The sequence below is a fragment of the Bradyrhizobium huanghuaihaiense genome (assembly GCF_007830635.1).
GTDB lineage: Bacteria > Pseudomonadota > Alphaproteobacteria > Rhizobiales > Xanthobacteraceae > Bradyrhizobium > Bradyrhizobium huanghuaihaiense.
Window position 1 is genome coordinate 56393 of record NZ_VLLA01000013.1, and the last position, 176806, is coordinate 233198.

The following is a 176806-nucleotide window of genomic DNA, read 5'->3' on the forward strand; positions in this document are numbered from 1 at the left end:
GCGCGGCGAGGCGGTCGATCCGAAGCTGATCTATTTCCGGACCGTGCCGAAATTCGAGACGGGGCATGAGAAGTACCGATGGCTGATGCAGCACATTTTTGTCGGCTCAGCCGCGCGGCATGCGGATCGTGTGGTGATCGACGTGCATCAGGTGATGTGAGGAGCACACAGTCCTTCAACACGCTCAACTGTCGTCCCGGCGAAGGCCGGGACCCATACCGCGTGATCCATCGATTGGGCACGGCCGGAGTACCGAACGACGTATCTTCGCCAAATTATTCCCTGGGGGTATGGGTCCCGGCCTTCGCCGGGACGACACCCAATTTGGAGGACGGCTTTTGCCTACCTGACCGCCCGCCCTCCTTGACTCCCCCGAAATTCGTTATACAACATAACTATTCTGACAAGGACGCAAATGACACAGGGAAACGCCGATACCGCTGACGCGGGTACCTCCGGGCTGCTCCGGATCGAGCGGGCGGACCGGGTTCTGACCGTGGGTCTGAACCGGCCGGCCAAGCGCAATGCGCTCAATGACGGCATCATCCTGGAAATCGGCGAGTGCTTTGCCTCCCTGCCCGAGGACATCGGCGCGGTCGTCATCCACGGCATCGGCGACCATTTCTCCAGCGGTCTCGACCTCTCCGAATTGACCGAGCACGACGCCACCGGCGGCCTTCTGCATTCCCAGATGTGGCACCGGGTGTTCGACCGCATCCAGTACAGCCGCGTGCCCGTGATCGCGGCGCTCAGGGGCGCGGTGATCGGCGGCGGGCTGGAGCTGGCTTGCGCGGCGCATATCCGCGTCGCCGAGCCCTCGACCTATTTCGCCCTGCCGGAAGGACAGCGCGGCATCTTCGTCGGCGGCGGCGGCTCGGTGCGGCTGCCGCGGCTGATCGGCGTTGCCAGGATGATGGACATGATGCTGACGGGCCGCGTCTACAGCGCGACCGAAGGCGCCTCCTACGGCTTTGCGCAATATCTGACCGAGGCCGGCAACGGGCTCGGCAAGGCGCTGGAGCTTGCGACCAAGATCGCCTCCAATGCGCCGCTGACGAATTTCGCCGTGCTGCAGGCGCTGCCGATGATCGCGGAAGCCAATCCGCAGACCGGCCTGTTGATGGAATCGCTCATGGCCACCGTCGCGCAGAGCGATAAAGAGGCAAAACGCAGGATCCGCGAATTCCTCGAGCACAAGACCGCGAAGGTGAAACCCAAATCATGAGTGCGCAGCCGTCCTCTTCCAGCATGGAGCGCGGCGCGAGCAATTCTCCGCTGCGGCCCATTTCGTTCGGCGATCCCGTCGTCAACATCGAGCGGCGCGACGACGGTACGATCTATCTGCGGCCCAAGCAGCCGCTCGGCGACTATCCGGTCCGCATCACCGACCGCCTGCATCATTGGGCGACGACGACGCCGGACCGCGTCTTCATGGCCGAGCGCGAAGGCGGCCGCGGCTGGCGCAAGATCACCTATGCCGAGCTGCTCACCGCGAGCCGGCACATTGCATCGAGCCTGATCGCGCGCGGCCTGTCGGCCGAGCGGCCGGTCGTGATCCTCTCCGGCAATTCGATCGACCATGCGCTGCTGGCGTTCGGCGCATTCTACGCCGGCGTTCCGTTCTGCCCGGTATCGCCGGCCTATTCGCTGGTGTCGAAGGATTACGGCAAGCTGTCTTACCTGATGAAGCTGCTGACGCCCGGCCTCGTCTTCGCCGAGGACGCCGGCAAGTTCGCGGACGCGCTCGCCGCCAACGTCTCGCTCGGCACCGAGATCGCCGCATCCTACGGCACCGTGCCGGGGCGCGACGTCACCCTGCTCGCTGATCTCATGGCGACACCGATCCGAGGCGATCTCGATGCGGTGCATGGCAAGATCGGCCCCGACACGATCGCGAAATTCCTGCTGACGTCAGGCTCGACCGGCAATCCCAAGGCCGTCATCAATACCCAGCGCATGATCTGCGCCAACCAGGTGATGCTGCGCGAGACGCTCGCCTTCCTCAAGGACGAGCCGCCCGTCATCATCGACTGGCTGCCGTGGAATCACACCTTTGGCGGCAACCACAATATCGGGCTGACGCTCTACAATGGCGGCTCGATGTATCTCGATGCCGGCAAGCCGGTGCCCGGTGGCATCGAGGAAACCGTGCGCAATCTCCAGGAGATTTCGCCGACGGTCTATTTCAACGTGCCCAAGGGCTACGAATCGCTGCTGCCATACTTGCGCGATGATCAGGGCCTGCGCGCGAAGTTCTTCGACCGGCTGCATGCGATGTTCTTCTCCGGCGCTGCGCTGTCGCCGTTCGTCTGGAACAGCCTCGACGAGCTCGCGGTGAAGGAGAAGGGCTATCGCGTGCCGATGCTGACCGGCCTTGGCGCGACCGAGACCGCACCGTTCTTCATGTCGGTCAATCCGCGCACCAGCCGCTCCGGCCATGTCGGCCTCCCCGTCTCCGGCAACGACGCAAAACTGGTGCCGAACAACGGCAAGCTGGAAGTGCGCGCTAAGGGGCCGAACGTGATGCCCGGCTACTGGCGCCAAGCGGACATCACCGCAAAATCCTTCGACGAGGAAGGATTTTACAAGATGGGCGACGCGCTCAAGCCCGCCGATCCCGATGATTTCAACGCCGGCTTCGATTTCGACGGCCGCGTCAGCGAGGACTTCAAGCTCGCCAGCGGCACCTGGGTCAGCGTCGGTCCCCTGCGCGCGCGCCTCACCGCGGCCTGCGCGCCGCTGGTGCGCGACGTCGTCATCGCCGGCATCAACCGCGACGAGGTTTCCGCGCTGGTCGTGCTCGATCTCGACGGTTGCCGCCTGATCAATCCGACGCTGCCGGCGGACGATCTCGTCGTCGCCACGCGCGACCGGCTGGTGCGCGAGGCCTTTCGCGAGCGCCTGACGGGCTTCCTCAGCCAAGCCACGGGATCCTCGACCCGGATCACGCGCGCCATCCTGATGGACACGCCGCTGTCGATCGACAAGGGCGAGGTCACGGACAAGGGCTCGATCAACCAGCGCGCCGTGCTGGAACATCGCAACCTCTTGATCGACGAGCTCTACGCTGCCAATCCGTCGGACCGTGTGATATCGGTCGGCTAAGAAACCATCGCCAAAGGAGAACGCCATGTTGTTGAAGGATCAGGCAGCCATCGTCACCGGCGGCGCATCAGGGCTTGGCGCTGCCACCGCGCGAAAGCTGGCGGCGCAGGGCGCCAAGGTCGCGGTGTTCGACCTCAATGCCAAGCTTGCTGAAACCGTTGCCGCCGAGATCAAGGGCGTCGCCGTGACCTGCGACGTCTCCGACGCCGCTTCCGCTGAAGCTGCGGTCGCGCAGGCCAACAAGGCCCATGGCCCGGCGCGCGTGCTGGTTAACTGCGCCGGCATCGGCGTTGCAAAACGCGTCGTCGGCCGCGACGGTCCGATGGCGCTCGCCGACTTCGACAAGGTGATCAAGGTCAATCTGATCGGCACCTTCAACATGCTGCGCCTTGCCGCGACCGAGATGTCCAAGCTGGAGCCGCAGGCGACCGGCGAGCGCGGCGTCATCATCAACACCGCGTCCGTCGCCGCCTATGACGGCCAGATCGGTCAGTCGGCCTATTCGGCGTCCAAGGGCGGCATCGTCGGCATGACGCTGCCGATCGCGCGCGAGCTCGCGCAGTTCGGCGTCCGCGTGCTGACCATTGCGCCGGGCCTGTTCCTGACGCCGCTGCTTGCGAACCTGCCGCAGGAAGCCCAGGATTCGCTCGCCGCCGCCATCCCCTTCCCGCGCCGGCTCGGCCAAGCCGACGAGTTCGCCGCGCTCGCCCTGCACATGGTCGAGAACGCGTATCTGAACGGCGAAGTGGTGCGCCTCGACGGCTCGCTGCGCATGGCGCCGAAGTAAGTTCGTAAGCAGGGCGCGACAGATGTTCGTGAACCGGCGCGAGGTCCAGATCCAGTGGGGCGATTGCGACCCCGCCAACATCGTCTATTACCCGCGCTATTTCGCGATGTTCGACGATTCGACCTCGACCCTGTTCGAGGTCGCCGGCTTCTCCAAGCAGGACCTGGTCCGCAAATACGGCCTGGTGGGCATCCCCATGGTCGACACGCGGGCCAAGTTCTACATCCCCTCGACCTATGGCGACTGGATCACCATCGAAACGAAGATCGAGAGCATCAAGCGCTCGAGCTTCGAGGTGAAGCACAATGTCTACAAGGGCGAGGCGCTGGCGATCGAGGGATTCGAGACCCGCGTCCTGGTCGGCCGCGATCCTGCCAACCCCGACAAGCTGAAATCGGCACCGTTTCCGACGGAAATGGTCGCCAAATTCACGGGAAGCTAAATCGCCGCATCACCAAAAGACGGGGCTGAATTCACGTTCGATTTCTGCTTTCAAAGAAAACACGTCAAGGGAGGAATAGATGAAACGCTTTTACCTGACCGCCGCCATTGCCGCGGCGACGCTCGCCCTGCCGGCGCTGCCCGCGCTGGCCCAGACCAGCGAAATCACCATCGGCATCACCACCACCACGACCGGCCCGGGCGCAGCCCTCGGCATTCCCGAGCGCAACGCGCTGGAATTCGTGCCGAAGGAGATCGGCGGCGTGCCGCTGAAGGTGATCGTGCTCGACGACGGCGGCGATCCCACCACCGCGACCACCAACGCCCGCCGCTTCGTGACTGAATCCAAGGCCGACATCATCATGGGCTCGGCGCTGACGCCGCCGACCATCGCGGTGTCCAACGTCGCCAATGAAGCCGGCATTCCGCACTTTGGCCTGGCCCCCTTCCCGATCACGCCGGAGCGCATGAAGTGGTCGGTGGCGATGCCGCAGCCGATCCCGATCGTCGGCAAGGTGCTGTACGACCACATGAAGTCGAAGGGCATCAAGACCCTCGGCTATATCGGCTATTCCGACTCCTACGGCGACCTCTGGTTCAACGATTTGAAAGCGCAGGCCGTGCCGATGGGCATGACCATCGTTGATGAAGAGCGTTTCGCCCGTCCGGACACCTCGGTGACCGGCCAGGTGCTCAAGCTCGTCGCCGCCAATCCCGACGCGATCCTGGTCGGCGCCTCCGGCACCGCGGCCGCGTTGCCGCAGACCGAGCTGCGCGAGCGCGGCTATCAGGGCCTGATCTACCAGACCCACGGCGCCGCCAGCATGGACTTCATCCGCATCGCCGGCAAAGCGGCCGAGGGCGTGCTGATGGCCTCCGGCCCCGTGATGGACCCCGAGGACCAGCCGGACGAAGCCGCCACCAAGAAGCCGGGCCTCGCGCTCAACACGGCGTATGAAGCCAAGTACGGCCCGAACAGCCGCAGCCAGTTCGCCGGTCATTCCTACGATGCGTTCGAGATCCTGAAGCGCGTCATCCCGACGGCACTGAAGACCGCAAAGCCCGGCACGCCGGAATTCCGCGAAGCCATCCGCCAGGCTCTGCTCTCGGAGAAGGAGCTGGCGGCAAGCCAGGGCGTCTACAACTTCACCGAAAAGGACCGCTACGGCCTCGACGAGCGCTCGCGCATCCTGCTCACCGTGAAGAACGGCAAGTACACGCTGGTGAAGTAGGCAGAGCGATCGTCTCAAGACGACGAGAGCCGGCCCGATGGGCCGGCTCTTTTCGTTTTGGCTTGGAGAGCGAGCTGGCGCGCAGATGCTGCTACGCCCCCTCTCCCGCTTGCGGGAGAGGGTTGGGGTGAGGGTGTCTCCGCATTGGGGCTGTGCGAGACAACCCCCTAGAGGAAAGAGCCCTCACCCGGCGCTTCGCGCCGACCTCTCCCGCAAGCGGGAGAGGTGCACCGCGCCCGCGGACGCACTGGGGGCTAAGCCGCCTGCCGCAGCGGGGTCCAGGCGAACTCCGGATAGTAGCTGTCCATCATGCGGTCGACATAGGCGGTGAGGTTCGGAAATCCCTCGGCCCGCTGCCGCAGCCCGGATTCGAAATACGGCGTCAGGATCCCTGCGAGCGCACCGAAAGCTGTCGCGTCGACGCCGCAGGGCTTGTTGCCCATCAGATAGGCCTTGTCGCCCAGCTGCACCGACAGCGCGAACAGCGAACGGACCGCGAGATCGACGTCGTCGTCAGGCGCATGACGGCCGAGGCCGGAGAGCAGATAGTTCTCGGCGACACGGAACTGCGCGTCCTCGCGCAGCTTCTCGCGATTGTGCTCCGGTGCGCCGTCGAAGAAATGCGCAGGGCCCTTGGCGAAATTGACCGGATCGACCCAGCGCGCGCCGACCAGCGCCCAATAGACATGATGCTCGATCATCCGCTCGAACGCCCAGGCCTGCGCACGCTCCGCCAGGGAGAGGCCGGCGTCGAAGTCGAAACCGTAGCGGCGCTCGATATGGGCGCGGATGAAGGTGGAATCGGCCACCGCCTCGCCGCCGTCGTCGATGAACGGCAATTGCCCCTTGGGGGAGGCGGGGGGCATCGCGCGCTCCTTCCGGTAGGGCAGTCCCGCCATCTTGAGCTGCACCTCCGTCTTGGTGACGAAGGGGCTGATTTCAGGCAGGCCGAAGCCGGTGCCAAAGCCGTAAAGCGTAATCATGAAAGCTCTCCTGAACCTGCCTAGTTTGACGGAACCTAGTGACGGGCTGCTGCCACCATGGTGGCAGCAGCCGTGATATCTTCTGCGAAACGGGCCCCCCGCCAGGCGCGGGCCATGACGTGACGGACCAGCGCGTCCGCGGCCTGGGTCAGCGAGCGTGTCACCACGCCTGCGAGTGCAAATCGGAGATCGACGGCCATGAGATCGAGCGAAACGAGGCGGCCAAAGGCCCAGGCGTGCCAGAGCTGCGCCCGCCACAGCGGACCGGCCAGGCCGAGATGGATTGGAGTGATCATGGACAAACCCTCTTCAGTCGATGTGTTGTCCCGGTATAGAACCCCCCTGCTGCCAACATCCTGTCAGCAGCCGCGCGCCGATTTCTGATCCGTCGTTCGAGAAGAGAATTGTCATGAGACGCGCCGACCGGCTGTTTCAGATCATCCAGGTGCTCCGGCGCACGCGTAAGCCGCTGACGGCGGACGCGATCGCGGCCGAGCTCGAGACCTCCAAGCGCACGATCTATCGCGACATCGCGACGCTGATCGGCCAGCGCGTGCCGATCCGCGGCGAGGCCGGCATGGGCTACATCCTGGAAAAAGGTTTTGACCTGCCGCCTTTGATGCTGACGCCCGACGAGATCGAGGCGGCGGTGCTCGGCGCGCAATGGGTTGCGGGCCATGCCGATTCGGCGCTGGCGCGCGCAGCCGAAGACCTGATGGCCAAGATCGCCGACACTGTTCCCGAACGCCTGCGTCCCTTCGTGCTGGAGCCGGCGAGCCGGGCGCGGCCGAGCTGGAACAGGGAGCCTGATCGCCTCGACATGGTGCGCACGCGCACCCAGATCCACGAGGGCAAGAAGATCATGCTGCGCTATCGCGACGAGCAGGGCCGCGCCAGCGAACGCATGATCTGGCCGATCTCTGTCGGCTATCTCGAAGCCGTGCGCCTGCTCGCGGCCTGGTGCGAGCTGCGCAGCGACTTCCGCAGCTTCCGCACCGACCGCGTGGTGGACGCGACCTATCTCGACGAAAGATATCCGGAGCGGCGTGACGTGCTGCGCGCGAAATGGCGGCAGGGCCTGGTCTGGGGCCCGCCAAAGGACACATGAGCGCTATGGAGGAAATCGATCTCTCGGCCTGCTGCCAGAGTTGCGGCGCCTGCTGCGGCTATTCGCAGAACTGGCCGCGCTTCTCGATCGAGAGCGACGAGGAGCTTGCCGCGATTCCGGAAGCGCTGGTCAACGACCGCCAGTCCGGCATGCGTTGCGAGGGCGATCGCTGCGCGGCGTTGCAGGGAGAGATTGGACAAGCGACGGCCTGCGGCATCTATGCGGTGCGGCCGGAGGTGTGCCGCACCTGCATGCCGGGCGACGCCGAATGCGCGATGGCGCGGCGGAAGTTCAAGCTTCCAGCGATCGAACCAATTTAGGCGGGGACGGCTTCGCTGATCTCGTCGTCGATCTCGTCATCGAGCGGCGCGAGCACCGACAATGGCTTGGTCGACAGTGTGATCGGCTTGCGGCCCCCCGACAGCGACGGCGACGATTTGACCGAGCGCTCACGCGACAGCGCGTAGAGCGTCGAGCCGACACGGCCGCCGTTGTCGATCAGGTCGCGCTCGCTGCAGCTCGCTGCGATTGCGACCGCCAGCGAATGCAGATGGCTGCGGCGATAGCAGAACAGCGCCAGACGGGCACGCGCGTCAGGGGAAACACTCTCAACCAGCCTCGGCAGGCCGCTCTCGCTGGCGCGATACATCTCGCCAAGGAGTTCGTCGCGAACCGGGCAGAAATCGCTTTCAAAGGCGTCGCGGCTTGAAAACATTGCAGTTCTCCCTCGTATGCGGAACATGCAGTGCAATTCTCTAACGGAAGGTTAACCACGCTGCCCGGTAGTCACCCGGGGTTCCCTTGCGCCCTGGCCGCGAATCAGAGGGCAGCTTGCCGTCATTCCGGGGCTCGCGAAGCGAGAACCCGGAATCTCGAGATTCTCTGGTGCGCAATTGCGCACCAGAGTTCGGTCCTCCGGACCGCCCCGGAATGACGGGTGCGAGCAGTCAGTTCGCCGCCATGAAGATGGAGAGGCCGAAGCCGGTCAGGTGATGCAGCGCCTGGTCGACGCCGATCAGGGTCCAGAACCAGGGATGCGCGAGGTCGACGCCGAAATTGGCGGAGACGAATCCCTTGGCGCGGTCGATCGTGATGTGGATCACGAAGTCGATGAAGGCCACGAACCAGAATTTCGGCGCGACGATCACGATCAGCGGCAACGCGACCGCAAGATGAACCAGGCAATGCACCAGCAGCGGCAGGGCCCAGCCGTGCTTCTGGTCCTTGCCATGCGCCATCCAGGCGGTCTGGAGGACGAAATCGGCGATGATGTGCTTGAAGGTGAGCAGCAGCATCCAGCCAATGAGCGCTTCGACCGGAACCGCCGATGACATGGATGGAAACGACAAAGCTGACGCCCTCATTGACGTGACAAGAAAGATTGGAGCGTTCAGCGCAGCTTCTTCTTGGACCGGTCAAATCGCCGGGACGGCCAATTTATGACATCTCCTGCGGCGGAATGCAGCCGGGGGGAACCGGAAAATCGCAAACTGTGGCTAACTGGTGATAGGATGACCAATCGCCGCGCCCGCGTCGAGTAAGGTTACCTTCGGCTCGAAATTTGCATTCCGGCATCGGCGCGCTATCATCGGCGGCAGAAAATATCGTTCTTTTTTCAGGCGTTTACGAATTACAGGGCGTCCGCAGTGATCACACGAGCGAGCCGCCTGCCACCGAAGAATAAGGCCAAGAGTGCTGCCATGAGTACTGAAGGCCCCAATTCGTCACCGGCCGAACCGCCGCCGCGTCGCCCCAAGGTGATCAAGACCAATCAGCAGCAGGTGTTGCTCTACGTCGTGCTGACCCTGCTGTTGTCGCTCGCCACCGTCTGGGGCGGCCGCGCCCTGCTGCACAATTCGGAGACGCTGACCTTTGCCGTCGGCGCCCCCAACAGCGACGAGGCGCTGTTCGCCGCCAAGCTTGCCACGGTGTTGAAGAACAACGCCTCGCGCTTCCGGATCAAGATCGTCAACAATCCCGACAACGCCAAGGCGCTCGCGCAGTTCGACCGCAGGCAGGCCGACCTCGCCGTGCTGCGCACCGACGCCAAAGTGCCGCTGCGGGCGCGTACGCTCGCGATCCTCGAGCACGACCTCGTGCTCCTGCTCGGACCCGGCAACAAGAAGATCAAGTCGCTCGCCGAGCTGAAGAAGAAGAAGGTCGCCGTCCTCGCCGAGAACGAATCCTCACTCGCTTTCGTCCGTGGCATCCTCGACATCCCCGAGGGACCCGATGCCGCGAAGGTCCAGATGGCGCCGCAGGGCGCAACGCTCGACAAGCTGTTTGCGCCGGCAAACGGCTTCGGAGCGGTGATCGCCATCGTCCACGCTTCGAAAGCGGTGCGCGACAAGAGCTATGAGCAGGTCGCCAAGCGCGGCGGCTTCACCCTCAACGCGATCGACGAAGCCAAGGCGCTGGCCCGCAAATTCCCCGGCATTTCCGAGGAGACGCTGACGGCTGGAACGCTGTCGGCCTCGCCTGAAATTCCCGACGACGATCTCGATACGATCGGGCTCGAATGGCTGCTGGTCACGCAATCCCGGATGTCGGTGACCACGGCGGGCGAGCTGGCGCGCGCCATCTACGAGAACAAGTCCGCCCTCGGCCTCGACAGCGGTTTCGCCAGCAGGATCGAGCCGGCCTCCGTCGAGAAGGACGCCTTCGTGATGGCGCATCAGGGCGCGGCCGATTACATCAACGACGACACCAAGTCGTTCATGGATAAATACAGCGACATGATGTATCTGGGCGCCGCCGCGCTCAGCGTCATCGGCTCGATCTTCGCCGCGATCTACGCCAAGGTCACAAGGATCGCGCCGGAGAAGGCCAGCGAGCTCTCCACCGCCATTCTCGACATCGGCGAGCGCATCGAGCACGCCCATTCACTGGACCAGCTCGAATGCCTCCAGGACGAGCTGGAAGGCATCTTGCGCGGCGCCGTCATCGGGCTCAGAGACGGTACGATCAGTACCGACGGGCTCGACACCTTCAAGCTCGGATACGAATTCGTCCGCGACGAGATCGGCATGCGTCGCGACTATCTCAAGCGCCACGCCGGCGAAGCCGAGAAGACCGCCCGCGACGCCGCAGCGCCCCCGCTCGACGAGAGCAATGTCGTGGTGGTGAAGACCGCGCAGAGCGCTTGATTCGCCTCTCTCATGTCCCGGACAAGCTGCAATGCCGAAGGCGTTGCAGCGCTGAGCCGGGACCCAGGAAGCCGCACCATGCGCTGCTGCATGGGCCCCGGCTCTGCAGCGCACCACCATAGCGCGTCGAAGACGCGCGTAAACGCGCTTGTGGTGCTGCGCAGCGTCCGGGGCACGAGACTGAGGTCGTGACGTCGTCTCGAAGGACGAGGCGTGCGCGGACCGCCGGCGAAACGGCATAAGCGATAGCCCCTCCGCAAAGCGGGGGCCAGCATGCGTTTTTCCCGTTAGATCAACGACCCGCCGCCTGGAACCGTCCCCACCCACAACCGTTGGTAACCCGATACAACCGGAGAAACGCACCATGCGTATACTCCTCATGATCTTCCTCCTGGGAATGCTGGCGGCGGTGGGCTATTTCGCTTATTCCGCGATGGCGGTCGAAGGCGACCCGATCCCGACGGAAGGCTATGTGGCCCTCGCCCTGGGAGCCGGATTTTCCGTCATCGTCGGCATCGGCCTGATGGTCCTGCTGTTCTTCAGCAGCCGCCGCGGCTACGACGAGCCGCCGCATTTCAGGTAACGGCCCGGCCGGCCGCCGCCCCCGCCCTTCGCCCCCCGATTCGACGATGCTGCCGCCCGCGCCCGTCGTTGACGGCCTTGGCGCGGGCGGGCACTTTGGCGCCGGGATCCCAGCCGGGCCCACAAGAACCAAGACGAGCCGCCTTCCTGCATGTCCAAGCCGCTGATCTCCGCTCTGGCCCAGTTTGCGGCCGCCACGGCCGGCCGCAACATGACCAAGGCGGCCTATGTCGCCGTCGGCGTCGGCGTACTCAGCATGGTGCTGCTGACGGACAACCGGGCGAATGAGGCGCGCGGCTGGGTCCACGGCCTGCTCTGGGCCTGTCTCGTCTACTTCGTGTTCGAATGGGTGGTCCGGCTGCGCCACATGGCGCGAACGGGGCGCCTTGCGCTCTACATGTCCTCCTCCGCCGGCATCGTCGACGCGATTGGGGCGCTGGCCGTGCCGGCCGCGCTGGTTCTCGGCGTCGAGCCGAAGACGGCCTGGCTGCTCAGCGTGCTCTGGGTTCTGAAGGTGGTGCCGGGCATTCCCGGCCTGCGCCAGCTCCGCCGCGTGCTGGTGCTGGAATCGGGGCCGCTGGTCAGCGTGCTCGTGATCTTCCTGATGGTGGTCTTCCTCGCCTCCGTCGCCGAATATTTCCTGGAGCGGGACGTGCAGCCGCAGACGTTCGGCAGCGTCCCGGCCGCACTGTGGTGGGCCGTCGTAACCCTCACCACGACGGGCTACGGCGACGTCGTGCCGGTCACGCCGCTGGGTCGCATCGTGGCGGCGCTGGTGATGATCTCCGGCCTCGGCGTGTTCGGCCTCTGGACCGGTATTTTGGCAACCGGCTTTGCCGCGGAGACGCGGCGCGACAATTTCCTCAAGACCTGGGAATCGGTCAGCAAGGTGCCGTTCTTCGCGGCGCTGGGACCAGCGGCCATCGCCGACGTCACCCACATGCTGCGGACCATGGAGCTGCCGGCACGCACCATGATCATCCGCAAGGGCGCGCAGGGCGACTGCATGTATTTCATCGCGGCAGGCGAGGTCGAGGTCGACCTTCCGGGTAAGAAGGTGCAGCTCGGCGAGGGCGCCTTCTTCGGCGAGATGGCGTTGCTCGGCAACAACATGCGCGGCGCCAACGTCTCGACCACGAAGGTGTCGCGGCTGCTGGTGCTCGACCTCGTCGATTTCCGCGTCCTGATGGCGCGGCATCCCGATCTCGCCGAGACCATCGATGCGGAAGCAAAACGGCGCGCGCTCGAAAACAAATAAGAGGAGACAAGAATGTCGGATACAGCCGACGCGGCATCCAGCCCCGTGCTCGAAATCACGGGCGCACGCGCCACCATCCGCCTCAACCGGCCCAAACATCTCAACCGGCTGCAGGCCGAAGATCTCGGCGAGCTCGTCAAACTGTTCGACGCCGTCGAGGCCGATCCTGCCATCCGTGTGCTGGTGCTGACCGGAACGGGCCGCGCCTTCTCCGCCGGCTATGATCTCAACTCGGTCGCCGAGCGCGCGGTGAGCGCGAGCGAGCAGCAGAGCGCGGGCTCGGCGTTCGAAGTGGTCGTCAACCGTCTCGAGGATCTGGGCGTGCCGACGATCTGCCGGCTCAACGGCGGCGTCTATGGCGGCTCGACCGACCTCGCGCTCGCCTGCGATTTCCGCATCGGCGTCGACACCGCCGAGATGTTCATGCCGGCGGCGCGGCTCGGGCTGCATTATTACCCGAGCGGGATCAAACGCTACGTGACACGGCTCGGCCTCGATAATGCGAAGAAGCTGTTTTTGACCGCGCAGAAGATCAGCGCCCCGGAGATGCTGCGCATCGGCTATCTCACCGCCATGGTGCCGGAAGAGACGCTCGACGAGGAGGTCGACAAGCTCGCCAATATCCTCGCCGGTAACGCGCCGCAGGCGATGGCTGGCATGAAGCGCGCGATCAACGAATTCGCCCGCGGCGAGCTCGACGAGGCTGCCGCCGACCAGCGTCACCGCGACAGCATGCGCGGCGACGAGATCAAGGAAGGCATCAAGGCGTTCGCGGAGAAGCGCGCGCCGCGGTTTTGAAATTTCTCTCGCTGTCGTCCTGGACAAGCGCGCCCTAAGCGCGCGCAGATCCGGGACCCATAACCACAGGGAGTGGTTATGGAGAGAAGCTGGCAACTCCGAGTCTTCGCCAAACTCCACCCTGTGGTTATGGGTCCCGGGTCTGCGCTTACGCTTGCCCGGGACGACAGCGGAGATTGAGGCGCTCGCTCAGGCCCCCGCTACCTTCGCATGCCGCGCGGCCATCTCCTCATCCGCCGCAGTGATGCGCTGGAATGCCGGGCGCGCGGTCATGCGCTCGGCATAGCGAACGAAGACATCTTTTTTCGGCACGATGCCGAACATCATGGTCCAGCTGAAGGCGACGCCCCACAACACGTCCGCCGCCGTCATGCGCTCGCCGAGCAGGTACGGGCCCTTCTCCAATTGCGTCTCCAGCGCACCCAGCATGGTGTCGTAATCCGCATAGGGCGATTGCGTGATCGGTGCCGGCTCGCGCTGCATGAACTTGTCGATCAGGGCCGGCTCGAACGAGGCGCCGTAATACGCGATCCAGCGCAAGTAAGGGCCACGCAGCGGATCGTCCAGCCCGGGCGTGAGGCCCGCCTGCGGGAAGAGATCGGCGAGAAAGATGGTGATCGCGACCTGCTCGGTCACGAGCTCCCCGCGGAAGTGGATCGCCGGCACCTTGCCTAGCGGGTTGATGGCGAGATAGCCGGGCTTGCGCTGCTCGCCAGCCTTCATGTTGAGGATATGGAGATCGTAGGGCGCCCCCAGTTCCTCCAGCAGCACCCGCGTGCCGGTGGCGCGGCTTTGCGGCGAATAATACAACGTGATGCGGTTCGGATCGGTCATGGCGGGTCTCCTCGGATGCCGTCTGGCGAGGCGTATCTTGTAGCGACTCATACCTGACATCCCTTGTCAGGTATGGTTTAAGACATCATGCGCGCGAGCCGGATGCTGTCGATCCTCACCACCCTCCAGGCCAAGGGACAGGTCACCGCGCCTGAACTCGCGGAAGCCTGCGAGGTGTCGGTGCGCACGATCTATCGTGACATCGACGCGCTCGCGGCATCGGGTGTCCCTGTTTATGCCGACCGCGGCGCGGAGGGCGGCTATCGCCTGCTCGACGGCTATCGCGTCCGGCTCAATGGCCTGTCGCAGAACGAGGCGGAAGCCCTGTTCCTGGCGGGACTACCGGGACCGGCGGCGGCGCTGGGGCTGGACGCGGCAATGATCGCCGCGCAGAACAAGCTGATGGCGGCGCTGCCCGCGAACTTGCGCGAAGATGCCGGCCGGATGCAGGAGCGCTTTCACCTGGACGCACCGGGCTGGTTCGGCGAGGCGGAGGAGCCAACACATCTGCGCACCATCGCCGGCGCCGCCCTGCGCGGGACATTGATAAAAATCCGCTACCAGAGCTGGCGCTCGGAGAAGCAGCGCCGCGTCGCCCCGCTCGGCCTCGTGCTGAAGGGCGGCAGCTGGTATCTCGCCGGGCAGGTCGACGGCAGCGTGCGGACCTATCGCATCGCGCGCGTGCTCGACTGTACCGCGCTCGACGACCGCTTCGATCGTCCCGCCGATTTCGATCTCGCCGCCTATTGGCAGGCTGCGACGCTTCGCCTCGAAGCGGAGATGCATCCCAATGTCGCGGTCGTCCGGCTGTCGCCGTTCGGCGTCAAGCTGCTGGACGCGTTGAGCCAGCCTTACGTCAAGGCGCGCACGGAGATCGAAGAGACCACTGACGCGGACGGCTGGCGCATCGCGCGGGTACCGACCGGCAAGACGTCATGGCATGCCGCAGCCGAATTGCTGCGGCTCGGTCCCGAGGCAGAAGTGCTGGAGCCGGCCGATCTCCGCGAGAAGATGGCCGAGATGACGCAGGCGATGGCCGCGCGCTATGGCGCGGCGCGGAAAGCCTGACAGCGGCGCACCTCGCCGCAGCCGAAGAAACAATCCTGAAACACGATTCTCAAGGACCGCCGTGAACGCATTCGCGGCTCAACCCGACCGAGATGCAGGGACACAACAACGGCCTCGCGCCATATTGGAGAATGAAGATGTTTCGTAAGCTTGCTCTTGGTCTGATCGCTGCCGGTTCGCTCGGCGCTGCTGCTCTCGCGCCCACCGCCGCTTCGGCTCACGGCTTCCATCATCACTGGGGTCACGGCTGGGGCCCGGGTTACGGCTTCGGCGGCATCTACGTCAACACCGGCGTCAGCAACTGCTACCAGGAGCGCGTGGTCCAGACCCGCCACGGTCTGCGCGTCCGCGTCGTGAACGTCTGCGCGTACGGGATCTACTGATATCTCGCCTTCACGACAAAGCTCCGGTCGCATCGCGGCCGGAGTTTTGCGTTGCGTAGTCAGCCAGCATGCCGCTGCCGGCGAAACCAGGCCCAGGTCTCGCGCGTCGTTTGGATGTAGCCGCGCCCGCGATAGACGATCTCGCCGTCGACGATCTCGTTCAGCTTCGGCAGGGCGTGAAAGGGAATCGAGGGATAGGCGTGATGCTCGACGTGGTAGGGCATGTTCCACGCAAACCATTTGACGATGGCGCCGGTATAGGTGGTGCGGGTGTTCTGAAAGGCGCTGCGGGTGCGGTCGCAGCCGGTGTGCTCGGCATAGAGATAGGGCCGCAGGAAGAACTGCCCGATCACGAGCGGCACGATCCAGACCCAGAGCAGCAGCGCTGAGGAGAACCACAGCGAGAGCGCAAACAGCAGCGCATAGAGCGTGACATAGGCGCGCGCCTCGGCGACGATGGTGCCGCGCTTGCTCTCGGGAATCCAGGGCACGACGACCTTGCCGGTGACGGCATGCCCCAGCATCAGCCGCAGACGCCCGGCGACCTGGAGCAGGCCGCTATAGGCGATCGCGAGCTGGGTGTCGGAGGCCGGCTTCACCCCGACGATCAGCTCAGGGTCCTTCTCCGGATCCTGGGTGTAGCGGTGATGGTCCCAGTGGAACAGGCAGTAATATTCGTAAGGCAATCCGATGATGAAGGCTGAGAGATAGCCGACCGCGAGATTGAGGCTGCGGCTTCTAAACGCGGTCTTGTGCGCGGTCTCGTGCACCGCCATGAACAGGAAGGCGACGAGATAGCCCTGCACCGCCATCAGCGGCAGCGCCCAGAGCACACCATGGCTGGAGGACACCTTCCAGATCAGCGCACCGACCAGCACGATGACGCCGTAATGACCGAGGCTTTGCGCTGCGCCCCTGAGGTTCGAGCGCACCGACAGCTCGCGCAGCATCGCAGGCGTCAGCGGCTTCAGGCGATGGCCAGGCTCTGAAACGGTCGCGTCGGTCATGATCGGATGCCTGTGTTACTTGGCGAGGAGCGCTGCGATCTCGGCCTTGATGAAGGCCTGGTCGCGCGGATTGCTGACGGGATTGCCGGCACGATGGCCGTGCAGCGACGGGATCGGATGCAGCACGGCTGACTTTGCATTGACCAGCTTGCCGAGCTCGACCTCGTTGTCGCGGACGTCGAAATAGCGATCGGTCGCGCCCGGCATCAGCAGCATGTGCGCACCTATCGCGGCGAGCGCGCGATCGAGATCACCGCCGAAGGCGGCGCAGCGGCTGATGTCGCCGCGCTGCCAGATGCCGAGCTGCGCCAGGAGATCGTTGGCATCGCGCCGCGCAAAGACCGCATCCCATCCGCGGACGAGATAATCCTCCAGCGAGGTGAAGCCGGCCTCGCGCCAGAGTTCGTCGCGATAGAACCCGTGCGACATCGCCCAGCCGGCATAGACACGCCCCATGGCGCGATAGCCGGCAACGGGCCTTTCGACGAAGCGGCCGTCCCGGAAAGCGGGATCGCCGGTCAAGGCGGCCTTCACGCTTTCCAGGAAGACATAGTTGTAGGGCGCGCAACGCGCGCTGCCGCAGACGACCGCGGCGCGCTCGACCATGTCAGGATGCAGCGCGGCCCAGTGATAGGCCTGCATGCCGCCCATCGACCAGCCATAGACCAGCGCAAGCTTGGTGATGCCGAAGCGTTCGGTGAGGAGACGATGCTGAATGGCGATCGCGTCGTGATAGGTGACTTGCGGAAACGGAGCGGCCGAATTCGACGGCGACGACGACAGGCCGTTGCCGAACAGGTTCGGGATGACGATGAAGTAGCGCGAGGGATCGAGCACGCCATCGCGCCCGATCAGCCACTCGGTGTCGACATGCTGCGCGCTGAACGAGGTCGGATAGAGGATGACGTTGTCCCGGGTCGGACTCAGCGTGCCGTAAGTCTTGTAGGCGAGCTGCAGCTTGGGGAAGACGGCGCCGGACTGGAGCGCGACGTCGCCGGCCTCAAAGATCTCGTAATCGCGCTCAGCCATGATGCATTCCGCCCTCGCTCACGCGGCCCCACAACGCGCCGCGGCAACGGCAATGCATCGATCATGCCGGGCTGCAGACGCGCCATTGCGCCACACTCAATAACTGTACGTTTAGTACATTTATTGCCGACCGGCAAGATAAATCCGACAAAGCGCCGGGTCTCAGGCGATGGCCGCGATATATCGCGCCACCGATGCCGCGAAAGCGGCCCTGGCACCATTGGCGATGTTGCGGCCCCACCAGGCGCCATAGATGCGGTCGAAGGCGAGCGGCTCGACGGCACCAGCGATCCGCCGCACCGCGGCTGCGTTAAGCGGCATGTAGTTCGGATAGGAGTACATGAAGCTGACGAAGCGGCGGTCCATCGTCACCTGCGCGATGTCGCCGGTGAGCAGAGCGCCCCTGCCCTCCGCGCCACGCGCCCAGTGCAGCATGGTGGCGCCGGCGAAATGACCGCCGGTGCGCAGCAGCAGCACATCGTCGGAGATACGGTGCCGATCGCCGGTCCAGTGCACGATCGATGGATGCGGACGCGTCACCCATTGGCGATCGTCCGCGTGCAGATAGACCGGCACACCGCCGAAGGCATCGCTCCAGTCGGCGAGCGCGCCATAATAATGCGGATGCGAGATCGCGATCGCTTTCAACCCGCCGAGCGCGCGGACATGAGCGATCGCCTCCGGCGTCGCCAGCGGCACGCAGTCCCACATCAGGCATCCCTCTGCCAGCGGCACCAGCAGCGCGCGCTGGCCGATGGCAAAACTCGGCTCGAGCGCGAGACCGGTGAGGCCGAGATCGTCGCGCCAGACCACGCGGTGACGTTCCGCCAGCGCCTCGCGCGTCAGGAAGGTCTGCCCCTTCCAGTTCACGAATTGCCGTTCGTCCTCGCAGATCGGACAGGATTCGGGCGGGTGTGCACTGTCCGAAAATTGCGCGCCGCAGGTTTCGCAGGTCCAGAGGGGCATGGTCAGGATCCGAAAGGGGCCGGGAACGGCGTGACGGGACATCGTCCCGCCGACGCAAGTGGCGAGGAACCAACGTTGTCAGCGCAGGTTACGTTCTGGTCCACGCCGGCGCAATTGGCCGGTCGTCACGATCAGCTTTGCACGAGACCTACTCGACGGCAGGAACATTTCAGCGTCTCGATGACATCGCGCCCCTCAACAACCCGCATCTGGCCGCTGTTCGCAGTCAATTTCTTCATGGCCGACATGCAGTCCGGCATCGGCCCCTTCGTTGGCGTGTTCCTGCAGGAGCGCGGCTGGGCGAGCGGGCTGATCGGCACCGCCATGACGATCGGCAACATCGCCGGCATGCTGATCACGACGCCGATCGGCGGCTTCATCGATGCGAGCCGCAACAAGCGCATGTGGGTCGTCATCCCCGGCATCTGCGTGGTCGCGGCATCCGCGATCATCCTCGTCTCGCAAACTTTCTGGGCCGTCACCTTCTCCCAAATCGCCCAATCGCTCGCGAGCGCCGCCATCGTGCCGGCGGTCACCGGAATTACGCTCGGCATTGCCAGGCAGAAGGGCTTCAACGCGCTGAACGGCCGCAACCAGGCCTTCAACCACGCCGGCAACATGGTCGGTGCGGCATTGTCGGGCTATCTCGGCTACAAGTTCGGCTATGTCGCCGTGTTCGTGCTGGCGGCGGTGTTCGGCGCCATCGCGATCGCCTGCGTGAAGATGATCCCGGCGAAATCGATCGACGATCGCGCCGCACGCGGCAGCAAGGAGGACGACAGCAAGGCTCCGCCGGACGGCATGTCCGTCCTCCTCAAGCACAGGCCGCTTCTGGTGCTGGCACTGGCGCTCGCCCTGTTCCATCTCGGCAATGCCGCGATCGTGCCGCTCTATGGACTTGCGGCGGTGGCCGAGGGACAGGCCAACGGACCGAGCTTCGTCGCGACCACTGTCGTGATCGCGCAAGGCGTGATGATCGTGACCTCGCTCATCGCGATGCAGGTCGCGGGCAAGCGCAACTACTGGCCGGTGATCCTGGTCTCCTTCATGTTCTTGCCCGTCCGCGGCGTGCTCGCCTTCTTCGTCACGGGCTGGTGGGGCGTCGTGCCGATGCAGGTGCTCGACGGCATCGGCACCGGACTGCAAACGGTCGCCGTCCCCGGCATGATCGCACGTTCGCTCAACGGCACAGGCCGCATCAATCTCGGCCAAGGTGCCGTGATCACGGTGCAGGGTGTCGGTGCCAGCCTCAGTCCCGCGCTCGGCGGCTGGATTGCGCAATGGATCGGCTACGGCCCGACCTTCCTGCTGCTCGGCGGCTTTGGCCTTGCGTCGATCGTGCTGTGGCTGACCTTCGGAGCAGCGGTGAAGAAGTATTGAGACCAATCGTCGCGGGAATTCCTGGCACAATTCACGCGGCAATCCGGGCTACCAGCAGACTGCGGCACCTGGTCACGGTCTCAACGCGCCGTTGCGAGTGGCTTATCACGCAATCCAGCGCTTTTCTCGTTGCAGCGCACTGGCCCGACGGCGAGGATACTGGCTGCAGCAAATCGCTCAGCGAACGATTCCCACTCGACCGATGACCCAGCCGCAACTCTCATTCGATGGCGACCCCAACGGTCCGGCCTATGAAAGATGGCGCGAGCAGTTTTGCCGTCAGGTGGCGAACGTCGATTTCGTGCCGGTCGGCGAAGGGCGCGTCCACCGGACCATTGCGCCGGCCATCCTTCCCCGCCTCAGACTCTCGGCTTCGTTCGGTACGCCGATGTCTTTCGTGTCGTTGGGAACGAACGACGAATTGGTGATTACGATGTCGCCCAATTCGGCGCTAAGCGGGACCATGGGAAAACGCCCCCTGGAAATCGCGGCCGGCGACGTCACGATCGGCGATCCCTCGATCAAGGGCGCCCACATTACTCAGACGGGGTATGGTAATTTCCAGACCGCGCTGCTGCCACGCAAGGCCCTGCTGCGCGCCTGCCCGAATGCCGAGGACCTGATTGCGCGGTCGATCTCCGGCGCTAATCCGATCACGTCGATGTTCCTGCGATATTACGATCTCGCGCATGCGCATGCGGACAAGCTCGCGCCCGCGGAGCTCGACGCGGTCTCGCAGCACCTGTTCGACCTCTCCGTGCTGATGATCGGGGCGCGCGGCGATGTCGCCGAGGAGGCGCGACTACGCGGCCTTGCGGCGGCGCGTTTCGAAGCCATCAAGGCCGACATTCTGGCGCAGCTGGACAAAGCCGCACTGTCGCTGTCCGACCTTGCGGCCACGCACCGCATCAGCCCGCGCACGATCCAGTTGCTGTTCGAGAAGGCCGGCATCACCTATAGCGGCTTCGTGCTCGAGCAGCGTCTGCTGCGCGCCGAGCGGCTGCTTCGAAATCCGGGCCTGCGCTCGCGCAAGATCATCGAGATCGCGCACCTCGCGGGATTTCACGACGTCTCCTACTTCCATCGCGCGTTTCGCCGCCGTTTCGGAGCGACGCCCGACGATGTCAGGAAGCTGGCCGGCGAGGCCGAATAGACGAGCTCCGCCGCGACAGCGGCGGAACGACGCCTGCTATGTCCCAAAGCTCTTCTGGACCGCCTTGTCGAGCGTCTCGCCGCCGACGAAGCGTTGGCGCAGCTCGCGCTTGAGCAGCTTGCCGCTCGGATTCTTCGGCAGGGCATCGACGAAGATCACGCGCTTGGGCACCTTGAAGTGCGCCATATGGCCGGCGCAATGCTTGATGACGGTGTCTTCGTCGAGCATCTCGCCGCTCTTGACCACAACGATGGCGGTCACCGCCTCGATCCAGCGCGGATCGGGCAGGCCGACCACGGCGACCTCGGAAACCCCTGGAATGCGATAGACCATCTCCTCGACCTCGCGGCTCGCGACATTCTCGCCGCCGGTCTTGATCATGTCCTTGACGCGATCGACCACGGTGATGTGGCCCTCGTCATCGACGGTGGCGAGATCGCCGGAGTGAAACCAGCCGCCGCCGAACGCCGCTGCAGTCTTGACGGGATCGTTGTAATAGCCGGAGAGCAGATGCGGTGAGCGATGCACGATCTCGCCGACTTCGCCGACCTTGACGTCTTCCATCGTCGTATTGACCACGCGCGTCTCGACATTGAGCACCGGCTTGCCGGCCGAACCGGCCTTGCGCAGCTGGTCTTCGGGCCGCAGCACGGTCGCCAGCGGCGCGATCTCGGTCTGGCCGTAGAAATTCCAGAATTTTACGGCGGGCAGCCGGCGTTGCAGCTCGAGCAGGACTTCGACCGGCATGATCGAGGCCCCGTAATAGCCCTTCTGCAGCGTCGACAGGTCGGTCTTGTCGAAGTTGGGCGAGCGCAGCATCGCGATCCAGATCGTCGGCGGCGCAAAGAAAGACGTGATCCTGTGCGCCTGTATCAGCGCCAGGATGTTGTCGGCGGTCGGCTTGCCCGTGATCACGCCGGAGGCGCCGAGATAGATTTGCGGCCCCAGGAAGACGTCGAGCTGAGCGCAGTGATAGAGCGGCAGCGCGTGCAGGAATTTGTCCTCGACACTCATGCCGCCGTCGATGATGCAGCTGACATACTGCCACATCACCGCTTCATGCGTCAGCATCGCGCCCTTGGGCAGGGACTCCGTGCCGCTGGTGTAGACGATCTGCGCGAGATCGCGGCTGTCGACCGATGCTTCCAAGAAAGAACCGTCGGGGACGAGAAGCTCGTCGAAAGTGGTGAGGCCGGCCGGAGCCGTCGCGGGATCTTCGCCCGGCAGCCAGATCATCTTTTCGACGGCGCAATCCTTCGCGCTTGCGGCCTTCGCCGGCTCGACGAAATCGGGGCCGGTTGCGAGCAGCTTTGCGCCGGAACTCTTCAGGATGAAATTGATCTCATCCGGATTGAGCATGAAGTTGATCGGCACCAGCACCGCGCCGATCCGCGCCACCGCGAAGCGCAGCGCGGCAAAGGCGTGCGAGTTGCGCGAAAGCACGGCGAGGCGGTCCCCCTTCTTGACGCCGAGTCCAAGCAGGCCGCGGCCGAGCCGGTTGCAGATCGCATCCATCTCGGCAAAGGTCCAGCTCACATTGCCGCAGCTCACCGCGAGCTTGTTCGGCTCGCGGCCCGCCGACCGGCGCAAGAGATCGCCGATGGAATGCTCGCGTGCTTTCGAGATGGTGGCTGCGATGTCGCCGGTCATGTGTCCCTCCGTGTGATGTCTTTGTTTGTTGGGTTTATTGCTTGAAATCTTGCGTCATCTGCGCCGGGCCGCCTGCGCGTGCTCCATGTACATGTGCTCGACCGACCGATCTAGCGAGGCGATCTTCTCGAAGCCGCGCCGCCAGTCCTGCAAATGCCGGCGGGTCCACAGCACCCCGGCTTCGCGGTCACGCCGGCGGATCGCGTCGATGAGATGGCGATGCGCCGCGACGAGGCGCGGGCCGCCTTCGGCGACGCCGGTCACGATCATCTCGGTGGTCGGATAGAACAGTTGCGCCGCAGGCTCGCGCGCAAGCTGGAGCACGCGGTTCTGCGAAGCTTTTGCGACCAGCACGTGGAATTCGGCGTCGCATTCGGCGAGTGCTGCGGGATGACCAACGACCGCCTCGCTGCGCGCGAGATTGTCGGCGAGCTCGGCGAGGTTCTCCTCGCTCGCCCGCTCCACCGCGCCCTCGATGCTGGCGACCTCCAGCGTCATCGACGCCTCGTAGAGCTCGCGGAAGGTCACTTCGTGCAGAACCAGAGCGCGGCTGAGGCGGCTCGCGAGCTTGCTGTAGCGCGGCAGGCAGGCGTGCAGGCGGCGCGATGAATCGCGGCGGATCAGCCCGCCTTCCTCCAGCACGCGGATGCCTTCGCGAATCGTCGAACGGTTGACGCCGAACTGGCGGACCAGATCGTGCTCGGTGCCGATGGGATCACCGGGCTTGATGCGACCATTGACGATCTCGCGCTCGATGGCGTCAGCGACCTTCTGATAGGCCGGCGCGACATCGATCGGGCGGAACAGCGGCGCGACGGGCACGATAGCTCCTAATGGCGTTTGTCGGACAAACTATAGGGCCTGCCCGAAACCGCGTCAAACTGCATCATTTAGGCCGTAGATGCAGCAAATTGACTCCTGCGGAACCTCGCTCTAACTTTGTCGGACAAAGGGACAGAATAGCCCCGCATAAGAGGAAACGTATCCATGAGACCTATCGCAGCCCTCGTGTCTGCGGCCGGCCTGCTGTCGGCTGCCCTGATCATCCCCGCATCGGCCCAGCAGACCCCGCTCAAGATCGGCGTGCTCTCCGACTTCTCCTCGGTCTATTCCGACATCGGCGGCATGGGGAATGTCGAGGCCACCAAGATGGCGATCGAGGATTTCGGCGGGCAGATGTTCGGCAAGCCGATCGACATGGTCTCGGCCGACGTGCTCAACAAGCCCGACGTCGCCTCGACCATCGCCCGCAAATGGTGGGAGACTGAAGGCGTCGACATGATCATCGACCTGCCGACCTCGGCCACCGCGCTCGCGGTGATGGAGCTGTCGAAGCAGTACGAGAAGATCATGATCGTGACGGATGCGGCAAGCTCCGACATCACCGGCAAATCCTGCTCGCCCTATACGGCGCACTGGACCTACGACACCTATGCCAACGCGCACACCGTCGGCAGCGCCATCGTCAAGAACGGCGGCGACACCTGGTTCTTCCTCACCGCCGATTACGTGTTCGGCCATTCGGTCGAGCGCGACACCGGCGACGTCGTGAAGGCCGCTGGCGGCAAGGTGGTCGGCAGCGTCAAGCATCCGCTCAACACCGCGGACTTCTCCTCCTTCCTGCTGCAGGCGCAGGCCTCCAAGGCCAAGATCATCGGGCTTGCCAATGGCGGCGGCGACACCATCAATGCGATCAAGCAGGCCGGCGAGTTCGGCATCGTCGCCGGCGGCCAGAACCTTGCTGCGATCGTGATGTTCATCTCCGACGTGCACAGCCTGGGACTGAAGCTCGCGCAGGGGCTGATCATCACCGAGGCTTACTACTGGGATCTCAACGACAAGACCCGCGCCTTCGGCAAGCGTTTCCTGGAGCGCGTCAAGCGCATGCCGACCATGAACCAGGCCGCGACCTACAGCGCGACGCTGCATTACCTCAAGGCCGTGCAGGCCGCCGGCACCAAGGACACCAAGACGGTGATGGCCAAGATGCGCGAACTGCCGGTGAAGGATGCCTTCACCGACAACGGCACGCTCCGCGAGGACGGCCGCATGGTGCACAGCATGTATCTGTTCCAGGTGAAGAAGCCCGAGGAATCGAAGGGACCGTGGGATTACTACAAGCTGCTCGCCGAGGTCCCTGCAGATCAGGCGTTCCGGCCGCTGAAGGATGGCGGCTGCCCGCTGGTAAAGTGAGACAAGCAGGCACGCGAGCATTCCCGCTCGCGTGCCTGGTCTCCCGGTCCGATCTCAGAGCTTGTGCCCCTTCTGGCGCAGCGCCTCGATGAGGCGCTGCTTCAATTCGTCCGCAGCCTTCTGGCTGACGTCCTGGCTGATCTGCGCGCTTGCCTGCGCCAGCGCATCCGACTTCTCCAGGAGCTTTCGGCCGGCGGGCTCGGCGTAGAAGCTGTCGATCTGGCGCAGCTCATCCACCGTGAAACTTTGGGCATAGAGCGCCGCGATCTGCTCGGTCATGGACGCAATGAACGGAGCATAGATTTCGGAGCCGGGCGCCGTCACCGCATCGTAGTCGCGCTCGATCTCCGGCCTGTCCTGGGAGACCACGGGCCGCAGCTTGAGCAGGAGCTGCGGCAGCAACGCGCGGTACTGGTCGGGGATCTTCAAGGTGACGACGAGCTTGCGCGCCGCGCTCATCGCCTCCGGCGACGGCGCCTGTGCCGCTGCGTCGCAGACGAGAAACAGGAGAGTGCCGGCGATCGTCAACAAACGTCTGGACATTGAGCTCTCCGTTGGACCTCTCCGTGAAAAGCGGGCGGCGCGATGCTTCAGCGGCTCGCGGGGGCGACGGTGGCGGTTGCGCTGCTCTCGGCCGCCATCTCCGGCTCCTCGACCTCCGTCACCTTCACGAACAGGTTCGGCACGCGCTCGGCCCGACCGAGCAGCCACGCGGCGCCGACCATGATGACGATGCCGGCGATGGAGACGGCGAGCTGCTCCCAGACGCCCTTGGTGTACTGGGTCAGGATCCAGTGCGCCGAGAACGACAGGAACACACCGAGGCAGAAGATCGGGAGCGAATGCTGGCCGCAGAGGATGACGGGCCGCAGCCAGACGGCATGCAGCGCCCGCCATTTGCGCGAGACGAAATGGGTCACCCAGATCGCCAGCGCCAGGAAGTGCGTGAAGCGCAGCATGTCGAGGTCGGTCTTGTCGATCGGGTAGATCGCCTTGATCATCCATTTCGGGATCAGGGCCTCGAGCGCGGGGACGTGCCAGGTCATCACGATCAGCAGCGCGAACACCAGCCACGCCGCCGCGAGCGCCATCGCAGCTCTCGACCAGACCCATTTCGCGATCTTCTCGACCTGACCGATGCCGCACCAGGCCGCGAACACGAACATCAGCTGCCAGCAGAACGGGTTGAAGTACCAATGGCTGCCGGGCGGATAGGACGCCACGTTCCAGTCGAACCAGCGCGACAGCACGTAGAGCACGACGGAGCCGGCGAGCGTCAGGTTCGGCCGGCGCACCAGGCACCACACGATGAAGGGGGCGGCGAACACCAGCGTGATGTAGAGCGGCAGCACGTCGAGATTGACCGGCTTGTACTTCAGGACGATCGCCTGCCCGATCAGCTCGTCCGGATGCGACAGGAAATTGAACACGTTGAACTCGTGCTCGTACATCGGATTGTCGAAGCGGCGCGCGGTGCGGGCGATCTGCGCCGTGAACAGCAGGAACAGCATGATGTGGGCGACATACATCTCGAGCGCGCGCCGCCACAGCCGCTTCAGCGCGGCGAGAAACCAGCCGCCCGCGACGATCGGCCCGTAGATCCAGCCGACCAGGTAGCCGGAGATGAAGACGAAGAACTCGGCGGCATCGCTGAAGCCGTAATTGCGCAAGGTCAGCCAGGCCACGACGTCGTGCGGGATGTGGTCGAGGAAGATCATCCACAGCCCGATGCCGCGGAAGAGATCGAGCCGCAGGTCGCGCTCGATCGGCGCAAGGAGTGCTGACTGGTCCTTTGTAATCATGGCCCCCGCCTCTTCCGGTGGGCGTCGCGCCATGGCGGCGCCGGCAAAATGGAATGCTAAAAAATGCGATTCAAAAGGTCACCTGACCCAATGGCCAGCTGCCCGTCCACGGTAGCCGACCTCCGTGTCTGCGCAAGGGACTTTGTTCGTCGTGACGGCGCCGGCCATCCACCGGGCCGCGCCACCGGGAAAAAACATCGAAAACAACCCCATGCACAGTAGACGCGGCCTGCTAAGGCATTGCTTGATTTACGGAATTCAAATGCGTCGTCGGGCAAGAAACGACGGCTCGGGCGGTAAAAAAATACAGCGGCTAGCTTCTCATTGCGATACGGCTGGGCATTGCTTCCCGTCGCCAGCGCGACAGGTGGGACCAAACGTAATCTTGCCAGCATCCGCGATCGTCGGCGGCGGAGGCGGCACGATCTCGATCGGCGCGAGATCGCTCAACCCAATTGGAGCGGCGGGATCGGGCGACGTGGCGCCGCAGACCGGGCTGCCGCCGGCCCCGAGAGAGCAGCCGCCCATGTCCCGTGCCATGATCTGGAGCCGACCGTCGATATAGGTGATGTCGTAATTGGCCGAAGAGAGGCCCGATGCGGTCAGGCTATAGTTTCCGACATTCACAGCGCCTTGCGCCGTGCCGCCATAGTGAAGCACGCCTGACAGCACGGACGCGGTCTCGCCGTTCATGAATCCGGAATATGTGACGGCGCCGCCAAAGAAGGGGATGCCGTCATAGGTCTTGGACGCATTGGTGGTGATGGTGAGCGGCGCCTTGCCGACGGTCAGACCGACCGCGGTCGATCCGATATAGACCGGGCCGCCCGAACCGGTCGCGCGGAGAATATCAGGGCCGCTGAGATTGTAGCTGCCCGCGCCCAGCGAGGTCGTCACTGCGCTGCCCCAGCCGAGCGTGACGCGATCGGCATTCACGCCGGTCGCGGTCAATCCGCCGAGCGAGGCCAGCGTGCCATAGGTGGTGCTGGCCGAGCCCGCGACGTTGACATAGGCATCGTAGACGGTGTCGCCGAACGCGCGCAGCACCGGCATGCCGTTGTTGGCGCCGCTGACGGACTTGCCCCAGACGGCGGCAAAGTCATAGCCGTTGTTGATGAAGGTGAAGGGATCGCGCAGCTGAGCTGTGGTGAGCATGCTGCCGTCGCAGACGTTGCCGACGCCGCCGGATCCGCCACAGGCGGCGCTCTGCCCCGATGTCTCCCTGTTCGCATAGCTTTGGATGACTTGGCCGCCATCCCAGTTCAGCCCCACGATCGCGCCGACATTGCTGGTTCCCGACACGGTGCCCGCGAAGTAGCTCCGGACTACGTTGCTTTCCTGATTCATCCCCACCAGCCCGCCGACCTCGGAATTTCCTGAAACCGCTCCCGTGGCGTAGGAATCGAGCACCCAAACGGCTTCATTGCTGTGCCCGACCAGCCCGCCAACCGAACGCGTCCCGGACACGTTGCCGGTCGCGTAAGACTGGCTTACCACAGCGCCGTACCAGCTGGCTCCCACCAGCCCGCCGACCGCATCGACACCGGACACGTTGCCGGTGGCGTAAGACCGATCCACCCGGCTGTACTGTTGGAACCCCACCAGTCCGCCGGCAGATGTGCCTGTGCCGCCAACTGCGCCGGTGCCCGAAACATTGCCGGTGGCGTAACTGTCGGTGACGAGACCGATGTTGCTGTACCCCAACAAGCCACCGACCATGATGCCGCCAGATACGGTACCCGTGGCATAAGAGTGGCTCACCGTACCGATGGCATAATCCGCGGGGTTCGGTCCCATCCACGTGCCGATATTGTACGCGATCAGCCCGCCAGCACCGTCCCAGGTCGCGGACACGTTGCCGGTGGCATATGAGTTGGAAACGAACGAGGCGACGACGCGCCCTCCCAGCCCGCCGGCGGCGCCATAGCCCGCAATCGTACCGGTGGCATGTGAGTCGCTGATCGCAGTGATCCAGGCGTCGCCGACCAACCCGCCGACCAAGGCGCCGATGGCGGTCACATTGCCGGTGTTGTAAACGTTGCTGATGGTGTTGGGAGCGACGCTGCTCGTGCCGCCGTAGACCCAGAGACCGCTCAATCCTACCAGCCCGCCGACGGCATTGTTGCCCGTCACGCTGCCGCCTTCCAATCCGACGTTGCGGATGGTCGCGCCATCGATGTAGCCGAACAGACCGACATTGTCGGTGCTCGGCCGGTTGATGGTCAGGTTGCTGATGACATGGCCCAGCCCGTCGAAAATTCCGGAAAAAGAGCTGGAACCGCCATTGCCACCGATCGGCGTGAAGCCCGCGCCGCCATTCCAGCCGGCCGTGGCGCTCGCATCGATGTTCGTGCCCAGCACATAGTTGCCGATGAGATTCGTATTGATGTTCTGCAGGGCGTTGAGATCGGTAATCACGGTGTAGGTGATCGGCGCGGCGCTGCCATTCTGGGTCCGGAAGAGGCTGCCGGCGGAGAGATTGACCGGCGCATTGACGCTATAGGTGCCCGTCGTGGTGGTCTGCGCATATTGCAACACGAGGCCGTCGAGGCCGGTCGTACCGGTCGAGGTCAGCGGCGCGTTGATGCTGATGGCGTTGTCGGCACGCAAGGTGAGGATGTGCGATGCCCAGCTGATCGGCGCGTTGACCGCGATGTTGCCCGCATCCGTGCCGCTGCCGGAAGTCGTCACGGTCACGTCGCCGCTCGCAAGCGCGGTTTGCAAGGCCGCCGCGTAATTGGCGTCGATGGTGATGTTGACGGGATCGATCAGCCAGTGCCCGCCCAACGTGTCGACCTTCAGGTCTGCGGCGAGACTGACCTTGGCGGCGGAGGTCTCGACCGATCGGGCGCGCAGCGTGCCGCCGGCATTGACCTCGCCGTGCCTGGCGTCGCCAAGCAGAAGGATGCGGCCGTTGCGGCTGCCGATGCTCGCGGCCTGCACCATGCCGGTGTTGTTGACGACGCCCTTCATGGCGTCGCTGGCGCCCTTGGCGGTGAGGATGGCGACGCCGCCATCGGCGCGGATCAGTCCCTTGTTCTCGACCAGGGTCTTGACCGTGGAGGCCTTGACCTCGACCGAGAGCAGACCGTCGCCATTGAAATCGAGCAGAACGTCAGTGCCGGCCGCGAGCGCCGTGCTGCCGGTGATGGTGCCGGAATTGCTGACGCTCGGCGAGATCAACGCCACCACCTTGCCGGAAATGCTGCCCTCGTTGCTGATCGCACCGCTGCTGCCGGTGAAATTGTAACGGCCGGCCAGAAAATCCGCGTTGCTGATGCCGAGCGTGGATGCGACGAAGCCGCCAGTCTGCACGCTGCCGGTCTTGCCGACGGCGATGCCGTTCGGGTTGATCAGGAACACCTGACCGTTGGCGCTGAGGCTGCCGAGGATTTTTGACGGGTCCTGTCCGACGACACGATTCAGGGCGACCGACGAAGCGCCGGGCTGATTGAAGGTCACGGAATTGCCGGCGCCGATCGAAAAGCTCTGCCAGTTCGCGATCATCCGCTCACTCGACTGGTTGATCGTCATCGCATTGCCGGACTGGCTGATCGTGGCCTGTCCCGAAACGACTTGTCCGCCGGTCGGCAGGGTCTGCGCGAGCGCCGGCGGCGTCAGCATCGTGGTCGCGGACAGGGCGATTGCGAAACGCTTCTTCGGCAGGATCGATGTCATGGCGTGCCCTCTCGAAACGTCAGAAGCGAATGCCGGCCTGCAGCCAGAACTGGTCGCTGGCCTTGACACCGTCGGCATTGGCGCCGGTGATGATGGAGCGGCCGGGATTGTCGCCCAGCGTATGGGCCCAGCTTGCCGACACGTTCAGCCACTCGCGCGTCCAGCGCGCGGCAAGACCGGCGCTGGCAAGCCCGTAGTCATTGCAGCCGCAGACATTGAGCGGCGGGACGCCGTTCGGCGACACGTTGAGCTTGACGTAGCCGCCGTCCACGAAGCTCGCGAGCTGGAGGCTGCCGAAGCGCTGAGGTAGCGGGGCGTTGTAGCGGAGCTCGAGCGTGCCGAGCACGCCCATGTCGCCACGCGCTTCGCCGACCGGATAGCCGCGCACGCCGAACGGTCCGCCCAGCGCAAAATCTTCCGAGGAATCGAGGTTCTTGCCGGCCCATTGCCCGTAGAGCCGGCCGAACAGCGCGAAGTCGCCGGGCAAGGCCTGCAGCCGGGCGACCGCGGCATTGATCCGGTTGAACTGCCCTTGCGTCTTCAGCCCGGCCTGATCCGCCGCAAGCGCGCCCGGCACGCGTCCGAGATCGAGATCGCCGAACGTCCAGCTCACCGACCAGTTGGTGATGCCGCCGCCGAGCAAACCATCGCGCCGGTCACCACTGAAGCTGAGCGTGCCCGAGGTGGAGCGCTTGTCCTGGAGCTTTCCGGCGATGCTGTCGTCGACCAGCGCCTTCCAGGTCACCGCGCCGCCGAGCTGGAGGTTGAAATCGCGCGAGCGAATCAAGCCGTAGTCGACCCCGCCATTGGCGAAATGGGCAAAGCCGGTGAGACCGAGCGCGCGGCCGATGGCGTCGATGTTGCGGTAGCCGAGATAGCTGTAGCTCGCATTGGTGACGAGGCCGCTGGCACCGAGCGGCATGCTCGTCACCAGCGTGCCGTACTCTTGCCCCTGCGACACCGTGCCGGAGAGCCGTGTGAAGTCGCCATAGCCGGACACGTCGGTGAGCGTCACCAGCCCGTTGGCCTGCGCCTTGCCGACGTTGGAGCTGCCGTAATTGTCGGCCCAGATGCCGCCGCCGAGAATGGGCACTTGGGCGACGTCGACCACGAGCCTGCTGGTGTTCGGCGCCTCGCCCGGCGCGAGCTTGGCGTGCACCGATACGCCCGGCAGGTCGTTCATGCGCAGCAGCGCGTCTTCCAGATCCTGCCGCGTCACGCCATCCGGCTTGAGCCGGCCCTCGATGATGGCGCGCAGGAGATCCTCGCGCACGCGCACGCCCTTGGCGCGATCGAGCGTGATGGTCTTGAGCGCGCCCTCGACGATCTCGATCGTGACGATGCCGTTGGTGACGTCCTGCGGCGGCAGCAGCGCGCGCGCCAGCAGCCGGCCCCGGCCCTGGAGCGCGGCGGTGACCTGATCGGCCAGCGCATAGAGCCCCTTGATGCCGAGGCGCTTGCCGCGCACCGCAGCGACGAGCTGCTCGCGCGCGTCGTTCGGCAGCAGCTCCACCTTGCCGGTGAAGCGCACCCCCTTCACGGTGATGCGCTCGCCCCGGTCCGGAATCGCCGCGGGCGCCCGCTGCGGAGATATCCCGTCAGGGGCCGGCAACCTTTCCTGCCGCTGAAATTCCTGCTGCCGCTGCATCTCGCGCAGCAGCGATCCGGCATCCTGCGCATCGGCTGGGACCGCGGCGCCTGCCACCAGCATCGCCGCCCAGACCGCCCGGCACCGTCTCATTCCCATCCGACAACCCGCTTCACTTCCACGGGCACGGCCTTCAGGCAATTAGGCAACAACATCAGCGACTTGAATCGCTTGCAGTGTCCCCGGATGATGGCTTTGGGCGCGCCCGCAACGGGCATGCCACGGGCTTTATGCAACCCGCCAGCGAAACTGCGAGGCGACGACTCGATTTCTCATTGCGCGCAAAAGCTCCGCGGAAATTTCACCCTGCGCGCAAACCGCTCGACCCTGCCTCTCAGGACGGGATGCCGGTCATCCACTTCCACCACATCTGCCGCGTGATGAGTTGCGGGTCCCAGGAGCGTTGATCGCGCGCCAGGGCCCGGAACTCGCGCGGCGTCAGCCCGTGCAGACGCTGGAAGGCGCGGGTGAAGCTCTGCGGATGCACGAAGCCATGCGCTTCCGCGATGTCCGAGATCGATTTGTGCCGTTGCGCCGAATCGGCGAGCGCCATCCGGGCGCGATGCATGCGCTGCTCCCCGATGTAGCTCGCGATGCCGCCCGCATTCTCGAACAAATAAGACAGTTTTCGCGGGGAGATGGCGAAGTGCGCCGCAATGCTCTCCGGTGTCAGTTCGGGGTTCAGCGCATGGTCGATGACATGGCGGCAGATCATGTCGAACAGCGCGAGCTGCACGCCGCTTGCGGCATCCTCGCGCACCGAGCCGTTGATCACCGTTGCCGCCAGCTCCAGCGTCGGCTTCGCCAGCGCCTCGCCCTCGCGCACGGTCAGGAGGGGTGCCCGGCGCCACAGCGCCATCAAATGATCCCGGAACATGCCGACCAGCGCGCCGCCGCCGGAGAAGATGCGCATGTTCTGCTCGTCCGGCGCGCTCAGCAGCGGCGCCAGCAGCGGACGCGGCACGAAGAGGTGGATGCTGGCATAGTCCGGCGTCTCCGTCATCTGCGGCTGCGCGCAATCGAACGTCATGAAATCGCCGGATGCACTCGACGCCGTCTGCGCGCCGAACCGCGGCCGGCAGCCGCCGTCCACATAGAACTGCAGGACATAATGGCTGACGCCGTCACGTCCGATCTGGTAGCGCGAGCGGTCGAACGATTGCGCCTGCGTCTTCGCCGTACCGAGCACGAGCGCGCCGAGCTGATAATATTCGACCCGGGCGTGGAAGCGCTCGGGGTTCTTGAGCCGGGTCTGGCCGAGGAGGCCGACCTGCTCGTGCCAGATCGCCAAAGCCTGCTTGTGCGGCGTGCCCTGCGTATCAAGTATGAAATGAGGAAGCGGCGATTGATCTGCCGCGTTGTCGTCCGCCCCCTGCACCTGACTTCCCCTTCACCGCTTACGAACCAGTGTCCCGATACCTAGTGCGCGGCCGTGATCATTTCCAGATGTGTCCAGACCTGTGCCGCCTGCGGCTGCACACCCGTGACCTGCATCGAACGGCTGCCATTCTGTCAGGTCAGCTCGTCGCCGCGGGCGAGCATCTCGTTCAGCATCGACTCGGCCTTGTGCTTCAGCGGCAGCGCGCCGCTGTCGGAGGCGATCGCGATGGCGGCGCGCAAGGCGGCGAGGATCGCGGCCTTGTTCGCCGCGCCCGAGGGCGGCGTCACCATGGCCTCGCCGAACAGCGCTTCGGCCTCGAGGCCGGAAAAGCCCTGCTGGCGGGCGGTGTTTCGGGCCTCGCGCAGCATGTTCTGCGCGGCCTGGACATCGCCGAGGCGGTGGGTCGCGAGCGCAAGATAGATCGAGCTGCGCAGCACCGCCGAGGTATAGCCGACCGCCTTCGCCTCCTCGCGCGCCTCGGTCAGCATGCCGCGCGCCCGGTCGAACAGCCCCTGCTCGAGATAGGCGATGCCGAGATGGCAGGCGAGCACCGGCACGAACAGCCGGATGCCGTGCTTCTGCGCGAGGACAAAACCGTCTTCGAGGATGGCAGCGGCCGCCGCGGGTTCGTTGCGGCCGAGCTTCAACCAGCCGCCGCTATAGGCGGCAGCGACGCGGTCATAGGGACGGCCGGTCTCCTCGGCGATCGCGGCGGCCTGTTGCTGGAGCTGTTCGGCGGCGTCGAGCTCGCCCATGACCGTGTGGGTGAAGCTCTTCATCATACAGCAGAGCAGGAGTGTGTATTTCGGGGGCGTGCCGAAGGGCGCAATCGCGTCAGGTCCCATGAGATGAGCGCGGCCTCGTGCGAATGTCTGTTCGGCCTCGCGATAACGCCCCGCAAGAAAATATGCCTGTCCGAGATTGTACTGCGCAAGGTTGCGCCACCCCGGATTCCCCGACTTCTCGGCAAGACCAACGACTTCCTCGCCAAGGAGGACAGCCTCGGTAGGCGTCCCGTAGAAATTCTGTCCACCCGCCATGACCGTCATGGCGGCAACCTTCCTGCCGACATCATCGATCTCGCTGGCCCGTTGGTCGGCTTCCTTTCCCAGATCAATCCATTCAGCGACCCGACCGGACCAGATGAATGCCATACGCGCCTCCATCCGGAGATCGATGGCGTTGGTCTCCCGCAGATCCGTCAACGGCGTCCTGTCGAGTGAACTCATTGCGGTCCGGAAGTAATCGACAGCGTCGACATAGGCCGATCGCAACAGGCATTTCTGCGCGGCACTTCTTCCGTAGTTGAACGCCTTCGGCCAGTCCTTGGCACGCAAGGCGTGATAACAAAGCGCGTCGGGATCATCTCTCCAGGTTTCGTCGCTCTCGAAGGCCGCGAGAACACGTGCATGTACGCTCTCGCGCACCTTTTCAACCATCGACTCGTAGGTCACTTGGCGGACCATTTCGTGCCTGAACTCGAGCGAGTTCTCGAGATCGCTATCGATCCTGACAAGCAACTCGGCCCGGTCGAGCGACGCGAGGCAGTCCTGGAGGGTGTCTTCAGGCAACTCCGAGACTCGTCGTACCACGGCTTCGCTCGATCGCGGTCCCAACGCAGCTGCGACCTGCAAGACCTGGCGCTGCTGCCTCGGCACTCGATCAAGCCGCGCCGCAATCACTCCCTGGATGCTCGAGGGGATACCGAGCTCTTCAATGGGGCGAACAAGAGACAAGTCACCCCATTGCCCACGAAGCGTACCGTTATCTTTCAGACCACGGCACACTTCCTCGATAAACAGGGGAACGTTGGCGGTGTGAGAAATGATACGATTTTTCAAGTCCGTATCTGTGACGGAAGTGCCGAGCATGTCGGCGAGCATTGCCCTTCCTGAATCATCGTCCAATGGCTGCATCGCGATCACCTCCGCGTGACAGCGTGCAATCCATTCCGGCATTCCGTTCGGCCGGCTCGTGAGGAATACGAGCAGATTCGGCGCCTGTAGCAACGCAAGGGCGGCAATAACGGCGTCGCTGGCGCGATCGACCCAGTGCAAGTCCTCGATGAGGAGGACGGTCCGCCTGTGGCGGGCCATACTCTCCACAACCGCACAGCTTGCCTCGGAAATCGCGCGACCTCGCGCGTAAGGCTCCAATTCGCTCCAGCGCGTGTCGGAAATGGGTACATCCAACACCGCGTCGATCGCCAAGCGATGGATCGCCGACAGGCCCTCTCTGGGATCTTCCAGACGATCCGGGTCCTTGGCCACTGCTTCCAGGAGCGACAGCACGAGGCGCTTCAGGGTGCTGAATGGTGCCCCTTGAAGATTTGGACTGCACTCGGTGTCGAGCAACCGCCAACCTCCCGTCCGAAGGTCCTGCACGAACTCATGGGCCAGCCGTGACTTTCCAATGCCGGCGTCACCCATCAGCAGAACCGTCTGCCGGCTGGCCGAGATCCGTTCCGCTGCCCGCCACAGCAGGGCCCGCTCCGTCGTTCGATCGACAAATCGAGAAACACTGCGGGCACGCCGGACCCGCCAGCTCGAGAGATCGCTCGCGCCCATGACCCGGTACACAGGCAGTGGCTCACCAAAGCCACGGAGCGCCTTGCGGCCGAGGAATTCAAAGCGAACATGCCCGTCCGCGAGCTCCTGGCAGGCTTCGGAGACGAATATCTGATTCGCCTCGGCCGCCGCTTCCAACCGCGCGGCCAGATGCTGGGCGGCCCCGCCGATCTCGTAGACCTTGGAAAACTCGCTGGCGACCATGTAGGCGACGACATGGCCGGAGTGGAGGCCGACCCTCACCTGAAGCCCTGGATCGCCGAGGCTGCTGACACGCCGGACAAGCTCGATGGCTGCGTGGCAGGCCAGGGGCGCGTGGTTGTCGTCGGCAATCGGGGCGCCGAAGACCGCCGCCAGCCCGTCTCCCAGCTCCTTGCTGACGATGCCGCCAAACTGACGTACGGCGGCCCTCATGGCCGCCAGCGCCGGCTCGAGGCGCGAGACAGCCTCCTCCGGCTCCAAATCGGCAACGAGACCCGTGGAGTCTATGACGTCAGCACGAAGAATGGTCACGAAGCGACGTTCACTATCGGGGTCGACCCGCTCACGCACTGCGGCTCCGCATTTGGAGCACCAGCTATCGTCCGGATTGATCGCCGACTGACACGCGAAGCAATGCATTCCTGCGCCTCAAAGGTCGCGGCCATTCTGTCGATCAGAATCCGCGAACAATCTCTCGACAAGAATACCTATCGAGAACCGCTTAGCAATCGGGCCCGCTCCTCACCGTTAGCGGAGCACAACACGGTTGGCGATCTGGACGAAATACAGTCCTGAGTGGTAGCGTGAACAATCCCAGCAAGGATGGGGCATATGTTTCGGCGGCACCCGGTTTGGTTAAACTGGGCGGCGTCGCCGAGTCGTATGTATTTCAAAGCCAAGGACATATTGAAGGAAAAGGCGATGGGCTCGAAAACCTACAATGGGGCTTCATTCAGAAATTTGATGAACAGCAATTACTATCCCTTGGCGAACATGAAGAAGAGCGTGGCCAAGCTCAAGGCATCGGACGACATCGATCTGCCGACCCTGGAATACGGTCAGTACCATCTGATTCTGACGCCGGCCTCCAAGTGGCCGCAAGGAAGCGCCAAGTACTGGCACAAGGAGAAGGGCCGGGCTCGTCTCGACCTCAGCACCCAGCCGAACACGGTCCCCCTCTCCAGGGATGAGCCGGGCGTGATTCCCCTGACGCGATGCGACCTGCTCGATGCCTGCGTCCGGAAATGCTTCAATTCCGAGCCGCCGATCCCGATGAAGACCAACATCATCGTCCACGCGCCGAGCGATGCCTATGCCCACCGGCACGAGATCCGGCTGGAGTGGGAGTACAAGAAGGGCTCGGACAAGCCGACGCTGCTCTATCTCACGATGGTCTGCCCGCACAGGGACTGATCAGAAACATTCTGCTTCGTTAAGAGAACCATCGACGCCCGTGCGCCAAAGGCGCGCGGGCGTTTCGTTTGCCGGGGTGCGCCGTATCGCGCCCGTCCCACCTCCCGTCACGGCCCCGTCGCACGAAGATGATCCACTCCTCTTCCGTGCGTGCGCGAGTCACCTCTGAAGAGGACGACCGCAGCGCGCGTTGGACAGGGAGCGCGGGCGAAAAGGTCGACATCAAGTTTCAGCCGGAGGGGCTGGTGTTTGGCGAGGCACCGTCGACGCTGGTGGGAGCGGACGGGAAGGTGATCAAGGAGTTTTGAGGGAGCCGGCGGGTTACGTCACGCTCTGCCCGCGCCTCATCGCGGCTGGAGCTGCAAGGCGTGCGACTCCACGCGCGCCACAGACCCTCCGAGCAGGCAGCCGACAGGCCTGCTGCCCGCGAAGCCGAGGCGCACCCGGATCTCGGACAAGGCTCCCATGGCCCGCCCCTGCATGATGGTGATCCGCCCGCTGTCGCGCGCGACAAGGCCGTTCCTGAGCAGCCCGAAGGCGAGCGCCGCGGCGGCAATGCCGGTGGCAGCATCTTCCGGGTAGCCCGACGATTTCGGAAACTGCCGCGCCTCGAAGCGCCGTTCGCCCTGATGGTCCACGGCGTAGGGATAAAGACCGGTGGACCCGATCCGCCCGCAACACGCTTCGATCTGCGCGGGGTCCGGCACCAGCTCGTTGAGCGCGCCGACGCCCTTCATCGGGATGAGCGTCTTCACCCGCGAGGTGACGGCGTTCTGGATGGGCAGGTCGAGCAGATCGCGGCGCGACAGCTTGAGCACCGACAGAACGTCCTCCTCTTCGGCACGCGAGAGATCGACGACCTTGCCGACAGGCTGGCTGATCTCGACGGACGGCTCGCCCGAGCTGCCATGATCGACATAACCTGTCACAGCTCCGCTGCGCGTCTCGATGCGAACCTGATCGCCGGACAACAGGCCCTTGGCCGCGAGCAGCCACAGCGCGCCAATCGTCGCGTGACCGCACATCTCCATCTCGTGTCGCGGAACCCAGAAGCGGAAGACATAGTCAGAATCGAGTCCCGGAGCCGGCAGCACGAAGCCCGACTCATGCCCGAAGTGCCGCGCCACGGACTGCATCGCCTCGGTGGGAAGATTCGAAGCGTCGACAACGATCGGACACGGATTGCCGCCACGCCCCATGTGCGTGAACACATTGACGAGTTCGACCTCGGTCATTGGATAACTCACCTCACGATTGCCCCAACATCCTGAAAACAAAAACGGCCCGCATCAAGCGGGCCGTTTTCGTATCGGATCCGGTGAAATCCGAATTTGGTTGCGGGGATAGGATTTGAACCTATGACCTTCAGGTTATGAGCCTGACGAGCTACCGGGCTGCTCCACCCCGCGTTAAACCGTTGCTTTGCCTTCGTCGAAATGCCGGGGACGGTGGATGAGGGCCGGCGCTGTTCGCGTGGCTTTTCTCTTCCGTCCCAAAGGCTTCCTTGGAAGGCAATCCCGGGGCGAAGCCCGTCGGGTGCGGGGGGTATGTATCAAGGCGGGCTGCCTTTGGAAAGGGCTGCGGGGACGTTTTTTTCGACTTTATGACAGGCTGATGGACCGGATTCCGGTCGATTTGCCGTAGACTTGCCAGAAGTTCCGCAAACGGCCAGCTTGCGGCAACAAAAATCGGGGCAAACGCCTTTGAGGGGAGAACGCCATGGACCACGCCTTGGATCGTCCCTTGGATCATCCCTTGGACCGCCCCCTGACGAGCGCCACGGTCGGAGCGCTGGAGGATGGCTTCCATGCCATGGTCGCGCGGTCGCGGGCCGAGCCGGCCGCGACGCTGACCGAGCGGCTCGACCGGCTGGCGCGGCTGCGCACTGTGGTCGCCGACAATGAAGAACGATTCCGGCAGGCGATCTCGGCCGATTTCGGCCACCGCTCTTCGGTCGAGACCACCATCGCCGAAGCCATGATGGTCTACAGCGAGATCCGGCATGCGACAAAACACCTGAAGGGCTGGATGGCGCCGCAGCGCATCGCCACCGCGCTGCAATTCCTGCCCGCGCGCAACCGGCTGATGCCGCAGCCGCTCGGCGTCGTCGGCATCATCGCGCCCTGGAATTATCCGCTGCAGCTGACGCTCGCGCCCGCGATCGGCGCAATCGCCGCCGGCAACCGTGTCATCATCAAGCCGAGCGAGCTCGCGCCGCACTTTTCCGCACTGCTGAAGGAGACGGTGGCCGCAAGGTTCGATGCGACCGAAGTGCTGATCACCGGCGTTGAGGACGAGGTCGCAAAGGCGTTTGCGAGCCTCCCCTTCGATCATCTTGTCTTCACCGGCTCGACCCGGGTCGGGCGGCTGGTCGCGGAGGCCGCGGGGCGCAATCTGACGCCTGTCACGCTCGAGCTCGGCGGCAAGTCGCCGGCTATCATTGATGCTTCCGCCGATCTCGATGAAGCCGCCGAGCGCATCGCCTATGGAAAGCTGCTCAATGCCGGGCAGACCTGCATCGCGCCGGACTACGTGCTGGTGCCGGAAAATTCCGTGCAGGCTTTCGCCGAGAAGGTGCGCGCGCAGATGCGGCGCATGTTCGGCGCCGATCCCGCAAGCAGGGACTACACCTCCATCATCTCCGACCGGCATTATGCGCGGCTGGAGGGACTGGTCGCGGATGCCGCGCAGCGCGGCGCAAAGATCCTGCAGCCGGCGAAGGCGGACGATCCCAACTGGAAGGCGCACCGCAAATTCCCGCCGACGCTGATCCTCGGTACGACCGAAGCCATGGCGGCGATGCAGGAGGAGATCTTTGGCCCCGTGTTGCCGGTGCTGGGCACTCGCGATGCGAACGAGACGATCGCCTTCGTCAACGCGCGCGAGCGGCCGCTCGCGCTGTACTGGTTCGGCAAGGACCGCAGCGTGCGCGACGAGGTGCTGGCGCGCACGATCTCCGGCGGCGTCACCGTCAACGACTGCCTGTTTCATTTCGCGCAAATCAACCAGCCGATGGGCGGCGTCGGCTCATCCGGCAGCGGCGTCTATCACGGCGAATGGGGTTTTCGCACGTTCAGCAAGCTGAAGCCGGTGTTCTATCGCTCGAAGTTCAACCGCCTCGCCGATCTCTATCCGCCCTATGGCGGCAAGATCGCGCGGCTGGAGAAGCTGATGCGGTTGATGTCGTAGCTGACACGAACACCGTCATTGCGAGCGCAGCGAAGCAATCCAGAATCCCTCCGCGGCGACAGTCTGGATTGCTTCGCTTCGCTCGCAATGACGAGAAGAGGGACAGGGGGAACAACATTGACCGACACATTCGATTTCGTCGTCGTGGGCGCGGGCTCGGGCGGCTGCACCGTCGCAGGCCGGCTGTCGGAGGATGCGGCGACATCCGTCGCGCTGCTCGATGCGGGCGGGCGGAACGACAATTGGCGAATCACCACGCCATTCGGGATCGCCTTGCCATACAGCGCGGCCAACTGGGCCTTCGATACTGTGCCGCAGAAGGGATTGAACGGCCGTATCGGCTATCAACCGCGCGGCAAGGGCCTCGGCGGCTCCTCGGCGATCAACGCGATGGTCTACATCCGCGGCCACAAATGGGACTACGACCACTGGGCCGCGCTCGGCAACGCGGGCTGGTCGTATGCGGACGTGCTACCCTACTTCAAGCGCTCGGAGCACAACGCCGATTTCGACGGCGAATATCATGGCAAGGGCGGCCCGCTGCACGTCAACAGACTGCGCTCGGACAATCCGATCCATGACGTCTTCCATCAGGCCGCGCGCGAGGCGCAGTTCCGCATCCGCGAGGACTTCAATGAAGAGGACCATGAAGGGCTCGGCAGCTACCAGGTGACGCAGCGCAATGGCGAGCGCTGGAGCGCGGCGCGCGCTTATCTGCAGCCGCACATGGACAAGCGCGCGAATCTGCGGGTCGAGACGGGGGCGCAAGCAACCAAAATCCTGTTCGAAGGAGACCGCGCAGTCGGCATCGAATATGTGCAGGGCAGGCAGACAAGGCAGCTGCGCGCCCACCGCGAGGTGATCCTCGCTGGCGGCGCCTTCCAGTCACCGCAGCTGTTGATGCTCTCGGGCGTCGGCGACGGTAATGCGCTCGCCGAGCACGGCATTGGCGTCGTCCATCACCTGCCGGGCGTCGGACGCAATCTGCAGGACCATCCGGATTTCGTGTTCGTCTACGCCTCCGACTATCCGCACTTCGTTCACTCGTCCCTTGGACGGCTGCCATCCCTGTTGCGCGCGATCCAGCGGTACCGCCGCGAGCGACGCGGACTGATGACCACCAATTTCGCCGAGTGCGGCGGCTTCCTGAAGACGCAGCCCCACCTCGACGTATCCGACATTCAATTGCACTTCGTCATCGCGATGCTCGACGACCACGGCCGCAAGCGTCACAAGGAAGCGGGCTTCTCATGCCATTTCTGTCTGCTCAGACCGAAGAGCCGCGGCAGCGTATGGCTGAAAAGCGCCGATCCGCTCGCAGCCCCCATGATCGATCCGAACTTCTTGGGTGAGGCGGAGGATCTCGAGGCGATGGTCGCCGGCTTCAAGACGACACGGCGCCTGATGGAGACGCCCGCGCTGCGCGCGCTGCAGAAAAAGGACATGTTCACATCCGATGTGAGAACGGACGACGACATCCGCAGCATTCTGCGCGAGCGCGTCGACACCGTCTATCATCCGGTCGGCACCTGCAGGATGGGCACGGATGCGATGGCCGTGGTCGATCCCGCGCTGAAGGTGCACGGGGTCGAAGGCCTGCGCGTCGTCGACGCCTCGATCATGCCGACGCTGATCGGCGGCAACACCAATGCGCCGACCATCATGATCGGGGAGAAGGCGGCGGATATGATCAGGGCGGAGATGCGGGCGAGTTAGGCGACGCTGCTGCGTTATCCTCCGACGTCGTCCCGGCGAAGGCCGGGACCCATACCTCCAGGAAGAAGTTGCGGGGCGCGCTGATAACTCCGAGTCTTCGCCAAACTACGTTTCGTGGTTATGGGTCCCGGCCTTCGCCGGGACGACGGCGGAGTAAATGGTGCCTTCCAAGCGATACAAGCTTGCTCAATTCAGCAAGAACCCGCCATCCACCGTCACTACGCTCCCCGTCATATACCGCGACGCCTTCGACGCCAGCAGCAGGATCGCGCCGTCGAGATCGGACTCGGCGCCGACGCGGCGCTGGGGGATGCGTTTGGCAAGGCGCTCGCCTGCGGGCGTCGACCAGAAGGCGTGATTCATCTCGGTGTCGATGTAGCCGGGCGCGAGCGCGTTGATGCGGATGCTTTGCCCGGCAAGCTCCAGCGCCATCGCTTTGGTCGCCTGGATGATGCCGGCCTTGGAGATCGCGTAAGGCGAGACCGCCTTCAAGACGCCGGTGCCGAGCACGGAGGCGATGTTGACGATGTTGCCTTCCTGCTTGCGCGCGATCATGCGGCGGGCGATTTCGGTCGCAAGGAAATAGGCGCCCTTGAGATTGGCGCCGATCACGGCATCCCAATCGGCCTCGGTCTGCTCGGTCGCGAGCTTCTCGATGGCGATGCCGGCATTGTTGATCAGCACCGTGACGGGGCCGAGCGCAGCTTCCGCCGCATCGACAGCCTTCGCGATCGAGGCGGTGTCGGTGACGTCGAGCGCGATAGCGGCGGCGCGGCCGCCCTTGCCGCGGATTTCGTCTTCCAGGCTCTTCAGCTTATCCGTCTGCCGCGCGGCGAGCGCGACAGCCGCGCCATGCGCTGCCAGCACCCGGGCAAACTGCCGCCCCAGCCCCTGGCTCGCGCCCGTGACGAGAATGGTTTCTTTACTGACGTCGAATAGGTCTGACATGACGATGTCCTTGCGCGCAACCCTGCTCTTTTGGAGCCATCAATACAGACGATTTTAACGATCTGAAACCGGAATGACCGGCCCGGCGTTCATTCGTTCCATCTAGTCAGGGTTGTGGTCATGAACAGTTTCGATCTCGCCGTCTATGCCGCGCTCGCCGTCGCGGTGGGCCTGGGTTTCAGGACCGGTCTGCTCCGCAGCGGCATGACCATCCTCGCTTATCTCATCGCCGCGCCGATCGCGGTCGCGCTGATGCCGCTGATCGCGCCGCAGATCGCAGGCAATCCGAACGCGCCGCTGCTGCAGAACTGGATCTGGTTCTTCGGCATCTTCGTCGTCGTCGGCATGCTGTTCGGACATATTGGCCGCTTCGTGTTGGACGACACGGTCGGCGAGGCCGGAATCGCCGACCGGCTCGGCGGCGCCGCGCTCGGCGCCGTCAGGGTCGGCCTCGTCGCCACTACGCTGGTGCTGGTGTTCGACCGGATCGTGCCGGCGAACCACCAGCCGCCATTCCTCGCCGGCTCGCATCTGCGGCCGTTGTTCTCCACGGTCGGCCAGATGGGTTTCAAGTCACTGCCGCCGGAGGCAGCGTCCGTGATCGACCGGCTCAAGCAGGAGCGGCGGATCTAGCGCGCATTTGCATCGCCGCGCCGAGCGCCATGCATTTTGACGCGGGCCCGTCTCTTATCAGCGGCGTCACAGTTGGCTAAGGTGGCCGCCGTCCAAAACCTGCCTGCTATTTTCGGGAGTGAAACAGTGGATCTTGGGATCAAAGGTCGCCGCGCCATCGTCTGCGCATCCAGCAAGGGCCTCGGCCGCGCTTGCGCCATCTCGCTGGCCGAAGCCGGCGTTCATGTCACGCTGACGGCGCGGGGCGCCGAAGCGCTGAAGAAGACGGCCGACGAGATCCGGAAGGCCTATCCCGGCGTGACGGTCACCGAGATCGTCGGCGACATCACGACGCCTGCGGGGCGCGAAGCGGTGCTGAAGGCCTGCCCCGATCCCGACATCCTGATCAACAATGCCGGCGGCCCGCCGCCCGGCGATTTCCGCAACTGGACCCGCGACGACTGGATCAAGGCGATCGACGCCAACATGCTGACCCCGATCGAGCTGATCAAGGCGACCGTCGACGGCATGATGGCGCGCAAGTTCGGCCGCATCGTCAACATCACCTCGGCCGCGGTGAAGGCGCCGATCGACATCCTCGGCCTCTCCAACGGCGCGCGTGCCGGCCTCACCGGCTTCATCGCCGGCCTGTCGCGCAAGACGGTGATCAACAACGTCACCATCAACGGCCTGTTGCCGGGCCCGTTCGAGACCGACCGCCTGACCGGCACCGCGAAGGCCGAAGCCGACAAGCGCGGCACGACGCCGGAACAGATCCTGGCCGAGCGCGCCAAGCTCAACCCGGCGGGCCGCTTCGGCCAGCCCGACGAGTTCGGCTATGCCTGCGCCTTCCTCTGCGGCGCCAAGGCCGGCTTCATCACCGGGCAGAACATTCTGCTCGACGGTGGCGCCTTCCCAGGCACGCTGTAACGCCGCTTCGCTCTCTCCCCGCTCCTGCGGGGAGAGAGCGCTTTGCAACATTCACCGCTGCTTCGTCGGCTCGTCCTCGTCCCGCTCGCTGGGATCGGAGGAATCGGCGGTGAGACGCTCGTCGGTCCAGTCGATGCCGAAGGCATCGAGACCATCGGCGAGCAGATCGCCCAGCATCGGCTCGCCGAGCAGGTACTGCACCGTTTCGTGCCGGGGCTTGCGATACTCGGACCGCGCCTCCACGGCGCGGGCACGTAAGTCATCCCAGTCATCGATCGTGCCGTCGCCACGACCGAGCCAGGTCAGCGCGACGAGGTCGACCTGCTCGTCCTCGTTCAGGGCAACGATGAAGCCGCCGAGCTCGCTGGCGACCGGATCGGAGCCGTCATCCCCGAGCACGTCGACCGCGTCGTCATCGCTCGGATTCGACCCCGAATCGGGATCGACATCCCCTTCCTTGACGTCGAATTCGCGCGCCTTCTCGATGATGAAGGCGACTTTCTCGGCGGAGATTGCAAGCTCTGGCATGGCAGCCTCTTTTGTCGTCGCTTTCTCTTGGGGTTCCCGCGATAACGCCGCATCGCACCAGATGATCCATTGCGCTTGACGGCGGAAAACCGCATGTTTCGGCACCAAAACAAGAACGTGGGAAGGCGCCCGATGCAGTGGAAAGTGGGCAGGGTCAAAATCACCAAGGTGGTGGAATTGGAGACGGTCGGCTCGACCCGCTTCATCCTGCCGCTAGCGACCAATGATGAGATCCGGAAGCTGCCCTGGCTGATCCCGCATTTCGCCACCGAAGAAGGCCGGCTGAAAATGTCGATCCACTCGCTGGTGGTGGAGACACCGACGCGCCGCATCGTGGTCGACACCGGCCTTGGCAACGACAAGCAAGGCCGCGGCGTCCCGACCTGGAACAACCGCACCACGCCGTTCCTGGAGACGATGATCGCGGCGGGCTTTCCGCCCGAGAGTATCGACACCGTGCTCTGCACACATCTTCATGTCGATCACGTCGGCTGGAACACGAAGCTGGTCGACGGCAAATGGGTGCCGACCTTCCCGAAGGCGCGTTACGTCTTCGGCCGCACCGAATACGAGCACTGGCGCGACCATTCCATCGAGCCGGACAAGGCCGCCGTGTTTGGCGATTCCGTGCAGCCGATCGTCGACGCGGATCGGGCCGATCTGATCCCGAGCGATCATCAGCTGTGCGACGAGATCAGCATGATCCCGACCCCGGGCCACAGTCCCGGCCATATGAGCATCCTGATCAAATCTGACGGCGAGCAGGGCCTGCTCACCGGTGACGTCGCCCATCATCCCTGCCAGATGGCGCATCTCGACTGGTCCTCGACCGCCGATTCCGACCAGGCGCAGTCGGCGGTGACGCGGGCCGCGCTGTTCGGCCGCTTTGCCGACACCGAGACGCTGGTGATCGGCGGGCATTTTTCGGCCGGGCACATCAGGCGCGACGGGGCCGCGTTCAGGTTTGTGGCGCTGCAATGACGCGATCGTAGGGTGGGTTAGCCCCGCGGATTGCGCGAAGCGCAAACCGCTCGGCGTAACCCACCACGTCTGCATCCTTGGAGAGAGAAGAGGTGGGTTACGCCCGGACTGCGCGCAGCCCGTGCTAACCCACCCTACAAAGTAAGGGCTGCAATGCGCCCCGTTTTGAGCGGTTGAATTTCCCGCCGCGCTGTTCCATGAAGCTGTTTAACCGATCGGTCCATTTCCAGGGAGAAACGAGAATGAAGCTTGTTCGTTATGGCGAAAAGGGTGCGGAAAAGCCCGGCCTGATCGACAAATCCGGCCAGTTGCGCGACCTGTCGGCCCATGTGAAGGACCTCACGGGCGAGGCCTATTCGCCGGAGTCCCTGAAGAAGCTGGCGGCCCTCGACCCCGCCTCGCTGCCCGCCGTCTCCGGCAAGCCGCGGTTCGGCGCGCCCGTCACCGGCATCTCGAAATTCGTCGCCATCGGCCTCAATTACAGCGACCACGCCAAGGAAACGGGCGCTGCGATCCCGACCGAGCCGATCATCTTCATGAAGGCCAACACCTCGCTCTCCGGCCCGAACGACGCGGTGGAGAAGCCGCGCGGCTCGACCAAGCTCGACTGGGAGGTCGAGATCGCCGCCATCATCGGCACCCGCGCCAAGTACGTCTCGGAAGCCGACGCGCTGAACTACGTCGCCGGCTATTGCGTCTGCAACGACGTCTCCGAGCGCGCCTTCCAGATCGAGCGCCTGGGTCAGTGGACCAAGGGCAAGTCGCATGACACCTTCGGCCCGGTCGGCCCCTGGCTCGCGACCAAGGACGAGATCAAGGACGTGCAGAACTTGTCGATGTGGCTCGACGTCAACGGCCAGCGCCGCCAGACCGGCTCGACCAAGACCATGATCTTCTCGATGGCCAAGTGCGTCTCCTACGTCTCGCAGTTCATGACGCTGCTGCCGGGCGACATCATCACCACCGGCACCCCGCCCGGCGTCGGCCTCGGCATGAAGCCGCCAACCTTCCTCAATGTCGGCGACGTCGTGACGCTCGGCATCGAGGGCCTCGGCGAGCAGCGCCAGGAGATCATCGCGGCGTAAGCCTCCGCCCTCTCCCCGTCATTGCGAGGAGCTCTTGCGACGAAGCAATCCAGGTTCTTTCTGCGGAGACAGTCTGGATTGCTTCGCTCCGCTCGCAATGACGAAAACAACCGCCGGATGTTCATCAGGATCGTTCCATGAAGCTCACCTTCTCCCCCGCCTCGCCCTTCGCCCGCAAGGTGCGCATCGCCGCGATCGAGCTCGGGCTGATCGACAAGATCGAGCTGACGCCCGCAACCGTCGCGCCGGGCACGGCCAACGAGGACTATTCGAAGATCACGCCGCTGAAGAAGCTGCCGGTGCTGATCACCAATGACGGCGACGTCATTTTGGATTCCTACGTCATCGTCGAATATCTCAACGAGATGGCCGGCGGCAGCCTGATCCCGGATTACGGCCCGCAGCGCTGGAAGGCCAAGACCAATCACTCCCTGATCAACGGCATGCTCGATTCCATGCTGCTGTGCCGCTACGAGAAGATGGTGCGGCCGCAGGGCCTGCAATGGCAGGCCTGGTCCGACGACCACTGGAACCGGGCCTGGACCGGCATGGCGCGCTTCGAGAACATGCCCGACGTGCTGAACGGTCCGTTCGACATCTCGCAGATCGGCCTCGTTTGCGTGCTCGGCTATGCCGACTTCCGCTTCGCCGATTGCGGCTGGCGCAAGGCCTATCCGAAGCTCGACGCCTTCCACCAAAAAATGCTGGAGCGGCCCTCTGTGAAGATCTCGGTGCCGCCGGCGGCGTAACAGCGGGAGTTCTCATGAGCCTCAAGTTCTCGGTCGGCGATCTCACCATCCATCGCGTCATCGAGCAGGAAACCTCGTTCGTCCCGGCGCTGGAAATGCTGCCGGGACTGACGGCGGAGGTGCTGGCCGAGAACCGGGCGTGGATGCGGCAGGCCAAGGCGCTCGACGACAACGATGTGCTGATGTTGTGCTTCCAGTCCTATGTGGTGAAGACGCCGCACCACACCATTTTGATCGACAGCTGCATCGGCAACGACAAGCCGCGCCCCAATCGGCCGAAATGGAACATGAAGACCGACGACACGTACCTGAGCGGGCTCAAGGCCGCCGGGTTTGCGGTCGACGACATCGACTTCGTGATGTGCACGCATCTGCATGTCGATCACGTCGGCTGGAACACGCGGCTGGAGAATGGCCGCTGGGTGCCGACCTTCCCCAAGGCGCGCTACGTCTTCGCCAGGCAGGAATACGACCACTGGTCCGCCGAGAATGCGAAGACGGAGATCCCGCCCTTCGCCGACAGCGTGCTGCCGGTGGTCGAGGCTAACAGGCACGAGCTCGTCGGCAACGATCATCAGATCGGCGATCACGTCCGCATCCTGCCGACGCCCGGTCACACGCCGGGCCACATCGCGATCACGATGGGCCGCGGCAAGGACGACGCGGTGTTTTCGGGCGATCTCATGCATTCGCCGTTGCAGACGCTCTATCCGGAGCTGTCGATCAAGTTCGACGTCGACCCCGCGAAGGCGGCCACGACGCGCCGCAGCTTCCTGGAGCGTTATTGCGACACCGACACGCTGTGCTGCACCGCGCATTTCCCCTCGCCGTCGGTGGGGAAGATCAAGCGCAAGGGCAACGCGTTCGTGTGTGCGGCGGTGTGATTTAGCCGAGGTCGCGCGGCGAACTCCCATCCTCCCCTGGAGGGGGAGGATCGGTTCGCATGCAGCGAAGCGGAATGCGAACCGAGGTGGGGTGACGGTCTTTCCTCGTTGAATACTGCCCGCGTGGAGAGATCACCCCACCCCGCTCGCGCTTCGCGCGATCGACCCTCCCCCTCCAGGGGAGGGTAAGAGACCCCACGACGGAGGAAACGATGGCCGATCTCCCCGACATTCCCCTCCCCGCCGGCATCCGCTCGCGTCATGTCGACGGCATCAACGGCTTGCGCATGCATGTGCTCGAAGCCGGGTTCGAGACCAAGGGCCGTCCGTGCATCCTGCTGCTGCACGGCTTTCCCGAGCTGGCCTTCTCCTGGCGCAAGGTGATGCCGGCGCTGGCGGAGGCCGGCTATCACGTGATCGCGCCGGACCAGCGCGGCTATGGCCGCACCACGGGATGGACCGCGGACTATGACGGGGATCTCACGCCGTTCTCGCTTCCGAACCTGGTGCGCGACGCGCTCGCTCTGGTGTCGGCGTTCGGCTACAGGCAGGTCGATCTCGCCGGGCACGATTTCGGCAGCCCGGTCGCGGCGTGGTGCGCGCTGATCCGGCCCGACGTGTTTCGCTCGGTGACGCTGATGAGCGCGCCGTTCGGCGGAGCGCCGACATTGCCGTTCGATACGGTCGATGGTCCCGCAAAGGCTGCCGTGGAAGATCCCGTTCATCGCGAGCTCGCCGCGCTGCCGCGCCCGCGCAAACACTATCAATGGTACTACGCGACACGTCCGGCCAACGCGGAGATGCAGCACGCGCCACAGGGCGTGCATGATTTCCTGCGCGCTTATTATCATCACAAGAGCGCGGACTGGACCGACAACAAACCGTATCCGCTCAAGGCGTGGTCGGCAGACGAACTCGCAAAACTGCCGACCTATTACGTGATGGACGCCGGCGAGACCATGGCCGAGACGGTCGCGAAGGAGATGCCCTCGCCCGCCGCGATCGCCGCGAACCAATGGCTGCCGGACAGCGACCTCGCCTATTACAGCGCCGAATACAGCCGCACCGGATTCCAGGGGAGCTTGCAATGGTATCGCTACGGCACGTCGGGCATGCTCAACAGCGAGATGCAGCTGTTCGCAGGACGCAGCATCGACGTGCCCTCCTGCTTCATCTCCGGCAAGCAGGACTGGGGCACCCATCAGCGCCCCGGCGTGTTCGAGGCGATGCAGGGGCGCGGCTGCACGAAGATGCTCGGCTGCCATCTCGTCGACGGCGCCGGCCATTGGGTGCAGCAGGAGCAGCCGGCCGAGGTGAGCCGGTTGCTGCTCGACTTCCTCGCAAAGGCCGGCACGGTCTGATTTGACCCGGAAACCGCGGCGCCGTATATAGTTTAGAATAGTTCTAAACTATCGAAACAGGGCCGTCGTGAAGAATTTTGCCGATCTGACCGAGCGCGAGGTGCTGGCGGTCGCGATCTCCTCCGAGGAGGAGGACAGCCGCATCTACATGACCTTCGCCGAGGATCTGAAGGAGCGCTATCCGGACTCGGCCAAGCTGTTCGAGCAGATGGCCGAGGAGGAACGCGGCCATCGCCACATGCTGCTGGAGATGTACGAGCAGCGCTTCGGCCAGCATCTGCCGCCGATCCGCCGCGATGACGTCAGGGGCTTCCTGCGCCGCCGCCCGATCTGGCTGACCAAGAACCTGCCACTCGACACCATCCGCAAGGAGGTCGAGACCATGGAGCTCCAGGCCGAGCGCTTCTACGCCAAGGCCGCCGAGCAGGCGGATGACGTCAACGTGCGCCGGCTGCTCGGCGACCTCGCCGAGGCCGAGAAGAACCACGAGCACACCGCCGCGAAACTGACCGGCGAGATCCTGAAGCCCGACGTCCGCGCCGAGGAAGACCGCACGCGCAGGCGCATGTTCGTGCTGCAATATGTGCAGCCGGGCCTCGCCGGCCTGATGGACGGCTCGGTCTCGACGCTGGCGCCGCTGTTCGCGGCCGCCTTCGCCACGCATCAGAACTGGCAGACATTTCTCGTCGGCCTCGCCGCCTCGATCGGCGCCGGCATCAGCATGGGCTTTGCGGAAGCGCTGTCCGACGACGGCTCGCTGACGGGGCGCGGCTCGCCCTGGCTGCGCGGCGTCACCTGCGGCGCGATGACGACGCTCGGCGGGCTCGGCCACACCGCGCCTTATCTGGTGCCCGACACATGGCCGAACGCTTTCTGGATCGCAACCGCGATCGCCTGCGTCGTCGTGTTCTTCGAATTATGGGCGATCGCCTTCATCCGCTCGCGCTACATGGACACGCCATTCCTCCAGGCCGTGTTCCAGATCGTTCTCGGCGGCGCCATCGTGCTGGCTGTGGGGATATTGATCGGGGCAGCGTAGCGGCCACACACTCGCTGTCATGCCCCGGCTTGACCGGGGCATCCAGTACGCTGCGGCAGCAGTTCGTTCACACAACTCCCGCCGCGGCGTACTGGATCGCCCGGTCAAGCCGGGCGATGACAGCGAGTTCTTGACTCCATCCGTTCCGTCCCGCCCACACATCAATCGCCATCAAACACCGGTTGCGGCGTTCGGCCAAACTGCGCATCATCCTCCAACAACCGGAGCGGGAGACACGCCGTGGCCAGATCGGAATGGAGTTTCAAGAGCGCGGTCGAGCTGTCGGCCGCATTGAACGCGAAGAAGGTCTCCGCGGTCGAGCTCACGCAGGATGCGATCGGCCGCATCGAGCGTCACGACGGCAAGATCAACGCGATCTGCGTCCAGGATTTCGATCGCGCGCTCGGCGTCGCGCGCGAGGCGGACGTCGCATTGGCCCGCGGCGAGCGCAAACCGCTGCTCGGCCTGCCCGTGATGATCAAGGAATCCTTCAACATCGCCGGCCTGCCGACGACCTGGGGCTTCGTGCCGCAGAAGGATTTCAGGCCCGTGGAAGACGCGCTGCCGGTGGCCCGCATCAAAGAGGCCGGTGGCGTGATCCTCGGCAAGACCAACGTGCCGGTCGGCCTCTCCGACTGGCAAAGCTACAACGACATCTACGGCACCACGAACAACCCCTACGATCTCGGCCGCACCCCGGGTGGATCGTCCGGCGGATCGTCGGCCGCCCTTGCCGCAGGTTATTGCGCGCTCGCCACCGGCTCCGACATCGGCGGCTCCCTGCGCGTGCCGGCATTTCATTGCGGCATCTTCGCTCACAAGCCGACCATCAATCTCTGCCCGGCGCGCGGTGAGACCCCGCCGCCATTTCCAGCCCTTCCGCGCGAAGGCGACCTCGCGGTCATCGGCCCGATGGCACGCAGCGCTGCGGATCTGGCCTTGCTGCTCGACGTCATGGCCGGACCGGATCCGCTGGAAGCCGGTGTCGCCTACAAGCTCGATTTGCCTGTTGCGCGACATCAGTCGCTGCGGGATTTTCGTGTCCTGGTGATCGACAGCCATCCGCTGCTGCCGGCCGACCGGGACGTCCGCGGCGCGATCGACAAGCTCGCAACCGATCTTGCGAAGGCCGGCGTCACGGTCGCACGCGAGAGCGCGCTGCTGCCGGATTTCGCGGAGACCTCGCGACTTTACATGCGCATGCTGCTGGGCTTCCTCGGCGCGTTCTTCCTGCCGGAGGAGCTCGCGGATTCGCGGGCACAAGCGAGCCAATTGTCGCCGGAGGACCGGAGCCTCGGCGCCGAGCGGCTGCGCGGCACGATTGCAAGCCACCGCGCCTGGGTGCTCGACGCCGGTCGCCGCGCCGGCCTGCGCGCGCAATGGCGCGCGCTGTTCAACAGCTTCGACGCGGTGATCTGCCCGATCATGCCGACGCCGGCCTTTCCGCATGATCATTTGCCGGAACAGGACCTGCGACGCATCAGCATCGACGGCACGGACTACCCCTATTCCGACCAGCTCGCCTGGCCGGGCATCGCGACGCTTCCGGGCCTGCCTGCGACGGCCGTCCCGCTCGGGCTGTCGAAAGACGGCCTGCCGCTCGGCGGGCAGATCGTCGGCCCGTGGCTGGAAGATCGCACGCCGCTGAAGCTCGCCGAGCTGATCGAGAGGGAGTTCGGCGGATTCGTGCCGCCGAAGATGTTTGACGATTGATGCTTTCGAGGATTTCTGTAGCCCGGATGGAGCGAAGCGAAATCCGGGAGCCGATCCGCGGAAAGACACTCCCGGATTGCGCTTCGCTCCATCCGGGCTACGGTCTTCTCGCAAGCGGGTTCGCGCTCCGCGTGTCCCGGAATGACAGAGAGAGGAGGAAGCACCATGAGCCAGGATCTCGAACAGCTCACCGCGCTCAATCGCGACTACGTCGCCTCCGTTCAGAACTGCGACGTCAGGCGCTTCGACGAGATCCTGGCGCCTGAGTTCTACTGCTCCAATCCCGACAAGACGCTGGTCGATCGCGCCGCCTTCCTGGAGCAGACGGCGCGGCCGATCGCGATCCGCAACCTGCATGCGTATGACGTCATCATCCGCATCATGGGCGACTTCGCCATCATCCACGCGGCGACCAGCTACACCACGGCCGACGGCCAGCAGGCGACGGGCCGGTATACCGATTGCTGGGCGAAGAAGAACGGAACGTGGCTGGCCGTGTCGGCGCACGTGTCGCGGTGAGGTGAGCCCATTGCCTCCACACCCTCCACTGTCATGCCCCGGCTTGACCGGGGCATCCAGTACTCCGCGGCGGCAATTGTGCAAACGAACGAACGCCGCGGAGTACTGGATCGCCCGCCTTCGCGGGCGATGACACCTGTTTTGTAGCTGCGCTGGTGAACGCCAGCGATCAACTATCGAACACGATCACGCTGCGCAGCGTCTTGCCGGCTTTCATGTTGGCAAAGCCCTCGTTGATCTCAGACAATTTCAGCTTCGCCGAGATCCAGTCCTCGAGGTGCAGCCGGCCGCGCAGGTAGAAATCGACGAGGCGCGGCATGTCGACGCGGAAATGGTTCGAGCCCATCGAGGAACCCTGGATCCTGCGCTCGCGTAGGAAGTCGAAGCCGTGCAGCTCGATCTTCTGGCCGAACGGGATCATGCCGACGATGGTGGCGGTGCCGCCGGCGGCGAGCATGCCGAACGCTTGCTCCGCGGTCTCCTTGCGGCCGAGCACCTCGAAGGCGTGGTGCACGCCGCCATTGGTGAGGTCGCGGACCTGCTTCACGACGTCGCCGTCGGCGGGATTGATGATGTCGGTGGCGCCCAGCTTGGTCGCGAGCTGGAGCTTTGCCGGATTGGTGTCGATGGCGATGATGCGGCCGGCGCCCGCGATCTGCGCGCCGTTGATCGCGGCCATGCCGACGCCGCCGCAGCCGATCACCGCCACGGTCTCGCCGGCCGTCACCTTTGCCGTGTTTACGACCGCACCATAGCCGGTGATGACGCCGCAGCCGATCAGCGCGGCGAGATCGAGCGGCATATCCTTGCGGATCTTCACGATGGCGTTCTCGTGCACCAGCATCTGCTCGGCAAAGGAGGAGAGATTGAGGAACTGGTGCAGCTTCTCGGAGCGAGACCACTGCATGCGGTTGGAGACGCCCGGCAGCATCTTCACCGTCGCATCGGTGCAGAGCACGGTGCGGCCGGTGGTGCAATTGTCGCACGTGCCGCAGAACACCGAGAGACACGTGACGACGTGATCGCCCGGCTTGACGTAAGTGACGTCGGAGCCGACCTGTTCGACCACGCCGGCAGACTCATGCCCGAGCACCGCCGGCAGCGGATGCGGATAGAGGCCTTCCATGAAGTGCAGGTCGGAGTGGCAGAGGCCGGCCACCGCGGTGCGGATCAGGACCTCGCGCGGGCCGGGCTTCGGCAGGCTGACATCCTCGATGACCAGCGGCTGGTTGACTTCATAGAGGACGGCGGCCTTCATCGAACACTCCCTATCGCGTTTCTTGTTTGATCGCGGCGCGCAGCCTACGCCGCCAGAACCAGTTCGCCAACCTCGCTCATGCCGGCTGGGCTATCACCGAACAGCAGCGCGGCGATCTTGGCCTGCGCGGCATTTTCCGTCAGCCGGAACGGATCACTTGGCGACACGCGATGGTCAATCACCAGGCGCGACAGCAGCAGCCGGCGCGCATCACCGCGCATCTCGTGGATGCGATGCGCTTCCCAGGCGAGCGCGACCGCGCTTGCGACATGATAGAGCAGGCTGGTAGCGCGGCGCGCATCGGCTTCGTTCTCCGACTTGCCCGCGACCTCGCGCGCAAAGCCGACCGCGCGATCGACGAGGCCGCGCAGATTGTCGCGCCAGGCCGGCGGCACGGAGGCGCTGTCGTCGAGCCGGGCATGCAGATCGGCGGCGAGCGCGGATTCCGCGCCATGGCGGCCAACCGCACGCCGGAGCGCATCGATCGCGACGATGTTGCCGGTGCCTTCCCAGACCGAGCCGAGATGCGCATCGCGCAAGAGCCGTGGGGTAGCGAATTCCTCGATATAGCCGATGCCGCCGCGCATCTCGAGCGCATCGCCGCAGACCTTTCGCGCATCGCGCGTGGCGCGGAATTTCAGCGTCGGGGTCAGGATGCGCAGCAGCGCCGCCGCATCCTGGCTGCCGGCCTCGGCACGGTCGAGCGCGTCGGCGGTGAGAAAGCTCATCGACAGCGCCTGCTCGACCGGCAGCATGATCTTCAGCATCTGCCGCCGCCCGAGCGGCAAGTCGATGATGCGCTGACCGAACACGACGCGGTTCTTCGCCACGGTCATCGCATCATGATAGGCACGGCGCATCAGCGCGGTCGACTTGACGCCATTGGAGAGCCGCGAGGAGTTCACCATCTCGGCCATCTGCACGAAGCCGCGATCGAGCTTGCCGACCGCATAGGCAATGGCGCCTTCGAGCTTGATCTCGCCCGAAGCCATCGACCGCGTGCCGAGCTTGTCCTTCAGGCGCACGATCCGGTAGTGATTCTGCGAGCCGTCATCGAGGAAGCGCGGCATCAGGAACAGGCCGACGCCACGCGTGCCGGGTCCGGCGCCTTCGGGGCGCGCCAGCAGCATCACGACTTTCGCATCGGCATTCGAGCAGAACCATTTTTCGCCAGTGAGGCGCCAGTGGTCGCCCTCCTGCACCGCGCGCGTGGTCAGCGTGCCGACGTCGGAGCCGCCCTCCTTCTCGGTCATGAACTGGCCGCCTTGCGTCAGCTTGCTCATGTCGGTCGAGGTCAGTCCGTCCAGATATTTTGCCTTCAGCGCCTCGCTGCCGAAATTCGCCAGCAGTTTCGCGCAGCCGTCAGTGACGTTGATCGGGCAGCCCATGCCGAATTCGGTCTGGTTGAACAGAAAGGTGAAAGCGTGCTTGGCGACGACGGGATATTTGTCCGGCCAACCCATGATGCCCTTGCGGATCGAGAGCGCGTGAATGCCAAACTGGCCGAACGCGGCGTTCTCCAGCTCGCGATAGGCCGGGTGGTATTCGATCGACTGCACGTCGCGGCCGAACTTGTCGCGCTGATGCAGCACCGGCGTGTGCCGGTCCGCAAGCCGCGCGCACTCGTCGAGCCGGCCGCCGGCGAGCTCGCCGAGGCGGTCGAGATGCGGCTCGATGTGGCGGAACAGATTATCCGGCAGATGGATGCGAAGCAGGTCCGTCAGCGCCGGATCGGCACGGTAGAAATTCATGCCCGTGGTGTCGGGTGCCAGCAGGCCGGATGGCTCGGCCGCGACATGTTTCGGCTGTGCTGGGACCGGCTTGTGCATGATCGTCCTCTTCGTTTCCGCCTTACGGACATTTTGCGCTGTTTTCGCGCTTGCCGCTTTGAATGATGTCGATCATGCTCCAGCCAGGAAGCGCGATAAAGCCGCAAATTGTCAGGGAGGCATGATCGCCGTGATGGAGCAATTCGCTCTGCGGAATTGTGATCGACTGGCCGTCGGTTCTTGGCTGGTTGTCCGCGCGGCCCATGCATAGATCAGCGGCTCCCCCGTCCTGAGAGATCACGCCATGGAACATCCGAAATACAAGATCGCGCTCATCGTTGGTGCCGGCGAAGGCCTGAGCGCCTCGCTGGCCCGGCTGCTGTCCGCCCAAGGCATCCGTGTCGCACTCGCCGCGCGCAAGGTCGAAAAGCTCGGCGCGCTCTGCAGCGAGACCGGCGCGAAAGCCTATGCCTGCAACGCCGCCGAGCCTGATGAGGTCGAGCGGCTGTTCGGCCTGGTCGAGCGCGAGATCGGCACGCCCGATCTCGTCGTCTACAATGCCAGCGGCCGCACCCGCGGGCCGTTCGTCGATCTCGTTTCGGCCGACGTCGCGCAGGCGATCGCGGTCAGCGCCTATGGCGGCTTCCTGGTGGCGCAGCAGGCGGCCAAACGCATGCTACCGAACCAGCACGGCGCGATCCTGTTCACCGGGGCCTCGGCCAGCGTCAAGGGCTATGCGCAGTCCGCCTCCTTCGCGATGGGCAAGTTCGCGCTGCGCGGGCTCGCGCAGAGCCTGGCGCGTGAACTCTCGCCGCAAGGCATCCATGTCGCGCATTTCGTCATCGACGGCGGCATCAGGAGTGCAGCGCGCACCGAGCCGACCGACAAGCCGGATTCGATGCTCGATCCGGATGCGATCGCGCAGAGCTATTGGAACGTGTTGCAGCAGCCGCGCAGCGCCTGGAGCTGGGAGCTGGAGCTGCGGCCCTGGGTGGAGAAGTTTTGAGACGATAACGTAGCAACAACCGTCATTGCGAGCGAAGCGAAGCAATTCAGAAATGTCTCCGCGGAAGCAGACTGGATTGCTTCGCTTCGCTCGCAATGACGAAAGAGAGGGAGGCGACATGACCACGGAAACCACCATCGACACCGGCACCAGCGAGCTCCTCTGCGTCATCCGTGACCGCGTCGCGGTCATCACGCTGAACCGGCCGGAGGCACGCAATTCGCTGTCGGACGCGCTGACGCCGGCGCTGCGCACCATGATCCGGACCTGCGCCGAGGATTCGAGCGTCGGCGCGCTCTTGCTCACTGGTGCGGGCGAAGCCTTCTGCGCCGGCGGCAACGTCAAGGGCATGGGCGCGCATCGCGACCCCAAAAAGCTGGAGATGTCGCTGGACGACCGCATCGCCGATCTGCAGGAGCGGCAGCGGCTGCTGACCGGCGCGCTGGTGTCGGTGCGCAAGCCGACCATCGCCGCGCTGCCCGGCCCCGCGGTCGGCGCCGGGCTTGCCATCGCCATGGCCTGCGACATCCGCATCGCCGCGCAATCGGCCTTCGTCGCCACCGGCTATGCCCGCATCGCGCTCAGCGGCGATTACGGCATCGCCTGGCTGCTCACCCGCCTCGTCGGCACCGCGCGGGCACGCGAATTGATGTTCACCGGCGACCGCGTCGACGCCGCGCGCGCCGAAGCGATCGGCCTCGTCAACCGCGTCGTGCCCGACGACAAATTGCAGACTGAGGCGTTCGCGCTGGCCAAATCGCTCGCCGAAGGCCCTCGCCTCGCGCTGCGCTACATGAAGGACAATCTCGACGAGGCCCTGCTGTTCGACTTCGAGACCGCCCGCGACCATGAAGCCGAACGCCTGATCCGCCTCACCACCACCGCCGACCACAAGGAAGCGGTGCAGGCGTTCATCGAGAAGCGCAAGGCGGTGTTCCCGGGGAAATAGGATTTTTACCCGTCACCCTGAGGCGGCCGCTTCTTCAGCGGCCCTCGAAGGGCGACGGCCCGGCTGCGGCCGCGGGGAATCGGATGCCAATGGACAGCGAGGCCGTTCATCCTTCGAGGCTCCCCATGGGACGCGTTGCGTCCCATGCCTCGCACCTCAGGATGACGGGATGCGAGCGCGGGAAGAATCCCGGATTGCGCTGCGCTCCATCCGGGCTGCGCGGTCCGAACCATTCGATCATTCCCTATAGTAGGGACCCTATTTTTGGGATTACTGAATGGACTGGTCTGAGGTGGTCCGGAAGGCCGCCATCCTGGCGGAGAAGACGGGCTATGTTACGTTCGATCAGCTGAACGAGCTGATGCCATCTACCAAGGTGGAGCCGGAAGACATTGAAGCTGTGCTCGCGGCTTTAAGCGAGCGGGGTATCTGGATCGAGGAAGAATAGGCCGGCGCTTTCGCGGGGTGGAATTGGGCTCGCCTCAAAAAAAAGCCCGGCTCTGGATGACCAGGGCCGGGCTTGCAGTGGTGTCAGGCCGAGGCTGAGGGGCTTTCGTCCTGACGGGAAAGGGCGGCGAGGCGCCAGCTCGCACAAGGAATCTCTTTCGGCGCGATACTGATCTCCTTGTCGAAGCGCACCAGCTTCCAGTCGTCGGGATGGTTGACGAAGGCGAAGCCGGATTTGCGTGCGAGCGAGACCATGGCCTCGTTGGAGCGCAGCGTATCGCCGAACATGTGCTCGGCGCCAAGCGCGGCTGCGCGGCATTCGAGGTTCTTCATCAGCGCGGTGGCGATGCCATGGCCATGCCAGCGGTCATCGACCGACAGGCCGAATTCGAGCGTCGCGGTTTCCGCATGCAACGCATAGCGCGCCTCGGCGACGATGGTCTCGAAGCCGTCGACCATCATGGTCGCGACGACAGTGAAACGCTCGCGCTCGCCGACCCCGAGGAAATCGTGCAGCAGGCCCTTCGGCAATTCGCTGATCGCACCGAAGAAGCGGTTGTAGCGGGAGCGGGTCGAGAGCGAGCGGAAATAGTGCTGCAGCTCCTCGGTGTCGCGCGGCTCGACGAAACGGACGTTGAGAGCCGTGCCGTCGCGGGTGCGCAGCGTGTCCGAATATTGCTTCAGGTCTTCGAGGCGGAGAGTGCTCATGACACGAGCCTTTGAGAAATTTGCCCTCGGGGAAAAGGGACCGCCGGCGCCCCTGTGAACAGGCGGCGCCGGCCTGGCGGCCAATCAGGCCCGCCAGAAGGGTTTGTCGGCCTCATAGGCGATGTCGGACCAGGACAGCCCGACGTCATGGAGATCGCGGGCGGTCCAGTGCGTCAGCTCGCGCCGGGTCCGGTAGCGCTCGTGCCAGACGTGAAGCGTCTCGCCGATCTGGTAGAGCAGGCCGTGCGCATGATGATTTGTCATCGAATTGTCGGTCAAAGTAGACATTTTCAGCTCCTGGAGCTAAGTTGACCGCCAATATCTGCCTCTGAGTGCGCCGCGACAAACGACAATTTGTACCCTTTCGCATGAAATAACGTCATGCATCCTGCTGCCAGATGACTGCCAGATTGCCCTCCCTGAACGGATTGCGGGCGTTCGAGGCCGCCGCGCGCCATCTCAGCTTCACGCTGGCGGCCAGCGAGCTGAACGTGACCCAGACCGCGATCAGCCATCAGATCCGCAGGCTCGAGGAGGAGCTCGGCATCCGCCTGTTCATCCGGCAGAACCGCGCGCTGGCGCTGACGCCGGAGGCGCGCGACTATTTGCCGGGCGTGCGCGCCGCCTTCAACGACCTGCGCCTCGCCACCGACCGCCTGCTGCGCAAGGACGACGACAAGGTGCTGACGGTGTCGACGATCGCCTCGCTTGCCGCAAAGTGGCTGCTGCCGCGACTGACCGACTTCCAGGAGAGCCATCCCGGCATCGACGTCCGCATCACCACCTCGACCAGCCTGGTCGACTTCCAGCGCGACAATGTCGATGTCGCGATCCGCTACGGCCGCGGCCAATGGCCGGGCCTGCGCGCCGACTGGCTGATGGCGGACGAGCTGTTTCCGGTGTGCAGCCCCTCGCTGCTGCGCGGCGACAAGCCGCTGCGTCGTCCGGAGGATCTGAAGGACCACGTGCTGCTGCACACCAACGTCAGTGACGACTGGCGGCTGTGGCTGACCGCGGCGGGCCTTTCCGCCGGCATCTCCCGGCAGCCCGGCATCACCTTCGACATGACCTTGATGACGGTGCAGGCGGCGATCGACGGCATGGGCGTGGCGATGGGACGGACCTCCTACGTCCAGGACGACATCGCCAAGGGACGGCTGGTGGTCCCCTTCAAGATCGCGCTGCCGGCGGATGCAGGGTTTTACCTGGTCTCTCCCGACGGCCGTCGAGAGGCACCGAAGCTTGCCGCGTTCCGCCAATGGATCCTCGCTGCAACGCAAAATAAAGCCTGAAAAATCATCAGCTTCCTCCGGAAAACCGGTTGACTCCCTCCGCCTCGCGCGGGAAGGGGATGACAGATTGTCGCAGCTTCAATCTGTCGCCTTGCCGTGAAATGAGTTCCGGTCCGGCCACGTCTTTCCAAGGGGAGCAACGTCATGGCTGGACCAGCCACCTCAACCAATCCGCCCGAGATCAAGTCGCGCATCGGCGCGATCCTGCGCGCCACTTCAGGCAATTTCCTCGAGCAGTTCGATTTCTTCCTGTTCGGCTTCTACGCCGCCGCGATCGGCAAGGCGTTCTTCCCTTCGAGCAATGAGACGGCGTCACTGCTCAACACGTTCGGCGTGTTCTGGCTCGGCGCGTTGATGCGGCCCGTCGGTGCGATCGTGCTCGGCGCTTACATCGACCGCATCGGCCGCCGCCAGGGCCTGATCGTCACGCTCGGCATCATGGCGTTCGGCACCGTCGTGATCGCGTTCTGCCCGAGCTATGCGACCATCGGCATCGCGGCGCCTGTCATCGTGCTGGTCGGCCGCCTGCTGCAGGGCTTCTCCGCCGGCGTCGAGCTCGGCGGCGTGTCGGTGTATCTCGCGGAGATCGCAACGCCCGGCAATCGCGGCTTCTACACCTCGTTCCAGTCGTCGAGCCAACAGGTCGCGATCTTCGTCGCGTCGATCCTCGGCTATCTCCTGTCCGAGGTAATGCCGGCCGACACGGTCGCGTCCTGGGGCTGGCGCATTCCGTTCTTCGTCGGCTGCCTGATCATTCCCTTGATCTTTGTCCTGCGGCGTACGCTGGAGGAAACGCCCGCCTTCCTCGCCATGAAGAAGCATCCGACGGCGAGCGAAGTGTTCGCCTCGGCGCTCGCCAACTGGCGCATCGTGCTGCTCGGCATGATGATCGCGATCCTGACCACGACGACGTTCTACTTCGTCACCGTCTACACGCCGACCTTCGGCAAGACGGTGCTGAAGCTGTCGACGCATGACGCGCTGCTCGTGACGCTGCTGGTGGCCGTCACCAACTTCATCTGGAATCCGGTCGGTGGCGCGCTGTCCGACCGCATCGGCCGCAAGCCGGTACTGATCGGGATCGCCGGCCTCGCGCTGGTCACCGCCTATCCGGCACTGTCCTGGCTGGTCGCCGCGCCGACCTTCGGCAAGCTGCTCGCCGTCGAGATGATGTTCTCGTTCTATTTCGGCATGTACAGCGGCACCATGCTCGGCGCCCTGGTCGAGATCGTCCCGGCGCATGTGCGCACCACCTGCTTCTCGCTCGCCTTCGCGCTCGCCGCTGCGCTGTTCGGCACCTTCACGCCGTTCGCCTCGACCTGGCTGATCGACTACACCGGCAACAAGGCCGCGCCCGGCGCCTGGCTGATGTTCGCGGCACTCCTCGGCATCATCGCGGCGTCGATCGTCTATCGCGACGGTGGCAAGGCTGTGCCGATCTATGACACGGCGGCGGAGCCGGTTGCGGGGCATTGAGGGTCGTTCCGCGCGCCCTTCACCCTCCCCTGGAGGGGGAGGGTCGGGGCGCATGAAGCGAAGCGGAATGCGGACCGGGGTGGGGTGGAGGTCCCTCCGCATCGAACGCTGCCCGTGGGGAGAGACCACCCCACCCCGCTCGCGCTTCGCGCGATCGACCCTCCCCCCCAGGGGAGGGTAAGAGCGGGGGCTTACAGCTCCACCACCACGTAATCGCTCTCGACCTTCACGGGAATCGTCTCGGCGACATACGGCCCCTTCACCACGCTTGCACCCGGCTCGACATGGGCCGGATAGGCCTTCACGCGGAAGCGGCGGGGATCGCAGTAGGACTGTCCAGTGCGGATATCGAATTCCCAACCGTGCCAGGGGCAGCGGATGATCTCACCTAACTTCGTGTATTCGATCTCGCCGGGATTGCTCGACTGCGCGAGACCGATCAGCGGGCCCTCGCACAATGCCGCGCCCTGATGCGGGCAGCGGTTCATCAGGCCGAAATATTCGCCCTTGATGTTGAAGATCGCGATCGGCCGTCCGTCGATCTCCAGGAATTTTCGCGTGCCCGGCGGAAGCTCGTCGACCGGCGCAATCACATGACGCGCCATCAATTTATTCCGTAGAGCTTCTTCGCATTGCCGAGATAGAACGCCTCGCGATTGGCTTCGCTGACGCCCGCCGGCAGCACGCGCGAGGGCTCGTCATAGTCCCAATGCGGATAGTCGGTCGCGAACAGCAGCCGGTCCCAGCCGATCCATTTGATGACGTCGAACAGGTCCTCGCGCCTTTCAGGATCTTCCATCGGCTGCGTCGTCCACCACACCTGCTCGCGGATATATTCGGACGGCGGCCGCTTCACATGCGGGACCTCGCTGCGCAGCCGCTGCCAGGCCTTGTCCAGCCGCCAAGCCAATGACGGCGCCCAGCCGAAGCCGGCCTCGATCATCACCATCTTCAGTTTCGGGAAGCGCTCGAACACGCCCTCCAGCACCAGGCTCGCCAGCGCCGATTGCTGGCACTGCGAGTGGCCGACCATCTCCTCGATGTAGTAACTCGGCCAGCCTGATGGCGTGATCGGATTGCCGCCGAAGCCGAAAGCGTGCACGCCGACGGGAAGACCCGCCTCTTCCGCGGCCTGATAGATCGGCCAGTAACGGCGCTGGCCAAGCGGCTCGACGTTACGACTGAGTAAGAGCACCTGTACAAAGTTCTTGTCGCCGGCGCGCTCGCGGATCTCGGCGGCGGCCGACAGCCCGTCCTCATTGCCGACGACGATGGACGCCTTCAGCCGCTTGTCCTTGCTGGTCCATTTGTCGATCTGCCAGTCGTTGATCGCCGAGCACAGCGCGGCCGAGAGTTCGTGATTGCGGATGCCCTGCCCGGTGTTGAGCGGATTGAGCACGCCAAGCTGCACATTGTTGGGATCGAGCAATTGCTTCTGCATGAAGGCGAGCGAGGAGCCCTGCGGGCCGCCCTCCGGCGGATAGGCATCGCGGCGGGAGGCATTGGGCTGCGCCTTCGGATAGGGCGGGCCTTCCATCATGCCCTGGTAGGCATGGACGCCGTAGATCTCGAGATGATGCTGCCAACGCTTGGCGAGGTAGGGATAGAGCTCTGTGCGGGTCGCGCGTGCCGGGTGGATGTCGCAGTCCGCGATCGCGGTTTTGACGGTCAGTGGGGAAGCGGCTTCTTGGTTCTCGCGGAACTGTATATTCATCGCCTTGCCTCCTTTGGCAGCGGGCTCACGTCAGGCGGGGATAGGTTGCATACGGATTGTCGATCATGATCTTGCGCACGAGATCGGGGGACAGACCTTCGGGCAGCGCGTCCTGGTCGTCGAACTGCCAGTGCGGATAGTCCGTGGAGAATAAGACCAATTCGTCCGACTGCATATGCTCAAACAGGCGAATTAATGTCTCGGGTTCCGGCGGCGCATCAAATGGCTGTAACGAGAAGCGGATGTTGCTGCGCACAAGTTCCAGCGGTGCGCGATCGACCCACGGCGTCTCCATCCGCACCCCGCGCCAGAACTTGTGCAGCCGCCAGAGATACGGCGCGATCCAGGAGACGCCGGACTCCAGCATCACCATTTTCAGCCGCGGATATTTGGCGAACACGCCTTCGACGATCAGGCTGGTGAGCTGAGCCTGGAACGCCTGGGCCTGACCGACATAATCCTCGATGTGATAGGAGCCCCATCCCACTGCGGTCGGCGGATTGTGATAGGCGGAACCGGCGTGTATGCCGATCGGCAGGTCGAGCCGTTCCGCGGCTTCATAGATCGGCCACAGCGCACGCTTGCCGAGCGGCGTGTCGCCCATGACAAGCATCAACACCTGCACGAAGCGACGATCTGGCGCACAGTGCTCGATCTCGGCGACGGCCTTCTCGACGCTCTGCGTGGGGATCACGATCGAGCCGCGCAGTCGTGAATCGCGATCGAGCCATTCCTTCACAAGCCAGTCGTTCAGTGCGCGGCAGAAGGCGGCCTGCATGTCCTCGGAAAACACCATCTGCACGCCATAGAGCGGATTGCAGATCGCATGCTTGAGCTGGAAGGGATCGAGCACATGGCGCTGCATGGCCTCGAGGCTCTCGCCCGGCTTGCCGCTTTCGGGCCGCCAATCGGGTCGCGCCGTGATCGGCGAACTCTTCGGATAGGATTGCGAGACGAGGTCGACCATGCCGCGCGTCGTCACCTGATCACGCCAATAGTCGTTCAGGTACGGCAGCAGGCTGGTCAGATGCGGCACGGCCGGATGCACGTCGCAATCGATGCCGCCGGCGATCAGGGACGCCATGACGTCTCCCTTCTCACGTTTCCTCGCATGTCTCTTCTGTACCCGCCATTCAAGCAGGCCTGCCCCTCGCCCGCAACTCGGCCAAGCCTGCTGTCATATGCTAGGAAGGCTGAGCTCGGTTGCGAAGGAATAAGGGGTCTTGGGGATGAAAGAGCTCATCGGCATTGCGGAACAGGTCGCGGCAAAACTGATCGCGCGCAAACAGACCATTGCGGTCGCGGAATCATCAGCCGGCGGGCTGATCGCGGCCAGCCTGCTCGCGGTGCCCGACGCCTCCGCGTACTTCCTCGGCGGCGCCGTGGTCTACACCCGCGATGCCAGGGGTGTGCTGATGGATATTTCGGACGAAGGAATGAAGGGCTTTCGCTCGTCCTCGGAGCCCTACGCGCAATTGCTGGCCGAGCGGATGCGCAGCCGCTTCAATTGCGATTGGGGCCTGTCCGAGACCGGCGCCGCCGGCCCCACCGGCAACCGCTACGGCGACGCCGCCGGCCACAGCTGCATGGCCGTCGCGGGGCCCACGTCGGAGGTGATGACGCTTGAGACGGCGAGCGGCGACCGGTTTGCGAACATGCAGGTGTTTGCGGCGACGGCGTTGAGGTTGTTGCTGAGGAATTTGGAGGGGTGAGTTGCTGTTAGCAGCGACCACACTTTCAGTACCGTCATCCTGAGGTGCTCCCCTTGCATCGCAAGGGGAGCCTCGAAGGACGACGGCCCGGCTGCATCTCGGCCGTTCATCCTTCGAGGCTCTCCACGCGGCGCATTGCGCCACGTGTTTCGCACCTCAGGATGACGGAGAGGCGTTATTGCTCGCGGCAACGACCGACGTCACCTTCCCAGATGCCGCATGAAAATCCGCACCACGTAGCCCTGCACCCTCGGCGCCTCGTCGTAGAGGTCCGACGCGATGCGCTCGATGGTCTCGCGCAGGGACAGGAACTGCGCCTGCCGCGCGCTGCTTTCGGTGCCCTGCATGCCCGCGAGTTCGTCCATCGCCGCGTCGGAGATCTGGCACTGCACGACCTCGCCATCGTCCAGCATGGTGAAGCGAAAGGCCAGCCGTTCCAGATCATGGCCAATGATCTTGTCGCGCAAAAGTGGCATCAAGTCGTCCCGGTCGAGCCCCGCGCCGGACAATGCTGAAAATCTGACGCGTTGTCACCACCCGCACTAAAGCGCGATGAGATTTGGATGAATCGTCATCGCGCTTTAGGTTGTTGTTTATGCATGATCTTTCCGGAAAACCGCTTCGCACTTTTCCGGACCATGCTTTAGGGGACATGGCGGTCATACGACGTGCGCCAACAGCGCGCTCGCGTCAGCCCGCCACGTTCCGACCTCAATAGACGAGCGCTGTTCCGGCCGGCTTGTCCAGTGCCGCAGCCAGCGATCGATATTCCTCACAGTCGGTCCCGCAGATGGATGCGATCCGACCGAGGTGATAGAGCGCTTGCTCGCGGTTGCCCCGCTCGAGCTGCCACAGTCCATAATATTGCCACGTCAGCACGTGGTTCGGATCTGCCTGCAAGGCGCGCTCGTACCAGACCTGCGACTGCTCGTAGTCGCCGAGCTTGCGGTAGGAGTAGCCGATGAGGTTGGCGACGTTCGGATGGTCGTCATGGCCGAGCGACTTCAACTGCGCGATCGCGGCCGCATAGTCGTTGTGCTCGTAGATGGTGTCATAGGCGACGCGGTAGCCGGCGGCGAAAGCAGGGTCGCCGATGCTGGACTGGTTGCCTTGCTTCTTGCCCTTTTGGGTTGCCCTGGTGCCCGGTCGCTTCGGATAGGTTGGTTGCGGCTTCTGATCCGAATAGGCGCCGGCATAGGGATCGGTCGAACTGATACTGCCACCGCCTCCTCCGCCGCCGCCTCCGCCCGCGGCGAACGCCGGCGAAATCCACAGCGTTGCCGCAAATGTGCCGAGTGTGACGAGCCTGATCATCCCAGTGAACATCTTCGTCTCCTGTCCTGCTTCAAGCGGCCCCGGACGAATTGATAACACTGCCTCGGCAGCGATATTCCGGGACTCCGCGCTCACGGAGACGTCAACGTTCGTACGACAGTTCTGTTGTCCTTCTACTGGAATGCCACTTCGGCAAAGCTTCTCAGCTTTCGCGAATGCAGGCGTTCGGATTCCTGCTGCTTGAGCCGCTCCAGCGCCTTCAGGCCGATCTCGAGATGCTGGCCGACGCGGCGGCGGTAAAATTCGCTGGCCATGCCCGCGAGCTTGATCTCGCCATGCAGCGGCTTGTCGGAGACGCACAGCAGCGTGCCGTAGGGCACGCGGAAGCGGTAACCGTTGGCGGCGATCGCGGCTGATTCCATGTCGAGCGCCACCGCGCGCGATTGCGACATGCGGCGGATCACCTCAGGGCCGGAGATCTCCCAGTTGCGGTTGTCGACGCTCGCGACGGTCCCCGTGCGCATCAGGCGCTTGAGCTCAAAGCCTTCGAGGCCGGTGACGTCCTCGACCGCGTCCTCAAGCGCGACCTGCATCTCCGCCAGTGCCGGAATCGGGACCCAGAGCGGCAGCTCGCGGTCCAGCACGTGATCCTCGCGCACATAGCCATGGGCCAGCACATAGTCGCCGAGCCGCTGCGTGTTGCGCAGACCCGCGCAATGGCCAAGCATCAGCCAGGCATGCGGGCGCAGCACGGCGACGTGGTCGGTGACGTTGCGCGCATTCGACGGGCCGGTGCCGATGTTGATCAGCGAGATGCCGCGATAGCCGGGTTCGACGAGGTGAAAAGCCGGCATCTGCGGCGTGCGCACGGGCGCGGTCCCCGTTGTCGCGCCGCCGCTCTGCGTGATCACGTTCCCTGGCGCGACGAAGGCTTCGAGGCCGGCTTCGCCCGACTGAAGCCGCTGCTGGCAGAGCTGCGCGAAGGCATCGACATAGAACTGGTAGTTGGTGAAGATCACGAAGTTCTGGAAATGCTCGGGGTCGGTTCCGGTGTAGTGATAGAGCCGGCGCAGCGAGTAGTCGACGCGGGCGGCCCGGAACAGGGACAGCGGCTCGGGCGCGCCCGGCTGCAGCACGAAAGTGCCGTCTGCGATGGCATCGTCCATGGTGGCGAGGTCAGGCACGTCGAACGCATCGCGCAGCGAGCGCGTGACGGGCGAGTTCTCGCTGGTGGTGATGGCGGCTTCGATGTTGATGTCGCGGCGATAGGCGAAGTGGATCGGGATCGGCTCGGCCGACTCGCCGATCTCCACGGGCACGCCATGGTTCTGGATCAACAGACCGATCTGCTCGGTCAGATAGGCGCGGAACAGATCCGGCCGCGTGACGCTGGTCTCGTGCACACCGGGGCCGGCAACGAAGCCGTAGGACAACCGGGAATCGAGCCGCGCATGTGTTGCGGTGGTGAGGCGTACGAAGGGATAGTAGGCCCGCACCCGCGTGGTGACGGCTTCGCCGCCGACATAGGCCTCGAACCGGTCGCGCAGGAATTTTGTGTTGCGCTCGTAGATCTCTTCGAGCCGGGCGACGGCAAGAGACGCGTCGGAGAAGGATTTGGTGGCGATGGAGGGTGGGGATTGCATGGTTCGACCGCCGGGCTGCTGTTGCAATCGCAGTATAGCAAACTGACAGCCAAGTCGTCATTGCGAGCGCAGCGAAGCAATCCAGAAATCTGTCCGCGGAGACAGTCTGGATTGCTTCGCTACGCTCGCAATGACGAGGAAAGACGACGCGCTTTCGCGCGTCACTTCTCGCGGAACGCCCGCATCAGCTGGTCGTGCAGCGGCTTCATCAGGTAGGACAGCATGGTGCGGTCGCCGGTCTGGACGAAGGCTTCCACGGGCATGCCGGGGATGATCTTGACGTCACCGAGGCGGGCGATCTCTTCCGGCGGCATTGAGACGCGGATGGTGTAGTAGCTCTGGCCGGTGCGCTGCTCGGTGGTGACGTCGGGCGAGACGCGGCTGACGACGCCGTTGAGCTCGGGCGTGGTGCGCTGGTTGAAGGCGGACAGGCGCAGCAGCGTCTTCTGGCCGATCTGGAGCTTGTCGATATCGACCGGATTGACCTTGGCCTCGACCTGGAGGTCGTCGGCCTGCGGCACGATCAGCATCAATGTGTCGCCGGCGGTGACGACGCCGCCGACGGTGTGCACCGTCGATTGCAGCACCATGCCGTCCTGCGGCGCGCGGATGTCGACGCGGCGAAGCTGGTCCTCGGCGGCGACCTTGCGCTCGATCAGCTCGCCGATCTTGTCGTTGGTCTCGCGCAGATCCTTGGAGACCTCGCTGACCATGTCCTTGTCGACCTGGATGATCTGGAGCTCGGTCTCGGTGATCTTGCCCTTGGCCTGCGCGCGCGAGGCGATGTATTGCGCGCGCTCGCCGTTGAGGCGGGCACTGTCGCGCTCGAGCTGGGTCAGTCGCGAGATCTGCACCAGACGCTTGTCGTAGAGATCGCGGACGCCGGTGAGCTCGTTCTGGACCAGCGCGATCTCCTTGTCCTTGGCCGTCTCCTGCGCGGACAGGCCCTCGATTTCCTCGTTGAGCTGCAGGACGCGCTCGCGGAGCTGCGCCTTCTGGCCGGCGCGGCCGTTGACGCGGACCTCGAACAGCTTGGTCTCGGCGGAGATCAGTGCCTTGACGTCGGGGTCGTTGCCGCGATCGAGCAGGGATTGCGGAAACTCGATCTTGTCCAGACCGCGCTGCTCGGCCTGGAGCCGGGCGGTGCGCGCCTGCGCGGCGTCGAGATTCTTGGTGACGATGGAGAGGTTCGCCCTGGTCACGGTGTCGTCGAGCCGCACCACGATGTCGCCGGCCTTGACCACGTCGCCATCGCGTGCGCGCAGCTCGCCGACCACGCCGCCGGTCGGGTGCTGCACCTTCTTGACGTTGGATTCGACCACGATCTGGCCCGGCGCGATCAGCGCGCCCGAGATCAGCACCGTCGATGCCCAGCCGCCGAGGCCGACGACGAGGACCAGCACGATGCCAAGGCCGAGCATCAGGTGAAACGTGATGGAATCACGCACGGTCTTCTTGGCGGGCTTCGCACCGCCGATCGCCACCGTGCTCATGATTTGGCCACTCCGCCTTCACTGACGACCTTGATCGGTGCCGGCGGCGTCACCCGCGGCTGGAGCACCTGGGCGAGCACCTGCTCCTTCGGGCCGAAGGCCTGCATGCGACCATCGCGCAGCACCAGGATCTGGTCGACCGCCTCGACGCCGATGGGGCGATGCGCCACCACGATGACGATGGCGCCGCGCTCGCGCGCCGAGCGGATGGCGCGGGTCAGCGCCTCGTCGCCTTCGGTATCGAGGTTGGAATTGGGCTCGTCGAGCACGATCAGGAACGGGCTGCCGTAGAGCGCGCGCGCCAGCGCCACGCGCTGCGCCTGGCCTGCGGAGAGCGCTGTGCCCTGCTCGCCGACCTGGGTGTTGTAGCCCTCGCGCATCTTGATGATCATCTCGTGCACGCCGGCCTCCTTCGCCGCGGCGATGATGCCGTCGGAGGTGGCCTCGGGATCGAACCGGCTGATGTTCTGCGCGATGGTGCCGCCGAACAGTTCGACGTCCTGCGGCAGATAGCCGATGTGGCGGCCGAGCACGTCGCTTGACCATTGGTCGAGCGCCGCGCCGTCGAGCCGCACCTTGCCGCGCACCGGCTGCCAGACGCCGACGAGCGCGCGGATCAGCGAGGATTTGCCGGAGCCGCTCGGCCCGATCACGCCGAGACCGTTGCCGGCGGCGAGCGCGAAGCTGACGTCCTGCACGATGAGGCGCTGGTCGCCCGGCGGCACCATGGCGACGCCCTCGACCGAGAGGCGGCTGGTCGGCGCCTGCAACTGGGTCGGCATCGTCTGCGCCGGCATCTGCTCCAGAAGGCGCGTGAGGCGCTGCCAGCTCTGTCGGGCCGCGACAAAGGACTTCCAGTGCGCGATGGCGAGATCGACCGGCGCCAGCGCGCGGGCGGAGAGGATCGAGCCGGCGATGATGATGCCCGCGGTCGCCTCCTGGTGGATGACGAGATAGGCGCCGACGGCGAGCACCGCCGATTGCAGCATCATGCGCAGCACTTTCGCGACCGCCCCTAAGCCGCCGGCGACGTCGCTCGCACGCTGATTGCCGGCGAGATATTTTTCGTTGGCCTCGCTCCAGCGCTGGTTCATCCGGCCGGTCATGCCCATCGCCACCATCACCTCGGCGTTGCGGCGGCTGGACTGGGCGAGATCGTTACGCTGCGCGGCAAGGCCCATCGCCTCTTTCGCCGGCTGGCGGGACATGAATTCGGTGACCAGCGTCAGGCCCACCAGGATGATGGCGCCGACCAGAGCGGTCACCCCGATCAGGACGTGGAAGGCGAAGCAGATGGCGAGGTAGAGCGGCAGCCAGGGCAGGTCGAAGAACGCGCTCGGGCCCATGCCGCCGAGGAAGGAGCGAACATTGTCGAGGTCGCGCAGCGGCTGCAGGCCCTCATTGCGGCTCCCGACCAGAAGCGGCAGGCGCACGATGGTGTCGAACACGCGCTTGTTGAGGGCATCATCGAGCGAGGTTCCGATCCGCCCCAGGATCCGGTTGCGGATCATGTCGAGCACGCCCTGCGCCATGTAGAGGAAGCTGGCGAGGATGATGAGGCCGACCAGCGTTGGAACGCTGCGGCTCGGCAGCACCCGGTCGTAGACCTCCAGCATGAAGATCGACCCGGTCAGATAGAGCAGGTTGATCACGCAGCTCATCAGGCCGACGCCGACGAACGCAGTGCGACAGGCGCGCAGCGCGTTAGCAAGCTCTGAACGGCGAACGCCGGGTACGGCTGCCATCAGTCTGATCTCTTTCGGGTATGGGGCAAGGCCCCTGATTTCAAAGGCAATTTCAGGAGTAATTGACCTGGATTAACATCGCGTTCTCGCCCCTTCGTCAACGCGGTTGATCAATCCAACCCCTGGTGGCCACATCTACTACCCCTGATGGCCCCGCGCGCAAGCCCGGATTCTCACAGGCTTGCGGCTTTTTCTTGCGGACCTGACGCCTTTCCCAAGACGGGGAGGCGCCAGGTTGACTTGCGGCGCTAGAGCCGCCCGCCGCCGCGCACCAGGCGGACAACCAGCAGCAGGATGATGGCGCCGATCGCGGAATAGATGATCTCCGAGACCAGCCCGACGCCAAGATGGATGCCGAGCTTCGGGAACAGGAAGCTGGCGACGAAGGCGCCGGCGATGCCGATCACGATGTCGCCGATGATGCCGAACCCGGCTCCCCGGACCACCTTGCCCGCAAGCCAGCCGGCGACCAGGCCGACGAACAGGATGACGATGAGGCTTTGGCCAGAAATGTACATAAGTTGAAGTCCCTCTCCGTGAACGGGCGCATGGAACCGGAACCGGGATGAATGGGGTCTGAATGGGTTCCGCGCAGGGACGCCTCGACAAAAAATGTCGAAAACAACCCCATGCACAGTAGAGACGGCCTTGCCATCGGCGCGCGGCGAACTGTGACAAGTCGATGTTGTCGTAGAGGAATTTTGATGAAGCGCGCGAACTGCTCTTAACCTCTACCCGCCTGCGGGGAGAGGTCGGATTGCATCGAAGATGCAATCCGGGTGAGGGGGTACAGGTCCCTCGACGATCTCCCGTGTGGAGAGAGGCCCCTCACCCCAACCCTCTCAGCGCGAGCGAAGCTCGTCGCGCCCCGCAAGAACGGGGCGAGGGAGCGCAGCGGCGCACGTGGCCAAACTCCGGCCTAAAGCGCTAGGTCGCCACCACCGGCTCCGCCAGCACGCACCGCGCGGCCCGGCCCGGTCCGACCTCGACATTCGCAGGCAATTGCTCGAGGCAACGCGGCTGCGCCACGGCGCAGCGGGGGGCGAAGGAGCAATTGTGGGGCTTCTCGGCCAGCGATGGCGGCGTGCCGGGGATGGTCTCGAGCCGCTGCCCCCGTCTCGCGCCATGAATGGTCGAGGCGAGCAGGCCCTTGGCATAGGGATGCACGGGGGTGCGGACGATGTCACGCAAGGCCCCCTGCTCGACGATCTGGCCGGCATACATCACCGCGACGCGGTCGCAGATCTCGATCGCAACACCGATATCGTGGGTGACGAAGATGACGGACATGCCGAACTCGCGCTGCAGCTCGCGCAGCAGCAGCAGGATCTGGATCTGCACGGTGGCATCGAGCGCCGTGGTCGGCTCGTCCGCGAGCAGGATCTTGGGACGGCACGCGAGCGCGAGTGCGATCATCGCACGCTGGCGCATGCCGCCGGACATCTCGTGCGGATAGGCATCGAGCCGTCGCTTTGCCGAGGGAATGCGCACGACCTCTAACATCTCCAGCGCTCTCGCGCGTCCCTCCGCGTAAGACTTGCCTTCGTGGCGCACGACGCTTTCGGCAATCTGCGCGCCGATGGTGTAGACCGGATCGAGCGCCAGCGCGGGCTCCTGGAAGATCATGGAGACGGTCTGGCCACGGAACGACGACAGCTGCTCGTCATTCATGGCGAGCACGTCGCGTCCCATGACGTTGACCGTGCCCGAAATCTGCGTGCGCTTCTTCGGCAACAGCCGCATCAGCGCACGCAGCGTCACGCTCTTGCCCGAACCGGATTCGCCGAGCAGGCCCAGCACCTCGCCGTCGCCGAGCGACAGGCTGAGATCATTCACGGCATAGACCGTGCGCTCGCCGGTGAAGCGGATGTTGAGGCCTGAGATCTCGACGAGCTTGGTCATGACGGCAGCTTGGGTATCCGGTCGTGATAGTCGGTGACGCGCTGGAAGGCGGCGCCGATGGTGAGCAGGGTCGCTTCATCGAAGGAACGGCCGATCAGCTGCATGCCGACCGGCAGGCCGCTTTTGGTGAAGCCCGAGGGCACGGTCAGCGACGGCAGGCCCAAAAAGTTCACCGGGCGGGTGAACAGCGTCAGCCGCTGCACCATGGCCGGCGCGTTCGGTCCGCCACCGACGTCGCTCTCCTCGATCGTCGGCGCCGGCACCGGGGACGCCGGTGCGATCACGGCGTCGATGCCCGCGGTCGCCGCATTGTGCGCGGCAAGCGCCGGGCCACGCCAGCGCATCGCCTCGAGATAAGTGATGGCGGGAACGGTGAGCCCGTTCTGGAGCCGCATCAGGACCTGCGCGCCATAATCCTGCGGACGCTCGATCATCCAGCGCTTGTGGAAGGCGGCGGCTTCCGCGGCGAGCACGAGCTGGCTGGCCGAGGACAATTGCCGCTGGTCGGGCAGCTCCACCTTGACGATGTCGGCACCTTCGCGCTTGAGCACCGCGATGGTCTCGTCGAGCACGCGCGCGACCTCGCTGTCGAGATCGTCGACGTAGAACGACGCGGGGACTCCGATCTTGAGTCCCTTCAGCGAGCCTTTCGTCGCGGCGACATAATCCGACAGCGGCTCGTGGCTGCAGGTCGGATCCTCGGGATCAGGGCCGGCCATCAAGGCCAGCAGCAGCGCGCAATCCTCGGCGGTCCGGGCGAGCGGGCCGACGGTGTCGAGCGATTGCGACAGCGGCATTGCACCGGCGCGGCTGACGCGGCTCCAGGTGGTTTTCAAACCCGTCACGCCGCAGAAATGCGCGGGCATGCGGATCGAGCCGCCGGTGTCGGAGCCGAGCGCCGCATAGGTCAGGCGCGCGGCGACCGCCGAGCCCGAGCCCGACGACGAGCCGCCGGTGATATGCGCGACGTTCCAGGGATTGCGCACCGGTCCGTAATGGGCGTTGTGCCCGGTCGGACCATAGGCGAACTCAGCAAGATGCAGCGTGCCGAGGCGGACCTGGCCGGCGTCCTTCAGCCGCTGCAGGGCGGTGGACGTCGTGGTCGCGACGAAGTCGCGACGGATCAGCGAGCCGCAGGTCGCGACGTGGCCGGCGTCGTAATACATGTCCTTGTGCGCGAGAGGCACGCCGTGCAGCGGACCGCGGCCATTGCCCTTGGCGAGCTCGGCATCGGCGGCCTCGGCCGCCTTCAGCGCGGCTTCCGCTTCGATCGACATGAAGGCGTTGAGATGCGGCTGCCACTGCGCGATGCGGTGCAGCATCGCGCGCGTCACCTCATGCGAGGACAGCTGCTTCATCGCGATCGCATGTGCGACCTCGGTGAGCGTCATCAAGGCAGGTTCAAGGCTCATTTCGACACCTTCTGCGTCTGCGCCACCACGTAGGACGCGGGCTCGAGGTCGAAGGGCAGCGTGCCGGCGATCGCGGCAAAGCCCTCGAATGCGGGCCCGATGGCGTTGGAGATTCGCGTTGCGATCTCATCGTCCACGGGAATGCCCGAGACTTGCGCGATCGGCTTGATCTCTTTTGGTGTCGGTCTTGTCATGCTGTTTCCCCTGCGGGCGCGCGGCTATGGCCTGAACCCGGGATCGCCATGTAGCACGCGGCCTCGTGGCCCATTGTATCGACGGCCGTGAGCTTTGGTGCGGCATTTGCGCAGAGCGGCTCCGCAAACGCGCAGCGGGTGTGAAAGCGGCAGCCCGAGGGCGGGTCGATCGGATTGGGGGGATCGCCCGTGATCGGCGGCTTCTCGGTGCGGCTGTCAGGATCGGAGGACGGCATCGCGGCGAGCAGTGCGCGCGTGTAGGGATGCGCAGGGCTGTCCCAGACCTGGTCGACCGGGCCGAGCTCGACGACCTCGCCGAGATACATCACCAGCACGCGATCGGAGATGTAGCGGACCACGTTGAGGTCGTGGCTGATGAACAGATAGGTCAGGCCGAACTCGCGCTTGAGATCGGCAAGCAGATTGAGCACCTGCGCCTCGACGGATTTGTCGAGTGCGGAGACGGCCTCGTCCAGGATCACCAACCGCGGCGACAGCGCCAGTGCGCGGGCGATGTTGACGCGCTGACGCTGACCGCCGGAAATCTCGTGCGGATAGCGGTTGGCGAAGTTTTCGGGGCGCAGGCCGACCTTGCCGAGCAGCTCGCGCGCCAGCGCGCGGGCCGCGCCGTCGGCCATGCCGTGGACTTTCGGGCCGAAGGCGATGGATTCCTCGATGGTCAGGCGCGGATTGAGCGAGGCATAAGAATCCTGGAACACCATCTGCATGCCGCGGCGCAGCTCGCGCAGCGACAAGGATCGGCCGACGGTCATGCCGTCATAGATGATGTCGCCTTCATCGCGCGGCATTAGATGCATCAGGAGCCGTGCGGTGGTGGACTTGCCGCAGCCGGACTCGCCGACGATGCCGACCGTCTCACCCTTGGCGACGGAGAAGGAGACATTGTCGACGGCACGCACGGTGCGCTTGGCGGCGAACAGCCCGCCGCGCACCGGAAAGTGCTTGGTCAGGCCGTTGACCTGGAGCAGCGGCTGCGCGACGCCGCCGCGGTCCTCGACCTGCTCCAGCATTTCGACAGATGTGTTGCTCTCGCTCATGGCCTAGTTCCTGATGTCCATGGCGCTGCGCAGGCCGTCCGAGAGGAGATTGAAGCAGATCGAGACCGCGAAGATCATCGCGCCCGGGAGTGCCGCGACCCAGGGATTGACGTAGATCGCAGTGCGCAAGGTGTTCAGCATCAGGCCCCATTCCGGCTCCGGCGGCTTTGTGCCGAGGCCGAGGAAGGACAGACCGGCCGCCAAAATCATCGAGACCGAGATCAGGCTGGTGGCATAGACGAAGATCGCGCCCAGCACGTTGCCGAGGATGTGCACGCGCATGATGGTGAAGGCGCCGGCGCCGGAGGCGCGCGCGGCCTCGACGAAGTCCATGTTGCGCACGCCTGTGGTGACGCTCTCGGCGACGCGGGTGATCTGCGGCACGAACACGATGGTGAGCGCCACGATGGAGTTGAGGATGCCGGCGCCGAGCGCGCCGGAGATCGCGATCGCCAGCAGCACGGACGGGAAGGCGTAGAACACGTCGACCGTGCGCATGATCGCGGTGTTGAGCTTGCCGCCGACATAGCCGGCAATGATGCCGAGCGAGGTGCCGATGCAGAAGGCCAGGATCACGGGCAGGATGCCGATGACCAGCGACAGCCGCCCGCCATAGATCAGCCGCGCCAGCATGTCGCGGCCGAGTTCGTCGGTGCCGAGCGGATAGCCGACCGTTCCGATATGGCGGAGGCGGCGGATCATCGAGCCCTTGTAGGGGTCTTCGAGGCCGAGCCACGGCGCGAGGATCGCGGAGAGGAAGATCAGCAGCAGCACCAGCGCGCAGGCCATGCTGACCTTGTCCCGCATGATGCGGCGGCCGACGGTCGCCCAATAGCCGCGCGCCTTGGTGGAGGGCGCGGCCTGCAGCGCGGCATCGGCGGTGGCGGTGGCGGACAACGGAAGCTCGCTCATTGGCTGGCTCCCAGAAGTTGGTACGATCGATGCGAGCCAAGGAAGCGGTGCACCTCTCCCGCTTGCGGGAGAGGTCGCGCCGAAGGCGCGGGTGAGGGCTTTCTCCTCTGGGGGGTTCTCGCTTGTGGAGAGACCCCCACCCAAACCCTCCCCCGCAAGCGGGAGAGGGAGCGGACCGCCTTCGCGGCTGCAGCTGGGCTCGTCTGGCGCGCACGATGCAAGCCGGGAAGGCAGTGCACCTCTCCCGCTTGCGGGAGAGGTCGGCGCAACGCGCCGGGTGAGGGTTTTCTCCTCTTGGGGGTTCTCGATTGCGGAGACACCCTCTCCCCGACCCTCCCCCGCAGGCGGGGGAGGGAACGCACCGTTTGCGTGGCGATTGCTGGGCTCATCCCGTCAGCCCCGCTTGATGCGCGGGTCGATCGCGGCCTGCGCGATGTCGACCAAGAGATTGAGGAAGACGAAGAACAGCGCCAGGATCAGGATCGTGCCCTGCAGCAGCGGCAGGTCGCGCTGGAAGATCGCGGAGTTGAGCAGGAAGCCTGAGCCCGGCCAGGAGAACACAGTCTCGATCAGGATCGAGCCGCCGAGCATGTAACCCAACTGGAGCCCCATCACCGCGAGCGCGGTGGGCGCGGCGTTCTTGATGACGTGGCGGAACACGCCGGTTTCGCGCAGGCCTTTTGCGCGCAAGGCTTCGACGAAATCCTGGCTGAGGATATCACCGGTGAGCGCGCGCACCGTGCGGGTGACGATGCCCATGGGAATCACCGAGGTCGTGATCGCCGGCAGCACGAGATATTTCAGGTGCGCCCAGTCCCAGGCCCAGGAGTTGGAACCGCTGGGGCCGGCGCCGACCGCGGGCAACCAGTTCAGCTGGACCGAGAAGATGATGACGAGCAGCATGCCGAGCCAGTAGTGCGGCACCGAGACGCCGGCGATGGCAAAGGAGGTCGCGACCTTATCGATCCAGGTCTCGCGGAAATAGCCGGCGATCAGGCCGAGCAGGATGCCCATGGTGAAGCCGATGATGGCGGCCGCGATCGCGAGCGTGACGGTGTTGCCGACCGCGCGCATGACTTCGGCGAGCACCGGGCGTCCCGTTGCGATGGAGTTGCCGAGATCGCCATGCAGGGCACGCAGCAGCCAAAGCCCGAACTGCACCGGCAGCGGCCGGTCGAAGCCATAGGCGGCGCGCAGCTGCGCCGCGAGCTCCTGCGACGCATCGGCCGGCAGCACGGCAACGAGCGGATCGCCCGGCGTGATGTGCACGAGCAGGAAGCACACCAGCGCCACGCTGATGACGATCGGGACGACATAGACAATGCGTCTGGCGGTATAGGCGAGCACGTTGTTTCTTTTTCTTCCCTTCTCCCCTTGTGGGAGAAGGTGGCGCGAAGCGCCGGATGAGGGGTTCTGTCCGCGGAGATTATTGCATCGATGGAGGGGTCAGCTCCCGCGGAGAGAGACCCCTCACCCGGCTTCGCTAAAGCGAAGCCACCCTCTCCCACAAGGGGAGAGGGTGCACCGAGTACGTTGCTAGTGCCTCACTAATTCACCGACACCAGCGAGAAGTCGATGAACCAGCTCTTCGGCTGCACGACGCCTGTGACCTTCGGGCTCATCGCACGCGGGCCGACGTCGTGGGCGACGTAGAGGAAGGCGGCGTCATCGACGGAGGCCGCGTGCAACTCGGCGAGCGCGGCGTCGCGTGCGGCCGGGTCAAACGTCTGGCGCGCCTTCTTCACCAGCTCGTCGAACTTGGGATCGTTGATGAAGCCCCAATTGTTCGAGACCGGCGGCGCCATGCTCGATTGCAGGAAGCGCACCAGCGCGAAGAACGGGTCCATCGCCGCATAGGTGACGTTGGTCGCGTTCGAGCCGTTGGCCGAGGGGTCCTTGGCGCCGCGGCGCCAGTTGGTGAACAGCGTGTTCCACTCGATGACGTCGAGCTTCACGTCGAAATAGCATTCGGCGAGCGCCTGCTGGAGATATTCGTTCATCGGCAGCGGTTGCATCTGGCCCGAGCCCGACGCCGAAGTCTGGATCTTGACCGCCAGCTTCTTGTTCGGACCGAAGCCCGCTTCCTGCATCAGCTTCTGCGCAGCTGCCTTGTCGTACTTGATCTCGAAGCTCGGCTTGCCGCGCCAGGGATGGCCGGGCTCGAAAGTGCCGGACGCCGGCACCATCAGCCCGGCAAGCAGGCCGTCCTTGAGGCCTTCGCGATCGACGCAGAGGTTCGCCGCCTTGCGCACGCGGATGTCGTTCCAGGGCGAGCCCTCGACGCGCGAGAACTGCCACGGCCAGACATGCGGCTGCTCGTTGGCGTAGAGCTTGAAGCCACGCTGCTTGAGCTCGGGCAGCGCATCCGGGGCCGGCGCCTCGACCCAATCGACCTGCCCGGACAGCAGCGCCGCGGTGCGCGCATTCGCTTCCGGCATCGGCAGGAGCACCATCTTGTCGACCTTGGGCACGCGATCCTTGTTCCAGTAGCTCGCGTTCTTGACCAGCTCGAGCCGTTCGCGCGGGGTGAAGCTCGCCATCTTCCAGGGGCCGGTGCCCGCGGCGTCCTTGGCGAACGCGGTCCAGGCGGCCTGCGACTTTGCCTTGGCATCGGCGCCTTCGGCCTTGTCGTAGAAATGCTGCCACTTCGCCGGGCTCGCCATGAACAGGTTGGTGAGGTTGATCGGCAGGAAGCTGTCGGGCTCCTTGGTGGTGAGCTCGACCGTCATGTCGTCGATCTTCTTCGCGGAGGCCAGCGTCGGCATGCGCGAGGCCGTGACGCCGACCTGGCTGGCGTCGAATTGCGGCGCGTCCTGCTTCAGCACCTTCTCGACATTCCACACCACGGCGTCGGCATTGAACGGCGAGCCGTCATGGAAGGTCACGCCGGGACGCAGCTTGAAGGTCCATTTGGTCTTGTCGGCATCGTCGACCTTCCACTCGGTGGCAAGGCCCTGGATCACCACGCTCGGCTTGTCGGCAGAGGACAGATCCCAGCCGGTCAGCGCGTCATACATGGTGAGGCCGGTGAAGCGATTGCCTTCAAATCCCTGATCGGGCTGGCCAAGGGTGCGCGGAATATCGGCAGCAGTCATGCCGATGCGCAGCACCGTTTCCGCAGCGACCACGCGCGGCCATGCGGCCGCGCTGCCGAGCGCCAAGAGCGCGATCAGCGCCGCCCGTGTCTTCTTGTTCTTGATAAGCATCGCCTCGATCCTTCTTCGGCTTTCGATGATTAATTTTGATGCAATCGTATGCAATGGCTATGCCAAGGAGAAACTTATTCTGCAAATTGCTCCTGCGACGACAAGTCCTTGTGATAACGCACGGGCGAAACCGGCGCGCTGCCTATTCTGGCATCAAGATTGCAAGTTTGGCCCCAGATCCTCCCTGGAGCTTTGGGCCATGCGTATTCGTCTATCGACCTGTCTCGCCGTGCTTGCGCTGGCAGTTTCCGTAATCTCGGCGCGCGCCGAAACGGTGGTGCGCTACGGCATCTCGATGGCGGACATTCCGCTGACGACGGGCCAGCCCGATCGCGGCGCCGGCGCCTATCAGTTCACCGCCTACACGATCTACGATCCGCTGGTGGCCTGGGAGATGGACGTCGCCGACCGCCCCGGCAAGCTGGTGCCGGGCCTCGCCACCGAATGGAAGGTGGACGATGCCGACAAGACCAAATGGCGCTTCACCCTTCGCAAGGGCGTGAAGTTTCACGACGGCAGCGAGTTCAACGCCGACGCAGTGATCTGGAATCTGGACAAGGTGCTCAACGACAAGGCGCCGCAATTCGACAAGCGGCAGAGCGCGCAGGTGAAGACCCGCCTGCCCTCCGTCGCCAGCTACGCCAGGATCGACGACTTCACGGTGGAGATCACCACCAAGACGGTGGATTCCTTCTTCCCCTATCAGATGCTGTGGTTCCTGGTGTCGAGCCCGGCGCAGTATGAAAAGCTCGGCAAGGACTGGGACAAGTTCGCCAGCCAGCCCTCCGGCACCGGCCCGTTCAAGCTGACGAAACTCGTGCCGCGCGAGCTCGCCGAGCTCAGCAAGAATCCGGACTACTGGAACAAGAAGCGCATTCCCAAGGTCGACAAGATCGTGCTGGTGCCGATGCCGGAAGCGCTGACGCGCACCAACGCGCTGCTCGCCGGACAAGTCGACCTGATCGAGACGCCGGCGCCGGATGCCGTGCCACAGCTCAAGGCGGCCGGCATGAAGCTGGTCGACAACGTCACGCCGCATGTCTGGAACTATCACCTCAGCGTGCTGCCGGGCTCGCCCTGGACCGACATTCGCCTGCGCAAGGCGCTGAACCTCGCGATCAACCGTGACGAAGTCGTCGGACTGATGAACGGCCTCGCCAAGCCCGCCAAGGGCCAGGTCGACCCGTCGAGCCCGTGGTTCGGCAAGCCGACCTTCGAGCTGAAATATGATCTGGCTGCAGCGAAGAAGCTGGTGGAGGAAGCCGGCTATTCCAAAGCAAAGCCGCTGAAGACGACGTTCATCATCGCGCAGGGCGGCACCGGCCAGATGCTGTCGCTGCCGATGAACGAGTTCCTGCAGCAGAGCTTCAAGGAGATCGGCATCGACATCGACTTCAAGGTCGTCGAGCTCGAGACGCTCTACACGCATTGGCGCAAGGGCGCAGCGGACGAGATGAACGCCGGCATCACCGCCAACAACATCGCCTATGTCACCTCGGACCCGCTCTACGCCATCGTCCGCTTCTTCCACTCCGGCCAGATCGCGCCGGTCGGCGTCAACTGGGGCGGCTACAAGAATCCGAAGGTGGACGCACTGATCGACGAGGCCAAGCAGACCTTCGACAGCGCCAAGCAGGATGAGCTGCTCGCCCAGGCGCATGCGCTGATCGTGGACGATGCCGTGCTGGTCTGGGTCGTCCACGACACCAACCCGCATGCGCTGTCGCCGAAGATCAAGCAGTTCGTGCAGGCCCAGCACTGGTTCCAGGACCTGACGACGATCGGGGTGGAGTGAGGGGGCGGAAAACACCGCTGTCGTAGGGTGGGCAAAGCGCAAGCGTGCCCACCAGAAAGAAGACGTGGGCACGGCGCTACGCGCCTTTGCCCACCCTACGGGAGTTGATGACGGCGTCGCAGATTAGACTCACACTGGCGCATCAAACTCAACCGTCGTCCCGGGCAAGCGCAGCGCAGACCCGGGACCCATAACCACAGGGAGTGGTTTGGCGAAGGCTCGGAGTTACCAGCCCACCCCATAACCGCTCCCTGTGGTTATGGGTCCCCGCGTTCGCGGGGACGACAGCTGTGGTGTGGCCGCCTTCAAACCACACCCGCCGCCCCCTACTTCGTCAGCAGCGCGTACGCCCCGGTCCAGTCCTCCGGCGGTGGATTGAGCTGGAAATCCTTGATCCTCGCCTCGTAGAGATTGAACAGCTTTTCCAGCGTGTCGGCGTCTTCGCTGCGGCGGCCACGCTCGATCGCGTTCATCGCGCCCTGCCAGTCGCGGTTGCGGTAGCAGCCAAGCATCTCGATGGTGATGTTGCGCAGGCGCTGGAAGGCGCCCGAATGCATCACGTCCTCACGGCCGGCGATGGCGTAGATCACTTCCGGCTCGGTCTTGCCCTTGACCATGATGAAGTCGAGCTCGAGGATCGCGAACTTGTCCTTGGCGGCGAGCGCCGTCCTGGAGCCGACGATGATCGGGAAGCCGTATTCCTTGGTCTGACCTTCGAGGCGCGAGGCGAGGTTCACGCTGTCGCCGAGCACCGAATAGTTCTTCTTGAGGTCGGAGCCCATGTTGCCGACCACGCCGATGCCGGTGTTGAGGCCGATGCCGACGTTGAGCGGGATGTAGACATGGCCGCCGTCGGCGGCTTCCTGCTCGCGCTCCTTGTTGACCGCATCGATCTGCTCGAGCATCTGGATCGCGGCTTCGCAGGCGTTGACCTGGTGCTCGGCATCGTCGAGCGGCGCATTCCAGAACGCCATGATGGCGTCGCCCATGTATTTGTCGATGTAGCCCTTCCGCTCGATGATGACGTCGGTCAGCGGCGTCAGGAAGCGGTTCATCAGCGCGATCAGCCCCTGCGGATCGTGCTTGTAGCTTTCCGAGATCGTGGTGAAGCCGCGCACGTCGGAGAACATGATCGTCATCTCGCGCTCCTCGCCGCCGAGCACCAGCTTTTCCGGCGACTGCGCCAGCTGTTCGACCAGCACCGGCGACATGTATTGCGCGAACATGCCGCGGATCTGCACGCGCTGGCGCTGCTCGCGCACGAAGCTGCCGAAGATCAGGGTCAGGTAGATCGCGGTGGTCGAGAGCAGCGGATAAGTGAAGTCGATGAGCTGGCGGTTCTGCGCGTAGAAGAACCAGGACGTACCGACCAGGATCGCGGCGAACATCGCACCGGCAAGCACCAAGCGGACGGGGCCGAGATTCGGCGTGAAGATGATGACGAGCAGGCCGATGACCAGCGCAGCGATCAGCTCGATACCGAGCGCATAGTTCGGCTGCGAGATCATCGCGCCGGTGAGCACGCTCTCCAGCACCTGGGCGTGGATCTCGACACCCGGCATGGCCCGGGATACCGGCGTGGTCTTGATGTCGTTCAGGCCGACCGCGGAGGTGCCGATCAGCACGAGCTTGCCGGCGATCTTGCTCGGCGACACCGTGTTGTCGAGCACGTCGGCGGCCGAGACGTAGATCGAGGGATCATAGCGGGCGTAGTGCACCCAGAGCTGGCCGTTCCTGTCGGTCGGGATCTCGACGCCCTTGAGGCGGATGGCCCGCACGCCGGACTTGTCGGTCCGGACCAGCAGCGTCGGCGTGCTGGTGATCACCCGCAGGATCTCCAGGCTGAGCGAGGGCATGATGTTGCCCTGGGCGCGCATCACCATCGGCACGCGACGGATCAGGCCGTCGCGCTCGGTCCTGATCGTGAACAGGCCGCGACCGGCGGCGACCTTCTCGATCACGGGCACGTTGCGCAACAGGCCGGGGAACTCGAACAGAAACTTCTCGGCATTCTCCTCGCCGACCGTCGCCACCCCCGTGAAGGGAAGCGTCTTGTCGATCTCCGACGTGATCACCGACTGTCCGGTCTCGCCCAGCACCACGCGCGAGCGCTTGATCGCTTCCGAGAGGATCTGGTCGTTGCTCGGCAGCTCGCTCAGCCTGGTGCGGGTGGCGTCGTCCAGATAGCGCATCTGGCCGGCGACCAGATCCGGATTGAGCCGGTCGGGCTCCGAAAACACCACGTCGAAGCCGATCGCGACCGCGCCGTTATTGGTGAGGTTGATGATCATGTCCGCGATCCGCGTCCGTGACCACGGCCATTGGCCAAACTTGGCGAGACTCTTGTCGTCGATGTCGACGATGGTGACCGGCCGTATCGTCTTGTGGCGCGGATCGATCAGCTGGAACATGTCGAAGGTGCGCAGCCGCAATTCCTGGATCGGCGGCGGGTCCCAGAGGCGGGCGCCGGCGAACGCGACCAGCAGCGCAAGGCACATCAGCCGCGCAAAGCCGAGCTTTTGCGCAAACCACCGCCGCAGGATCTTGAGACGTCTCATGCTGGTCGAGTTTCCCGCAGCTCGCCTTCGGCCGTAACCGGGCCAAGAATACGCAATCGGCTATGCCTTTGATACTGGAATCCGCCGCGGACGAGGTGCCGCCACACCATCGCGAATGCCCGTCAGGCGTGGTTCGCAACGATGAAATCGCTGGCGTGCAGGCTGCTCGCGACGAGATTCTTCAGCAGGATCGACTGGTGATCGTCGAGCGTGACCAGCGCGCCACCCGCCTGCTGCGTGATGACGATGTCGCTGAACGACTTGATGCCGGCGAACTCGCGCAGGTCGATCTTGTCGTGGCCCAGCTCGAAATCGACGATCGTGCTCTGGACCGGAAGCGTCGAATTCGTGAAGGCGAACTGGTCCTGTCCGCTGGTCCCGACGAGGGTCGGTCCCGTGGGCGGATCGACGACCAGCGTGCCGCCGTTGCCGTCGCTGACGAAATGGAAGCTGTCGATGCTGTAGCTGCCGGCGAACTTGATGTTCGCGGTGCCGGTGCCGTCGCTCAGCGTCAGCACGCCGCCGAGATGGTCGGCGTTTTCGGTGTAGTTCACCCCGGTCAGGTGCGCGAAGTCGATGTCCTTGAGGTCGAGCAGATCCGAATTGGCGACGGTGCCGTCGCCGGCAAAGCCGTTGATGGTGCCGGTGAAATCGGCGGCGTGATCGAGCGCGAGCGTGCCGGTGGTTCCGCTGTCGTTGGCAAAGGTCACGTCCTGTGACGAAGCCTCGCTGAGGTTCAGCACGGTGCCGCTCTCGATCGTCATGGGCGCGTCGGCGAGCGGATCGTAAACGGTGGTGCCGCCTTGACCGTCGCTCTGAAGGTGCCAGTTCACGTCCCTGCCGAGGAACGACAGGGTGACGGTGGTCGTGCCGTTGTAGAAGTCGACCGTGGTGATGTTCGAATCCGAATTGTAGTCGGCCTGCGCCGACATGGTCGACGTCCAGGCGAGGTCCTTCAGGTCGATCAGATTGTTGGAGGAGAGCGGGGCTCCGGCCGGAGACCCCGAGATCAGCCCGTGGAAATCCTTGGAATCGTCCAGGATCAGGGTGCCGAGCCCGTTGTCGTAATAGACGGTGATGCCCGAGAACTCTCCGTTGACCAGCGTGCCCGAAACCGAGCCCTCGATCTCGACGACGGCCTTGTTGGAGATCTCGATCGCGCCGGTGCCGGTGACATTGCCCTTGATGTCGATGTTCGACACGTCGTTGCCGGAGAACGGGCCGGCCTCGATCAGGCCGTCGAGAACGACCGCGCCGTTCACGGTGAACACGGTGCCGGGCTCGGTCAGCAGCGTCACGCCGGAAGCGACGGTGAGGTCGTGGATCGTGACGTTGGTCGCGCTGTCGACGGTGATAGGTTCGCCCCCGGCGAGCAGCTTCACGTCGTAGCTGGCCGCCGGCACGCCCAGGCTCCAGTTCGACGCCGTGTTCCAGTCGCCGCCGGCAGGATTGGTCCATTCATCGACCGGAGCGATCTCGACGATGGTGCCCCCGGCGCCGTCGCTGCTGGTGGTGAAATGCGTGTCGCTGTAGTTGCCGATCAGCTTGAGCGAGATGCTGTGGCCGTGCGTGTCGCTCACGACGAGATTGCCGGTCAGGGAGTCGTAGACGGCCGTGGTCCCGCTGTCCCAGGTGATGGTCGACAGGTCGATCTTCTCGTTGACGGCGAAGCCGGCGATCGAACCGCCGAAGGTTGTCGTGTCGATCTCGAGCTCGGCACCGGCGCCGGAGAAGGTGATGGTCTGCGCCACCGCGTTCTTGATCTCGAGCGTCGCGCCGGCGTCGATCGTGACCGAGCCGGAGCCGGACAGCGAGCCGAACAGCGTCAGAGTGCCGGTATGGACCTCGATGGAGTGGTTGTTGGTGATGGTGCCCGTGATCGACGCCGTGCCCCAGCTCTCGATCTCGTTCGAATTGGTGATGCCCGGCCCGGCCACAGAAATCCAGGCGCCGTTGAGCAGATCGATTTCGCCGGCGTTGACGATCGAGGAGACGTTGCCGAAGACGCTCGTTCCGGACACCGTCCAGATGCCAGTCGCCAGGTTGTTGAAGGTCGCGCTGTCGACAGAGATGTTGCCGTTGATGTGGCCGGTGTTGTTGATGGTGGTGATGGCACCACCGGTCTCGACGATCGCATAGGTCGCAGAGGTCACGCTCGCGGCGGCGGCCGGCCCGATCGTGCCGGAATTGTCGATCGTCGCAGAACCGGTGGCGTTTTCCTGGATGAAGATCGCGGCATGGCCGGCCGCACCCACGACCGAGCCGCTGTTGGTGATATGCGTCGAGCCGGTCGCGACCGGATCGCCCGCCGCATCCGCGTCGTTCTGCGTGACCCTGATGCCAACAGAACTCGTGCCGGTGATGCTGCCGTGATTGACGATGGTGACATCGCCCGCGCCCGCCGCCAAGGCCGACAGGCCGACGGCGCCGCTGGCGGAGCCATTGTTGGTGACGGTCACGTCGCCGCCGCCGTGATCGAAGGCGGCGATCGCGGTACCTGCGGCGGTGATCTGCGAGGTCGCGCCGGTCGTGACGGTGACGTCGCCGACGCCCCAGGTGAACGCCTCGATGCCGTAGCCGGCATCCGCGGTGATCGTCGCATCGCTGGTGACGATGACGTCGCCATGGACCGCGCCCGAGAAGGTCCCGTTGCCGCCGGGCTTGTAACCGGCGATGATCGCGCCCGGCGTGGTCAGGTCGTTGTTCAGCGCGGAGCCGGAATGGATCGTGCCGTGCGCCTCGACGGAGATCGTGCTGCCGACATCGTCGTCGATCGCGACGGCGTAGTTGACCGCCACGACGCCGGAGCTGCCCGAGGTGACGTGATCGCCCGCCGCCAGGGTGACGCTGATGTCGCCCTGGTCGACGCTGTAGGCGAGAATGCCGTAGCTGGTCGTGCCGGTCACTGAGGCGTTGGCGCCGAGCGTGACGGCGATGTTGCCGGTGCCGCCGCTGAGCGTCTGGGCGAGGATACCCATCTCGGCACCGACGATGGTGGTGCCGGCAGCGTCGTTCACCGTGACGTCGCCGTTCCCGTAATTATAGGCGTGGATGCCGTAGCCCGCGGCGGCGGTGATGTTGGCATGGTTGTTGACGACAACCGAACCGTTGACGGCGGTGGTGGCGCTGGCGCCGTTGGTGGCGCCGGTGTAGCCGGTCTGGATGCCGGCCGGGGCATTGCCGCTCAGGTTCGGGCTGCTGCCGGAATTGATCGTGCCGTAGGCGTTGACCGTGATGGTGCTGCCGGCCGCTGCATCGATCGAGGTCGCACGGTTGACCGCGACGATGCCGGAGCTGCCCGAGGTGAGAACGCTGCCGGCCTCGGTCGTGACGGTCTGGTTGCCGGTGCCATAGCTGCGCGACCGGATGCCGTAGGTCGAGCTGCCGGTGATGGTCCCGCCGACGTCGATGGTGATGTCGCCACTGCCCTGGGTGAGGGCATCGATGCCGTAGGCACCGCCGACGGCGCCGCCGAGCTGGGTGATCGAGATGTCGCCGGCATTGCCGGCATTCGAATTCTCGACGAGGACGCCGGCCGAATCGGCCCCGGTGCCGGTCGCCTTGCCGGTGACATCGTTGACCGTGATGTTGCCGGCACCGGTCGACCCGTCGCTCAGCCAGATGCCGTGGCCGGCGGAGCCGGTGATGTCGCCGGTGGCGGTCAGCGAGACGTCGCCGGCGCCGTTCTGGGTGACGTCGATGCCGTTGCTCGCGCCCGTGAGCTTGCCGCTCAGTGCGAGCGCGACGCCGGCATGCGTCCCCTTAGACACGGAGAAGTCGAGCGCGTCGCCGGCCGACGTCGCGATGTCGGCATCGCCGGTGACGGTGAATGTGCCGTCGGCCGCCGCCGCGCCCGCGATGGTCCCGGTGAAATGCTGGCCGGCGATCTTGTCGAGTTGCAGCGTGCCGGTGCCGCCGGCGAATGTGACAGTCTGCGCATCGGCGCCGCCGAGCTCGAGCGTCGCGCCGTCGTCGATGATCAGCGTGCCGGCGCCGGTGATGCCGCCGGCGAGGTTGAGCGTGCCGGCCTGAACTTCGATGGTGCCGCCGATGTTGGTGACGGCAGCCGTGATCGTGTTGGAGCCCGAGACGCTGTAGAGATTGCCGGCATTGCTCAGGCTGCCGCCGTTGATCGACACGTCGGTCAGATACAGCTTCGATGTACCGTCAACCGAGATCGTCCCGCCGGTATTGGTGACGGTGGCCGCCGTCAGCTTCAGCATGCCGCCGGTCACCGCCTCGATCAGGCCGTGATTGGTGATGGCGTGGATCGTGGCCGGATCGATCGTCAGCGTGCCGCCGGTGACGGTGATCGCTCCGGTGCCGGCAATGGTGATGCCGGCATTGTCGATGGCGCTCGTGCCGGTCGATTCCAGCGTGCCGGAGACGGTGAGCGTACCACCGGTCAGGCTCGCACCGTTCAACGTCAGCTTCCTGCTTGCATCGACATTGACGGTGCCGTGATTGGCGATCTCGGTGCCCGCAACGGTCGCGTTGCCGAACGTCAGCGTGACGTCGCTCTCGACCGTGACCGTGCTGATGCTGACCGTCGCCCCGCCGTCGATGCGGCTGGCGCCGGTGACGTCGATCGTGCCCGCACCCTTGATCGCGCCGCCGCTGATCGTGGCGTCGTCCAGCGTCAGCGCGGCATTGCCGTCGATGACGACGTTGCCGCTCGAATTGTCGACCGTCGAGCCCAGATCGATCGCCAGCGCGCCGCCGGCGAGCACTTCGATGATGCCGGCATTGGTGACGGTCTCGCCGCTCAGCGCATTGCCGGTACCGCTGACGTTGAAGAGGGCATTGTTGTTCAGGATGCCGCCGCTCAGGACGGCGTCGCCGGTGAGATCGATCTCACCATCGCTGGTGATCGTGCCGGCCCCGCTGAGACCGGTGTTGAAGATAGGACCGCCCTCACCCTCGCCGTTGCCGTTGCCGATAACAACGCCGGGTCCACCAATCGTCGCGTTGTTGACGACCAGCCTGCCGGAGGCGTCGATGGTGATCTGGCCGGCGTTGGTGACGCTGGTGCCCTGATGGATCGTCAGCCAGCCATTTGCCAGCACCTCGATCACACCGCTCGACGCGTTATCGACGGTCTCGCCTGAGAACTCGGCGGTGCCCTTGACGTTGACCGTGCCGGAATTGCTCAGCGTGCCGTTCTCGATCAGGCTGACGCCGTCGAGCTCCAGCGTGCCGAGAATGGTGACGGTGCCGCCGTCGACCGTCGTGCCATCGACGATCAGCGTCGCACCGGCATCGGTCTTCAGCGTGCCCCCGGCATTGTGGATCTCGGCGCGCGTCTTCAGCGTGCCGCCGAACAGTTCGAGCGTGCCCGAATTGGTGATCGTGGTACCGACGGCGAAATCGCCGCCGGCCTTGAGCGTCAGGTGCCCGGCATTGGTCAATACGCTGGTGTCCAGGATCTCGGCCAGGCCGCCGACCGACGCCGTGCCGGTCGCGGCGTTGGTGAAGATCGAGTCCGCGCGCATGTCGAGCGAGCCGGCGATGGTCAGCGAGCTCTTGTTGATCAGCTGCGGCGGCGGACCGCCGAAATCGTTCATCGTGACCGACTTGGCATAGGCCGGCGCGTCGATCGTGGCCGGGAAAGACGGCGTCAGGCCATGCAATTGATCGGTGATGACGATGACGTCATCGTCGATGGTCGGAACGGTGCCGGTCGCCCAGTTCGCGGCATCTTTCCAGAAGCCGCCCGAGGGCGCGCCGGGCTTCTCGGTCGCGATCCACACCACGGCGGGCGCATCGGTCCCGGTGATCGTGACGGTGATGGTCTGTTGCGCGGTCCCGCCATGCGTGTCCTTGACCGTCACGGTGTAGACCAGCGTCAGCACCTCGCCCTTCGGAATGAAGTCGGCGAGGTAGACCGGAAGGTCGGCCAGCGACCAGTTGATGGTGCCGGTGCCATCGCCGGTGCTGTCGCCCCCCGACGCGATGGCAACCGACATCGCGCTCTGGAACGCCGCGAGCGGGCCCGGCGGAACGGTGCTGCCGTCCGGCAGCGTCGCACTGGTCAGCGCCACCGACACGGTATGGGTGTCGGTCAGATCGACGTCGGCGAAGTTCAGCGTACCCGAGGTCGCCTCGTCGCTGACGAGCGGGCCGCCCGGCACGCTGGTGCCGCCTTCGAAGGTGATGGTCGGAACGCTGCTGGTGATCACCGGCTTGTCGTTGGTGCCCGTGATCGTGATGGTGATCGGGATGAACTTGGATTCGGGGGCGACCTGGAAATTGGTGTCGACGCGGACCATGTAGGTCAGCGTCAGCGTTTCGCCGGCCGCGAGGAAATCGAACACGTTGTCGGGGATCGTATAGGTCCAGACCGCCGAGCCGTTGTTGTTGTTGCCGCCGTCGGGGGCCACGCTGATCTGGATCAGCGTCGCCGCGATGTCCTGCTTCTGAAGAGCGCTGAGCGAGCCGGTGACGTCCTGCTGGCCGGCGTTCTTGTAGACGTAGTTCGGCGCCTCGGCGAGGCTTATGCTCACCGTCGGCCGGTCGCCGAGATTCTGATCGACGAAGGTGATCCGGCCGGAGATCGTATCGGAATGCGTGGTGTCGCCGGTGGTGTCCGCGCGCTCGCTCAGCGAGAACGCCGTCTTCACATTGCCGCCGAGATCGAGGCTCTGCACCAGCGGCTGGCCGGGCATACGCGTGGCGCTCGACGTGGAATTGCCGGGCCCTTCCGATTCTCCCCGATTGAGGTTCGTGAAGGTCGCGATCACGACGGCACCCGACGCCGACTTGAGCACCAGATCCTGGGTGGTCGGCGTGATCGTGTCGGTGAAGTTCGTGGTCAGCTTGGTGTTGCTGTTGTTGTCGGTGAACTTCAGCGTGAACACGTCGGTGATCAGCTTCTGCACGTCCGGCGACATCAGCGCGTTGCTGATCGAGACGTTGCCGCCGCTGATCTGGATCATCTGGCCGGCCTGGTTGACCGTCGCGATCGGCAGCAGCGTGATCTTGTCGAACAGGATGTAGGAGCCCGTGGTGCCGTTCGGCTCGACCAGCACCTGGAAGCTCGCCTGCGGCTGCGGATCGCCGCCGCCGGCGGGAATGACGAAGTTGATCTGGGTCAGCACCGCGGTGCCGCGGATGCCCATGGTCGCGACCGGCGTGTCGACCTTCATGTCGCCGTGCTTGGCGGTTTCGCCGGCGACAAAGGTGATGGTGCCTGCGACCAGGCTCAGCAGCGAGGAGTTGTTCGACCCGTTGGGGTCGTAGACCATCTCGTTCAGCACCATCCGCGCATTGGAGGACAGGCCGAACACGGTGCCGTCGATGAAGGTGATGCCGAGCGTCGAATCCGCGCCGGTCGACACCACGTCGCCCTTCTCGACATTGTCGCCGTTGTTGAGGATGACCGAAACGCCGTTGCGGATCGCGGTCGCGCTGCCGGAGAGCTTGGTGACGTGGCCGATGACCTGGGCCGCGGCAATGCCCGGCGCGGCCTGGGCAACCTGAATGTGGCCCGTCAGCGCGTTGACGACGTCGCCGGTGAGGTGGGCGCCATCGGACGAGGCGAGTGCGGCACGCTTCTCGCCCCTAAAATAATCGTGAACGACGAAGTCGCGCCCCTCATGGGACAGCACGAGGTCGAGACCCGCGCGCTTGAACTCGCCGTTGAAGATCAGATTCGGGTCGGGAACAACGACAGCCCCATCCGGCACGTGACCGTGCGCCTTGGCGGTAAAGGAATCGACATGAACATAGGCGGGCGAGTGGGAACCTTCGCCGTTCAAGGGAATCGCGGCGTCAAATTTGCCAGCGTAGTTCAACGGGGCACCGTAAAAGGGTTAATAATTATGAAAGTATCGACCGCCTAAGCTTGCTTAGCATTACCAAGTCCTTAGCGAAACCATCTATTGCTTGTGTGATTTCGCATCACTTGGCCTTGCGGACGCCCGGAAAACCGCGCTCCTGGGAAGGAACCGCAGTAATACTTACAGTATTCTGAAGTCAAATTCGGCTTTTTTGCGGACATTTCCAAGCATCCAAAGTAACCTGCTGTATAGATCGGACAGCAGATACTGATGTCATCTTTTCCCGAGGGTTCCCCGCGGCATCCTGCGGCAAATACGGAGCTAAATCTGTGACCTAACTAACAGACCCCGTGAAATCGCGGGCTTGTTAGCCATAGGACGCAGAATCGGCGCCTCTACAATCTATGATTGTAATCGAATCATTTTCGCCGCCGCCGGTTACCTCCTAGCCGGCGATTCGTAAAATTTTACGCAATTTGGGCGGGCTTGTTTCAGCCTGTCCCACGGTTTTGGGACCCCTGCCGGGCGCGTTAAGCAGAACAAAACGGCCCGCCTCGCACTATCTCCGCGAAAGCAACAAAGCCCGGCACGTCGCGGTCGAGAGACCTGGGCGAAGCCGGAAGGGGATGTCAGATGGAGACCGCTGCTCGCTCGCGCGCCTGGCGCGCAATCCTTGTCGTCTGCGGACTGGTCCTGTTCGGATCGGCCGCCGAGCTTCGCGCCGGCACGCTGCTGTCGCCGGGCGCCGGCGCGCTCGTGCGCAAGTCCGCCGAGCCGTTCGGCGTGTTCGCCTTCGCGATCTCGTCCGGCGGACTCCAGCAGAAATGGTCCGCGCTGAAATCCAGGTTCGACGACGACATGGTGCAGCTCGCGCTATGCGACGGCGACCGCGACAATTGCGCCTCGCCCGCAGCCCTCAAGCTGCTGGCCATCGTCGACCAGGCCCGTGCCCGCGACGGCCGTGCCCGGCTGGGCGAGACCAACCGCGCCATCAATCTCGCCATCCACCCCGCCAATGACGGCACCGATGATGTCTGGAGCTCGCCGCTTGCGACCTTCGCGCGCGGCGCCGGCGATTGCGAGGACTATGCCATCGCCAAGCTGGCCGCGCTGCGGCTTGCGGGCGTCGCCACCGAGGACCTCCGCCTCGTCGTGGTGCGTGACGTCAGGGCCGGCGAAGAGCATGCGGTCGTGGCCGCAAAGCTGGACGGCCACTGGCTGATGCTCGACAACCGCCGCATGGCGATGGTCGAGGACGAGGCTGCGCGCAGCTACCAGCCGCTGTTCGTGCTCTACCAATCGGCCGTGATGAAATATGTCGACGAGCCGATGCGGCTGTCGATGGCGCCCGCCGAGGCGCACTGACTTTCTTGTAGCCCGGATGGAGCCAACGGGTCGGCGCGAAGCGCCGCCCGATGACAGGCTCCGCGAAATCCGGGGCCGCTGCCGCCTGTTGCACGAATCCCGGATTGCGCTTCGCTCCATCCGGGCTACGGATCTCACATAGGCTTCCCCAAAAACCCATTCCACCGCGCGATCCGGAACGCTAGCATGGCCGCGGGCTTTGCGGGGGCGACTGGAATGCGGTTCATCGTGCTGTCTGTGCTTGCGCTGCTGGCGTTTGCGGCGGCGCCCGCCTCCGCGCAATCCGACCGCGCCATCGCCGACAGGCTGCCGCTGTTCGCGAAGAACAACTGCCAGCAGATTCGCGATCCCGGCAATCAATTGTTCTGCGGAGACACCGAGCTTGCCGCCGCCGCCGCGAAGCTGAGCGCGGCAATCGAAGCGCGGCTCGCCCGCCTGCCCGATCGCCTGCCCGCGATCGAGGAGAATGCGATCTGGAGCCGCCAGCGCAATCTCGGTTGCGGCATCGTCGGCCAGACCGCGATCCGCGCCGACGATTTCGACCGCGTGAAGGCGTGCCTGCTCAAGGTGACCGAGGAGCGCGCCGCGATCCTGCGCGATCCCGATTTCGACTGTCTCGCCGCCAACACGGCGGCGGGCGCGCTGATCTGCGCAGATCCGTCGCTGGCGCTCGCCGAGACGGAGCTCAATGGCCAGGTGCTCGGCCTGATCGGCAAGCTGGACCCGACCGCGGCGCGCTTTGCCTTCGCCGAATACGGAAGGTGGACGCGAGAGCGCGATCGCAAGTGCAATCTCGTCGGCAAGGAGAACGTGCCGCTGCAGGAGCTCGAGCCTGCGGAGGATTGTCTCGCCGACTACCTCACGCGCAAGGCCGACGAGATCCGCGCCGCCAAGGGCGATCCGAAAAAGGTGTTCGGCCGTCAGGTCGCGGCTCACTCGCCCGACACCGACGCCGTCGATTTCTGCGCCGCGCGGATCCACGCGGCCAATTCCTGCGGCAATTTCCTGCGCATCAACCGCGTCTACGCGGTCGACAGCCAGGTGACCGACCAGGAGGCACAGGTCACGGGCGAGATCGAGATGGTGGTGCTGGCCCCCTTCACCACCTGCAGCAAGGTCGCCTCCGGCTGCACCGGCACCTGCTGGGACCCCCGGACGGGTCTTCCGCAGCCGGGCGCCGGCACGAGGGAGCGCTCCGGCGAGGCCTTCAACGTCACGCGCCGGCTGAGGATCCAGCGAACCTTCGCCTTCGTCAAAGCCGCCGACGGCTGGCGCTGCCGGGAAGACGAGTTGGCGCCGGTGAACTCGGGCACGGCGGGCGGGGGGTCGTAGGCCTCTTACTTACCCTCCCCTGGAGGGGGAGGGTCGCTACGCATGTAGCGAAGCGGAATGCGTAGCGGGGTGGGGTGATAGTCTCTCCGCATCGAGCAGTGCCCGTGTTGAGAGATCACCCCACCCCGCTCGCGCTGCGCGCGATCGACCCTCCCCCTCCAGGGGAAGGTGGACGCCCTCAATCAAAACATCAGATTGTCCTTCACCAGCACCCAGCGGCCGTTCTTGACCTGCTGGACCTGTGTGATGGTGGTGGCAAGATGGTTGGTCTTCGAGAACACCGTCGGCGGCGAATTGAAGATGTCCTGGAACTTGTCGCCGGACTCCAGCGCGTCGAGCATCTTCTGGCCAGTGAGATCCTTGCCAGCCTTGTTGGCATAATGCGCGAACGTCATCACCGCATTGTAGCCAATGATCGCCTGGGTGTTGGCGTCGGCGTTGAACATCTTCTTGTAATTGACGAGCCAGTCCTTCACCTTTCCCTTCGCGGTGTCTTCGTAGGGAATTTCGAAGTTCGAAGCGGCATACAAGCCTTCCACCACTTCCTTGCCGAGCGCCGGCACTTCGAGCACGTTAACGGGCGTGGCGCCGAGGAAGGTGACGTCCCATCCGAGCTTCTTCGCTTCGGTCATCGTGCCGATCGGCTCACGGAGGACCGCGCCGAGCACGACAAGGTCGCAGCCGTCGGACTTCATCTTGGCGACCTGCGCCGAGAAGTCGGAGGCGCCGCGCTTGAAGCTCGTGATCGAGGCCGGCTGCAGCTTCATGGCGGCGAGCTGCTGGTTAAAACCATCGAGCACGTTTTTGCCGTACTCGTCGTCCTGATGCATGATGCACGGCTTCTTGAAATTCTTTGCCTCAATCATGTATTTGAGCGCCGCCCGCGTGCTCTCGACATAGGGCAGCAGGTTGTTGAACTTCAGCCGCTCCTGCGGCTTGGCCGGATCGAACTTGAAGGTGAACTCGGCGGCCGTCAGCGGGAAGAGCTGCAGCACGCCGGCGTCGAGCAGGATATCCTGCGCAGCAAGCACGGTGGGCGACCCCATGGGTCCTACCATCGCGAAGATCTTGTCGCGCTCGATCAGCTTCTGCGACGCCAGCACGGCCTTCTTCGGATCGTAGCCGCTGTCCTCGACCACCAGGCGAATCTTGCGGCCGTTGACGCCGCCGGCGGCGTTGACCTCCTCGACCGCCATCTTCATGCCGTTGGAGACGGGGACGCCCCAACCCTTGATCGGACCCGACAGGTCCTGATGGGTGCCGAGGACGATCTCGGTTGCCGAGATGCCTTCATTGGTGATCTTGGTTTGCGCGACGGCCGGCAGATGCGTGAGCACCACGGCGCTCACAGCAAGGCCGAACGCGCTGAACGATTTCGACATCGACGTCTCCTCTCCATAAGGCCCATGTTGCACGAAGGGCGGGGCCATCGCTCCTTCGCTTCTCGTCTGCGCATGCCCCCGTTCGGGCATGCGCGTCACGCCACCGCGCGCTCGCGATACATCGCGTCGATCTCGGCGGCGTAGCGCTTGTTCACGAAGCTGCGCTTCAGCTTCATGGTCGGCGTCAGTTCCTCGTCCTCCGGCGTGAGCTGGCGTTCGATCAGATAGAACCTCTTGATGGTCTCGACGCGGGCGAAATTGGTGTTGACCGCTTCGATCTCGCGCCAGATCAGGTCCTGGATCTCCGTCGCCCGGCACAGGCTGGCATAATTGGTGAAGGGGATGTCGTGATCCTGGGCGAACTTCTCGACATTCTCCTGGTCGATCATCACGAGGCAGGTGAGATACGGCCGCTTGTCGCCGATCACGACGGCATCGGAGATGTAGGGCGAGAATTTGAGCTGGTTCTCGATCTCGGACGGCGTGATGTTCTTGCCGCCGGAGGTGATGATGATGTCCTTCATCCGGTCGGTGATGCGGACGAAACCCTCGTTGTCGATGGTGCCGACGTCGCCGGTGTGCAGCCAGCCGCGCGGATCGATGGTCTCCGCGGTCTTCTCCGGCTGGTTGAGGTAGCCCATGAACAGGAAGTCGCCCTTGATCAGGATCTCTCCGTCGGGCGACAGCGTAACCTCGCCCCAGGACACGGCGGTGCCGACCGAGCCGAGCTTGATCCGCTCCGCCGGCATCATGGTGGCGACGCCGCAATTCTCGGTCTGGCCGTAGAGCTCGTGCATGTCGATGCCGAGCGCGAGATACCAGCGGATCAGCTCCGGCGCGATCGGCGCCGCGCCGGTGAAGGCGATGCGGCAGCGGTCGAGGCCGAGCATGCGGCGGATGTTGCGGAAGGCGAACTGGTAGGCGAGACGGTTGGCGATGCGCAGCGACAGCGGCGGCGCCCTGCCCTCGAGCCGGCAGTCGACCATGCGGTAGCCGATGTCGATGGCGCGACGATAGACCCATTGCTGCAGCGGCGTCGCATCCTTCAGCGCGATGGTGATGGCGGAATAGAATTTTTCCCAGATCCTGGGCACCGCGAGGAAGATGGTCGGCTGCACCTCGCGAAGATTGTCCGGCACGGTTTCCGGGCTTTCGGCGAAATTCATCACCGAGCCGAGCGCGACCGAGATGTAATAGCCGCCGATGCGCTCGGCGACATGGCAGAGTGGCAGAAAGATCAGCCGATCCTCGTCCTCCCGCGCCGGGATGAAGTCGTTGGCGTGCCGCATCTGGTGCGTCACGCTGCGGTTGGCGTGCATCGCGCCCTTGGGCGGGCCGGTCGTGCCCGAGGTGTAGACGAGCACCGCGAGATCGCCGGCGCTGCGGCTGTCGATCATCTCCTGCCACAGCGCCTCGCGCCCGACCATGTGGTTGCGCCCGAGCGCGCGGAACTCCTCAAACGACATCACCATGTCGTCGGAGAAGCCGCCGAGGCCTTCCATGTCGAACACGATGACCTTCTGCAGGGACGGGCAGCGCGCGCGGCAGGTGAGGATCTTGTCGAGCTGCTCCTCGTCCTCGGCGAAGATCACCCGCGTCGCGGAATCGTTGACGAGATACTCGACCTGGGACGAGGAATCGGTCGGATAGATCCCGGAGGAGACGCCGCCTGCGCAGAGGATGCCCATGTCGGCGTAGACCCATTCGGGCACGGCATTGGCGATGATGGAGGCGACGTCGCCGGGCATGAAGCCGATGGCGCGCAGCGCGTAGGCGATCTCCTTCGAGATCTCCAGCCATTCGCGCCAGCTGGTCGGCTGCCAGATGCCGAACTTCTTCTCGCGGATCGCAGGCCGATCGCCCCGCGTCTCCGCGGCACGCAAGAAGCTCCTTGCGATCGTATCAGCGACCGTCAGCACCGCAGGTCGGGCCATGCGCGTCTCCTCCTTGTCGCCTTCTCCCTCCGCTGCCTGCCTTGCCGGCGGTCTGTGTCCCGGAGGGGTTATCCATCTAACGCCAAGTTTCCTCTAACGCCAAGTTTTCTTCTTTTTCCAGCGCCGTTCGCCTCGCGCGCCGGCTTCCTTGGCGCCAAGGTAGAACTCCTGGATGTCCTGGGAATGCATCAAGCGGTCGCAGCTGTCGTTCATCACGATGCGGCCGATCTCGAGCACATAGCCGTAATGCGCGGTCTCCAGCGCCACCTTGGCGTTCTGCTCGACCAGCAGGATCGACATGCCCTGCTCCTCGTTGACCCGGCGGATGATGGTGAAGATCTCCTTCACCAGCAGCGGCGACAGGCCGAGCGAGGGCTCGTCGAGCAGCAGCAGCGTCGGCCGGTTCATCAAGGCGCGGCCGATCGCAAGCATCTGCTGCTCACCGCCGGAGAGCTGGCCGGCCGGCTGGTTGATGCGCTCCTTCAGCCGCGGGAAATAGCCGTAGACACGTTCCATGTCCTCCGCGACGCCGTCGCGGTCCTTGCGCGGATAGGCGCCCATCATCAGGTTCTCCCGCACGGAGAGGAACGGGAACACCTCGCGTCCCTCCGGCACGTGGCTGAGACCCAGCCGGACGATCCGGTCGGCCTCCATGCGCTGGATCGGCCTGCCCATGAACTCGATCGCGCCCTTCTGCGGATCGAGGATGCCGGAGATCGTTTTCAGCACCGTGGTCTTGCCGGCGCCGTTGGCCCCGAGCAGCGTGACGATGCGGCCGCGCGGCACCTCCAGCGAGATGCCGCGGATCGCCATGATCGGCCCGTAATAGCTCTCGACGTTGGAGAGTTTTAAGATGATATCCGGTGTCACGGCGGCATCCATGCGTCAGGCTCCGAGATACGCGGCGACGACATCGGGATGCTGCTGCACTTCGGCGGGCGAGCCCATCGCGAGCACCCTTCCATAGTTCAGCGCGATGACGCGATCGGAGACGCGGTTGACCAGCGACATGTCGTGCTCGACCATCAGCACGGTGACGCCGAGCTCGCTCTTCATGTCGCGGATCCAGAACGACATGTCGTCGGTCTCCTCGACGTTGAGACCGGAGGACGGCTCGTCGAGCAGGATCAGCTTCGGCTCGGAGCACAGCGCGCGCGCCAGCTCGATCACCTTGCGCACGCCGTAGGGCAGGCCCGAGATCAGCTTGTCGCGATAGGGCTCGAGGTCGAGGAGCTCGATGACCTGCTCGACCCGGCGGCGGTGCACCTTCTCGCTGGCCCGCACGCTCGGCAAGAACAGCAGCTCCTGCCAGAGCTGCGTGGTGGAATGGCGGTGGCGGCCGACCAGCAGGTTCGACAGCACGGTCGCGTTCTCGAACAGCTCGATGTTCTGGAAGGTGCGGGCGATGCCGAGCTTGGCGATGTCGTAGGGCGGCTGCTCGGTGATGTCCTGGTCCTCGAAGAAGATGCGGCCCGAGGTCGGCCGGTAGATCCGCGAGATCAGGTTGAAGATCGAGCTCTTGCCGGCGCCGTTCGGCCCGATGATCGAGAGGATCTCGCCCTTCTCGACCGCAAAGGACACCGCATCGACCGCCTTGAGCCCTCCGAAATGCAGCGACAGGTTCTCGGCGCGGAAATAGCTCATCGGTTGCGCTCCGACTTCACGTAGATCTTCTGCCGTTTGAAGGTGGCGCGCTTGTAGAGCGGGAACAGCTGGAAGAAGAGTTTTATCTTCAGCCAGCGGCCGTAGAGCCCGAGCGGCTCGAACAGCACGAACAGCACGATGATGATGCCGTAGATCGCGCCCTTCAGGCCGTTGAGCGAGGCGAAGGCCGCGACCTTGGACTGGATATTGCCCGCAGTCGCCGTGCCGGCACCGAACGTCGCGGCAATGCCGGCGATGATGCCGGGCATGTCGTCCTTGAGATAAGTGAGGAACGGATCGATCATCACGATGAAGATCGCGCCCAGCACCGCGCCGTGCAGGCTGAACGTGCCGCCGATCAGGATCACGATGATGAACTCGATCGAGAGCTGGAGCGTGAACATCTCCGGCGAGATGAAGGAGAGCTTGTGCGCGAACAGCACGCCGGCAAAGCCGGTGATCGCCGCCGAGATCGCAAAGGACTTCACCTTGTAGAGCGCGACATTGACGCCCATGCTGCGCGCCGCGGTCTCGCTGTCGCGGATCGCGACGAAGGCGCGCCCGGTCGGCGAGCGCAGCAAATTGAGCGTGCCGACGATGGTCAGCACCAGCACGGCAAGGCAGAGGTAATAGAAGGTCGGACTGTCGCGCGGCACGGTGACGCCGAGCAGCGACAGGGTCTTGACCCGCATGCCCTCGTTGCCGTGGGTGACGCTCTCCCACCGCGCCAGGATCTCCTCGACGATCAGGGCAAAGGAGATGGTGGCGATGACGAGGTAGATGCCGGTGAGGCGCAGCGCGGGAAATCCGACCATCGCGCCGATGAGGCCGGTCAAGGCGCCGGCGGCGAGGAAGTAGACCGGGAACGGCACGTTGTATTTCTGCAGGTAGGCCGCAGTGTAAGCGCCGATCGCGAGGAACGCGGCATGCCCGAGCGAGGCCTGGCCGGTGAAGCCGGTCAGGATCAGCAGCGCCACGCCGACGGTTGCATAGATGCAGACGAAGACGAGCTGGCTCATCAGGTAGCTGGAGAGCAAATAGGGCGCGATCAGCAGCAGCGCGAGCAGGACGCCATAGGTGACGACGTAGCCCGAATGCGGAAACAGCTTGATGTCGTCCTCGTAGTCGGTCTTGAACAGGAAGCGCATGGCGTTCAGACCTTCTTGCGGACGTGAAGGCCGAACAGGCCTTCGGGCTTCAGCAGCAGCACGGTGAGCAGTACGATGTAGGGCGCGACGTCCTTCCAGCCCTCGGCCAGGTAGAAGCCGGCCATGCTCTCGATCACGCCGATCAGGACGCCGCCGACCACGGCGCCCGGGATCGAGCCGAAGCCGCCGAGCACGGCGGCCGGAAAGGCCTTGAGACCGAGCACGAGACCGACATTGGAATGGATGAAGGTGATCGGCACCAGCAGCACGCCGGCGCAGGTCGCGACCGCCGCACTGATCGCCCAGACGATCGACACCACGCGCTTGACCGGAATGCCCATGTAATAGGCCGCCAGCATGTTCTCGGAGCTGGCGCGCATCGCGGTGCCGAGCGTGGTCTTGTTGAAGAACAGATAGAGCAGCGTGCACAGGATCATCGTCGCCGCGATCACCGACAGCTTGTCGTAGGCGAGCACCAGCGAGCCGATCCGCAGCACGCCCTGGCTGAACGGCGTCTCGATCTTCAGATCGTCGGTGCCCCAGATCATGCCGGCGATCGAGCGCAGGAAATAGCCGAGGCCGATCGTGGCCATGATGATGGAGAATTGCGGATAGCCGAGGATCGGCCGCACCACCACGCGCTCCGCCACCATGCCGAACAGCGCCATCGCCGCTACCGCACCGGCAAAGCCGATCCAGTAGTTCAGGCCCATCATGCCGATGAAGGTGAAGGCGAAGAAGCCGCCCAGCATCATCAGATCGCCCTGGGCGAAATTGACGACCTCGGTGGCCTTGTAGACGAGCACGAAGCCGAGCGCGATCAGGCCGTAGACGCAGCCGAGCGCAACACCGCTGACCAGCTGCTGAACGAAATCCAGCATCGCCGCGCATCCTCCCGATGCAACCAACGGTTCTTCCGACCGCCTCGATGCATCTTGTGTCCAGTCGCTACGCAGTCGTTTCGCCGCGTTAGCTCCATTTGTCCCGGCGCCAATTCAGCCTGAACGCCCGCGCGCTGTCAACAAACGGTGACTTGCCTTTAGTCCAAGACGGATGACGGAATTTGTCGGCCGTAGATTCACGGTGCCGAAACATCTTCAAGTCAAGGTCGCGCGCGATGCAAAACCGGATGGTATGGCCGTCATGAAGCCGGACAACTCGGCGCTGGAAGTCCGAGGGTTAACGAAGCGTTTTGACCGTTTGGCGGTCGACAGCCTCGATCTCACCATTCACGCCGGGGAATTCTACGCCCTGGTCGGCCCCAACGGGGCCGGCAAGACCACCACTTTGCGCATGGTTGCAGGCCTGCTCAGGCCCGATGCCGGCGCGGTCTCGATCTTCGGCATCGATGCGCTCCAAAACCCCGTCGCCGCCAAGCAGGTGATGGCGTGGGTCTCCGACGAGCCCATGATCTACGACAAGCTGACCCCGCTCGAATATCTCGAATTCGTCGCCGGGCTCTGGGGCATCGCGCCGTCGATCTCGGAACCGGTCGCCGAGGAGCTGCTCAGCTCGCTCGGGCTCGAGCCGCACCAGCACGAACGCTGTGAGGGCTTTTCCAAAGGCATGCGCCAGAAGGTGGCGTTGGCCGGCGCGCTGGTGCACGATCCCCGTCTCATCATTCTCGACGAGCCGCTGACGGGGCTGGATGCCGTCTCCGCCCGCCATGTGAAGGGTCTGCTCGGCGAGCGCGTCCGCGCCGGCTGCACCGTCATCATGACCACGCACATCCTCGAGGTCGCCGAACGCATGGCCGACCGCATCGGCGTGATCGCCTCGGGGCGTCTCGTCGCCGAAGGCACGCTCGGCGAGTTGCGCCAACAGAACGGCCACGCCGACACCAGCCTGGAAGACCTCTTCATCGCGCTGGTGACGCTGCAGGAAGCAGCATGAGCTCGGCGACCGCATTGTCCTGGTTCGCCCGGCACGAGCTCAGGCTCGCCTGGCGCGAATGGTTCGCCATGATGACCGGCGGGAGGCGCACGCGGGCGCGCGCCGCCGTGATCGGTCTGCTGTTCTTTGCGGCACTGCTGCACGTGCCGGCCTGGGCGGTGATCGGCCGCTTCGCCGATCTGCAGCTGCCGCTCGACAAATCCTCGCTGATCGTGATCACGGCGACGATCTTTCTCGCCTGGACCTTGATGCTGTCGCAGGCGATCGAGTCGGTGACGCGGGTGTTCTACGCTCGCGCCGATCTCGACCTGATCATGTCCTCGCCCGCGACACTGGCCAATCTGTTCTCGGTCCGCATCGCCGCGATCGCGCTCACCGTCACCGCGATGGCGCTGCTGTTCTCGACGCCATTCATCGACGTGCTCGTGATCGGGGGCGGGCCACGCTGGCTTGCGGCGTTCGGCGTCGTCATCGCCATGGGCCTGTCGGCCGCGGCGATCGCGATCGCCGTCACCATCCTGTTGTTCCGCCTGATCGGCCCGGCGCGGACGCGCCTCGTGGCCCAGATCCTCGCCGCCATCATCGGCGCCGGCTTCGTGATCGCGCTGCAGGTCGCCGCGATCATGTCCTATGGCACGCTGTCGCGCTTCACGATCCTGACCTCCGGCAGCATGGCCGCCCACGTCCCCGAGATCGATAGCATCTGGTGGTGGCCGGCACGTGCCACCATGGGCGACAACGAGGCGCTGTTGCTGCTTCTCGCGCTCGCTCTCGTGCTGCTCGGAAGCGTCATGGCGATCTTCTCGGGCCGCTTCGCCGACACCGCGATCGACGCGGCCGCCTACGGCAGGTCCGGCCGCCGCAGCGCGAAGCAGCGCGCATTCCGCGGCGGATCGCGGCAGCAGGCGTTGCGGCGCAAGGAATTCTCGCTGCTCTGGCGCGATCCCTGGCTGATCTCGCAGACCCTGATGCAGCTGCTCTATCTGGTGCCGCCGGCACTGCTGCTCTGGCGCAATTTTGCCGAGAGCTCGGCGGCCCTGACGCTGATCACGCCCGTGATCGTGATGGCGGCAGGACAGCTCGCCGGCGGGCTCGCCTGGCTGACGATCTCCGGCGAGGACGCCCCCGACCTGGTCGCGACCGCGCCATTGATGCCGTCGAGCGTCATCCGCGCCAAGATCGAGGTGGTGCTGATCGCAATCGCCGTCATCTTCTGTCCGCTGGTCGCCGCGCTGGCCTTCGCCTCGCCGCTCCAGGCCGCGGTGAGTGCCGGAGCGATCATCGTCAGCGCGGCCTCCGCGACCGCGATCCAGCTCTGGTTCCGCGTCCAGGCCCGGCGCAGCCAGTTTCGGCGCCGCCAGACCTCGTCGCGGCTTGCGACCTTTGCCGAAGCCTTCTCCTCGATCGGCTGGGCCGCAAGCGCAGCGCTGCTGCTCGCCCTGCCACTGGCCGGCCTGATCAGCGCCCTGATCACCGCGGGCCTCGTCGCCATCACCTGGAAGTTCAGCCCAAGGCGCGACTAAATAACGGGAATGACAGGTGCGACACTGACGCGCTGTTGATCGCAAGCTGTTGGCGGCGCGCTGCATTGCACGCTAGACTTTCGCCCTGAAGTCATCGGGGACGGATTCATGTGGCGACTGGTTTCGGCAGCTCTGGCGCTGTTCGGCGCATTCCTCTCGCCTGCCCTCGCCCAGCAGCCCCAGCGCAGCGAATGCCTGGCGATGGCCAATGCCGCGCCTCGTATCATGTCGGCCGCATTCCGGCAGGCGGCCGCCGCCGCCGAAGTCCAGATCACCTATGCCGGCCATTCCACCTATTTCATCGACACGCCCGGCGGCTTGCGCATCGCCACCGACTATAGCGGCGCGTATCAGGTGGGGCGGCTGCCTGACGTGGTCACCATGAACCGGGCGCACAGCACGCACTACTCCTTATTTCCGGACAAGCGCATTCCCCATGTGCTGCATGGCTGGGGCGAGGACGGCAAGCCCGCCATCGTCTCCGAGCGCATCGGTGACACCTTCATCCGCAACGTCACCACCGACATCCGCCGCTATTTCGGCGACGATGCCGGCACCGACATGATACGCGACGGCAACTCGATCTTCATCTTCGAGGTCGCCGGCCTCTGCATCGGCCATCTCGGCTATCTCCACCACAAGCTCGACGACAGCCATTTCGCCCAGATCGGCCGGCTCGACATCGTGATGGTGCCGATCGACGGCACCTACACCATGTCGCTCGACGGCGTCTCCGAGATCACCAAGCGGCTGCGCGCTTCCGTGGTGCTGCCGATGCACCGCTTCGCCACCCCGCTCGACGACTTCATGCGCCGGATCGGCCAGCAGTTCGAGATCGACCGGCGCATCGACCGCTCGTTCCGGATGTCGCGGGACGCCCTGCCGTCGGCGCCGACGGTGATCATCCTCGACGGCGTCTGACGCGCGAAGCAGGAACGCATCAACCTTCTCCGACTTGGTTGCTTCGAGATCGTCTTCGATCGGAGCAATCATGAGCAGAAGGTTCCTGGTCATCGGCGCGTTCGCCGCCATCTATCTGCTATGGGGTTCCACCTACTTCGCCATCACATTGGGCCTGAAATCGATCCCGCCGTTTCTGCTGATGGCGCTGCGCTCGTTCTGTGGCGGCATCGTGCTGCTGGCGATCAGCGGCCGGCAGGTCGCGAACGTGTCGTTGCAGGCGTGGGCGGCGCCATGCCTGTGCGGGCTGCTGTTCTTTGTCGGCTGCCACGGCGTGCTCGCCTTCGCGCAGCAATCGGTTCCCTCGGGCGTGGCAGCCATCGTACTCGCCACGATCCCGTTCTGGATCCTGCTGATCGATACCTTGTTCCCCGGCGATCAGCGGCCGAGGCCCCTTGCCCTGCTCGCGCTGGTGCCGGGCTTCTTCGGCGTCGGGCTCGTCGCATGGCAGAACGTCACGCAGGCCGGTATCAGCATTCTTCCCGTCGTCTGGCTGTTGCTTGCGGCCTTGTCATGGTCCGCCGCGACCGTCCTGTCCCGACACACGTCAGGCGAGACGTCCGCCATCCTGCTGTCGGGCATGCAGCTGTCGATCGGCGGTATCGTCTTGTTCGCGATCAGCTGGCTGACGGGCGAGGTCGAAAACTTCAGGCCGGGCGACGTCTCGCCGACTTCGCTTGCAGCGGTGCTATGGCTGATCATCGCTGGCAGCGTGGTGGGATTCGCCGCCTACAATTGGCTGTTGGAGAACGTCTCGACCTCGCTGGTATCGACCTATACGTTCGTCAACCCGGTGATCGCAGTGCTGCTCGGAACCGTCGTGCTCGGCGAGCCGTTCTCACGCATGATGCTGCTGGGCGCGAGCCTCGTCATTGTCTCCGTCATCATCATTTGGTGGGCGGAACGCTCAGGGAGCAGGCGGACGAACGAGAGGAGCGACAGGAGCATGGCACGTCTGTCCCTGCGCAAGACCTGACGATCGCCGACGGCAATTTTCTCCAAGTCCTCCGCGGTCCGGCCGTGCTGATCTCAGCGAACAGGAGATTGCCATGACCGACTTTGCGCGACTGTTACACGCCGATGGACCGAACCCGGAGCACGCCGCGGCGCTCCAGCTTTACGGCCGCTTCGTCGGCGACTGGGAAGCCGAGATCACGGCCCATGGCCCTGATGGAACGAAACACATCGCGCCCGGCGAGATTCATTTCGGCTGGATTCTGGAGGGTCGCGCCGTCCAGGACGTCTGGATCATCCCCCGCCCCGTCGGCAGCGCGGCTTTTCCGATCGCCGGCAATTGGTACGGCACGACGCTGCGGGTCTATGATCCGTCGATCGATGCGTGGCGGATTTTCTGGTTCGATCCCGGCCGCTGCGTATTCCGTCAGCAGATCGGCCGCCCGCGCGGCGCGGATATCGTGCAGGAAGGCACGACGGACTCAGGCGATCTGACGCGCTGGAGCTTTACGGAAATCACCGAGGACTCCTTCCATTGGCTCGGTGAGGTCAAGCCTGCCACTGCGAGCGATTGGCGGCTCGTGGTCGGCGTGAGGGCGAAACGGCGCAAGGCCTGACGACAGCGCCGCTGTGCTCAAGACGAAGGGCGCGGTTGCGCGCCGCGCGCTGCTGCATGCAGGGACGAACTGCTAGGCTCCCGCCACAAGAATACAAGGGGAGCGAACGCCGATGGCTGCAAGCGGTCTGCCCGCCAACACGAGCGGGCTATTCGTCGAGCCGCGCGAGGACTGGCTCGCGCTGCATCAGGAAGAGGTCATCGATCCCTTGCGGCCGATCGTCGATCCGCACCACCATCTTTGGAATCGCGGCCACCGCTATCTGATCGAGGAGATGGCCGCCGACATCGCCTCCGGCCACAACGTCATCGCCACCGTCTATGTCGACTGCCGCTCGATGTATCGCGCACATGGGCCTGAGGCGTTCCGCCCCGTCGGCGAAGTCGAGTTCGCCAACGGCGTCGCGGCGATGAGTGCGAGCGGCGGTTACGGCAGGGCCGCGATCTGCGCCGGCGTCGTCAGCCACGCCAACCTGCTGCTGGGTGACGCCGCCAAACCGGTGCTGGAAGCCGAGATCGCCGCCGGCAACGGCCGCTTCCGCGGCATCCGGCATTCCTCGGCCTGGGACGAAGACCCCGTCGTCGCCGGCATGTATGCCACCCGGCCGAGGGGCCTGTTGCAAGACCCGGCCTTCCGCAAGGGCTTTGCCTGCCTTGCCCCGCTGAACCTGAGCTTCGATGCCTGGCTGTTTCATCCGCAGATCGGCGAGCTGACCGAGCTGGCGCGCGCCTTTCCCGACACCAGGATCGTGCTCGACCATTGCGGCGGGCCGGCCGGCGTCGGCCGCTTTGCCGGCCGGCGCGAGGAGGTGTTTCCGCAATGGCGCGCGTCGATCCAGGAGATCGCGAGATGCGAGAACGTGGTGGTGAAGCTCGGTGGCCTTGCGATGTGTCTGCTCGGCTACGACTTCCATCTGCGCGAGAAGCCGCCGTCATCCGAAGAGCTCGCCGCGGCCTGGCGGCCCTATGTCGAGACCTGCATCGAGGCGTTCGGCGTGAAGCGCGCGATGTTCGAGAGCAACTTTCCGCCGGACAAGGGCCAGTGCAGCTACCAGGTGATCTTCAACGCCTTCAAGCGCATCGCCGCGCCTTTGAGCGAGGCCGAGAAGACGGCACTGTTCTCGCGGACTGCAACCGAATTCTACCGGCTCGATCTGCCGTCGTGACGAGAAGAGGGGCCGGGATGTTGATCCCGACCCCTCTTCGTCGTGGCCGCTGGGAAGCGTTCTTGAAAGCGTTATCGGATGACTAGCCGGCGCCCATCAACGAGGCCGGACGGCGCTCGCCGCTGAAGGCGAACATCTTCTTGAGCTTGTTGACGACGCGGATCAGGAAACCGATCATCACCGGATTGGTCTTGCGGCAGAAGGCGATCTTCCTGACGTGGCCTTCGACATGCCATTTCGCATGCGCGCCGTCGCGGAAGAAGATGACGTCGCCGGGGCCGTAGCGCTTCGGCGGCATGCCGTCGCTTTCGAGCACGATCGATCCTTCCATGATCATGATCGTCTCATCGATATCGTAGTACCAGTTGAAGCGCCCTTCGGTGCAGGCCCAGATGATCGTCTGGGCGGTGCCGTCGGCGCTGGTCGACAGGACGCGCGAGCGCGACACTGGATTGCCTTCGATGATCCAGGACGGCTCGATCGGCCGCAGCTCCAGCTCCACATTGCTACTACCGATTTCAATCAATGCGCGCGACATCTACTTCCCCAGGAAATATGAATATGTATGGCCGGGTCTCGGGCCCGGATTGTTTCGAAAGATGTTGGAACGCTAGTAGCCGGTTTTTAATTCTTTCTTACGCAGGCCCCGACAATCAGCTGCAAGTTGCAGGTGCGAGACGGTTAACGTCAGGATTTCCCTGCGAATCCGCGCAGATGAACCCAACTTTTCCGGGGTGCGACAAAGTGCGCGAAGTATCAGGAAGGAGCCACGCGATGCCGCTCAGCCCAGAGGTTCTGACAGCCAAAGGCGACGTGGTCGCCCGGCTCGGCGACTTCGATATCTCCCTTACGCCGGACGAAGAGCCCTGGTTCACCATCGACGGCATCGAAAGCCCGCGGCAGATCGGCAGTGACGGCTCCGGCGGCGCGTTCGTGCTGCTGCCGTCGCAGAATGTGCTCTACGTGTCATCCGAGGGCCGCGCGGGAATCATCGCGGAGAGCTTCGAGGCGCTGGTCCAGCTCGTCGTCGCCCGCCCCTACTGGCTCGACATCCTGAAATTTTCGGCCGGCGGCGATCTCCTGGAGATGCGGCGCGCGGCGGATACGCTGGAGGCGACACTGGACGACGAGGACGAGGTCAACGAGGCCCGCGAGGACATCCGCAAGGCTCTCGACCTGCCTGAAGTGGACGATCCGGTCGGCGCGCTCTACGAGGCGGTGGCTGCCTCCGACGCCATCGTGCGGGCCACCGACGGCAGCCCGTTCACGACGCTGTTCAACCGTTTCAGCATCGACAACCACCCGATGCTGCGCAACGCGGCGGCGTGAGACGTCCAGCAGCGAGTACGTTCAGGAAAAGGTTGTCGCCCCCGGGCGTTCACCAGAGTGCACGCCTCGTCCTTCGAGACGACCGCTCCGCGGTCTCCTCAGGATGAGGCTAATTGAGATCGGTGCCCGCTAAGCGATTGCCGCAAACTCCGTCCTCATCCTGAGGAGCCCGCCAAAGCGGGCGTCTCGAAGGATGACTGCAGGGAAACCGCTTCCATGCGCGACAGCCCTGCCTCTACCGAAGAGGTGAAGCGCGCTACTTCGCCCACTCGCCCTTGCGGAACACCGGGACCTTGCTGCCGTCGGCCAGAATGCCGTCGATATCTGTCTCGGCCGAGCCGATCATCCAGTCGATATGGATCAGGCTCTGGTTGCCGCCCTGCGCGGCGATCTGCTGCGGCGTGAGCTGGGCGCCGTTGACGAAGCACTTGGAGTAGCACTGGCCGAGCGCGATGTGCGAGGCGGCGTTCTCGTCGAACAGCGTGTTGTAGAACAACAATCCACTCTGCGAGATCGGCGAGGAATGCGGCACCAGCGCGACTTCGCCGAGTCGGCGCGCGCCCTCATCGGTGTCGAGCACCTTGTTGAGCACCTCAGCGCCGCGTGAGGCCTTGGCGTCGACGATCCTGCCGTCCTCGAAACGCACCGCGATGTTGTCGATCAGCGTGCCCTGGTAGGACAGCGGCTTCGAGCTCACGACATGGCCGTAGACGCGGCGGCAATGCGGCGTGGTGAAGACCTCTTCGGTCGGGATATTGGCGTTGCAGCTGATGCCGTTCTTGGACAGCGACGCGCCGCCCTCCCATTCATGGCCGTCGGCCAGCCCGATGGTGAGGTCGACGCCCGGCCCCGAATATTGCAGTGCGCGAAAACGCTGGCCGTTGAGCCAGTTGGTGCGTTCGCGCAGCACCGCATTGTGGCTCGCCCAATTGCCCATGGCGTCCTCGCGGTCGACGCGGGACGCGGCGAAGATCGCATCCGCGAGCTTGCCGACGGCGACGTCCTCGGGATCACCGGGGAAAACCTGCCTGGCCCAGGACGGGCTCGGATAGGCGATGATGTTCCAGTTGGTGTCGAAATTGACGATCTTTTCCAGCGCCGGCTGATAGGCCATCGAATTGGCCTTGCTGGCGCGTGCGACCTTGGAAGGATCCTCGCCCGACAGCAGCATCGGATTGTCGCCGACGATGGCAAGCCGCGCGGTGTTGTCGGAGAATGCCTTGGCCATGCCCTCGTAGAGCCAGCTCGCGGCGCGATCGAAGCTGCTGTCGTGACCGTGGCGGTAGCGCGCCAGCGTCATCTCCTCGTCCGACAGGATCGGCGTGACGATGCCGGCGCCGGCCTTGTAGGCATGCACGGCGATGCGCCGCACCAGCGGCAGCGCGATCGCCGGCGCCGTCAGCAGCAGATCCTGTCCCGGCCGCAAGCCCAGGCCCACCTTCACCGCCACCTCGGCCAGCCGGTCGAGTTTCGCGGGATCGATGGGAGTGGCGGTGATGCGTTGATCGGTCATGCCGGGTCCTCTGCCGAAAGTCTCTCGTTCAATCTAAGTCTAGCATCGCGAGACACAAGTATGCGAGCGCCTTGCGACAGATGAAAGATACGCAGTTTCACGCATCTTGGTTTTCAACGTGTTGAAGATTTCAGCACCCGATCGACCATGGCAGGCGCAAGCCCGAGGTAATTTTTCGGTGAGGTGAGCGCCTCGATTGTGGCACGGTCGATGCGGCTGGATATCCGTGAATCTGCGGATAGCGCGTCGGCAAGGCTGATTCCCTTGTCGTTGGCCTCGCGGCAGGCGTCATAGACCACGTCATGCGCCTCCTGCCGCCCGATCTGCGGCGCGAGACCCATCATGACCGCTTCGGCCACAATCAGACCGCGGCTGACGGCGAGATTGTCGTTCATCTTCCTTTCGTCCACGATGAGGCCTGCGAGCGCGAACTTGGCCTGGTGCAGTGCGCCGGCGGTCAGCACGAAGCTTTCCGGGATCGCCATCCATTCGGCGTGCCAGGGACCGGTGGCGCGCTCGAAATCCTGCACCATCGCGTCCAGCATCAGGCCGGCGTGCTGGCGCACCGCCTTGGACGCCGCAAGCATCAGCTCCGAGGAGATCGGGTTGCGCTTCTGCGGCATGGTCGAGGAGGCGCCGCGGCCCTTGACGAAGGGCTCGTAGACCTCGGCGAACTCGGTCGAGGCCATGATCATGACGTCGAGCGCGATCTTGCCGAGCGAGCCGGTGACGAGCGCCAGGAAATTGACGGCCTCGGCAAAGCCGTCGCGCGCGACGTGCCAGGTCGAGGCGGGAATGCCGAGCTTCAGTTCGGCGCAGAGCGCCTCCTGCACCGCAAAACCCTTGTCGCCGAGCGAGGCCAGCGTGCCGGCGGCGCCGGCGAACTGCCCGACCAGGACGCGCGGCTTCAGTTGGGCGAGACGCTCGGCGTGGCGGTCGAACATCGCGAGCCAGATCGCGGTCTTGTAGCCGAAGGTGACCGGCAGCGCCTGCTGCAGATGGGTGCGGCCCGCCATCGGCGTGTCGCGATAGCGCTTGGAGAGGTCTGCGAGGATCTTGCGCAGTTCGGCGATGTCGCGCGCGACGAGCTCGAGTGCGGCGCGCAGTTGCAGCACCACGGCGGTGTCCATGATGTCCTGCGTGGTCGCGCCCCAATGCACGTAGCGGCCGGCCTCGCCGCACTGCTTCACCATCTGATGCACCAGGGGAAGGATCGGATAGCCGACGATGTCGGTCTCCTGCCTGAGCAGGTCGAAGTCGAGCGCCGTGACGTTGGTCCTCGCCGCGATCTCATTGGCAGCGTCCTGCGGGATCACGCCGCATGCCGCCTCCGCCTTCGCCAGCGCCACCTCGACCTCGGCATAGCGCCCAACCAGCGCGACGTCGGAAAACACCTCGCGCATCTCGGGCGTGCCGAAGGCATCGCGGAACAGCATGGAGTCGAGCACGGTGGTCGCGGCGTGAAAAGCGGGCATGGGCGTTTCTTCGTGGCTGTTGTTTTGTCTGCGGATAGCTTACGCGGGTCGCAGTGTTCGGCAATGGACATTCATCGTTCGTCACATGTTCGGTGTGCGTGATCGTTCGTAGCCCGCATGAGCGAAGCGATATTCGGGACCAGTCGCCCCGGATATCGCTTCGCTCATCCGTGCTACGCGCCACTGCACACGGGTCACCACCTTCCTGTCAAAACTTTAATTCAGCGCGCTTGCCCAGTTGCACTATCACTCGTCATGCGGCGGCTCTCGCGCCGCCTGACGAGGAGACCTCAATGTTGAAATCGTTTCGCTTCGTTGCTGAAGCTTGTCTGCTTGCAGGCCTGTCGACGGCAACACTGACGAGCGCGTCGGCGGCGCCGATCGGGCAACCGCTGGCGATGACGCACGCGGACCAGGGGCGGGTCGAACAGGTGCGCTGGTATGGCCGTCGCGGCTGGGGTTGGGGCGGCGGCGCGTTCGTCGGCGGCCTCGCGGCCGGCGCGATCATCGGCGGCGCGGTGGCCGCACCCCAATATTACGGCTCACCTTATTATTATGAGCCGGGCTATCCGCCCCCGCCCGCCGCCTATGGACCGCCGCCGGACGGCGACGTGCAGTACTGCATGCAGCGCTACAAATCCTACAATCCGAACACCGGGACCTATCTCGGCAATGACGGCCGGCGCCATCCCTGCCCGTAATGTTTCTGATCTCGCAGTCTCGTAGCCCGGATGAGCGCAGCGACATCCGGGGACTGCGCAACGACCGGCCCCGGATGTCGCTTCGCTCATCCGGGCTACGATCAGCACCCGACAATCTGGCCGGAACGGCCAGATTGTCTTTTCAGGTTGTATTCCTCCTAGAAAATCGCATGGCTGCCATCACGCGATCGTGGTGAACCGGAGAGACCGTTCGGCGGACTCACAGACTTCAAGGCGAAATCCATTTTGATTTTTTTATTGCCCGATACCGCTGTGAGATCTGAGTCTCGACGTGCAGTTTCTATTCCGGGATCACCTTCTCGATACTGACCTGCGCGAGCTGAGCCGCGAGCAGGTTCCCGTTGCCGTGGAACCGCAGGTTTTCGATCTCGTGGTCCATCTCATGGAGAACCGCGACCGGGTGGTCAGCAAGGACGAGCTGATCGACAAGATCTGGCACGGGCGCAGCGTCTCCGAATCCACCCTGACCAGCCGCATCAACGCGGCCCGCAAGGCGATCGGCGACAATGGCGCGAATCAGGCGCTGATCCGCACCATCGCGCGCAAGGGATTTCGCTTCGTCGGCGACGTCGAGACCAAGCTCGGCGCGGTCGCACCGGAGATCGGCCGTTTCGTCCAGGCGCCGCAGGCCGTGCTCGCGCTGCCCGACCGGCCCGCGATCGCCGTGCTGCCCTTCACCAACATGAGCGGCGACCGCGAGCAGGATTATTTCTCCGACGGCATCAGCGAGGACATCATCACCGCGCTGTCGAAGCTGCGCTGGTTCTTCGTCATCGCGCGCAACTCCTCCTTCGTCTACAAGGGCCGCGCCGTGCACATCCACGAGGTCGCGCGCGAGCTCGGCGTGCGCTACGTGGTGGAAGGCAGCGTGCGACGAAGCGGCGACCGCCTGCGCGTCTCGGCCCAGCTCAACGACGTCTCGACCGGCAGCCATCTCTGGGCCGAGCGCTACGACCGCGAGCTTGCCGACATCTTCGCCGTGCAGGACGAGATCACCGAGGCGATCGTCGCCGCGATCGAGCCGCAGCTCTATGCTGCCGAGAGCTTTCGCGCCCAGCAAAAGCCGCCGGGCAGCCTCGACGCCTGGGGCCTCCTGATGCGCGGGCTGTCGCATTACTGGCGCATCACCCGCGAGGACAATGCGACGGCGCAAGGACTGCTGGAGAAGGCCGTCGCGATCGACCCGGCCTATGGCAAGGCGCTGGGCCTGCTCGCGACCAGCCACATCTTCGGCGCGCATATGGGCTGGGCCGACATGGCTGCGACCGTGCCGGTCGCCGAACGCGCTGCGCTCGCGGCGGTGGAGGCCGATCGCGAGGATGCCTTCGCCCACCACGGCCTCGCCTATACCTATCTGTTCCGCCGCCGTTTCGACGACGCGCTGGCCGAGTTCGAGCTGACCTTGCGGCTCAATCCGAACTTCGCGATGGCGCACGCCTTCCACGGTGTGACGCTGTGCTACGCGGGACGATGGCAGGACGGCGATGCCGCCGCGCGGCGCGCGCTGCGGCTGAGCCCGCGCGATCCGCTCGCGGCGATCTATTGCGGCGTTGCCGCCTATGCCCAGTTCATCGGCCGCAACTACGAGCAGTCGATGCAGATGGCACGGGAATCGATGCGGCAGCGCGCCGATTTCGTCGGCGCCCATCGCGTGCTGACCGCCGCCGCCGGCATGTCGGGAGATCCCGGGCTCGCTGCGTCCGCGCTGGAAGGCCTGCGCCGCACCCAGCCCGGCATCTCGCTCGCCTGGATCACGCGCGAGCTGCCGATGCTGCGGGAGGAAGACCGCGAACATTACCTGGAAGGATTGCGGCGCGCGGGGATGAGGTAGTCGTTCACCCTCCCCTGGAGGAGGAGGGTCGGCTCGCATCTGGGCGCAGCGAAGATGAGAGACGGGGTGGGGTGACGGTCTCTCCACAACGAACACTGCCCGTGTTGAGAGATCACCCCACCCCGCTCGCGCTTCGCGCGATCGACCCTCCCCCTCCAGGGGAGGGTAAGAACGAGCCTACTCCTGCATCATCTCGCCGCTGCCGCCGAACTCGGCCGGGAAATCCTTCAGCTTGGGCAGGCCGTCGCGCATCGGCAACACGGCCTCGGCGTAATTGACGTGGACGCCGGGCGTGAAGGCGAGCGTGGGAATGGTGGCGGTGAAGACGTCGATGAGGCCGAGCGGCGGATGATTGGTCATCAGATGGCCGCCGCACTTCCTGCAAAATTTGCGCTGGCTGAGCGGCGTCTTGGCGAAAGTCTCGACATGCTGGGCGCCCTCGGTGATGCGCACGGCTTCGGGCTTCCACAGGCTGAAGGCGTTCACCGGTCCGCCGGACCAGGAGCGGCAGGAGCGGCAATGGCAATAGCCCATCGCCTCCGGCGCGCCCGTGACCTCGACCGTGACCGCGCCGCAGAAGCAGTTTCCGACATGTTTCATTTGGTCGTCTCCATGATGAGGGATCGATATCGCGTGTCGGGGCGCCATGCGTCCTCCTTTCGGTGGACGCATGGCGCGAGGCGGAGACTATACTGATCTGCGCCAGGGAATAAGCATCGACACCCGTTGTTTGTACTGCCGGTACTCGTCGCCGAAGAGCTCGACGAGGTCGTGCTCCTCCAGCGCGATGCCGACGAAGATGTAGATCGTGGTCACGGCCGCGAACAGCAGATGGCCTACAGTCATGACCGGCGCCGCCCAGAACGCGATGATGAAACCGAGATAGATCGGATGGCGAACGAACTTGTAGAGCAGCGGCGTCTTGAAACGCGGCGGCGCGGCTTCCCTGCCGACGAGATGATCGGTCACCTGGGACAGGCCGAACAATTCGAAATGGTTGATGATGAAGGTCGAGGTGAACACCAGCACCCAGCCCGCGAAGGACAGCGTGACCACCGTCACGGCAAGATCCGGGTTCTCGACCTCCCATATGACCGTGGGCAGCGGACGCCACTGCCAGAACAGGAGGAGCAATGAAAGGCTCGCGAACAACACATAGGTCGAGCGCTCGACCGGCTTGGGGACGAACTGCGTCCACCACGCCTTGAATTGTTGACGCGCCATCACGCTATGTTGAACCGCAAATAGCGACATCAGCAGCAGATTGATGATGACCGCGCGAAAGACGGGCGCTTCGGCTCCGGTGTCGATGGTCTTCGGCACCATCACCCCCATGACGAAGCCGATGGCGTAGAGAACGGTGACGAAAAAGACGAGATATGCCGCAATTCCGTACAGAAAGGCGATGAACCTGAAAATGCGCGAGCCCGCAACCTCCGGGCCGATGGAATGAACCTGGTGATCAAGTTGGGTCATAGAACGCTCCGTTGTGCCGAGGCATCGGCACTGTTTGGTCTTCGCACCATGCCGGATCGGACGTCCCTCGACTTTCGCGGGGGGTTGATTTTCGCCTGAGACGACTTTGATTTTTGCTTGAGACGACAGAAACGTGCGATTTTGCTTTGAAAACAACGTGCTGGACGGCGATCTGCGGGAGCTCACCTGCGGCGGGGCGGCCGTGCCGTTGCAGCCGCAGGTGTTCGATCTCCTGCTTTACCTGGTCGCGGAGCGCGCCCGGGTGGTCAGCAAGGATGACCTGATCAGCCAGATCTGGAGCGACCGCATCGTCTCGGATTCCGCCCTGAACAGCCGCATCAACGCCGCGCGCAAGGCGCTGGGCGACGACGGAGCGACCCAGCGGCTGATCAAGACCATTCCGCGCAAGGGCTTTCGTTTCGTCGGCGACGTCAGGGAAGACGTGGCGGCCGCGCCGGTGCCAGCTGAACCCGGCACAGCCCGGCCGCGCGCAGTGACGGACCGCCCGGCGATCGCGGTGCTTGCCTTCGAGAACATGAGCGGCGATCCCGCGCAGGACTATTTTGGCGACGGAATCAGCGAGGACATCCTCACGGCGCTGTCGAGGCAGCGCTGGTTCATGGTGATCGCCCGCAACTCGTCCTTCACCTACAAGGGTCGCGCGGTCCACATCAGGCAGATCGCCGAGGAGCTCGGTGTCCGCTACATCGTCGAGGGCAGCGTGCGCAAGGCGGACAACCGGGTGCGCATCACCGCGCAGCTCAACGACGCCACGTCGGGCAGCCATCTCTGGGCCGAGCGCTACGACCGCGAGCTCGTCGACGTCTTCGCCGTGCAGGACGAGATCACCAACGCGATCGTCGCGGCGATCGAGCCGCAGATCCACGCCGCGGAGAATTTTCGCAGCCATCGCAAGCCGCCCGCGAGCCTGGACGCCTGGGATCTCTTGATGCGCGCGCTGTCGCATTACTGGCGCGTGACCCGGCAGGATCACGAGGCCGCGAAGACGCTGCTCGAGCGCGCGATCGCGATCGATCCGAATTATGGCCAGGCGCTGTCGGTGCTGGCCGTGAACGACATGTTCGGCGTGCATCTCGGCTGGGCCGAGCTGACCGCGGTTGCCCCGGCCGCGGAAACCGCCGCGCTCAAAGCGGTGCGCTGCGACCATGAGGATGCCTGGGCGCACGCCGCGCTCGGCAGCGTCTACTTCTCGACCCGCAGGCTTGCGGACGCGTTGTCCGAGTTCGAGCAGGCCCTCGCGCTCAATCCGAACTTCTCGCTGGCGCAAGGCTACCACGCGCTGGCGCTGTCCTATGCCGGACGTTCCGGGGATTCATTCGAGGCGGCGCAGAAGGCGATCCGGCTCTCACCACGCGATCCGTCGCTGGCGATCTATCACGGCATCGCCGGCTATGCGCGCTTCACCGAGCGGCAGTATGACGAAGCCATCGCGCTCGCGCGCGAAGCGATCCGCCACCGCGGCGACCTCACCGGCGCCTACCGCGTTCTCGCCGTTTCGGCCGGCATGACCGGCGATAGCGCGCTCGCAGAGATGGCGCTCGACGAGCTCCGCCGCACCCAGCCGGGCATCTCGCTGCACTGGATCGCGACGAAACTGCCGTGGGCCAGCGACGCCGATCGCGAGCACTATCTGGAGGGATTCAGACGAGCGGGGTTGCGGTGAGGCGCGACGCTGCTCTTACCCTCCCCTCCACAATCGTAGGGTGGGCAAAGGCGCATTTGCGCCGTGCCCACCATCGATCCAATACCGCTAATGAAGAGGTGGGCACGCTTCGCTTTGCCCACCCTACGATATCTATGGGCGTCGACAGAAACTGCCCGTGTTGAGAGATCACCCCACCCCGCTCGCGCTGCGCGCGATCGACCCTCCCCCTCCAGGGGAGGGTAAGAGCGGAGGGTAAGAGCGTGGCGGCGCTACGCCCTCTTCCGGCGCAGATGGACGATGACGTCGAGCCGCGCGATCTCGTGGCCGGGAAGCGCCTCGGGCATCCTGGCGAAGGCGAGGCCGTCGGCGACATCGAGCAGCACATCCTCGCCTTCGAGGTAGAAGTGCGGATGCACCGATGTGTCGGTGTCGAAGAACGACTTGATGCCGTCGGCGGCGATCCGGCGCAACAGGCCGGCTTCCGTGAACTGGTTCAGGGTGTTGTAGACGGTCGCGAGCGACAGATAGGCGTTCGCCGCCATCGCCTCTTCATAAAGGCTCTCTGCGGTGACGTGACGGTGGCCGCGCAGGAACAGCAACTGGCCGAGCGCAAGGCGCTGGCGGGTCGGCCGCAGGCCGGCATCGACGAGCAATTGCAGACAGTGCTGCATGCCCTCATCGACCTCCGGTCCGGCGACATCGGGGCCGCTGTCGTCGCACGCAGGAATATTCGTGACCTGGATGTCCATCGATCGTCTCACGTCTGCAAGAACCAGGACGCGCAACACGACATCCCGCCAGTTGCTATTGGATCGCAGAAGCGGCGATTTGGCTTTGATCGGGATCAAATTTGGCGCCGACCCGCCACTGACCTATCGCCAGGCGGTCCGGTTTATTCCCAGCCAGAATGTCCCCGGTATCGACGGGCGCTGCGGACGTCCTGACGGTTACTTCGCTTTCACCTGGATCGGCTTCGGGGCCGGCACCGCCGCCCATTCCTTGTCGGCGCGCGGGCCGTTGAGATCGCCGGTCAGGCCGACGAGCTGGCCAGGCAGCACGTCGAGGGTCTGCTGCCAGGTCTGGGTCTGGCACAGGAATTTGATGAGGCAGCCTTTCAGCTTCAGGCGATCGGCGGATTCGCGCCAGAGCGAGACCGAGTAGAACTTGCCGTCCTCGGCATTGTAGATGTCGCCGGCAAACCGTCCCTCCGGCGTCGCCTGCAGGCCCATGATGAGCTGGTGACCGAGCAGCGTGCGGGCACGCTTGTCCGCATCAGGATTTTCCTTGTCGCGATAGGGCTGGCCGCGCTTGTCGACCGGCTCCTTCATCCAGACGATGAAGCCGCAGATGCGGTCGCGCGCCGGGCCGCAGCGCTCGAGCCGGATACGGGCGCGGCCGTCCTCGACGAGCCATGTGCCGCTGGGATCGGCCGGGGCGGCCGCGCCGGCGCGGCCACCGATGATCATCATCACGACGGTGATCGCCACGCGCAGCACGAAGCGAAGGAGAAGGTTCATCTCAATGCCTTTCGTTGAGGAGGCCGCGTCAGTTGAGTTGCGCCATCAGCGCGTCGGCGCCCTTGTCGAGGCCGGCGGTGGCGGCCGCGAGCGCGCCGACGCTGGCCTTGATGTCGTAGGCGCCGGGATATTGCTTGGTGACGTAGGCCGAGAGCAGGCGTGAGGTCGAAGCGTCGAAGATCTCGACGCCGTAGATGACCGAGCCGGTCAACATGCCCTCGCCGTCGCGTGCCGCCTGCACGCCGTTGTAGACCGCGCCGGCCATGTCGAAGCGGGAGAGCGTGCCGAGCACCGGCGTGTTGGTGACGGCGCCGGTCAGCGTCAGCCTGATCCGCAGCGTGTTCGGCCCGCGCTCGCGCACCAGCGCGAAGCGGCCGCGCAGCCGGTCGGCGAAACAGTTCTGCATGTAGGCGGCGAGCGTCGCCTTGTCCTTGTCGGACATGTCGCCGAACTGGTGATCCCTGCCGCGATAGACCACGACGGGATCGAGGATCACTTTATTATATGAGCGCCAATCGACCGGCGTGGAATAGCGGTAGGGCACGCGGCCGGAGGCGTCCGACTTGTCCGGGGCCATGTAGGCCGAGGACGCCATCTCCGAATAGGGCACGGGCGCGACCGAGGCGCAGCCGGCCGAGGTGACGCAAAGCACCAGCGCTCCCAGACCGCGCAGGGCGATCGAGCAATCCATTCCAGACTCCTCTTGCGGCTTCTTTGGAAGGCCAACCTTTAAAGATGCAATGACGACCGCAGCCGCGCTTGGGACCAGACACGGCTGCGGCGCTCACCATTGCCGGCCCAAGGCATCGTCCGGGGCCTTTTCGGATACCCTGGGCCGTCTCAGTGTTTCCGTTTATAAAACCGACCAGTTGGTTTGTAAAGTATCAAAAGAGAGCCCTGACACATTTGGCCGCAGGCGCGGTTTTGGGCAGCGCTCGGTTGGAATTCGTTAACGATGAATCAGGCGCGCTTGCGCGGGGTTGCCGCCTTGGCCGCCGATGCCGCTCCGGATTTTGCGACACGCTTCGTGGCCGGCTGTTCGAGGCCGGTCCACTGCCCGTCGTCGAGCAGCCGCGCGAACAGCCGCTGGTGCTCGTCCTTGCTGAGCGGCGACATGCCGAACAATGAGCTCAGCAGCAGTCCGAGCGCTCCGGCCCAGCGCAGCATCGCGAGATCGGGGTCTGTGGCTTCTTCCTTGATCGCCGTCATCCGCTTCGTCTCGAGTTCGCGCGGCAGCGCCATCAGGCCAGGATTTTCAACCATGGCCGCAACCAGGGCCAGCGCGGCGGAATTCGGCGAGCTCGCCGCTTCCCTGATCGTGGCAAGCTGGGTTGCCAGATTGGGATTTGCCGAGGTCGCGCTCACCTTCGCCATGTAGCGGGTCGAGAACTCCTCGAAATGCGCCATCTGCCGCTCGAGCAATGCCTTCAGCACCGCCTCCTTGGTGCGGAACTGGTGCATCACCCCGCCCTTGCTGAGGCCGCTCTCGCGCGCGATCGCATCGAGCGTCAGCCGGCCAGGCCCGTCGCGCGCGATGATCGCGATGGCCGCTTCGAGCGCAGCGTTGCGGGACCGTTCGGAGCGCGTGGCATTGTCCATGGCGGACTTGTCTCCGTGACACGCCGATGAATCAAGTGAAAACAGGACGCGCTGTACATTTTTTGTGCGAACCCTGTCGAGACTTTCATCTTGCGGCGCCGAATGAGACTGTGTGAGCCTCGATACCGGATGGGGACTGGGATGGGCCGGCCGTCGCTTTGCGCGCGAGGACGTCGCGAAGCGTTTGCGGCTGGCCGCGCTTGAGAAAGATAAGATATGCCAAAACGCGTGTTGCTCGGTCTCCTCCTCGCTTGCGGCCTCACGGCCCCGGCGCTGGCGCAAGAGCCGAAAACGGGGGGCGTGATCAATGCCGTGATCCAGCCCGAGCCGCCCGGCCTGATGCTGGCTCAGGTCCAGAACGGCCCGACCCAGATGGTCTCGGGCAACATCTTCGAGGGCCTGCTGCGCTACAGCCCGAAGCTCGAGCCGCTGCCGGAGCTTGCCGAAAGCTGGAGCGTCAGCGAGGACGCCAAGATATACACCTTCAAGCTCAAGAAGGGCGTGACCTGGCATGACGGCAAGCCCTTCACCGCCGCCGACGTCCTGTTCTCGATGGAGATGCTGAAGCAGACGCATGCGCGTGCCCGCACCAATCTGGCACAGGTCGACAAGATCGAGACGCCGGACGACTATACGGTGGTCTTCACGCTGAAGCAGCCGTTCGGACCGTTCCTCGGCATCTTCGAGGTCGGCTCGATGCCGATGGTGCCGAAACATCTCTACGAAGGCACCGACTGGAAGACCAACCCCTACAACAACGCGCCCGTCGGCACCGGCCCCTTCATGTTCAAGGAGTGGCAGAAGGGCTCGTTCATCCGCCTGGTCAAGAACCCGAACTACCACGAAAAGGGCAAGCCCTATCTCGACGAGATCTACTGGCAGATCATTCCCGACGCGGCTGCGCGCTCGGTGGCGTATGAGACCGGTAAGGTCGACGTGCTGCCCGGCGGCTCGGTGGAGAATTTCGACGTGCCGCGGCTGTCCAAGCTGAAGGACACCTGCGTCACCGGCGCCGGCTGGGAGTTCTTCTCGCCGCTGTCCTGGCTGTGGCTGAACAACCGCCAGGGTCCGCTCGCCGACAAGCGGGTGCGGCAGGCCGTCATGTACGCGATCGACCGCGATTTCGCCAAGGACGTGATCTGGAACGGACTCGGCAAGGTGGCGACCGGCCCGTCCGCCTCGACCATCAAGTACTATACGGACGACGTGAAGAAATATCCGTACGATCCGGCCAAGGCCAAGGCGCTGCTGAAGGAAGCCGGCTACAAGGGCGAGAAGATCCGCCTGCTGCCGCTCGCCTATGGCGAGACCTGGCAGCGCTGGGGTGAAGCGGTGAAGCAGAACCTCCAGGACGTCGGCATGACCATCGAGACGATCGCCACCGACGTTGCCGGCGGCAACCAGAAGATCGGCGATTGGGACTACGACATCGCCTTCACCTATCTCTACCAGTATGGTGATCCCGCGCTCGGCGTCGGCCGCAATTACATCTCCAGCAACATCGCCAAGGGGCAGGTCTTCAACAACGTCGAGGGCTACTCCAACCCTGAGATCGACAAGCTGTTCGCCGACGGCGCGACCGCGACCCCGGATTCCAAGCGCAAGGAGATCTACGACAAGGCGCAGAAGATCCTGGTCGAGGACGTGCCGGTGGCCTGGATGCTGGAGCTGCAATTCCCGACCATCACGCGCTGCAAGGTCAAGAACCTGATCACCACGGGGATCGGGGTCAATGACGGCTTCAAGGACGCATGGCTCGACAAGTGAGCATCTTACCTCTCCCCGCCTGCGGGGAGAGGTCGAATGTGCGCGAAGCGCATATTCGGGTGAGGGGGTACAGGTCCATCGGCATTCTCACGTGTGGAGAGAGGCCCCTCACCCCAACCCTCTCCCCGCAAGAGCGGGGCGAGGGAGCAGACTGCCCCAGTGGCTCCAGGTCCCGTTACAAGATATGATTCTCTAGATGCTTTCCTTCGTTGCTCAGCGTGTCGTGAAGGGCGTGATCGTCCTGCTCGCGATCGTCGTCCTCAATTTCTTCCTGATCCGGCTCGCGCCCGGCGATCCCGCGATCGTGATGGCGGGCGAGGCCGGCGCCAGCGACCAGGTCTTCGTCAAACAGCTTCGGGAGAAGTTCGGCCTCGACAAGCCGCTGCCCGAGCAGCTCTTCATCTACGTCAAGGGCGTCGCCACCCTCGACCTCGGCTTCTCCTTCCGCCAGCAGGCGCCGGTCGCCAAGCTGATCGGCGAACGGCTGCCGGCGACGCTGCTGCTGACGCTGACCGCCTTCGCGATCTCGCTGACGCTCGGCATCCTGTTCGGCACATTCGCCGCGCGCTTCGCCGGAACCTTTCTCGACACTGGCATCACCATCTTCGCGCTGATCTTCTACGCCATGCCGATCTTCTGGGTGGCGCTGATGGGCATCCTGCTGTTCTCGGTCACCATGGATTGGCTGCCGAGCTTCGGTTACGAGACGGTCGGCGCCAACCTGACCGGCCTTGCCCATGCGGTCGACGTCGCAAAGCACCTGATCATGCCGGCGATGACACTCGGCCTGTTCTTCATGGCGACCTACACGCGCATGACACGCGCCTCGATGCTGGAGGTGAAGCGGCTCGACTTCGTCAAGACGGCGCGCGCGAAGGGCCTCTCCGACGCCGTGATCCAGCGCCGCCACGTGCTGCGCAATGCGCTGCTGCCGGTCGTGACGCTTGCCGGCGTGCATTCCGGCACGCTGATCGGCGGCGCCGTCATCACCGAGACCGTGTTCGCGTGGCCCGGCATCGGGCGGCTGATGTACGACGCGCTGCTGCAGCGGGACTACAATTTGCTGCTCGGCGTCTTCGTGATCTGCTCCGCCATGGTCCTCATCTTCAACCTCATCACCGACCTCGTCTATCGCCTGGTCGATCCGCGCATCGAATACGCCACATGAAACAGTTCTGGAAATCGATGCTGAGGAGCCCCAGCGGCGTCATCGGCCTCATCATCCTTCTCCTCGCGATCTCGGTCGCGGTGTTCGGGCCGATGCTGTTCCCGAACTCGCCCTGGCGCATGGTGCAGCGGCCGTTCCTGCCGCCCTTCACGCTCTCGGCTGTGCCGCTCGGCACCGACGCGCTCGGCCGCGACGTGTTCGCCGGCATGATCTTTGGCGCCCGCGTCTCGCTGCTGGTCGGTCTCGTCTCCACCCTGGTCGCACTGGTCGTGGGCGTGCCGATCGGCGCCATGGCCGGCTATTTCGGCGGCAAGGTCGACGACGCCCTGATGCGCTTCACCGAGTTCTTCCAGACCATTCCGAGCTTCGCGCTCGCCATCGTGCTGGTCGCGATCCTGCAGCCTTCGATCTACTCGATCGTGGCCTCGATCGCGGTGGTGAGCTGGCCACCGGTCGCCCGCCTCGTGCGCGGCGAGGTGCTGTCGCTGCGCACGCGCGAATATGTCCAGGCCGCCGTCGTGACCGGCCAGAGCAACAGCTGGATCATCCTTCGCGAGATCCTGCCGAACGCGCTGTCGCCGGTGATCGTGCTGGCCTCGCTGATGGTGGCGACCGCGATCCTCCTGGAATCCTCGCTGGCGTTCCTCGGCCTCGGCGATCCCAATTTGATCTCCTGGGGCTACATGGTCGGCGCCGGCCGCACCGTGATCCGCCAGGCCTGGTGGATCACGGTATTTCCCGGCGTCGCCATCCTGATCTCCGTGCTCGGGCTGAACCTGATCGGCGAAGGCCTCAACGACGCGCTCAATCCGCGCCTGTCGCGGGAGGGCCGCTGACGATGACCGTCTCGATCAAGAACTTGCGGATCGCGCTGCCCAAGGGCGCCGAGCGTCCCTTCGCCGTCGACGGCGTCTCGCTGGACCTGCGGCCCGGCAAGATCGTCTGCGTCGTCGGCGAATCCGGCTCGGGCAAGTCGATGTGCGCGCATGCGTTGATGGGGCTGCTGCCCGACACGGTCTCCGTCACCTCGGGCGAGATCCAGTTCGAAGGCCGCGATCTGCTCAAGCTCGATGACGACGGCTGGCGCGATCTGCGCGGCCGCCGCCTCGCCATGATCTTCCAGGAGCCGATGACCGCGCTCAATCCATTGATGCGGATCGGCGACCAGATGGCGGAGATGTTCGAGGCGCATGGCCTGCTGACGCCGAAAGAGCGGCGCGCAAGAGCGCTGGCGCTGGCGCGCGAGGTCGGCCTGCCCGACCCCGAGCGCATCGTGCGCGCCTATCCGCACCAGCTCTCCGGCGGCCAGCGCCAGCGCGCCATGATCGCGATGGCGCTCGCGCTCGAGCCGGCCGTGCTGGTCGCGGACGAGCCGACCACCGCACTCGACGTCACCACGCAGGCGCAGATCCTCAAGCTGATCCGCAACCTGCAGCGCAATCGCAACATGGCGGTGATGTTCATCACCCACGATTTCGGCGTGGTCGCCGACATCGCCGACCAGGTCGTGGTGCTCCGCCACGGCAAGGTCGTCGAGGAAGGTCCCGCCGCCACCGTCTTCAGCGCGCCGCAGCACGACTACACCAAGGCGCTGCTCGCCGCCGTGCCGTCGATGGATCCGCCGGCGCGTGAGCCCCTCGACGATGAGGCCAGGGCCGTCGAGGTGATCGGGCTGGACAAGACCTATGTCACCTCGGGCGGCTGGTTTCGCGAGGACCGCCGCGTCGATGCCGCGCGCGCGGTCAACTTCAACATCCTCAAGGGCGAGACGCTCGGCCTCGTCGGCGAATCCGGCTCCGGCAAGTCGTCGGTGGCGCGCCTCGTGATGCGGCTGATCGAGGCCGACCGCGGTACGGTGCGGATCGGGGAGACCGATCTCACCTCACTCTCGGGCAAGGCGCTGCGGGCCGAGCGCCACCGTATCCAGATGATCTTCCAGGATCCGTTCGCCTCCCTCAATCCGCGCCGCAAGATCGGCAACATCATCGCTGACGGCCCGATCGCGGCCGGCACCGATCCGAAGGTGGCGTTCGATCGCGCCCGCGATCTCTTGAAGATGGTGGGCCTCGATGCCGGCGCACTCGAACGCTATCCGCACGAATTCTCCGGCGGCCAGCGCCAGCGCATCGGCATTGCCCGCGCGCTCGCGCTCGAGCCCGAGATCATCGTCGCCGACGAAGCCGTGTCCGCACTCGACGTCTCCGTGCAGGCGCAGGTGTTGAGACTGCTCGAAGATCTCAAGACGCGTCTCGGCCTCTCCATGCTGTTCATCACCCATGACTTACGCGTCGCTGCGCAAATCTGCGACCGCATCGCGGTGATGCAGCGCGGCGCCATCGTCGAGCTGAAGCCGACCGCGCAGCTCTTCGCCGCGCCCGAGCATGCCTATACGCGTGAGCTTCTCGCAGCCGTACCGGGACGGAAGGAACGCGCACCCGCGGCCTGAGGTGACCGGTCGCCGTTCATCGATCTCAGTGATGGTTCCAAAACTTGCGCGCTGCGCGAGACGAAACATATTCGATCCAGCAGCATTTGCTTCGTGAGACGATCCTTGCTGATGGCAGCAAGGGGTAAGTTGACACCAGCAAACGTTCGCTCGCCGGCGAGAGCCCTACAACGAACGTGACGCGGTGGAAGCTTCACAACGCAGCGCGTGAGCCACACCGGGACATTTCGGTTTCCGGGAGCATGGTCACGCGCTTTTTATCCGGTCGTGACCGGCTACGCCGCTTCAAAGCCGAAGACGGCACCTTAGATAAGGATTGAATGATCGACGTCATCTCATGACGGACTCACACACCGATATTCGGAGCCAACATGGGCGAAGTTATTCGATTTGTCTCAAAGTCCGAGCGCGAGCGAGCGCGCCTCATCGCGGAGGCCCGCGCGATCTACGACAGCATCTTCCCGCCGGACGATCCGGCCAACGAGAGCCAGGGCAAGCCGGCGATCGGCCGCGCGTTCATCGGCCGCGACGGAGGTAACCTGTCGTGATCAAGATCATCGCGGTGCTCTGCAGCCTCGCCTCTCCCACCAATTGCCACGAGCAGATCGTCACCACCTCGGACTTCGCGCAGGTCTCGGTGCAGTCCTGCCTGATGGGCGCGCCGCAGCTCGCCGAATGGATGAACCAGCATCCGGCCGAACGCCTGGCGGCGTGGCGCTGCGTGATCGGCCAGCAGGCCGGCCGGGGCATCTAGGGCCGGCGGCCCGCTACCCCCAAGGACTTTCGAGCCGGAAGCAGCTCACGCAAGGCAGTGACGACGATCCATCGCCGGGGTAACCTCTCGTTGCGGCCATTGGCAGCAAGGGGGAAGCCGGATGGAAGTCGCCAGCCTCGTTCTTCCCGTATTCGCGATCATCGTCACCGGCTGGCTCGCCGGTGAGGTGGGCTATCTCCCACGATCGCTGGCCGACGCGCTGGTGCACTTCGCCTACAATGTGGCGATGCCGGCGCTGCTGATCGTCACGATCGCGCAGGAGCCGGCGCGCAATCTGCTGGAATGGCGTTTCCTGCTCGCCTTCGGCGGCGGCTCCCTGATCTGCTTCGCGCTGGTCTTCTTGGCGGTCCGCGCCGGCGGAAGGCATGATCTCGCCAGCAGCACGATCCATGGCATGGCGGCGGCGATGACCAATACTGGCTTCGTGGCGCTGCCGATCCTGCACGCGATCTACGGCCAGCCCGCCGTGCTGCCGGCTGCGGTGGCAACGGTGTTCGTCGCCGCCGTGATGTTTCCGATCACGGTCATCCTGCTGGAAAGGGACGCCCGCGGGTCGTCCGCGCAGTCCGCGGTCCTCGCCAAGCAGATCCTGCTCAATCCGATGGTCCTGTCGACACTCGTCGGCCTCGTCTGGGCGATCACGGGCCTGCCAATTCCGGCGCCGGTCGCGGCCTATCTCAACATGATCGCCGCCGCGCTGACGCCCTGCGCATTGTTTGCCATCGGGCTCGGCCTGTCGGTCGAAGGCCTGCGGTCCAACCTGAAGACATCGTCCGCGCTCGCCGCCGTGAAGCTCGTGATCATGCCGCTGATCGTCTACGGACTTTGTGTGATCACCGGCCTCAACGCGCTCTACACCGTCGCCGCCGTGATATGCGCCGCCGTGCCGACGGCGAAGACGGTGTACGTGCTGGCGCACGAGCACAAGGTCGAGGAGAAGCTGGTCGCGGCCACGGTCTCGGTCACGACAATGCTGTCGGTCGCGACGTTGCTGGTCGCGCTGTACCTTCTCTCCGGTCTCGCGACCGGAACGCGCTAGGGCTTATCTCGTGGTATTGCTCCAGGTCGGAACCGAGTTGGTCACGCCGACCGAGGGCCAGCTATACGTTCCGATCGACGGCGCGGTAACGGTGCCGACCGTCTGGCCGGACGAGCCGTAAGCTGCCCTGGGCTGCGCAATTGGCGCGCCGGCACCGCCATAGGTCGGGCCCACCACGGTTGTGTTGTAATAATGCCTGCTCGAGCGGGCCTTCTTGGCTTCGGCTGCGAAGGGCGCAGCCAGCAGTCCGGCGGTAATGAGTGCGGCAACGGCCAGCTTCATGCTTGTCATGGCTGATCCTCCTCGTTGGGGCGCCCCTTCGATCATCTGATCATGCATCGGACAATTTCCATAGGCCTCTCGTTCATAACTCCGTGCGCAAGCGAAGGTGCCGCAGTCGAGCGCGCCGCCTTCGGATGGACCCGAATCAGCGCTACTGCATTGCCTGAACGACTTCCTGGACGCGAGTGACATGACCGGCCCTGAACTGAAGCAGCTTCGCAGCGACCTGTCCGACGTGATCGAGCGCAAGCTGACGGCAGCCGATATGGCGAGACTCTGCGGATTGCCGGAGAAGGGCGGGGCCGACACCATCCGGCGCTGGGAGGTGAGCGGCCCGTCGCCGTCGGCGACCAAGGTGCTGCGCGTGCTCGCGATGGCGAGCGAGCGCTATCCGATCCTGGAGAAGTTCGACATCTTCGACCGCCACGACGTGCGCGAGGAGGATCGGCCGGCCAGGCGCGCAGCGTTCCGCGCGCAAATGCGCGACGAGGTGCTGCGGCGTCTTGGCTAACGAAAGGCGCGCGCAAGCTTGCCGGCAGCGCAAAATTAAGCCTTCCTTCAGCATTTCTTAAGCCGGCATTAAGCACGAAAATCAATTGCAGCCCAACAAGTTAGGTTGGCTGCCGCTGTGCCACGGTTGTGACAGCATTTTCATCAAAAGCGAGCTATCTGCAAAACCAACGACGGCGCGGAAAGCGCGCCAGCCGGGGATATGAGTGTTGGAGTTCAAGACTATGAAGAAGATTCTGTTTGCGACCGTGGCGCTGCTGGTGGTGGGCGCTGCCGCGCCGGCGATCGGCGCCGATCTCGGTAACCGAAACTACTACAAGACGCCGGCGCCGGCCTACGTCGCACCGATCTACAACTGGACCGGTTTCTACATCGGTGGCCATCTCGGCGGCGCCTTCTCGAGCGACAACAATTTCAACGGCCTCTCCACCGGCAACAACGGCAACGGCCGTTTCCTCGGCGGCGTGCAGGTCGGTGCGGACTGGCAGTTCAACCCGAACTTCGTGGTCGGCGTCGAAGGCCAGTATTCCTGGCTGTCCGGCAGCGTCGGTGCGGTGTTTCCGGGCGGCATCGCCTACACCAACGACCAGCGCGGCCTCGGCTCGATCACCGGCCGCGTCGGCTATACCTGGGGCCCGGGCCTCGTCTACGTGAAGGGCGGCTACGCCTATTCCGACAACAACGAGAAGGTGACCGTCGGCGGCGTGCCGACCGCTTTCGTCATCACCGGCGATCACCGCAACGGCTACACCGTCGGCGCCGGTCTCGAATATATGTTCGCCCCGAACTGGTCGGCCAAGGCCGAGTACCAGTACTACAATTTCGGCGACGCGAGCTTCACCGGCGGTCCGCTGGCGGGTACCGGCAGCTTCACCACCGACGACCACACGGTCAAGGCCGGCCTCAACTACCGCTTCAACTGGGCGAGCCCGGCCGTCGCGCGTTACTGATCGGTTAGCAAGACCTATCTCGACGAAGGGCCGGCGATCTCGCCGGCCCTTCATTTTTCGCTGTGCGGAACCAAGCAAGCAATTGCACCGATTGCGATTTTTTAACCGGCCCTGCCGATACTGCCCGCCACAAAACAGAAGCAAGAGCGTGGGGGAATTTCGATGGCGATCCGTCTGGGCGCTGGCCGTTTGCTTGGTCGATTCAAGCCTCGTTTCAAGAAGCCGCAATGGGGCGTGCGCGGGAGCCTGTTCACGGCCTTCGCGGTGATCGCGGGCATGGGCCTCGTGATCGCAGCCGGCGCTGGCCTCGCGCTGCAGAATCTCGGCGGACGCATGACAGAACTCAGCGGGCGGGACATTCCGCGCCTTGCCGCCAGCCTGCAATTGTCGGCCCTGAGCGCGAGCCTTGCGGCACAGGGACCGGCCCTGCTTGCGGCTCAGAGCGAGGAAGCCCTGAACGAGCGCACCAAGAAGCTCAAGGAGTTGCAGGAGCAGACGCAGCAGAAACTCAACGAGATCATCGAGCTCGGCGGCGACAAGTCCGTCGTCTCCGGACTCAGCGAGACCATGAAGAGCATCAACGAGGCGGCGCAGAGCCTGGCCAAGGCCGCCCGCGAACGGCTGGACGTCGCGGCCCTCCATGACAAGCAATATGACGCGCTGCGCAATGCGCAGGGCGCATTCGTCGGCGCGGCCAGCCCGGCGATGCTCGATGCGCAGACCCGGGTCAACGCCATTCTCGGCTCGGCAAACCTGTCGGCCGAAGACGCCACCGAAGCCGCACAGACCGTCGGCCAGCTCGGCAACGTCGTTGCCAGCGGCAATCTTGCAGCCGCCGACATGAGCGCGGCGCTGTCCGCCAACACGAGCGACAAGCTCGACGACATCCAGAAGGAGTTCAAGACCGCACAAGGACGCCTGCGGTCGAACCTCGATCTGTTGCCGGACAATGAGGGCAACAAGATGCTGCGCGCGACGGCGGAAAAGCTGCTCGCGCTCGGCACCGGCAAGACCGGCGTGTTCAATCTGCGTGAGAAGGAGCTCGACTCCATCGACTACGGCCAGACCATCCTGGACGAGACGCGCAAGCTCAATGTCGGCCTCGGCATCAGCGTGCAGCAGCTCGTCGACGGCGTGCAGAAGGAGACCAACGCCTCGACCTTCCAGGCGCGGCAGGAGATTTCGCTCGCGACCTCGGTCATGCTGGCGCTGGGCGCGCTGATGCTGGTCGGCTCGGCCCTGTTCGTCTGGCTCTATGTCGGCCGCAACATCCTGCGCCGGATCACCGGTCTCCAGCGCGCCATGCAGCAGCTCTCGGCCGGCGACCTCGACACCGAGATCGCGCGCTCGAAGCACAATGACGAGATCGGCGCGATGACCGACACGCTGACCGTGTTCCGCGACAGCATGGTCGAGGCCCGCGCGCTCACCAGCGAGCAGGACAAGGACCGCGCCGCCAAGGCCGAGCGTGCCGCGCGCATGGAAGCCAGGATCGCCGAGTTCGAGGGCACGGTGCGCACCGCGCTCGACAATCTGGCGCAATCGGCCAATTCGATGCAGTCGACCGCGCAGAGCATGTCGACCACCGCCGACCAATCCAACGCGCTGGTGAACGCGGTCGCTTCCGCCGCGGAGGAGACCTCGGTCAACGTGCAGACGGTATCGTCGGGCACCGAGCAGCTCTCGTCCTCGATCGAGGAGATCAGCAAGCAGGTCGTCACCTCGGCCGCGATCGCCAAGAAGGCGGTCGACGAGGCCGGCGCCACCGACACCACGGTGCAGAGCCTCGCCGACAGCGCGAGTCGCATCAGCGTCGTCGTCGACCTGATCCAGACCATCGCTTCGCAGACCAACCTGCTCGCGCTGAACGCCACCATCGAGGCGGCCCGTGCCGGCGAGGCCGGCCGCGGCTTCGCGGTCGTCGCCTCCGAGGTGAAGAGCCTTGCGAGTCAGACCGCCAAGGCGACCGAAGAGATCCGCACCCAGATCGCCAGCATGCAGCAGGTGACGACCTCTGCGGTCGGCGCGATCCAGGGCATCGGCCGGATCATCGGCGAGATCAATGATGTCACCACCACGATCGCAGCCGCGGTGGAGGAACAGGGCGCGGCGACCCGCGAGATCGCCCGCAACATCCAGCACGCGGCGGGCGGCACCAGCGAGGTCTCCAGCAACATCGTCGGCGTCTCCACCGCCTCCGCCGAAGCCGGCGCGGCGGCAAACGACGTGCTGGGCGCCTCCGACGCGCTCCGCCGCGAGGCCGACATGCTGCGCGGAGAGATCGACGCGTTCCTCAACAACATGCGGGCGGCGTAAGGACGCCGGCCCGTAGCCCGGATGGAGCGCAGCGTAATCCGGGGATAGTCCCTCACGAGAGAAAATCCCGGATTACGCTGCGCTCCATCCGGGCTACGGAAAAACTGCCGGTATGACCGCCATGCGGAGACCACGGCCCGTCCTTTTTCGGCTGGCGCCCCGCCCGCGGTGGGTTTAAGCCGGTAGCATGAACGCAAAACCTGACACCGTGCAGTCCTCGGCCGAGGCCCTGCGCTATCCCTGGGACCAGCATCCCGGCCCCGAAGAGGTCGTGGAGATCAGGCCCGGCGTGTTGTGGGCGCGGCTGAAACTGCCGTTCCGCCTCAATCACGTGAACATCTATCTGCTCGCCGACGGCGACGGCTATGCGATGGTCGATGCCGGCTTCGGCAACGAGGAGACGATCGAGGCCTGGACGAAACTGTTCGACGGCCCGCTGAAGGGCGTCAACATCACGCGCCTGATCGTCACCCATTCGCATCCCGATCATGTCGGGCTCGCCGGCTGGATCGTGGAGCGCTTCAACTGCCCGCTGGTGATGTCGCAGGTCGAATATCTGCAATCAGTCTATCACCAGAACCGCGGCACCGAGGAGCGGAAGGAGGCACAGCGGCTGTTCTTCCGCCGCCACGGCATGGACGAGTCGCTCACCGAAAAGCTGCTCGGCCGCGGCCAGGACTATCTCAAGCGCGTCTCGGTGCTGCCGCCATCCTACCGCCGCATCTCGCATGGCGACGAGGTCGTGATCGGCGCGCGCCGCTTCAAGGTGATCACCGGCGGTGGGCACGCGCTCGACCAGGTGATGCTCTATTGCGCCGACGACAAGCTGTTCCTCTCCGCCGACCAGGTGCTGAGCAAGATCTCGCCGAATGTCAGCGTGTGGGCGGTCGAGCCCGACCAGAACTCGCTCGGCGAATACCTCGCATCGCTCGCAAGCCTCACCACCACCCTGCCTTATGACTTGCTGGTGCTGCCCGGCCATGGCGTGCCGTTCTACGGCCTCAAGACCCGCATCAAGCAGCTCGCCGACCACCACGAGGAGCGCTGCCGCCTGATCGCGGACGCCTGCCGTGAGCAGCCGAAGACCTCGCGAGAGCTGGTGCCCGTGGTGTTCAACAAGCACGTGCTGGACGAACACCAGATGGGCTTTGCCGCCGGCGAGCTGGTTGCCCACGTCAACTACATGATCGTCGAGGGCCGGCTGACGGGTGAGACGAAGGACGGCGTGCTGCAGTTCCGGACGACGTGAGCGGTGCCTCACCTCGCCCCGCTTGCGGGGAGAGGGAGTAGATCTCACTTCATATTCGCGATCGCGTGCAGCGCCGCGATGTAGCCGAACGGCCCGAGCCCGCAGATCACGCCCGTTGCCACGAACGAGATCTTCGAGTGGCGATGATATTCGTCGCGGGCGTGGATGTTGGAGATATGCACCTCCAGCACCGGGCCCTCGAACGTCTTGATCGCGTCCATGATCGAGACCGAGGTGAAGGACAGGCCGGCCGGATTGATGACGATGGCATCGGCATCCTGCCGCGCCGACTGGATCAGATCGACCAGCACGCCTTCATGGTTGGACTGATGGAAGGCGAGCTTGAGCCCGAGCTTGGCGGCAGCCTCTTCGCAGCTCGCATTGACCTCCGCGAGCGTCGTCGTGCCGTAGATGTGCGGCTCGCGGATGCCGAGCATGTTGAGGTTGGGACCGTTGAGGATCATCACGCGCTTCATGGAAGGTCCTTTCGAAGGCCTGGTTTGAGCATGCCCTCCGGGCCAATGGCGCATGCGCTGCGGGAATCGGATTGGGTAGAGCCGGCGGCCGCGGTCAAGGAAAGCGTGTGCCGGGCCGCGAAGAAAGACCAGGGCTGGCCAGACCCGCATCCTGGCTGATGCTGCAAAGCAACATTACCTCTCGCGCGAACTTGATCGGGATCAAGTTTCAAATCGCACGATAGGGCATTTTGCCCAAATGCCCTCCAGGGCCAGATGTGGGATAGCGCATAGACATTGGAGCTGGAAAAGCTCTAAGAAGATGCGGCCCTTTTGGTCAGTTCCGTCTTAGGTTTTGCCGATGGATTACAGCCAGTTCTTCAATTCCGCCCTCGATCGCCTCCATTCCGAGCGGCGCTACCGCGTGTTCGCCGATCTCGAGCGCACGGCCGGCCGGTTCCCGCACGCGGTCTGGCATTCTCCGAAGGGCAAGCGCGACGTCGTGATCTGGTGCTCCAACGATTACCTCGGCATGGGCCAGCATCCGAAAGTGGTCGGCGCCATGGTCGAGACCGCAACCCGGGTCGGCACCGGCGCCGGCGGCACCCGCAACATCGCCGGCACGCATCATCCCCTGGTGCAGCTCGAGGCCGAGCTCGCCGATCTCCACGGCAAGGAAGCCGCGCTGCTGTTCACCTCGGGCTATGTCTCGAACCAGACCGGCATCGCGACCATCGCAAAGCTCATTCCGAACTGCCTGATCCTGTCGGACGAGCTCAACCACAATTCGATGATCGAGGGCATCCGCCAGTCCGGCTGCGAGCGGGTCGTATTCCGCCACAACGACCTCGCCGATCTCGAAGCGCAGTTGAAGGCTGCGGGCCCGAACCGGCCGAAGCTGATCGCCTGCGAGAGCCTCTATTCCATGGACGGCGACGTCGCGCCGCTCGCCAAGATCTGCGATCTCGCCGAGAAATACGGCGCGATGACCTATGTCGACGAGGTTCACGCGGTCGGCATGTACGGCCCGCGCGGCGGCGGCATCGCCGAGCGTGACGGCGTCATGCATCGCATCGACATCCTCGAAGGCACGCTGGCCAAGGCCTTCGGCTGCCTCGGCGGCTACATCGCCGCCAACGGCCAGATCATCGACGCCGTGCGCTCCTATGCGCCGGGCTTCATCTTCACCACCGCGCTGCCGCCGGCGATCTGCTCGGCCGCGACCGCCGCGATCAAGCATCTGAAGACCTCGAACTGGGAACGCGAGCGCCACCAGGACCGCGCTGCCCGCGTCAAGGCGATCCTCAGCGCCGCCGGCCTGCCGGTGATGTCGACCGACACCCACATCGTGCCGCTGTTCGTCGGCGATCCCGAGAAGTGCAAGCAGGCCTCCGACCTCCTGCTCGAAGAGCACGGCATCTACATCCAGCCGATCAACTACCCGACCGTGCCCAAGGGCACCGAACGCCTGCGCATCACGCCCTCGCCCTATCACGACGACGGCCTGATCGATCAGCTCGCCGAGGCGCTGTTGCAGGTGTGGGATCGCCTAGGGCTGCCGCTGCGGCAGAAGTCGCTGGCGGCGGAGTAGCCTCTTCTTACCCTCCCCTGGAGGGGGAGGGTCGGCTCACATTGAGCGCAGCGAAATGTGAGACGGGGTGGGGTGACAGTCCCTCCACCTCGAACGCTGCCCGTGTTGAAAGATCACCCCACCCCGCTCGCGCTGCGCGCGATCGACCCTCCCCCTCCAGGGGAGGGTAAGTGCCCGCGCAGAACGCTGGCACCTTAACGACAACCCCAGTTCCTCGCCCCGCACGGCATTTCGCTGTCGCTTGCGCCCCTGCAACGCGCTAGATTTACAGGGAAAATGAGAACCGGGCGCGTTGGCGCCCAGGGAGAAGCGCGCTCGCCATGCTGCACGACTGGGGCGTGATCGCCGCCGCCTTCGGCTATATCGGCTTCCTGTTCCTGGTGGCGAGCCATGGCGACCGCCGCTCGCAGGCCAAGGCCGGCCGCGCGTCCGGGCTGATCTATCCGCTGTCGCTGGCGATCTACTGCACCTCCTGGACCTTCTTCGGCTCGGTCGGCTTCGCCACCCGCACCTCGACCGACTTTCTCGCGATCTATGTCGGCCCGATCCTGATGATCGGCATCGGCACGGGCGTGCTGCGCCGCGTGATCCAGCTTGCGAAAGCCCACAACATCACCTCGATCGCCGACTTCATCGGCGCGCGCTACGGCAAGAGCCAGGCGGTGGCGGCGACCGTGGCGCTGATCGCGATCATCGGCTCGGTGCCCTACATCGCGCTCCAGCTCAAGGCCGTCGCCTCCTCGCTGGAGACGATCCTGAGCGAGGACCAGGCCTTCTCCCATATCCCGATCCTCGGCGACATGGCGCTGATGGTGACGCTGGCGATGGCGGCTTTCGCCGTGCTGTTCGGCACCCGGCAGACCGATGCGACCGAGCACCAGCACGGATTGATGCTGGCGGTGGCGACCGAATCCATCGTCAAGCTGGTCGCCTTCCTCGCCGCCGGCATCTTCGTCACCTTCTGGATGTTCTCGCCGCACGAACTCATCGAGCGCGCGATGAGGACGCCGGAGGCGGTGCGCGCGATCAACTATTCGCCGTCGATCGGCAACTTCCTGACCATGACGCTGCTGTCGCTGTGCGCGGTCATGCTGCTGCCGCGCCAGTTCCACGTCAGCGTGGTGGAGAATTCCAGCGATGCCGAGGTCGGCCGGGCGCGCTGGCTGTTCCCGCTCTACCTCGTCGCCATCAATCTGTTCGTGATCCCGATCGCGCTCGCCGGCCTCGTCACCTTCCCGTTCGGCGCGGCCGACCCTGACATGTACGTGCTGGCGCTGCCGATGGAAGGCGGGGCAGATCTGCTCAGCGTCGCGATCTTCGTGGGCGGCCTGTCGGCGGCGACCGCGATGGTGATCGTCGAATGCGTCGCGCTCTCGATCATGGTCTCGAACGACCTCGTGGTGCCCCTCGTGCTGCAGCGGCGGCCGGAGGGACGCACCGGCGGCGCCGATTTCAGCGACTTCCTGCTGCGCTCGCGCCGGCTCGCGATCTTCGCCATCATGGTGATGGCCTATTTCTACTATCGCGCGCTCGGCAACACCCAGCTCGTCGCGATCGGCCTGCTCTCCTTTGCCGCCATCGCCCAGCTCGCGCCGAGCTTCTTCGGCGGGCTGTTGTGGCGGCGCGCGACCGCACGTGGCGCGATCGGCGGCATGCTGGTGGGCTTTGCGGTGTGGCTCTACACGCTGTTCATACCGAGCTTCATGGATTCCTCGACGACGGGCATCCTGCTGCTCCAGCATGGTCCGTTAGGAATCGAGGCGCTGCGGCCGCAGGCGCTGTTCGGCGCCGACCTGCCGCCGCTGATGCACGGCGTGATCTGGTCGCTGTCGCTCAACATCCTCACCTATGTGCTGCTCTCGCTGGCGCGGCGGCCGTCCTCCATCGAGCTGGTGCAGGCCGATCTGTTCGTGCCCAACACGCTCGCCCCGATCGCTCCGAATTTCCGCCGCTGGCGAACCACCGTCACGGTGCAGGACATCCAGACCACGGTGGCGCAGTATCTCGGGCCCGACCGCGCCCGGCATTCCTTCGAAGCCTTCTCTGCGCGGCGCAATGTGCGACTCGAGCCCGGGGCACCCGCCGATTTCGAGCTGTTGCAGCACGCCGAGCACCTCATTGCCTCGTCGATCGGCGCGGCCTCCTCGCGCCTCGTGATGTCGCTGCTGCTGCGCAAGCGCACCGTCTCCGCTAAAGCCGCGCTAAAACTGCTCGACGATTCCCACGCGGCGCTGCATTTCAACCGCGAGATCCTTCAGACCGCACTCAATCATGTCCGGCAAGGCATCGCGGTGTTCGACGCCGACCTGCAGCTGATCTGCTCCAACCGGCAGTTCGGCGATCTCCTCAATGTTCCTCCGCATTTCATCCAGTTCGGCACGCCCTTGCGGGAAATCCTGGAATTCATGGGCGTGAGCGATCCGGACAATGAGGCCGACCGGGAGGCGATGATCGAGCAGCGGCTCGTGGCCTACACCACCGACAGCGAGCCCTATCTCGAGCGCCTGCCGGAACGCCACATGGTGATCGAGGTGCTCACCAACCGCATGCCCGGCGGCGGCTTCGTCATCACCTTCACGGACGTCACGCCGACCTTCGAGGCGGCGGAAGCGCTGGAGCGCGCCAATGCGACGCTGGAAAAGCGCGTACGCGATCGCACCGAGGAGCTGACCCGGCTGAACTCGGAACTCGCGCTGGCCAAGAGCACGGCGGAAGATGCCAGCATCTCCAAGACGCGCTTCCTCGCCGCCGCGAGCCACGACATTCTGCAGCCGCTGAACGCGGCCCGGCTCTATGTCACCAGCCTGGTCGAGCGCCAGCACAATGGCGAGGAGACGCGGCTGGTCGAGAACATCGACGAGTCGCTCCAGGCCATCGAGGAGATCCTCGGCGCGCTGCTCGACATCTCCCGGCTGGATGCCGGCGCGATGGCGACCTCGATCTCGAGCTTCAAGATGGCCGACCTGATGCGCTCGCTGGAGATCGAGTTCGCGCCGATCGCGCGCGCCAAGGGCCTCGACCTCGCCTTCGTGCCCTGCTCGCTGCCGGTGCAGTCGGATCGGCTGTTGCTGCGGCGCCTGCTCCAGAACCTGATTTCCAACGCGATCAAATACACCCCGCGCGGCCGCGTGCTGGTCGGCTGCCGCCGCCAGGGCGCCTCGCTCAAGATCTGCGTCTACGACACCGGCGTCGGCATCCCGCCGGTCAAGCGCGGCGAGATCTTCAAGGAATTCCACCGCCTGGAGCAAGGCGCTCGAATCGCGCGTGGCCTCGGCCTCGGGCTGTCGATCGTCGAACGGCTGGCGCGCGTGCTCAACCACAGCATCGCCATCGACTCCAATGTCGGCGGCGGCTCGGTCTTCTCGGTGACGGTGCCGACCGCGAAGGCGATCACCCTCACCGCCGCCGTCACCAGCGCCACGCCGCTGGCCCGCACGCCGATCGCAGGCGCGCTGATCGTCTGCATCGAGAACGATGCCGCGATCCTCGACGGCATGCGCACGCTGCTGAAGGCCTGGGACGCCGAGGTGATCGCGGTCGCCGATCCCGAAGCCGCGATCGCCGCGATCGAGGCTGCCGGCAAGCGCGTCACCGGCCTGCTCGTCGACTATCACCTCGACCGCGGCAACGGCATCGCCGCGATCCGCGACATCCGCCGCCGCTTCGGCGACACTATTCCAGCGATCCTGATCACCGCCGACCGCAGCCCCGCCGTGCAACAGGCCGCGCGCGAGGAAAAGATCGCGGTGCTCAACAAGCCGGTGAAGCCGGCCTCGCTCCGCGCCCTGCTCGGCCAGTGGCGCACGCAGCAGATGGTGGCGGCGGAGTAAGACAGTGCTGCGCGCCTTCACGTCTCACGGCGCGAGCCGCGTGAAGACGTAGTCGCGGCTCTTGGCGCGGGCTTCGTGACAGGCGAAGCAGGTGCGGTGCTGGGCTTCGTCGACCGGCTTGCCGTCGATGAAGCGGCCAAAACCCCAGCCGCCGGTCGAGGCGTATTTCTTGGAATCCTTGACCATCACCTGGACCGTGGTCGCGGCGCCGGGAATCGTCGCGGATGCGAATTCCGGTGACTGTTTCCGCTTCCAGGCGCGCTTGACCAGAATCGTGCCGTCCGGGAACGGCAGCTTTCCGGCCTGATAGGCGTCGATGGCCGTCTGGTTGCCGACAACGGCGCGAAGCTCGTCGAGCGGCGCCGCCTCCTCGGCCGGCGCGATCAGCTCCCACTGCTTGTAGCCCTGTGGAATCGTGACGCCGAAGATCGGCGAGGCGTCTGCCGTGTTGCCTCGTGCCGGTCCTTCGGCAAGAGCGATTGAGACCAGATAGGGCATAGAGGTCAGGAGAACGACGAGAAGCAATACAGCCAGCGTGATAGCCGTCGCATAGGTACGCTTTTTCTTTTCAGATTCGATAGATGTCATGACGTTTCTTCAAGCTGGGCTCGCGACACATCCTCGGTCCAGCTGCGCTGGACCGAGAAACTGACAAAATCCTCAGGCGCCGTCGGCGTCGATGACGGCCTTGGCAAAGGCCTGCGGTGCCTCCTGCGGAAGATTGTGACCGATGCCGCCGGTGATCAGGCGAAAGTCGTACCGGCCGGAGAATTTCTTGGCATAGGCGCTCGGATCAGGATGCGGCGCGCCGTTGGCGTCGCCTTCCATCGTGATCGTCGGCACGGCGATGACGGGAGCTGCCGCGAGCTTCTTTTCGAGCTCCTCATACTTCGCCTCGCCCTGGGCAAGCCCAAGCCGCCAGCGGTAATTGTGGATCGTGATCGCGACATGATCCTTGTTGTCCAGCGCCGCCGCGCTGCGATTGAAGGTGGCGTCGTCGAACTTCCATTGCGGCGAGGCCAGCTTCCAGATCAGCTTTGCGAAATCGTGCGTGTACTTCTCGTAGCCGGCGCGGCCGCGCTCGGTCGCGAAATAGAACTGGTACCACCATTGCAGCTCGGCCGATGGCGGCAGCGGGGCGGCGCCGGCGGCCGGGCTGGAGATCAGATAGCCGCTGACCGACACCAGCGCGCGGCAGCGATCCGGCCACAGTGCGGCGATGATGTCGGCGGTGCGCGCGCCCCAGTCGAAGCCGGCAACGACTGCCTTCTTGATCTCGAGCTTGTCCATCAGCGCGATGATGTCGGCGGCCATCGCGGCCGGCTCGCCATTGCGCGGCGTTTCGCTGGAGAGGAACTGCGTCGTGCCGTAGCCGCGCAAATACGGGATGATCACGCGATAGCCGGCCTTCGCCAGGATCGGCGCGACATCGACGAAGGCGTGGATGTCGTAGGGCCAGCCGTGCAGCAGGATCGCCACCGGACCGTTCGATGGACCTGCCTCGGCATAGCCGACATTGAGGACACCGGCCTCGATCTGCTTGATCGGGCCGAAGGACGCATTCGATGCGGCGACGCGCGGCGCTTCCGTTTCGGCGCGGGCAAGGTCGAGAACGCCGAGACCGACGGCGACGCTTCCCGCGGCGACGCCAAGAAACTTGCGGCGGTGCTGGTCGATGAGCTGCTTCATGATGTTGCTACCTCGTTGATGATTGGTGATGGTGCGTCAGATCAGTGCGACCGCGACGTCGATGTTGCCGCGGACGGCCTTGGAGTAAGGGCAGGTCTCGTGCGCCTCATCGACGATGTCGCGCGCAACCTCGCGATCGAGGCCCGGCAAGCTGACATTGAGGCGCGCCCGCAGGGCGTAAGTGCCCTCATCGAGAAGAAGATCGATTTCCGCATCGATCGCGCTTTTTCTCGGAAGCGCGATTTTTCGCTTGCGCGCGGCGATCTCCATCGCGCCTTCGAAGCATGCCGACCAGCCGGCCGCGAACAATTGCTCGGGATTGGTGCCGATGCCGGCGTTGCCCGGCGGTGACAATTTGACATCCAGGCGGCCATCGGAGCTGCGGGACATGCCGTCCTGCCGCCCGCCGCTGGTGCGGGTCCTGGCCGTGTAGAGCAGCTTTGCCGCTTGCGTCATGAAAGTCTCCTTGCCGTCGCGCAACTGACTATCAGCCGCCTCGGCAGGACACCCGTTGGGACTTGTGAGAAGTTGTGAGGCCGGCAGGGAACCCGATCAGGAGGCCTGCAAACGCGGTCTTATGCCGATGCAAGGCCGGTCTTGCGGGATCGGCGCCCGCTGGTTATCCGGTTCACCAAATGAGCAAGATTTCGCGATGACTGATCCGGCCGCGCCCGCGGCAACAACACTGTCGTTCGGGCCATTCACCGTGAGGCCACATGAAAGGCTCGTGATGCGCGACGGCGTCGCGCTGCCGATGGGCGCCAAGAGCTTCGATACGCTGATCGCACTGATGTCGCGGCCGAACGAGGCCATCAGCAAGTGGGACCTGATGGCGCGGGTCTGGCCCGGCATGGCCGTCGAGGAGGCGAACTTACGCTTTCACATCGCGGCGCTTCGCAAGGCCCTCGGCGACGGCAAGGACGGCGCCCGCTACATCACCACGCTCTCGGGCCGCGGCTATCGCTTCGTGGCGCCGATCTCGCAGACGCCGATCTCGCAAACGGAGATTGCGGCGAAGCCACGCCCCGCACCGCGGATGGAGCTGCCGCCGGTGAAGCTGCCGAACCGGCTGCAACGCATGGTCGGACGCGACGACGCCGTCGCCGCCATCTCGGACAAGCTCATCACCGCTCGCTTCGTCACGATCGCCGGCCCGGGCGGCGTCGGCAAGACGGCGGTTGCCGTGGCGATCGCTCACGACCTGCTAGAAAATTTCTCCGACGCCGCACACTTCGTCGATCTTGCTGCTCTGAGCGATCCCGATCTCGTGATCACGTCGATCCTGCTGATGCTGGGCCTGCCGGCCGAGACGGATGATCCCCTGCCCGCGCTGCTCGCGCATCTGCGCGACAAACGGATGCTGCTGATCCTGGACAATTGCGAGCACGTCATTGCCACGGCGGCGCCACTCGCGGCGGAGATCTTCCACGCCGCGCCGCATGTCCATATCCTCGCAACCAGCCGTGAAGCCCTGCGTGTCGAGGGCGAGCAGGTCTATCGATTGGCGCCGCTCGCCGTTCCGCCGGACAGTGCCGGACTGACTGCGGCGGCCGCGCAGACCTATCCGGCGCTTCAGCTTTTCCTCGAACGGGCCACCGCCGGCGGCGCGCAGATCGCGCTCGACGACGGCAATGCCGCGATCGTCGCCGGCATCTGCCGCAAGCTCGACGGCATGGCCCTGGCGATCGAGCTCGCTGCAGGACGGGTCGAGGCCTACGGCCTGGAGCAGACGGCGGCGCTCCTCGACGAGCGCCTCAATCTGCTCTGGCAGGGTCAGCGCACCGCGCCGCCACGGCAGAAGACCTTGCAGGCGACGCTGGACTGGAGCTACGGGCTGCTGTCCGACACCGAGCGCCTCGTACTGCGCAGGCTCGCGGTCTTCGCCGGCCATTTCACCCTCGACGCCGCGCTCGAGGTCGTGCCGGACGCGCATGTCGACCGCGCCCGGCTGTTCGATGCCATCGACAGCCTCGTCGCCAAGTCGATGGTCGCACCGCGACCGATCGGCGCCATGATGCGTTACCGTCTGCTCGACACGACGCGCGCCTATCTGTTCGAGGTCGAGCCTGATGACGCGGCACTCTCGGCGCGCCACGCGATCTACTACCGGCGTTGGCTGGAGCAGGCCGGCACGACATGGGCGACGGTGCCGAGCGCCGACGAACGGGCCATCCATTTCTCCGCGCTTCACAATGTGCGCGCCGCTCTGAGCTGGTGTTTTGGCGCGAATGGCGATGCGAACATCGGTATAGCGCTGGCTGCCGCTGCAGCTCCGATCTTCCTCGCGATGTCACTGCTGATCGAATGCCGGCGCTGGTCGGAACGGGCGCTGCTGGCGATCGATCCGACCTCGCGTGGCAGCGCCGAGGAAATGCACATCCAGGCCGCCCTCGGCCTGACCTTGATGTTCACGCGCGGCGGCAGCGAGGCGGCGCTGGCCGCGCTGCGCAGAAGCCTTGCGATCGCACAGGCGCGTGGCGACGCGCCGAACCAGCTTCAGCTGCTCGGCCGGATGCACATTTTCCACGAGCGGATGGGACAGTTCGACGCCGCGCTTGGTTATGCGCGGCAGAGCCTCACCGTCGCCGAGACGCTGGGCGATGCCGCATCCATCGCCCTCGCCCATTCACTCCTCGGTGTCTCCTTGCATCTGGCCGGCGAGCACCGCGATGCGCTGAAGATGCTGCAGGCTGCCTGGCAGGGGCCGGGCACGGAGCGGATCAGCACGGTCCACGGCTTCGATCACCGCAACCGCGCCGGCATCTCGCTGGCTCGGGAGCTGTGGTTGCAGGGCCGGCCCGCGGATGCGCGGATGTTGGCGCGGCAGACGGTCACCGAGGCCGCGCAGATGGACCATCCGATCACGCTTTGCATCGCGCTGATCTGGGCGGTCTCGATCGATCTCTGGAGCGGAGAGCTCGACGATGCCGACGAGAACATCGACCGCTTCATCGCGCATGCCGAGGCGCGCTCGATGGGGCCTTATCTCGCGGTCGGCCGCGGCGTCAAAGGCGAGCTGGCGATCCGGCGCGGCGACGCCGCCAGCGGCGTCGAGACGATAAACGCCTGCCTGCGCGAGCTCCACGATGCCGGTTACGAGCTGCTCACCACGACGTTCAACATCGCGCTGGTGCAAGGCTTGTTGGCACTCGGTCAGGCCGAGCAAAGCGCGCTGCTGATCGACGACGCGATCCGGCTCGTCGAGCAAAGCGGCGATCATCTCTACATGCCCGAGCTGCTGCGGATGAAGGCCAAGGTCTTGCTGTCGCTCCCGGCGCCTAAGGCTGAGCAAGCAGAAGCCCACTTCATGCAGTCATTGGATTTGAGCCGCCGCAAGAGCGCAAGAGCCTGGGAACTGCGGGCAGCAATCGATCTCGCCGAATTCCTCGCGGCGCGCGACCGGCGCGAGGAAGCGACGCGATTGCTTCAAGCGGCTCTTGAGGGCTTTGCGGAAGGTTCCGATGCGGCGGATATCAGGACCGCCAATGGGCTACTCCCGACATTGTCACCAATTGCGCCGCATCAAGCTCCGTCATCCTGAGGTGCGAGGCATGGGACGCAACGCGTCCCATGAGGAGCCTCGAAGGATGGACGGCCAAGATGGCAGCCGGGCCGTTCATCCTTCGAGGCCTCCGCTGCGCTCCGGCGCCTCAGGATGACGGGTCTGTTGACGACAGGAGAGTCACCCCGTCGGCGTGCCCTGCTTCCACTGGCCGCCGGCGATCTTCGCGGCGGCGATCACGGCCTGGGTGCGGCTCTCGACACCGAGCTTTTGCAGGATCGCCGAGACATGCGCCTTGATGGTGGCTTCGGAGACGCCGAGCTCGTAGGCGATCTGCTTGTTGAGGAGGCCCTCGGACAGCATCATCAGGACCCGGACCTGCTGCGGGGTCAGCGTCACCAGGCGGTCGCGCAGGCGCGTCATGTCAGGATCGGCGGCGGCGGACAGGTCGGTGTCGGCGGGAACCCAGACGTCGCCTTCCATCACCTTGAGAATGGCGTCGCGCAGCGTCTCGACGCCGAACCGCTTGGGGATGAACCCGGAGGCGCCGAAATCGAGCGAGCGGCGGATCGTGGCGCTGTCGTCAGAGGCCGAGACGATCACCACCGGGACGGCCGGATATTGCGCGCGCAGATAAATCAGACCGGAGAAGCCTGAGATCCCGGGCATCGAGAGGTCGAGCAGGATCAGGTCGACGTCGGAGGTCTGTTCCAGGAGCTTGGTCAGATCCTCGAACGATCCGGCCTCGTCGATCCTGGCCGAGGTCAGGACGCTCGCCACAGCCTGCCGGAGCGCATCACGGAACAGGGGGTGATCATCGGCAATGACGAGATGGGTCGAGGGAGCGTTCATCGTTCTCTTGCTGTCGTTCGCAACCGGCCGGCGAGTCGCTGCCGCGGCAGGTCAATTCTTCCCTGCCCGGCCGTGGCATGCAAGTGCACATTATCCCTTTGCTGCAAAGGGGTTAATCCGCAAGCCTTCGCGGCGCGCACCGGCGCCCGATACCGGGCAGTCAGGTGCGCGTCAGTGCGCAAGGCCGAAAGTCGTATTGGGGCGGGTTTCACGCCGATGTTACCTTGCGGGCAAGACCTGGGTCGATCCGGCATGTCCGGACGCCCGGGGCGCGAGGAAACGCATTTCGGGGAGCGACTCAATATGTCGACAATGGCTGTGTCTCAGGCTGGCGCAGGAGGGATGACGAAGGACGAACGGTTCGTCATTCTCGCCTCCTCACTCGGTACCGTGTTCGAGTGGTACGATTTTTACCTCTACGGTTCGCTCGCCTCGATCATCGGCGTGCAGTTCTTCTCGGACTATCCGCCGGCCACCCGCGACATCTTCGCGCTGCTGGCATTCGCCGCCGGCTTCCTGGTGCGTCCGTTCGGCGCGATCGTGTTCGGCCGTATCGGCGACATCGTCGGCCGCAAATACACCTTCCTCGTCACCATCCTGATCATGGGCCTGTCGACCTTTATCGTCGGCCTGCTGCCCAATGCGGCCACCATCGGCATCGCGGCCCCGATCATCCTGATCGCGCTGCGCCTTGCGCAGGGCCTTGCCCTCGGCGGCGAGTATGGCGGTGCGGCGACCTATGTCGCGGAGCACGCGCCGAACGGCAAGCGCGGCTACTACACCTCCTTCATCCAGACCACGGCGACGCTCGGTCTGTTCCTGTCGCTGCTGGTGATCCTGTTCACCCGCACCGCGACCGGTGAAGCCGATTTCGCGAAGTGGGGCTGGCGCATCCCGTTCCTGGTCTCGGTGCTGCTGCTCGGCATCTCGGTCTGGATCCGGCTTCGCCTCAATGAATCGCCGATCTTCCAGAAGATGAAGGACGAGGGAAAGAGCTCGAAGGCGCCGCTGACGGAAGCCTTCGGCAACTGGCAGAACGGCAAGCTCGTGCTGCTCGCCCTGCTCGGCGGCGTGATGGGCCAGGGCGTGGTCTGGTACACCGGCCAGTTCTACGCGCTGTTCTTCCTGCAATCGATCCTGAAGGTCGACGGCTACACCGCCAACCTGCTGATCGCCTGGTCGCTGCTGCTCGGCACCGGCTTCTTCATCGTGTTCGGCGTGCTGTCCGACAAGATCGGCCGCAAGCCGATCATCCTCGGCGGCTGCCTGATCGCGGCGCTGACCTTCTTCCCGATCTTCAAGATGATCACCACCAACGCCAACCCGGCGCTGGAAAAGGCGATTGAGTCGGTCAAGGTCGACGTGGTGGCGGATCCCGCAGGCTGCGGCGACCTGTTCAACCCGGTTGGCACCCGCGTCTTCACCGCGCCTTGCGACACCGCGCGCGCCTACCTGTCGCAGTCGTCGGTCAAGTACTCGACCACGCCAGGCGCGGCCGGCTCCGGCGTGAAGGTGGTCGTCAACGGCAAGGAAGTTCCGTACGCGAACGCCAAGGAGAGCAACCCGGCCGTCCTCGCCGCGGTGCAGGCTGCGGGCTATCCCAAGACCGGCGATGCGGGCATCGTGAAGATGGCCCATCCGTTTGACGTCTTCCGTCCGCAGGTGGCCGCGACCATCGGGCTGCTGTTCATCCTGGTGATCTTCGTCACCATGGTCTACGGCCCGATCGCCGCGATGCTGGTCGAACTGTTCCCGACCCGCATCCGTTACACCTCGATGTCGCTGCCCTACCACATCGGCAACGGCTGGTTCGGCGGCCTGCTGCCGGCGACCGCCTTCGCCATCGTGGCTTCGACGGGCGATATCTATGCGGGCCTTTGGTACCCGGTCACGTTCGCGGCCATCACCGTTGTGATCGGCTTCCTGTTCCTGCCCGAGACCAAGGACGTCGACATCAAGGCGACCTGATCGGAAGCAGCGAACCCAAAAGATACGAACCGGCCGCGGTCTCCGCGGCCGGTTTTGTTTTGGATCAGAGCTTTTTGTTTCGACGCGTTGTCTTCACGCGAACGGGATTCAGTTCGCTCGAAAACGCCCTACTGATTGCTGCCGATGAATTGCAGCACCACCTCGCGCCGGTGCGGGCGGGCGCGATGCTCGATCAGATAGATCGCCTGCCAGGTGCCGAGCGCAAGCCTGCCGTTCAGGACCGGGACCTGCAGCGACGTCTGCGTCAGCATGGTCTTGACATGCGCGGGCATGTCGTCCGGTCCCTCGGTATCGTGCGTCCAGCCGGCGTTCTCCGGCGCCAGCCGGGACAGCGCGGTGGTGAGATCGACCAGCACGGAGGGATCGGCATTCTCCTGGATCGTCAGCGACGCCGAGGTGTGGCGAATGAACAGCGTCAACGCGCCCTCGCCTGCGTGCGCCTCGGCGATGAATTTTGCGGCTTCGCTGGTGAGGTCGGTGAAGCCGCGGCCCGGCGTCTGCACGGTGAGCAGTGACGATGAGATGGTGGTGGCTTGCACCGTCGATGGCGCCGAGCGGGTTACGGATTTGGCTGATGTCATCAAAGGTCTCGACTGATCGAACACTGCCGTAGGGTGGCGGGCAAAGGCGCGTAGCGCCGTGCCCACGTCTTCCTTCATTGTTGTAGAATCATGGTGGGCACGGCGTAAGAACGCCTTTGCCCACCCTACGGCACCTCAACGCATGGATCGCGCGAAGGGGCCATCTGATGTCATCAAATTCTCTCAACTCCGAAAGCTGCCGTAGGGTAGGCAAAGCGAAGCGTGCCCACCATCCCCGCGACGATATCGAGGTGGTGGGCACGGCGCGTCGCGCCTTTGCCCACCCTACGGCAGCTCGTCACATGCTAAATCTTCCCCGACACGTCCTTTTGCACCCGGTTGGCCATGTCGATCAGCCGGCGCCAGGCCTTTTCCAGGAACGACATCACGCGATCGAGGTCCTGATCACTGGGCAGCGGGATCTCGATCTTGCGGTCGCCCTCGGCGACCTTCGGCTCCGCCTTCTTCAGCGGATCGGATTTCGGCAGCGCCTCGTCGATCTTGCCCGACACGGTCGGCCCGGCCGCGAGCTGCCCCTTCAGCTTCTCGACCTCGGCCTGGAGCCGGCCGATCTCGGCATCGAACGCGGCGCGCTCGTCGGGCACCGCGTAGCAGGCCCAGCCGGTGCCGTTCCTGGTGCAGGTCGACATCGTTCCTGTGCGGGTATCGAGCCGCAGCACCCCCTCCGGGATCGGCGTCATGGTGTAGCGGCCATTTTCGCCGTCGGGCGCCGATTGCGCGGCCACCAGGCTGCCGCTGACGACCATCACGGCGGCGAACGACGCCGCAAGCCATGATGCTGTGGATGACGTCACTGGTCTCATCGCGCTCTCCGCCACCACGCGCGTGTGGCACGTCCGCAATTCTACACCGCGGCGCAGCGATCTGCCGCCAAAAACACCCGCCCGAAATCAACGATCCCGCCGGCCCGTTTGATCCCGTCAGCGCGGCGAAATGGCGACGACATCCACCGATCAAGAGGAGAGCTGCTGCGGTGCGGCGTCACGCTGTGCGCAGCGCTGCCGCGCGCGCCAATATTGTCAGGCAAATCAGCTACATAGCAGAAAGCGACGCAATCGTGACTTGGCTTGACTTGATTATAGGCCATCAGTATGGTCCGCGCGGCTTTTGAGGGTGGCGGGCGTAATTTCCATTCAGCCGGTGCGTTTCGGGTCTTCGTTGCATGACACAGGGCACGGGACACGGCGAGAATGGAGATCGCGATAGATCGCCCGAGGAAGCTGCGCTTTCCGAACGGCTCGGAAATCTTGATCAGCGGTTGTCCGAACTTCGCGACCGCCGCACCAAGACCGAGCAACCCGCAGGTGACGGTGAGGACAGAGCGGCCAGAGCCTCGGCGATGGCGCTTGGTTTTCGGTTATCCTCCGAGTTGGTCGCCGGTGTCGCTGTCGGGGCGGGGATTGGCTGGGGGTTCGACCGCTTGCTGTCGACGTCGCCTTTCGGATTTATCGTGTTCCTGCTGCTGGGCTTCGTGGCCGGCGTGGTGAATGTGGTGAGATCGGCAGGCGCGGGTCAAAACAGGCGCGGTGGTTCGTAAGGCGATCCGCACAGGAGAGGAATGATCGTGCCGGCCTTGCCGGTACGGGCCGGCCCGGCCGGCAGACCGAGACCCGCCGGCATTGCCCGGCAGACCAAGAGATGCCGCGCCGATGAAAATCGATCCGATCCACCAGTTCAACATCGAGCCTCTCTTTACGATCGGCCATATCGGCAATCACACGATCGCCTTCACCAATTCATCGCTCTACATGCTGGTGGCAGTTGCGATCATCTCGCTCCTGATGCTCGCCAGCGGCTCGCAGCTGATTCCCGGGCGCCTGCAGTCGGTCGCCGAGATCTCCTACGAGTTCGTCGCCTCGACCATCCGTTCGACGGCCGGCGCGGAAGGCATGAAGTTCTTCCCGCTGATCTTCTCGCTGTTCATGTTCATCTGCGTCTCGAACCTGGTCGGCATCATCCCCTACACCTTCACGGTCTCGAGCCACCTGATCGTCACCGTCGGACTGGCACTGCTGGTCTTCTTCACCGTGCTGATCTACGGCGTCGCCAAGAACGGCCTGAAATTCTTCTCGATTTTCGTTCCTCACGGCGTCCCGGGCTACATCCTGCCGCTGGTCATGTTCATCGAGATCCTGTCGTTCTTCCTGCGGCCGGTCTCGCACAGCATTCGTCTGTTCGCCAACATGCTGGCCGGCCACATCGCGCTGAAGGTGTTCGCGGGCTTCGTCGCCATGCTTGGCTTCTCGCTCGGCGCCATCGGCTGGGTCGGCGGCGTGCTGCCGCTGGCGCTCACGGTCGCGCTGTACGCCCTCGAGATTCTGGTCGCGTTCCTGCAAGCCTATGTGTTTGCGATCCTGACCTGCATCTACCTCAACGACGCCATTCATCCGGGACACTGAGCGGTCCGGGGAATTTCCACCCACAACCCAATCTTTCTTCCAAGGAGTCTAAAATGGATCCGGCAGCAGCAAAACTTATCGGCGCGGGCATCGCGTGCATCGGCATGGGCGGTGCGGGCGTCGGCGTGGGCGTGATCTTCGGCAACTACCTCGCCGCAGCGGTCCGCAATCCGTCGGCCGCTCAGGGCCAGTTCGGCAACCTGATCTTCGGCTTCGCCGTGACCGAAGCGCTCGGCATTTTCTCGCTGCTGATCGCGCTGCTTCTGCTGTTCGTTTTCTAAAGAACGACTTCTTTCGCGCCGCTTCATCCGAAGCGGCGCGTGACAGCAACAGGAGTACTCCATGGCCGAGAGTCATGGCGGGGCAAAAGGACCGGCGGCGGGTGCCCACACCGAAGCCGATGGCGGTCATCACAGCGGCGGCTTTCCGCCGTTCGAGAGCAGCACCTTTGCTTCACAGCTGGTGTCGCTCGCGATCTTCTTCGTCCTGCTTTACGTGATCGTGTCCAAGCTCGCTCTGCCGAAGGTCGGCGGTGCGATCGAAGCACGTCAGAACAAGATCGAGGGTGACCTCACTGAGGCGCAGAAGCTGAAGGACCAGTCCGAGGCGGCGCTGAAGGCCTATGAAGGCGAGCTCGCTTCGGCGCGTTCGCGGGCACAGGCGATCGGCAACGAATCCCGCGACAAGGCGAATGCGCAGGCGGACGCCGAGCGCAAGGCGCTGGAAGAGCAGCTGGCGGCCAAGCTCGCCGAGGCGGAGAAGACCATCGCCTCGACCCGCACGACCGCCATGAGCAACGTCCGCGGCATCGCGGCCGATGCAGCAGGCCAGATCGTGCAGCAGCTCACCGGCGTCGTTCCGGATGCGGCGTCGGTCAATGCCGCCGTTGATGCGTCCTTGAAGGGTTAGTCGAGATGTTCTTCGATCCTGAAACCTGGGTCGCCGTCGCCTTCGTGGTCCTGATGGTCGTGTTCGGCTATCTCGGGGTCTTCAAGTCGGCGATGACCGCGCTCGATCATCGCGCTGAGCGCATCAAGGCCGAGCTCGAGGACGCGGCGCGTCTCAAGCAGGAAGCCGCCAAGGTGCTCGCGGACTACAAGGCGCGCAGTGCCACGGCCGAGCGCGAGGCAGCCGACATCATCGCCAACGCCAAGGCCGAAGCCGAGCGCATCGCGGCCGACGCCAAGGCGAAGATGGAAGATTTCGTCGCCCGCCGCACCAAGACCGCGGAGAGCAAGATTGCGCTCGCCGAGGCCCAGGCGCTGGCCGATGTCCGCGCCGCAGCCGCGGAAGCCGCCGTCCAGGCCGCTTCCACGATCCTGTCGCAGTCGGTCAAGGGCCAGGTCGCCGACGACTTGCTCGCCAAGGGCATCAACGAGGTTCGGCAGAAGTTGAACTGAGGCCCTAGCCCTCATCGATCAAAAAAGCCGGCGCGCAAGCGCCGGCTTTTTTGTTTGTCCGAGAGCGCTCCCGTAATCCGCCTCACTCGTAATCCACCTGCATCAGATACAGCCCATCCGGCGGGGCGACGATGCCACAGGCGGTGCGGTTGCGGGCGGCGAGGGCTGCGGAGAGATCATCCGCGGTCCAGCGGCCCTCGCCGACCCACACCAGCGATCCCACCATCGAGCGCACCTGGCTGTGCAGGAACGAGCGCGCCGAGGTGACGACGGTGATCTCGCGGCCGTCGCGAATCACATCGAGCTGGTCGAGCGTCTTCTCCGGCGATTTGGCCTGGCACTCGGTGTCGCGGAAGGTGGTGAAATCGTGCTTGCCGAGCAGGCGCTGCGCCGCCGCGTGCATGGCCTCGGCATCGAGCCGGCGCGGCACGCGCCAGGCATGGCCGACGTCGAGCGCGAGATTGGCGCGGGTATTGAGGATGCGATAGCGGTAGTGGCGCTTGACCGCCGAAAAGCGCGCCTCGAACGTATCGGGCACGATCTCGGCCTCGAGCACCGCAATCGGATGCGGGCGCAGATGCGCATTGAGCCCGTCGCGAAAACGGCCGGGCGGAAACTGCTTCTCGACGTCGACATGCGCGACCTGGCCGCGCGCATGCACGCCGGCGTCGGTGCGGCCGGCGCCATGCACCCGCAAATCCGCGCCGGTCATCGCCTTCACCGCCGCCTCGAGCGCGCCCTGCACCGACGGCAGCGTGTCCTGCACCTGCCAGCCGAAGAACGGCGCGCCGTCATATTCGATGGTGAGCTTGTAGCGGGGCATCTTTCCCAGTGTCATCGTCCGCGCAGGCGGGCGATCCAGTACGCCGTGACGGTTCGGTTCAATTTCAAAAGCCTCGGCGTACTGGATACCCCGCCTTCGCGGGGTATGACAGCGTCAGTTGAATTTGGCGCCCACCCTCAGCGGCACGCCGCGCAGGAAGTCCGCGGCCTGCATCCGGCCCTTGCCCTCGCGCTGAAGCTCGATGATGCGGATCGCGCCGTCGCCGCAGGCGATCGTAAGCTGGTCGTCGAGCACCTCGCCGGGCTCCCCCGATCCATTCGCGAGCTCGCAGCGCAGGATCTTGACGCGCGCATTTTCGAGCTCGGCCCAGGCGCCGGGAAACGGTGACAGGCCATGGATGTGGCGCAGCACCGCGCGCGCGGGCTTGCTCCAGTCGATCCGGGCCTCGGCCTTGTCGATCTTGGCGGCGTAGGTGACGCCGTCCTCGCTCTGCTGCTTGAGCTGGAGGCCACCGCGTTCGAGCGCGGCCATTGCGCGCACCATCAGGTCGGCACCGAGGCGGGAGAGACGGTCATGCAGGTCGCGCGCGGTCATGTTGTCGGTGATTGGAAGGCGCTCGGCCATGGCGACGTCGCCGGTGTCGAGGCCGACATCCATCTTCATCACCATGACGCCGCTCTCGGCATCGCCTGCCATGATCGCGCGATTGATGGGGGCAGCGCCGCGCCAGCGCGGCAAGAGCGAGGCGTGCAGATTGTAGCAGCCGAGCTTCGGCGCATCGAGGATCGCCTGCGGCAGGATCATGCCGTAGGCGACGACCACGGCCGCGTCGGCATCGAACGCACGAAACTCCTCGAGCGCTTCCGGCGTCTTCAGCGTCTTCGGCGTCAGCACCGGAATGCCGAGCTTCCGCGCGGCTTCCTCGACCGGGGTAGGCTGCAATTGCAGGCCGCGCCGCCCACCCGGCTTCGGCGCGCGCGTGTAGACCGCCGCGATCTCATGGCCATGCGCGACCAGCTCGAGCAGCGTCGGCACGGAGAAATCGGGCGTGCCCATGAAGATGAGGCGGAGGGGCATCAGAAAACCTGCGAAGGACGCAATTCACCAACAGTCATTCCGGGGCGGCTCGAAGAGCCGGACCCGGAATCTCGAGATTCTCAGGTGCGCAATTGCGCACCATGGTTCGATGCTGCGCATCGCCCCGGAATGACGGCAAGCTTATTCCGCGCGCTTGGCGGCTTTCTCGAACTTCTTCATCACGCGGTCGCGCTTGAGCTTCGACAGATAGTCGACGAACAGCACGCCGTTGAGATGGTCGATCTCGTGCTGGATGCAGGTGGCGTAGAGGCCTTCGGCATCCTCTTCGTGCACCTTGCCGTCGAGATCGGTGAAGCGCACCCGCACCTTCGCAGGCCGCTCGACCTCCTCGTAATATTCGGGAATCGACAGACAGCCTTCCTCGTAGACCGAAAGCTCTTCTGAGGACGCCAGAATCTCCGGATTGATGAAGACGCGCGGCTCGTGCTTGGTCTCGCCGCTCTCGTCGCGCTTGGCAAGATCCATGGTGATCAGGCGCAAGGGTTGCGCGACCTGGATCGCCGCGAGGCCAATGCCGGGCGCGTCGTACATGGTCTCGAACATGTCGTCGGCAAGCTTGCGTATCTCCGAAGTGACCTTCTCGATCGGCTTGGAGACCAGGCGCAGCTGCTTGTCGGGCAGGATGATGATTTCTCGTAGGGCCATGGCCGCGATTTAAGCCCCGCGCCGGATGCGGTCAATGCGGAGAGGAACCCCGTTAACCTTCCGCTAACCATAAAACTTCAGGTTTTGTTAACCATAAAAATTCAGGGACCACTAACCGAAGACGTTCCCTCTTCGTTCGCGCCGGGCAGCGAATCGGTTAGAAGGGCTGGCATGAACGAGATCATTTTCATGCTCGGCGACTGGCCGGTGCGCACCATCGACGCGCTGATCGGCTTCGGCGCGCTCGTCCTCACCCTGCTGGTTGTGATTGCGGTCGTGATCGCGCGCTCCGGGCGGCACGGCGCGGAACTCGCCATGGCACACGCGATCCGGGCCGACGAGCTCGAGGAGCGGCTAAGCCAGGTACTCCGCGCCCAGAGTGAGGCCTCGGGCCGGGTCGACGCCATGACCCAGGCGCTGGCCGGCCGGCAGGCCGAGATGGCACGGGCCGTCAACGAGCGGCTGGATTCGGTGACCCATCGCGTCGGCCAGTCCATGGAACATTCGACCCGCAACACCATGGAGAGCCTGCGCGCCCTGCACGAGCGGCTCGGCATCATCGACAACGCGCACAAGAACCTCACCGACCTCACCACGCAGGTGACGACCCTGCGCGACGTGCTCGCCAACAAGCAGTCGCGCGGCGCCTTCGGCCAGGCGCGGATGGAGGCGATCGTCCAGGACGGTCTCCCCAAAGGCTCCTACGAGTTCCAGTTCACGCTCTCAACGGGAAAGCGGCCCGACTGCGTCGTGTTCCTGCCCGACCAGCGCCCGCTCTGCATCGACGCCAAATTCCCGCTGGAGGCGATGACGGCGCTGCACGACGCGCGCACCGACGAGGAGCGGCGCGTGGCCACGCAGCGGCTGCGCGGCGACGTGATGAAGCACGTCAGCGACATCGCCGAAAAATACCTCGTCACCGGCGAGACCCAGGAGATGGCGCTGATGTTCGTGCCGTCGGAATCCGTCTACGCCGAGATTCACGACGGCTTCGACGACGTGATCCAGAAGGCCTATCGCGCCCGCGTCGTGCTGGTGTCGCCCTCGCTCCTGATGCTCGCGATCCAGGTGATGCAGCAGATCATGAAGGACGCGCGCATGCGCGATGCCGCCGACCAGATCCAGACCGAGGTGATCAAGCTCGGCGACGATCTCGGCCGCCTGCGCGAGCGCGTGGTCAAACTGCAGAAACATTTTTCCGACGCGAACGAGGACGTCCGCCAGATCCTGATCTCCGCCGACAAGATCGAGAAGCGCGCGGGGAGAATCGAGGAGCTCGATTTCAGCAAGACCGACGCGCCGGAAGGGCCAAGGCTGGTGGCGACCGGCGCGCCGGAACCGTTTCCGCGGAAGCTCCAGGCGGGGGAGTGAGATTGGGCACACTGTCATGCCCCGCGAAGGCGGGGCATCCAGTACGCCGCAGCGGTTGTGATTGAACCGAGACACTGGTGATTACTGGATCGTCCGACTTCGCGGACGATGACACCTCCGGGATGGTCGCATGGGCGGACGCCATTACTATGTCTACATTCTCGCCAGCAAGATCGGCGGAACGCTATACATCGGCGTGACAAATGACCTCATTCGCCGAGTGGCCGAGCACAAGTCAAAACTCATCGAGAGCTTCACGGAAAGGTACGACGTGGCAAGGCTCGTGTATTTCGAGCAGTTCGACGATCCCGAGAACGCGATCAAGCGAGAGAAGCGACTGAAGAAGTGGAACAGGGCCTGGAAGGTCCGATTGATCGAGAAAGAAAACCCGAATTGGGACGATCTCTATCCCGGGATAGCCGGGCCACCATGATGGTGTCATACCTCGCCGCGCTGTCATGCCCCGCGAAGGCGGGGCATCCAGTACGCCGCGGCGGTAGTGATTGAACCGAAACGCTGGTGATTACTGGATCGTCCGCCTTCGCGGACGATGACACCGAGAGGACGACGACACCTCCTTTGTGGCCGCCAGGAACGACACCTGCCCCCCAGAATCTGCTAACACCACCCCATGACCGCTCCCGACGCGACCTCCTCCGCCGCGACTGCCGCCCCTGCGCCCTCCTGGCGCGAGAGCCTTGCCGTGTACCTGCAACCGCGGGTGCTGATCGTGCTGTTCCTCGGCTTCTCCTCGGGGCTGCCGCTGGCCTTGTCGGGCTCGACGCTGCTGGTGTGGATGCGCGAGGCCGGGGTCGATCTCAAGACCATCGGGCTGTTCGCCCTGGTCGGCACGCCCTACACGCTGAAGTTCCTGTGGGCGCCGCTGGTGGATGCGCTGCATGTGCCGCTGTTCACCCGCGCGTTCGGCCGGCGGCGCGGCTGGCTGGTGTTCTCGCAATTGCTGCTGATCATCGCGATCCTGCTGCTGGCGATGACCGATCCCGCACGCTCGCCGTTCTACGTTGCGCTCGGCGCGCTGCTGGTGGCGACGACGTCGTCGACGCAGGACATCGTGGTCGATGCCTTCCGCGTCGAGAGCCTGCCCGAGAGCGAGCAAGCCGCCGGCATGGCGGCCTACGTCGCCGCTTATCGCATCGGCATGTTGGTCTCGACCGCGGGCGCACTGTTCATCGTCTCGGGTTTCGAGGGCACCGGCATCCCGCGACCATCGGCGTGGATGTGGGGCTATGTGGTGATGGCGGCGATGGTGCTGATCGGGACGATCACGGCGATGGTCGCGACCGAGCCCGAACAATCAGTGCGGGCCGAGGCCGTGACGCAAGAAGAGACTGCGTTCACGCGCGTGCTGCATGCGGCGATCGGCGCCTTCTCGGAGTTCCTGTCGCGCAAGGACGCGCTCGCGGCACTTACTTTCGTGGTGCTGTTCAAGTTCACCGACGCCTTCTCGGGCACGATGACGGCGCCGTTCGTGATCGACCTCGGCTTCACCCGCAACGACTATGCGGCGATAGTGAAGGGCGTAGGCCTTGCCGCAACCCTGATCGGCGGCTTTGCCGGCGGGTTCGTCGCGCGGCGCTATTCGCTGGCGACATCGCTCTGGATCGGCGGCGTGGTGCAGGCGCTGGCCAATTTGTCCTTCTCCTGGCTCGCCGTGGTCGGCACCAACCAATGGGCGCTCGCGCTCGCCATCTGCGCCGAGAATTTCACCAGCGCGATCGGCACCGTGATCTTCGTCGCCTATCTCTCGGCGCTGTGTCAGAATCCGCTGCACACGGCGACGCAATATGCGCTGCTCACCGCGCTTGCTGCGGTGGGACGGACGTATCTCTCGTCAGGCGCCGGGTACGTCGCGGAGACGACGGGCTGGGCGCTGTTCTTCGTGATCTGCGTGCTGGTGGCGATCCCGAGCCTGATGCTGCTGGCGTACTTGCAGAAGCGCGGGCATTTTGACGCGCTGGGGCCTGTGAGGGTTTAGAGGTCTCGTAGGGTGGGCAAAGGCGCAACGCGCCGTGCCCACCATCCCTCCAAGAATTCGAAAGAAGCGGTGGGCACGCTTCGCTTTGCCCACCCTACGGCAGCTCGTCTTGAGGCACCGCCGCCTTACTGCTTCTTCACCAGGCTCCACTTCGTGATCACGGCCTCGCTCATCTGGCCGGGATCGCTGGCGCAGGCGACCTCGTCGACCTTGACCGAGATCTCCTTGCCGACGAACGATTTCAGCTGCGTGGCCTGCGCGTCGCTGGAGGTGACGAGCTGGAACGTCTCAGGTCCCGTCTCGAGATTGCACAGCCCGTTCGGCGCCGGCAGGCGGCGCGGCTCGGAGGTGATCTGGTACATCGCAACACGCTTGCCGGCATTCTTGACGTCGCGCACCTTCATCGCGTTCAGCTCACCCGAGAGCACGTCGCCGGTGTTGATCGGCTTGCCGGGCTTGGGGGCCGGCGGCGCCGCATCGTCCTGCTGCGCGGAGATGGCCGGCGTCACCAGCATCATCGTCGCGGCCAAAGCCAAGCGTGTGGCGAAAAGTTTCGTCATGTCGTCCGTTCCGTGAAGTCTGCAGGATGGCTAGAACAAGGTCCGCTGCCGCATGGCGGCCGATAGCGTACCTTCGTCGAGATAATCAAGCTCGCCACCGACCGGCACACCATGCGCGAGTCGGGTTACTTTTACGTTGGCGTCCTGAAGCAGGTCGGTGATGTAATGCGCCGTGGTCTGGCCGTCCACCGTCGCATTCAGCGCCAGAATGATTTCGTGGACTTCCGGTGCATGGGCGCGCGCCACCAGCGCGTCGATGGTGAGGTCCTGCGGGCCGACGCCGTCGAGCGGCGACAATGTCGCGCCCAGCACATGATAGCGCCCCTGGGTCGCATTGGCCCGCTCCAGCGCCCAGAGGTCGGCGACGTCGGCGACGACGACGATGATCGCGGGATCGCGCTTCGGATCGGTGCAGACCGTGCAGGGATTTTGCGTGTCGATGTTGCCGCAGGTCTTGCAGACCTGGACCTTGTCCAGCGCGACCTGCAGGGCGGACGACAGCGGCATCATCAGCGCTTCGCGCTTCTTGATCAGATGCAACGCCGCGCGCCGCGCGGAGCGCGGACCAAGGCCCGGCAGCCGCGCGAGAAGCTGGACCAGCCGCTCGATCTCGGGACCTGCAACCGCGCCCATGTTACTGGCCGAACAGCCCCGGCGGCAGGCCGAGCCCGCCGGTGAGCGACTGCATCTTGTCCTGCACCGCCGTTTCCGCCTTGCGGCGGGCATCGCCGAGCGCGGTGACGAGCAGGTCTTCCAGCACCTCGCGCTCCTCCGGCTTCATCAGCGAGGGATCGATCTTGATGCCCTTGACGTCCATCTTGGCGGTCATGCGCACGGTGACGAGACCACCGCCGGAGATGCCTTCAACCTCCACATTGGCGAGCTGCTCCTGCATCTCCTGCATCTTGGATTGCAGTTGCGCCGCCTGCTTCATCATGCCGAGAAAATCAGCCATAGGTCGCGTGTCCCTTGAAAAGGTCGGCTCAGAGATCGTCGTCGGCGTCGGAACCTTCGACAGGATCGTCACTGCCATAGTCCGCATTAATATTGGATTCCGGCGCCTCGGGGGCAAGCCTGCGGACCTCGACGACCTTCGCACCGGGGAAGCGCGACAGCACCTCCTGCACGCGCGGGTCGGCTTCGGCGGTACGCGCATGCTCCTGCTTGGCGGCATGGTTCAGCGAGCGCAGCGTCGGCTGACCCTGCTCGTTGGAGACGATCACGGTCCAGCGCCGGCCGGTCCACAGCTCGAATTTTTTCGCGAGCTCCGAGATCATGGTCTTGGAGGCGTTCGGCTCGAGCGCGACCTCGAGCCGGCCCTCCTCGAAACGGACGAGGCGCATGTCACCCTCGAGCGCGCCCTTGGTCATGAGGTCGCGCTTCTGGCCGGCGACCGCCACGAGCTGGGTGAAGCTGGTGATGCGCAGCTGGGGCGCCGCGCCCTGCGGATCCGGCGCGGGTGCCGCCATCTGCGGACGGGCCCCGCCGGCGAACGCGGTCGGCGACGATGTCGGCATACGAACGGGCGCGGCTGACGCAACCGGCGTCGCCGAGGCCATCGGTGCGGCCGGCGCACTGCTGCGCGCAGCACCGCCGCCGTTCACGACCGGCGAGCCGCCGCCGTTCTGCTCCAGCATCCTGATCGCTTCGTCCGGCGTCGGCAGATCGGCGACATAGGCGATGCGCACCAGCACCATCTCGGCGGCCGCCGCCGGGCGCGTCGCGGCCTGCACCTCGGCAATGCCCTTGAGCAGCATCTGCCACATCCGCGACAGCACCCGCATCGAGATTTTCGAGGCGAAATCCTTCGCGCGCACGCGCTCGGTCTCGCCATAGGCGACGTTGTCGGCGGTCGCCGGAACGATCTTCACGCGGGTGACGAAATTGACGAATTCGGCGAGGTCGGAGAGCACCACGATCGGATCGGCGCCGACATCGTACTGGTCGCGGAACTCCTTGAACGCGGCGGCGATGTCGCCGCGCGCCAGCGAATCGAAGAGGTCGATGACGCGGGTGCGGTCGGCAAGGCCCAGCATCTGCCTGACGGCATCCGCCTTCACCTGCCCCGCCGCATGCGCGATCGCCTGGTCGAGCAGCGACAGAGAGTCGCGCACCGAGCCTTCCGCGGCGCGCGCGATGATGCCGAGTGCCTCCGGCTCGATCTCGACGCCCTCCTTGGCCGCGATGTTGGCAAGATGCTTCATCAGCACATCGGCCTCGACGCGGCGGAGATCAAAACGCTGGCAGCGCGACAGCACCGTGACGGGAACCTTGCGAATCTCCGTCGTCGCGAACACGAACTTGGCGTGCTCCGGCGGTTCCTCCAGCGTCTTCAGGAAGGCGTTGAACGCCGCCGTCGACAGCATGTGGACTTCGTCGATGATGTAGACCTTGTAGCGGGCGCTGGCCGGCGCATAGCGCACGCTGTCGTTGATCTGGCGGACGTCGTCGACGCCGGTGTGCGAGGCCGCGTCCATCTCCAGCACGTCCATGTGCCGGCTTTCCATGATCGCCTGGCAATGCACGCCGAGGGTCGGCATGTGGATGGTCGGGCCCTGCACCGAGCCGTCCGGCATCTCGTAGTTGAGCGCACGGGCCAGGATGCGCGCAGTGGTGGTCTTGCCGACACCGCGGACGCCGGTGAGGATCCAGGCCTGCGGAATGCGGCCGGTCTCGAACGCATTGGAGACGGTGCGGACCACGGCCTCCTGGCCGATCAGGTCGTCGAAGCTGGAAGGACGGTATTTCCGCGCCAGAACCCGGTAAGGCGCGTTGCCGGCCGGGCCGGCGCTGTCAGGGTTGGGAGGGGCGCCAGCGTCGGTCATCGGTCGATCCGCAATGAAATCTCTCTCGGCCGGCTTTTGCGGAAAGGAGCGCGCTGGCGGGGGGCCCGCCGGCGCAATTCGCTCGGAAAAACAGGTAGGAGACTGACGAGCGACCCGATCCGGACCTCGTTAGGGCTGCTTCCTTCCGGACCTGACCCGGTTGGCGAGTGGCTCGTCCACCGCCAATCTCCCGGTCCCTATTTGGGGCCAAAGGAAGCGGAAAGCAAGCGGGTATCGGCGCGAACGGATCGAGTTTGCCCAGCATCCGGGCAATCCCGGTCCTGCCCAGCCGATAGGCTGTGCTTTCGCTGCGGGGGCCACCTTGCTAAGAACGCTCCCGGAACTCCATCCAACCAGAAAAGCGATTGATCCCAATGGTTACACGTCGTGATGTTGCATCGATTGTCGGACTTGGCGCGGTGACCGCGGCCGCGCTGGCCGCGCCAGCCGTGGCCCAGACCGCCGATCCGAACGAATCGACCTTCGCCCGCATCCGCCGGACCAAGAAGATGCGGATCGGCGCCGTCGGCGGCGGCGCGCCCTATTACATGAAGGACCTCGCCACGGGCCAGTGGAAGGGTTTCTACATCGATATTGCCAAAGGCCTCGCCGACGACATGGAGGCTGAGCTCGAGATCACCGAGACCACCTGGGGCAATTCGGTGCTCGACCTGCAGTCCAACAAGATCGACATCTTCTTCGGCCTCAACCCGACCCCGAAGCGCGCGCTGGTGGTCGACTTCTCCGTGCCGGTCTTCAACAACGCCTTCGGCATCCTCTGCAAGAAGGACTTCAAGCCGAAGAGCTGGGCCGAGCTGAACTCGCCCGACATCAAGATCGCCGTCGACCAGGGCTCCTCGCACGACCAGGTCGTCAGCCGCCTGACGCCGAAGGCGCAGATCTCGCGCCTGAAGACCGCCGACGATGCCACCGCCGCGCTGCAGACCGGCCGCGTCGACGCGCAGTGCCTGATCACCATGCTGTCGCTCACCGTGCTGAAGAAGAATCCCTCGCTCGGCCAGTTCGTGCTGCCGACGCCGATCTTCGCGACGACGTCGAACGCCGGCTTCCGCCGCGAGAACGACAAGACGTTCCGCGACTTCGTCAACACCTGGATCGACTTCAACAAGGGCCTCGGCTTCATCCGCAACGCGATCATCACGAATATGGAGCTGGTGGGCGTGACCGAGGCGGACATTCCGCCGGGCGTGTCGCTGTAAGTTATCCGTTTGGGGCAAGTGCGAGCCGCGCACACCGCTCCTCTCCCTCTCCCGCTTGCGGGAGAGGGCTGGGGTGAGGGTGTCTCCGCTGGCAAGACTCCCCCAGAGGAGAGAGCCCTCACCCGCATCGCATCTCCGATGCGATGCGACCTCTCCCGCAAGCGGGAGAGGTGAAGCAAGAAAGCACGCATGTATCAGTGGGACTTCGGCATCCTCTGGAGCTATCGCTGGCTCTTTCTCAACGGGCTCGGCGTCACCGTCGGCTTCACCGTGGTCATCGTGGTGCTCGGGCTCGTCTTCGGCCTGTTCGGCGCGTTCGGCAGCCTGTCGCGCTTCAGGGCGCTGCGGCTGACTGCGCTCGCCTTCATCGAGGCGTTTCGCTGCACGCCGATCCTGGTGCAGCTGATCTGGTTCTATTACGCGCTGCCGATCCTCGCCGGCGTCGAGATGACGCCGATCACCGCCTCGGCGCTGGCGCTCTCGCTCTATGGCGGCTCATTCTATTCGGAGATCATCCGCGGCGGCATCATCTCGATCGACAAGGGCCAGTCGGAAGCAGGCGCCGCGCTCGGCATGACACCCAGCCAGAGCATGCGTCGCATCGTGCTGCCGCAGGCGATCAAGCGCATGATCCCGGCGCTGATGAACCAGTCGATCATCCAGTTCAAGAACACCTCGCTGGTCTCGGTGCTGGCGGTGCCTGATCTGGTCTATCAGAGCCAGGTCGCGGCCCATGACAGCTACCGGCCGCTGGAAACCTACACCGCGGTTGCGGTGGCCTATGCGGCGATCCTGATCCCGCTCACCATCATCGTCCGCCGCGGCGAGAAGCGACTGGCGGTCAGCGAATGAGCGACACAACGAAGATCGAGATCCGGGCCTTGCGCAAGAGCTTCGGCAGCAACGAGGTCCTGAAGAACATCAATCTCGACGTTGCCAAGGGCGGCGTCGTCGCGCTGATCGGGCCGTCAGGCTCGGGCAAGTCGACGCTGCTCCGCTGCATCAACCTGCTGGTCGTGCCCGACGGCGGCAGCGTCCGCGTCGGTGATACGCGTTTTGCCTTCGGTGAAGGCACCAGACTCCCCGACGTGAAGGCGCTGGCAAAATTCCGCGCCACCACCGGCATGGTGTTCCAGCACTTCAATCTGTTCCCGCACATGACGACGCTTCAGAACGTGATGGAGGGTCCGGTCACGGTGCGCCGCATGGCGAAGGCGGACGCCGAGAAGCTCGCCCGCGCACAACTAGCAAAAGTGGGCCTTGCCGAGAAAGCCGACCAATATCCGGCAACGCTCTCCGGCGGACAGAAGCAGCGCGTCGCGATCGCACGCGCGCTCGCGATGGAGCCCGACGTGATGCTGTTCGACGAGGCCACCTCCGCGCTCGATCCCGAGCTCGTCGGCGAGGTGCTGAACGTGATGCAGCGGCTCGCCTCCGAAGGCATGACCATGGTGATCGTGACCCATGAGATTGCCTTCGCCCGCGAGGTCGCCGACCGCCTGATCTTCATGCGCGACGGCGTCGTCGTCGAGGAAGGCCCGGCGCGGCAGGTGATCGACAACCCGCAGCAAGCCGCGACGCGCGCCTTCCTCAGCCATTTCCACCGCACCGGCGCATTGCCGCCGGCCACACCAGCATCGTGATGCCAAATATCGATCGCGCCTACCTCGTCACCGGTGCCGCCAGCGGCATCGGTCGCGCCACCGCAAAGCTGCTCGCGGCGCCTGGCACCGCGCTGGTGCTGCACACGCGCTCGAACGCGGAAGGCCTCGACACCACCGCCGCGGAAGCCGAAGCCAAAGGCGCCGTTGTCGCAAAATGCCTCGGCGATCTCGCCGAGGACACGGCGGTCACCGACGCCATCGCCGCCGCGCAACGCGCCTTCGGCCGGCTCGACGGACTGGTTCTCGTCGGCGGCCATGCCCGCCGCGGCAGCGCCATCGGCACGCCCGCCGATCTGTTCCGCCAAGCGATGGACGAATCCGCGCTGGCCTTCACGCGGCTCGTTGACGCCGCGCTGCCGCTGCTGCGTGCGGGACAAGATGCGCGGATCGTCGCGGTGTCGTCCTTTGTCGCGCATGCGATCCGGCCCGAATTCGCGCCTTTTGCCGCGACCGCCGCGAGCCGCTCCGCGCTCGAGGCGCTGGTGCGCCTCACCGCGATGGAGCTGGCCAAGGACGGCATCACCGTCAACGCGGTTTCACCCGGCCTCATCATCAAGGACAAGCCGAGCGAAAGCCGGCTCTCGCCCGAGCAGATCGCCGCAACCGAAGCACTGATCCCGATGCGCCGCCGCGGGCGGCCGGAGGAAGTCGCCGAAATCATCGCCTTCCTGGCATCACCGAAGGCGTCCTACGTCACCGGCCAGGTCTGGCACGTCAATGGAGGCCTGACATGACCGAAGCAACCGTCGCACGCATCAGGCTGTTCCTGATCGAAAGCCCGATCAAGATGGCGCGCCTGCAGGGTGTCGGCAACGTCAAGGGCACCGTGAAGCGCGTGCTGATCGAGCTGACGTCCAGCGATGGTATCGTTGGCTGGGGCGAAGCGGCGCCGTGGGAGGTGTTTACCGGTACGCCCGAGGCTGCCTTCTCTGCGCTCGATATCTATCTGCGGCCGATCGTGCTCGGCAAGCCTGTGCGCCGCATCCGCGCGCTGATGGCCGAGCTCGACCGCGCGCTGGTCGGGCATGCCGAGGCCAAGGTCGGAATCGAGATGGCGCTGCTCGACATCGTCGGCAAGTCGTCGGGACTGTCGGTCGCCGATCTCCTTGGTGGCCGCGTGCGCGACACCATTCCGCTCTCCTTCTCGATCGCCGATCCGGATTTTGCCGCCGACCTCGAACGGATGCGAAAGATGGTTCCGGAGGGGAACGTCATCTACAAGGTCAAGACCGGCGTAAAACCGCATCGCGAGGACCTCGATCATCTCGAAGCGATCCGGAAAGAGTTCGGCGACAAGGTCGATCTGCGCGTCGACTACAACCAGGCGCTGGCGCCGTTCGGCGCCATCAAGATCCTGCGCGATGTTGAGCAGTTCGCGCCGACCTTCATCGAGCAGCCGGTGCCGCGCAAATATCTCGATGTGATGGCGCAGCTCACCGCAGCGCTGGAGACGCCCGTGCTCGCCGACGAAAGCTGCTTCGACCGCCGCGACATGATGGAGGTGGTGCGCCGCGAGGCGGCGGACGCCGTCTCGATCAAGCTGATGAAGGCCGGCGGCCTGTTCGAGGCGCAGGCGATCATGGCGATCGCCGACATCGCCGGCCTGCCCGGCTATGGCGGTACGCTGTGGGAAGGTGGCATTGGCCTTGCCGCCGGCACGCAGCTGATCGCGGCGACATCAGGCATCTCGCTCGGCTGCGAGTTCTACATGCCGCATCACGTGCTGACCGAGGACGTCCTGGAAGAGCGCATCGCCAACCGCGCCGGCCATGTCGTGGTGCCCGACGGCCCCGGCCTCGGCATCCGCGTCAGCGAAGCCTCCGTCCGCGCCAATGCGCGCGTGCTGGCGGAGGGGTAGGCGCCGGCGCAGCCGCAAACTCAGCCGTCGTCCCGGCGAAGGCCGGGACCCATACCGCGTGATCTGTCGACAGGCGCAGGTGATCGTACCGCGGGTAGACTCGTCACTACAACCTTTCGTCAAACTTCTTCCTGTGGTTATGGGTCCCGGCCTTCGCCGGGACGACGACCGTGTATGCAGCCAGAGCGGGGCCCAATCCTTCCCCTCGCCAACTCCCTATCGTATGGTCGCTTCAAACACGCCCGTTCCCCGTCGGGCCACCCGGAAACGCATATGCCCGAACCCGCCTGGTCGCTGCACTCCCGCCTGAAAGAGGACACCATCGACATCGGCGATCTGCCGCTGTCCAAGGTGCTGGTCATCAAGGACGCGCATTACCCTTGGCTGCTGCTGGTGCCGCGGCGGGTGGATGCGGTCGAGATCATCGATCTCGACGAGGTGCAGCAAGCGCAGCTGATGACTGAGATCTCCCGCGTCTCGCGCGCGCTGAAGGAGATCACCAAATGCGACAAGCTCAATGTCGCAGCGCTCGGCAACCTCGTGCCGCAGCTGCACGTCCACATCATCGCGCGGCGGACCAGTGACGCGGCCTGGCCGCGACCGGTGTGGGGCGTGATGCCGCCTCTCGCACACGATGCGACCGAGGTTCAGAATTTCATCAGCGCGCTTCGCCGAAAAATCTGGTTGGGTTGAAAGAAAAACAATGTCCGCATTCGACGCATTTCCACTGGGCCAGCCGGCCTTCGTCACCAACGTCCTCGACCGCGCCGCGCATCTGCGCCGCGACGACGAAAAGCTGTTCGCGCTGGAGCAGAAATCGTCATCCCGCGCCTATGTCGTGTACCGCGACTCGCTGCTGGTGAAGCGCGAGGGCGACAACGTGCGCGCGCTGCTCTCGATCGACGAGGCGCTGAAATGCGGCGCCAATCCCGGCACGATTTTCCTCGGTCTGCGCGATGGCGCCGCGATGTTCGGCATGGGCCTGGCGCAGGCCGCGGCCGAGAAGCTGGTCGGGCGCGAGGACTATACCGTCACCGAGCTGCGCGGCATGGCGATGCAGGGCACGATCCCGCCCGACGAGCTGTCGGCGATCGCGATGGCGAAGTCGATGGTCGGCTGGCATCAGCGCCACGGCTATTGCGCCAATTGCGGCGCCCGCAGCGGAATGAAGGAAGGCGGCTGGAAGCGCGAGTGCCCGGCTTGCAAGGCCGAGCACTTTCCGCGCACCGATCCGGTCGTGATCATGCACGTGGCATCCGGCGAAAAGTGCCTGCTGGGCCGCCAGAAGCAGTTTCCGCCGGGCATGTATTCGTGCCTTGCCGGCTTCGTCGAGGCCGCCGAGACCATCGAGGACGCGGTGCGCCGCGAGATCTTCGAAGAATCCGGCATTCGCTGCACCGACGTGCAGTATTACATGACCCAGCCCTGGCCTTATCCGTCGTCGCTGATGATCGGCTGCAGCGCGCGGGCCGTGAGCGAGGACATCGTCGTCGACCATTCCGAGCTCGAGGATGCACGCTGGTTCACGCGCGAGGAGGCGGCCCTGATGCTGAAACGTACGCATCCCGACGGATTCGCCGGCCCGCATCCGTTCGCGATTGCCCATCATCTGCTCGGCCGCTGGGTGCACGACAAGAGCTGACCGCCGATGGCGCCATCTGTGCTCGCGCCGCGCATCCTCTGCATCGGCATTCCCGTGCGCGACCTCACCTTCCGGGTCGAGGCCGTGCCCGCGCGCGGCAGCAAGGCCAATGCCACGCATCTCGCGGAGATCTGCGGCGGCAATGCGCTCAACGCCGCCATCGCGATGGCGCGACTTGGCGGCCGCGTTTCGTTTGCGGGGCCGATGGGCGATGCGCGGGAAAGGTCGAGCGATTTCATTCTGGCGCGGATGGCGCATGAGGGCATCGACACTGCGCATATCGTGCGCATGCCGGGCCTGAGCACGCCTGTCTCCGCCATCATGATCGAGCCCTCCGGCGAGCGGACGCTCACGATCTTTCGCGATTCCGCGCTCTGGGGCATGAAGCTGCCCGACACCGACGAACTGCTGGCCGATTGCCAGGCCGTCCTGATCGAGAGCCGCTGCGGCGCCTTTTGCATTGATCTCTGCATCGAGTCCCGCCGGCGCGGCATTCCCGTCATCGTCGGCGTCGACCGCGCGATGTCGTTGCAGGACGAGCTGCTCACCGCGGCCTCGCACCTGCTATTCGCCAGCGAGCAGGTGCAGGAGACGGCCGGCATCGCCGATGACGGCGAGGCGTTGAAGCGCCTGGCAAGCCTGACGGCGGCCTTCCTCGCCGCCACCCGCGGCCCGCAGGGCACGATCTGGCTCGACGAGGCGGGCGCGCTTGAGGAGACCCCGGCCTTCCCGGTCGAGGCGGTCGATACGCTCGGCGCCGGCGACGTCTTCCATGGCGCATTCGCGTTTTGCCTCGCCGAGGGTAAGGGGGTGCGGGAGGCGCTGCGATTCGCCGCGGCTGCCGCAGCGCTGAAATGCACCCGCCATGGCGGCGGCCTGGCGGCCCCGCAACGCATTGAAGTTGAAGGGTTTTTACGCAGCCAACCCTAGAGCGATTCCACTGAAGCGCCAAGATTATGGCTTGCTGTGGAAAGATTTTCTCTATATCAGGGAAATCAGCCCCTGAAATGGAACAAAGTTCTTCAAATGACTGATGCCGCTGTCCAGATCCCCGAGACCAGCCGCCGCCTCGACGCCATCGACCGCAAGATCCTGATGGTACTCCAGGAAGATGCCTCCCTGTCCGTCGCCGAGATCGGCGACCGCGTCGGGCTGTCCTCGACCCCCTGCTGGAAGCGTATCCAGCGCCTGGAGGCCGATGGCGTGATCCTGAAGCGGGTCGCCCTGGTCGACCAGAACAAGATCGGTCTCGGCATCTCCGTGTTCGTGTCGGTGGAAAGCTCCGACCATTCCGATGCCTGGCTCAAGAAATTCGCCGAGGCCGTCAGCGCCATGCCCGAGGTGATGGAGTTCTACCGCATGGCCGGCGACGTCGATTACATGCTGCGCGTCGTGGTCGCGGACATGCAGGCCTATGACATCTTCTACAAGAAGCTGATCAGCGCCGTGCCGCTGAAGAACGTCACCTCGCGCTTCGCGATGGAGAAGATCAAGTCGGTCACCGCGCTGCCGATCCCGGCGGTAGTGGCTGCCTAGGGCTTTTCAGACTTTCGCCGCGCCGATGCTGTCATCGTCCGCGAAGGCGGACGATCCAGTATTCCAGAGACGGCAATCGTATACGGATAGGCCGCCGCGTACTGGATGCCCCGCATTCGCGGGGCATGACGGCGGCGTGCGCGGCGACCTCCAGTCGTCCTGTAAGGGCGCCCCTCAAATCGTCTGATTGTACTCGCCGACTTCGGGATGCGTGCGCAGCACGCTGTTCACCATCTCGAACATGTCGTGCATGCGTTGCTCGGAGACCGGGCTTTCGACCACGACGACGAGCTCGGGCTTGTTGGAGGAGGCGCGCACCAGGCCCCAGCTGCCGTCCTCGACCGTAACGCGCACGCCGTTGACGGTGACGAGATCGCGGATCGACTGGCCGCCGATCTTCGCGCCCTTGGCCTGCAGGCCTTCAAAATGCTTCACGACCTTGTCGATGACGCCGTACTTGGTCTCGTCAGCGCAATGCGGCGACATGGTCGGCGACGACCAAGTCTTGGGCAGCGCGTCCTTCAGATCGGCCATCGACTTGCCGGGCGCACGATCGAGCATGTCGCAGATCGCGATCGCCGACACCAGGCCGTCGTCATAGCCGCGGCCATAGGGCTTGTTGAAGAAGAAGTGGCCGGACTTCTCGAAGCCCGCGAGCGCGCCCGTCTCGTTGGTGCGGCGCTTCATGTAGGAATGGCCGGTCTTCCAATAGGCGGTCTTGGCGCCCTGCTTCTGCAGCACGGGATCGGTGATGAAGAGGCCAGTCGACTTCACGTCGACGATGAACTGCGCGTCCTTGTGGATCGCCGACATGTCGCGCGCCAGCATCACGCCGACCTTGTCGGCGAAGATCTCCTCGCCGGTGTTGTCGACGACGCCGCAGCGGTCTCCGTCGCCGTCGAAGCCGAGGCCGACATCGGCCTTGTGATGCAGCACCGCGTCGCGGATCGCGTGCAGCATCTCCATGTCTTCCGGATTCGGATTGTATTTCGGGAAGGTGTGATCGAGCTCGGTGTCGAGCGGGATCACCTCGCAGCCGATCGCCTCCAGCACCTGCGGCGCGAATGCGCCGGCGGTGCCGTTGCCGCAGGCCGCGACGACCTTGAGCTTGCGCTTAAGCTTCGGACGATTGGTGAGATCGGCGATGTAGCGCGCCGGATAATTCTCGTGGAACTGGTAGGCGCCGCCCGCCTTGTTCTTGAATTCGGCGTTGAGCACGATCTCCTTCAGCCGCGTCATCTCGTCGGGGCCGAAGGTGAGCGGGCGGTTGGCGCCCATCTTCACGCCGGTCCAGCCATTGTCGTTGTGCGAGGCCGTGACCATGGCGACGCAGGGCACGTCGAGATCGAATTGCGCGAAATAGGCCATCGGCGTCACCGCGAGGCCGATGTCACGCACCTTGCAGCCCGCCGCCATCAGGCCGGAGATCAGCGCATATTTGATCGAGGCCGAATAGCCGCGGAAATCATGACCGGTGACGATCTCTTGGCTGACGCCGAGCTCGGCGATCAGCGCGCCCAGGCCCATGCCGAGCGCCTGCACACCCATCAGGTTGATTTCCTTCTGGAACAACCAGCGCGCGTCGTATTCGCGAAAACCGGTGGGCTTCACCATCGGCTCGGATTCGAAGGCGTAGGTGTTGGGCAGCAAAACGGGTTTCGGCTTGGGAAACATTGAGACAGTCTCGTGAAAAGGGCAGGAATTGATGCAGCCTTAGCGAATGCCGGGCCGCAGCGGAAGGCGGGAATGAAGGCTTATGGCCGATAATTGCGGCAGTTTGGTAACGGGGGCACGCGATCTTGCGCGCGACTTCCGCCCGTTCCGTTCAAAAAATTCGTGCGAACGCCCGTTCGTCAGCTCGCTAGGGAGCGCATGACGCGGCTTACTGCTCCAGCACCATCTGCCCGTTGGCGTATTCAAAGCGCTTGAGGCGGGACAGGAAGGAGAGGCCGAGCAGGTTTTCCGACAGCGCCTCGTCGGGCAGCACCATGGCGTCGACATCGCGCACGATGAGGCCGCCGACATCGAGCATGGCGATGCGGGTGCGCGCGGCCTTGATGGTGCCGTTGGCGGTGGAGACGGTGGCGTTGTATTCGCTGCGCGAGGGACGGAGGCCAAAGCGGGCGGCCGAGGTCTCGTTCAGCGCGACGACGGAGGCGCCGGTGTCGACCATGAAGCCGATGCGCTGGCCGTCGATCCGGCCTTCGGTCTGGAAGTGTCCACGGCCGTCGCGGGAAATGGCGAGGCTGCGGCCTCCCGCCGGCGCTGCGGCGGCAACAGCCACCGTCGTGCGCGGCACTGACGTGGCGGAGGCGGAGCTCACTCTGTCGGCCATCTGCGCCATGAAAGTGCCGAGGCCGATCATGATGGCCGCGAAGATCATAATGTTACGCATCACACCACTTCCGAGCCGGAACGCTCGATTTCACCACGCAACCCGTTCGCCCGCGAGCGGAGCCCCGGCCAGAACCTCGCCATTTTGGCGAAAAGGATGAGCGGACGGTTAATGCGGCGACTTAAACCTCTCCCCGCCTGCGGGGAGAGGTCGGATCGCCCCGGCGATGCGAAGCATCGGCCGGCGCGATCCGGGTGAGGGGGTACAGGCCCATCGATAGAGATCAGTTCGCAGAGACAGCCCCTCACCCCGACCCTCTCCCCGCAAGCGCGGGGCGAGGGAGAAGACACATCACGTCCCGCGCGGCTTTGCCCGGCGGGTCGGCAGTGCGCTCGCGGGATCGTCCGGCCAAGGGTGGCGCGGATAGCGGCCGCGCAGATCGGAGCGCACGGCGGCGTAGCTGCCGCGCCAGAAGCCGGGAAGGTCGCGCGTCACCTGCACCGGGCGCTGTGCCGGCGACAGCAATTCCAGCACCAGCGGCACCTTGCCGGCCGCGATCGACGGATGGGTGTTGAGACCGAACAATTCCTGCAGACGCACCGCGATGGTCGGCCCCTGCTCGGCCTCGTAGTCGATCGCGAACACGCTTCCCGTCGGCGCCTCGAAATGGGTCGGCGCCTCGCGGTCGAGCCGCGCGCGCATTTCCCACGGCAGCAGCGCCATCAGCGCATCGGAGAGATCGCCGGCGGAAATGTCCTTGAGCGCGATCTTGTCGTAGAGCGCCGGCACCAGCCAATCGTCGCGCCGCGCGATCAGGCCGTCGTCGGACAGATCCGGCCAGCTGTCGCCCTCGGCCTTGCGCAGGAACATCACGCGGTCGCGCCATTGTTTGGCGGCTTTCGACCAGGGCAGCCGATCGAGGCCCGCAGCGATCAGCCCGTCGGCGAAGATGCGCGCGGTGTCCTCCGAGGGCGACACGGCGAGCGTGGCCTCGGACAGCGTGATCGCATGCAGCGCACGCTTGCGCCGTGCGCGTAGCGCCATCGCGCCGCGGTCGAAGGAGATCTCGTCGACGCCCTCGATATGCTCGGCGAAGTGACGCTCGATCTCGTCCTGCGATATCTGCGCCGCGAGCAGAATGCGGCCGCTTGCGGCCGTTCCCGTCATCTCGCCGATCGCGATATAGGGCGCGCGGGCGAGCGAGGAGGTCTGTTCCACGGCGGCGCCGCGGCCGTTGGCGAGCACAAAACTGCCATTGCCGCGATTGCGCGCGACGCGGTCCGGGAAGGCATAGGCCAGCATCAGGCCGGTGGAGAGGTCGTCCTGCTGTCCCGCCTTCTCCGACGCTGCCACCTGCGAGGCCCAGCGTCGCGCCAGATCGCGAGCGCTCGAAGCACGCGGGGAGCGGTCGCGGCGAAACTGGTCGCGCCGGTGCTCGAGGTCGACACTGTCGCCCCCGAGCCCGCGCTCGGTGATGATGGCCGCGATCTCGGCAGCGGCCTCGCCCTCGCCGGCGCGATGCGAATCCACGATCATGCGTGCCAGGCGCGGCGGCAGCGCCAGCGCGCGCAGGCTCTTGCCCTCGGCGGTGATACGGCCGTCGGCATCGAGCGCGTTGAGCTCGGAGAGCAGGCTTTTTGCCTCCTTCCAGGCCGGCTGCGGCGGCGGATCGAGGAACGACAGCGCGGCGGGATCAGTGACGCCCCATTGCGCGAGATCGAGCACCAGCGACGACAGGTCGGCGCTTAAAATTTCCGGCTGAGTGTAGGGCGCGAGCGAGGCCGTCTGCGGCTCGTCCCAGAGCCGGTAGCAGACGCCGGGCTCGGTGCGGCCGGCACGGCCGCGGCGCTGGTCCACCGCCGCGCGCGCGGCGCGCACAGTCTCAAGCCGCGTCAGGCCGATATCGGGCTCATAGCGTGGCACGCGGGCAAGCCCGGAATCGACCACGATGCGCACGCCTTCGATGGTGAGCGAGGTCTCCGCAATCGAGGTCGCCAGCACCACTTTTCGCGTGCCCTTCGGCGCCGGCGCGATGGCGCGGTCCTGCACGGCGGCATCGAGCGCGCCGAACAGCGGCACGATCTCGATGCTGGCGTCCTGCACGCGCTCGGAAAGGAAATTCTGGGTGCGGCGGATCTCGGCGGCGCCTGGCAGGAACGCCAGCACCGAGCCGCTGTCGGCACGGAGCGCGGAGGCAATGGCATCGGCCATCTGTCGCTCGATCGGCGCATCCGCCTTGCGGCCGAGATAGCGCGTCTCGACCGGAAAGGCACGGCCCTCGCTCTCGACGACGGGGGCATCGCCGAGCAGCTTGGCAACGCGCGCGCCGTCGAGCGTGGCCGACATCACGAGGATACGGAGATCCTCGCGCAGGCCGGTTTGCGCATCGCGCGCCAGCGCGAGGCCCATGTCGGCGTCGAGGGAGCGTTCGTGGAATTCGTCGAACAGGATCGCGGCAACGCCTGACAGTTCGGGATCGTCGAGGATCTGGCGGGTGAAGATGCCCTCGGTCACGACCTCGATGCGCGTTGCGCGCGAGATCTTCGAGCCGAAGCGGACGCGGTAGCCGACGGTCTCCCCGGCGCGCTCGCCCAGCGATTTGGCCATGCGGTCGGCGCTGGCGCGCGCGGCGATGCGGCGAGGCTCCAGCACGATGATCTTCTTGCCTTTGGCCCAGGGCGCATCGAGCAACGCCAGCGGCACGCGCGTGGTCTTGCCGGCACCGGGAGGCGCTACCAGCACGGCGGCATTGTGCTGATCCAGCGTGCGCGACAAGTCGTCGAGCACGGCATCGATCGGGAGGGGCGTGTCGAAGCTACGGGGCAAAAGTCTCGATCCGTCATCGTCCGCGCCTTGTGCGCAACTGCGCACTGGGCGGACGATCCAGTCAATTAGATCCCGGCCATTCCAAAGATCTGTGTGTACTGGATACCCCGCCTTCGCGGGGTATGACAATCGTGTGTAACGATCAGCCCTGCGCCGACGGGCGTCCGACGCTCTCATAGGTGAAGCCGGCCGCGCGCATGTCCTCGGGGCTGTAGATGTTGCGGAGGTCGACGACGACGGGCTGTGCCATCACGCTCTTCAGCCGGTCGAGATCGAGGCCGCGGAACTGCACCCATTCGGTGACGACCACCAGCGCATCGGCGCCTTGCGCGCAGGAATAGGCGTCCTCGCAATAGGTGATGTTGGGCAGCTCACCCTTCGCCTGCTCCATGCCGACGGGATCGAACGCCTTCACCTTCGCGCCCATGTCGATGAGGCCGGTGACGAGCGGGATCGACGGCGCATCGCGCATGTCGTCGGTGTCGGGCTTGAAGGTGAGGCCGAGCACGGCGATGGTCTTGCCGCGCAAGGAGCCGCCGAGCGCCTGGCTTACTTTCCGCGCCATCGCGCGCTTGCGGTTCTCGTTGACCGCCAGCACGGACTCGACGATGCGCAAGGATACGTCATAGTCCTGCGCGATCTTGATCAGCGCCTTGGTGTCCTTCGGGAAGCACGAGCCGCCGAAGCCGGGGCCGGCATGCAGGAACTTGGTGCCGATGCGGTTGTCGAGGCCAATGCCGCGCGCGACCTCCTGCACGTTGGCGCCGACCTTCTCCGAGAGGTCCGCGATCTCGTTGATGAAGGTGATCTTGGTCGCGAGGAAGGCGTTGGCGGCGTATTTGATCATCTCGGCGGTGCGGCGCGCGGTGAACATCAGCGGCGCCTGGTTCAGCGACAGCGGGCGATAGATGTCGCCCATCACCTTGCGGCCGCGCTCGTCCGAGGTGCCGACGACGACGCGATCGGGGAATTTGAAGTCGCGGATCGCCGCGCCCTCGCGCAGGAATTCGGGGTTGGAGGCGACGACGACGTCCGCCTTTGGATTGGTCTCGCGGATGATGCGCTCGACCTCGTCGCCGGTGCCGACAGGCACGGTCGACTTGGTCACGACCACGGTGAAGCCTTGAAGCGACTGCGCGATCTCTTTCGCGGCGGCGTAGACGTAGGACAGGTCGGCGTGACCGTCGCCGCGGCGCGACGGCGTGCCGACCGCGATGAACACGGCGTCCGCATCGGCGACCGGCTTGGACAGGTCAGTGGTGAAGTCGAGCCGCTTCGCCTTCACATTCGCTGCGACCAGCTCGTCGAGACCGGGCTCGTAGATCGGAATCTCGCCGCGGTGCAGGGCCGCAATCTTCTTCTCGTCCTTGTCGACGCAGGTGACGTCGTGACCGAAATCCGCAAAGCAGGCTCCGGACACCAGTCCCACATAGCCCGTTCCGATCATCGCGATTCGCATG

The 176806-nt window shown here is 64.9% G+C and carries 158 protein-coding genes, 1 tRNA gene and 1 other RNA gene (1 of these 160 only partly in view); 81 read left to right on the forward strand and 79 right to left on the reverse strand.

Annotated elements, in window-relative coordinates:
- From IQ16_RS24660 to IQ16_RS24685, 6 genes are all read left to right on the forward strand, one after another.
- Positions 1-160 carry the 3' portion of a DUF3237 domain-containing protein gene (locus IQ16_RS24660; RefSeq protein WP_018643306.1) on the forward strand. 299 nt of this gene lie to the left of the window's left edge, so only the last 160 of its 459 coding nucleotides appear in the window; the start codon falls outside the window, past its left edge; it ends in the stop codon at positions 158-160.
- A gap of 255 nt (positions 161-415) precedes the next feature.
- A complete protein-coding gene (locus tag IQ16_RS24665) occupies positions 416-1225 on the forward strand; it encodes a crotonase/enoyl-CoA hydratase family protein (RefSeq protein ID WP_018643307.1) in 810 nt (269 codons plus the stop codon).
- Positions 1222-3105 (forward strand): feruloyl-CoA synthase, encoded by a 1884-nt coding sequence (locus IQ16_RS24670; RefSeq protein WP_145831798.1) that lies wholly within the window; start codon positions 1222-1224, stop codon positions 3103-3105. The genes IQ16_RS24665 and IQ16_RS24670 overlap by 4 nt, the downstream gene beginning before the upstream one ends.
- Positions 3106-3130: 25 nt before the next feature.
- Positions 3131-3892, forward strand: a complete 762-nt coding sequence (locus IQ16_RS24675) for an SDR family NAD(P)-dependent oxidoreductase (protein ID WP_018643309.1) — start codon at positions 3131-3133, stop codon at positions 3890-3892.
- Positions 3893-3914: 22 nt separating this feature from the next.
- The gene (locus tag IQ16_RS24680) at positions 3915-4334 is read left to right on the forward strand and encodes an acyl-CoA thioesterase (protein WP_018643310.1); all 420 of its coding nucleotides are present in this window, start codon (positions 3915-3917) and stop codon (positions 4332-4334) included.
- Between the two features lie 79 nt (positions 4335-4413).
- A complete protein-coding gene (locus IQ16_RS24685) occupies positions 4414-5565 on the forward strand; it encodes an ABC transporter substrate-binding protein (protein ID WP_018643311.1) in 1152 nt (383 codons plus the stop codon).
- A 254-nt stretch (positions 5566-5819) separates the two neighbouring features.
- On the opposite strand, the gene IQ16_RS24690 is transcribed toward IQ16_RS24685, so the two are convergent.
- Positions 5820-6548, reverse strand: a complete 729-nt coding sequence (locus tag IQ16_RS24690; protein WP_018643312.1) for a glutathione S-transferase family protein — start codon at positions 6546-6548, stop codon at positions 5820-5822.
- 35 nt (positions 6549-6583) lie between these two features.
- Complete coding sequence (locus IQ16_RS24695; RefSeq protein ID WP_018643313.1) at positions 6584-6844, reverse strand: hypothetical protein; 261 nt, start codon at positions 6842-6844, stop codon at positions 6584-6586.
- Between the two features lie 113 nt (positions 6845-6957).
- Between IQ16_RS24695 and IQ16_RS24700 the strand changes: the two genes are divergently transcribed.
- Together IQ16_RS24700 and IQ16_RS24705 are read left to right on the forward strand one after the other, a co-directional pair.
- Entirely contained in the window at positions 6958-7656 is a 699-nt protein-coding gene (locus IQ16_RS24700) for a helix-turn-helix transcriptional regulator (protein WP_145831799.1), read from the forward strand.
- The gene (locus IQ16_RS24705; protein ID WP_026312044.1) at positions 7653-7976 is read left to right on the forward strand and encodes a YkgJ family cysteine cluster protein; all 324 of its coding nucleotides are present in this window, start codon (positions 7653-7655) and stop codon (positions 7974-7976) included. Before IQ16_RS24700 ends, IQ16_RS24705 begins: the two co-directional genes overlap by 4 nt.
- Here the strand turns inward: IQ16_RS24705 and IQ16_RS45810 are convergent.
- Together IQ16_RS45810 and IQ16_RS24715 are read right to left on the reverse strand one after the other, a co-directional pair.
- Positions 7973-8371 (reverse strand): hypothetical protein, encoded by a 399-nt coding sequence (locus IQ16_RS45810; protein WP_018643316.1) that lies wholly within the window; start codon positions 8369-8371, stop codon positions 7973-7975. The two genes, IQ16_RS24705 and IQ16_RS45810, sit on opposite strands and share 4 nt — an antisense overlap.
- Positions 8372-8603: 232 nt before the next feature.
- Positions 8604-8951, reverse strand: a complete 348-nt coding sequence (locus IQ16_RS24715; protein WP_051122990.1) for a DUF3307 domain-containing protein — start codon at positions 8949-8951, stop codon at positions 8604-8606.
- Between the two features lie 405 nt (positions 8952-9356).
- Between IQ16_RS24715 and IQ16_RS24720 the strand changes: the two genes are divergently transcribed.
- The 4 genes from IQ16_RS24720 to IQ16_RS24735 all read left to right on the forward strand — a co-directional run bounded on the left by IQ16_RS24720 (position 9357) and on the right by IQ16_RS24735 (position 13440).
- Positions 9357-10802, forward strand: a complete 1446-nt coding sequence (locus IQ16_RS24720; RefSeq protein ID WP_018643318.1) for a TAXI family TRAP transporter solute-binding subunit — start codon at positions 9357-9359, stop codon at positions 10800-10802.
- Between the two features lie 364 nt (positions 10803-11166).
- Positions 11167-11385, forward strand: coding sequence for a hypothetical protein (locus IQ16_RS24725; RefSeq protein WP_026312046.1), 219 nt, complete (start codon positions 11167-11169; stop codon positions 11383-11385).
- Between the two features lie 150 nt (positions 11386-11535).
- The gene (locus IQ16_RS24730; RefSeq protein WP_018643320.1) at positions 11536-12642 is read left to right on the forward strand and encodes a cyclic nucleotide-gated ion channel; all 1107 of its coding nucleotides are present in this window, start codon (positions 11536-11538) and stop codon (positions 12640-12642) included.
- 12 nt (positions 12643-12654) lie between these two features.
- Entirely contained in the window at positions 12655-13440 is a 786-nt protein-coding gene (locus IQ16_RS24735; RefSeq protein WP_018643321.1) for an enoyl-CoA hydratase/isomerase family protein, read from the forward strand.
- Positions 13441-13629: 189 nt separating this feature from the next.
- Here IQ16_RS24735 and IQ16_RS24740 read toward each other — a convergent pair whose 3' ends face one another.
- Positions 13630-14274 carry a glutathione S-transferase family protein gene (locus IQ16_RS24740; protein ID WP_018643322.1) on the reverse strand — a complete coding sequence of 215 codons (645 nt, stop codon included), beginning with the start codon at positions 14272-14274 and terminating at the stop codon, positions 13630-13632.
- An 87-nt stretch (positions 14275-14361) separates the two neighbouring features.
- Between IQ16_RS24740 and IQ16_RS24745 the strand changes: the two genes are divergently transcribed.
- Together IQ16_RS24745 and IQ16_RS24750 are read left to right on the forward strand one after the other, a co-directional pair.
- Positions 14362-15342, forward strand: a complete 981-nt coding sequence (locus IQ16_RS24745) for a helix-turn-helix transcriptional regulator (protein ID WP_018643323.1) — start codon at positions 14362-14364, stop codon at positions 15340-15342.
- A 137-nt stretch (positions 15343-15479) separates the two neighbouring features.
- Complete coding sequence (locus IQ16_RS24750; protein ID WP_026312047.1) at positions 15480-15725, forward strand: hypothetical protein; 246 nt, start codon at positions 15480-15482, stop codon at positions 15723-15725.
- A gap of 59 nt (positions 15726-15784) precedes the next feature.
- On the opposite strand, the gene IQ16_RS24755 is transcribed toward IQ16_RS24750, so the two are convergent.
- The 3 genes from IQ16_RS24755 to IQ16_RS24765 form a co-directional block, all read right to left on the reverse strand.
- On the reverse strand, positions 15785-16732 hold the full coding sequence (locus tag IQ16_RS24755; protein ID WP_018643325.1) for a fatty acid desaturase: 948 nt from the start codon (positions 16730-16732) through the stop codon (positions 15785-15787).
- A gap of 15 nt (positions 16733-16747) precedes the next feature.
- Positions 16748-17764, reverse strand: coding sequence for an alpha/beta fold hydrolase (locus IQ16_RS24760; RefSeq protein WP_026312048.1), 1017 nt, complete (start codon positions 17762-17764; stop codon positions 16748-16750).
- Between the two features lie 159 nt (positions 17765-17923).
- Complete coding sequence (locus tag IQ16_RS24765; RefSeq protein WP_018643327.1) at positions 17924-18727, reverse strand: MBL fold metallo-hydrolase; 804 nt, start codon at positions 18725-18727, stop codon at positions 17924-17926.
- Between the two features lie 180 nt (positions 18728-18907).
- On the opposite strand from IQ16_RS24765, the gene IQ16_RS24770 reads away from it, so the two are divergent.
- Positions 18908-20107, forward strand: a complete 1200-nt coding sequence (locus IQ16_RS24770; protein ID WP_145831802.1) for an MFS transporter — start codon at positions 18908-18910, stop codon at positions 20105-20107.
- A 463-nt stretch (positions 20108-20570) separates the two neighbouring features.
- Positions 20571-21260, forward strand: a complete 690-nt coding sequence (locus tag IQ16_RS24775) for an AraC family transcriptional regulator (protein WP_244635837.1) — start codon at positions 20571-20573, stop codon at positions 21258-21260.
- A 36-nt stretch (positions 21261-21296) separates the two neighbouring features.
- On the opposite strand, the gene IQ16_RS24780 is transcribed toward IQ16_RS24775, so the two are convergent.
- Together IQ16_RS24780 and IQ16_RS24785 are read right to left on the reverse strand one after the other, a co-directional pair.
- The gene (locus IQ16_RS24780; RefSeq protein WP_145831803.1) at positions 21297-22910 is read right to left on the reverse strand and encodes an acyl-CoA synthetase; all 1614 of its coding nucleotides are present in this window, start codon (positions 22908-22910) and stop codon (positions 21297-21299) included.
- Between the two features lie 54 nt (positions 22911-22964).
- Positions 22965-23732: a FadR/GntR family transcriptional regulator gene (locus IQ16_RS24785; RefSeq protein WP_018643331.1), complete on the reverse strand. Its 768-nt coding sequence runs from the start codon at positions 23730-23732 to the stop codon at positions 22965-22967.
- Positions 23733-23897: 165 nt separating this feature from the next.
- On the opposite strand from IQ16_RS24785, the gene IQ16_RS24790 reads away from it, so the two are divergent.
- Positions 23898-25103, forward strand: a complete 1206-nt coding sequence (locus IQ16_RS24790) for an ABC transporter substrate-binding protein (RefSeq protein WP_018643332.1) — start codon at positions 23898-23900, stop codon at positions 25101-25103.
- 54 nt (positions 25104-25157) lie between these two features.
- Here the strand turns inward: IQ16_RS24790 and IQ16_RS24795 are convergent, their stop codons facing one another.
- The 6 genes from IQ16_RS24795 to IQ16_RS24820 all read right to left on the reverse strand — a co-directional run bounded on the left by IQ16_RS24795 (position 25158) and on the right by IQ16_RS24820 (position 36800).
- Positions 25158-25646: a DUF2059 domain-containing protein gene (locus IQ16_RS24795; RefSeq protein WP_018643333.1), complete on the reverse strand. Its 489-nt coding sequence runs from the start codon at positions 25644-25646 to the stop codon at positions 25158-25160.
- Positions 25647-25693: 47 nt separating this feature from the next.
- Entirely contained in the window at positions 25694-26905 is a 1212-nt protein-coding gene (locus IQ16_RS24800; RefSeq protein WP_018643334.1) for an OpgC domain-containing protein, read from the reverse strand.
- Between the two features lie 321 nt (positions 26906-27226).
- A complete protein-coding gene (locus IQ16_RS24805) occupies positions 27227-30583 on the reverse strand; it encodes a two-partner secretion domain-containing protein (protein WP_018643335.1) in 3357 nt (1118 codons plus the stop codon).
- Positions 30584-30602: 19 nt separating this feature from the next.
- Positions 30603-32324, reverse strand: a complete 1722-nt coding sequence (locus IQ16_RS24810) for a ShlB/FhaC/HecB family hemolysin secretion/activation protein (protein WP_026312049.1) — start codon at positions 32322-32324, stop codon at positions 30603-30605.
- 241 nt (positions 32325-32565) lie between these two features.
- The gene (locus IQ16_RS24815) at positions 32566-33609 is read right to left on the reverse strand and encodes a helix-turn-helix domain-containing protein (RefSeq protein WP_018643337.1); all 1044 of its coding nucleotides are present in this window, start codon (positions 33607-33609) and stop codon (positions 32566-32568) included.
- A 134-nt stretch (positions 33610-33743) separates the two neighbouring features.
- Complete coding sequence (locus tag IQ16_RS24820) at positions 33744-36800, reverse strand: ATP-binding protein (protein ID WP_018643338.1); 3057 nt, start codon at positions 36798-36800, stop codon at positions 33744-33746.
- A 243-nt stretch (positions 36801-37043) separates the two neighbouring features.
- Here IQ16_RS24820 and IQ16_RS24825 point away from each other — a divergent pair, with 243 nt between their 5' ends.
- On the forward strand, positions 37044-37574 hold the full coding sequence (locus IQ16_RS24825) for a hypothetical protein (RefSeq protein ID WP_018643339.1): 531 nt from the start codon (positions 37044-37046) through the stop codon (positions 37572-37574).
- 344 nt (positions 37575-37918) lie between these two features.
- Here IQ16_RS24825 and IQ16_RS24835 read toward each other — a convergent pair whose 3' ends face one another.
- A complete protein-coding gene (locus IQ16_RS24835) occupies positions 37919-38809 on the reverse strand; it encodes a PhzF family phenazine biosynthesis protein (RefSeq protein ID WP_018643341.1) in 891 nt (296 codons plus the stop codon).
- 97 nt (positions 38810-38906) lie between these two features.
- A tRNA-Met gene (locus IQ16_RS24840) sits at positions 38907-38983 on the reverse strand.
- Between the two features lie 310 nt (positions 38984-39293).
- On the opposite strand from IQ16_RS24840, the gene IQ16_RS24845 reads away from it, so the two are divergent.
- Positions 39294-40763: a coniferyl aldehyde dehydrogenase gene (locus tag IQ16_RS24845; RefSeq protein ID WP_018643342.1), complete on the forward strand. Its 1470-nt coding sequence runs from the start codon at positions 39294-39296 to the stop codon at positions 40761-40763.
- Between the two features lie 117 nt (positions 40764-40880).
- Complete coding sequence (locus tag IQ16_RS24850; protein WP_018643343.1) at positions 40881-42479, forward strand: GMC family oxidoreductase; 1599 nt, start codon at positions 40881-40883, stop codon at positions 42477-42479.
- A gap of 186 nt (positions 42480-42665) precedes the next feature.
- Here the strand turns inward: IQ16_RS24850 and IQ16_RS24855 are convergent, their stop codons facing one another.
- Positions 42666-43427, reverse strand: a complete 762-nt coding sequence (locus IQ16_RS24855; RefSeq protein WP_018643344.1) for an SDR family NAD(P)-dependent oxidoreductase — start codon at positions 43425-43427, stop codon at positions 42666-42668.
- 120 nt (positions 43428-43547) lie between these two features.
- Between IQ16_RS24855 and IQ16_RS24860 the strand changes: the two genes are divergently transcribed.
- Together IQ16_RS24860 and IQ16_RS24865 are read left to right on the forward strand one after the other, a co-directional pair.
- A complete protein-coding gene (locus IQ16_RS24860) occupies positions 43548-44060 on the forward strand; it encodes a CvpA family protein (RefSeq protein ID WP_018643345.1) in 513 nt (170 codons plus the stop codon).
- Between the two features lie 126 nt (positions 44061-44186).
- Positions 44187-44969, forward strand: coding sequence for an SDR family oxidoreductase (locus IQ16_RS24865; protein WP_018643346.1), 783 nt, complete (start codon positions 44187-44189; stop codon positions 44967-44969).
- Positions 44970-45020: 51 nt separating this feature from the next.
- Here the strand turns inward: IQ16_RS24865 and IQ16_RS24870 are convergent, their stop codons facing one another.
- Positions 45021-45497: a DUF3775 domain-containing protein gene (locus IQ16_RS24870; RefSeq protein WP_026312051.1), complete on the reverse strand. Its 477-nt coding sequence runs from the start codon at positions 45495-45497 to the stop codon at positions 45021-45023.
- Between the two features lie 132 nt (positions 45498-45629).
- On the opposite strand from IQ16_RS24870, the gene IQ16_RS24875 reads away from it, so the two are divergent.
- From IQ16_RS24875 to IQ16_RS24920, 8 genes are all read left to right on the forward strand, one after another.
- A complete protein-coding gene (locus IQ16_RS24875) occupies positions 45630-46478 on the forward strand; it encodes an MBL fold metallo-hydrolase (RefSeq protein WP_026312052.1) in 849 nt (282 codons plus the stop codon).
- Between the two features lie 242 nt (positions 46479-46720).
- Positions 46721-47563, forward strand: a complete 843-nt coding sequence (locus IQ16_RS24880; protein WP_018643348.1) for a fumarylacetoacetate hydrolase family protein — start codon at positions 46721-46723, stop codon at positions 47561-47563.
- A gap of 137 nt (positions 47564-47700) precedes the next feature.
- On the forward strand, positions 47701-48312 hold the full coding sequence (locus tag IQ16_RS24885) for a glutathione S-transferase family protein (RefSeq protein WP_018643349.1): 612 nt from the start codon (positions 47701-47703) through the stop codon (positions 48310-48312).
- A gap of 14 nt (positions 48313-48326) precedes the next feature.
- Positions 48327-49196: an MBL fold metallo-hydrolase gene (locus IQ16_RS24890; RefSeq protein ID WP_018643350.1), complete on the forward strand. Its 870-nt coding sequence runs from the start codon at positions 48327-48329 to the stop codon at positions 49194-49196.
- A 212-nt stretch (positions 49197-49408) separates the two neighbouring features.
- A complete protein-coding gene (locus IQ16_RS24900) occupies positions 49409-50557 on the forward strand; it encodes an alpha/beta hydrolase (protein ID WP_145831807.1) in 1149 nt (382 codons plus the stop codon).
- A gap of 67 nt (positions 50558-50624) precedes the next feature.
- On the forward strand, positions 50625-51596 hold the full coding sequence (gene mbfA / locus IQ16_RS24905) for an iron exporter MbfA (protein WP_018643352.1): 972 nt from the start codon (positions 50625-50627) through the stop codon (positions 51594-51596).
- Between the two features lie 240 nt (positions 51597-51836).
- Positions 51837-53309, forward strand: a complete 1473-nt coding sequence (locus IQ16_RS24915; protein ID WP_018643354.1) for an amidase — start codon at positions 51837-51839, stop codon at positions 53307-53309.
- A gap of 165 nt (positions 53310-53474) precedes the next feature.
- Positions 53475-53828: a nuclear transport factor 2 family protein gene (locus tag IQ16_RS24920; protein WP_018643355.1), complete on the forward strand. Its 354-nt coding sequence runs from the start codon at positions 53475-53477 to the stop codon at positions 53826-53828.
- Positions 53829-53997: 169 nt separating this feature from the next.
- On the opposite strand, the gene IQ16_RS24925 is transcribed toward IQ16_RS24920, so the two are convergent.
- The 3 genes from IQ16_RS24925 to IQ16_RS24935 are packed head-to-tail and all read right to left on the reverse strand — an operon-like array spanning position 53998 to position 57120.
- Positions 53998-55086, reverse strand: coding sequence for a Zn-dependent alcohol dehydrogenase (locus IQ16_RS24925; RefSeq protein ID WP_018643356.1), 1089 nt, complete (start codon positions 55084-55086; stop codon positions 53998-54000).
- A 44-nt stretch (positions 55087-55130) separates the two neighbouring features.
- Positions 55131-56915, reverse strand: coding sequence for an acyl-CoA dehydrogenase family protein (locus tag IQ16_RS24930; protein ID WP_018643357.1), 1785 nt, complete (start codon positions 56913-56915; stop codon positions 55131-55133).
- A gap of 22 nt (positions 56916-56937) precedes the next feature.
- Positions 56938-57120: a hypothetical protein gene (locus tag IQ16_RS24935; RefSeq protein ID WP_018643358.1), complete on the reverse strand. Its 183-nt coding sequence runs from the start codon at positions 57118-57120 to the stop codon at positions 56938-56940.
- A gap of 39 nt (positions 57121-57159) precedes the next feature.
- Between IQ16_RS24935 and IQ16_RS24940 the strand changes: the two genes are divergently transcribed.
- The 3 genes from IQ16_RS24940 (at position 57160) to IQ16_RS24950 (ending at position 59258) form a co-directional block, all read left to right on the forward strand.
- Positions 57160-57861: an SDR family NAD(P)-dependent oxidoreductase gene (locus tag IQ16_RS24940; protein WP_018643359.1), complete on the forward strand. Its 702-nt coding sequence runs from the start codon at positions 57160-57162 to the stop codon at positions 57859-57861.
- Between the two features lie 118 nt (positions 57862-57979).
- The gene (locus tag IQ16_RS24945; protein WP_018643360.1) at positions 57980-58810 is read left to right on the forward strand and encodes an enoyl-CoA hydratase; all 831 of its coding nucleotides are present in this window, start codon (positions 57980-57982) and stop codon (positions 58808-58810) included.
- Positions 58811-59087: 277 nt separating this feature from the next.
- The gene (locus tag IQ16_RS24950) at positions 59088-59258 is read left to right on the forward strand and encodes an RNA polymerase sigma factor region1.1 domain-containing protein (protein WP_018643361.1); all 171 of its coding nucleotides are present in this window, start codon (positions 59088-59090) and stop codon (positions 59256-59258) included.
- Between the two features lie 83 nt (positions 59259-59341).
- Here IQ16_RS24950 and IQ16_RS24955 read toward each other — a convergent pair whose 3' ends face one another.
- Positions 59342-59965: a GNAT family N-acetyltransferase gene (locus IQ16_RS24955; RefSeq protein ID WP_018643362.1), complete on the reverse strand. Its 624-nt coding sequence runs from the start codon at positions 59963-59965 to the stop codon at positions 59342-59344.
- Positions 59966-60049: 84 nt separating this feature from the next.
- Positions 60050-60253 (reverse strand): DUF1127 domain-containing protein, encoded by a 204-nt coding sequence (locus tag IQ16_RS24960; protein WP_018643363.1) that lies wholly within the window; start codon positions 60251-60253, stop codon positions 60050-60052.
- A 110-nt stretch (positions 60254-60363) separates the two neighbouring features.
- On the opposite strand from IQ16_RS24960, the gene IQ16_RS24965 reads away from it, so the two are divergent.
- Both IQ16_RS24965 and tcuC read left to right on the forward strand, forming a co-directional pair.
- The gene (locus tag IQ16_RS24965) at positions 60364-61257 is read left to right on the forward strand and encodes a transcriptional regulator GcvA (protein ID WP_018643364.1); all 894 of its coding nucleotides are present in this window, start codon (positions 60364-60366) and stop codon (positions 61255-61257) included.
- A gap of 144 nt (positions 61258-61401) precedes the next feature.
- Entirely contained in the window at positions 61402-62733 is a 1332-nt protein-coding gene (gene tcuC, locus IQ16_RS24970; protein WP_018643365.1) for an MFS transporter, read from the forward strand.
- Positions 62734-62924: 191 nt separating this feature from the next.
- On the opposite strand, the gene IQ16_RS24975 is transcribed toward tcuC, so the two are convergent.
- The 3 genes from IQ16_RS24975 to IQ16_RS24985 are packed head-to-tail and all read right to left on the reverse strand — an operon-like array spanning position 62925 to position 65531.
- Positions 62925-63338 carry a Rieske (2Fe-2S) protein gene (locus IQ16_RS24975; protein ID WP_018643366.1) on the reverse strand — a complete coding sequence of 138 codons (414 nt, stop codon included), beginning with the start codon at positions 63336-63338 and terminating at the stop codon, positions 62925-62927.
- Complete coding sequence (locus IQ16_RS24980; protein WP_018643367.1) at positions 63338-64447, reverse strand: amidohydrolase family protein; 1110 nt, start codon at positions 64445-64447, stop codon at positions 63338-63340. The genes IQ16_RS24975 and IQ16_RS24980 overlap by 1 nt, the downstream gene beginning before the upstream one ends.
- Positions 64448-64472: 25 nt before the next feature.
- On the reverse strand, positions 64473-65531 hold the full coding sequence (locus tag IQ16_RS24985) for an amidohydrolase family protein (RefSeq protein ID WP_018643368.1): 1059 nt from the start codon (positions 65529-65531) through the stop codon (positions 64473-64475).
- A 145-nt stretch (positions 65532-65676) separates the two neighbouring features.
- On the opposite strand from IQ16_RS24985, the gene IQ16_RS24990 reads away from it, so the two are divergent.
- Positions 65677-66159: a CinA family protein gene (locus tag IQ16_RS24990; protein ID WP_018643369.1), complete on the forward strand. Its 483-nt coding sequence runs from the start codon at positions 65677-65679 to the stop codon at positions 66157-66159.
- Between the two features lie 200 nt (positions 66160-66359).
- On the opposite strand, the gene IQ16_RS24995 is transcribed toward IQ16_RS24990, so the two are convergent.
- The 13 genes from IQ16_RS24995 to IQ16_RS25055 all read right to left on the reverse strand — a co-directional run bounded on the left by IQ16_RS24995 (position 66360) and on the right by IQ16_RS25055 (position 80999).
- Positions 66360-66635: a DUF1488 family protein gene (locus IQ16_RS24995; RefSeq protein WP_020607898.1), complete on the reverse strand. Its 276-nt coding sequence runs from the start codon at positions 66633-66635 to the stop codon at positions 66360-66362.
- Between the two features lie 235 nt (positions 66636-66870).
- Positions 66871-67485 carry a tetratricopeptide repeat protein gene (locus IQ16_RS25000; protein ID WP_018643371.1) on the reverse strand — a complete coding sequence of 205 codons (615 nt, stop codon included), beginning with the start codon at positions 67483-67485 and terminating at the stop codon, positions 66871-66873.
- Between the two features lie 122 nt (positions 67486-67607).
- Positions 67608-69077: an AMP nucleosidase gene (locus tag IQ16_RS25005; protein ID WP_018643372.1), complete on the reverse strand. Its 1470-nt coding sequence runs from the start codon at positions 69075-69077 to the stop codon at positions 67608-67610.
- 161 nt (positions 69078-69238) lie between these two features.
- Positions 69239-70570, reverse strand: coding sequence for an HlyD family type I secretion periplasmic adaptor subunit (locus tag IQ16_RS25010; RefSeq protein WP_018643373.1), 1332 nt, complete (start codon positions 70568-70570; stop codon positions 69239-69241).
- Positions 70567-72315: a type I secretion system permease/ATPase gene (locus tag IQ16_RS25015; RefSeq protein ID WP_018643374.1), complete on the reverse strand. Its 1749-nt coding sequence runs from the start codon at positions 72313-72315 to the stop codon at positions 70567-70569. The genes IQ16_RS25010 and IQ16_RS25015 overlap by 4 nt, the downstream gene beginning before the upstream one ends.
- 248 nt (positions 72316-72563) lie before the next feature.
- Positions 72564-72833 carry a GlsB/YeaQ/YmgE family stress response membrane protein gene (locus tag IQ16_RS25020; RefSeq protein WP_018643375.1) on the reverse strand — a complete coding sequence of 90 codons (270 nt, stop codon included), beginning with the start codon at positions 72831-72833 and terminating at the stop codon, positions 72564-72566.
- Positions 72834-73242: 409 nt separating this feature from the next.
- Positions 73243-74217 (reverse strand): ABC transporter ATP-binding protein, encoded by a 975-nt coding sequence (locus IQ16_RS25025; protein WP_018643376.1) that lies wholly within the window; start codon positions 74215-74217, stop codon positions 73243-73245.
- Positions 74214-75629, reverse strand: coding sequence for an Asp-tRNA(Asn)/Glu-tRNA(Gln) amidotransferase GatCAB subunit A (locus tag IQ16_RS25030; protein WP_018643377.1), 1416 nt, complete (start codon positions 75627-75629; stop codon positions 74214-74216). The genes IQ16_RS25025 and IQ16_RS25030 overlap by 4 nt, the downstream gene beginning before the upstream one ends.
- On the reverse strand, positions 75626-75823 hold the full coding sequence (locus IQ16_RS25035; protein WP_018643378.1) for a hypothetical protein: 198 nt from the start codon (positions 75821-75823) through the stop codon (positions 75626-75628). Before IQ16_RS25035 ends, IQ16_RS25030 begins: the two co-directional genes overlap by 4 nt.
- Positions 75820-76881: an ABC transporter ATP-binding protein gene (locus IQ16_RS25040; RefSeq protein ID WP_018643379.1), complete on the reverse strand. Its 1062-nt coding sequence runs from the start codon at positions 76879-76881 to the stop codon at positions 75820-75822. The genes IQ16_RS25035 and IQ16_RS25040 overlap by 4 nt, the downstream gene beginning before the upstream one ends.
- Positions 76882-76884: 3 nt before the next feature.
- Complete coding sequence (locus tag IQ16_RS25045) at positions 76885-77793, reverse strand: ABC transporter permease (protein WP_018643380.1); 909 nt, start codon at positions 77791-77793, stop codon at positions 76885-76887.
- A gap of 393 nt (positions 77794-78186) precedes the next feature.
- Complete coding sequence (locus IQ16_RS25050; RefSeq protein WP_018643381.1) at positions 78187-79140, reverse strand: ABC transporter permease; 954 nt, start codon at positions 79138-79140, stop codon at positions 78187-78189.
- 200 nt (positions 79141-79340) lie between these two features.
- Complete coding sequence (locus tag IQ16_RS25055) at positions 79341-80999, reverse strand: ABC transporter substrate-binding protein (protein ID WP_018643382.1); 1659 nt, start codon at positions 80997-80999, stop codon at positions 79341-79343.
- 199 nt (positions 81000-81198) lie between these two features.
- Between IQ16_RS25055 and IQ16_RS25060 the strand changes: the two genes are divergently transcribed.
- Positions 81199-82794, forward strand: a complete 1596-nt coding sequence (locus IQ16_RS25060) for an ABC transporter substrate-binding protein (protein WP_018643383.1) — start codon at positions 81199-81201, stop codon at positions 82792-82794.
- 326 nt (positions 82795-83120) lie between these two features.
- On the opposite strand, the gene IQ16_RS25065 is transcribed toward IQ16_RS25060, so the two are convergent.
- Positions 83121-85352, reverse strand: a complete 2232-nt coding sequence (locus IQ16_RS25065; protein WP_018643384.1) for a CHASE2 domain-containing protein — start codon at positions 85350-85352, stop codon at positions 83121-83123.
- A 122-nt stretch (positions 85353-85474) separates the two neighbouring features.
- A complete protein-coding gene (locus IQ16_RS25070; RefSeq protein ID WP_167526346.1) occupies positions 85475-93145 on the reverse strand; it encodes a FecR domain-containing protein in 7671 nt (2556 codons plus the stop codon).
- 618 nt (positions 93146-93763) lie between these two features.
- On the opposite strand from IQ16_RS25070, the gene IQ16_RS25075 reads away from it, so the two are divergent.
- Together IQ16_RS25075 and IQ16_RS25080 are read left to right on the forward strand one after the other, a co-directional pair.
- Entirely contained in the window at positions 93764-94495 is a 732-nt protein-coding gene (locus IQ16_RS25075; RefSeq protein WP_018643386.1) for a transglutaminase-like cysteine peptidase, read from the forward strand.
- Between the two features lie 216 nt (positions 94496-94711).
- Positions 94712-95827, forward strand: a complete 1116-nt coding sequence (locus IQ16_RS25080; protein ID WP_018643387.1) for a lysozyme inhibitor LprI family protein — start codon at positions 94712-94714, stop codon at positions 95825-95827.
- A gap of 182 nt (positions 95828-96009) precedes the next feature.
- Here the strand turns inward: IQ16_RS25080 and IQ16_RS25085 are convergent, their stop codons facing one another.
- The 6 genes from IQ16_RS25085 to IQ16_RS25110 all read right to left on the reverse strand — a co-directional run bounded on the left by IQ16_RS25085 (position 96010) and on the right by IQ16_RS25110 (position 102816).
- Complete coding sequence (locus IQ16_RS25085; protein WP_020607900.1) at positions 96010-97209, reverse strand: ABC transporter substrate-binding protein; 1200 nt, start codon at positions 97207-97209, stop codon at positions 96010-96012.
- Between the two features lie 95 nt (positions 97210-97304).
- Complete coding sequence (locus IQ16_RS25090) at positions 97305-99143, reverse strand: AMP-dependent synthetase/ligase (RefSeq protein ID WP_018643389.1); 1839 nt, start codon at positions 99141-99143, stop codon at positions 97305-97307.
- Between the two features lie 93 nt (positions 99144-99236).
- On the reverse strand, positions 99237-100025 hold the full coding sequence (locus IQ16_RS25095; protein ID WP_018643390.1) for an ABC transporter ATP-binding protein: 789 nt from the start codon (positions 100023-100025) through the stop codon (positions 99237-99239).
- 3 nt (positions 100026-100028) lie between these two features.
- A complete protein-coding gene (locus tag IQ16_RS25100; RefSeq protein WP_018643391.1) occupies positions 100029-100787 on the reverse strand; it encodes an ABC transporter ATP-binding protein in 759 nt (252 codons plus the stop codon).
- The gene (locus tag IQ16_RS25105) at positions 100784-101935 is read right to left on the reverse strand and encodes a branched-chain amino acid ABC transporter permease (RefSeq protein WP_018643392.1); all 1152 of its coding nucleotides are present in this window, start codon (positions 101933-101935) and stop codon (positions 100784-100786) included. The genes IQ16_RS25100 and IQ16_RS25105 overlap by 4 nt, the downstream gene beginning before the upstream one ends.
- 5 nt (positions 101936-101940) lie before the next feature.
- A complete protein-coding gene (locus IQ16_RS25110) occupies positions 101941-102816 on the reverse strand; it encodes a branched-chain amino acid ABC transporter permease (RefSeq protein WP_018643393.1) in 876 nt (291 codons plus the stop codon).
- 262 nt (positions 102817-103078) lie between these two features.
- On the opposite strand from IQ16_RS25110, the gene IQ16_RS25115 reads away from it, so the two are divergent.
- From IQ16_RS25115 to IQ16_RS25140, 6 genes are all read left to right on the forward strand, one after another.
- Positions 103079-103828: an ABC transporter ATP-binding protein gene (locus IQ16_RS25115; RefSeq protein WP_026312053.1), complete on the forward strand. Its 750-nt coding sequence runs from the start codon at positions 103079-103081 to the stop codon at positions 103826-103828.
- Entirely contained in the window at positions 103825-105351 is a 1527-nt protein-coding gene (locus IQ16_RS25120) for a hypothetical protein (protein ID WP_018643395.1), read from the forward strand. Before IQ16_RS25115 ends, IQ16_RS25120 begins: the two co-directional genes overlap by 4 nt.
- Before the next feature lie 108 nt (positions 105352-105459).
- Complete coding sequence (locus tag IQ16_RS25125; protein ID WP_145831809.1) at positions 105460-106272, forward strand: MBL fold metallo-hydrolase; 813 nt, start codon at positions 105460-105462, stop codon at positions 106270-106272.
- 70 nt (positions 106273-106342) lie between these two features.
- Positions 106343-107287: an EamA family transporter gene (locus IQ16_RS25130; RefSeq protein WP_018643397.1), complete on the forward strand. Its 945-nt coding sequence runs from the start codon at positions 106343-106345 to the stop codon at positions 107285-107287.
- A 73-nt stretch (positions 107288-107360) separates the two neighbouring features.
- Positions 107361-107882, forward strand: coding sequence for a hypothetical protein (locus IQ16_RS25135; protein ID WP_018643398.1), 522 nt, complete (start codon positions 107361-107363; stop codon positions 107880-107882).
- Positions 107883-107994: 112 nt separating this feature from the next.
- The gene (locus tag IQ16_RS25140) at positions 107995-109047 is read left to right on the forward strand and encodes an amidohydrolase family protein (protein ID WP_018643399.1); all 1053 of its coding nucleotides are present in this window, start codon (positions 107995-107997) and stop codon (positions 109045-109047) included.
- 82 nt (positions 109048-109129) lie between these two features.
- On the opposite strand, the gene IQ16_RS25145 is transcribed toward IQ16_RS25140, so the two are convergent.
- Positions 109130-109585, reverse strand: coding sequence for a cupin domain-containing protein (locus IQ16_RS25145; protein WP_018643400.1), 456 nt, complete (start codon positions 109583-109585; stop codon positions 109130-109132).
- Between the two features lie 236 nt (positions 109586-109821).
- On the opposite strand from IQ16_RS25145, the gene IQ16_RS25150 reads away from it, so the two are divergent.
- Complete coding sequence (locus IQ16_RS25150; protein ID WP_026312054.1) at positions 109822-110376, forward strand: Clp protease/crotonase-like domain-containing protein; 555 nt, start codon at positions 109822-109824, stop codon at positions 110374-110376.
- A gap of 256 nt (positions 110377-110632) precedes the next feature.
- On the opposite strand, the gene IQ16_RS25155 is transcribed toward IQ16_RS25150, so the two are convergent.
- A complete protein-coding gene (locus tag IQ16_RS25155) occupies positions 110633-111889 on the reverse strand; it encodes an aminopeptidase (protein ID WP_018643401.1) in 1257 nt (418 codons plus the stop codon).
- Positions 111890-112002: 113 nt separating this feature from the next.
- Positions 112003-113364 carry a 3-carboxy-cis,cis-muconate cycloisomerase gene (gene pcaB / locus IQ16_RS25160; RefSeq protein ID WP_018643402.1) on the reverse strand — a complete coding sequence of 454 codons (1362 nt, stop codon included), beginning with the start codon at positions 113362-113364 and terminating at the stop codon, positions 112003-112005.
- A 293-nt stretch (positions 113365-113657) separates the two neighbouring features.
- Between pcaB and IQ16_RS25165 the strand changes: the two genes are divergently transcribed.
- Positions 113658-114065 carry a BA14K family protein gene (locus IQ16_RS25165; RefSeq protein ID WP_018643403.1) on the forward strand — a complete coding sequence of 136 codons (408 nt, stop codon included), beginning with the start codon at positions 113658-113660 and terminating at the stop codon, positions 114063-114065.
- 292 nt (positions 114066-114357) lie between these two features.
- Entirely contained in the window at positions 114358-115917 is a 1560-nt protein-coding gene (locus tag IQ16_RS25170) for a winged helix-turn-helix domain-containing tetratricopeptide repeat protein (protein ID WP_018643404.1), read from the forward strand.
- A 177-nt stretch (positions 115918-116094) separates the two neighbouring features.
- Here IQ16_RS25170 and IQ16_RS25175 read toward each other — a convergent pair whose 3' ends face one another.
- On the reverse strand, positions 116095-116517 hold the full coding sequence (locus tag IQ16_RS25175; RefSeq protein WP_018643405.1) for a GFA family protein: 423 nt from the start codon (positions 116515-116517) through the stop codon (positions 116095-116097).
- 87 nt (positions 116518-116604) lie between these two features.
- Positions 116605-117393, reverse strand: a complete 789-nt coding sequence (gene mddA, locus IQ16_RS25180) for a methanethiol S-methyltransferase (RefSeq protein WP_018643406.1) — start codon at positions 117391-117393, stop codon at positions 116605-116607.
- 133 nt (positions 117394-117526) lie between these two features.
- Between mddA and IQ16_RS25185 the strand changes: the two genes are divergently transcribed.
- Positions 117527-119077, forward strand: a complete 1551-nt coding sequence (locus IQ16_RS25185; protein WP_018643407.1) for a winged helix-turn-helix domain-containing tetratricopeptide repeat protein — start codon at positions 117527-117529, stop codon at positions 119075-119077.
- A gap of 251 nt (positions 119078-119328) precedes the next feature.
- On the opposite strand, the gene irr is transcribed toward IQ16_RS25185, so the two are convergent.
- From irr to IQ16_RS25205, 4 genes are all read right to left on the reverse strand, one after another.
- Complete coding sequence (gene irr, locus IQ16_RS25190; protein WP_018643408.1) at positions 119329-119808, reverse strand: Fur family transcriptional regulator Irr; 480 nt, start codon at positions 119806-119808, stop codon at positions 119329-119331.
- 198 nt (positions 119809-120006) lie between these two features.
- Positions 120007-120576: a DUF2147 domain-containing protein gene (locus IQ16_RS25195; protein WP_018643409.1), complete on the reverse strand. Its 570-nt coding sequence runs from the start codon at positions 120574-120576 to the stop codon at positions 120007-120009.
- Positions 120577-120604: 28 nt separating this feature from the next.
- Positions 120605-121267, reverse strand: coding sequence for a DUF3313 domain-containing protein (locus IQ16_RS25200; protein ID WP_018643410.1), 663 nt, complete (start codon positions 121265-121267; stop codon positions 120605-120607).
- 269 nt (positions 121268-121536) lie between these two features.
- Positions 121537-122175, reverse strand: a complete 639-nt coding sequence (locus IQ16_RS25205; RefSeq protein ID WP_018643411.1) for a TetR/AcrR family transcriptional regulator — start codon at positions 122173-122175, stop codon at positions 121537-121539.
- A gap of 216 nt (positions 122176-122391) precedes the next feature.
- On the opposite strand from IQ16_RS25205, the gene IQ16_RS25210 reads away from it, so the two are divergent.
- The 7 genes from IQ16_RS25210 (at position 122392) to IQ16_RS25235 (ending at position 129370) form a co-directional block, all read left to right on the forward strand.
- Complete coding sequence (locus IQ16_RS25210) at positions 122392-123942, forward strand: ABC transporter substrate-binding protein (protein ID WP_018643412.1); 1551 nt, start codon at positions 122392-122394, stop codon at positions 123940-123942.
- 196 nt (positions 123943-124138) lie between these two features.
- The gene (locus tag IQ16_RS25215; protein ID WP_018643413.1) at positions 124139-125110 is read left to right on the forward strand and encodes an ABC transporter permease; all 972 of its coding nucleotides are present in this window, start codon (positions 124139-124141) and stop codon (positions 125108-125110) included.
- Entirely contained in the window at positions 125107-125946 is an 840-nt protein-coding gene (locus IQ16_RS25220) for an ABC transporter permease (protein ID WP_018643414.1), read from the forward strand. The genes IQ16_RS25215 and IQ16_RS25220 overlap by 4 nt, the downstream gene beginning before the upstream one ends.
- Before the next feature lie 2 nt (positions 125947-125948).
- Positions 125949-127556 carry an ABC transporter ATP-binding protein gene (locus IQ16_RS25225; protein WP_035666558.1) on the forward strand — a complete coding sequence of 536 codons (1608 nt, stop codon included), beginning with the start codon at positions 125949-125951 and terminating at the stop codon, positions 127554-127556.
- Between the two features lie 371 nt (positions 127557-127927).
- Positions 127928-128104, forward strand: coding sequence for a hypothetical protein (locus IQ16_RS45815; RefSeq protein ID WP_018643416.1), 177 nt, complete (start codon positions 127928-127930; stop codon positions 128102-128104).
- Entirely contained in the window at positions 128101-128310 is a 210-nt protein-coding gene (locus tag IQ16_RS25230; protein WP_018643417.1) for a hypothetical protein, read from the forward strand. Before IQ16_RS45815 ends, IQ16_RS25230 begins: the two co-directional genes overlap by 4 nt.
- A 121-nt stretch (positions 128311-128431) precedes the next feature.
- Positions 128432-129370 (forward strand): AEC family transporter, encoded by a 939-nt coding sequence (locus tag IQ16_RS25235; RefSeq protein ID WP_018643418.1) that lies wholly within the window; start codon positions 128432-128434, stop codon positions 129368-129370.
- Between the two features lie 3 nt (positions 129371-129373).
- Here the strand turns inward: IQ16_RS25235 and IQ16_RS25240 are convergent, their stop codons facing one another.
- Complete coding sequence (locus IQ16_RS25240) at positions 129374-129661, reverse strand: hypothetical protein (protein WP_026312056.1); 288 nt, start codon at positions 129659-129661, stop codon at positions 129374-129376.
- A gap of 181 nt (positions 129662-129842) precedes the next feature.
- On the opposite strand from IQ16_RS25240, the gene IQ16_RS25245 reads away from it, so the two are divergent.
- From IQ16_RS25245 to IQ16_RS25260, 4 genes are all read left to right on the forward strand, one after another.
- The gene (locus IQ16_RS25245; RefSeq protein WP_018643420.1) at positions 129843-130163 is read left to right on the forward strand and encodes a helix-turn-helix domain-containing protein; all 321 of its coding nucleotides are present in this window, start codon (positions 129843-129845) and stop codon (positions 130161-130163) included.
- Positions 130164-130386: 223 nt separating this feature from the next.
- A complete protein-coding gene (locus IQ16_RS25250) occupies positions 130387-131112 on the forward strand; it encodes an outer membrane protein (protein WP_026312057.1) in 726 nt (241 codons plus the stop codon).
- A gap of 162 nt (positions 131113-131274) precedes the next feature.
- On the forward strand, positions 131275-133428 hold the full coding sequence (locus IQ16_RS25255) for a methyl-accepting chemotaxis protein (protein WP_018643422.1): 2154 nt from the start codon (positions 131275-131277) through the stop codon (positions 133426-133428).
- 187 nt (positions 133429-133615) lie between these two features.
- A complete protein-coding gene (locus IQ16_RS25260; RefSeq protein ID WP_018643423.1) occupies positions 133616-134677 on the forward strand; it encodes an MBL fold metallo-hydrolase in 1062 nt (353 codons plus the stop codon).
- Positions 134678-134721: 44 nt separating this feature from the next.
- On the opposite strand, the gene aroQ is transcribed toward IQ16_RS25260, so the two are convergent.
- The gene (gene aroQ, locus IQ16_RS25265) at positions 134722-135153 is read right to left on the reverse strand and encodes a type II 3-dehydroquinate dehydratase (RefSeq protein WP_011084019.1); all 432 of its coding nucleotides are present in this window, start codon (positions 135151-135153) and stop codon (positions 134722-134724) included.
- A gap of 340 nt (positions 135154-135493) precedes the next feature.
- Between aroQ and hemA the strand changes: the two genes are divergently transcribed.
- Positions 135494-136723 carry a 5-aminolevulinate synthase gene (gene hemA / locus IQ16_RS25270; RefSeq protein WP_018643424.1) on the forward strand — a complete coding sequence of 410 codons (1230 nt, stop codon included), beginning with the start codon at positions 135494-135496 and terminating at the stop codon, positions 136721-136723.
- Positions 136724-137043: 320 nt separating this feature from the next.
- The gene (locus IQ16_RS25280; protein ID WP_018643425.1) at positions 137044-140553 is read left to right on the forward strand and encodes a PAS domain-containing hybrid sensor histidine kinase/response regulator; all 3510 of its coding nucleotides are present in this window, start codon (positions 137044-137046) and stop codon (positions 140551-140553) included.
- Positions 140554-140577: 24 nt separating this feature from the next.
- On the opposite strand, the gene IQ16_RS25285 is transcribed toward IQ16_RS25280, so the two are convergent.
- The 3 genes from IQ16_RS25285 to IQ16_RS25295 form a co-directional block, all read right to left on the reverse strand.
- Positions 140578-141141, reverse strand: a complete 564-nt coding sequence (locus IQ16_RS25285; protein WP_018643426.1) for a cytochrome P460 family protein — start codon at positions 141139-141141, stop codon at positions 140578-140580.
- A 72-nt stretch (positions 141142-141213) separates the two neighbouring features.
- On the reverse strand, positions 141214-142242 hold the full coding sequence (locus tag IQ16_RS25290; RefSeq protein ID WP_018643427.1) for an alpha/beta fold hydrolase: 1029 nt from the start codon (positions 142240-142242) through the stop codon (positions 141214-141216).
- A gap of 36 nt (positions 142243-142278) precedes the next feature.
- Positions 142279-142698, reverse strand: coding sequence for an organic hydroperoxide resistance protein (locus IQ16_RS25295; RefSeq protein ID WP_026312058.1), 420 nt, complete (start codon positions 142696-142698; stop codon positions 142279-142281).
- 196 nt (positions 142699-142894) lie between these two features.
- Here IQ16_RS25295 and IQ16_RS25300 point away from each other — a divergent pair, with 196 nt between their 5' ends.
- Entirely contained in the window at positions 142895-145783 is a 2889-nt protein-coding gene (locus IQ16_RS25300) for an ATP-binding protein (protein ID WP_018643429.1), read from the forward strand.
- A 141-nt stretch (positions 145784-145924) separates the two neighbouring features.
- Here IQ16_RS25300 and IQ16_RS25305 read toward each other — a convergent pair whose 3' ends face one another.
- Entirely contained in the window at positions 145925-146596 is a 672-nt protein-coding gene (locus tag IQ16_RS25305; protein ID WP_018643430.1) for a response regulator, read from the reverse strand.
- Positions 146597-146938: 342 nt separating this feature from the next.
- Between IQ16_RS25305 and IQ16_RS25310 the strand changes: the two genes are divergently transcribed.
- Positions 146939-148564: an MFS transporter gene (locus IQ16_RS25310; protein ID WP_018643431.1), complete on the forward strand. Its 1626-nt coding sequence runs from the start codon at positions 146939-146941 to the stop codon at positions 148562-148564.
- Between the two features lie 128 nt (positions 148565-148692).
- Here the strand turns inward: IQ16_RS25310 and IQ16_RS25315 are convergent, their stop codons facing one another.
- The 3 genes from IQ16_RS25315 to IQ16_RS45820 all read right to left on the reverse strand — a co-directional run bounded on the left by IQ16_RS25315 (position 148693) and on the right by IQ16_RS45820 (position 150274).
- Complete coding sequence (locus IQ16_RS25315; RefSeq protein WP_018643432.1) at positions 148693-149166, reverse strand: secondary thiamine-phosphate synthase enzyme YjbQ; 474 nt, start codon at positions 149164-149166, stop codon at positions 148693-148695.
- 305 nt (positions 149167-149471) lie between these two features.
- Complete coding sequence (locus tag IQ16_RS25320) at positions 149472-149990, reverse strand: hypothetical protein (protein ID WP_026312060.1); 519 nt, start codon at positions 149988-149990, stop codon at positions 149472-149474.
- Between the two features lie 41 nt (positions 149991-150031).
- On the reverse strand, positions 150032-150274 hold the full coding sequence (locus IQ16_RS45820; protein ID WP_167526347.1) for a hypothetical protein: 243 nt from the start codon (positions 150272-150274) through the stop codon (positions 150032-150034).
- Between the two features lie 75 nt (positions 150275-150349).
- Here IQ16_RS45820 and IQ16_RS25330 point away from each other — a divergent pair, with 75 nt between their 5' ends.
- The 5 genes from IQ16_RS25330 to IQ16_RS25350 all read left to right on the forward strand — a co-directional run bounded on the left by IQ16_RS25330 (position 150350) and on the right by IQ16_RS25350 (position 152986).
- Positions 150350-150724 carry an AtpZ/AtpI family protein gene (locus IQ16_RS25330; RefSeq protein WP_018643434.1) on the forward strand — a complete coding sequence of 125 codons (375 nt, stop codon included), beginning with the start codon at positions 150350-150352 and terminating at the stop codon, positions 150722-150724.
- A 112-nt stretch (positions 150725-150836) separates the two neighbouring features.
- Positions 150837-151586: a F0F1 ATP synthase subunit A gene (locus tag IQ16_RS25335; RefSeq protein ID WP_018643435.1), complete on the forward strand. Its 750-nt coding sequence runs from the start codon at positions 150837-150839 to the stop codon at positions 151584-151586.
- A 53-nt stretch (positions 151587-151639) separates the two neighbouring features.
- Positions 151640-151867, forward strand: coding sequence for a F0F1 ATP synthase subunit C (locus IQ16_RS25340; protein WP_018643436.1), 228 nt, complete (start codon positions 151640-151642; stop codon positions 151865-151867).
- Between the two features lie 61 nt (positions 151868-151928).
- Positions 151929-152495 (forward strand): F0F1 ATP synthase subunit B, encoded by a 567-nt coding sequence (locus IQ16_RS25345; RefSeq protein ID WP_018643437.1) that lies wholly within the window; start codon positions 151929-151931, stop codon positions 152493-152495.
- Positions 152496-152500: 5 nt separating this feature from the next.
- The gene (locus IQ16_RS25350) at positions 152501-152986 is read left to right on the forward strand and encodes a F0F1 ATP synthase subunit B family protein (protein ID WP_018643438.1); all 486 of its coding nucleotides are present in this window, start codon (positions 152501-152503) and stop codon (positions 152984-152986) included.
- 82 nt (positions 152987-153068) lie between these two features.
- Here IQ16_RS25350 and truA read toward each other — a convergent pair whose 3' ends face one another.
- From truA to def, 3 genes are all read right to left on the reverse strand, one after another.
- Positions 153069-153809: a tRNA pseudouridine(38-40) synthase TruA gene (gene truA, locus IQ16_RS25355; RefSeq protein WP_026312061.1), complete on the reverse strand. Its 741-nt coding sequence runs from the start codon at positions 153807-153809 to the stop codon at positions 153069-153071.
- A 114-nt stretch (positions 153810-153923) separates the two neighbouring features.
- Complete coding sequence (gene fmt / locus IQ16_RS25360; RefSeq protein ID WP_018643440.1) at positions 153924-154847, reverse strand: methionyl-tRNA formyltransferase; 924 nt, start codon at positions 154845-154847, stop codon at positions 153924-153926.
- Between the two features lie 141 nt (positions 154848-154988).
- Positions 154989-155513 (reverse strand): peptide deformylase, encoded by a 525-nt coding sequence (def, locus tag IQ16_RS25370; RefSeq protein ID WP_018643441.1) that lies wholly within the window; start codon positions 155511-155513, stop codon positions 154989-154991.
- A 171-nt stretch (positions 155514-155684) separates the two neighbouring features.
- On the opposite strand from def, the gene IQ16_RS25375 reads away from it, so the two are divergent.
- From IQ16_RS25375 to IQ16_RS25385, 3 genes are all read left to right on the forward strand, one after another.
- On the forward strand, positions 155685-156884 hold the full coding sequence (locus tag IQ16_RS25375) for a DNA recombination protein RmuC (protein ID WP_018643442.1): 1200 nt from the start codon (positions 155685-155687) through the stop codon (positions 156882-156884).
- Positions 156885-157014: 130 nt separating this feature from the next.
- The gene (locus IQ16_RS25380) at positions 157015-157317 is read left to right on the forward strand and encodes a GIY-YIG nuclease family protein (protein WP_018643443.1); all 303 of its coding nucleotides are present in this window, start codon (positions 157015-157017) and stop codon (positions 157315-157317) included.
- A gap of 198 nt (positions 157318-157515) precedes the next feature.
- Positions 157516-158880, forward strand: a complete 1365-nt coding sequence (locus tag IQ16_RS25385; RefSeq protein ID WP_018643444.1) for an AmpG family muropeptide MFS transporter — start codon at positions 157516-157518, stop codon at positions 158878-158880.
- A 125-nt stretch (positions 158881-159005) separates the two neighbouring features.
- Here the strand turns inward: IQ16_RS25385 and IQ16_RS25390 are convergent, their stop codons facing one another.
- The 5 genes from IQ16_RS25390 to ffs form a co-directional block, all read right to left on the reverse strand.
- A complete protein-coding gene (locus IQ16_RS25390; protein ID WP_018643445.1) occupies positions 159006-159440 on the reverse strand; it encodes a hypothetical protein in 435 nt (144 codons plus the stop codon).
- 30 nt (positions 159441-159470) lie between these two features.
- Positions 159471-160073 (reverse strand): recombination mediator RecR, encoded by a 603-nt coding sequence (gene recR / locus IQ16_RS25395; protein WP_018643446.1) that lies wholly within the window; start codon positions 160071-160073, stop codon positions 159471-159473.
- 1 nt (position 160074) lies between these two features.
- Entirely contained in the window at positions 160075-160395 is a 321-nt protein-coding gene (locus IQ16_RS25400) for a YbaB/EbfC family nucleoid-associated protein (protein ID WP_018643447.1), read from the reverse strand.
- A gap of 28 nt (positions 160396-160423) precedes the next feature.
- The gene (locus IQ16_RS25405; protein WP_018643448.1) at positions 160424-162265 is read right to left on the reverse strand and encodes a DNA polymerase III subunit gamma/tau; all 1842 of its coding nucleotides are present in this window, start codon (positions 162263-162265) and stop codon (positions 160424-160426) included.
- Positions 162266-162359: 94 nt separating this feature from the next.
- An RNA gene (gene ffs, locus IQ16_RS25410) (signal recognition particle sRNA small type) lies at positions 162360-162456 on the reverse strand.
- A 183-nt stretch (positions 162457-162639) separates the two neighbouring features.
- On the opposite strand from ffs, the gene IQ16_RS25415 reads away from it, so the two are divergent.
- The 9 genes from IQ16_RS25415 to IQ16_RS25455 all read left to right on the forward strand — a co-directional run bounded on the left by IQ16_RS25415 (position 162640) and on the right by IQ16_RS25455 (position 170185).
- Positions 162640-163485, forward strand: coding sequence for a transporter substrate-binding domain-containing protein (locus tag IQ16_RS25415; protein ID WP_018643449.1), 846 nt, complete (start codon positions 162640-162642; stop codon positions 163483-163485).
- Between the two features lie 189 nt (positions 163486-163674).
- Positions 163675-164337 carry an amino acid ABC transporter permease gene (locus IQ16_RS25420; RefSeq protein WP_018643450.1) on the forward strand — a complete coding sequence of 221 codons (663 nt, stop codon included), beginning with the start codon at positions 163675-163677 and terminating at the stop codon, positions 164335-164337.
- Positions 164334-165128, forward strand: coding sequence for an amino acid ABC transporter ATP-binding protein (locus IQ16_RS25425; RefSeq protein WP_018643451.1), 795 nt, complete (start codon positions 164334-164336; stop codon positions 165126-165128). Before IQ16_RS25420 ends, IQ16_RS25425 begins: the two co-directional genes overlap by 4 nt.
- A complete protein-coding gene (locus IQ16_RS25430; protein WP_018643452.1) occupies positions 165128-165883 on the forward strand; it encodes an SDR family NAD(P)-dependent oxidoreductase in 756 nt (251 codons plus the stop codon). Before IQ16_RS25425 ends, IQ16_RS25430 begins: the two co-directional genes overlap by 1 nt.
- A complete protein-coding gene (locus tag IQ16_RS25435; protein WP_018643453.1) occupies positions 165880-167007 on the forward strand; it encodes a muconate cycloisomerase family protein in 1128 nt (375 codons plus the stop codon). Before IQ16_RS25430 ends, IQ16_RS25435 begins: the two co-directional genes overlap by 4 nt.
- A 273-nt stretch (positions 167008-167280) precedes the next feature.
- A complete protein-coding gene (locus IQ16_RS25440; RefSeq protein WP_026312062.1) occupies positions 167281-167700 on the forward strand; it encodes an HIT domain-containing protein in 420 nt (139 codons plus the stop codon).
- A gap of 10 nt (positions 167701-167710) precedes the next feature.
- Positions 167711-168649 (forward strand): NAD(+) diphosphatase, encoded by a 939-nt coding sequence (gene nudC / locus IQ16_RS25445; RefSeq protein ID WP_018643455.1) that lies wholly within the window; start codon positions 167711-167713, stop codon positions 168647-168649.
- A gap of 6 nt (positions 168650-168655) precedes the next feature.
- Complete coding sequence (locus IQ16_RS25450; RefSeq protein ID WP_018643456.1) at positions 168656-169579, forward strand: sugar kinase; 924 nt, start codon at positions 168656-168658, stop codon at positions 169577-169579.
- Between the two features lie 96 nt (positions 169580-169675).
- On the forward strand, positions 169676-170185 hold the full coding sequence (locus IQ16_RS25455) for an Lrp/AsnC family transcriptional regulator (protein ID WP_018643457.1): 510 nt from the start codon (positions 169676-169678) through the stop codon (positions 170183-170185).
- 174 nt (positions 170186-170359) lie between these two features.
- On the opposite strand, the gene IQ16_RS25460 is transcribed toward IQ16_RS25455, so the two are convergent.
- The 4 genes from IQ16_RS25460 to IQ16_RS25480 form a co-directional block, all read right to left on the reverse strand.
- On the reverse strand, positions 170360-171859 hold the full coding sequence (locus IQ16_RS25460) for a phosphomannomutase/phosphoglucomutase (protein ID WP_018643458.1): 1500 nt from the start codon (positions 171857-171859) through the stop codon (positions 170360-170362).
- A 208-nt stretch (positions 171860-172067) separates the two neighbouring features.
- A complete protein-coding gene (locus IQ16_RS25465; RefSeq protein WP_026312063.1) occupies positions 172068-172580 on the reverse strand; it encodes a TIGR02281 family clan AA aspartic protease in 513 nt (170 codons plus the stop codon).
- A gap of 291 nt (positions 172581-172871) precedes the next feature.
- Positions 172872-175346 carry an ATP-dependent helicase HrpB gene (gene hrpB, locus IQ16_RS25475; protein WP_018643460.1) on the reverse strand — a complete coding sequence of 825 codons (2475 nt, stop codon included), beginning with the start codon at positions 175344-175346 and terminating at the stop codon, positions 172872-172874.
- A gap of 142 nt (positions 175347-175488) precedes the next feature.
- Positions 175489-176805 (reverse strand): UDP-glucose dehydrogenase family protein, encoded by a 1317-nt coding sequence (locus IQ16_RS25480; protein ID WP_145831810.1) that lies wholly within the window; start codon positions 176803-176805, stop codon positions 175489-175491.
- Position 176806: the final 1 nt, after the last annotated feature.

Coding starts and splice junctions, on each gene's coding strand:
- IQ16_RS24665 (WP_018643307.1), top strand. CDS start 416: ATGACACAGGGAAACGCCGATACCGCTGACGCGGGTACCTCCGGGCTG.
- IQ16_RS24670 (WP_145831798.1), top strand. CDS start 1,222: ATGAGTGCGCAGCCGTCCTCTTCCAGCATGGAGCGCGGCGCGAGCAAT.
- IQ16_RS24675 (WP_018643309.1), top strand. CDS start 3,131: ATGTTGTTGAAGGATCAGGCAGCCATCGTCACCGGCGGCGCATCAGGG.
- IQ16_RS24680 (WP_018643310.1), top strand. CDS start 3,915: ATGTTCGTGAACCGGCGCGAGGTCCAGATCCAGTGGGGCGATTGCGAC.
- IQ16_RS24685 (WP_018643311.1), top strand. CDS start 4,414: ATGAAACGCTTTTACCTGACCGCCGCCATTGCCGCGGCGACGCTCGCC.
- IQ16_RS24690 (WP_018643312.1), bottom strand. CDS start 6,548: ATGATTACGCTTTACGGCTTTGGCACCGGCTTCGGCCTGCCTGAAATC.
- IQ16_RS24695 (WP_018643313.1), bottom strand. CDS start 6,844: ATGATCACTCCAATCCATCTCGGCCTGGCCGGTCCGCTGTGGCGGGCG.
- IQ16_RS24700 (WP_145831799.1), top strand. CDS start 6,958: ATGAGACGCGCCGACCGGCTGTTTCAGATCATCCAGGTGCTCCGGCGC.
- IQ16_RS24705 (WP_026312044.1), top strand. CDS start 7,653: ATGAGCGCTATGGAGGAAATCGATCTCTCGGCCTGCTGCCAGAGTTGC.
- IQ16_RS45810 (WP_018643316.1), bottom strand. CDS start 8,371: ATGTTTTCAAGCCGCGACGCCTTTGAAAGCGATTTCTGCCCGGTTCGC.
- IQ16_RS24715 (WP_051122990.1), bottom strand. CDS start 8,951: ATGCTGCTGCTCACCTTCAAGCACATCATCGCCGATTTCGTCCTCCAG.
- IQ16_RS24720 (WP_018643318.1), top strand. CDS start 9,357: ATGAGTACTGAAGGCCCCAATTCGTCACCGGCCGAACCGCCGCCGCGT.
- IQ16_RS24725 (WP_026312046.1), top strand. CDS start 11,167: ATGCGTATACTCCTCATGATCTTCCTCCTGGGAATGCTGGCGGCGGTG.
- IQ16_RS24730 (WP_018643320.1), top strand. CDS start 11,536: ATGTCCAAGCCGCTGATCTCCGCTCTGGCCCAGTTTGCGGCCGCCACG.
- IQ16_RS24735 (WP_018643321.1), top strand. CDS start 12,655: ATGTCGGATACAGCCGACGCGGCATCCAGCCCCGTGCTCGAAATCACG.
- IQ16_RS24740 (WP_018643322.1), bottom strand. CDS start 14,274: ATGACCGATCCGAACCGCATCACGTTGTATTATTCGCCGCAAAGCCGC.
- IQ16_RS24745 (WP_018643323.1), top strand. CDS start 14,362: ATGCGCGCGAGCCGGATGCTGTCGATCCTCACCACCCTCCAGGCCAAG.
- IQ16_RS24750 (WP_026312047.1), top strand. CDS start 15,480: ATGTTTCGTAAGCTTGCTCTTGGTCTGATCGCTGCCGGTTCGCTCGGC.
- IQ16_RS24755 (WP_018643325.1), bottom strand. CDS start 16,732: ATGACCGACGCGACCGTTTCAGAGCCTGGCCATCGCCTGAAGCCGCTG.
- IQ16_RS24765 (WP_018643327.1), bottom strand. CDS start 18,727: ATGCCCCTCTGGACCTGCGAAACCTGCGGCGCGCAATTTTCGGACAGT.
- IQ16_RS24770 (WP_145831802.1), top strand. CDS start 18,908: ATGACATCGCGCCCCTCAACAACCCGCATCTGGCCGCTGTTCGCAGTC.
- IQ16_RS24775 (WP_244635837.1), top strand. CDS start 20,571: ATGGGAAAACGCCCCCTGGAAATCGCGGCCGGCGACGTCACGATCGGC.
- IQ16_RS24780 (WP_145831803.1), bottom strand. CDS start 22,910: ATGACCGGCGACATCGCAGCCACCATCTCGAAAGCACGCGAGCATTCC.
- IQ16_RS24790 (WP_018643332.1), top strand. CDS start 23,898: ATGAGACCTATCGCAGCCCTCGTGTCTGCGGCCGGCCTGCTGTCGGCT.
- IQ16_RS24795 (WP_018643333.1), bottom strand. CDS start 25,646: ATGTCCAGACGTTTGTTGACGATCGCCGGCACTCTCCTGTTTCTCGTC.
- IQ16_RS24800 (WP_018643334.1), bottom strand. CDS start 26,905: ATGATTACAAAGGACCAGTCAGCACTCCTTGCGCCGATCGAGCGCGAC.
- IQ16_RS24805 (WP_018643335.1), bottom strand. CDS start 30,583: ATGACATCGATCCTGCCGAAGAAGCGTTTCGCAATCGCCCTGTCCGCG.
- IQ16_RS24810 (WP_026312049.1), bottom strand. CDS start 32,324: ATGAGACGGTGCCGGGCGGTCTGGGCGGCGATGCTGGTGGCAGGCGCC.
- IQ16_RS24820 (WP_018643338.1), bottom strand. CDS start 36,800: ATGCATTGCTTCGCGTGTCAGTCGGCGATCAATCCGGACGATAGCTGG.
- IQ16_RS24825 (WP_018643339.1), top strand. CDS start 37,044: ATGTATTTCAAAGCCAAGGACATATTGAAGGAAAAGGCGATGGGCTCG.
- IQ16_RS24835 (WP_018643341.1), bottom strand. CDS start 38,809: ATGACCGAGGTCGAACTCGTCAATGTGTTCACGCACATGGGGCGTGGC.
- IQ16_RS24845 (WP_018643342.1), top strand. CDS start 39,294: ATGGACCACGCCTTGGATCGTCCCTTGGATCATCCCTTGGACCGCCCC.
- IQ16_RS24855 (WP_018643344.1), bottom strand. CDS start 43,427: ATGTCAGACCTATTCGACGTCAGTAAAGAAACCATTCTCGTCACGGGC.
- IQ16_RS24860 (WP_018643345.1), top strand. CDS start 43,548: ATGAACAGTTTCGATCTCGCCGTCTATGCCGCGCTCGCCGTCGCGGTG.
- IQ16_RS24870 (WP_026312051.1), bottom strand. CDS start 45,497: ATGCCAGAGCTTGCAATCTCCGCCGAGAAAGTCGCCTTCATCATCGAG.
- IQ16_RS24875 (WP_026312052.1), top strand. CDS start 45,630: ATGCAGTGGAAAGTGGGCAGGGTCAAAATCACCAAGGTGGTGGAATTG.
- IQ16_RS24880 (WP_018643348.1), top strand. CDS start 46,721: ATGAAGCTTGTTCGTTATGGCGAAAAGGGTGCGGAAAAGCCCGGCCTG.
- IQ16_RS24885 (WP_018643349.1), top strand. CDS start 47,701: ATGAAGCTCACCTTCTCCCCCGCCTCGCCCTTCGCCCGCAAGGTGCGC.
- IQ16_RS24890 (WP_018643350.1), top strand. CDS start 48,327: ATGAGCCTCAAGTTCTCGGTCGGCGATCTCACCATCCATCGCGTCATC.
- IQ16_RS24900 (WP_145831807.1), top strand. CDS start 49,409: ATGGCCGATCTCCCCGACATTCCCCTCCCCGCCGGCATCCGCTCGCGT.
- IQ16_RS24920 (WP_018643355.1), top strand. CDS start 53,475: ATGAGCCAGGATCTCGAACAGCTCACCGCGCTCAATCGCGACTACGTC.
- IQ16_RS24925 (WP_018643356.1), bottom strand. CDS start 55,086: ATGAAGGCCGCCGTCCTCTATGAAGTCAACCAGCCGCTGGTCATCGAG.
- IQ16_RS24930 (WP_018643357.1), bottom strand. CDS start 56,915: ATGCACAAGCCGGTCCCAGCACAGCCGAAACATGTCGCGGCCGAGCCA.
- IQ16_RS24935 (WP_018643358.1), bottom strand. CDS start 57,120: ATGGGCCGCGCGGACAACCAGCCAAGAACCGACGGCCAGTCGATCACA.
- IQ16_RS24940 (WP_018643359.1), top strand. CDS start 57,160: ATGGAACATCCGAAATACAAGATCGCGCTCATCGTTGGTGCCGGCGAA.
- IQ16_RS24945 (WP_018643360.1), top strand. CDS start 57,980: ATGACCACGGAAACCACCATCGACACCGGCACCAGCGAGCTCCTCTGC.
- IQ16_RS24950 (WP_018643361.1), top strand. CDS start 59,088: ATGGACTGGTCTGAGGTGGTCCGGAAGGCCGCCATCCTGGCGGAGAAG.
- IQ16_RS24955 (WP_018643362.1), bottom strand. CDS start 59,965: ATGAGCACTCTCCGCCTCGAAGACCTGAAGCAATATTCGGACACGCTG.
- IQ16_RS24960 (WP_018643363.1), bottom strand. CDS start 60,253: ATGTCTACTTTGACCGACAATTCGATGACAAATCATCATGCGCACGGC.
- IQ16_RS24965 (WP_018643364.1), top strand. CDS start 60,364: ATGACTGCCAGATTGCCCTCCCTGAACGGATTGCGGGCGTTCGAGGCC.
- tcuC (WP_018643365.1), top strand. CDS start 61,402: ATGGCTGGACCAGCCACCTCAACCAATCCGCCCGAGATCAAGTCGCGC.
- IQ16_RS24975 (WP_018643366.1), bottom strand. CDS start 63,338: ATGGCGCGTCATGTGATTGCGCCGGTCGACGAGCTTCCGCCGGGCACG.
- IQ16_RS24980 (WP_018643367.1), bottom strand. CDS start 64,447: ATGAATATACAGTTCCGCGAGAACCAAGAAGCCGCTTCCCCACTGACC.
- IQ16_RS24985 (WP_018643368.1), bottom strand. CDS start 65,531: ATGGCGTCCCTGATCGCCGGCGGCATCGATTGCGACGTGCATCCGGCC.
- IQ16_RS24990 (WP_018643369.1), top strand. CDS start 65,677: ATGAAAGAGCTCATCGGCATTGCGGAACAGGTCGCGGCAAAACTGATC.
- IQ16_RS24995 (WP_020607898.1), bottom strand. CDS start 66,635: ATGCCACTTTTGCGCGACAAGATCATTGGCCATGATCTGGAACGGCTG.
- IQ16_RS25000 (WP_018643371.1), bottom strand. CDS start 67,485: ATGTTCACTGGGATGATCAGGCTCGTCACACTCGGCACATTTGCGGCA.
- IQ16_RS25005 (WP_018643372.1), bottom strand. CDS start 69,077: ATGCAATCCCCACCCTCCATCGCCACCAAATCCTTCTCCGACGCGTCT.
- IQ16_RS25010 (WP_018643373.1), bottom strand. CDS start 70,570: ATGAGCACGGTGGCGATCGGCGGTGCGAAGCCCGCCAAGAAGACCGTG.
- IQ16_RS25015 (WP_018643374.1), bottom strand. CDS start 72,315: ATGGCAGCCGTACCCGGCGTTCGCCGTTCAGAGCTTGCTAACGCGCTG.
- IQ16_RS25020 (WP_018643375.1), bottom strand. CDS start 72,833: ATGTACATTTCTGGCCAAAGCCTCATCGTCATCCTGTTCGTCGGCCTG.
- IQ16_RS25025 (WP_018643376.1), bottom strand. CDS start 74,217: ATGACCAAGCTCGTCGAGATCTCAGGCCTCAACATCCGCTTCACCGGC.
- IQ16_RS25030 (WP_018643377.1), bottom strand. CDS start 75,629: ATGAGCCTTGAACCTGCCTTGATGACGCTCACCGAGGTCGCACATGCG.
- IQ16_RS25035 (WP_018643378.1), bottom strand. CDS start 75,823: ATGACAAGACCGACACCAAAAGAGATCAAGCCGATCGCGCAAGTCTCG.
- IQ16_RS25040 (WP_018643379.1), bottom strand. CDS start 76,881: ATGAGCGAGAGCAACACATCTGTCGAAATGCTGGAGCAGGTCGAGGAC.
- IQ16_RS25045 (WP_018643380.1), bottom strand. CDS start 77,793: ATGAGCGAGCTTCCGTTGTCCGCCACCGCCACCGCCGATGCCGCGCTG.
- IQ16_RS25055 (WP_018643382.1), bottom strand. CDS start 80,999: ATGCTTATCAAGAACAAGAAGACACGGGCGGCGCTGATCGCGCTCTTG.
- IQ16_RS25060 (WP_018643383.1), top strand. CDS start 81,199: ATGCGTATTCGTCTATCGACCTGTCTCGCCGTGCTTGCGCTGGCAGTT.
- IQ16_RS25065 (WP_018643384.1), bottom strand. CDS start 85,352: ATGAGACGTCTCAAGATCCTGCGGCGGTGGTTTGCGCAAAAGCTCGGC.
- IQ16_RS25075 (WP_018643386.1), top strand. CDS start 93,764: ATGGAGACCGCTGCTCGCTCGCGCGCCTGGCGCGCAATCCTTGTCGTC.
- IQ16_RS25080 (WP_018643387.1), top strand. CDS start 94,712: ATGCGGTTCATCGTGCTGTCTGTGCTTGCGCTGCTGGCGTTTGCGGCG.
- IQ16_RS25085 (WP_020607900.1), bottom strand. CDS start 97,209: ATGTCGAAATCGTTCAGCGCGTTCGGCCTTGCTGTGAGCGCCGTGGTG.
- IQ16_RS25090 (WP_018643389.1), bottom strand. CDS start 99,143: ATGGCCCGACCTGCGGTGCTGACGGTCGCTGATACGATCGCAAGGAGC.
- IQ16_RS25095 (WP_018643390.1), bottom strand. CDS start 100,025: ATGGATGCCGCCGTGACACCGGATATCATCTTAAAACTCTCCAACGTC.
- IQ16_RS25100 (WP_018643391.1), bottom strand. CDS start 100,787: ATGAGCTATTTCCGCGCCGAGAACCTGTCGCTGCATTTCGGAGGGCTC.
- IQ16_RS25105 (WP_018643392.1), bottom strand. CDS start 101,935: ATGCGCTTCCTGTTCAAGACCGACTACGAGGACGACATCAAGCTGTTT.
- IQ16_RS25110 (WP_018643393.1), bottom strand. CDS start 102,816: ATGCTGGATTTCGTTCAGCAGCTGGTCAGCGGTGTTGCGCTCGGCTGC.
- IQ16_RS25115 (WP_026312053.1), top strand. CDS start 103,079: ATGAAGCCGGACAACTCGGCGCTGGAAGTCCGAGGGTTAACGAAGCGT.
- IQ16_RS25120 (WP_018643395.1), top strand. CDS start 103,825: ATGAGCTCGGCGACCGCATTGTCCTGGTTCGCCCGGCACGAGCTCAGG.
- IQ16_RS25125 (WP_145831809.1), top strand. CDS start 105,460: ATGTGGCGACTGGTTTCGGCAGCTCTGGCGCTGTTCGGCGCATTCCTC.
- IQ16_RS25130 (WP_018643397.1), top strand. CDS start 106,343: ATGAGCAGAAGGTTCCTGGTCATCGGCGCGTTCGCCGCCATCTATCTG.
- IQ16_RS25135 (WP_018643398.1), top strand. CDS start 107,361: ATGACCGACTTTGCGCGACTGTTACACGCCGATGGACCGAACCCGGAG.
- IQ16_RS25140 (WP_018643399.1), top strand. CDS start 107,995: ATGGCTGCAAGCGGTCTGCCCGCCAACACGAGCGGGCTATTCGTCGAG.
- IQ16_RS25145 (WP_018643400.1), bottom strand. CDS start 109,585: ATGTCGCGCGCATTGATTGAAATCGGTAGTAGCAATGTGGAGCTGGAG.
- IQ16_RS25150 (WP_026312054.1), top strand. CDS start 109,822: ATGCCGCTCAGCCCAGAGGTTCTGACAGCCAAAGGCGACGTGGTCGCC.
- IQ16_RS25155 (WP_018643401.1), bottom strand. CDS start 111,889: ATGACCGATCAACGCATCACCGCCACTCCCATCGATCCCGCGAAACTC.
- pcaB (WP_018643402.1), bottom strand. CDS start 113,364: ATGCCCGCTTTTCACGCCGCGACCACCGTGCTCGACTCCATGCTGTTC.
- IQ16_RS25165 (WP_018643403.1), top strand. CDS start 113,658: ATGTTGAAATCGTTTCGCTTCGTTGCTGAAGCTTGTCTGCTTGCAGGC.
- IQ16_RS25175 (WP_018643405.1), bottom strand. CDS start 116,517: ATGAAACATGTCGGAAACTGCTTCTGCGGCGCGGTCACGGTCGAGGTC.
- mddA (WP_018643406.1), bottom strand. CDS start 117,393: ATGACCCAACTTGATCACCAGGTTCATTCCATCGGCCCGGAGGTTGCG.
- irr (WP_018643408.1), bottom strand. CDS start 119,808: ATGGACATCCAGGTCACGAATATTCCTGCGTGCGACGACAGCGGCCCC.
- IQ16_RS25195 (WP_018643409.1), bottom strand. CDS start 120,576: ATGAACCTTCTCCTTCGCTTCGTGCTGCGCGTGGCGATCACCGTCGTG.
- IQ16_RS25200 (WP_018643410.1), bottom strand. CDS start 121,267: ATGGATTGCTCGATCGCCCTGCGCGGTCTGGGAGCGCTGGTGCTTTGC.
- IQ16_RS25205 (WP_018643411.1), bottom strand. CDS start 122,175: ATGGACAATGCCACGCGCTCCGAACGGTCCCGCAACGCTGCGCTCGAA.
- IQ16_RS25210 (WP_018643412.1), top strand. CDS start 122,392: ATGCCAAAACGCGTGTTGCTCGGTCTCCTCCTCGCTTGCGGCCTCACG.
- IQ16_RS25215 (WP_018643413.1), top strand. CDS start 124,139: ATGCTTTCCTTCGTTGCTCAGCGTGTCGTGAAGGGCGTGATCGTCCTG.
- IQ16_RS25220 (WP_018643414.1), top strand. CDS start 125,107: ATGAAACAGTTCTGGAAATCGATGCTGAGGAGCCCCAGCGGCGTCATC.
- IQ16_RS25225 (WP_035666558.1), top strand. CDS start 125,949: ATGACCGTCTCGATCAAGAACTTGCGGATCGCGCTGCCCAAGGGCGCC.
- IQ16_RS45815 (WP_018643416.1), top strand. CDS start 127,928: ATGGGCGAAGTTATTCGATTTGTCTCAAAGTCCGAGCGCGAGCGAGCG.
- IQ16_RS25235 (WP_018643418.1), top strand. CDS start 128,432: ATGGAAGTCGCCAGCCTCGTTCTTCCCGTATTCGCGATCATCGTCACC.
- IQ16_RS25240 (WP_026312056.1), bottom strand. CDS start 129,661: ATGACAAGCATGAAGCTGGCCGTTGCCGCACTCATTACCGCCGGACTG.
- IQ16_RS25245 (WP_018643420.1), top strand. CDS start 129,843: ATGACCGGCCCTGAACTGAAGCAGCTTCGCAGCGACCTGTCCGACGTG.
- IQ16_RS25250 (WP_026312057.1), top strand. CDS start 130,387: ATGAAGAAGATTCTGTTTGCGACCGTGGCGCTGCTGGTGGTGGGCGCT.
- IQ16_RS25255 (WP_018643422.1), top strand. CDS start 131,275: ATGGCGATCCGTCTGGGCGCTGGCCGTTTGCTTGGTCGATTCAAGCCT.
- IQ16_RS25260 (WP_018643423.1), top strand. CDS start 133,616: ATGAACGCAAAACCTGACACCGTGCAGTCCTCGGCCGAGGCCCTGCGC.
- aroQ (WP_011084019.1), bottom strand. CDS start 135,153: ATGAAGCGCGTGATGATCCTCAACGGTCCCAACCTCAACATGCTCGGC.
- hemA (WP_018643424.1), top strand. CDS start 135,494: ATGGATTACAGCCAGTTCTTCAATTCCGCCCTCGATCGCCTCCATTCC.
- IQ16_RS25280 (WP_018643425.1), top strand. CDS start 137,044: ATGCTGCACGACTGGGGCGTGATCGCCGCCGCCTTCGGCTATATCGGC.
- IQ16_RS25285 (WP_018643426.1), bottom strand. CDS start 141,141: ATGACATCTATCGAATCTGAAAAGAAAAAGCGTACCTATGCGACGGCT.
- IQ16_RS25290 (WP_018643427.1), bottom strand. CDS start 142,242: ATGAAGCAGCTCATCGACCAGCACCGCCGCAAGTTTCTTGGCGTCGCC.
- IQ16_RS25295 (WP_026312058.1), bottom strand. CDS start 142,698: ATGACGCAAGCGGCAAAGCTGCTCTACACGGCCAGGACCCGCACCAGC.
- IQ16_RS25300 (WP_018643429.1), top strand. CDS start 142,895: ATGACTGATCCGGCCGCGCCCGCGGCAACAACACTGTCGTTCGGGCCA.
- IQ16_RS25305 (WP_018643430.1), bottom strand. CDS start 146,596: ATGAACGCTCCCTCGACCCATCTCGTCATTGCCGATGATCACCCCCTG.
- IQ16_RS25310 (WP_018643431.1), top strand. CDS start 146,939: ATGACGAAGGACGAACGGTTCGTCATTCTCGCCTCCTCACTCGGTACC.
- IQ16_RS25315 (WP_018643432.1), bottom strand. CDS start 149,166: ATGACATCAGCCAAATCCGTAACCCGCTCGGCGCCATCGACGGTGCAA.
- IQ16_RS25320 (WP_026312060.1), bottom strand. CDS start 149,990: ATGAGACCAGTGACGTCATCCACAGCATCATGGCTTGCGGCGTCGTTC.
- IQ16_RS45820 (WP_167526347.1), bottom strand. CDS start 150,274: ATGGCCTATAATCAAGTCAAGCCAAGTCACGATTGCGTCGCTTTCTGC.
- IQ16_RS25330 (WP_018643434.1), top strand. CDS start 150,350: ATGACACAGGGCACGGGACACGGCGAGAATGGAGATCGCGATAGATCG.
- IQ16_RS25335 (WP_018643435.1), top strand. CDS start 150,837: ATGAAAATCGATCCGATCCACCAGTTCAACATCGAGCCTCTCTTTACG.
- IQ16_RS25340 (WP_018643436.1), top strand. CDS start 151,640: ATGGATCCGGCAGCAGCAAAACTTATCGGCGCGGGCATCGCGTGCATC.
- IQ16_RS25345 (WP_018643437.1), top strand. CDS start 151,929: ATGGCCGAGAGTCATGGCGGGGCAAAAGGACCGGCGGCGGGTGCCCAC.
- IQ16_RS25350 (WP_018643438.1), top strand. CDS start 152,501: ATGTTCTTCGATCCTGAAACCTGGGTCGCCGTCGCCTTCGTGGTCCTG.
- truA (WP_026312061.1), bottom strand. CDS start 153,809: ATGCCCCGCTACAAGCTCACCATCGAATATGACGGCGCGCCGTTCTTC.
- fmt (WP_018643440.1), bottom strand. CDS start 154,847: ATGCCCCTCCGCCTCATCTTCATGGGCACGCCCGATTTCTCCGTGCCG.
- def (WP_018643441.1), bottom strand. CDS start 155,513: ATGGCCCTACGAGAAATCATCATCCTGCCCGACAAGCAGCTGCGCCTG.
- IQ16_RS25375 (WP_018643442.1), top strand. CDS start 155,685: ATGAACGAGATCATTTTCATGCTCGGCGACTGGCCGGTGCGCACCATC.
- IQ16_RS25380 (WP_018643443.1), top strand. CDS start 157,015: ATGGGCGGACGCCATTACTATGTCTACATTCTCGCCAGCAAGATCGGC.
- IQ16_RS25385 (WP_018643444.1), top strand. CDS start 157,516: ATGACCGCTCCCGACGCGACCTCCTCCGCCGCGACTGCCGCCCCTGCG.
- IQ16_RS25390 (WP_018643445.1), bottom strand. CDS start 159,440: ATGACGAAACTTTTCGCCACACGCTTGGCTTTGGCCGCGACGATGATG.
- recR (WP_018643446.1), bottom strand. CDS start 160,073: ATGGGCGCGGTTGCAGGTCCCGAGATCGAGCGGCTGGTCCAGCTTCTC.
- IQ16_RS25400 (WP_018643447.1), bottom strand. CDS start 160,395: ATGGCTGATTTTCTCGGCATGATGAAGCAGGCGGCGCAACTGCAATCC.
- IQ16_RS25405 (WP_018643448.1), bottom strand. CDS start 162,265: ATGACCGACGCTGGCGCCCCTCCCAACCCTGACAGCGCCGGCCCGGCC.
- IQ16_RS25415 (WP_018643449.1), top strand. CDS start 162,640: ATGGTTACACGTCGTGATGTTGCATCGATTGTCGGACTTGGCGCGGTG.
- IQ16_RS25420 (WP_018643450.1), top strand. CDS start 163,675: ATGTATCAGTGGGACTTCGGCATCCTCTGGAGCTATCGCTGGCTCTTT.
- IQ16_RS25425 (WP_018643451.1), top strand. CDS start 164,334: ATGAGCGACACAACGAAGATCGAGATCCGGGCCTTGCGCAAGAGCTTC.
- IQ16_RS25430 (WP_018643452.1), top strand. CDS start 165,128: ATGCCAAATATCGATCGCGCCTACCTCGTCACCGGTGCCGCCAGCGGC.
- IQ16_RS25435 (WP_018643453.1), top strand. CDS start 165,880: ATGACCGAAGCAACCGTCGCACGCATCAGGCTGTTCCTGATCGAAAGC.
- IQ16_RS25440 (WP_026312062.1), top strand. CDS start 167,281: ATGCCCGAACCCGCCTGGTCGCTGCACTCCCGCCTGAAAGAGGACACC.
- nudC (WP_018643455.1), top strand. CDS start 167,711: ATGTCCGCATTCGACGCATTTCCACTGGGCCAGCCGGCCTTCGTCACC.
- IQ16_RS25450 (WP_018643456.1), top strand. CDS start 168,656: ATGGCGCCATCTGTGCTCGCGCCGCGCATCCTCTGCATCGGCATTCCC.
- IQ16_RS25455 (WP_018643457.1), top strand. CDS start 169,676: ATGACTGATGCCGCTGTCCAGATCCCCGAGACCAGCCGCCGCCTCGAC.
- IQ16_RS25460 (WP_018643458.1), bottom strand. CDS start 171,859: ATGTTTCCCAAGCCGAAACCCGTTTTGCTGCCCAACACCTACGCCTTC.
- IQ16_RS25465 (WP_026312063.1), bottom strand. CDS start 172,580: ATGCGTAACATTATGATCTTCGCGGCCATCATGATCGGCCTCGGCACT.
- IQ16_RS25480 (WP_145831810.1), bottom strand. CDS start 176,805: ATGCGAATCGCGATGATCGGAACGGGCTATGTGGGACTGGTGTCCGGA.